The organism is Methanosarcina siciliae T4/M, assembly GCF_000970085.1.
GTDB classification, from domain to species: domain Archaea; phylum Halobacteriota; class Methanosarcinia; order Methanosarcinales; family Methanosarcinaceae; genus Methanosarcina; species Methanosarcina siciliae.
The window spans coordinates 748,564-979,249 of record NZ_CP009506.1 but is presented as its reverse complement, the minus strand read 5'-3'; the positions used below and the strand labels follow the sequence as shown (position 1 = coordinate 979,249).

Sequence of the window (230,686 nt, the reverse complement as noted above, 5' to 3'; positions counted from 1 at the left end):
CGTTAAATTCTCGACTGAGACGGCAAGAAAACACGGGAGGAATGAAACTTTTGCAGAAGAAGTAATTACCGAGAACCGAAACCTGAACGCTGAAGAAGCCCTGGAAGAAGGAGTAATCGAATACATAGCCACTTCCGTTCCGAATTTGCTGAACCAGGTTGATGGGGAAATTGTAAAAGGTAGAGAATTGCATACCGCAAATGCAACAATAGAAACCTACAAACCTCCCCTTCCTCTTTCCTTCCTGACACTCATTTCAAACCCAATTCTATCTTCCCTTCTTCTGACCATAGGGCTTTATGGGATCATCTTCGGAATATCAAACCCCGGGGCCGGAGCCGAAATTTTTGGAGTTATTGCAATTGTGCTCGGGCTAATAGGTACCGGCTTTGACATCAACATAGCAGCATTCTTCCTGATCATCGTCGGAATAGGGCTTCTTATCCTGGAACTTAATTCCCCGGGGTTCGGAATATTCGGGCTTGCCGGACTTATCTGCCTGGTGGCAGGAAGCATCTTCCTTGTGCCACTGGGAAGTGAGAATATTTACACACCGGAGTTCAGAAGACTTATGATTCTGACAATTGTTGCTCCTACAATCGTTTTCGGAATTTTTCTGGTATTTGCAATATATAAAGTCGCCGAAACGAGGACGAAAAAGCCCGTTATCGGAGCCATTATCGGAGATACTGCCCGAACAATAGACCCGATAGGCCCGCAAAATCCGGGTTTTGTTCGCTATAAAGGAGAATACTGGCAAGCCAGGGCCGAAGAAGAAATAGGTGCTGAAGAAGAAGTTGAAATTACAGGAAAAAAGATGGAAATGTTGCTGGTAAAAAGAAAAATATAACATTTCCTTTCTGCTTTTTCTTTTTCTAGAGTTATTTTTCCGGATATTTTAACGGTTTTAACTTTTCTTTTTGGCTTTTATTTTTTCAAGAACCCTCTGCTTTTTATTTATAGCTTCTTCGGCTGCCCTGTCAATTGCATTTCTCATCTCCTCGAAATCACGCGGATTCTCTTCTCCGTGAACTTTTTTGACGGGAGTATAGGCAGATTCTCTGAACCTGGGCGCAAAGTCCCTGGTCTCTCCATTGACAATAATTTCAGCCCCGATTCCTTCTTCCACACGCCCTATGATATCAATCTCAACCCCGGCCGCCCGAACTGTGTTAAGAATTTCTTCGGCGTATTCCGGAGGGGCAATAACCAGCAGGGCATCGAGAGATACACCCAGATAGTCGATTTTAAGGGCCTCAAGCATGGAAAGCACCTTTGCGTTCACAAGAGATCTCATTTTTTCTTCTTCAAATACCATTTTTACTTTTGCCGTCTTTGAGATTTCCCGGGCATCTCCGCGGATTCCACCGTTTGTGACGTCGGTCATGGAGTGGACTTTTTTGTACAGGCCGGACTGCAGGAGAGCTTCGCAGGCTTCCAGAAAACGGATATTAATGGTCTCTTCCACCACGTCATGCATCCCGTAATATAGGGCAGTTGTGGAAACCGTACCTCCTCCCGCGCCTTCGGTCATAAGGACCAGGTCTCCCGGTCGGGTCTGGTTGCGGGAAGTAAGAGAAGACGTAATGCCAACAGCCCCTACGCCTCCTGTCATCCTTTCACCTATGACCATGTCTCCGCCTATCCGGAGAGTGCTTCCGGTAATGAGAGGAATTCCGGTAAGTTCAGAAACCGTGGTGATTCCCGCAATGTGGTCAAAGATTTTTGCCACATCTCCGTCGTCTGCGACATGGATATCGGAAAGCATAGCAAGAGGGCGGGACCCCATTGAATATACATCACGCAGGGCTGCTCTTGCGACATGAAAACCCGAAAGGAAGGGAAAATCACTCAGGCGGGAGTGGAGGCCGTCAATTGTAACAACCAGGTATTCGTCCCCTATTTTTATAACCCCCGAGTCATCAAGCTGGGCGCTGTCAACTATTGCCCCGGTCTGGCCTATGACCTCTCCCAGCTTGGAATGAACGTAAAAGTCCCCTGTGCCCCTTGAACCTACTCCGAACTCCCCCATGGAAACCCCTGAGAGAGTGGGGCTTAATACATCCCCTTCCGTATGAAGAGTTGCTTTTGCTTCACAAATAACTGCAGCCGCAATCTCATGGGCCCTTGCCTGGTTTATGTTCTTGATTTCAAGAATTCGCGAAGCAAGCTGTGCCTCAAGCCCGGCTTCATTTGAAGGGTCTTTCCTGAGAGCCCGTTTTGCATAGCCTTCTATATCCATTGTAACCATCCTCTTGCAGATATCTGCCACTGCTCCAAAAGAAGCAGGGCAGGATAATTAGGGAATTAAAGCATTAATTTCTGGATTTAATTCAAATTAGAAATACCCCGGATGTCGAACTTAACCGCCGAAAAACGAGAATAAAGGTTTAGCTGTAAAGCCGGAGTGCCTGTAGATACGTATTTTAAGAGATCTTAACACATTTCAACGAAGTTTTTCAGAATCCTAAGCCCTGTGGCTCCACTTTTCTCGGGGTGGAACTGGGTACCCATAACATTTCCTTTTGAGTTTACGACCGAAGCTGAAAAATCCAGCCCGTATTCGCATGATGCAAGGGTGTTTTCCGCAGCTGTGTCCACATAATAGGAGTGTACGAAGTATACGAAAGAACCGTCAGGGATGTCTTTAAACAGAGGGTGGTCCTGTTTGATCCTGATATTGTTCCAGCCCATGTGGGGCACTTTCAGTTCGGACTTCGGAAAGCGGAGCACGCTGCCCTGGACGAGGTCAAGCCCGCCGGTCAGCCCGCCTTCTTCGGAAGAGCTCATCAGAACCTGCTGCCCGAGACAGATCCCGAGCATTGGTTTTCCGGAGTCAGCAAATTCTGCGATAACCCCTTTGAGCGGGATCAGACATTTCATTGCATCTATAAAAGCACCAACCCCGGGGAGGATGAGCCCATCAGCTGCCAGGATCTCCTCGGGGTTCCCTGAGATTGCGGGACTTGCCTCAACATGTTCAAGCCCTTTTTGAACACTTCTCAGATTTCCAAGCCCGTAATCGATAATTACGATTCTTTTCATAGTCCTTAACAAACAAAGTTAAAATAGATTAAGCTTACGAACAAAGATTTTACAAAACGTGGGAAAAAATGAGAAAAGGAAAAAAATGAGAAAAAAATACCTGAAAATATAAAATAGGAATTTCAGGTCAGTATCTATCCGCAGAAAGATTACAGGGTCTTTTCTCCTGTTCAAAAATCACCTTGTACTTGCCACAGCGTACACATTCATAACGTTTTTCGCGTACTGTTGGCATGCAGCAGAGCGCTCCGCTTTTTCGTTTCCAGTCATGCAGTCCGAAAAGACACAAAAAACTACGTCTATGGTCCGATTCACTTGGCTCATCAGAACATTCTTGAGTCAACTAGCTGTTTCCCCTTCCTAGCAGTCAATAAGGCTGGTTATACGATAGTGGGTAGTGTATAGCAAAAAGTAATATATAAAGATATTGATTTAGTTAAAAATTATACAACAATTTGACTACAAATGAGCATATTTGACAAAATATTGAGAAGTTATAAATAGAATGATTGAATATTCATAGAATGTTGAACGATAACGAAGTAATTTTACAGAGTTTCAACGAGGGGGGTAAAATATGAAGGGATTTCAGTTATTCAGAAATGATGAGAAAGCAATGGAATTGCCAATCAATATCGTGGTTATGCTCGTTGTCGGGATGGTGGCCCTTGCAGCGCTTATTACAATAATACCGACTCCTACGAAGGACATGTCAGTCTTTGTTGAAGGGACGGCACTAGAAGGAGGAAGCATTCAGCAGGGTAACTCTATAATAGTAAGCGCTGCTGTTGCAGAAAACCCATTTGCCGTATCAGCAGTAATAAAGGTAACAGATAATGACGGTAACCCGGTGCGATATGCAAATGTTGTCCTCAGCGGCCTCGGCGGGGCAGCATCGAACACGACTGACATTAACGGGATGACCGTACTGACAACGCCGGAAAATGCACTGGTAAGGCTTAACCCGAACCAGAATGAAGGGACAATGGACCTGAAAATCCTGGCAGACGGTTTCTATGATTACGAGAGAAAAGATGCAGTTATGATTATCAAAACCCGATAATGCGGAACTGGAGAGAAACCGCATATGCTGCCTGAAAACTTGAAAGAAAATGAAGCAGGAACTTTAGGGCTTCCAATAAGGATTGTAGTTCTTTCAATCGTTGGTTTTGTCGGGTTTTATGCGATTCTCTCAGCTCTTACGGCTGCCCCGGCCCCTGATGAGCCCATGTATGCAACAACAAATATAAGCACAGTTTCATTCTCATCAGAAGGGGATTTCAACTTTAGTCTGCAAATAAGCGTGCTTGACAGGGAAAACCGCGGAATTGGAGCAGCTAACGTGATTGTCTGGAGTCCGGACAGAAAGAAAGCATATTCAGGCATTACGGATTCCAATGGAAATGTAATAATAAAGATTCTAAATCCGGAGCTTCCTGACGGAAAGTCCGAAGGGTACGTTGAAGTAAAAGTAATGAAAACGGGGTATAGGGATTATAGCGAGGAATATTTTCTGAAGGTAACGAGGCGTTAAGCTTCACAATAAATCTGGATTCCAAACACCGATGCATTTTTAATAGTAAAAAGAATCGCTGCAAATACTATTTTAACTGTAAACCACAACCCGAAAAACATCATGAAACCTCCGCAGAAGTATACCGGTTTTTTAGGATATCGGAAAAAATATTCTGGTTTATTGCAATCTAGTTACTCCAGTATATTAACCACAAATTTCCTTAATTTTACATTTCGACCCCCCTCTTAAAAATATGATGAATTTTTCAACAACTGATTCAACTGATTCAACTTATTTAATCCGTTGCGAACACACAATCAATAAGTTTGATGAGTTTGGCTTGAATTCTACATAGTTCTAAAAAACAAAGTCTAAATTTGAGGGATCTACTGAAAAATAAAACAAGATTTGCTAAAATTTTTCAAAATTATTCTTAAATGGATGAGTATAGGTATAACTAGCAATAAACTTTATAAATAAAAAAATTAAGTTGGTTTTTTTGAGGGGGGTCGAAATGCAAATTAATATCAGTTAGTTAACGATTTTTGCTTCCGGTTAACCGTATAAAATTTCAAAAGCACAGCTCCTGCCAGAATTACTGCAAGTCCGATTGAGAAGTAAGGGGACCTTATTATGTCCCAACGCCCGAACCAGATCAGCAGGCCTGTCAAGAAAAGGACGGAAGAGCCGGCGATTCCTGAGATCTCTACAGGAACTTTTATCGAGCCCAGGGTAAACCTGTCCCGGTTTTCGATGGCTTCAATGCGGGACTCGAAATTCCGCATATATTCTTCCAATACATTTTCCCTGACCTGAATGCCTTTGATTTCATTATCAAGTTTTTCAACCTCTGGCTCAAGGTTGCTATGCACAAAGTCAGAAAGTTCGGAGATAGCAGCCTGTAGAGAATGGAGACTTTCTGAAAGACTGGTAAAAAGGGCACTCAGATCCTTTACCCTGTAACTGACCCCTGAAACTTCCGAGGAACTATTAAGAAAAATAGAGGAAGCATTTGAGACTTCTGAAGAGGGGTGCACCGCACTGAAAGCAAAAGCTGAAATATCACCTTCAGTTAACGAGGAAACGGAATCTGAAAGTGGAGAATTCCACGAGGAAGGAAAAGAAGTTTCAGGAGAAACGGAAGGTCCCTGTGGAGAAACGGAAGGCCCTGCAGCAAGATTTGCGGAATTTACTTCCTGAAAAGAATCAGGGGACATCCCTGGAAAAAACTTTCCGGACTGCAAAGTTTGAGGTGCTTCAAGAGATAAACGACGCTCAACTGCTCTCAGCCGCTTTTCAAAACTTCTGATGCTCTGGTCAAAAACCTCGATCCTCCCCTGCAAATCGTCCCTTATTTCGGGCTCTACCTGATACGATTTACTCAACTGAACTACAACCCCCGTTAAATTTCTACTATGAAATCACATCCCAACAGTATATAAATTTTTTTACAATGCTACAAGAAATAAAAGAAGTTATACAAAGTGCAAATTGAAAAAGGGAAAGAGTTGATAACTCCTCATTAACTAAAAAATATAGAAAAGTATGGTGGACATGAAAAATAAGAAAAGAATATAAAAAAGAAAAATGGGACATAAAAGGAAGAAATAAGAAGGTCAGATAGAAAAAAAGTAAGGGCATAAAAGGAAAAAAATGAGAAGATCAGATAGATCTTACCTCAACAAGATCTCCGCTGTCCTGAGCCTCCATAATTTCCGATGCCAGATCCGAGTTCATCCTGAGTTTCACATCCCCGTGCCGGCTAACAGTTGCACTGAAGAGATATTCGTCTTCGATGAAAATCTCCACGTCCTTTCCTGCAAGTTCGGGAACCCCAAGAATAAGGTGCTTTTTGGTCCTTTCGATGACCGGATGAACCGGGGATACTGAAATGCCTTTTTCAGGCACAGGTTCCCGGACCCTTCCCGGGAAAGCTTTGAGTCCAGCTCCACGTTTCGAGCCCTTAGTTCTTCCCGGAGCCTCAGCTTCGAGTTCTCTGACGTCGATGTGAAGCCCAAGAATTTTTTCGATCCTATCGATGACGTTTCCACCTTTACCGATGACCTTTCTCATATCCTCATGGTTAACCCTTACGATAGCACTATCATCGGAGGTCACTTCCACTTCAACGGGCCCTGTTGCATACCTGCCAATAACATTCCTTATCTCTTCTTCAGCAAGTTTCCATGCAGGTTTCCGGCTTTCCCGAGGAGAACCGATTGGCATGACCACAACCTGCTCTCCGTAAGTATAAATCTCATAATCAACTTTGCCGGTCTCGAAATCCGCAATGGTAATTACCGGCCTTGCAAGATCCTGCTCGGTCATCCCGTGCGGGACTTTAACCGTAAAAGCGAGCACAAGGACTTTGGCAACCTCTCCTTTGTCGATAAAAATTACAGTATCCACGACCTGCGGGATAACCCCCAGTTCAACCCTGCCAATTAGGCGCTGGATGGCGTCCACTGCCCGGGTTGCATGTACGACCCCGATCATCCCGACTCCTGCAAGGCGCATGTCCGCAAAGATCAGAAAATCCCCGGTCTTCCGGACTTCGTCATAGATGGTATAGTCCGGCCTGACCAGAAGAAGGAGATCAGCAGTGTCCTCCATCTTCCCATTGAGAGGGGAATACTGAGTGATCTCAGGAGGCACCTGCAGGTCCCTTGGAGATTCCATTGTCTTGACTACCTGTCCATGATCATTCAGATATCGAGCAACTCCGGCTGCAAAAGTGGACTTCCCGGCTCCGGGAGGGCCTGCGATAAGGATTCCACGCTGACTTACCATGCGCTCTTTTAGCTTATCGTTCAGGCGGTAATGCTCGAGGTCAACTACGACAGTGGGTCTGACGACAGTTATCTCCATATCATCGGAAAAAGGCGGATGGGCAATTGCAACTCTCATGTTTCGGATCTGCAGAACCGTAGCGCCGCTTGAAGACATTTCAATGAAGGATTCAGGGTCAAGCCGGGCTCTCTCTATGAGCTCTTTTGAGATGCTGGAAAGTTCCCGGGAACTTGCAGGTTCGTCCCGAATCCGTACATAACGCACGTTTCCGACAGGGCCTTTCTTGGCCATTGGGGAAACCCCATTTTTAAGGTGTACTGACATCGTATCATCAGTGAAGAAATGATCAATTTTGAGGGGACCGAACTCTGACGGGTCCATAACTTTAGGAGGTATGTACTCAACTTCAAGGCCTTTTGCCCTGGCGATCGTAGACTGTACGCGGTCTTCACTAACAAACAGCCCCCCTACCTCAAGAGCCGTACGCCGAATAAGAGCGTCCACCCTTCCCTCCTTAGAAAGCTTAATTTCCTCAAGAGTGGGCTGAACTCCGCTGAACTGAAGATGAATCTCCCCTCTGTCTGAGAGTTTCCGAAGTTCCGAAAGCTCTTCAAGACCTTTGAAACCTATTTCTCTGCCCCTGTTTGCCTGGGCTTCAAGCTCCGATACCACAGCTTCGGGAACAACAACCTCAGCACCCCTGAACTCACCACTTCTGACACGAGACGAGAGCCTCCCGTCAATTATCACGCTGGTATCCGGAACGATCCTCCATGTCCGCTTCTCATCAGCCATATAAAGGGATATAGAGCCAGAAAGTATATAATAAAACTTCTGCTGCTTTTTTTTAGATGAATGAAGTTAAAAAACAAGACTGATGAAAAATAAAGATTAAAAAGGCCCGGGAACGAAAAAAATAGAAAAAAATAGAAATTAAGGTTCAGTAAACATCCCCAGGCTCAAAGACTTTTTCTCCTACAACCTCTCCTTCGAGATTTCGGTAGAAACAGGACCTGTAACCCATATGGCAGGCTCCTCCGACCTGTTCCACGAGCAGAAGGACGGAGTCCATATCGCAGTCGATCCTGACTTCCTTTACTTTCTGTATATGTCCCGAAGTTTCACCTTTCTTCCAGAGCTGTTTTCGGCTCCGGCTCCAGAAATGGGCAATTCCTGTCTTGACAGTTTTTTCGAGGGCTTCCCGATTCATATAGGCGCACATCAGCACCTCCCTGCTTGTCTGATCCTGAACTACGGCAAGGATCAGGCCGTTTTCATACTTCAGGGTATCAAAGTCAATCATGGGGGATAGATTGCCAAACTAGTATAAAAAGGGAAGTTTATTAAAATATATATAAAGAAGGGAGATTTCAGGGCACAGAAAGTAATTATATTAGGACATTATCCCTTGAAGAAGACTGGATATTTCCTGAAAAAGGGACAAAATATTTCCTTATATAAAAACTTCTGAAAAACCAAATGTTCTGTTTTCACGGTTTTATCCCAAGAACATCCTCAACATAGGCTCTTAGAATCTCGGCAACACTCCAGGCCTGGGCAATACAGCCCTCCGAAGAGTAAGGGAAATCCCCATCAAATACTTCGGAAATAGTACCTATACCTGCGGTTTCAAGATGCATGTCAAAGCCCTTGAGGAGGGAACGCATATCTTCAAGGCTCTTTTTGGAATAATTGTGAACCTTTCGGTAAGCTTTTACATAGGCTCCAAGGAGCCAGGGCCAGACAGTTCCGTTGTGGTAGGCAAGGTCCCTTTCCTTAGGTCCCCCATGATAGCGGCCTTTATAGGAAGGGTTGTCCGTTGAAAGTGTCCTGAGTCCGAAAGGCGTGAGTAAATCTTTTTCTACCCGGTCCACAATAGCCTTTTCTTTTTCTGGAGAAAGCAGAGTGTAAGGGAGAGCGACTGCAAAAATCTGGTTAGGGCGAATAGATGAGTCCTTGATCTGATTTCCGTCTTCATCCTTGGTCACGAGATCATAAAGGCAGTTGGTTTCCGGATTCCAGAAAACTTCTTCAAAACTGGAAGCAACCCCGGCTGCGAGGGTTTCATACGAAGAGGTTTCTTTACCAAGAAGGCCCCCTATTCTGGAAGCCGTTTTCAGAGCATTATACCAGAGAGCATTGATTTCGCAGGCTTTACCTGCTCTCGGGGTCACCGGAATATCTTCTACTTTAGCGTCCATCCAGGTCAGTTGAGGACCCTGTCGAATAAGAAAATCGGAGTCCATGCCAATCCCGAAGTCTGTGCCCTTACGGTAATTATCCATGATGCTTTCTACAGTATCCCAGACCTCAGAGAGAAACAGTAAATCTTTTGTGTATGCGAAATATCGGCCAAGGGCATGAATAAACCAGAGAGACGCGTCCACTGTATTATATACTGCCTCTCCCCCGAGAGCCGGAAATACATTAGGGACCAGCCCTCTCCGGCAATGCCTTGAAAAGTTCTTGAGAGTTGACCTGGCTTCATCGAAGCGGCGAGTAACTAAAAAAAGCCCCGGCAGAGAAATCATGGTGTCTCTGCCCCAGTCCGCAAACCAGTGGTATCCCGCAATCACCGAACTCTCGCCTGTAGAGGGATTCTTCACAATAAAACAGTCGGTTGCCCTGAGAAGCTTAAGGGCAAAAGGCTCGGTAAGCCTGGAATTGAAAGCAAGAAGGTTCTGTCGATATACTTCTCTTGTATAGAGTTCCTCAACCTCCTCAAGGGTAAGAGAAGAAATATCTTCGGTTGACACAGCAATAAAAAAACGGGAAGTTCCCATTTTGAGTTTGCTTTCGAAATAACCGGGGTTAAAGTTGTCTTCCTGAAAGGCAAGTCCACGCTCCTTTTCAGCATCATACTCAAAATTGTAGTACCACATAGGATCACGATGATACTGGAGATTGGACGAGAGGAAGAAAGAAAAGCCATTGGAACTTTCCAGTTTTAAGCCTGTAGAATCAGTTTCCTGATAAAAGGAAAGATAGCCTGAGTGAGTAGTATAATGAAAATCTCTGGAGTTTACCATAGGGAAAATTCTTAGTATAGCGTCCTCTTTTCTGGATCTGATATCATAGACTACACAGGTCGTATTGTTATTATGAACCATGAAGACCTTTTTTTTCACGGTAAAAGCGCCAGGCTGGTAAACCCACATTGGGAAGGGTGCAAGAATGAATTTGGAAAGGTAATTGAAGCCTGTGGGAGAAACAGTGCCAGGATATTTATGGGTAGCAAGGCGATAGACCTCCCCACCAGTAGAAATTTCTTCATCAAGAGAAGAAAGTAACAGCAACCGACCGGGTGAATTTTCTGGAGCTGCTACGAGCAGCCCGTGATAAGTCCTTGTGCCTGCCCCCAGGACCGTGGATGAAGCATATCCTCCCAATCCATTTCCTATAATCCATTCTTTTTTAATACCTTCTTCATAAGTAGAAAAAGAATCTGCTCCAAGCCTTATCCCACTCATACATACCTGATTAAGACCTGATTTCTTATATAATTGTATGTTTGGAAGGAGAGTTTTAAAAATAGAAGTAAATATACAGTATAATAAGTTTTTAAATTATATTTCAATTGTAAACATAAACTATTTTAGTTGTACAGGACATAAGAAAGTGAGAATCATGAATCAAGACCTGTTAGAAATCCTTGCTGACATCTTCAAATCATCCGGATACAATGTTATAATATCCAACCAGTCTGAGATCCTTGTAGAGAAAAACGGGCATCAAGCTTATGTCATGTGCTCCCTGAAGCCCGACTACGAGGAGATAAAATTTTTTTCCGAAAAAGTAGAAGCTTGTACCGGGATATATGTAATAACCCAGAAAATTTCGAAAGAACTGAACGAATATGCAGCTGAACTCGGAATATACATCTGGGACAGAGACGAGCTTGCCCTCCAGATCGGAAGGGCTGTTCTGGCAAATATAGAAAGAAAAACAAGTGCTTATCAGACAGAAGCCGAAATACCTTCAAAGGGAACCCAGAACCAGGTAGAAACCGTCTCTGAACTCGCCGGAGAAAACCGGGAAGAAGAAGACTTTGGACAGGAAATCTACGCTGGCGGGAGACTTGTACCCCTTCAGGATAGTCCGAAAGAAATAGAAAAAATCTCTTTTGAACCCAGAACCCTTCCAAAGAAGGTTGAAGAGAAAAAACCTTTAAAGAGAATGGAGGACGAGGAGGTTCCCAGAGTTGAGTCATACGAGGTCCTCAACATACAATCCGTAGAACCAAAAATCTCTAAAGATCAGGCAATTGTCATTGCAAAACCCTATCTCAGTAACCCTAAAGGCGCTATATTGAAATTCGTGCCTTTCTGGAAGTATTCCTACATTGTTGAAGCCGAAAAGAAGTTCAGGTCAAAAGTTATGAGCATTTCAGGAGAAGGGGAGGGTTTTCTCAATGCTCTGAATAAGTCAAAAGAAAACATGGATATCAAAGGTCTTGGAATACCAACCAGAATTCCGGCAGTGGAGTATGAGGTAAAGCGTCCGAATGTGGAGAAAAAACTGGCTGAAAAAGTTCTTCTTGAGTTGATTATAAAAGAAAATACACGTGAGATGCGCTTTAACAACCTGGAAGGACAAGCAATTATTTATGAGCAAAGGAGTATTAGCCCAAAAGCCAGTGAAATAGAACTCGACATGGAGCTTGTGTATATTCCTGTATGGGAAGTAAAGGGTAGACGCAATTCTCTCGAGATCAATGCGTATAATGCCAGCGTGCTCGAAGAACCTATAGATGAAGATGCCGAGTTCATTTAAAGAAAATCTTGAAAAAATATTAGAAGAAAAATATATAAGATAGAAAATATATTTACATATTGGTAGAAAATGGATTTCTAAAGATGAAAATCCGCAATCTATCCTTCGAAGACTTCTTTGATAATAATTTTCCAGAAAAAGCGATGCTACCTCACATAAGCGTTATATGTATTAGATGCAAGAGTATATAATGCAGAGGAGTTATTTGTAAGCTGTAACGGATGGCATATTAAGAAGATTAAGGTCTTCAATATTTTAAATTTATCAAAAATAAAAAGAGGTATATATAAATGATTGAAGTAACAGAAAAAGCAGCTTCAGAGCTTAAAACACTGCTAGAACAGGAAGATAAGTCTGACCTTGCACTCAGAGTCTTTGTTGCTGGAGTAGCCTGCAGTGGAATCCAGTACGGCCTTGCTCTTGACGATGAAGTTAGCGAAGACGACGTCACGATGGAAAGCAATGGAATTAAGCTTGTAATGACAAAAGACATTGAGAAAAACTTCACTGAAGGCAGCATCGATTACATCGAAGACGAGAACGGAAAAGGCTTCCTAATCCGCAACCCCAATGCCGGCGGATGCGGAACCTGCGGCGGCTGCCATTAAATAAAACAAAACCGAGCCAGGGCATGAAAAAATACCCGAACCTGCAGAAGCAAATAGGAAAGTAAAAACAAAGGAGAAGGGAATCTATGTTTCCAGGAATGGGAGGCGTGGGCGGCCGGGGGATGAACCCGGCTAAAATGAAGCAGATGATGAAACAGATGGGGATTGATGTTAAGGAACTTAAGGATGTTGAAGAGGTTATTATAAAGACTGCCGACTCTAACATAATTATTGAGAACGCAAACGTCACTATAATGACAGTCCAGGGTTCGGAAACATATCAGATTGTAGGCGATGCAAAAGAAGTCCCAAAATCTCTGGAAATCCCTGCTGAAGACATCAAACTCGTAATGGAGCAGACTGGCGTCTCCGAAGAAGAAGCCAAGAATGCCCTGAAAAACTCAAACGGAGATCTGGCAGAAGCCATTGTGGCTCTTTCTTCTGCCTGATTCCTTTTCATTTTACAAAATTCTCACTTAAGAAGTACTTATATTGTAAAGTTTACATTCGATATAGATCTTATTTCATAAAGTTCTCATTTTATAAAACAAAGGGGAATCATAGCTTTATTCTGTAAATAGAATATAAAAAAGATATATTATTCAGCCGGATATGCAATTGGAATGGGGAACTTCTGGTGTTTTCCCTTAATCACCGGAAAATATAGAGGAGCAGCTTTCGTTCTGGTCTGTCTTTTCGTTCTGGTCTGTCTGACATTCCTGCTCTTACTTGGCCTCTCCGATCATAGAAATGGAATTCGCAAGTAGGGCTGGACACCTCACAATATCGCAGGGCCATGAGAGCCCTGAATTGACCTTCTGGGTGGCTCTGGGGGCAATCCTCGGTTTCTTCGTGTGTTCCCTCAGACTCCAGGCAGGTGTTGAAAGAAGAAGCAAATTCATGATGGGCGGTCAAAGTTATGGGGAAGCTTCTTTTTCATGTTTCTGACCTTTGCCGCGATGACAACCGTTATTGCAGTATTCGAAAACATCATGGCTTTCACAATTGACGATTGGGGATGGGAACGAAAAAAAGCTTCTCCGAGAAACGGAATTCCCATCTTTATTTTCTCTCTTCCGTGTGTTCTTGGTTAAATAGGAAAGCCTTTTTGTGAACCGGGAGATGTGATGGAGCAGGCGATCCCTCCAAATATCAGGAATATGAAATTAAAGGAATCTTGAAAATCAATACCAGAAAAATAGCACTAAAACCATCATCATAAAAAGCAATTTTAAAAAGCAATTCAAAAACTCAATTCTAAAATAGTAAGTAGTATAGGGTGAATTTGGCAGCGATCCAGAGTTCCCGAAGGCTCGCACACTTCAGTACAGTAAGGAACGCGGGCAGGCTTATCTGCTGTGTTCGGGATGGGTACAGGAGTTGCCCTGCCGCTGTGGCCGCCAAACTCGACCTATAAATAGGATATGGGAAAAGTCATGTATAGATGTGCTGCATACCGGATTTCGCCTGGACCTGAATTAAGTGAAAGGAACGAATGGTTAGTTAACGCGGACTGAACACCTCGTTGCCTTGGTGCTTACATCCCGTTTCTATCAAACCGGTCTTTTACCGGAATCCTTAGAGAGGTCTCTTTTTAGGTCAGAGTTCGAGCTTAGATGCATTCAGCTCTTATTCCTGAGCGCGTAGCTGCCCGGCGATGCCCTGTCGGACAACCGGTACACCAGTGGCGCCGCTGCTTGGTTCCTCTCGTACTAAAAGCAGCTTACCCGCAGACCTCTGGCACCTCTAGTAGATAGTAACCGACCTGTCTCACGACGGTCTAAACCCAGCTCACGATCTCCTTTAATAGGCGAACAACCTCACCCTTGGCCGCTGCTGCACGGCCAGGATGGAAAGAACCGACATCGAGGTAGCAAGCTGCCGGGTCGATATGTACTCTTGCCGGCAACGACTCAATTATCCCCGGGGTAACTTTTCTGTCATTTTTGGCCCCCACCAAGGAGGCTCAAAAGTTCGCTAGAGCCGACTTTCGTCTCGTCATCCACTGCTATGCTGAATAACGTCAGGCTGACTTATGCTCTTGCACTCTTCAGCGAGTTTCCGACCCGCTTGAGTCAACCATTGCGCGCCCTTGATATCTTTTCAAGGGCGTCCCGCCCCAGGCAAACTGCCCACCTATCGGGGTCCTCTTCTCAGAGTTAGGGTCGCGGTTCCAGAAGGGTAGTGTCCCAAGGACGGCTCCACGAATGCTGGCGCACCCGCTTCGATGCCTCCTACCTACACTGTACATCCAGAACCACAACCCAACGACAGGCTGCAGTAAAGCTCCACGGGGTCTTCACTTCCCCCTAGAGGTCTCTAGACTGTGCACTAGAATGTAAGCTTCACCGGACTCCAGTTAGGGACAGTAGGGCTCTCATTGATCCATTCATGCAAGTCGCCAATTAAGCGACAAGGTACTACGCTACCTTAAGAGGGTCATAGTTACCCCCGCTGTTTACAGGCCCTTCTTCCCGTTGAACCGGGGTTTCAGGTACCTGCACTGAGCAGGATTCAGAAGATTGTACTAGCCCTTACGGGTTTGCAATCTCCTATGTTGGTATTAGACAGTTAGAGCCCCCTGGTCACTGCGACCTGCTGTCTTCACAGCAGGCACTCCTTATCCCGAAGTTACGGAGCTAATTTGCCGAATTCCCTTAACTGAATTACTCCGAAACGCCTTAGCCTTTTCAGCTAGGGGCACCTGTGTCAGTTCTAGGTACGGACATTTAGCTGTCCTTTTCACGGGTCCCGGGGTGCAGCCGACTTTAGCCATTACAGATTCGCCCGATTCTCGCCATTACGGCTCTCCACGGGGTTCGCTGCTTAGACGGCGCGACGACGCCGCTCGGCCTGCCCTGAGACGTCAGACTAAGCGCTAAATGGTACAGGAATATTAACCTGTTTCCCTTTCGGCGTACTCGAATTACGGTACGTCTTAGGACCGACTAACCCTCGGCTGACGAACATTGCCGAGGAAACCTGGCCCCTTCGGCGGCAGGGAGTCTCACCCTGCTATGCTGCTACTATTACCAGGATTTTCGTTTGTGAACGGTCCACAGGACTTCACAGCCCTGCTTCGGCCCGAACACAACGCCTTCCTACGAGATTACCTTGCGGTACTCCGTGGTGTCGGTGGTCGACTTGAGCCCCGTCAATTTTCGGGGCCCCAAACCTCGACTGGTGAGCTGTTACGCACTCTTTAAAGGGTAGCTGCTTCTAAGCTAACCTTCCAGCTGTCTGGGGCTTGGGACGCCCTTTAGTATTAACACTTAGTCGACACTTGGGGACCTTAACCACGGGCTGGGTTGTCTCCCTTACGGACTACAAGCTTACCCCAGCAGTCCGGACTCCGACTTTCTAAGATGACGGGGGGTTTGGAGTTTGACAAGCGAGCGAGGGGTTTCCCCCCCGGAATCGCCAATCAGTGCTCTACTCCACCGACGATCTCCAGTCAGGTCATGCTGCGACATGTTTCGGAAGGAACCAGCGGATGCCGGGTTAGATTAGCATTTCACTACGAGACGCAGGTCACACGAATGATTTGCAGATCAATACCGTTTGCGGTCCTCCACGTAGCTTTCGCCACGCTTCAACCTGCCCACGCCTAGATCACCCGGCTTCGGGTCGTACCCTGGTGACTCCACGCACTTGTATACGTCGTGCCTCGCCCGAAGGCTGCGCACATGTTGCTTTCGCTTCGGCTGCCCAGGTAAAAGGTTAGCCATCGCCACCAAGATACACTCCCTGGCCCGTTCTTCAAAACGTAAGATACGACACTGGCAGTGACATTCGTACTAAATCCTCGCGGATGATTCCTTCATGTCAGAGATCCTTTCATGCCGTATCGTTCCATCACTATCAGGTTTCAGGCACTTTGCACCTCCCTTCTCGGGTACTTTTCAGCGTTCGGTCACCCTACTATTTCGCTATCGGTCTCAAGAAGTATTTAGTTTTGGAGGTTGGTGCCCCCCAAATTCCCGCACGATATCCAACGCACGGTACTCAGGGACATGTTCCGGTCCATTGGCGTACATCTAAGTGACTGTCACACTCTATGGTCTGCCGTTCCAGGCAAGTTCGATTTGGCCGCCAGACGTTTGAACAGCCCTACAACACCACATGTCCCCGAAGGGATTCGGTTTGAACTGTGCCGTGTTCACTCGCCGTTACTTACGGCATCTCAATTGATTTCTTTTCCTGCTCCTACTGAGATGTTTCAATTCGGAGCGTTCCCGATCATGAATGATCACTACGGAGAGGTCCCATTCGGAAATCCCGGGTTCATTGGTTCCATGCACCTACCCCGGGCTTATCGCAGCTTGGCACGTCCTTCATCAGCTCTTGAGCCGAGCCATCCACCTGATAGCATAATTCCTAATTACCTAACCAGGTCCAGTAAGCGTCCAGTATACAGCACCTATACACGACTTCATATGCCTGCGGTTCCGCGCAGGCTATCCATCCTTCCCCGAAAAACTACTTTCCGGGTGCACTTGACGATTATAAAATTAATGGGGTGAGGATTTGTTCGGTTTATCGGCATCTGGGTGATAGTGTTTTTTCGGCTTAGGAGGTGATCCAGCCGCAGATTCCCCTACGGCTACCTTGTTACGACTTAACCCCCCTTGCAAAATTCAGGTTCGAACACGGCACTGAGTCCGTGCCCTCACCCATACCTCACTCGGGTGGTTTGACGGGCGGTGTGTGCAAGGAGCAGGGACGTATTCACCGCGCTATATTGAAACGCGATTACTACGGATTCCAGCTTCACGAGGGCGAGTTACAGCCCTCGATCCGAACTACGGATGGGTTTGTGAGATTACCAACCCCTTTCGGGGAAGGGACCCATTGTCCCATTCATTGTAGCCCGCGTGTAGCCCGGGAAATTCGGGGCATACTGACCTACCGTGGCCCGCACCTTCCTCCGATTTAACACCGGCGGTCCCCACAGAGTACCCATCGTCCCGGAGGACATGCTGGTAACAGTGGGCACGGGTCTCGCTCGTTGCCTGACTTAACAGGATGCTTCACAGTACGAACTGGCGACGGCCATGCACCTCCTCTCAGCGATTCAGGCAAGGTCTTCAGCCTGGCCTACATATTGCTGTCGTCCCCGGTGAGTTGTCCGGCGTTGAGTCCAATTAAACCGCAGGCTCCACCCGTTGTTGTGCTCCCCCGCCAATTCCTTTAAGTTTCAGCCTTGCGGCCGTACTTCCCAGGTGGCTCGCTTCACGGCTTCCCTGCGGCACCAGACACGGTCGCGCCATGCCTGACACCTAGCGAGCATCGTTTACGGCTGGGACTACCCGGGTATCTAATCCGGTTCGTGCCCCCAGCTTTCGTCCCTCACCGTCGAACCCGTTCTGGTAAGACGCCTTCGCCACAGGTGGTCCCACAGGGATTACAAGATTTCACTCCTACCCCTGTAGTACCTCTTACCTCTCCCGGTTCCAAGTCTGGCAGTATCCCCCGAAAGCCTAATAGTTGAGCTATCAGATTTCCCGGAGGACTGACCAAACCGGCTACGGACCCTTTAGACCCAATAATCACGATCACCACTCGGGCCGCCGGTGTTACCGCGGCGGCTGGCACCGGTCTTGCCCGGCCCTTGCTAACAGGTGTATTTTACACACCCGGACAGCCAGCATATGATGCTGGCACTCGGTGTCCCCTTATCACGGTTTCCCGCATTGTAAAGTTTTCGCGCCTGCTGCGCCCCGTAGGGCCTGGATTCATGTCTCAGAATCCATCTCCGGGCTCTTGCTCTCACAACCCGTACCCGTTGTCGGCTAGTAGGTACATTACACCCACTACTACCTGATAGGCCGCAGACCCATCCTTGGGCAGACGAATCCGTTTGACGCATAAAGCATTCCAGCACATATGCGTTATCCGGTATTATCCCCAGTTTCCCGGGGTTATCCCGGACCCAAGGGCAGGTTATCCACGTGTTACTGAGCAGTACGCCATGTTCACGAAGAACATATGACTCGCATGGCTTAGGCGAACACCGATAGCAGTAACCTCTGGCAGGATCAACCAGAATTGTTAATGTATCGCACACTTAAAATTAAAGGTCTTGGTCGCAGAAACTTGCACTAACAACATCAATTCAGTTAGTTCATTTCGCGATAGATATGTTTGAAAAACATCTATCACCCAGAATTAACCGAACCGACAAATCCTCGTCAGACAGGAAAAAACTCCTGACCCCACTACATGATTAGTAATTGCTGCATTTATGATGCAGGAAATTATAGTTACGCACTCATAGTATTTAAAGGTATTGATTTGCTTTTTACAAAGGAGAAACCACTACCAGATCACTATGAGAAAAACCATCTAACATGTAAATGAGTCCATGTTAGAACGGGAATATATATGTATGCACCCATAGTATTTAAGAGTATCAATTTCCCAGGTAAAACAGAGAAATATCAAACAGCAAGACTATGAGAAAACCAGCCAGCACAACAGGATTCATGCTGGGCAGGAACACATATACATTAGTTTTGATATATAAAGCTTTTCATTCAGAATACATTCGAAAGAAAAACAAACATAACATATAATGAAATTTTGTTTTCCCAGTTCCTGAATTCCACCCATGAATTAATAATTCGGGAGCAGAACACGCTTATTCTGCGTGTGAGACATACAACAACACATCAGTTATATATACCTGTCGCTCGGAAAATTACATATAAAAAAATAATAATTAGGAAAGACAAAAAGTAAATCGAAAAGCGCAGCATTAAAATAACAACAGGAAGTTGAAAGTCGCACGAGAAATAACCTTAAAGACCGAAAAAAGAGATATGGATATTTAAACTATAAATATAAAAAATACAATAAATTGAAAACTAATGTAACGAGGTATCACACTGGCAGACTTAAAGAAACCTACATCAAGAATCCCCCCCGGCACAGGAGAAACAGTTACAAGAGTACGCACACCTCGAAGGGAGAATAACGAAATTCTGGCAACCGTTGAAAGCCTCCTTGGTGCAAACCGCCTCAGGCTCCGCTGTATGGACGGAGTTGTCCGAATGGGAAGGATTCCGGGTTCGATGAAGAAGAAAACCTGGATTCGAGAGGGAGACGTTGTGATTGTTGTCCCTTGGGAATTCCAGAACGAGAAGGCAGACGTGATATGGAAATACACCAGGCCACAGGTAAACTGGCTCGAGAGAAAAGGGTACCTGAAAGGATAACATGGGAATGGACCAGGACAAAAAAATAAAGCGCATTGACAGCGCAAGGGATAAGGCGCGTGCAAGGGAGAAAGACTCCGAAAGGCTAAAGGTGGAAGAAAATGTATTCGACGTACCTACCCTTAAAATCCTTTATACCCTTTCCAACAAAGGCATAATAAAGGCAATGGGGGGAGCCATCAGTACTGGGAAGGAAGCGAATGTCTTTTATGCTGAAGGCGAGGAAAAAGAACTGGCAATAAAGATATATCGAATTGCCAGCAGTACTTTCAAGGCAATGGATGCTTATATTATGAAAGACCCTCGCTTTACGAATATTCGAAATAATAGGCGAGACATCATTTTTGCATGGACACGCAAAGAATTGCAGAACCTGAAGCGTGCAAAGAGCGCGGGAGTGCGAGTGCCTGAGCCAATTATTGCAGAAAAAAATATTCTTATAATGGAGTTCATGGGGGAAGAAAAAACACCCTATCCCCTGTTGAAAAACACTCCCCTGAAAAATGACGAAGCAAAACTTGTTTATGACAAAATCGTCGAATATATGCGACTTCTCTATAAAGAAGCGAACCTTGTACATGCTGACCTGAGCGAATACAATGTCCTCATAGATCCGGCAGATACGACCCCTATTTTTATCGACATGGGGCAATCTGTGACTCTGGAACACCCTAATGCCAGAGAGTTTCTCTACAGAGACGTGCAAAACATACTCAGGTTCTTCGGCCGTTATGGAATAACGGACAAACCTGAAGAATTACTTTCAAAAATACAAGCTGATGCAACATGACCCAGTATGTCAAAATTCCCAAAGAAAGAATCGGAGTAATTATCGGTCCGAAAGGAGAAACAAAGAAATTTATCGAGGAGAAAACCACCTGTCAACTGGAAATCGAAAGCGACAGCGGAAAAATAGATGTTACCTGCGAAGATGACCCATTAAAAGAATTCCGGATTCTTGAAACCCTCAAAGCCATAGGAAGAGGATTCAATCCCGAAAAAGCCCTTGAAATCCTTGACGATGACATGCTGATGCTTGAAATCATTGACCTCTCTGATGTTGCCAGCACCCCAAAAGAGCTTCAGCGCATAAAAGGCAGGATCATAGGCAGAAACGGGAGAACCCGGGAACTTGCGGAAAGCCTGATAAACGTCAAGATCTCCGTATACGGAAAGACCGTATCCATACTCGGATACCCCGAACAGAACACCATAATACGGACAGCCGTAAAAATGCTGCTTGACGGAACCTCCCATGGCGCAGTATACAAATTCCTTGAAAAGAAGCACCAAGAACTGCTGCACTCACAGCTGGACTCAATAGACTTTTACTGAAAAAAGTTAAAAAAGGAGAGTTCCGGAACCTCAATCCGACCCGGGCTCTTCAGAGTTTTCTTCTTCTCCTTCTTCGTCTTCTTCTGACCTTTTTCCATTGCCCTCAAGGAAATTACCCCTTCCGGGCTTTGCATTGATGGACTCTTCCATCCAGATTACCTCACCCCGGGAGAGTGTATACTCAGGGAAAACCGCATCCATTCCTTCAAAAGGAGTCCAGCCCGCCTTACTGTGCAGCATTTCAGCCCTTATGGGTTGAAGGTTGCGCGGGTCCACGATCATAATGTCTGCATCAAAACCTACCTCAAGCCTGCCCTTGCCCAGGCGGTCAAGCTCGAAAGCTTTTGCAGGATTCCAGCTTGTAACCATTATCACCTTCGAAAGGGGAAAAATATTTTTCCTAACCGCGGCAAGCATAAGAGGCATAAGGGTTTCAACCCCGGGCACTCCGGAGGGAGCGGCCCTAATATCGAGGTCTTTTTCAGACTCAAGGTGGGGAGCATGGTCTGAAGCCACCATATCAATAGTCCCGTCATTCAGTCCGTTTACAAGCGCTTTGATACTATGACTTCCCCGAAGCGGCGGGTTCATTTTACCAAAAGCCCGGAGCCTTTCCCAATCCTTTGTCGAGAGAAACAGGTGATGAGGAGTGACCTCGCAGGTAAAAAGAGGCTTTTTGTTCTCCCTTTTTGCAAGATATTTTTCTTTTCGGATCATTCCCACGGCTTCAAGCGTACTCAGATGACAGAAATGTGCCCGGACCTGGATCCCGGAAATGAGTTCAAGAGCACACTGGACAGCCGATGCCTCGCAGGCGTTTGGGCGCACCTTTGAATGGTAATCACAGGAAACCTCCCCTTTCAATAGCTGCTCCAGTTCAAGGCGCATCTTTTCATCCTCGGCATGGATTGTGGCAAGAGCTCCGAGTTTTTTGACCTCAACCAGAGCTTCTTCAAAGGTTTCTTCATTGATGTTAAGCCCCCCTGTGGACTCTGCCATGAAGATCTCACCGAAAGCCGTAACTCCCAACCTCCAGAGTTCCCGGAGTTTTTCTATGTTTCCGGTAACTCCCCCGTTAATCCCGAAATCAACAATGGACTTCTTCCGGGCAAGTTTGAGCTTCTGTTCAAAAGAGCGCCTGTCCGTTGTGGGAGGGAGGGTGTTTGGCTGGTCAATAACAGTGGCAATGCCCCCGGCAGCTGCAGAACAGGATCCTGTGTACCAGTTTTCCTTCAGGGTCATGCCCGGTTCCCTGAAGTGGACGTGCACATCAATTCCCGCAGGCAGAGTAAGTGCACCCCCCGCATCTATCACCATATCAGAACTTGAGACCCTGAAATCCTTTCCGATTTTTGAAATTTTGCCGTCCTCAATAAGGATTTCAGCAGGCTGAAGAGAGTTATTGTAATAAATTCTCGTATTTTTGATGTGAATATCAGGCATGGGCGTCTATATGCTCAAAACGTACTTAAAACATGTACATAAACGGGAATTGTGAGCCACCGGAATTGTGAGCCGGGCAGGAGGAGAAAACGAAAACGAAATCAAGCTTAAGGAAAAGTTTTCTTAACGGGTAAAAGAAGGGAAAAAATTATAGCCTTTCAAAGGCTACCAAATGGTTGCAAATAGATTTTAGTTTACTTTAGTTTAGATTAAATTTAGTTTAGATTAGTTCAGCTTGACACGCTCAGCCGTGGTAAGGTAGACAACGCTTTCGCAGATGTTGCAGCAGTGGTCGGCAATCCGTTCCAGGTACCTGATCAGGAAGAGCAAATAGGTGGCCTTGGAAATAATATCTGTGTCTTTAGCCATCATTTCTATTAACTCCACCCAGACCGAGTAAAAGAGTTTGTCAACCTCATCATCCCTGGCCGCCGTAGCTCTTGCAAGTTCCGGGTCCTGAGTCTCAAAAGCCCTGAGGGAGTTTGTAAGCATATACCCTGCAATATTTGCCATTTTTCTCGTATCTATGAGGGGTTTAACATGTTCGCCTTCGATTTTTCCAGGGATTCTGGCGATGTTGATCGAAAGCCCCAGAATCCGCCTGAGGTCTGCTGCGATCTTGAGAGCTGAAACGACAAGTCGGAGGTCACTAGCCATGGGCTGCTGAAGTGCAAGCAGGTCACAAATTGAAACCTCGATTCCCTCCTCAAGCCTGTCCATTTTAGGCTCAAGAGCAAGCATTTTTTTAGCAAGCTCAATATCGAGATTAATAACCGCATCCATAGAATCGCTGAAGACAAACTCAGCCATTTCCCCAAGTGACGAAACGGACCCTCTCAGCAGGTCCAACTGCTCATGATATCGTTCTCGAACCATTGCCAATCACCCGAACCTTCCTGTAATATAGTCTTCAGTACTCTGCTCTTCAGGATTATGGAAAATCTGCCTCGTCTTCCCGAACTCAATCAATTCCCCCATAAGGAAAAATCCGGTATAGTCCGAAACTCTGGCTGCCTGCTGCATATTATGAGTTACGATTACTATGGTATAATCTTTTTTAAGGTTCATGATCAGTTCTTCGATCCTTGACGTCGAAATCGGGTCAAGAGCACTGCAAGGTTCATCGAAGAGAATGATTTCCGGTTTCACTGCAAGCGTCCGGGCAATACAAAGCCTTTGCTGCTGCCCCCCACTAAGGGAAAACGCAGTTGACTTTAACCGGTCAGAGGTTTCATTCCAGAGGGCAGCCGAACGGAGAGCAAACTCAACAATACCGTCAAGGTCTTTCTTATTCACACCATGTATACGCGGCCCGTATGCAATATTCTCATAAATAGACATTGGAAAAGGGTTGGGCTTCTGGAAAACCATTCCTACGCGTTTCCGGAGCTCAACGACATCAACACCTTTTTCGTAAATGTCCTCGTTCTCAATTGAGACTTTACCTTCTATCCTGCAGTCCTTAATAAGGTCATTCATTCTGTTAAGGCAGCGGATGAAAGTGGATTTGCCGCAGCCTGAAGGCCCTATAAGGGCAGTTACGCTGTTTTTGGGGACCTGCATGGAGATATTTTTAAGAGCCTGTTTTTCCCCATACCACAGATTCAGGTTTTCTACTTCAATCTGGGGCTGAGCTACGTTTTGAACAGCTTCAGTCATTTATGGACCTCAATTATCCTATAAATTCTAAAAAATTACTAAAAATTTAATCAGATTTGCAATTTTTTCCTGTAATGCCTGCGGATCAAAACCGCTATGGAATTCAAACCTAGCACGATCATTAACAGGACAAGCGCAGTCCCGTACTGGAGGGGCCTTGTTTTAACAATGCTCGTCCCGGAGGTTGCCAGCACAAAAAGGTGGTAGGGCAGAGCCATGAACTGAGAATATATCGAGTCAGGCAGCCTTGGCAGGAAATAAGCAACCCCCGTAAGCAGAATGGGAGCCGTTTCCCCTGCAACCCTTCCGATACTCAGAATGGAACCTGTGACTATTCCGGGAATGGCAGCCGGCAATACTACATGCCTTATGGTACTCCATTTGCTGATCCCGAGCGCAAGAGAGGAATCCCTGTATTCTTTAGGTACTGCAATCAGGGCTTCCTGGCTGGAACGGATAATCACAGGGATAATCAGAAAAGAAAGAGTAAGGGAAGCTGACAGTATAGAAGAACCGAAACCGAAGTACTTGACAAACAGGGCCAGCCCGAAGAGCCCGAACACTACGGAAGGAGTCCCTGCAAGGTTATTGATTGCCATTTCTATAAGCCAGGTGCTGCGCGTATCTCCTGCATATTCATTCAGGTAGACAGCAGCCATAATTCCCAGAGGAAGAGCTACAGCCATTGAGCCTATAATAAGGAGAACGGTGCCCACTATTGCCGGATAGATCCCCCCCTGAGTCATTCTCATGCGGGGCATCTCGGTAAGGAATTCAACACTAATCGCACTGTAACCGTTGTAAATAATGTAGGCAAGGATAACGACCACAAACCCGGCTACCAGCATTGCCGAAAGCCCGATTAGCAAAAAGGCGATTCTTTCACTTGTTCTGGCATTCAATCCCAGGCCCAGCCCACCCTGCATCCGAAAAGATTTACGATCATTTTCATTTACTTTTGGATTTAACTCCATGCTCAGTCCACCTTGAACCTGTATCGTTTTTTGATCGAATCCGCAATCAGGTTAATCAGGAAAGTTATGATGAAAAGCACGGTTCCTACCGCAAAAAGGGCATGGAAATGAGCGCTTCCCTGGGGCACTTCCCCCATTTCAAGCGCGATTGTGGCAGTCATTGTCCTCACAGGGTCCAGGATTCCTCCGGGAAAACCCGGAATTACTGCCGTATTTCCGGTAACCATCATGACTGTCATAGTCTCCCCTATGGCTCTCCCTATGCCGAGCATTACGGCAGCTGAAATTCCGGAAATAGCCGCAGGGACTATGACCCTGTACATGGTCTGCCATCGTGTAGCTCCCAGAGCAAGCGAACCCTGTTTGAGAGTGCTGGGGACCGAACTTATGGCATCTTCTGAAATAGTGATTATCGTGGGAAGCGCCATGATTCCAAGCATAATGGAACCCGTAAGCGCTGTTTGCCCGGTAGGCAGGTTAAAGATTTTCTGCACAAGCGGGACCAGAATTACAAGCCCGAAGAACCCGAATACTACAGAAGGAATCCCTGCCAGGATCTCGATAAAGGGTTTCAGGGCATCTGCAACCTTTGGAGGTGCAATCTCAGAAATATAAATCGCAGAAGCAATCCCCAGAGGTACTGCAAAAAGGATTGCTCCGGCAGTAACAATAAGAGAGCCTAAAAAGAGAGGCAATAACCCGAACTGCCTGTTCACGGATGTAGGGTACCAGAACTTTCCCGTAAGAAAGTCAAGAAGAGACGTGTCTTTAAAGAGAAGTAAACTGTCCCTGAACAAAAAAAGGCATATAAGGAAAAGGATGACGACCGTAAGGGCGCTTACTGAAAAAAGCACCGACTCGATCGTTTTTTCCTTATAATTCCTGTTAAACATATTTTTCCCTTGGAATAACTTTTACCGTATTACTGATTTACAGGGAAGTACCCGACTTCAGTCACAAGGTTCTGCCCGGTTTCACTCAGCACAAAGTCAACAAATTCCTTTGTCAGGCCTGAGGGTTCCCCGTCGGTATAGAAGTAGAGAGCTCTCGCAAGCGGGTATGCACCACTGAGGATGTTTTCGGAGCTTGGAGCTTCAAAGCCATTCCCGGCATCCAGGTTTAAGGCTTTTACGCTATCATCGAGGTATGCAACTCCGATGTAACCGATAGCATTGGCATTCTGAGACACCTCACTCACAATTCCGCCTGTAGCCGGCTGGGTAAGGGCATCAGGACGGTACTCATCCTCGAGTAAAACTTCTTCCTTAAAGTATTCATAAGTTCCAGAACTGCTGTCCCTGGAAAGAACTACAATGTCCTGGTCCTCTCCGCCAACATCTTTCCAGTTGCTGATGCTCCCGTTGTAGATTCCGCGAAGCTGGTCAAAAGTGAGTTCAGTAACAGGGTTCCCAGGGTTTACAATTACGGTGATACCATCATAAGCAATAGTAGTCTCCACAGGGGTGATGCCGTTTGCTTCGGCAGCTTCGATTTCTTCAGCCTTCATTTCCCTGGATGCGGTAGCAATATCCACCTCTCCGTCAATGAGAGCTGCAATCCCAACTCCAGATCCGCCCCCGGTAACGGTTACGCTTTTCTCAGGATACTCAATCATAAATTCTTCAGCTTCAGCCTGAGCAAGAGGGAGAACTGTGTCCGAGCCTTTCAAAAAAATGCTCTGTGCCTCAGCTGCAGGGGCTTCAGCTGCAGAAGTTCCCTCAGAAGAGGTTTCCTGAACTGGAGAAGACCCCTCACTATTTTCATTACCAGTACAACCGATTCCCAGAAACACAAGCCCGATAACCACTAAGGTCAGGACTGCGTAAGTTTTTAAATTATTTACCATATCAAAAGTGCTCCTTAAATTAAATAATAAACTAACAATCTATATCCGTCTAAAATGTTTCCAGTACAATCCACTATAAAAAGAGAGAAATATATAAAGATTCGCCATATATAGTCTATTGAAGTATATACATGCAATAAGCCCTATTGAAGCTGATATGCTATATAGTACATATATAAAATAAATAGTATCATTGAAAATAAGATTTCAAAGAGAATATTCTCCAAGGCTGAATGGTTGATGTCCTGACACGACAGCACCCAGTCGAGCTAAAGAATTAGTTAATTTTATCACCAGGACCTCTCTGACCCAAGAAGGGCAATCACCGGGGAAAAAGAATAATCTGTAAACCAGTGCCGCAATCAAGAGAAAAGATACATCGAATAAATGTCCCCCGGTTCAAGAGAATACATCCCTTTATCCACTTAAACCATTTTTAACCAGGAAAACAGCAGCCCTCTGGAACGAAACTAATTGTTAAAATCCTAAAGTCCGCTTGAGCGAAGCTAACTACTACAATCCATAAATTAGTCTGCTTGAGCAGAGCGAAACAGACAGCGCACTGCAGAGCCGCAACTCTGCAGAGTTAGAAATCAAACAGTGAGCGCTGCTCTGCACGCCCGTTCTCCGAACACCGGGATTTCTCTTCAGGGGCTTTTTCCAGGACTTTCCCTTTGATCCCTTTGTCAGTGGACACTTTTCCCTGAGTTTTCACTTCGGGTTTCTTTACTTCGAAATCAAAGAGACCTTTTTGCTTTGCATCAAAGTCAAGAGATGACATTTTGACCCCGAAGACTTCCAGGATACGTTCAACCGGCGGCAGGATCTGTTTCTTAACATAATAGTCTACATCTATAGAAACGTTATTTTCACGGACATAGTCAGGGTCCTCGGCCCGGTCTACAAAGAGGCCTCGGCCCGCAGTGATGACAAAGGGGATCCTTGTCCCTATTGAAGGCATGACTCCGGTCCGCTTTTTCAGGTTTTCCGCAACGGTAAGGTGAGGTTGCTTATTCTTGTAGCTGTCTGCTTTCCGGGTAAGGGTTCGGGTCAGGATAAGCTTCTCGATAATCCCGGCATCCTTTCCCGGGTCAAGGTTTTTTACATTGCTGACCACGTTGCGGACATGTTCTACTGCCTGGTCGACATCACCCTCTATAAGCACAAGTTCAAGAACTTTATTAAGGGTCGTCGAAGTAAGTTCGCACCAGTCCCGACGCACGGTTTCCATGCCTTTGACCTTGATCTTGCTTTCCCAGCCCGAGTTTTTAGGTTCAAAAAGCCAGAGCGCGTAACGTTTCTTTGCAATAAGGAGAGCGCGTTTTGCAACGGATTCGAACTCGAGTTCCATGGGATCGGGAAGGGAGTCAGAAACGATATTAGAAAGTCGGTTTCCTACAAGACTGACTTCTTCAAGAGAGAGGTCCCCTTTTGTTTTGCAGTGCACAAAAACACTGTCCGTATCCCCGTAAGCGACTGAAAGTTCAACGATCCTGTCCTGAGGAGAAAGGGCTCCTGCCTCTTCGAGAAGTAAAGCTTCCGAGTTCCGGAGGACGATTTTTCCGATCCTGCTGTTGATGAGGTCCCGGGTATTGAGGATGTTACTTCTCCCAAAACTTGTTACGGCGTTTGCAAGCGTCAGGCTGTAAAGCCTTGCCCGGGCATATCCCGAATAGCCGTAAAAACTGTTCAGCAGGATTTTTATGGCAAGCTGGGTGGCATCAAGTACACGATATTCGTTTTCATCCGAGGCCCGTTTCATCCTTTTCTTTGTTTCTCCCCTCTTATTAAGGAGGTCTTCAAGAATGGAAGGCACAATACCCCTGAATACCCCAGGAGGGACGAATTCTCCCCCGGAAGGCGGCTTGATGGTTTTCCCTTCAGGCCGATCCCCGGTCACAACAGTTGTGTAACAGAGGTTGTGCGCCATCATGATGGTCGGATAAAGGGACTTGTAGTCGAGGATCAGCACATTTTCCAGAAGGCCTTTCTTCGGTTCCAGGACTTCCCCGCCTTTCAGGTCCGAGCTCATATCATACCTTTCGGCCGAAAGTTCATCCCCGGGCTTTGGGAGAATGACCCTGTCCTTCAACCCGAACTCCCTGAGGAGCAGCGTCTCAACCATGGAAGTCTGGCCGCCGTCAACAATTTCCTGGAGCAGGCTCCCGCTTACCTGGGCAAGGGCTATGTATTTGTCAAGGAGCCTCAGCTCAAGGACAAGCTCAAGGGCAAGCTCGGAGTCCCTGCGGGCGTAATCAACAAATTTCCGGAATTTTTCCCCGGAGTCATTCCAGTGCTCTTCCATTTCCATGGGAGCAACATCAAGTTTTTCCCGGCTCAGCAGTTCTTTTGAAACAGCCCGCAGGGTATACTGCTTCAGGCTGAAAGCCCTCCTCACAAGAGGAAGGGCATCAACAACAACTCTCCCTTTCATTTCGGTTCGGGTAATGAGCCCGAACTTTCGATACCCTATCGGACTACCGTCCCTGCCAATAACCGGGTTGATAGTTTCCCCTTTTGCAGCAAGGGCCTTGACCCTATCCGTGATATATGGGATATCGAAGTCCTTGTGATTATAACCTGCAACAATATCAGGGTCGTAATCACAGATAATCTCGAAAAATTTGTTCAGCATCTCGGTTTCGTCCCTGCAGGGAAGGACATCCCCGTCCATCCCGTCAGCAGGTTTTGCCAGCAGGATAAGGGTCTTGTGCCCTTTATACTCAGGCTCGAAAGAAAAGCTGATCATGATTACAGGAGAAGCCTCCGGAGAAGGCATCCCCCCGTCAAGAGGCAGGCACTCGATATCGAAAGCCAGATACTTCAGCGGGGAAATTGCAAGACTTTCAACCCTCTTCAGCCCGGATGCAAGGAATGCCGAATCACATGCAAAATTTTCACAACGAGAGCGCCCTGCAGAACCTGTTCCTAAGTACCTGACAGGATCAACCGGCTTTCCCTCCGCAGAAACCCAGACCATGCCACCAAGGTCCCTGTCAATTAAAAAGCGGTTTCTGAAAAGGATATCACTTTCATAAACCTGCCAGTCTCCCTCAGCTCTCAAAACATCCCTGATTTTCAGAATCTCGTCCCTTATCTCAGGCACATCCTTCGGCAGGCCGGTGGTGATCCTGAGCATTTCTGTCTTTGTTTTCTGGTAGCCTACGGGCTCAAACTTTTCGACAATTTCGACCTTTTTAACCTGCTCAAAAGTGTCTTTTATAAGCCTTGCTGCGGCATGCAGGTCTCCAGAGGCCTTGAGGTAAAAATAAGGCTCAAAATCCGGGACAAAGCAGCATACACTTTTTCCGTCTGCCCCCCTGCCGAAGAGGCGGATGACAGGCCCGCTGTCATTAATGACTTCGTAATCTGCATCCAAGATCTGAAAATCCATAGGCAGGGTTTACGGCTCTAGATAGACATATAGCTTTTGTTGAGTGTAGAGATGCAAAAAAGAATGATGTATACGAGCTTATTAAACTATCATTTAAGCCAGGACAGAAAAACAAATTTTGGAACCTATCTATTAGAAAAAAAGTAATAAAAGGAGCACCTGGAAAAGCTCCCTAACCTGAGATGCTTAAAAATCGCTTTTTCTTGAAAGCAATAAAACCGTAAAAAGTCCCGGAATTAAAGATAAGACTCCGAATCCAGGAGATTTTACAGCATCATTCGTCTGTCCTGCGGATTCATTCTCTACAGTTTCCTGGGCCGTATCGTTGTGCTGAGAAGCAAGATCAACTTCAACTGTTTTTGGGCTATCAGCCGAATCCTGCACCAGAATCTCCTCATTCGTTTCGGAGTCTCCAAAGTTACCGTAGCCAGAGCTAACCGTAACCTCTTTGGCAGGATATATGGAAAATCCTCCATCCTCATGGGCTTTAGATGTCGTAAAGTACATGTCATCCGTAAAGTAAGTATCGTCATCCAGTTCAAGAGTTATGGGATCCTCATTAGCCAGTTTGATTGAATTTTCAGAAGCTTCGACACATTTCATTTCACCAAATTTGTCATCAATCTCAATAGTTATTACAGTGTCTTTGTCGAGAAGTAAGGTAGCCATAAGTTTTACAAAGGTATCCGATTCACTCTTGAAAGCTTTATCCACATAAGTGACAAAGTAAATAACATCTTTTTTATCTGCAAAGTCAGCTGTTTCCACAAAAATACGGTCATCAGCATCATTTGTACTGACATTAAGGACTTCAGAACCAAGTTCCACTTCGTCTTTGTAGAGAGAAAGCCAGACCTTGCCCCCATCTTCATCGAACTGGTTACAGATAAGGCTATAATTCTTGCCGAGATCCCAGGACTCTCCAACCTTAAGGACTTTTTCCTGTTCATAATACTGTTCAACGACAACAGGGGTGATCTTCCGAGCATCTCCGCCGATAGCCACATAAAGGTTACCCAGCCAGTAAACAACCGGATAATTGTCAACCTTCTGGACCTCAAAATAGTGATCTAATTTTACCCGGTATGTTTTTTCATAAGGGCTAGTAGAATAGACAAGTTCACCTTCGTCTATCACGTTACTGCCGGGAGAAGTATTATTTATTGCAGGATATTCGGAGCCCTCTATATTTTGATAGTAGAGATTCTCGGAGTATTTCAATGAAGTCTCAGGGTCTTTAATGTCGAAATAAAACGCACTCCACAGGGAATTATTCCAGAGAATAGAGGTACCGGAGCTGGTATTATAAGTGTTTCCCCGAAGCTCATAAGTTTCATCGGGAGTAGTGTATATTTTCGAAGCATAGAGATAATATCTCACTTTGGAAATTGCACCCGATCTTGGCATCAGGGCAGAAGTTTTAATGTACATATCATCTGTGAAGAACGTATCTCCATCGATCTTGAGTTCCATTCTATTTGCATTTGACAATTTGATCAAGTTTTCGGAAGCTTCGGTACATTCCATCCCTCCGAATTTATCGTCCAGCTTAATAATGTTGACATCGTCTTTATCAATTAGCCAGGTGTATTTAAGCCTTACAAAATTATCAGTGGCACTGCTGAAAACAGTATCCGCATAAGTTACAAAGTAAACAGCATCGTCCATATCAGCAAAACTGTCTTTTGCCACAAAAGTCCTCGAATCAGCTGATTCCGAATCAAGAATATCAGATTCGAGTTCAACTCCGTTTTTGTAAAGGGAAAGCCAGACCTTCCCTCCATCGGTATCAACCTGGTTACACATTAAACTGTAGTTTTTCCCAAGGTCCCAGGACTCCCCAACTTTAGTAATTTTTTCAGCACTTGAACCCTGCTCAATAACGATAGGTGTGATCTTCCGGGCATCTCCTCCAACAGCTACATATTTTTTACACATCCAGGGAATCCGGCAGTAACTGTCAACCTCTGTACTACCCCCTTTACTGCTTGCTTTATAGGCTTTAGAGTAGGGAGCCGTAGAATAGATGAGTTCACCTTCATCTATAATGCAATTCTTACCGCCTATCGGAGGATTGCTGCTGTCTCCTATGTTTTCATAATAGAGGAACTCGGTGTATGACGCTTCATTATTAATTTCCCAATAAAGAGGACCCCAGTTTGAACCGCCCCAGCAGAGATATTCACAATTATTACTGGAATTAATAATCGGGCCACGGGCTTCATAGGCAAACCAAGCTGCCGAACTTACATAAACAATCGATACAAGAGCCGCTGTAAGAATTATCGTAACTGAAAGAAGATGAAATTTTCTTTTCATAAATAGACCTCGATACAACACAGGAATTTAGATTGTGCATCTTTGAACTCAAAGAAGAATTCAACTGGAAAAAGTAACACATAATTGAGAGTGTAGTCATATAAATATGTCGATTTGTAACACTAAATAATACATAAAATACAGGAAATAAATAATACATATCTTATTATTAATAACCAAATAAGAAAAAATACGTTCTAAAAATTAAAAACAAATGTTAAAATTAAGAAAAAAATAAGACATCTGAGAATTCACCTGAATTAATGGCAGAAAAAAGATCCACAAGAGTAGAACTCTAGAATCTCCTGAATCCATTCCGTAATTACATTTCAGAAAGATGACAAAAATGAACAGGAAAAAGACTGAAATTGCCACTTTGACCTTTTTGATTCTATTTATTACTCAAAAGCGTCTCTGAAGTTTTTACTTGCTAGCATGTTGTTTTCATTCATATTTACGTCCTCTATTTCTTCTATTTTTTCTTCTTGGAAAAGACCGCTCTCCTGCGTCTAGCGGGAAAAGAACGACACGGTATAGCGAACAAGGTTGTATGGGAAGAAATCTTAATTTAGTTCGGCTGAGTGAAGCACCCGTCCCTAATTTATAAAGTAGTCTGCTTGAGCGGAGCGAAACAGACAGCGTACTGCAGAGCCGCAACTCTGCTGGCTAAACTCGGGCAGGGCAGAATTCAGGGTATTCGGAGTCAGAGTCAGACCTGCTTTTTTCAAAAATATCAAACACGTAAAGGTGCACGACCAAACTACAAAGAATGAAAAGAATTTATTAACATGATATTTGAAAATAATAATAATTTATCAGATATTATATCAAATAATTAGCATAAATTAATACAAAAATCGGCAGATTTATAAGTAAAATTGCGATAGTACATTTTAAGAAAAGGAAATATGGATTTTGAGATATAAAATAAAAAAAATAGAACTGATAAGCTGAAAGCGTATTTCGTATATCAAAGTCCGTAAACCATCAAAAATAACAGGAAACCATGTGGCAGAAAGCGAAAAAACTTTTTTAGTAACAATATTTGTGAGGGAATTTGAAATAAAAAATAAAAAAAGTGCGAAATGAGGAAAAGAGCACCGGTTTAAGAAAAAAGTCACCTAACTCGCAAAAATTCAGGGTACTTAGCTAATTTTCATGCCAAACTGGAAGGATTGGATTAAAAACACGGTATGATGCTTCGGAGACGAAAAGATGAAATTAAAAATTATCACGGTCTTACTTACAATTTCAATAATCTTCTCAGGATGTATTTCTCAAAGTGCGAAAAATACCGGTATTAAAGAAGAAACAACAGATCTGAAACAGGAAGTGACAGTTCCGGTGGGAGACCGGGAACTGTTTCTGGATCCTCTTCTCGGCACTTCAACCTCGTGGCATACTCGTCCATTAATTTTTGATACTTTACTGGTTTCGGATAGGGAAGGCATTCATCCGGCCCTTGCGTCTTCAGTGGAAAGGACCGAAGACGGTAAAACATGGATACTCCACCTGCTCGAGGGAGTGAAATTCCACGATGGAACTCCCTTTGACGCATATACCGCGAGTTACTCCCTTAATAAATCCTTTGGAGATTCTGCCAGCAGGTACAGTCTTACAGTGGAATCCATAGAAGTAATAGATAATTACACCCTGAATGTCACTCTGGGCAAACCCTTTGGGCCCTTCCTTGATGAAGTCGCTGCGGCCTGGATCGTCTGTCCCAATTGCTATGACAGTGATGGAGAGTTTAAGGAAGCAATCGGCACAGGTGCATTTATTCTTGAAAACTATTCCAGAGAGGAAATCACCCTTAGGGCAAATCCCGATTACTGGGGAGGAGCCCCAAAAATCCAGAAAGTGATCGTTAAAGCGATTCCGGATGCAAGCACCCAGGTTATAGCATTCGAAGCAGGAGAACTGGATGTTATCGGGGCAGACATCTCCGGAATAGGACTATCAGACGTTAAGAGGCTTGGGGAAGACCCGAGATTTGAAATATATACAAGGCCCGATGCCCAGATTGACATAATCGGGTTCAACGTGGAAAGTGAATATTTCAGTGACAAGAAAATAAGAGAAGCTGTAAACTATGGAATTGACAGGCAGGAACTGGTTGATTCCGTCCTTGAAGGATATGGCATTCCGGCCGTAGGCCCTATAGGTTATGATGATTCTATCCCCTGGACGAATACCGAAATCGAGGGATACGCCTATGACCCTGAAACAGCCGCCGAACTCCTAAAAGAAGCGGGATGGGAAGATCAGGACGGAGACGGGATTGTAGAAAAAGACGGAAAACCCTTCGAAATAAACCTTATTGATGCGAATACCAGGCCCTATTACAGAGCCATGACAGAGGTAATTCAGGCCCAGCTTTCAAAAATAGGAATAAAAGTTAACATAAGAGTACTTGAAAGCGGAGCTTACCAGACTGCATTAAAGGAAAAAGACTTTGACATGGCTACGATCCCCAACTACGGAAAGAGAGAAACTGACCCCTACCCCTACCTGTTCATGTTCTTCTGCTCGAAGGGTACGTACCCTATCATGAACAATGAAACCTTTGACGGACTCTATTTCAGATCCCTGAGCACCGTGGATCCCGAGCAGAGGGAAGCTCTCTACGACCAGATGCAGGAGGTAATCATGGACGAGTGTGTCTGTGCTTTCCTGATGCACCCTGTGAAAGTAGGCACTGCAAAGAAAGAATTCAAGAATTTTGAGTTAAGACACGGTTTTGACGGATTCATCCCCTTCAAAAAAGCGTACTTCAGCGAGGAGTGAAACATGAAAATCGGAGGGGTATTAGCAGTTTACGGCCCAAGCCGGGGCCTGATGCTTAAAACATACAGCAGTGCGATTGAAAACCTGAATAAAAAGGGATTTGAGGTCACTGCAAGGTTTGAAAACTTTCTCGATGAGGATGCTCCCCCCGGGGTGCCTCAGGCCCTAATGGAATGGTTTGAAAAGGAAGCCGATGCGATCCTGATCAGTTTCCCCCCTGATTACGAAGGGGTTTTTGCGGATATGGAAGAGTTAAAAAAGCGCACATCAAAACCTATCATTCCCCTCTCCCCAATGTGCGCTGCCCTTGGCACGGTCTCCCCCCGGCATTTGAAGGTCTTCTGGAATTACCAGAATTATGGTGGCCCGGAAAATATAGAGAATCTGCTTCTTTATGCCGGAAAGTTGGCCGGGAAAAACAATCACGAGGTAAATCCTCCTGTTGAGGTCCCCTCTTCGGGCATATACCACCCGGACGCAGGAGAGATTTTCACAGACCTTGAAAGTTACCTTGAATGGTATTCGGAAAACGGGAAAAGCATGTTCAAGACCGTAGGGCTTCTTTTCCCCAACCTTTACTATATGGAGGACTCCCTGGGAGTCTTTGACGCCCTTATCCGAAAACTGGAAGAAAAAAACTTTGGGGTGATTGCCGCCATCCAGGACAAATGGTCTCCCGGAGGAAGCTCGGACGAGATCATCAGGAAATACTTTATGAAGGGCGGAAAAGTCCTTGTTGATGCAGCGGTCATTTATGCCGCATTTTTTCTCAACCTCAAGGGCGGGAAGGGCAGAAGCATAGGCCAGGAAAAAACAAACATCCTCAAGGAACTAAATGTCCCATGCCTGAAAATGATTCATTCTTCCCAGACCCCCGAAGAATGGAAAGCAAACCCGGAAGGGCTTAGCATCCCCCAGATTATAATCAGTGTTGCACTACCCGAATTTGACGGGCTTGCAGAACCGATCATAATAGGCACCGCCGAAAAAAAGCTAGACTCTGTGACCGGAACAGAGGTTCAGGACCCCGTACCCATTAATGACCAGATAGATTTCCTTATTCGCAGGGTAGGGAAATGGATCGAACTCGGGAGAAAACCAAATTCCGAAAAAAAGGTCGCAATAATCTTACACAATTCCCCCTGCAAGAGCGGAGTGGAGGCGACAGTAGGAGCGGGGTTTGGGCTCGACACCCTGGAAAGCGTCTCAATTATTCTGAAAAGGCTCAAAGAGGAAGGATATTTTCTCAACTGGGTCCCTGAAAATGGAAAAGAGCTTATCGATACAATACTTGAGAAAAAAGCCATAAGCGAATTCCGGTGGACCCCCCTGAGCGAAATAATCAAGCATGGAGGAGCTGCTGGCTTTGTTCCCCTTGAGACATATAAAGAGTGGCTCTATGAACTCCCCGAGGATGCAAGAAATAAAGTCTTTGAAGGCTGGGGCAACCCCTTTGAACAGGGTATTGAAAAGCTCGAAAGGGTAGATAAGCTGAGTCTTGCCCTCCATGAGAACAGTATCACAATCCCGGGCCTTGATCTCGGAAATGTCTTTATCGGGCTGCAGCCCAAGAGGGGATGCGCAGGAGCCCGGTGTGACGGGACCGTTTGCAAGATCCTGCATGACCCGGACATCACTCCCCCGCACCAGTACCTTGCCTACTACAAATGGATAGAAAAGGAGTTTGGAGCCGACGTCATGGTTCACGTGGGCACGCACGGGAATATCGAACTCCTTCCAGGGAAAACGGTAGCCCAGTCGTCATCCTGCTTCTCCCAGATATGTGTGGGGAGCATGCCCCACCTGTACATATACGTTTCAAGCAACCCCATGGAAGGGTCCGTCGCCAAAAGGAGAGGGCTCGCGGTAATTGTGGACCACCTCCACCCCGTGATGGCTGCTGCAGAAACCTATGGGGTGCTGGAAGAACTGGAAGAACCCCTTGAGGAATATAAAAGGGCAATGCTAACAAAAGACCTCGGGAGGGCAAGAGTACTGCAGGAAATAATCGCGGAAAAAGCTGCAGCAGCCAATTTCCCCAGGTCGATCAGTGATTTCGAAACTTTTGAAGACTATATGGAATACCTGCACGACCAGATGGACATGGTCAGGGAAACCATGATACGGGACGGACTCCACATCCTGGGGCAGGCTCCGGAAGGAGAAGCCCTGGTTGACATGCTCGTTTCAATCCTGAGGTTTGACCAGGGGAATGCCCCGTCTATAAGGAGGGGAATCCTGGAAGCCATAGGGCTTGACTATGACAGCATACTGGACGACCACACTGCGTTCATCCGGGAATTCGGCATGACAGGGAGCAAACTTCTTGACACCTGCACGGAGATTGCCAGGGGAATTATGACAGGAGTCCTTGAAAGAGACTTAATTTCCGATGAAGAAATTTTTGAGATATCAAAGTGGGAAATGTCTGTCGCTACAGGGCAGAGCCTCGAGTTCCATTCCCCCGGTCTTGAAAAGATTGTCAAATCGGTCAGGCTGGCAGAAGACCTTCTCCCGGAAATCAACCGGACCCCGGATGAGGTCAACAATCTCCTGCGCGGGTTTAACGCCGAACATGTGGAAGCAGGCGCCTCTGGAGCCCTTGCTCGCGGTAAAATAGAAATTTTGCCAACGGGCAGGAATTTCTATGCCATTGACCCCTGGAAAATCCCGACCCCTGCCGCCTGGAAAGTGGGTGTGAAACTGGCAGAGAACTTCTTCCGCAAGTACCTGCATGAAAACGAGGGCTACCCGGAAAATGTGGGTTTTGTTTTCAGGTTCTTTGATACCTTCAGGGCAGACGGGGAACTGCTCTCTCAGATCCTTTATACCCTCGGGGTACGTGTGGAATGGGACGGGTCAAGGGTCAAAGGCTTAAAAGTAATTCCCCTAAACGAGCTTAAACGGCCCAGGATTGACTGTACCATACAGCTCTCAAGCATGCTCAGAGACGGGATGCCCAGGGCATTTGAGCTCGTGGATGAAGCCGTAAGTATGGTTGCTTTCCTGGACGAGCCCGAGGAAATGAACTTTGTCAAAAAGCATGCCCTTGAGAGGATGAAAGAGCTTGAAGCAGAGGGAACGGATACAAAACTCAGCCCTGAAAGGCTTGCTACCCTGAGGGTCTTCACCACGCAACCTGGAACCTATGACTACGGGGTAAATACGGCAGTTGCCGCTTCGGCCTGGGAAACCGATGAAGACCTGGCAAGCATATTCACAAAATTCTGCGGTTATGCGTATGGAAAGGGGGTCTACGGGCAGGCTGCCCGGAATGAGCTGGAATCAAACCTGAAACGGATCACGGTCACCTATGACAAATGGGATTCGGATGAATACGACATCCTGGAGTGCTGCCACATCTACGGCAGCCACGGCGGGTTTACCGTAGCTGCCAGGACACTCTCCAAAAACAATGTGGACTTATATTTTGCAGATACCCACGACCCTGAAAGACCCCGGATAAGAGATATGAAGGACGAACTTGAACGGGTTGCAAGAACAAGGCTTCTGAACCCTAAATGGATTGAAGGGAAGAAACGCCACGGGTACAAGGGAGCTACGGTTATCTCGGACAGGGTCTACCATATGTACGGCTGGCAGGCTACAACAAAGCTCGTTGGGGACTGGGTCTTTGACGAAATCGCCGAGACCTTTGTCCTCGACGACGAAATGAGAAAATGGTTTGAGGAAAACAACCTCTATGCCCTCGAAAGCCTGGCAAGGAGACTTCTCGAAGCTGAACACCGCAAGCTTTGGAATGCAAACCCCGAAACTCTCGAAAAGCTCAAAGAAAAATACCTGGAAATAGAGAGCCGGATGGAAGAAAAAATGAGCGATATCGAAGGGGAATTCCAGGGCGGGGTAACCAGTATCGTGAAAGTGAACGCAAATGAAAGGATATGAGCGTCGAGCGAGGTGAGAAAACGATAACCGCTCTTATCCCGGGTTTGGCAATCCGGATAGTAGCGCCCCTGATAGAATTTGAGGTAAAAGGATTTTCCGGACTGCTGTCATCCCTGGTATTTATGGTCCTGATTTCGGCCACCTTTGTCGGGATAGACCTGAGATTCGCTTCAAAAACGGATGACATGCACGGCTTCCGATTAATTACGGGGCTTATTGCATTTCCGGTTTTTCTGCTCTCAGGCGCTTTTCAGGATTTATTCGCTGAAGTGATAGGATGCTGAAATTCATTTTGAAAAGAATAGTTCTGATGTTCATCGTTATTCTTGGTGTGACAATGCTGACTTTTTTGATAATGCATCTTACACCCGGAGACCCGGCCGAGATGATTGCCCTCGCCCGGCAAGGGGCAGAGAGCCTGACCCCGGAAAATATCGAACGGATAAGGGTAGAAGAAGGCCTGGATGCCCCGGTCCATATTCAGTATATCAAGTGGCTGCAGCACTTACTCCAGGGGGACCTGGGCTGCAGCCTGATAAACGGGGAGCCGGTCTTATCAGAGATTTTGAACAGGTTCCCGGCGACGCTTAAGCTTGCACTTGCCAGCATGTTTGTAGCCCTGATAATAGCAATCCCGCTCGGAATTATCACTGCGAGCAAGCAGTATTCTCTATTTGACAATCTTAGCATGATGGGGGCAATGGTCGGCGTGTCCATGCCGAGTTTCTGGTTTGCTTTACTGCTTATCCACCTCTTTGCCTTACACCTTGGCTGGTTTCCGGTTTATGGGTCCGGGAGTTTTGAGCATATGATACTTCCTGCCCTGACGCTCGGGACCGGGATGGCAGCCGTCCTTACAAGGTTTACACGCTCGAATATGCTTGATGCGCTCAGGCAGGATTATATAAGGACCGCAAGAGCGAAAGGGTTGACAGAAAAACTCATTACCGTAAAACATGCCCTGAAAAATGCCCTTATTCCGGTCATAACAGTTATAGGCATCCAATTCGGCAGGGTCCTTGAAGGGTCGGTTATAGTTGAAACGATCTTTGCCTGGCCGGGGATAGGAAAACTCCTTGTGGATTCGATATATTCGCGCGATTTTGCAATGATCCAGGGTGGCGTGTTGTTTGTGGCAGTCATATTCGTTCTCGTCAATCTTTTTGTGGACATATCATATACCTGCCTGGACCCGAGGATACGGTACGAGGAGAGTAGATAAACAGAGTAAACAAGCCTGAAAGTGACAAAACCTGAAACCATGCACTCGATGGCCCATATTTAAAAAATCCGGAACTCAAAAAAATCAAAAAACACAGGAACGAGGCCAGTAATTTGAAATCAACTAAAAAGTTGGCCTTCCAGCGGCTAAAGAAGAATAAAATTGCAATGGTCGGCCTTGCAATGATCACCTTCCTCTTATTTCTCGCAGTCTTTGCACCCTGGATTGTTCCCCATGACCCGGTAGAGCCAAACTTTGGAAAGCGTTTCCTCTCTCCCTGCAAAGAATATCCCATGGGAACCGATGACCTCGGCAGGTGTGTGCTGAGCAGGATCATATACGGCGCCAGAGTCTCCCTGCAGGTGAGCATGACTGTGGTTGGAATAATAGCAGTTATCGGAGTGACGCTGGGTTTGATTTCCGGGTACTTCGGAGGGGCTCTGGACGAACTGATTATGAGATTTGTGGATATCGTCCTGGCATTTCCGGGGATTATACTGGCTATGGCAGTCGCAGGTACCCTCGGACCCGGCCTGTTCAATGTGATGCTTGCCCTGGCCCTGGTGTCCTGGACCGGTTTTGCCAGGGTTGTCCGCAGCTCGGTAATGGCTGTAAAAGAAAAGGAGTTCGTAGAGTCTGCAAAATCCCTCGGCTGCAGCGACCTGTATATAATGACCCGACACATCCTGCCAAATGTGATAACCCCTGTGCTTGTGCTGGCTACACTTGACATAGGGTTTATTATCCTGGCAGCGTCCAGCCTGAGTTTTCTGGGGCTGGGAGCGCAACCTCCGATCCCTGATTGGGGATCCATGCTGAACAACGGAAGGACTTTCATGCGAACTGCCCCCTTCCTGACGATCTTTCCCGGCATAGCTATTACTACAGCAGTCATGGCATTCAATTTCCTGGGCGACGGGCTGAGAGATGCCCTGGACCCCCGACCGCAGAAGGAGTTAAAGAAATGACATTATTGAGCATACGGGACCTGAGAACCTATTTTTATACCGAAGACGGCGTGGTCAGGGCAGTAAACGGTATTGACCTGAATCTTGAAGAAGGGGAAACCCTCGGAATAATAGGAGAGACCGGATGCGGAAAAACCATGCTGGGGTTATCGATACTGCGTTTGCTTTCTGAAAATACAAAAGTGGAGGGGCAGGTCCTTTACAGGGGAACCGACCTGATCCGGCTCAGCAAGGCTCAAATGCGAAAGATAAGGGGAAAAGAAATAAGCATGATCTTTCAGAATTCTCTTTCTTCCCTGAACCCTGTGCTCACTGTGGGAACGCAGCTTGCCGAACCCGTAAAAATGCACCGGCACATGAAAAATCAGGCTGCAAAACAAAGGGTCATCGAGCTGTTAAAAGCCGTAAAAATACCCTCACCTTCCGAGAGGGCAGCAGAGTATCCCCATGAGTTCAGCGGAGGAATGAGGCAAAGAGCAATGATTGCAATGGGATTGGCCTGCACCCCCTCCCTTATCATCGCCGATGAGCCCACCACAGGGCTCGACGTTACAATCCAGGCCCAGATCGTTGAATTGCTAAAGGAAGTGCTGGAGCAGTCGGGAGCCTCAATGCTCCTGATCACACACGACCTTGGAGTTGCTTCCGAGCTGTGCGATTCCATCGCCGTGATGTATGCAGGGGAGATCATAGAATATGCCGGGGTAATAGACCTGTTCAAAAACCCCGGACACCCCTACACCCGTGGATTTTTTGATTCCCTTCCGAACAGGGGGTTAAAACCCATGCCCGGTACATGCCCGAGTATGATAAACCTCCCGGCTGGCTGCAAGTTCCATCCGAGATGTCCCCATGCAAGCAGCCGGTGTGAAAAAGAAAAACCGGATATGCTGAAAGTAGGGGAAAAACACTATGTGAGGTGCTTTTTGCATGATTGAGGTTAACGGCTTAAAAAAGCACTTTTCATCAGGCCTGTTTTGCAAAAAGCACGTAAAAGCCGTTGACGGAATCGATTTCCTAATTGAAAAAGGGGAAACTTTCGGACTTGTAGGAGAAAGCGGGTGCGGGAAAACAACTGTAGGCAGGCTAATTGCGGGGCTTATCGAACCCAGTTCCGGAAAAGTGAAATTTGACAATATAGATTTGTTTGAACTGGATAAAAAAGAACTTAAAAAACTCAGGCCAAGGCTGCAGATTATATTTCAGAATCCCTACGCAGCCCTGAATCCTAGAATGATTATCGGGGAAGCCATATCGGAACCTCTTAAACTGTATAATACAGTAAGCCGAGAAAAAAGAGATGAAAAAACCATGGAACTGATAGAGATGGTGGGACTGAATCCCGAACACCTGAACCGGTATCCCCATGAACTGAGCGGAGGGCAGAACCAGCGAGCCGTGATCGCAAGGATCCTGGCGATCAACCCCGAATTTATCGTAGCTGACGAGCCGACTTCGTCCCTAGACGTGAATGTGCAGGCACAGATACTGAACCTGCTCAGAGATGTAAATAAGAAATTTGGCCTGACATGCTTATTCATCTCCCACGACCTGGAAGTGATAAAACATATTACCGACAGGGTAGCTGTCATGTACCTTGGAAAACTGGTAGAGATCGGAAAAACGGATGAAATATTCAGGGAGGCAAAACACCCCTATACAAAGGCCTTATTGTCTGCAATACCTGTTGCTGACCCCGAAGTGAAAAGGGAGAAAATTATCCTTCAAGGAGAGATCCCAAATCCCATAAACCCACCCTCAGGATGTAGATTCCACACCAGATGCCAGTACAAAAAAGAGATATGCAAAATTGAAGAACCTATGCTGATCGGAGAAGGGCACAAAGTAGCCTGCCATAGAGCTGATGAGATATCCGGGGTTTTAAAGAGCCAAACTTTTCCTGCAAAAATGCATAGTCATGGAAATTCCCAAAAACTCACATCGAAGAGCTACTGAATTCCGGCTTAAAATCAAACGGAGCTGAAACTCGAACGGCATCAACTATTGAATCTGCTTTTAAATCTTCCAGGGCCAGATATTTGGCTCCAAGAGCACTCGAAATTTCCTGAGCAAGCCCGAATTTTATCATGCTACTTTCCGTGTCGATTACGGCAGACTGTATGCCCTGATCCCGGAACAAAGAGGCTATTGTTTTTGTTTCCTGAAGAGGAGATTCTCCGTTCATACTGACGTTCGCCCTGCCGTCAGAGATCAGGACCATAAAGGGGCAGGTATCGGGATCGCGTCGAAGTTCGTTTTTTATGACCTCGTAGCCTTTCGCAAGACCCCGGGAAAGAGGGGTTTTTCCACCTGTAGGCATTTCCTGCAGATACTTTTGAGCCAGTTCTACACTGGAAGTGGGAGGCAGCAGCAGTTCGGCACTTTCTCCTTTAAAAGCGATAAGCCCCACTTTATCGCGTTTCTGGTAAGCGTCCATAAGCATTGAAAGGACTGCTCCTTTGGACGCAACCATGCGCTGCCGGGCTCCCATGGAACCGCTTGCATCAACCACAAAAAGCACAAGGTTTCCGATCTTTTTCTCCCGGATTTTTTCCCTGAAATCAGACTCATGAATTGCCACGGAATTGCCGTTTTTCTCCCGCGTAAGCTGGAAGGGGGCAGCAGCCCTCAGGGTAGCATCAAAAGCAAGATCCGTGGTCTTTTCATGAGGAATTGAACTTTTTATATACCGGCCTTTTCTGGATCGGGTCAGGGTCTTGCTGCGCCTGCCCGAACCGTTTCGCGCTTCCCTGCGAAATTCGGGAGATAATTGTTTTACCTGGTAGATTTCCCCTATTTCAAAAGTCGTTTCCGAAGAAGCATCCGGATGCTCTGTATTTTGGGCTTCAGACTCTTCAGGGGGACTCCCTTCGGCCTGTCTCTGCTGCTGGTCCGGACTTTCGTGCTGCTCCTTATTTTGATGCTCGTGTTTTTCTTTTTTCTTCTCTTTTTCTTCCTCGTTTTTCGGTTTTTCATCCCGGTTTTCAGGCTTTTCCTTCTTTTTTTCCTTCTGCTTTTCTTTGTGTTTCTCAATACTTTCGTCCAGTTTATCCTGGTTTTCGGGCTGATTATCAAAAGGCTTTCTGCGCATGCGGTGAGAAAGAGTAAGCTCTGCGGCCTCCCGGACATCATCCTCGGTCACTTCGGTTCTTCCGTAAAAAGCTGCAAGCGTAATTGAGGTCTTCATCATGGTGAGGTCTGCCCTGTGCCCGTCCACTCCCATATCAATACAGATCTGGCTTATCAGCTCAAGCATATCATCGGAAATCCGGACCTCGGAAAGTAATTTCTTTGCATTGAGGATCTGCCCGCAAAGCTCGGTTTCGGCAGCTTTCCATTTTGCTGCAAAAGCCTCAGGGTCTGCCTCATAACTTAGCCTGTATTTTACGAGTTCAACTCTCCGGGACAGGTCATTGATACCCTTTATATCCACACAGAGCCCGAAACGGTCCAGCAACTGGGGCCGCAGTTCCCCTTCTTCCGGATTCATGGTGCCTACAAGCACAAAATTTGCGGGATGAGTAAAAGAAATCCCCTCCCTTTCAATAGTGTTTACCCCCATTGCTGCAGAGTCCAGGAGCACATCTACAAGGTGATCGTCGAGGAGGTTTATCTCATCCACATACAGGATGCCCCTGTGAGCCATTGCCAGCACTCCGGGTTCAAACCGCTTTTCCCCGGTTTTGATGGCATATTCGATATCAAGGGTCCCTACAACCCGGTCTTCGGTAGCACTCACAGGCAGGTCCACAACTTTCATTTTTACCTGAGAAATTCTCAGGGCCCCTGAATTTAGTTTTCCAAGGCACTCCTCACAAAACTCGTTTGTATGGCCCGGGTCACATTTGAATTTGCAGCCCTCAACCACCTCGATTTCAGGCAGGAGGCTGGCAAGCGCCCGGACGGCTGTCGATTTGGCAGTGCCTTTTTCCCCCCTGATCAGGACTCCTCCCACTTTAGGGTTGATGAGATTTAAGACCAGGGCTTTTTTCATATTTTCCTGCCCGACTATAGCGGTAAAAGGGTAGTTTATAATGTTGTGGTTCTTCATGGTTTGACCTCAAGAAGTTTTCAGATTCCGATCAGGTATTCTTCGAGACTCATAACAGGTACGGACACGGAAGTGGTTGAAGGAAGAATGGACCCCACATTTTCGACTTTATTCATGTAAGGGTAAAAGGTCACGTAGAGGTTCCCGGAGCTCGTCTTTTCAAACCTTCCGATCCAGAGCTCTTCGAATACATTGATGTCTGACCCTGCCCAGACCTCATGCTTATTTTCAAGCCTGAGTTTCGGGTAAGCCTCAACAACAGTAAGCTCTCCGACCTCATCCCCGCAACTCATTTCCAGCGGGCTGTCAGAGAAATGCAGAAGATACTTCAGGCTTACAGCAGAGAGCTCTTCTCCCTCGATGACACTGTCAACATATGCCGAAAAGATAGGCACTTCAACCCCATTTAATTTCTCTTTGTAAAGGAGGGTATGAGTGCCCAGATCCGCCGACTTGCCTGGAGAGATTATGCTCGAATAAACCGGAAGGTTGTTCCTTGAAACAGTCAGGCAGGCATTATCCGAATCAAGGTCGGTAACCTTCAGGGTATACCCTTCTTTCAGGTCATATTCTTCATCCGGATAGAGGAGTTTTTCATCTTCGTCCAGAAGGATATTTACAATTCCCCTGTCACTTCCGAGATACGCATATTCTTCACCGTTCCAGCCAAGCACGGAATATCCTTCATTAAACCAGTCTTCCCCGTAATCCCCCATTTCCGGGTTTTTATATGTCATATTAAAAGGCAGGGACTCGTAAACCAGACCCCCTTCCGGAATCCAGTCGCTTCCGGCATCAAGGGAGAGGCTAAGGTTTTCCGTACTGAGATCGTACTCAGGGTCATAAAAAAGCATACCAAAAGAGTCAGCAGTCCAGCTACAGGAGTCAGGAGAGGAATCCGAGCGGTTTACAGCCATGGATGTACCCCTGACCTTGTACGATTTGATTGTATCTTCGGTCATATTGTAAGAACATACCCTGTAAACATTATCAGCAACCTGGAAATCTATCAGGTTGTCAAGGATGGTTGAGTAATCCCCTAACTGCAGCCTGATAGGCACGCTGTTTTTCAGCTCGATCTCTTTGCTCGTAATAGCAGTGACTTCGAACTTGCCGAATTCATCCCCGACTTCAAGCTTAAGAGGGGTATCCGAATACCGGTTTACGCTTTTAAGGCGCACAACGGGGTCCTTGCTATCAAGAACTTTATCCAGAGTCCCTTCAAGGATCACATATTCCGTACCGTCTATCCGGGTTTTGAAGCTAAATTTTGAGCCCTGTTCTACGGATTCCGTTGTAACCGGGACAGAGTTTTTCTGAAACTCGAGCAGAGCATAATCCCCATTTATCCCCTGAAGCACCAGTTTATACCCGTTCCCGAGATCAAAATCGTTCCCCTTCTGAAGATCCCGGCTTCCATAGCTCACCATGCTTTCACTGAGCAACCCATCCTCAAGGACCTTGTATTTCTTTCCGAAAAACGCAGTTGAACCGTAGCTGATTCCGGAAGTATAGATTGCATCCCCGGTTTCAATAAACCCGTCCTCCGAAAAAGTAAGTTCCAAGGACTCGTAGTATGTCCCGGAACTTGTCGAATAATAAAATCCGGGACAATTTTCCGCATTGAGAACGTGATGGTCTCCTGCCGCAATACTTATGATCTGTCCGCGCTGTTCAATAGCACCTTCTGCAGGCACAATAATACATGAAATTACGAATATGAAAAAAAGAAGGCTTGATACTTGTAAAGTACAGGATTTAGTACCAACAATAGTCATAAGAATTGAGACAATTATAAAACTAAATAACCCTTTCGTTTTTTCTATTATTCAAAGGAGATTGAGGCTCAAAATAGCCTCAGAAAAGAGCATTAAAACGAGATAAATTACTGCCATTCCAGATTATTCAATCCCTGTAATAAAGTTTATACTGAAGATATCAATGCTGAAAAAATAGACTCAACTGATTTAATAATTGGATTTCCGAAAGATTACAATGAAAATTAAGAGACTGATTTTTGAAACATAAATGTAAAAATTCGTTCGAATAAGTAGCCATAACTTATAAAAAAGTACAACTATATTTGTAAAATATAAAATTATTTCGAAATGTTTATTAACACCCAGACTATGATTATTTTTTATGCTTCCTGGAAGAAAAGTAGTGTTGGGATTCATGTTCCTGCTTTTTGCAGCTCTGACAATACTGTATTTTCAAACAACGGATTCCGAGAAGATAGGCTACGAGGGAAATTTCGAAGACGACTGCAACCTTGAAGGCGATTTTCTCAGCTGCACAGGCAACGAACTTTACCTGGATACTCAAAACCCCTCCCTGACCGGGGGAGGTGTATGGAATAAAAACGTAAGCCTGTCTCCGGGAAAAATTTCATGGAACTGGAACGGTGAAGACCTGGACAACTTCAGCCTCTGGTTAAAGGTCACATTCAGCGACCATAAGTCAATCTATTATGTTGCTGCAGGGAGCACGAACCCGCAATCTGAAGGGGAGTATTACAGGGATCAGGAAAATAGGCGGCGCTTTTCTCCTTCCGTTGTGATAGCAGGGATCCCTCTGAGCTCTATTGAAAGAGACCTTGTTGAGGATTACACCAGGTACTGCGGCCCTGCTGAAAATATTAAGGTAGTAAGCATCCGTGCAGGGCTCGGAGACAACAGTACCCTGTGCAAGAACGTCTTGAAAATATCCGACCTGAAGATATACGCCCAATCATAAAAGAGATCAAAAGAGCCTGAAAACCGGAGGACCTGGAAATGAAAAAGAACATTATTTTATTGGCACTCATCTTTTTAATTATTTATTCGGTTTGTTCGGGATGTATATCTTCCGATGTAATATCTTCTGCTAATACGTCTTCAGATGAAGCTGATGGAAACAGGGAAGAGAATGCAGCCCTGGGGAAAAGTGCAGGCAGCGAACCTGACCATGCAAATATAACTCCTTATGAAAAATCCTCCCCCTACCTCTACTGGGAGTATGAACTCGGAGCCGGAACCCCCGAGGACATCCTGGTCGGAAGATCAAGCGCCCAGGACTGCATAAGCTTTGCTCCGGACGGAAAATCCGTGGCTATAGGGACAGGCTCGAACCTTACGATCATTGACATTTCAGAAAAAAACGTGCTCTGGACAAAGACCATATCCGGAAACATTTCGGACCTCGAATTCTCGGAAGACGGGAATTACCTGCTCGCAGGAGAGAGGAGTGCTGAAGGCCGCATATATTTCCTTGATGCAGGCACAGGAGAGGAGATACGGACATACGGGACCGCAGACGACCTGGGGACCGATTCCAATCCGAAATACCAGCCCAGCATATATAAGATAACAACTGCCGAGGATGCCGTGTATGTTGCAGCCGGCAGATACTGGAAAGATTCCAAATACGGGCTTGCTTCAAGGGTTTACGGGTTCAGCCCCGATGGCACCTTCTCCTGGAAACTTCCGGCAGCAGAAAATTATGCCCGGAGCGTAAACTGGATTGATGCAAGCCGGGACGGAAAAAATGTCGTATATTCAACCGGGGACTGGACAAATTCTCTTGAATCGGATGCCATTGTCTACTCCGTCGATGCAAGCGGAAAACTCCGCTGGGAATACGAAATTCCCTCTCTTAGGCCTTATTTTGTTTCTGCGGCCATCTGGCACGGGCTTGATGTTTCGGAAGACGGATCCCTGGTAACAGCCTATACAGGGGACGGGAGGACATACCTCTTTTATGACTCGGAGATGAAAGAGCCCGGAGACGGCGAATCCGAATGGTACTCCGAAGAATATCGGTCCAACGTGACAGTTCCGGAGGAACTTGAAGGGAGTGCCATCTATACTTATGGCGAAAATGCAAAAATCGCTACCGAAAATGAAGTACTCTACCTTACGGGAGCCACCCTCCCCGCATATTATCCCGATAATATCCCGATGGCACACCCCCTTGAAAATTCCCTCATATCCTGTGATGCGGAAAAAGGAGAAACGTCCTGGACTTACCCCCTCGGGGGGCGCTGTGCAGGGATCTTCTTTTCTCCGGATATGAGGTACTTTGTCCTGCCAGTCGGAAAGGATACGTCCGCAGGCGACACCCGGGTGCATGGAGTCTATGTCTTTGACAGCCAGAAATCCGGGAATGGAAATTCGAAACTGCTCTGGACCTTCAGAACGGAAGGAGTTATTGAGGACGCTGCGATTTCTTCAGACTGCACCGTAGCCGCAGTGGAAGTCCCCCTACAACTTGAAAGTGGGGATGTAACCGGAAAACACAGGTTAATAATTGTCAGGTGAGAGAATGAAATGGAAACTTTTGATAGCCCTGCTTATTATTGTTTTAATGACTGCGGGATGTGCTGAAAAAAGCCCGGAATCCGGCAGCAACACATCGGCTCAGGCTTCAGGGATCGAGGATACACAGGAAATCGGCGGCTCCGAAGTCGGAGTAACCATAGACTCGATAGTCTTCTCAAGGACCGGAGCCCTGCTGACGTTAAAAGACGAAACCGAGATCTCGGAGATCAGGATTTATTCAGGTGACAGCCAGATAGCTTCTCCTGACATTGAAAAAACCGAAGCTCAGGCCTTTATATCTTTTGACTGGGACCCTGAAACCCTGTACAGGTTTGAGGTGATAACAAGTTCCGGAGCTTCCAGTACCCTTGAGGTATACGCTCCGGAAAAACCGGCCTTAAAAGAGGAGTACACCATAGAGCTTGAGGACGTAACACCAGGTCCCATCGAAAAGACCTCTACGAATATAGATGGTGTAACAAAATTCTCTCCTGACAGCAGTTATCTTGCCATCGGGACCCACGGAGGTTCTCTGAAACTTATAGAAATTGCAACCGGGGAAGAGATCTGGGAAAAGCAGCTTGTTGAGGGGATAGCGGATGCAAGAATAGCTGACATCGAGTTTTCCGAAGACGGCAAGCATATTTTTGTGGGAGAAGACAGCCCTGATGCTTATCTCTACTGTTTTGACCTCAACGGCACCGAGATCTGGAAATTCGGAGCAGGAGAGGAACTGGGCTCAGACCTCAAGTACATGCCTGCCATGAAAAAGATAAAACTTGATTCCGAAGGGAATATTTACGTCGCTGCCAGCAGGGCCTGTGGTTACATAGGTAGCAAATACAAGTACCTGGGAAGGGTCTACTCCTTTGACTCCGAAGGCAACCTGCGCTGGAAATTCCCGGAATCCGAACTCATGGACTCGGGAGTTACCTGGATTGATGCAACGCCTGACGGGAAATACGCAGTGTTTGGTACCACCTGTTTTACAAAGGCGGACAAATGGAAAGACGGCACCGTGCATGTCCTTAACGGGAACAACGGAGAGGAGGACTGGAGCTACAAGATCCCGCCAGTAGAGCCCTTCTTTGACTATTCCGCTATCTGGTACAGCACCCAGATCACCCCGGACGGGGAACGGCTGATAACAATGACAAGCGACGGAAGGGCCTTTTTATTCAATAATTCCCGGATCATCGAGACCGGGACCCCGGAGATTGCATGGCAGCAGAACATCTCAACCCCGATAGTCGTGAGCGAGGTCCCCATCTACGGCAGTGCGAATTATGCCTACATTGTCAACGACACCCTGATCTTTTCAATAGGGAGCACTTTCTCCAAAGATAAGAATAACGATGCTCCTTTTGAACACCCCAGCGGAAACAGTCTCTTTGCCTATGATTATGACGGCAACTTGCTGTGGAAATGGAGGCTGGATGGCTATGCCGGGGAATGTGCACGGAATGATCGCTATCTCGTGATCCCTATTGCCCAGAACCTGGTAACCGAGGACAGGAGCGTTCATGGAGTCTATGTCTTTGACGTCTCAAAAAGCGGAGGGGCAAGCTCCAGGCTCAGCCAGATCTACAACACCGAAGGAATAACGGTTGCTGCTGACGTCTCTTCAGACGGCAGGTATATCGCAGCCCTGGAAGCTCCTACAAGGCTTGAGGACGGCACGGTGCTTGGAGAATATAAAGTACATATCCTGACCTGAGGGGAAAAAATGAAAATCGTTTCAGTGACCTGGAATTCATATATCCCCAATCTTCTCGAAGCCGCAGAGGAACTTGGAATAGAGCTTGAGGCTTATTACTCAAAACTCCTGGAAGAAAACCCTGAAGAAGCTGAAGAGGTACTCGCTGCGTGTGAGAGCGCCGATGCCGTCTTTATTTACCATTTAGCCAACCCGTTCTGGGAAGAGTTCTATGAAAAGCTCGAATCCTTAAAAACAAAAATACCCATAATCTGTGTTGGGAGCGAACCTTCCAGTTTAACCCTTTCTTCCGTGAAACTTGAGATTGCAGCTACATGTTTTTCTTACTTAATTTACGGAGGGAAAGAAAACTTTGCAAATATGCTGCGCTACATCTTAAAAGAGGTATTTGGCACCGAAATAGAAGTAAAACTCCCGGAAAAGATCCCATGGGACGGGCTTTATCACCCGGATTCCGGAGAAATATTTTCAAGCCTCCGGGACTACCTGGACTGGTACGGACCCCTTAAAGACAAAACCGTAGGGCTGCTCATTTCCAGAACTTACTGGGTGAATAACGACCTTGAAATTGAAAAGGCCCTTGTCAGAGATTTTGAAAACCGGGGGCTTTCGGTTGTTCCCGTTTTTGCGTATTCGTTAAAAGATGAAGAACTCGGGAGCAGGGGCATGAATGAAGTCATTGAAACTTACTTCATGGAAAACGGAAAAACCGTTATAGACGCTCTTGTGAAACTCTCCCCGTTTTTTATAATGAGCAGCAAAAACAAGGGAGATGAAAGCTCATGTGCAGCAAAAGGTGTCGAACTGTTACAGAACCTTGACGTCCCTGTTTTCCAGCCTGTTATCTCCCACCACGTAACCTTAGAACAGTGGCAGGAGTCGCAGGGTTTAGACTCGGAAATCGGGTGGGGAGTAGCCATGCCTGAGTTTGAGGGGGTAATCGAACCCATCCTTATAGGTGCAGGCAAAAAGAAAGAAAACTACATGGGACGCACCCCTATTCAGGAACGCTGTTCAAAACTTACATCAAGAGTCCTTAAATGGATAAACTTACGGAAAAAGCCGGCAGCCCGGAGGAAAATAGCCTTTATCCTTCACAACAGGCCCTGTACGGGAGTGGAAGGTTCGGTTGGGGATGCTGCAAACCTCGATTCCCTTGAAAGTGTGGCAGGGATATTAAACCGGATGCAGGAAGCAGGTTACGCCATAAATCCTCCAAGGGACGGAAAGGAGCTCATCGAGACTATTCTTGAGAAAAAAGCAATTTCCGAGTTCAGATGGACCCCTATCAATGAAATAGTAAAGAACGGCGGAGTTCTGGCTTTTGTGGAAAAAGCAGAGTATGAAGAATTTTTCAATACTCTGAGCCCGAATGTAAGGCAGCGGGTGATCGAGGGATGGGGAAACCCACCGGGAGAAGAAGTCAGCGGCATCCCTGCTGCAATGGTCTATGAAAACAAGATCGTTGTGACCGGAATCCGGTACGGAAACGCTGTAGTCTGTGTGCAGCCGAAGCGAGGCTGTGCAGGGGCCAGATGTGACGGAAAGGTCTGCAAGATCCTGCACGACCCCGATATTCCCCCAACCCATCAGTACCTTGCAACCTACAGGTACCTTGAGGACACTTTCGGAGCCGATGTGCTCGTACATGTCGGGACCCACGGCAACCTTGAGTTCCTGCCCGGAAAAGGGGTGGGGCTTTCAGGAGACTGTTACCCTGATATCGCGATCGGGACAATCCCGCACCTGTACATCTACAACTCCGACAACCCCCCCGAAGGCACCATTGCCAAACGCCGGAGCCTTGCCTGCCTGGTGGACCATATGCAGACGGTCATGACCTCGGGAGGGCTGTACGGAAGCCTTGAAGAACTTGACAGGCTGCTCGGGGAATACGAGCAGGTAAAATACGATAAGGGAAGGACACATGCCCTGAAACACCTGATCCTTGACGAGATTAAGAAATCGAACCTGGACTCAGAAATAAAAGCCGATAACCAGACCCCTTTTGAGGAAATCATAAGGAAAGCGCACGAAGTCCTCGGAAAGATAAGGAACAGCCAGATCCATCATGGGATGCACATCTTCGGGCAGCTCCCCGAAGGCGAGAAAAAAGTTGAATTCATAAACTCGATTTTAAGGTATGATGAGCAGGAAAATGAAGGGAAGGGGGTTTCTATCCGGAGGCTGATTGCAAAGCTTCTGGGGCTTGACCTTGATGAACTGATCTCGGACCAGAGCCTGATTTCAGCAAACGGGAAGTCAAACGGGCAGAGACTTGAGGAAATCGATTCGCTTTCAAAAGCTTTCATCAGGACCTTCATAGCTAACCCGGAAAAAGAGCCGGTCTCGATAATCAAAGAGGTTCTTTCGGGGCAGAGTCTTGCAGAGCTGAGTAGTAAAGAGCAGAATATTACAGATCAGAGTATAAACCCCGGAATTTCCCATGGCGCTGCCGCAATCTGTGAAAGGATTCTGGACCTTGAATCCAGAATAGATGCCTCCCTGGAAATTGAATCTCTTCTGCATGGTTTTGACGGAGGGTACATCCCTGCCGGCCCTTCGGGTCTGATCATGCGCGGAAGGGATGACGTACTGCCGACTGGCAGGAACTTTTACTCGCTTGACCCGAAACGGGTCCCTACAAAAGCCGCCTGGCGAGTGGGACAGCAGCTCTCCGGGGTTTTGATCGACAAACACCTCCGGGACGAAGGCCGTTACCCCGAAAACGTGGCATTTTACTGGATGGCAAACGATATCATGTGGGCTGACGGGGAGGGCATGGCCCAGATTATGAGCCTGCTCGGGGTCGAACCCCTCTGGTTTGGCAACGGACGCCTTAAAGGTTTTTCCGTAATCCCCTTAAAAGAGCTGGGCAGACCCAGGATTGATGTTACGATCAGGATTTCCGGAATCCTCAGGGACAACTTCCCGAACTGCCTGGAGGTAATAGATGAAGCAATCCAGGCTGTGGCTTCGCTTGACGAACCCGAGGACATGAACTACCCGCGAAAACACTCTCTCGGGATGCTCGAGGAAGGTGCGGATTCCAGGGAAGCCACTTTAAGGATCTTTTCAAGCAAACCCGGGACCTATTCCGCAGGAGTGCAGCTTGCAGTCTATGCGAGTGCCTGGAAGGATGAAAAAGACCTGGCAGACATCTTCCTTTACTGGAACGGGTATGCCTACGGAAAAGACGTTAATGGCAGAGAAGCCCACGCCCGGCTTGCTTCTAACCTCAAGACGGTTGATGCTACCTTCAACAAAGTCGTCAGTGACGAGTACGACCTCCTGGGCTGCTGCTGTTACTTTGGAGTCCACGGAGGACTCACTGCTGCTGCCAGGCAGGCTTCGGGCAGGGACGTGAAGGTCTATTTCGGAGACACAAGAGAACCGCAGCATGTCGAGGTCCGGGACATGGCCGATGAACTGCGGAGGGTTGTAAGGACAAGGCTCCTTAACCCGAAATGGATCGAAGGCATGAAACAGCACGGGTACAAGGGGGCACAGGACATTTCAAAGAGAGTAGGAAGAGTCTACGGCTGGGAGGCTTCCACTCAGGAAGTGGATGACTGGATCTTTGATGATATCACAAAGGCATTCGTACTCGATGAAGAAATGCGCAGGTTCTTTGAAGAGAACAATCCCTACGCCCTTGAAGAGATGTCCCGCAGGCTCCTTGAAGCGCATTCAAGAGGGCTCTGGAAGCCGGATCCGGAGGTGCTCGAAGCCCTGAAAAACTCTTACCTTGAAATCGAGAGCTGGATGGAAGAGCTGGCAGGAGAAGGAGAGTTCCAGGGAGGGGCCGTAGAGGTAATGAGCTTTGAAGATGTCCCGGACTGGGAGAAGAAGATGCAGGAAATCCGGAAAATTCTCAAATAAAGAAAAAGGCAGCAGAATGAAAAACATAATTATTTTTCTCCTTGTCCTGGAGCTCGCAATCCAGCCTGCAGCAGCCCTGGAACAGGCGGAGGACTTTGAACCTGAAGACATGACCACGTTCCTGATTCAGGTCCCGCATGGTGTTGAAGGAAACGGCCTCGCAGTCGGAGGCAGCAACCTGTCCGCATATGTCTTTTTTGAGAGTTACTATGAAGGAAACGTGAATGTGACAGTGGAACTTGACTTTCCAGAAGGTTTTGTGCTTCAGGACACACCCGTCCATTCTTTTTTGCTTCGGACCGAGTACGATGACTGGTACAGGCTCGTTGATTTTTATGTGCCTGCCGATCTCCCTTCCGGAATTTATAACATAACTGCAACCGCGCTTGTAGAGGTTGGAGGAAAACAGCATACCATTGTGCGCAAAACCCGGCTTAAGGTTGCTTCGAAAGAGGAAATTGCAGAAGAAATCGAAGTATCGGGACTTACAGTGCCCTCCGATGAAGACGGGTACGGAGACCCGAGCCACCCTGCCAGCACCCTGGTTATCCGGGAAACTTCTCCTGCACTCAAAAAACTGCTCAAGGTTACGGACCTCAGGATCGATAGGGAGGAACTCACTTCAACCTACATAGGAGTGGAGCTCAGCAACAAAGGAGACAGCGCGGTTCCTGTTGTAATCACCTATGATATCCTCGATGCCAGGACCGGAGAACCGGTAAAAGCTTTTAAGCCTGCCATTATGGGGATGGATGCGGATACCTTCTGCTATGCCACCTTAACACTTGCCCCGGGGTCGAGTTCGCTGGTGAGCCTCCCCCTCTATATATCCGAGAATGCGATGGGAGGGGAGTACCTGCTCAGGGTTAAGGTAAAGCTTACAGGCAGCGACTGGGTTGCAGTAACAAAAGACCAGAAGATAACTGCAATCTCAAGGAAATGGGGGCCCATAATAATTACTCTTGTTTCCACTTTACTCGGACTGACTGCCACGGGTTTTTTCTTCTCAAGACCCGAACAGATAATGGACAGGTTCAAAACCCGAAACCTTGTGCTTATCGCCCTTTTCGGGACCGTTTCTTTTGCCGCCATAAACCTGCCCATGACCATCCTGTGGGAGCTTTCCCATGCGATATTCGGGCCTTTCAGCTTTCTCTTTACAGGGCTCTTCCATGAGGTCCTCCTCTACATGCTCATTGCCTCGCTTGTTGTCCTGATCCCCAAACCCGGAGTTGTAAGCCTTTTTATGCTGGTCAGGTTCCTGCTCGGAGGCTTTATAACCGGGAGTTTCACCCCGATTACTTTCATAACCCTGTCCCTGAGCGCGATACTGCTGGAAGGCCTGATGTATGCTGCCGGGATAACCGGCAAAAACCCGAACCCTGAAAACAGGTTCATGATGGGAATTGTCTGCGGAATTGCCGACATGGCAAGCGGGTATGCATCCTTCAGCGTCTGGATGGTGCTTTACAGGCTGTTTTACAGCGACTGGTATATTATGGCAAATATCCTGATCGACGGTTTCCTCTACACTTTCATAGGGGCCTGGTTCGGAATCAGCCTTGGAAACAGGCTGAAAAAGGTGGCGGAATAAAGTGGTACTTTGCGAAAGAAGGAAGGTAGGACGATGATAGAGATCAAAGACCTGTGGTACACTTATCCCGGGAGGACGGAACCGACGTTAAAAGGGGTAAACCTGAAAATAAAGGAAGGGGAATTCGTCCTCCTGACAGGCCCTACGGGCTGCGGGAAAAGCACATTACTAAAAACCCTTAACGGCATAATTCCCCATGAATCCGGTGGGATATTCTCAGGCAGCATCCGGGTAAACGGGATCGAGACCCGGAACTCAAACCAGATGGAACTTTCAAGAGCTGTAGGCCTTGTTTTTCAGAACCCCGATGACCAGATCTTTTCCACAAGCGTTGAGGACGAGGTAGCCTTCGGGCCCGAAAACCTCTGCCTGAAAAGAGAAGAGATCGATAAGAAGGTAGAAGAAGCCCTTCGGATGGTCGGGATGGCAGGACACCGGCTGGCTTCCACGAATGCCCTTTCCGGAGGGCAGAAGCAGAGGATCTGCATTGCAAGCATGCTTGCGATGATGCCTGAAATCCTTGCCATGGACGAGCCCGTAAGCCAGATGGACCCTCTGGGCACCCGGGAAGTCCTGAATACCGTGAGAGAACTTAACAGAAAACTGAAGATAACCATCCTGCTGGTTGAGCACAGAATACACGAACTTACGCCCTTTGCAGACAGGATTGTCATAATGGACGGGGGAAAAATAATCCTTGACCAGCCCGCCTCAAAAGCTTTTGATTATCTTGAGGTATTTCACAGGCTGGGGCTGAGGGTTCCCGAACCTGTTGAACTCTGCCACACCCTGGGGATAAAGGCCAGTCCCCTCAGTACGGGGGAGGCTCTTGCCGTGCTGGGCGCCGGAAATTGTAAAGAAAAAGCAAAAACTCCCCGGACCTTTTCAAACCCGGAAGAAGAAACTGGAATGCAAACCGGTTCTGCCGGAAATAATGGGTCTATAGTCGGCACAACCGGAAATAACGATTCTATAATATCTATCCGGGACCTGTGGTCAGGATATGAAAAAAACAGGATGGTGCTTAAGGGTATAAATCTGGAAATCCGGAAAGGGGAAAGAGTTGCAATCATGGGAACAAACGGCTCGGGTAAATCGACCCTGCTTCTGAACCTTGCAGCCATGCTTAAACCGTACAAAGGGGGTGTAAAGGTCTTCGGGGAAGACACCCGGCCAAGAAACTCATATTCTTTTGCCGGGAGGGTCGGATTCGTCTTCCAGAACCCTGATCTCATGCTCTTCTGTGATTCGGTTGAGGAAGAGGCCAGTTTCGGGCCGGTCCAGTTAAAGTATAAGGATATCGAGGAAAGGACAAGGACTTCGCTTGAAGCCATGTCGATTCTGGACCTCAAGCAGGACCTCCCCCAATCCCTGAGCCGGGGGCAGAGGCTCAGGACAGCCGTTGCTTCGGTGCTTTCCATAAATCCCGAGATTATTCTCCTTGACGAACCCACAACCGGGCAGGACAGGGTAAATATTGAACATATGATGAATTATTTCAAAGACAACTGCTCCACACTGGTTTTCTGTACCCATGACATCGAGATTGCAATGCTCTATGCCACAAGAATCCTTGTGATGGATGAGGGCCGGATTATAGCCGATGGAAAAGGGAGAGAGGTCATAAAGAACATCGAAATCCTGAAGCAAGCTTCCCTTACCCAGCCCCCGGGTGTCGAGATTGCGAATTGTCTTGGAGTGGATGCTTTTTCGGTCACGGAACTTGTTGAAGTGCTGACCCGGAGAAGTTCTGAAGTGAAAAAATATGAAGTTAGAAAAGATGAATTGGAAAATTATGAAGGAGTGAATTCTGAAGGAATGAATTCCGAAGGGATAAAATGCTGACCTGTAGAGATCCTGGAGTGATAATATGATAGGTGCCAGATCAATTGCAGAACCGACAATTAAGGACACAATAATTCACAGGATGGACCCGCGGGCAAAGATCCTGATCCTGATCTCCACGGTTTTTGTAGCGGTAACCCTTGACAATCCAGAAACCATGCTTCTGCTGTTTCTGATCATACTTTCCGGATTTGCGCTTGCAAGGATGCCGGCAATAAAACTCAAAACCCTTGCAATATTACTCACGCTTTTGATCTGGGGGACTATCTACTCTCAGGCCCTTTTTTATTCCCAGCTTCCAAGGACCGTGATTTTTACCATAGTCAGCCCTGATGTCCCGGTCCTGGGCTGGCTGACAAACGGAGGGCTTTTCGTATATGCGGAAGGGCTTCACCACGGCGCAATTCAGGGCTTGAGATCGGCTTCAATCCTGTCCCTCGGGCTTCTTATGTGCTGGACCACGGACTCAAGGGATATGCTAAACGGGCTTGTGGGGCTAAAAGTCCCTTACAGTGCAGCTTTTATGGTGGTTACGGCAGTCCGCTTCCTGCCGATAATAATCACCGAAGTCCTAACCGTAGTTACGGTCCAGAGGCTCAGGGGTTTCAACCCTAAAAGATTCGGGTCAGGGATCGTAAAAACGTCCCTTAATATTTTGACCCCGACGCTCTCAAACTGCGTAAGGAGAACAGGCACCCTTGCAGTTTCGATCCAGAGCCGGGCTTTTCGGGCAAACCCGGAAAGGACCTACCTCAAAAAACTGAAGTTTTCGGAATTGGATAAGGCATTGGTTGCGGTCTGTATTTTTGCTGCAATAAGTATTGTGCTCATAAAGCTGCTTTACAATATGTATACAGGCGGAATTTACTATAGTGCAGATTTAAGACCTGTTTATGCGCTTGCAAGGGGATACCTGTGATAGAGATAAGAGAATTATCAAAATCTTTCGGAAACCTGATTGCTGTTGATAAGCTCGACCTTGACGTCGGAAATGAGATTTTCGGCCTCCTGGGGCCCAACGGGGCAGGTAAAAGTACGACGGTCATGATGCTTACAACCCTGCTAAAACCCAGCGGCGGCACTGCAAAGGTCTGCGGGCATGATATTGTAAGAGAATCAAAAAAAGTGAGGTCAAAGATAAGCTATGTCCCCCAGGACATGGCAGTGGACCGAAAACTCACAGGCAGGGAAAATGTACTGCTTTATGCAAAACTCTACGGGATTCCGAACCGAAACTCAAAGGTAGACGAGGTTCTTGAGATGATGGCCCTCTCGGGAAGGGCAGGCGACCTTGTCAAAACATACTCGGGAGGGATGAGAAGGCGACTTGAACTTGCCCAGGCGCTTGTGCACGAGCCTGAAGTCCTTTTCCTTGACGAACCCACTCTCGGCCTGGACGTCAACGGCAGAAAGAAAATATGGGAACATATCAGGATGCTGAAAGCCGAAGGGATGACCATTTTCATGACCACACACTACCTTGAAGAGGCAGAAAAGTACTGCAACAGAGTTGCCATTATTGATAAGGGCCAAATAGCAGCTGTCGGTTCCCCTGAAAACCTGATAAGTTCCATAGGAGAAAATGCCTCTCTCAATGACGTCTTCCTCGAGAAAGTCAAGACCCCTGAAGAGCAGGCAGGGTTTAATTCAACCCAGTTCAGAAACCTTCTGAGGCGGAGATAATGAAAAAAACAGGATTCTACTTAAAAGCCGTATTCTACTATTTCGAAAGGGACCTCGTAAAATGGCTCCGGGGCCGGGTAACCGTTGTTTCCTCCCTTGTAATGCCTGCCGCCTGGCTCGTATTTGTCGGGCTTGCCCTCCCCACAAAGTTTACCGATAATTATCTTGAGTTTATCACCCCCGGCATCCTTGTCATGACAATCCTCTTTTCCTCCCTGCAGGGCGGATCACTCATGATTTTTGATAAAATCCTGGGTTTTTTGAATAAATTTCTCGCCATGCCCTCCCCCCGGGAAAGCATGCTGTACGGAAAAATCCTCTTTATTAGCATAAGGGGTCTGCTGCAGGCAACCGTAATCCTCCTGATAGCCACCGTCCTCGGAGTAAGAATATCAAACCCGATAAACATAGTCCTGATATACCTTACCCTGTTCCTGTTTTCAGTCTTTTTCTCTGCCCTCTCGACCATGATAGGCCTGCACTTAAGCGACCACGACAGCTATGCAGCCGTGAACAGCATGATCAGCATGCCGCTCTTTTTCACAAGCAGCGCCCTCATGCCCTACGACGTCATGCCCACCTGGCTAAGGACACTGGCAAAACTAAATCCTGTCAGCTATGCCATAGACAGCACAAGAATGCTGTTTGAAGGAGGAATACCCGTTCACGGGCTCATAGGCCTTACCGTAGGAGCCGGAATTATGGTACTTCTCGGAACATATCAGTTCCGGAAGGCAGTTGTGTGAAAAAAGTGAATATTAGGAAAAAATGATCAGGAAAAATAGGGAAAAATTGGAGAAAAATAATAGGGAAAATTTCCCCTTAACCCGGGAAATATTTCCATTGGCCCCGGAAAATGAGGCAAATCCACCGTATTTAGCGACTCGGCCAGCCTGTCTGTAGACCCTTCATTTGATCTAATCCTCTTGATCGAAGCACCTGACCCTACAATAAAGTAGTCTGCTTGAGCGAAGCACCTGACCCTACAATAAAGTAGTCTGCTTGAGCGAAGCGAAGCGAGCGAAACAGACCGCGGGCTCCCGAATCGCAACTCGGGAGTTAGAGCTGCTTTATGTTCATATTAATTGAGACTTCTGCAATATCGGCACTGTATTCGGCTACTCTTCTCAGGCTCTCAAGGACCATGCTGAGTTCGATGCTACCTGAACCTTCGCCGCTTCTTTGTTCCAGGGAAACTCCAAACTGTGAAACTTTCTTGGCTTCAACAACGATCTGGTTTATAGCCTGGAGATCTTCCTGCTGCATGGAATCTATGGAACTTTCAAACACTTTCGTGGAGAGATCAGCCATTTTGAAAATCGGGTCATCATTACTGATTCCGGACTCCATTTTAAGGACGTTCCTGGCAATCCTTACTGCGTGGTCTCCTACACGCTCGATACTCTTGGTAATAAGCCTGTAGCCAAGACACTCCCGTGGGTGTCTGATTCCGATTTTTTCTGAAAGCTCAATGTCTTCAATTGAAGCTTTGAGCTGGCGGACAGCAAGGAGGTAGAACCGATCAACATCATCGTCCCTCTGGATGACGTCCTCTGCGATCTCCACATTGCGGTCCCGAAGGGCGGTCATGGAGTCCTCAAGCATTGAAAGGACAAGCCCGTACATGTTCTTGATTACACGGTTGAGAGGGAGGTCGTTATAGTTCAGAAGACACTGGAAGACGAGTTCATTTCTGGATTCTTCCACGAGCTCGAGCCCTATGAGTTTCTGGCGCACAGAGTCCTTTATGAATTTACGGTCATAGGCGCTGAAACCTTTTTTGGTGGTCAGCCTGATTACGTCATACCCAACCAGATAATGAGAAATAAGGATTCTCAGGTTATTTTCCGCACTATCGGAGTGAAGGTAATCTATAGTTGCCTTAAGGGCAGAATGTTCTTTCGAAACCGCACTGGAGGAAACCAGCAGGGTTTTGTTCGGCATGGGTGTTAGGGTCAGCGTATCTCCGGCCTCGAGCCCTATATCTCGGACCCATTTAATAGGAAGAGACACAATGTAGGTAGAATTTCCGGTAAACTGGACTTTTCTTTTATCCTTGGTAATAAATAAGCCCCCTGAAGATACTAATGAATATTATAGAATCTATATAGACGATATTGATATATAAAGGTATCCTAAAAGTAGCGGATCAAAAGAAGAAATAACCTATGAGTTCGATGTCTAAGTATAGTATATAGGACTGAGGACAAATAACAGAAAAACATAGGATTGCTAAGGATATTACATACAATTTGTGTATAAAAAAGAGGTATATAAAAAATACCTCTTTCCATAAACGACTCTTATAGAAACTGAAAATGTCCGTTCCCGGGAAAATTTTGCAGAGCGTACAGAAAATGGAGGAAAGTCAAAAATATGAGAGAAATGCAAATAAAATAGTAGAAGAATAAAAAATAAAAAAAATAAAAAAAATAAAAAAAATAAAAAAAATAAAAAAAATAAAAAAATAAATAAGCCAGTACTTCCATTTTATTTAAGAAGAATGAAGCTTTATTAAACTCAGGTAGATCCTGAACCCCCTTAACTGAAAATTCGAGGCTTTCGGTTATGGAAGGGAAAATTACTTTTAAGTATTTTTGCAAGTATGCCCCCGGCTATCAACATTTACAGTAGTTCAGAACCAGTTATTTCGTAGAAGCTTACTCCTTTACCTTCCATATTATAGTAGCTTGAAAGAGTTGATTACGTAAAAGTTTGTTCTCTGCATCCAACATTAACAGTAGCTCAAAACGGTTATTCATGAATCAGGTAAATAAAAATAAAATTCGGGAAATGAATCGATGAAAAAGTTCGATATAAATCTTGAATCACTCATAAACAGCAGTCCTGTAGTTATTTTTTTATGCAGGGCAACTGAAAACTGGCCTGTCGAACTCATCACTGAAAACATCAGGAATTTCGGCTATGAAATTGAAGACTTCACATTAAGAGGTGTACGGTACCTTGATATCGTTCACCCTGAAGACCGGGAAAAGGTAAAAGAGGAAATTACCAGATGTTCGGAAAAGGGATGTGCAGAGCTGACCCAGGAGTACAGGATACTGACAGTTTCAGGGGAGGTACGCTGGGTTGAGGTAAACCTGATCCGGAGAGATGAAGACGGAAACGTGAGCCACTACCAGGGCACCCTCTGCGATGCAACCCAGAGAAAAAAAGCCGAAGAATCTGTACGAAAGGCGCTGAAAAAGAAGAACGAACTCAAAAACATCATAAAAAGCAGCCCCGTATTTGTGTTTCTGTGCAAGCCGGAAGAAGGCTGGCCCGTTGAATTTGTCTCGGAAAATATCACAAAACTGGAATACACCCCTGAAGATTTCACTTCCGGAAAAATAAAGTTTGAAGACCTGATACACCCTGAAGACCGTAAAAGAATCCGCTCCGAAGTAGCAAGGTTTTCCAGAGAAGGGTATGAAGAATGCACCTAGGAGTACCGGGTCCTGACAAAGTCGGGAAAAATAAGGTATATAGACGACAGGAGCCTCATCAAAAGGAACGAAAAAGGAGAAATAATCCATTACCAGGGGATAGTCCTGGACATCACCGAACGCAAGCTTGCCGAAGAGATGATCAAAGGGCAAAACAGGGTGCTGGGAAAACTGGCTTCGGGAGCCCCCTTAGACGAAATTCTCCTGCTCCTCGTTCAGAACGTGGAAAAGATCCGTCCAGGTTCAAAATGCTCGATAATGCTTCTCGACCGGGAGAAAAAGCATCTCTTTTACTGCGTTGCCCCCGGGCTTCCTGCTTATTACATCCGGAAGACCGACGGGATTGAGATCGGTTTTGGGGCGGCGTCCTTTGGAACCGCGGCCTACATGAAAAAAAGGGTTACCACAGATAACGTGATTGAACATCCTTACTGGACTGAATACAGAGATCTTGCGGCTGAAGCAGGGTTTAAAGCCTGCTGGTCAGAACCCCTTATTTCATCATCCGGAGAAGTCCTTGGGGTCTTTTCAATGTACTATGGGGAAGTACACAGACCTGAAAAAGAAGACCTGGACTTTATGAAAACAAACGCCCAGCTGGCAGCCATTGCAGTCGAACATAAGCTGGCAGAAGAGACCCTCCGTGAGTCCGAACACAAGTTCAGGACGATTTTCAATAACATCAATGACCACCTGTACATCCGTGAGCCCGAAGGAGAAAGTTACATGGATGTAAACCAGGCAGTGGTAAGCCGGCTCGGATACGAGAAGGAAGAAATCCTGAAAATGGGAGCCGAAGAGATTATCCCTGCCGAGTACTGGGCTTCGGTCCGGGAGAACCTTAAGAAAATCCAGAGCGAAGGGTCCAGGGTCTATGAAGCCGGAGCTGTCTGCAAAGACGGCACTGTTGTCCCCCTCGAAGTAAGTGCCAGGATCATTGATTATGAAGGCAAGAAAACTATCCTCTCGGTTGCCAGGGATATCACAGAGCGTAAAAAAGCAGAAGCCGCCCAGAGACTAAACGAGGCCCGGCTCGAAGCCCTGGTAAAACTCAACCGGATGACAGGAGCCTCTTTAAAAGAGATCACGGACTTTGCCCGGGAAGAGGCGGTCAGGCTTACGAGCAGCAAACTAGGGTACCTGGCTTTCATGGACGCTTACGAAACCTCCCTTATAATGCACTCCTGGTCAAAAAGTGCCATGGAAGAATGTGCAATTGAAGACAAGCGTTTTATTTATCCCGTAAAGACCACCGGGCTCTGGGGAGAAGCCATCCGGCAGCGCAAACCCATAATCACAAATGACTACACAGCCCCGAGTTCCCTGAAAAAAGGATACCCAAAAGACCATGTGCACCTCACCCGCCATATGAACGTGCCAGTATTTGACGGGGAAAGGATTGTTGCCGTTTCGGGGGTTGGAAACAAGAACGAGCCCTACGATGAGTCAGACCTCCGCCAGCTCACTCTGCTTATGCAGGGCATGTGGCAGCTTATCCAGAGAAAGCAGCTTGAGGACGCCCTTAAAGCCTATTCGGAAGACCTCTCGAAAGCCAACGACGAACTTAGGTCCCTGAACAGGATAAAAGCGGAATTTATGGTTGAAAGCCTGCCCCAGATAAAAGTAGATTATGGCGACCTTATGGACTTTGATACCCTGGAGACTATAGAAGACCAGCAGCAGAAAGCCATCGATGCCGTGATCAATAGTTCGGAGAGGCTGAAGCAGATGGTGGACTCCCTGCTCTACCTGAGCCTGGAACAGGCAGGAAAGATCGAGTATTCCTTTGGCGATGTAGAGATCAAAAAGGTACTCTCGGATGTCTACCTCAATCTGGTCCTCCTGATTGATGAAAAAGAACTGAAGGTCGAAAAGGAACTTTCTGCAAGCCTGCCACCCATCCGCGGAGACAAGCGAAAGCTGACAGACCTGTTCACAACCCTGATGGGCCACGCTATCAGGTTCACTCCCCACGGCGGAACCGTGGAAGTAAAAGCTAAAGAGGAAGAAGAAAACATCCACATAACGGTAAAGGACAGCGGAACAGGCATCCAGAAGAGGCTTATCCCCCACCTCTTCCACAGGATCTACCAGGTGGACGATTCCCTCACCCGAAGATATCAGGGCCTGGAGTCCGGGTTTTATATCTGTAAGAACATTGTCAACGCCCACGAAGGAGAAATCTGGGCAGAAAGCGAAGAAGGTTCGGGCACAACCATGCATGTAAGGCTCCCGAAAAAGAAGCCTGATACCCGGAGCATGAATCGAATAGAGGCTTGAATGTATATTAAATAGAGGTTTGACCCCGGTAAAGTCCTGATAAAACTTAAACGGCGTCAGAATCTTGAACAGAGTCCTAATAGAGCTTTAATTAAAAATGTATAAATGAAGCGGCTGGAGATTTACGATGAAACTGGAACTGTTGGGCACCCTTTTTCTTTCGGACAAAAGAAAAGACCTTCTTCTGCTATTGATGGAGGAACCCAGGAATATTGATGACATTAAAAACATCCTCAACGTGACTTCAAGTGCGATCATGACCCAGATAAAGATCCTCATCAGCCAGGGGCTCATCATCCACGAAGACGACCTTTACAAGCTCTCGGATATCGGGAAAGTGGTCGTTAAAAAAATGAGGCCCCTGTTAAACACCCTGGAAGTGTTTTCAGAGAACATGGATTACTGGGAAAACCACAACATAAGTGCAATCCCCGTCCATCTCCTGGACCGGATTGATGACCTTGGACACTGCGAATTTGTCGAGCCCGACCTGGACCGGATGTACGAAATCCCCCAGAAAATCGAAGAAAAACTGACCCGCTCAGTCCACGTCATGGAAGTCTCGTCCTATTTCAACCCTGCTTATCCCTCAACCTATGTAGATCTTCTTAAAAAAGGAGCGGACGTTTCCCTGATCATCACAAAACCAGTATTTGAAAGGCTGAAAAGGGAATACAGCACAGCCCTCAAAGAATACCTGGACCGGGATAATGCGAAAATCTTCGTCTGCGACTGCCCCATAAGACTTGCTTCAAGCCTGGTAACGGACCACTTCATGGCCCTGTCCCTCTTCTACAAAAACGGGATCTACCACAACCATGCAATGATGAGTCTGGAAAAAACCGCCCTCAAATGGGGAGAAGACCTCTTTTTGCACTACATGAAAAACTCAAAGGAAATAGGAGAAATAGAATTCGAAAAAATCTGAAAGCTCCTTCAGGAAAATCCCATCCGGAAAAATTCGGAAATCAAACTCTACGTGACACGGGATATAGCGCTTCGGAAATTGATGCCTGCGGACCGAATAGAGGATCTCCAGCCTCTTCGTTGTCGATCCCCGCGACTCCCGAGTTGAGATTCCCGAATTTCGCTTCGGGAGCACGAGGTCCTTTTCACTCGCTCCGCTCGCTCAAGAGGACTGAAAAGAATTAGATTACTAATATCTCTGACCCGTACAACCTCACTCGCTATATTGAGTCGTTTTTGTCCCGCTCGACGCAGGAGAGCGGTTTTTCCCGTAAAAATGAAAAAAAGAAAGATACAAAAAAAATCTATGTTTGCTTTTAATGATTATTACAGTATATTTAAGCTCTTCTCTCTACCTCTTTCACAATCTTCTCTCTACCTCTTTCACAATCTTCTCTCTACCTCTTTCACAATCTTCTCTCTACCTCTTTCACAATCTTCTCTCTACCTCTTTCATAATCTTCTCTCTACCTCTTTCAGGCTTTTTCCTTCGACTCGTTCTGCTTTTTTGTGAAGGGTCTCCGGACAAGCTGGAGGGGGCACCCTACGAATCTAAAACTAAACTACAGTTTCCTGGATAAAAGTAAGTATTCTTCGGGAAGGGAACACATTTCTGTATCCAATTTCTCTGAGAAACAGCATAAGTTCACATGTTATGTTTTTCGTGCGTGGCTGGAAAGATGACCCCAACCTTATATTGTGCGAAGAAAAAACAAAAAAATAAGGAAACTGTAGATGCCTCTCACCAGAAACCTTCACCATACTCAAACTCGAATTCATCGACTTTTTCAGGAGGGAGCCCCAGGTCTGTGAAGATCCTTTTAAACACGGCTCTGTACTCCTTTTCAGGAATTGTCTTTTGCGAACTGATTGATCTGAGAGATATATAGAGACTAACGCCGCCAAGCCTGTCTATATAGACCGTGTAAGTGCTCGAGCCCTCCTTAAAACTTATTTCTGCAGCCGGGACAAAATAGCGTATGGACCCTATTTTTTCACTGCCGTTATAGAAGGTTTCCGTACTTCCACCTTTTCCGGCGGAGTTTTCAGCATCAAAAGTAGAACTGGTGGACTCCTCTAAAAGGTGCCTGCGAATTGCTGCAATATTGGGAGGCCTGGTTATGGTTACCTGCTCGAAAAAGATGTCATTCACTTCCCAGTTCTCTGCCGGGAGGTAGGCTTCGATTTCTTTTTCATTCATGTCATACATGATTTTGAATTTATTGACCACCCATTCTCTCTCGGGGAGATCTTCCGGCCTGTACTGTGCAAGAGGGTCCTCATCCCAGAAGGAAAAGGTTGAATTTCCGTTATTTGAAAAAGAGACCGAAAACCAGGAAGAGTTTGAATAGTAAAGGTCCATCGAGTTTACCCGAAAATCCGAACCAAGTCTTGGGTCGAGGCCTTCGATAAGTCCGGGTTGAACTCCTCCGGGCCCGTCATTTATACTGTAGTCATATCCGGCCTCTTTTGCACTGGAAATGGCGTGAGTGTAATATTCGGGAGAGCCGAGATTAACACCGTTTGAATGGTAAAAAGCCGGATCGTAACAGGTTAGCATAAAAATAAAACCGCCAAACAATACGACCGGGACCAGCAATACGAAGATAGGAAGTAGTGTTTTCCGATTTTTAATCATTGACTCACTCCAGTTCAGAAAGTCCCGACTTCCCCCTCTTCTCCGACTAAAAAGACCATACCAAGACCGGTCGAAGGGGTTTTTCCTTCTTCGGAAACGAAGACATCAATGTCATAAGTTCCAGGACCGGGAACGGTTAGCTGTACTGACTGATAAAGCATGGACCTGCCCTTTATGGAGTCAAGTTCTACATTTTTTGTTGCCACCTCGCGGGAGGAGGAAGGCTCAGAGGAGTCAGTATTCTTCAACTCAAACAGGATCAGAAGAGCCGAACTATCCTCCTTGTCTGCATTTATAATGCAGGCGGTCACATTCAGGACATCTCCTTTCCCTCCGCTGGAAGGTGTCGAATACTCTTCAGATAAAGACTTCACTTCAATGTCTTCAACAGAGACAGAGGAATATTCACCTTCATCGGGAGTCACACAACCGCTAATAGCACTTAAAACCCAGCAAAGGAGAATCAGAAATAAAGAAACTCTCATGAATTTGTTCAGAATATTCCTCCTTAAAATATAGAAATTTTCTTCTTAAAACATAGATTTGACTCTTAATAAAAAGGAGTTTTTTTATTTGTACTTTTTTAGTTATGCATGATTATTCATAAGTTGGAGATGGAAACAAGTATTAAAGAGAGGACACCATTTTTCCATATATCCTGACGACCGGACCCCCCCTCCCGGCTTGTAAGACTCACTCTCCGATCAAAGGCTTTGATCAGATGAAAGCCCCTGATCAAATGAGAGTTCCACACGAGATCAGGCAAAATTATAATATCAGGACAATTCACCGAATTAAGCATCAGAAGAGATGTTAACTGCGTTAATCAGATCTCTGCGTTTATGTTATATGTTTTGCAGTTAATGTATCATCGTTCAAGTTAACAGTGATAACGGGACTTACAGGAGGAGTAAGTTCCTGATTGAGCTACTTACTGTTAACCAGGGAATAATCATAAAAATATGTTGGAAGCGTTTTTTATGGCAGCAGATATTTTGAACCAATTAGCGGAAGCTGTCGTCGACGGAGACGACGACCTTGCAGAAGAACTGGCAAACAAAGCCCTTGAAGAAGGCGTTGACCCCTACGACGCAATCGTCAACGGGCTGGCAAGAGGGATGGCAATTGTCAGTGACCAGTACGAGAAAGGAGAAGCCTTTGTACCCCACCTGCTCCTGGCATCAGGCGCAATGTATGCAGGTATGGATATCCTCTCCCCTGAGATGGTAAAGGAAGGAGAAGCCATGCAGGCTGTGGGCGTTATCGGGACGATTGAAGGAGATGTGCACGACATTGGGAAAAACCTTGTCAAAACCATGCTCAGTGCAGGCGGATTCGAGATGATCGACCTCGGGGCAGATGTGCCTATCGAGAAATTTGTCGAAACCGCAAAAGAACACAAAGCCGACATCATCTCCATGAGTGCCCTGATGACAACAACCATGACCAATATGGAAAAAGTCATTGAAATCCTTCAGGAAGAAGGTATCCGCGACTCCATGAAAGTCATGGTTGGAGGAGCTCCCGTTTCCGAAGAGTATGCAACCGGAATCGGTGCAGACTCAACCCACCCCGATGCAATGCACGCAAGCGCCTGGGCCTCCGAAGCCGTAAAGGATCTTGAGCCCAAGGCTGCAAGGTGGAGTGAAGAGAAGATCAACCTCGGGAAGATCAAGTACAGGGAAATTCTTGCAAAGAAGATAGTTTCCGATAAAGTGGATGTCGGGCTTGAAACTGCTAATAAGATCAAAGAAGAGTTCGAAAGCATTGGCGTGAAGACAAAGGAGGAAATGACCCACATAGACAGGACCGTTTCTGCCATGTCCGATAAGAAGGTCGACCGCCTGCCCGTCTATCCCCTTGCCTGCGGAGTGCTCAGGAAGTTTGCCCCTGTAACCTACAAAGAGTATGCCACAAATGAAGATGCATTTGTACAGAGCGCATACCTAGGCTCAAAATACCTGGACCTTGACATGTTTGTAGGCCTGATTGACCTTTCCGCAACATCTGCAGACTTCGGCTGTAAGATCAAATACCCCGAAGACGACACTCCGTCCTCCGAAGGGCATATCAAGGACTATGAGAAGATCGAAGTCCCCGAACTTAAGGAAGGTACCAGGGGCTACGAACTGGTCATGGCTTCAAAGAAAGCAAAGGAAAAACTCAACAAGGAACTCAACACTCCCTTTATCGGCTTCCACGAGGGCCCCCTACTCACCCTGACCCAGCTGATGGGTGCAGACCGCATCCTTATGGACATGAAGACCCAGCCGGATGTTGTCCTTGAAGCTGTACAGAAGTGTACTGACTATGTCTGCCAGCTCTCAGAGCTCTTCTTTGCAGAAGATGCCTGTGACACTCTCTGTATCGACAACCTCTGGTCCAATAATGTGATCATGAGCGAACAGGACTACTGGAAGTTCGACGGGAAATTCGTCTATGACCAGCAGATCCCCATATTCAAACAGTACAACCAGCCGTATATCGTCCACAACTGTGCTGACGCCGTGCACTTCGAGACCCAGATCCGGAAGTTCGGAACAGCCCTCTACAGCTACGCCTACTATGAGAAGTCCAGGGACAAAGGCTCCCAGAACTACGCAGACCTTATCCCCAAATACGGAGACATCTGCTGTATGATGGGAGAAGTCAACCCTGTTGAGTTCATGGACGGATCGGCAGCCGGCGTGCAGAAGGTAAAGGACGACACAAAGAACCTGCTCGAAAACGTGCTGCCAGTGCTCAAGGAGAACGGCTTGCAGTCCAAATATGTCCTGTCCTCCGGCTGTGAGATTCCGCCAGGCGGTCCCCTGACAACCGTGCAGGCAATGGTGAACGTTGTAAAGGAACTTGGCCCGGAACTCCAGAAGGAAATAATGGGGTAAACTCTCCATGATAGGGGAGATCACCTCTCCCCATTTCGATTTAAAATTAGGATAGGATGTTTAAGAACAGTATTCAGAACCCTAAAACGGAAAATCTCCACAGAGCCTGTATCTTCATAGAGCCTGTAAAAGTTCGGAAAAAAGAAAAACACCCTCAGGCAAATAAAAACCACATTTTAACCTCCATACAGTAGTTAATCTAACTCCTGAACTCCAGAATATAAACAGAAGACAATAGAAGACTGCAGGAGTCATATGTTAAAACAAAAGACGGTAAACCTCCATTTAAAAAAGTAACAGACCTTGAAAAGCAACAGACCTCATTTAAAAAACAAAAAACAGCGAGCAGTCCATATAAAGAAAAAATGGGACTGAAGGTAAAAAAACGGCTGGATTCACCATAAAACCACCAAAAAACAGAAATGGCGGATTTAAGACGAATTTGTCTTCTCCGCCTCTCCCATATAAAAGCCGTAAAGTAAAACTGTAAGATCTTTTTTTGAAAAGGGTTTTTGCCTTTGAAATTACACCCGGCTCTCAGGGGTTGCGAGAAAGCAGAAGGAAAGCTGGCTATAGAAATGTTAGAAACAGGAACAAAAGCGTTAAAGACGGGACTGAAGCAGGCGAGAGGAGATCGGAAATAAAAGGTGAAGAGCAATAGAAATTGAAGAGGAGGAATGTAATGTATCTGGGACTGGGCATTGATACCGGCGGGACATATACCGATGCCGCTGTTATGGATATGTCAAACGGGACCGTGATCGAGTCGAATAAAGCGCTTACAACTTATCCTGACCTTATACGGGGGATAAAGAACTCAATTGAGGGACTGGGTCCCGATTACCTGAAAAGGATAAAATTCGTTTCCGTTTCTACAACCCTTGCTACCAATACCACTCTTGAGGGTAAAGGCTATCCAGCAGGATTGATCCTTATAGGGCACACCATCCCGAAAAAACTTGCCAGCCATTATGTAATCTCAATAGGAGGAGGGCACGATTCCGACGGGAACGAAGTTGCTCCTCTTGAAGACCTGGAAACCGTAAAAGAATTTGTCAGGCAGGTAAAGAACAAAGTGGCTGCTTTTGCCGTTTCCGGCTACTTCGGAGTCCGGAACCCGGAACATGAACTTAGAGTCAAGGAAGTAATTCAGGAAATAACGGACATTCCTGTTGTCTGCGGGCACGAGCTTTCCCTGAGCCTGGGAGCTTACGAAAGGGCAGTGACCGCTCTCCTGAACGCCGAACTGATCCCGGTAAGCAAGCAGTTTATCAAATCCGTCCAGGCGGTAATGGAAGAAAAAGAAATCAAAGCGACCCTGATGATGATGAAGTGTGACGGGTCCCTGGTCCGCATTGAAGAAGCCCTGCAAAAACCCGTAGAATCGATCTTTTCCGGACCCGCAGCAAGCCTTGTAGGAGCTGCCCACCTCACAGGCCTGGATACCTGTGCAACCGTAGACGTCGGAGGCACCAGCACCGACATTGCCATGATTACCGGAGGCATCCCCGAGATCAGCGATTCCGGAGCAAGAGTCGGAGGCTGGAAAACAATGGTAAAAGCGATCCGGATGGAAACCTCAGCCCTTGGAGGGGACAGCCTGGTCTGGATCAGAAGAAAACCATTTCTTGGTCCTTCAAGGGTGATTCCCCTCTGTCTTGCCGCCTCGGAGTTCCCGGAGATTCTGCAGAAACTGGAGAAAAAAGACACCCCTAACGAGCGCATAATGGATGAGATCATACAACCGACCTCTTTTTTCGTAAGGAACGGGATCAATTCCCCCGAACTTCTAAGCGGGGAGCTCGAAGAAGACGAGAGGACGATTATCGAACACCTCGGGGCAGAGCCCCTTTCAATATCCGAGATTTCGGAAAGGACAGGAAAACACCCGCTCTTGTTTGCAGGAATTCTTAAAAACCTAATCCTTAAAAGGCACGTAAGCCAGATAGGATTTACTCCAACCGATGCCCTGCACGTGCTTGGAGAATATGCAAGATGGGACGGAAGGGCTTCTTTTATAGGAGCAAAAATGCTTGGAAAAACCCTCAAACAGGAAGCTGAGGAGTTTTCAGCCCGGATAAAGGCTGAAGTCGTGGAAAAACTTACTCTTGAACTTGTTTCCTTCTTTGCGGAAGACCTGAAAAAGGAGGACATCGAAAAACTTCTGGCAAAAGAAAAGGTCATGAAATTCCGCATTAAGGTCCCTGTAGTCCTGGTAGGGGCTCCTGTAAGAGCATACCTGAAGGAACTGAATGGGGCTGTGGATGCAGACATAAGGATCCCCGCTTTCCATGAGGTGGGAAACGCTGTCGGAGCCCTTGCAGGAAAAATAGTCCACAGGACAGAGATCCTTATCCGCCCTTCGGCAGCAGGAAATGCAGAGTACTCGGTCTTCTCCAGGCTTGGAAAAGATGTCTTTGAGGACTACGGAGAAGCCCTGGACTACGGGCTCAAGCTCAGCCACAGGCTGATTTCGGAGTACATGGACGGATACGGGCTTGATATGGACAATGTGAAATTTGATCTTAAACAGAACGATGTGGGAAGCAGGGGAAAAGCCCCACTGGAAACCCGCCTGGTCGGAGTCGGCGTAGGAACTACCGGAAAGCTGGCATAAGACAGGATATAAAAACAGAATACGAAGCAGTACCTAAAAAAGGCAGAATTCAGCAGGTCATAGCAGCAAATGAGGAGAGGACATGGCAAGCGAACTGAAAACACCGGGAAGCACGAGCCCTGAAAGCCAGGACGGAATGGCAAAACTGGCGCGGACTATAAGGGATAAGATCCTAATTGACGAGCCGGTAAAGGAAGAGAAGCTGATCGACCAGCTTGAAAGGGCAGCGATAGAAATTGACGAGCTACTGGGCTCATCCCTCGGCCCGAGAGGGATGAACAAGATAATAGTAAACCCGGTGGGAGATATTTTCGTTACGAGCGACGGGAAAGTCATCTTAAAGGAAATGGATGTGCTTCACCCGATCGTGACCTCTCTCAAAAAGCTTGCTGAATCAATGGACAAAGCCTGCGGAGACGGCACAAAAACGGCAGTCATTTTTGCAAGCAACCTGATTAAAAACGCAGTCAGATTGATCAGGGCAGGAGTGCACCCGACAATTATTATTGAAGGGTATGAACTTGCCATGCAAAAAACGTATGAAATGCTGCAGTACAGCATAAAGCAGGCATCGGAAGAGGATATCCGCACGACCATAATGTGTTCGGCAACAGGGAAGGGGATTGAAGGGCACCAGGCACAGATTGTTACGGATATTGTCCTGAAAGTGATAAGCCACCTTTCCGAAAAACAGGCAGGAAGGCTAGACCTTAACAGGAACGTCAAGATCCTGAAAAAGAAGGGAGGGCCGGAAATCACTGCAATCGAAGGCCTGATCATGGACGAAAACCCGGCAAGAGAGGATATGCCAAAAAGCTACCAGAACCCGGCGGTCCTGATCACGAATTACGACCTCAAGATAAAAAGCGGATACTTAAACCCCCAGCACAACCTCAAAATGGATTCCGTGCAGACTGCGCTCCTTTTTGAAGAGAGGAAAAAGCAGATGTGCGGGGAAATTTCCCGGAAGATAATTGATTCGGGAGCAAATGTCCTCTTTTCCGAAGGAGATATTGATCCCTATATCGAAACCCTGCTCAGGGACAGCAATATTCTGGCTTTTAAGAAACTGAAGATGAAAGACCTGGAAAAGCTTGCGGAAGCCACAGGTACGACCCTGATGGCACAGCCGGACGAGATTCACCCCTGCGACCTCGGAAAGGCAGACAGTATAAAACTTGAAAAGAAAAACGGGGAAAACTTCGTTTTCATTACCGTGAAAGACAAGGCTATCGCCACCATTCTGATAAGGGAGCCTGTGAAATACGGGCTTGACAAGGTGGAAGAGGCTGTTGATGATGCACTGAACAATGCGGCTTTCCTCCGGAAAAACAGGGAAATAGTGAACGGAGGAGGGGCAATTGAGTTTGAGCTTGCGCATATGGTCAGGCTCTTTGCGGCAACGCAGACCGGGAAGAGACAACTGGCGGTCCAGGCATATGCCGAGGCCCTCGAAAAAATTCCCGTGGTTCTTGCAAGAAATATGGGAATGAATGAAATTGATGCAACAGCACAGCTGAGGAATTCATATTCAAGAGGAGTTGAGGCAAGGATAGACCTCTCAAGAAAGATAACTGATAAGGGACCAAAAGTCTACGACTCGGCAACGGTAAAGAAACTCGCAATTATTGCAGGTACGGAAACGGCAAAAAAAGTACTCAGGATAGACGAGATAGTGCCTAAGAGATGAAACAGGCATGGAAGCAGAAATCCGAAAAGGAAACCGGAAAGGAAACCGGAAAGATTTAAAAATATCATGCTGATAACAGTGCCACTCCCTCTCCAAGGGCATTGTTGTCATATGCACCGAAAAGGAAGTTAGACCTGCAATACTCTTTTCCGGAAGGGCACGGATTTGTCATTTAAAAACGACTTGATACTCCAAACCTGAAGCACCTCGCAAAAAGAGTACCAAAGAGAAAAAACAGATAAAAGGTCCTTTTCAAACCCTTTTGCCATTTTCAGGGTTTAAAGGAAAGAATGTGAAACCTGAAGCATAGGACAGGTACGCCCCATTTACTGCTAACTCCAGGCAGGAAAGGGGGTAATATTCCTGCCCTTATCGATATGTAAGGCAGGCGATCAGCACTATAATATCAGCACTATAATAATACTGCTGGCAGATAATACTGCTGACAGTGCAGGCGATATTCCGGTAAGAATGCCCGGTTCTTACCTGAGATTCGATTTAAGCTTACACGATATTCAATTCTTAACTATATTCAATTCTTACCTGAAGGCATCAAAAAGAGGGCAGAGCCATGAAATGCATGATAATCGGAGGCTTCCTCGGAAGTGGAAAAACGACAACAATAAGAAAACTTGTCGAATACCTCGGAGCCCGAGGGCAGCGAACGGCAATCATCGTCAATGAAATAGGAGAAGTAGGGATCGATGGGGAAACTATCTCGGGAGAGGGGGTAGAAACCAGAGAAATTACAAGCGGGTGCATTTGCTGTACTCTCAGGATCAGTATGGAATATACCCTGAGGAACCTTATGCTCACCTATAGTCCGGATACTATTATAATAGAGCCCACAGGGATAGCCTTCCCAAGACAGATTAAAAGCAATATCGAAAGCATGGGTATTCCGGAGATTAGTTTTACTCCGATCGTAAATCTTGTAGACCCCTCCCTCCTGAGTCCGGATGCAGAAGACCTGCAGAATTTTGTTCGAAACCAGATCGAGGATGCCGAGATCCTGGGCATAAACAAAGTAGACCTCATAGGGCAGGAAAAACTTCTGGAGACCTGCCTGCTCCTCCGAAAATTGAACCCGAGAGCAAGGATTATTCATTTTTCAGCCAGGCAGGGAGGAGAACCCCTGGAAAAATTTTTCGGGCTGATCGGGGTAAGCAACCAGGATAAAACTGCCCGTGGAATGAGAAATTCAGTAAAAGCAAAGAACTCAATTGAAGCAAGAAACTCCGTTGAAATTTCCGGGGTTTCAGCTTACTCAACCGAACTTGAGATTACTTCGCAGGAAATATCTCTTGAAACGGCAGTCTCTGTTTCGGGGCAAATCCTGGACAGCATAAGAAAGAGAGTAACACAGCTTAACCCCGAATTCACAGGGCATATCAAACTTTCCTTTGCGCACAAAGATGATTTTGTAAAAGGTAGTGTGACTTCAGCACATGAAAAACCCGAAATTGAAATCCTCAAAAAAGAAAAGAATTCCTGCTCAAGGCTAAAGATACTCTCTGCGGTGACATCCGTGCCCAGAGAAGAACTTATCAGAACTGTGGACACAACGGCAAGTGGGCAGCTGAAAGACAGACAGCTTTCATATATAAAGGTGGAAAAAAGCAATCACGACTACAGCCAGACTCCGATTAGCTCCCTTAAACAGGAGAACTTCTGAAGGAAGAGAGTGTTTCCGATTCCGGAAAGCCGTAACCTGACATACAAAAAGTCATGTGGTATCCTGTACTGATTTAGGGATATAGTTCAGGCCTGCTGGGGAAAAAGCCTGAAGACTTTATTTTTGGGCACCTAGAAATGATATCAACCTCTGGAAAATATAAACCTATTAACCGCGTCCAGCCAGTAAATGAATAAAGAGGAGATAAACAGTTAAAATATCGGCCATTAAAATACCGCATATGTGGATTAATTTATATAATGAGTTCGCAGATATTTTAAATGAAAAATATAAAAGTGATGCTGTTTGTATTACTTCTCAGAAGAAAAAAGCTACAGAAGCTTGCCGTAGCGCTTAACGTTATAAAAAGAGAACTTTAATGGCAGATTTTAATGGCAGATCCAGATTTAAGAGACCGTTTCCTGAACACGTTGCATGGAAAAGCCGTGGATAAGATCCCTGTCCTTTCGGTAACCCAGACCGGGACCGTCGAACTAATGAGAAAAAGCGGAGCGGCCTGGCCAGATGCTCATTTTGATGCGGAAAAAATGGCGGACCTTGCCCTTTCAGCCCATACCTGTGCAGGCCTTGAAGCCGTGCGCTACCCCTTCTGCCTCACGGTCCTATCCGAAGCTCTGGGCTGCAAGGTCAACCCGGGCAGATAGGATATTCAGCCTTCTCCGGGCTCTAACCCTTTTGCAAAGGAACCGGAAAAAATGGAACTGCCTTCGGACTTTGCGGAGCGGGGAAGAATTCCCCTTATTGCAGACGTAACCTCGATCCTTAGGGAAAAAACAGGAGAAGAAGTCCCTCTCATAGCAGGTATGGAAGGCCCTGCATCTCTTGCATCAAGGCTGCTCGGGACTTATAACTTCCTTACATGGATGATCAGAAGACCCGAAACTTTAAGCCAGTGCCTTAAAGTCACAGGAACCACCTGCTCGGCGTACGCAGAAATCCTCTCCGAAGCCGGGGCGGATGCTGTCTGCATTGTGGATGGGATAGCTGGTCCGGACATGCTTGACCCCAGACATCTGAACGCCCTCATAAGGCCGGAGTATGAAAGCTTCTGCAGGTCAGGAAAAGGCATAAAACTCATACACGTCTGCGGGAACTCGACTTCGATCCTTAAAACCCTTTCAGGGTGCGGTTTTCAGGGGATCAGCATCGAAGAAAAAGTAACTGACCTGCAAGCTGCAAAAAAACTTGTCGGAAGCAAAACAAAACTGATCGGAAACCTTTCCTCTTCAGGAATTATGCTCAACGGGACCTGCGAGGAGATAAAAATGGAAGCGCAGAAGTGCCTGGAAGACGGTATTGATATACTCGCTCCCGGATGCGGAATTGCCCCGAAGACCCCGATCAAAAATATAAGAGCGCTGGTTGAAGCGAGAGATGAATATTATCTGACCGGAAAAATCAGAGTTCGGACCCACCATAATTGCGCCTCACCATAATTGCGCCACCCGAATTGCGCCACCCGAATTGCGCCTCGGGAGTACGCGGTCCTTTTCGCTACGCTACGCTTCGCTCAAGAGGACTACTTGATGGATTTTATCAATGAGTTGAACTCAAGAGGGTTAACTGATAGTTCTAGCCCCATACAACCTTATTCGTTATACGAAGCCTTTCTTGTCACACCAGGCTGGCAAATAGCTATTTCAGCTCTAATCTAGCCCTTTTTTCAATCCAGATAAGTCCCTTGCAAGCAGGTACTACTCTTTTTTCCAGCCTTCTCCGGCCCAAACCAGTCATTTACTCCGAATTCCAAGCCTTTGCAAGCCCGAACATCTGCCCTATAAACTGCCACCCAATCCTTAAAAGCCAGTTTAACTTCAGTATATAAACCAAACCCCAGTTCACAAAACTAGCTCAAACTAAAACTTTAAAAGACAATAGAACATGAAACGTAAAAAAGTATTAGGAACACATAATAAAGTTAATAAGACAGTTCAACTTTATTCAGGTTTTAAGAAAAGTTCCCATCGCTCTTCTACCACGCCTTTTTTCCATGTATTATTTTCGGCTTGTTCTACAGGAATAAATCCAAAGCTACTGTATAAATGATGTGAAATCTTCAAACTCTGTATTGTCCATAAGAACATCGACTGAACTTTTTTTGCTTACAGTAGTCGACTGCTCTGGCCATCAGCTGTCTGCCCAAACCTATTCCGCGAAATTCTGGCTCTATTAAAAACCACCTGAGCTGTGCCGTACTTTTGTCCGTACCGACAATTCCTATAGAACCAACAATCTGGCCATTATACTCTGCGACCCAGATTTCCCCCGCAGACCGGTGCTCAATATATTTTGCTAAGCTATCTAACACGTAATGCTCAAAACTTCCGCCAAGTCCATATTCTTTTTCGTAAAGGACACAATGTCTATAAGCTATATACCCAGCATCACCTGGTTTTTGCGTGCGTATCGTAACGTCTTTGTCCTTCTGACTATCCATAATATTTCTAACTCAACCATGCGATTAATAAATATTTCTGACCCGGGCAACCTTATAGCTGTTTTAATTTTTTTCTTGTCGTTCTCAACTACATGAAATTGATGCAGATAAACTGGAACATTTGCGATTAAAAAAGCTTGTCTTTAACACCGTAGATAATGAAAAAACAAAAAGAGGAATAGAGAAATGGGAATTGAAAAAGGCAAAATAGAGAAAAAAAATTCTCATATCCAGTTGATTATGCCGGTTGTGGAAATAAAAAAATGAACAATGAACAATGAACTTCTGGGAGGAGAAGGCCGAATAGAGCTGTTTTCCCTCTTTCTTATTTTGAATCAAAGTTCAGGACAAAAAAGTCAATGATTTATGTTAAAATAGGCAATGTGGGAACCGTTAGTCAAGGAGCTAAGAATAATTAGCCAAAGATTTTTATCTGTAGAGTTAAAATAATCAATTAGTTCAATCAGATACAATTAGTTCAATCAATAATTTCAGGAAATATCAAAATTTCCGCAGCATATGTTCCGGATAAACTTTTAAAACTCCAGTTGTTCTGACACTTCAAAAAGGTCCGAAACCTGATCTTATTGCATAATACAATTCGAAATGCAGACAGACTCTTCCGCTCAGACCAACCGGCAACCCTATGAAAATACAGGAGGTTATGAAAAATACCAGGTACTAGCAGCACTTGTTTTTCTTTACACGGTTTTATGCCTGAATTTTTCCTCAAAACTGGAAGCTCAGGTATGCCCTTCAGCAAAAATTTAGACGAGTATAGAGATATCTTTACTTAAGGGCTCATTTCAAATTTTCAATCCAAACCGTGTTTTTCATTCAGCATTTTTCCGGATTTTTGGATGCTGTTATCTTCGATTCGATCACCGGAAACTTCCAGAGCAAATATTTTAAAACCGACTGATCCTGAAATCTCAAAAATCCTTGAGAATCAAAGTTGCGCTGGTGCACCCCGCTGCAAACAACGGGATATGTTCGCGCCACCGCTCAAAATTCAAAACTTCTGAAAAATCGGAGAATTCCGTAAATTCTGGAGAAGAAACAGATGAAAGTGAAAATGTTACAGGCATCGATACCTGAAAAAGTGCCCTTCCAGGGTTCGGATTCATCTATTCGACATCAGTCTTCATTATATTTACGGTAGTTCACCCGAAATCGAGCAAAATGAGAAGAAAATAAATGAACTTTAATGGAAAGATTTACCATGAAACTAACAAGGAAAAAGTTAACAGTCACAGTGAAAAAGTTTACAGGACACTTACTGGGAAGCTTCGCAGTTCTCCTGCACAGGCTCAGCCTTGGAGTAAGTTCGGCTGCATGTGGAGATCTGGCTATGGAATTTGTACGAACAATTTCGATTAATTGTATGAAAATTTCAATCATTGGAATCGGGAAGGCTAAAATATGAATCTGAATGTAAAAATAAAATTTATTCCGGTTATTTTGCTTTTTCTGTCCATTTTATTACTTTCCTCAACAACCATGGCTTCCAACAATACCGATACCTGGAACCAGTTCCATAAAGACGTTGCACACACCGGTTTCTCCCCGGGTGAAGCTCCTGATACTGGAAAACTGCTCTGGGTAAGTGACCCTATCTGGGCAATTCCCAGCTCTTCGCCTGTTATTGCTGAGGGGAAAGTCTTTGTCAAGTGCGGAGTAGACCAAGTCAACTCGATGTCAACAACTCCCGAGGAATTGAGGATAGTGACCATTGATGAATATACGGGAAATATAATTTCTTCCGATGAAATAGGTCCGGTTACACCCTGTTGGTCTTCTCTTTGCTATGACAACGGAAAGATATGGTATGGACGGGCGGATGCTCTCAACGGTGGGCCAATGGTTGCAGATGGGAAAGTATTCGATAGTGATGGCGAATCTCACCATTATTACTGTACGGATGCCGAAACCGAAGAGGAACTCTGGAACTTTACAGTTACCGGTGTTGCCATTGGCACACCAGCTTATTACGAAGGAAAGGTTTACCTGACAAGCGGACCACTCTTTAGTTCTCCGGGTCACGTTTACTGCGTCAATGCGGAGAATGGGGACGAGCTCTGGAACCAGACGCTCCCTTATGAGGCAGGCGGGTCTCCTGCAGTTTCTGAGGGAGTTGTCTATGCAACCACTTACGACGGAAATCTTTACGCACTGGACGCCGAAGACGGTTCAATCCTCTGGAGTGAAACCGTTCCAAGCACCGATGTTTCTTCCACCCCGGCTATTGCTTACGGTAACGTCTACATATCAGGTGGATGCCCCGGAATTAGCACAATTGAAACCTACTGTTTCAACGCAACAACCCATGAAATGGTCTGGAATACCTCTGCCGAAGATAAGATAGGGGGCTGGACTGCGTCAGTTGCTGTTGCAGACGGCATGATCTTTGTAGGAAAATACGCCGAAGATGATTACTTCGGATACGCTGGCACATATGCTCTCGATGCTTATACAGGGGATGTAGTCTGGAGTTATCCCTCTGGGGGCGCTTCACCTGCAATTTCCGACGGGATACTCTTCACAATTGGAGCTGACGGAAGGGTCTATGCTTTTACCGACCCTGAAGAACTCTATTTTGAACCCCAGGAAGCTGTCTTTTCAGATATTGGCTCCGTAGAAAGTCTGAACCTTTATCTTGATCAAGCGCCTGCCGGGCTTGCGGGATACAAACTTAATCTTAGTATAAGCGATCCTTCAGTTGCCCGGATAACGGGAGTGGAGTTCCCTTCCTGGTCAGGCGTGAATAATAGTTCAAGTCTTCCGGCAGATTCGGTCCAGATCGGAGCTGTTGATCTGACAGAAAAGATAAATGCTGGGGACTCAGATGTCTTTTTAGGTACGGTAACCGTAGAATCCCTTGCTTCCGGGGAAGCAAATCTCACCGTATCCGTTGACCGGTTAGATGATGATTCCGAAAATACGATCTCTGTCACCGTCCGGGAAGCAAAACTGACTGTGGAGAACTCAGACAACCCGATTGTTTCGATTCTTCCGGCGGAATCTACTCTTTCTTCGGGCGAATCCCAGGTCTTCGAGATCAGGGCGGATAAATTCCCAGACGGTCTTTCTGGCTATGACTTTAACCTTACCCTCGAGAATCCGGCTGTTGGAAATTTCACGGATGTGGAGTATCCTTCCTGGGTTGGCCTTTCAGAAAACTCCAGTATGCCCAATACTTCGATAAAAGTAAAAGCGGTGGATACTACTGACGTTGTTAAGGCTGGTGATGAAAACGTTCTCCTGGCAAGTGCCACCTTTGTGGCCGAAACTCCGGGAGAAAGTGAAATATCTCTTACTTTCAACCGTCTGGATGACGATCCAGGCAGTAACATAAATGCCGTCACTGAAGCATCAAGTGTTAAAGTCCAGGGTTCTTCAACTCTGCCTGTCGCCAACTTCACTGCGACTCCCACTTCCGGAGATTCCCCCCTGACTGTCCAGTTCACTGATGAGTCTGCCGGCTCGCCTACTGCCTGGGCATGGGACTTTGATTCCGACGGAAACGTGGACTCCACAGAGCAGAACCCTGGCCATACTTATTCCGATGCAGGTAGCTATACCGTAAACCTAACAGTCACGAATGAAGATGGAAGCGATTCCGAGCTGAAGACTGACTACATCACTGTATCCGAATCATCTACGCCTGTAGAACCTGTTGCCGCTTTCACTGCGGATGTAACTAATGGCACTGTACCACTCACTGTCAACTTTACTGACAAGTCTACTGAATCGCCTACTTCATGGGCCTGGGACTTTGATAATGACGGTTCGATTGACAGTACTGAACAGAACCCCTCCTATACCTATACTTCAGCCGGTACTTACACTGTCAACCTCACGGTTGCCAATGCAGAGGGAAACGATTCAGAGGTGAAGACTGACTATATTACTGCATCCGAATCTTCTACACCTACAGAACCCGTTGCTGCTTTCAATGCTGACGTAACTAATGGCACTGTACCTCTCACTGTCAACTTCACGGACCAGTCTACAGGTACGCCTACTTCATGGGCCTGGGACTTTGATAATGACGGTTCGATTGACAGTACTGAACAGAACCCTAGCTACACTTACACTGCCGAAGGAAATTATACTGTCAACCTAACAGTATCCAGTGCAGCGGGAGGTGACTCGGAAGTAAAGGCCGAATATATCACGGTAACCGACTCGTCGACTACACCAGAGGACCGGCCTGATCTCATTGTTTCATCCATCATCCCGCCGTCCGGTATTACTGCAAATACCTCATGCAACATCGGCGCCACCATCAGCAACACGGGCGAAAGTGATGCCGGAGCCTTTAACGCGACCCTTTCCGTAAACGGCGAGGTTGTGGATACCAGCACCGTATCAGGGATTGGATCGGGTAGTAGCGCTAATGTTAATTTCTCATGGAAGCCAGTTGCTGCCGGGTATTACAGCGTTAAGGTAAGTGCAGATGCGGAGGATGCAATAGACGAATCGGACGAGACAAACAATGAGCTTGAGGATTGTATCAAGGTTGAGGAGGCTTCTTCTGGAAGCCAGAACGGTTCCTCAAGTGTGTCCCTGAATGTAACCATTGTCCCGGTGATTTCCCTTGAGGTCTCCCCTTCAGCCCTGGATTTCGGGGAACTGTACCCTGGAAAAACCAGTGAGCTCCAGTACCTAACTCTCAAAAACAGAGGAAGCTGCGACGTAAATGTTACAGCCGTAGTCTGCGACTCTTCTGATGGAGATTCGCTTTTCAGCCAGGGCTTGCTGCTGGACTCTCAGCTATGGAATAATTACTGGAAAGTAGTAGGAGGGGACAGTCAGGAAAACACTTCAGTGGTTCTAAAGGTCCCGGCTGATTATGCCGGTTCAGGGAACAAAAAAGGGACAATAACCTTCTGGGCGGAAGCAGCCGAATAAGGCTGTTATCCTCCTTTCTTTTTTCGAATTAAAGTTAAGGACAAAAAAGTCAAGGATTTATATTAAAAGAGGCAACAAGAGAATTGTTAGTCAACGGGCTAAGAAATCAAAGTTGCGCTGGCGCACCCCGCTGCAAGCTAGCGGGGTATTCGACTGAAATAAAAGGACTTTTTACAGGAAGGAAGAGCAACCTGACCGAGAACAGTTCAATTATTGTATAAATCAGACTACTGTGTACCAGGGATTTATGCAGGTGAACTGAAAGCCAGTGTCATAAAGTATTAACAATTTGTACCCACATAGATTTTTTATCCAACTTATTTTCTTTGTACACAATATCCATTAGTATTTTTTTACGTATGTGATAATTCCAATATTTTGATCTGTTGCTGCCCCTGCTGATATAACACCACCTTCAGGATCGATGAAAAACTCCTGAAAAGTCAAGCTGAAATGAAAGAATAGCAGATAAAAAAAATCTGGAATAGCATCTGAAAAATTTCCTTCATTCCTTCAGGATCCTGAAGGAGCGTGTTACCCATAAGGGTAAGAATAATTAGCCAAAGATTTTTAATTGTAGAAGCTACAAATTCGTAGAGGCTAAAATATCAATCTGTTTAATTGTATCTAATTAGTTAAATCAAATATTTCTGAAAAACCTGGAACATTTAGACAAAATTGTTCCATACATTACAAATTTGTATCCAGCTAAAATACGAAAATTCCTTAATAATTTGGTTGGTCTGACGCTTCAAAAAGGTCCGAAACCGGAATCGATAACCCCACCATACACCAAATATGGTCCGATTCTTTCGCCCAGAACAACCGCCAACCCCATAAAAACATAGGAGGATCTCAAAAAAGAAACTAAAAACACTTGTTTTTATACGCGGCTCTGCCTGAAATTCGTTTTAAACGAACTGAAAGCAAGGTATGTCCTTCATCAAAAATAGTGACAAGTATTGAAGCATTTTTGCTTCAACAAAGGGCGAATTTTAATTTGGGCCGTGCTTTTCATATTCGGCATTTTTCCGGATTTTGAAATTCCATTACTATCTGTTAGGTCACCGGAACTTTCTACAGCTAAGTAGTTCAAACCCGGCTGATTCCAGAATCCTCAAAATCCGTGAGAATAAAAAAACAGAAAACAAAATACAGTCGCTTCCTGCTTTCTTCAAAGGTCCGAAAATCCTTGAACCAAAAACAATTTCCTACCCGAGCAAACCGATTATCAAATCTTCGGGGGTCCGGACATTTCCGCGCAGGTAGACTGAACCCCTATGACAAAATAGGAGAAACGAAAATATGAACAAACATACACTGAAAATATTTCTGATTTGTGTAACATTGCTCCTGGTGGCGGCTACTCAGCCGGTACTGGGTTATGACTGGTCCACGTTCCAGAATGACAATTACAACTCCGGAATAACCGATAAGGCTGGCCCGATAAGCAATAACGGCAGTTATGCCTTCGCCGTCTTTACCAAATCCAGTGGGATGAGCGGGATCGATACAACGCCGGTGGTCGCCGGTGATGTCGTTTACACTGCCGCCCAGGGCAAAGCTTTTGCCTTCAACAAGACCACAGGGGATGAAATATGGAATACATCTCTAGCTGGAGGGTTCGTTCTGGCCACGCCTGTGATCGCCGACGGCAAGATCTTCATCGGCACCAATAACGGCGTCATCGCCGCATACGACATCTCCAACGGCACAGAGGCCTGGATCAACTCCACCGGGCTGGGCGGCGAGAAGGCGCAGGTGAACACACCTATAGTCTACGACTCCGGTAACATCTACTTCGGAACCTGGTTTTCCTCCGGCGATCCCGGCTCATACTACTGCGTGAATGCCACTGACGGCTCGTTCGTATGGGAGCGGGCCTGCACCAGCAACGCGGGCTACTACTGGGCCGGCGCTTGCGTGGTAGGCGACTATCTCGTATACGGTGGCGATGACGGCAACCTGGTCTCTGTCAACAAGCACACCGGGACGACCGTGGAAGATGTGGGCACCGTCACCATCTTCAGCTCCGGAACAGGCAATATCCGTTCCTCCATGAGCTATGACCAATCAACCGGGAGGCTGTACTTCGCTTCCGGATCCAAATGCTACTATGTAGGGTTCGACTCCAGCAACGGCACATTCGTGAAGAGCGTGAAGGGCACAGGGTCGATGTCGGGTGACTCCACCTCCACCCCGGCCGTGTACAATGACCGTGTGTATGTGGGCTGCGGTGGTTCCCTGTACTGTCTTGACGCCGATTCCCTGCAAATAATCTGGTCATATACCGTAGGCGCCAAGGTGCAATCATCTCCTGCCATCTCGACCTACTATGATGATGGCGACGGGGAGATTTACATCTATTTCACAACAAACGATCACTCCAGCGGTATGTACTGTCTAAAGGACATGCCGGGAAACACCGAAGCCATTTTGCAGTTCGAGTTCTTCCCGCCCAGCAGTATGAAGCAGTATAGCCTGCAGGGTGCGGCGATCTCCGACGGCATGGTCTACTACGGCAATGATGCGGGTTACCTGTTCGCTCTTGATGATCCGGATATATGCTTTACTGCCAACACTACCTACGGCTCCGTGCCGCTGACGGTGCAGTTCACCGATCTAAGTGCAGAGACGACCGAATGGCAGTGGGACTTTGACAATGACGGAAATGTGGACAGCACGGAGCAGAACCCTGTATATACATACAGTGCGGCAGGTAACTACTCCGTCAGACTGACGATCAACAAGTCGACAGGCAGCGTTCAGGAACTCAAGACCGACTACATCACCGTGGTCGAAGCGAAGCCTCTGGAAGATTATTTGACATATACCAGCGATGGCAGTTCGATAACAATCACCGGCTACACCGGCCCTGCCGGCGATCTGGTCATACCGGATGAGATCGATGGTCTTCCTGTCACAAAAATAGCCGAGAGGGTGTTTCAAGGAACACCCTTGACCTCGGTGGTCATTCCTGACAGCGTCACCAACATTGGACTCTACCAGTTCCAGAACTGCGAGGACCTTATCTCGATCTACACGGGCGGAGTACCATCTATTTCAACGAACAATATCCGGAACTGCCCATCCCTAGAAACGATAACTGTTGGCCATAGGCTTTCTTCTATTACCAGCTACTCGATCCGTGACTGCCCATCCCTGGAGGCCATGGTGTTTGAGGCCGAGGGCGACGCACCGAGTGCCAGTGGCAACTGGAACTATAATTGTCCCAATCTGGTGGTGTACTACTGTGAGAACGCTACCGGCTTCACCACACCGAAGTGGGGTGGCAAGCCGTGTTATCCAATAGGTTCTCCGACCGCTGACTTTTCGACCGACGGCATTTTCGGCAGCGCACCGTTCACGGTAAAGTTCACCTATACAGGTGTGGGAGCAAACACGCTGAACTGGTACTTCGACGGCGACGCTACTGTGGACAGCAATGCGAGGAACCCCGGTTACACCTATGATACGCCGGGTACCTACTCGGCCACGCTGTATGTCAGCAACCCATGGGGCAGCGACAGTGAGCTCAAGACAAACTATATTACAGTGGTCGAGGCCCGCACTGACGGTTGGGCTTACACCAGCGACGGCACATCGGTGACCGTAACCGGCTACTCCGGACCGGACAGCGACGTGACCATACCCGCTGAGATCGATGGCCTGCCGGTGACCACTATCGGTACCAGCGCGTGCAAGGCCCTCACCAACCTGACCTCGGTGACCATACCGGACAGCGTCAACACTATCGACGCCAGTGCGTTCTACGGCTGCATCAACCTGACCTCCGTGACTATACCGGACAGCGTCAACACTATCGGCTCCAGTGCGTTCTACGGCTGCACAGGTATGGATTCCCTCACCATTGGCAATGGCGTCACCACCATCGGCTCCAGTGCTTTATACGGCTGCACCGGCCTGACCTCGGTGACCATACCGAACAGCGTCACCACCATCGACGACAGTGCATTCTACGGCTGCACCAACCTTACTGTCATGATGTTCAACGGCAATGCGCCGACGACAGTTGGCAGTAACTGGGCATCGGGAACCAACCTGGTGGCATATTACTCCGAAGGCGCTACTAACTTCACAACCCCTGAGTGGAACGAAGTCCCGTGCTACCCAGCACTCGCCGCCGTGACCGCCGAATTCACCTCGAACATCGTATATGGCAGCGCACCGCTCACGGTACAGTTCACCTATACGGGCGTGGGAGCGAATGCGCTTGTCTGGGACTTCGACAACAACGGCACTGTGGATAGCACGGCGAGAAACCCCGGTTACACCTATGATGCGCCGGGTACCTACTCGGTCAGTCTGAATGTCAGCAACCCCTGGGGCAGTGACAGTGAGGTAAAGACCGACTACATAACCATAGCCGAAACGGTCGATAACTTTACCTATACCTCCGACGGCACTTCGGTAACCATAACAGGTTACACCGGTTCGGGCGGCGATGTCGTCATACCGGGCACGATCGGGGGCCTGCCTGTCACTACTATCGCCTCCAGTGCGTTCAAGAGCAACACCGCCCTGACGTCGGTGATCATTCCTGACAGTGTCACCACCATCGGAGGCAGTGCTTTCTACGGCTGCACCTCCCTGACGTCGGTGACCATCGGAAACAATGTCACCACCATCGACACCTATGCGTTCTACGGTTGCACCGCTCTGACCTCGGTGGTAATTCCTGACAGTGTTACCAGCATCGGTGAGCGTGCGTTCTACGGCTGCAGCGCCCTGTCTTCGGCGACCATCGGCAACGGGGTCACCAGCATCGGCAAGTATATGTTCTACCAATGCACCAACCTGGCCTCGGCGACCATCGGAAACAATGTCACCACCATCGGTGACAGTGCGTTCCGTTACTGCACCGCCCTGACGTCGGTGACTATACCGGACAGCGTTACCAGCATCGGCAGTTATGCGTTCCAGGACTGCGGCCTGACCTCATTGACCATACCGAACAGCGTTATCAGCATCGGCGATTATACGTTCCGTGACACCGGCCTGATCTCGGCGGACATACCGGACAGCGTTACCAGCATCGGCAGCGGTGCGTTCCGCGGCTGCACCGCCCTGACCTCGGTGACCATACCGGACAGCGTCACCAGCATCGACGGCAGTGTATTCCGTGACTGCACCGCCCTGACTTCGGTGACTATACCGGACAGCATCACCGAAATCGGCAAGTATGCGTTCCGCGACTGCACCACCCTGACCTCGGTGACCGTAGGAAACAATGTCACCACCATCGGCGACTATGCGTTCCGTGACTGTACCGCCCTGACCTCAGTGATGTTCACGGGTAATGCTCCTTCTTCGGTGAGCAGTAGCTGGGCATCTGGAAGCACTTCCCTGACGGCGTACTACTACGAAGGCGCTACCGGCTTCACCACGCCGACGTGGAACGGCGTCGCCTGTTACCCGCTGACAACGGCGGCCCCAGTGGCGGACTTCGAGGCCGACGTGACATCAGGAATCGGACCTCTGATTGTGAAGTTCGCCGACCGGTCCACAGGTTCACCTACTGCCTGGGCATGGGACTTTGACAACGACGGAACCATCGACTCCACGGAGCAGACCCCTGAATACACCTACATCAGTCCAGGCAATTACACCGTCACCCTCACCGTAAACAATACCGAGGGCAGCGACGCCGTAATCAAAGAAGACTACATCACCGTACTTGAAGTCCCGACTTCTTCCTCGGCAGATGAAGACACCTGGTACCAGTTCAGGAAGACTGCCGAACACACCGGGTACACCACCTCGGATGCACCCGACACCAACACCCTCCTCTGGAAAAGCGCCAGACTCACCGACGAATTCACCCTCGTGCCCTCCTCTTCTGTCGCCGTAGCAGACGGCAAAGTCTTTGCCAATGCCATCATCGGCCCGGTAGACGAAGAAGGTACTCCGGGAGAAGGTACCATCGGCCAACTCGTTGCTTTCAGCATGTACGACGGCCACAAATACTGGAACACCACCATTGCGGTACCCGAATGGGGTTCCTGGTCTTCTCCCGCCTATGACAATGGTTTTGTCTTCACCTCCACGGGTGCGAACACCACCTGTATCAATGCGACCACAGGTGCCATCGAATGGGCATTCACAAATCCATCAGGCCGTGCTTCCTGCAATGGCGGTCCGGTAATTGCAGAGGGTAAAGTCCTGTGCAGTGACTGGGACGGCCTGCACTACTACTGCCTGGACGAAACCACAGGTACCGAAATGTGGAACTATACGGTTGACGGCAGTGACAGCTACACCCAGGGAACCCCGGCTGTCAGCAACGGGACGATAATCCTCACAAGCTGGAATGACATCTACTGCCTCGACATGGACGGAAACCTTCTATGGACTAAACCCAACCCTTCGTCTTCTGGAAGCATTTGTGGTTCTCCGTCGATTGAAGGGGACATGTTCTACTTGACAACATATGATTTTGGCAGTGACTACAAACCTGCCCTATTTGCCTTTGACTTCGAAAACGGCACTGAGATCTGGAATGCTACCATCCAGAGAACCGATTCCACCCCTGCCATTGCAGACGGCTATCTATACGTATGCGGTGGATGTACCGGTTATTCTGAAAGCCAGACATACTGCTTTGACGCCTTGAACGGCACTCTCATCTGGAGTACCCCTAAAGAAGATCAGGGAATAGGAGACTGGACCTGTTCTATTGCAGTTGCTGACGGTAAAGTCTTTGTTGGGAAGTCCGCAGGTTCTTCCTTCGGTCATGCAGGTCTCTATGCCCTGGATGCTGCGACCGGCACAGAAATCTGGCATTCAGATTCTGCGGGTGATTCGCCTGCAATAGCAGATGATACGGTATTTTCGATAGGGCGTGACCAGGAAGGTGTGGCATATTTGTATGCTTTCAAAGATGAAGAATCGGGTATGCCTGTTGCAGACTTTTCCGCAGATATCACTTCCGGTGTCACTCCGCTTACGATTAACTTTACCGACCAGTCCACAGGCACACCTACCTCGTGGTTCTGGGAATTCGGGGATGGAGGAAACTCTACCGAGCAGAACCCCTCGCATACATATAATGCAGCCGGAAATTACACCGTCAACCTGACTGTAGAAAATGCTGCCGGGACGGACTTCGAGTTAAAAACGGATTACATCGAAATTTCCGAAGCTTCCGGATCAACCGTTAATCTCTATTTCGACCCTGAAAGTTCCTCAGTTGCAGAAAACGAATCCACTAAAATAAATCTCGTTGCAAGCAACTTCCCTGCAGGTCTTTCAGGCTACAACCTGACCGTTGCTCTCGACGACCCGAATGTTGCCGAAATAGTTGATATCGAGTACCCGACATGGGCTCTGATTACTGAGAACTCTACCCTGCCAGGGACTTCTATCTACATGAAGACTGTTGACCTGGAAGATGCCGTTAAGGCAGATTCAGCAGACGTTGTGCTTGCTACTCTCACGGTTTCTGGAAAGGAGAAAGGATCTGCAAACCTTTCGATAGGGGTTAAACGTCTGGAGGAAGATTCCGGAGACTCTATCGAACCAGCTCTCCTGGCAGGAAAAATTGAGGTGACCCTTCTCTCTCCCTTGCCTGATCAGGAATATACCCCTAAAGATCTCGACGGAGACGGACTCTATGAAGACCTTACAGGAAACGGGGAGTTCAGTTTCGTGGATATAGTGGCGTACTTCCACAACATGGACTGGATAGAGGCAAACATGCAGGTGGAGTACTTCGACTTTAACGGAAACGGAAGGATAGACTTTGATGATGTTGTGGACATGTTTGGAATGATATAAGAAAAAAAGAATGAAGAAAAAAAGAATGAAGAAAAAAAGAATGAAAAAACAAAAAGGGGAATTGAGATAAATTTTTCTCACATTTCCCACAACTTTTTCTTTCATTTATTCGAAAAACATTTTATCCCTATCGAGAAATCCTTAATACGATCTTCTTTTATTACGTTCCGGTTGTACCTGGCGAATGATACCGCAGAGATTTTTGAAGAGAAAAAAGCTATTTTTCAGACAGTAATGGCACTTTCAGTCCTCCTTCCCTTCTAATAATATCATAGCTTCTGTAAATCGATGTCCTTGAAAAATCAATACCCCTTCAAAAATCAATGCCTTTACTGAAATCAAGCCCCTTTACGATAAGCTGCGAATTATGTTATATACATTTAAGCCCAAATTTAGATAAAAAAGATTGAATAACAGTGATGAAGCTGCGCAGCCAATTTCACTGCCTGAAGTTAACCCGGTATATTATTCCGATATACGGTATCCTGATGTGGACAGGATAGAGAGGGTATTTTTTTTCTTAATTTTCAACGACTGCTGCAAGTGGAGTATGAAAATGTACGGGATCGCACTTGATCTGGGTACCAGCGGCTTTCGAGCGCAGCTCATAGACCTGGAAACAAAAAAAGTTGTAAGAACTGCCATGACGATGAGGCACCCCCTACCAGGGGGCAATGTGATCGACCACCTGGACTTCGCACTGGAAGTCGGGGAAGATATTGCAAACAGCATCATTCTGGATGCGGTTAATAAAATTATTGGGACTTTTGGGGTAGACCCTGCCTGCATTCGGAAACTTGTTGTATGCGGAAACCCTATCCAACTTTCGCTTTTCCAGAACTCGGAAATAAGGGACCTGGCCTTTGCAGGAAAAAACATGCAGAGAAGGCTTGGAGTCGATAACGTGGACAGGAGTGCCAGGGTCTTTCCGGCCTCCGAACTTTTCAGGGGGGTACTGAACCTTCCTAACTGTGAGATAACCGTGCCTCCGGCTATTGCCCATGAGATCGGAGCCGATGCTCTGGCAATGATGATCGAAACCGATTTCCTGAACCAGAAAGAGGTCTCCATTGTTACCGACTACGGAACTAACGCTGAAATGGCAATAAAAGCAGGAGACCGGATCATCACAGGCAGCGCGGCTGCAGGCCCGGCCATTGAGGGACAGGGTATCAGCTGCGGAATGATTGCAAGCCCGGGTGTGATTTCCGACGTAAACCTCGAAAAGAAATGTACTGAAGGTTGTACGGAAAATGACTTCTGGCGGCTTACGGTTCTGGACGAAAAGATGGAAGGAAGACCCGGAGCCCTTATCGACCCTGTCAGCGGCGAGATTGTAGAGAGAGGAGAAATCGAAGCCGTGGGAATTACCGGGACCGGGGTAATTGCAGTCATTTCGCTTGCAATGGAAACGGGAATTATGGAACAACCTCCTAAACTGCCCGACGGAAGGCTGATCCTCGGCAATGGGATAGAGATTACAAACGAAGATGTCGCCGAAGCCGGGAAAGCCATCGGGGCAATTCGGGCAGCCCAGCTCACCCTGCTGCTTGAAGCGGGAGTGCCTTTTGAGGAACTGGAAAACGTCTACATGTCAGGCGCGTCCGGGACATACGTGGACTCAAGGAAAGCCAGGAAAATAGGTTCCTGCCCGGATTTCTCAAAGAAAACGGTTCAGTTTGGGAACACTTCTATCGCGCTTGCACGCGAACTTCTCCTTGACGAGTCCAGGCTCAAGGAGGTAATTGCCCTAGCAGGAACGATAAAAGCCGACCACCTGATGATGGCTACCAGCGAGACCTTCAAAAACATCTATACCTGCGAGCTTTCCTACTGGACCGAAGGCATGAGCATGAAACTGTACAAAAAGTTCTTTAAGATGTACAAATATCCGCCTCTCCCGGAACCGGTAGAAGATGCAGTGCTGGAAAAGAGGGTCTCAAAGGATATCGAGGAAACCGGAAACGTGCCTGTGGAAATCGTGGAAGACGTGGGGATCACCGTAGAGGTGCCCGTGGAAGGCTGTATCCAGTGCAGCCGCTGTAACGAAGAATGCCCGGAAAATGCCCTTGTGACCATCGAGAGAAATGGGATTTTCTTTGCAAGCTGCAGGACTCAGGACTGCCTGGGGACAAGCTGCAGGCGCTGCGTCCGGGCCTGCCCGATAAAGGCGATAGACTTCAAGAATATCGCAATTCACAACACAGGTGGCCTTCAGAAAGGCAGTATTACCGGCGGGGTCTACTGAGAGGAAGATCCCTGAAAAAAGATCAATAGCAGGAGCTCTGGAAATGATAAAAATGCGTGTGTCTTCCTGCATGTGCAGTTTTTGCCATACGGTGACAGGAAAGGTGAAAGGAGACAGGATCATCATAAAGATCGATACCCCCTGCGAGAAATTTCGAAACCTCACCTGCCTTGAATTCCCCCTTCAGGAACTGCCCGAGAACCAGAACGAGCTTATCCTTGAGCTGGAAAGACAAACGGATTGCTCCTTTGGATGTACCAGGGAATGCGCACTTGACTGCACGCGAAGGTGCCTGATTCCCGATGCGGTACTCAACGCGGTCAGTATAGGAAAGAGGCTGGCAAAAAAGAAACTTGCAGAAACAGAGATTATGAAAGTGGAAATTACAAGCTCAGAGTTTGCAGAAGCAGAAATTGCAGCAGAGGAACTTGCAGAAATAGAACTTATAAAAATACCTTTTCTGGGAGTTACGACATATACAACATCAGAGTTCCAGTGACTGCTGCCCAGGGTTTAAAAAAGGCTGAAGAAGAGAAAAAAGACGAAAGTGGAAACCATTATAGAATCCCGGTAGTCTTTTATTCCCTTTCTTCATTAACTTTTTTCTTTAATATTCAGGATATGGGGGTATTTTACTATTTAAGCCCCTTTTTTAATTCGAAACGTTTTAGTGTTACTCTTCCGCTTATCCTGCCAAGGTATTTCACCAGGGTATTTCAAGACTTCTCAAACATACGGTTCAAGTTCTGTTTTTTTCATTCGTATCTACCGTATTTTTCTGCTGCATCCACCATTGCCATCACTTTTACGGGAGCAGCATTGACCGGAAACTCGCAACCGGGTGACAGAACAAACCCGGAAGGAGAATTAATGCCTTCTTCGATATTCTGCCTGCATATTTCCAGGAGTTCTTCATATGAATTTGTGAGGAAAAGCGGGGGATTGACATTGCCACAGATAACATCGTGGTCGCCAAAAGCTTTGATCTGATCTTTAATAGGCGTTTCCGGGCCGAAGAGCCAGAGATATTTACCAGCCCAATTCATCTCTTCCCTTAACTTTATATAGTATGGGAGATTCAGGTTCTGATTAGCACACGGATGCATAAGCACGGCATGTATTCCCAGTTCTTTTACACGAGTATGAACTTTTTTCATATACGGGTATGCAAACTCCTCAAACATCTGCGGGGAAATCATATTATTTGATTCGGACGGCCCTCCATCAAACGGAAGCAGGCTTTCGGGACCGTACTTATCTGCAAAATAATCCAGAGCATTGACAAACATGTCAGTTACTTTGTCAAGCAAGACATGAACAGCTTTTGGTTCCATAATGAGCCATGCCAGGAATTCGGATGTATCCGCAACAACCGAAGCTGCAGTAAAAATACTGCCGATTTGCACGGTAGCCGGCATCCCGAGCTCAACACACCGGGTTGCGACTCTATCTGCAATTTTGTATGCGCCAGGTACTTCCCTGCCAAAATCCGGGACTTCAAGTTTGTCTATATCTTCAATAGTTTTCACAGGATGTTTTGTTACAAAAGGCGCACCCTGCCCTTTTCCGTAAGGAAAACCTATCTCTCCTCCGAATTCCCAGGCCCCGCACGAGGCATACCCATACATAGGGGTTTGCTCATAACCATGAAGCCGCATGGATGCAAACTGTGCCTCAAAACATTTGTCCCCATCCGCGTAAAAATCTCCAAGAGATATACCTGTAATTTGCGCAGCATATCCCTCTATAAACGGGACCACTGGTATACGATCAGGTTTTTGGCCTGATATAACAGCCGCCATACGTTCCGGTGATGTCATTCTGGACGCCATTGAAATTATTCCTCCACTATTTATTTTTTTTAAAAATATGTAACTTAGAACATAAATATATGCCGAAATGGTAACAAGTCAAACAAAAAGATCAAAAAATCTCAGATAACAGGCGTAAAATTCGGCGAGCAGGAAAGAAAATCCACATGATTCCGTTTTAAAATAAAAACACATTATATTGTCTCAGCCCTCCGGAAGAAATAACCACTTGCGCAGACCATCAGAACTGACAGTGTTAAAAGGATACACATGTCCAGAACAATTGAGAATTCACAGTGACCGATCAATACTCCTCTCAGGGCATCCACCCCGTACGTCAACGGATCAAAGAAAGACAGAATCCTTATTGAGGCAGGTAAATTCGAAACAGGGAATAAAGCTCCGGATAAAAGAAACAGAGGGAATGCAATAAAATTAATAACCGTGCTGAAACCGTGAAAATCCTTCAGTACGGAGGACAAAATCAAGCCTATGTTTATAAAGATCATCGATATAAGAACCATTATCACGAAAGAGGCCAGGATTGCAGGAAGGAAAGGCAGCCTGAAACCAAGTAATACCGACATCATCATAATAATAAGGGCCTGAATGAGTGAGGTGGTTGCACTTCCGGAGATCATCCCGAGGACAATAGAGATTCTGCTTGCAGGAGTTACCATAACTTCTTTCAAAAATCCGAACTGCTTGTCCATTATAACACTCATGCCTGCATAAGCAGCCGTAAAGAGAAGGGTCATCCCGATAATACCCGGCACAAGATACTGGAAATATTCTATAGATTCGGGGAGGCCCGGAAATTCCACTCGCCTGAAGCCCATACCCTGAAAGATCAACATAAAAGCCGGCATGCCAATCGCACCCGCTATTCTGGACCTGGCCCTGAAATACTTAATCATCTCACGCCGCCAGAGGACATATACAACTCTTCCCTGAATCATCGGAGCATCCTCCTTCTCATCCGGTCCCGCCTGGCTGACTGCCTGCTGCCTTCCTGTTCCCGTATTATCGAACCTGTCAGGCGGAGAAAAACATCTTCAAGACTCGGTTTACTGAAATTTATCGAACTGATCCCGACCCCCAGATTGCCGGCGGTCTGAAAAATATAAGGAATATTTGTTCCATAATCCGAAAGGATAACATCAAGTGTTTTTCCGTTAGGGACAATTTCTCGCACCCATTCCTTCTCCCCGAGGGCAGCAGCAATGAGTTCGACCCTTCCCTCAACAGTCAGGCTGACACAATCCCCCCGAAGGCAGTTCTTCAGACCTGCCGGAGTATCAAGCGCGACTATCTTTCCATGGTCAATTATCGCAATGCGATCGCAGAGGAAATCAGCCTCTTCCATATAATGGGTGGTCAGAATGACACAGGTCCCGTAATTTCGGTTCAGCTTTCGGATATGCTCCCATATCGATCTCCTGGTCTGGGCATCAAGCCCGAGGGTAGGCTCGTCCAGAAACAAGACTTTCGGATAATGAATCAGCCCCCTTGCGATTTCAAGCCGCCTCTTCATTCCGCCCGAATAATTTTCAACAAGGATATCGGCTTTATCAGCCAGCCCCACAACATCAAGCACTTCCCGGATTCTTTTATTTCGCTCACCCGAACCGATGTTATACATCATGGCGTGAAATTCAAGATTTTCCCTCCCTGTAAGCCCTATATCAAGAGAAGGGTCCTGAAATATTATTCCGATATTATTCCTGATCTCATGAGGATCCCTTTTAAGATCATATCCTGCGATTTCAGCATCACCTGCAGTAGGAAGGAGAAGAGTAGTCAGCATATTGATTATGGTTGTCTTTCCCGCCCCGTTAGGGCCTAAAAGCCCGAAAAGCTCACCGGGCTCAACCGAGAATGAGACGCCGTCTACGGCAGTAAATTCTCCGAACTTTTTTGTCAGCTCTTTAACTATTATTGCACTCATATCAAACAAGACCTTCAAACCTGAACAAAACCTTCAAAACCTGAACAAGACCCTCAAACCGGGATTTTAGAGCAATTAGATCAGAAATTCAAATATCAGAGAATCACATTTTATTAAATAAAAATAAACAGTGAAAATTTATAAATTGTAAAAACAAGACCCGTAGTGCTTAATGAGTATGACAGCACAGTCCTATTCTTGAACCAACAAGCCTTTTTGTATACTCATCCGAGGGTGAAAGCATTACATCATGGGAATTACCCACCTCTACGATCTTTCCGGAATTCATAACGGCTATTCTGTCCGCAATCTTCAGGGTAAGGGAAAGGTCATGTGAAATGTATATCATTGCAAATCCTCTCCTGTTCTGAAGACCCTTTAAAAGGCGCAATACATTTGCAGAGGTTGAAACATCCAGAGCCGAAGTAATCTCATCGGCAATAAGGAGTTTTGGCTCCATAACCATTGCTCTGGCAAGTGCAACCCTCTGCCTCTGCCCGCCGCTGAGTTCCCCGCAATATTTGCCAAGGAAATTATCAGTAGTTGGGAGACGAACAAGTTCAAGGGCGTTTTTAACCATTTGCAACCTGTCTCCGTTGGACCCTATCTTATTGATATAAAGAGGCTCTTTGATTGCATCAAGAACGGTAAACCTGCTGCTGGTTGAACTGAAAGGATCCTGGAATACGATCTGAATGCCACTGAACCTGTTTCCATAGTTCTCCTTGCTGACATTCCCGTCCATAAAAAATACTTCTCCGCATTCAGGCTTTATTACGTTTGCAAGGATATGAGCCAGGGTTGACTTACCCGAACCTGTCTGGCCTACAATTGCAAGAACCTCTCCCTCCCTCACTTCCAGACTGACATTATCAACTGCCTGAAGATATTCGCCATCCGGAAGACGATACCTGAAATTCAGGTTTTTTGCCTCCAGAAGCCCTGCTATGCCGCCTCTATGGCATGCAATTTCCCGCCCGCCTCCGATGGGCGTCAGGACCGGGGAAGCTTTACTGCAAATCTCTATTTTTTGTGTGCATCTCGGGCTGAAAGGACAGCCTTTAAACCCGTCCCCTGCCGGTATATCTCCGGGAATTCCCCATAAATCTTTATAAACAAAAATATCAGGGGTAGAATGGACAAGCCCCCTTGTATAGGGATGGCGGGGAGATACGAGAATATCCCTTACAGGGCCGGTTTCAACAACCCTCCCGGAATACATAACAACAATCCTGGACGCCACGGAAGACACAAAAGTGATGTCATGAGAGATCATTAACATCGTATACCCGTTCTTCTTCTGAAGGTCGACAAGAAGGTCCCTGATCTCCTTTCGGGTAAATGCATCAAGGGCGGATGTAACTTCATCAAGGATCAGTAATTTGGGATCACATGAAAGGGCCATTGCCAGAAGAACCCTCTGCCTCATGCCCCCGGAGAGCTGGTGAGGATACGAATCCATCCATTTAGGGTCAAGGCCTACAGTCCGGAAGAGGTCGGCACATTTACTCCGGGCGCTCTCAGGGCTGAGACCGAGATGCCTGATCATTGGTTCCGTTACCTGGATGCCTACTTTCATAACAGGGTTCATAACCTCCAGGCCGTTTTGAAAAACTATTGCTATATCCTTCCATCTGAGTTTATCCATCCCGGCTTCGGGCAGAGAAGAGATTAGCTCACCCCTGTACAGAATTTCCCCGTAAATGGCCGTATTTTCCGGCAAAAGCCCCATGATTCCGAGGGCAACAGTGGTCTTGCCACTTCCCGATTCTCCTACAACGCCCAGAATTTCTCCTTCTTCGATTTCAAAAGAAATACCGTCAACAGCCTTTACAGTATCAATATCAGTCAGATAATGGCATTTAAGATCATTGATTTTAAGCAGACTCATAATCAGAACCCTTTTTTGATCTTTAATTTCGGATCAAGTATCCTTTCCATATCCCTGCTTATGAAAGCCAGACAGAGCAGGAGGAAAATGAGCATAAGCAACGGAGGCAAAAGCCACCATTGCCAGTAAGGCGTAAAATATATCGAACGAAAACCGGTTGCATGATTAAGCATCATCCCCCAGCTCTTGGAAGTAGGGTCTCCAAGGCCCAGAAAGGCAAGGCCCGCTTCGGCTATGATTGCGTGGGAGGATATTCCGATAACGAGCACGAACAAAACAGGCAAAACTTCAGGAAATATATGCTTCCGGAGCAGGTAAAATGGCGTTGCACCGTAATTCCTGGCAGCAATAATGTAGTTGTTCTTCTTTAATGCAAGCGTCTGGGAACGGGCAATACGGGCGGGTTTTGCCCAGCTGAAAAGCACGAGTACAAAGATTATGTTAAGAATACTCGGGCCGAGAAAAGCGGATATTACAATCAGGAGAGGAAAACTAGGAAGGGCCATTGTCACATCGATTACCCTCATCAGAGCCTGGTCAATATGCCCTCCCATATATCCGGCCAGTATTCCGATAGCTCCTCCCCCGAAACCTGCCGCAAAAGCTACGGCAAGCCCTATTGTAAGGCTCATTCTTGCCCCGTAACATATCTGTGACCAGATATCCATTCCAAGTTCATCGGTTCCGAGTATGTGCCCGGGACCCGGAGCCTCAAGGGAATCCCCTGTGATTTTCTGAGGAGGATACATTGTTATTACAGGAGCAAAAACTGCCATTAAAATAATACAGATAACGCCAAAGATCCCAATTTTACCTTCAGTACTGAACCTGGAGAACGGCCTGGCTACACTGCTGATAATTTGGTTAATTTTGTAAGTGTTCAAAGCCTGAATAAAAGAGAGTATTCCGGCATTTCCAGGGGCAGCAACATCCTTTATCATATCCCAACTCCTATTATGTCCCAACTCTCGGGTCAAGTTTCCCGTATATTTTGTCAACGAGCAGATTGCAGATAAGTATGGAAACTGCAATTATCAGGAGAATTCCCTGGATAAGAGGATAATCCCGACCGACTACGGCACTTCGGAGTGTCATCCCTATGCCGGGATAAGAAAAAACACTCTCAACAAGTACAACCCCACCCATCATTATGCCGATCATAAAACCTGTTCTTGTCACTACCGGGAGCAGGGCATTTCGGAGGGCATGCCTGATCCATACGGTTTTTTCCCCCAGCCCTTTGGCCCGGGCAGTCCTGATGTAGTCCTTGGTGGTCACTGTAATCAGGGTATTTCTGGTGAGCAGGTACACCCCGGTAAGCTGTGAAAGAGATAGGGTCACAATGGGCAGAAAGGCATGGTACAGGATGTCCCAGGCCTGTTCTGCCGGGCCATTATAGTCCGCAAAGGGAGTTACAGCACCTGCAAGCGGGAAAAGCCTGAGATATACACTGAAAACCAGAAGGAGGAGCAGGCCAAGCAGAAATGAGGGAATTTCCGCAAAGGAGATCATGCCCGCCATCATAAGTCTGTCACTCCCTTTTTTACGGTTCTTTGCCGACATGGTCCCGAGAACCACCCCCGAGATTGTACTGGTCACGGTTGCACCAACGACAATCAATACAGTCCAGGGGAGGTGGAGCATTATTACATCCCTGACAGGCATTTTGTAATAAATGCTCCTGCCCAGGTCACCCGTCATCAGGTTTTTCATATATACCAGGAACTGTTCATGAAGCGGCCTGTCAAGGCCGTAATAGTTCATGTAATAAAGCCGCTGCTCTTCTGTCATTATGATAATTTCTTCCCCTACCTCATCTGCGGAAGTGGTTGAGAACGGGTCTCCGGGCATCATCCTCGGAAGGAAAAAATTAATGGCAAGAATTACAAAAAGGGTTGATAATAACCTGAAAATAAACGAATTCCTGTCCTTTACCATCCAATCATCTGCCCCATAATCTCCCGTTTATCTGCCGTTAACTTCCCAGACCATCATCCCGGTATACACATCCGACTCGGAGCGGTAGGTTCCATCCGGGGAGGCATTCTGATAATAGTCCATTATTTTTTCCTTTGTTTCGTCATCAAAATCCCGGCCCCTTCCGATGAACCCTATTGCCTGTTCTGCCGCTTCTTTCCAGTTTGTTTCATCCTTCCATTCGGAATGATTGATCTTGAGGGAGGGAGTGTAGCCTGAGAGATAAAGATACATGAATGGATAAATTACGCCGTTCATGTTATTCTCGGATTTTTCCCCGAGTATCGAACTCCGGATATCCCGATACGCCTTATCCTCAACTCTTCGAAGGAAGTTACTGTAATAACAGAAATTTTTTGAACAGGCCATCATCATATTGAGGTTTTCAACGTCTTTTATCCCGGGGGTCATGGAGGCGATCACAAGGTCGAATTTGTTCCGAAATCCAAGCTCATCTATGTCTGCCGTCCACCAGGAGCATTCAATGACATCTACCGGAAGAGACTCCTGTTTTACGGCGTCTTTTAGTCTGTTGAGCATTCCGGACGAGATGTCAAGTGCAGTTACCTCTGCTCCAAGCCGGGCAAGAGGAAGAGAGAGGGTACCGGGTCCGCACCCGATATCCAGGATCCTGGAACCTTCCGGATTAAAACCGGCTTCTCCAAGAAATTCGAGAATTTCGTCGGTTCTCTTCTTTCGTTTGTCTTTTTCAATGTTATTGGCATAGTTATCGGAACGTTTGTTCCAGAAAGCTGCCATCCTTCCCTCATCGTGGATCAGCCCGTTCCCCGTGGCTTTTTTCCAGCATTCGACCAGGTTATCAATATCATCTTTTTGCTGCAATTCCATCCCTCTCAAGGTACGAAAGAATACTGTGTGTTCTGGCATGGTGGTCGTACATATTCATCCAGCCGTCATATTTTGAAATGCGCCATACGTCATACGATGTAGTATAATAGAGCGGAATTGCGGGTACATCATTTGCAAGCACGGTCTGCATGTCGTATACTATTTCTTTCCGTTTATCATCGTCCAGTTCCTGCAATTCCTGAGAACCAAGAGCATTCAGGGTGTCATTATGGTAACCGAATGCTTCTGCCCCGGATGAAACGCTTCCTGCCTCTGTTGTATCACAATACCTCGTACGGAGATAATCGGCATCTTTTCCCCAGCCGCCAAAGCCGCTGATCACAAGTTCAAAGTCTCCGTTCTTCAGGTTGGTATCACGGGACTTGCTCTCCAGGGCTTTTACCTGAACGTCAACCCCCACTTCACTCAGCCTCTCTTTTATGAGTTCCCCGATACGGACTTCGCCACTGCCAAGGGAAAGCACATATGACAGTTTTTCCCCGTTTTTATCACGTATTCCGTCCCCATCCGTATCAGTCCATCCGGCTTCTTCAAGCAATGCTCCGGCAGTATCCGGATCATAGCTATATTCCGGCTGGTCGGGATTATACCAGATGTGGTCTTCCGGGAGTATGCCCAGTTCACCGGGTTTACCTGCACCTCTTGCTATCTTTTCCACCAGTTCCTCACGGTCGATGGCATAAGCAAAGGCCTGCCTTATTCTGCTGTCATTAAGCTCCGGACATTCTTTCATGTTGAAGTAGAACTGGTAACCCCAGAAAGCCGGCTGCTGGACTACTCTTATATCAGAATCTGATGTAAACCTGTCAAGAGTATCAGGGGATATGCTTGTGAAATCTATTTGCCCCTGTTCGAAAGCTACTAACGAATCGCTGACCGGAATAAATTCAACGGTTTTAACTGCAGTCTCCGGGCCCCAGAAATTCTCGTTTGTTACAAAGCGGTATGTTCCGTGCTCCTTATTGTATTCGCCAAGAAGGAACGGCCCGGTACCGGTGACTGCCTCAGGATCAAGGAAACTGAAAGGGTCCGAGACATTTTCGTATATATGCTCAGGTATGATCTTAAAACTCGTGAGCTTATAAAGAAATGTTGAAACCGGCTGTTTCAGTACGAATTTGACAGTGTTTGAGTCCACAACCTGAACGTTATCTATAACCCCGGACTCAATTCCACCTGAGATAGGTACATTTTCCTGCTCATAATCGAAAGTAAATTTGACATCATTTGCCGTGAGAGGTTCCCCATCGCTCCAGGTGACGCCCTGACGGAGATGAAATGTGTATTCCGTTCCATCTTCACTGACATCCCAGCTTTCACCCAGCCAGGGAATTATACCGACTTCATCTCTTTCCAACAGACTGTCAAAGATCATTCCGACCTTTGATGAGCCAGGGCCCCTCGGATATATCGTAAATGGCTGAGGATAGCCATAATCCCCACCGCTAAGATAAGCAACATCCGTATGCTGTGATCCTTCAGCAGTATTCTCAGCCAGTGCTTCTTCAGCCAATGCTTCTTCAGCTAGCACCCCCTTAGCCGATGTATCCTCGGCCTGGGTACTGTCCTGACTAACGCAGCCTGCCGTCATTAAGATCAGGGCTGTCAGGAAAACAGAAAATAATACTAATAATTTTTTTTTCTCCATTACAGAACACCTTTTTTGTAAATTACCCTACTTATAACCTGATAATCTGAGTAAAGAAGATTAACAACACACAAATGTAATACATAGAAATATAAAAGTATTACTAAACGTATTTAGACTGAAAAATAGATCAAATTATATTTCAAAATCCAGGATAATTTGACAACATCTTCTTAAAAATTAATATTTCAGTTCTATTTTGTATATGTCAGCGCCATTAGTTAAGATACTATAAATTTTAATAGAGAATACAGTTTTCTACTTTTTTCTTAATCTTCTGAGATCGAATTTTACTGTGTCCTTAATACATCCATGTATCTGGTTTGAATTTACACTTTAGATATTTAACGGCTTAATGTTTCCTTTTTCAGTTCAAGTGTATGTAAGTGTATGTAGTCCTATCCAAAATTATGGAACCAAATTTAATGTTAAAATCCGCTCAAAGAGATAACAAGTTTTGCATTCAGGTTATAATTGATATCAGAATAGATAAGGAATGAATCATTAACAAGAAAGAAAAACATTAGATAAATTAGAAACATGGTTTTCGCGCTTAACAGAGAAAGAAATTTCACATCTCATGTTGCTGAATAAGGTCGAAAAGCATCGCTTGATCGATAATTTAAAGATGACCTCGTTATATCTCCAGAAGAGAAACTATTTTCATCGATAGTATGAATGTATATGAACAATCAGACATGTCTAACAAATTTAGGTAGGAACTTCAAATAAAAGTCTTCGATTTTCACTCGAATACTACAAAAGAACAAATAAGGAACTTCAGCCTTTTTGAACGAGAAGAGGATTCAGAGGATGAAGTGGAAAATATCAGGTATATGAGACTCGTATTTCGTGAATTTGCGCTTATCTCGATGAGATGTTCAATGTAAAAAAAGACCTGTGATGGAGTTTGCGGAAATTAAAAGCATTTTTAGCCTTTTAATAGGGAAATAATTGAGTATACGGAAAAAAATCAGGTGCCCGGAGCGTGACTCGAACACGCGACCTCCAGATATCTCAGGAGATTAAAGACGCCTCATATAAAGTCCCTATGAGTCTGGCGCCCCAACCGACTAGGCTATCCGGGCTTGCAACACACAGATGTATTAACATATATTAAAGGGTAACGATCGGAAGAGGGGAATGCGATCTGTTTTTATTATTTGATGATGATGGAGTGAGTCCGTAAACCAGAAGCCTGCGAATCTCTCATTATTTTTTCATAAAAGAAGTATGTGCTAAAGCTTGTACTCGTTTTTACAGATTTAATCAATAATCGGCCCCATAACCCATAATTTGCTGTTTCGGAATGCGGCAGGAAAAATAAAACAGACAGAACAGCAGGATTTTGGGAATGGAAAGAGTAACAGTAAGCATGTTATGTTGAACGTAACATAATATGGTAATATATAATAAAAGGGATTATTGGAGTATGGCCAGTATAACGAATAAATATATAATTTAAATGATATAATAACTATATTTCAAATGGATTTTTAAAAACAAGGGAAACCCAGGAAAGTAACCCCTGAATGATCCGGATCCAGATAGTATAGATATTGGAACTGTGAGACCTGAAAAAAGATCCTGTAAACCGAACCTTTCAGGGGGACGCTCTCAAAAGAAGGACCTCGGCTATGAATCCGGTCCGTGACTTGATTTGAATGTTATCAACGGCCTTCTGAACCGTTTTAAGCCTGAGAATTAACCATTAAAAAGACTCAGCCATGATAACGATCCAGCTTATTGAAACTCTTTATCGAAACTCTGTTACACCCCAGATGAGGAATTTCCATGAAAATAAAAACAAATCTTATATCCGGAAGGACCGCCGACCAGGGCGCACATCTGGAAGCAAAGACGCATAAAGGCTACTTTGATGCCTGTGCTTACTGCGAGCTGAACGCTGCTGACCTCGAGAGACTGGGTGTCTCGGAAGGTGACAGCCTGAAAGTTACCACCGAATTTGGGGAAGTGGTGGTATTTGCAAAGGCAAACGACGGAAACCCTGAAGGGCTTGCCTTTATTCCCATGGGCCCCTGGGCAAACGCCGTACTGGACCCTGACACCCACGGCTGCGGAATGCCCGGATTCAAAGGTGTCCCTGCTGAAATTGAAGCTACGGAAGAAAAGCCCCTGGAAATGAAGGCCCTTATGAGGAAGTATTTGGAAGACTGAATTCCAGATCCTCCTGAAACAAGAAATTCACATTTCATCAGATACCGGAGAAAACCGAAAAAATCGGAGGAAAAAATATGCCAGTAATTAAAGACGCAGTATGTTCCCTCTGCGGGTCCCTCTGCGACGATATCACGGTCACTGTTGAGGACAACAAGATCACGAAGGTAGAAAACGCCTGCATCCTCGGGCACAGCAAGTTTGTCGGTATGTTCGAACACGACAGGATCGAAACCCCGATGATCAGAAAAGGCGGAGAACTTGTCCCTGTCTCCTATGAAGAGGCAATCGAAGCTGCCGCAAAAATTCTCGTAAATTCCAGGAGGACCCTTTCCTACGGCTGGTGCTCCACCTCCTGTGAAACCGTTGGCGGTGCAATTCAACTTGCCGAAGAAACCGGCTCGGTTATAGATTCTACAGCAAACGTTTGCCACGGGCCGTCAGCCCTTGCTGCCCAGGAAAAAGGTTCTCCTTCAGCTTCCCTTGGAGAAATAAAGAACAGGGCAGATTTAATCGTCTTCTGGGGCTGCAACCCTGTCCATGCCCACCCCAGGCATATGTCCCGTTACTCCAGCTTTTCAAAAGGCTTCTTTACCGAAAAAGGGCGGAAAGGCAGGAAAATGATAGTTGTTGATGTCAGGAAAACTGACACTGCAAAATTGGCTGATAAATACGTAGAGATTGACCAGGGGTCGGACTTTCTTCTCGTTACCGCCCTTCGTTCAATCATAAACGGGCACGAAGACGTTATTCCGGAGACGGTTGCAGGCATCTCAAAGGCTGAAGTCCTTGAACTTGCAGAGACCCTGAAGAATGCAAAGTTCGTCTGTATTTTCTTTGGTATGGGAGTCACCCAATCCCGCTCCAAATACAAGAACGGAGACGCTATGTCCTCTCTGATTTCAGATCTTAACCAGCACACTAAAGCCGTGATGATCGGGATGCGCGGGCACTATAACGTTACCGGTTTCGGGCAGGTAGCTACCTGGGAAACCGGTTTCCCGATGGCAATCGACTTTGCCAGAGGCTATCCATACTACAACCCCGGAGAAACCGGAGCAAACGACTTGCTTGTGCGCGGGGAGCCGGATGCTGCAATTATAGCTGCAGCTGATGCAGGAGCCCACTTCCCGCAAAAAGCAGTCAGGCACCTTGCAAGGATTCCTGTAATCCAGATCGACCCGTATGCCAACCCGACAACCGAAATTGCAGACGTGGTAATCCCATCGGCAATCGTAGGAATCGAAGCCGAAGGTACGGCTTACCGTATGGATGCAATCTCCCTCCGCATGAAGAAACTGATTGATACCAAGTTTAAGACCGACGAAGAAATCGTAAAAGACCTGACTGCAAAGGTCAGGGAACTGAAGAGAGGTGCGTAAGATGTCGGAGATTCTGATTAAAAACGCCAGTGTCTGTGACCCTGCGCAGGGAATTAACTGCGAGCCCATGGACATCTGCATCAGAGACGGAAAGATCGTAGAGAGCGTCTCCGGAAATGCTAAGGTAATCGATGCAGCAGGCAAGCTCACCATGGCAGGAGGCTTTGACGGGCACACCCACAGCGCAGGAAAAATTAACGTAGGCCGTTTCATCAATCCGAATGATGCAAGGAAAAACCCTGTACCCGGACTTTCGGGCCAGGTTGCACGCACCGAAAAGACAAGAGCGCAGGTAGGGTACAACACCCCCAATACTTACGCAATCGGGTACAGGTATGCAAAACTCGGGTACACAACTATCTGTGAAGCTGCAATCCCCCTGCTTGCCGCAAGGCACACCCATGAGGAGTTTAAGGAAATCCCTATCCTTGACAAAATGGGGCTTTCTCTCTTCGGGAGCAACTGGCAGGTTATGGAATATATCCGGGACAAGGAACCTGAAAAACTTGCAGCTTACATTGCCTGGGGCCTGAAAGCTTCAAGAGGCTATGGCGTAAAGATTGTAAACCCCGGAGGCGGAGAAGCCTGGGGCTGGGGAAGGAACGTAAGCGGCCTTTACGACCCTGTCCCTAACTTTGATGTAACTCCTGCAGAGATCCTTATGGGGCTCGTAGAAGCTAACGAGCGCCTGCAACTCCCTCACTCCATACACGTGCACTGCAACAACCTCGGAAAGCCCGGAAACTATGAAACCACCATAGAAACCATGAAGCTCCTTGAGAAGGTTAAGCCGAGCCGGGACAGACAGGCCCTGCATGTAACTCACGTGCAGTTCAATGCCTACGCTGGGACTTCCTGGAGGGACTTTGAGACCGGAGCCCCGATGGTTGCAGACTATGTCAACGGGGCGGACCACCTGACTTTTGACCTCGGGCAGGTAATCTTTGGCCCTGCAGTGACAATGACTGCAGACGGACCTGTGGAATACGCAAATTCAAGAATGCTGCACGAAAAATGGAGCAATCAGGACATCGAACTGGAAGATGCGTCCGGAGTCGTTCCTCTGTTTTATTCCCCAAAAAGTTTCGTAAACGCAGTCCAGTGGGCAATAGGGCTTGAACTCGCCCTGCTCGTAAAGGACCCCTGGAAAATCATGTTCACAACCGACAGCCCCAACGGCGGTTCTTTCGTTAACTATCCTGAAGCTTTTACCTACCTTATGAGCGCAAAGAGGAGAGCAGAGGTTATCTCAGGCTTTTCCAAGATGGCTCTTGACAGGATGGTACTGCCCGGGATCGACAGGGAACTGGACTTCTATGAGCTTGCCGTCATGACAAGGAGCACCCAGTCAAAGATATACAGCAGGCCGGAGAAAGGAAACCTGAAAGTTGGCTCGGATGCAGACATTGCAATCTATGACCTCCTGCCTGACCAGGTTGACCCCTCGACAGAGTACGCAAAGGTTAAGCAAGCTTTTTCAGGTGCAACATATACTCTGAAAGGCGGGGAAATCGTTGTAAAGGACGGAGAAATCGAAGCCACCCCGAAAGGAAAAACTTACTGGGTGAATGCGAAAGTTCCGGAAAGAGTCGATACTGCGATGCAGAAAGATATAGACCGCAAATTCAGGAAGTACTACACCGTGAGTAAAGCCAATTATATGGTTGAGGACTCGTACCTCCAGAAGCCTGTTGAAATCGAAACGGAGGGGGTGTTCTAAATGCAGGTCGTAAAACTTTCCCTCAAAAAGGCAAATAAAATCCCCATCGAAGCCGATAATATAAATCCTGACAACTTTGCCGGCAAGCCCGCAGAAGAGATTAAGGCGATCCCTGTCTGGTACGGAAACGGACATTACCCCCTCGGAGACTTCTTTAATGTAGAGGTAGAAGGTAACGACTCCGTAGAAAACACAAAGATAGTTTTCGATGGAGATGTCTCCAGAGTGAAGCGCATAGGGCAGAACATGAGCGCAGGAGAGATCGAGATCAACGGCAACGTGGACATGCACTGCGGCTTTGGTATGAAGGGCGGAAAGGTCGTGATCAACGGCGATGCTGACAGCTGGCTCGGCTGCGAGATGGCAGGCGGAGAAATCGTCCTCAACGGAAATGCCTCCTATTATGTTGGGGCAGGCTACCGCGGAGAAGCCTGCGGCATGCGCGGAGGAAAGATCACCGTCAACGGTAATACGAAGGACTACCTCGGCGAACACATGTGCGGAGGAGAGATCCTCGTAAAAGGTGATGTAGGGCTCCTTCCCGCAATCTCAAACAACGGCGGAAAAATAGTCATCGAAGGCAATGCCACCATGCCCGCAAGCGAAATGAAGAACGGCACGGTCATCATCAAAAGTGCAGTGTCCGACCTGCTCCCCTCCTACAAAGAAGAAGGGACAGAAGAAGTCGAAGGCGTTACATACCGCAAATTCGTAGGCGATGTTAACGTCGGCGGAAAAGGCGTATTGCTTATAAAGTGAACTACTTGAAATACTTGAAATAAATGTATGGCGGATAAGAACGAAATAAACAGAGACTCCAGGGAGTTTATTTCTTATCCGCTTTGCTGCCCTTTTTTACATCTCGGTTCTTTTAGATCTCCTATTCAAATATTCTAACCCTCCGTTCATATGCCTTTATTCCCAATGTTCACAGAACTTGTTCTTCCCTAGTTGATGGTTTAAGTAATGAGCTGAACCAAGCGGACTAAATTAAAGATATCTCTGACCCTTTCGACGTTATTCGCTATACAGTGTCGTTCATTTCCCGCTCGACGTAGGAGAGCGGTCTTTCCCGAAAAGACAAAAAGATAGACGAATGAAGAGAACACGCCGGCAAGTAAAAGCTTCTGAGACGCTTGTAAGCGAGGAAGAGAATCAAAGAGTAAAACAGAAAAACAAAAGATTCCAGCTTTGAAAATTCGGAATACCAACCGATTAATCCGGAGCCGTCAATTTTAAAAAGGAAATAAAAAAGTTGAAGAATATCAACTTTACTGAAAAGGAATTAGTATCCGGTTGCTTCTGCCAGCTGCCTGATGGGAGCTTCTTCAGCAGTGTTTCCGTAAACTACTATCACATAGTTTTCATTGTTCCAGATGTAGGTGTATCTGGGAACGGTTTCTCCTCCTGATGTAACATATTCGGTGATTTTCACAGCGGAATGTCCGTTAAAGGATTTATCGGTAAAACGGGAGCCACTGCTCAACGGAGGGAAAGAAGCTTTGTATGCGTCGATGAAATTGTTTGCAACTTCTTCATCTTCAAGTTCGATTGCATCTATATAATAATTAGTTTCGTTAGAGTCTTTGTAGATCCCTTCGGAGACGTTAAGGACCCCGGAGACATTTTCAGCGTTGTAGTCACTTTTAATTTCATCCGTGGAGAGAGGAATGGTATCAACGTACTCAAAGCCTGCAGGAAGAGTTTCAAGTGTGCTTATTCCGGCTACGTCATCCTCAGAAATTACATTTGTTTCCGGATTGGCCGAGTCTGTCCCGTTAACTGCAGGGGAATTGTTGTCCACGCAGCCTGAAAACGCGATCATCAAAACCGCAAACACAGATATTAAAGCTATACTTTTTTTCATGGTATTTCACCTTGATCTGTAACCCTGAAACAGACGGTTTAAAGAATCAGGATTTCAGAATTAAAAGCATCGAGGGAATTAAGAAATCTACAAATAAAAACTTATCTGCAAAAGAAACCAAAAAAGAATTTAAAAGAGAGAAGGGTAGGAAAACCCTTCACTCAGAAAATTTAGTTGTTCCTCCTGACGAGGTAAACTACTGCGAGGAGTCCGACAAGGCCGAACACGAATCCGAATCCAGGAATACCGGATGGTTCAGTTTCGGTTTCTCCGGGTTCAGTTTCGGTTTCGGTTTCGGTTTCTCCGGGTTCAGTTTCGGTTTCGGTTTCAGTAACTTCTCCTGAGGGTTCAGTTTCGGTTTCGGTTTCGGTTACTGTCTCGGTTTCCTCTGCACCTGGGACTTCATCGCCGATGGTCTTCTCAACGTATGGGTAGTACCTGAGATCAGAGGATGAAGTGTCAGCGACCATGAAGTACATGCCCTCTCCGATTTCTTCTTCGGAATCCCTGGTCAGAGTGAAGGTGTCTTCATTGCTGATGGTAAGGGTGTCACCGTCGATGGATACATCGTCAAGGTTACCGAATTCGTCATCAGACTCGATGGTCATTGCGTTTGCGTAGTCAATGAGCCAGAGACCTTCGATCTGGGCAATGCTGTCGACTGCGCCCTGGAACACCTGGTTGACATGGACTTTGAGGACAACAACATCGTCTTCGTCCTCGATGTCATCGAGTTCTACATCCCACGTGTTGGCTTCATCGTCAGTAGATGATGAAACTGAGATGATTTCGTCATCTACGAATTCTCCGTCCTTGGTGAATTCGAGCCAGACTTTCTCACCGTCAACATCAACCTGCTTGGCTTCGATAGCGTAGCCGTCACCGAGGTCGAGCATTTCACCGGTTCTGATGGTGTACTTGTCATCGCTGTCAAGGATAAGCTTTGCGATCTTGTCTGCCTTGTCAGGGTTGATCGGGATGTATTCTTCTGCAAAGAAACCCATAACAGGGTACTGGTCCCAGCCTGCGTCCGGGTTGTCGTACTCGTAGTCAACCTTTGCGATGGTGGTGGTGTAAACGAGACCGCCTTCATCTATCACGTTTCCTTCAAGGTCGGAGACTGTGAGTTTTTCAGTGGAAACATCATCGTCGATGTCATAGTAGAAGCCTGCAAAGCTGCTTGCATCCCATTCCTGGTTACCAAAGCCGGAAGCGACTGATCCCCTGATTTCATAGGTACCGGGGTCTGTGATTTCCTTCATTGCATAGAACCTGAGTACAGAGGATGGGGTGTCAGCTGTGGTGAAGTAGAGACCCTCACCGATTTCCTCATCGGAGTCCCTGGTCAGAGTGAAGGTGTCTTCGTTGGTGATGGTAAGGGTGTCACCGTCGATGGATACATCGTCAAGGTTACCGAATTCGTCATCAGACTCGATGGTCATTGCGTTTGCGTAGTCAATGAGCCAGAGACCTTCGATCTGGGCAATGCTGTCGACTGCACCCTGGAAGACCTGGTTGACATGGACTTTGAGGACAACAACATCGTCTTCGTCCTCGATGTCATCGAGTTCTACATCCCACGTGTTGGCTTCATCGTCAGTAGATGAAACTGAGATAATTTCGTCATCTACGAATTCTCCGTCCTTGGTGAATTCGAGCCAGACTTTCTCACCGTCAACATCGACCTGCTTGGCTTCGATAGCGTAGCCGTCGCCGAGGTCGAGGAGTTCACCGGTTCTGATGGTGTACTTGTCATCGCTGTCAAGGATGAGCTTTGAGAGCTTGTCTGCCTTGTCAGGGTTGATTGGAATGTACTTCTCTGCGAAGAAACCCATCAGGCTGTAGTTGTCCCAGCCGGCATCCGGGTTGTAGTACTCGTATTCAACTTCCTGGATGGTTGTCTGGTAAATGAGACCGTTTTCTCCAATGACGTTGTTTTCAGTGCCTTCAACTTGTTCAATGGAAAGGGTTTCGGTTGTTACGTTATCGTCAATGTCGTAGTAGAATGCTGCAAAGTCAGTTGCATCCATTGTAAGGAGTCCATCATCGCCATATGTAGCAATAATGTCCTCGATGTCAGAGCCATTGTACACTGGACCACGGATCTCAATCATGTCTGCTGCAGTTGCGGCGGATGCAAATACAGTGAGAAGCATGAGGGCAGCCAGTGATAATGCTGCAAATCTCTTCATTTTATTGTTTCCTCCATGTTTGTTAAGATATATCGTATGTAAGAAGAAGTGTCGGGATCAAACACTTAAAGGGTTTCACCGTTCTTCGCCAAATAAGACTTGTCCATTTTCGTCTATTGTCGAAGAGGATTTCATTCCCTCCGTATCCCTCTAAATTGGATTACAAGTGTTCTATAAAATAATTGCATTATTAAATCTTTTGTGGTCTATTTCAGAGAAATTAGAGAGGAAAAGCGCAAAACAACGATACAAATGACGGTAAATGTCGAAAGGACCCGGGCAGAATATTCGTCAGAGGTTAACATAAAAGACAAAGTCGAAATACTTATAAAACACCATGGAAAAAGGATAATGTGTTTCTGGAAACAGGGCTAAAGAATTTGAAACAATACTAATTTTAAAAACCAATTATGTAGAAACTCCATTTATTTGAGGTTTGCTTATTTTAAAAAGCTCTTGAAATGGAAAAAATGTTCCACACCTCACGTTCCGCATCTCACACGGATCAGCAATTTTTCAACTGTAAAACAGGAGCAAGGGCTTTATTATTTCAAAAGCCAGGGTAAATTACGTATTACAGTGTCAGCCATCTTCCGGAAAGAAACAGTACCTGAACACCCCATAAGCCTGCAAATTTAGGGAATTAAGGCGAAGTGGGAATAAACATTTGAAACAATTAAGTTATTTTCCGCACAGACTTTCATTAATTTTACATAAATAAAAGTCAAAATTTGTACATATTGCTCGGATTGCAGCATAATTATGCAGCCTATTAGAAATTGACGATATGAGAAAAGAAATATAAAATAAGAAAAATATATAAAAGAAAAAGTAGAGAAGTAGCTTCAAGAAAGGACCCCCTAAAGAGTGGGTACCCGAATCTCAGACAGGTAAACTATATAAGATCATATTTTATATGAACAGCACAACATAGGATTAAAAAACAACAAGGGGTATCAGCTTTGGAATGCCAAGATATTATTCAGGATGTCCTCTGCAGGATTAAAGCCATCAAAGGCGTAGAAGATACGTACGTTTTGAATGAAAAAGATAAGGAGAAAATATTTGAGCTCGAGAAAAAAGCCGAAGGCGCAGTCCTGATGGGCATGGGAGTCGGAGACAATCAGGGAATCAAAGAAGTTCTCAAGCGAGAGATAATCATAGCCTTTACAACCAACATGGACTATGTATGGCCAGAGGGACCAAATGTGATTCTCATGCAATACGGGGAAAAAGTAGGAGAGGATATCTATGACCCCGAAAAAATCGAAGAGTGCAAAAAATGCAAAGATATGATGGTGATGGGAAATTTTGTAATTTACAGAAGTGCAGTACCAAAGCCAAAGGAGGCAGGTAAGGAACCTCTCACCGTTGTCCTCCCTCCACAAAAGTGTGAGGATTTAGAGTGCGTGAGTAGCATAAACAACATTGTGCTCGCATCTCCTTCCACACCTTCGGATGAATATATAAGATCTGTCATGGGCCTCAAGCCAGCAATAGGGCTGGGAACTTTTATCATAGGATTTGATTTCTGTTGATCAACACAAGACAAACGAAATTGCCAACCCTTCCGGATACCCGGGAAATATATCCGTGACAGATAACAGCCATGATACTTGTCAATTGATTCCCTCTTCAAATCAATTGACTATATTATACTATTATTGAGGCCCAACTCATTGAGGCTCAACTCAGAGAAATTGGTAATCAGGTACTGTAATTGAGAAACTATTCGGAGTAATCGACAACTATTCGGAGTAATCGATTACGGATACCTTATATTTGATACACTCACCCACACGGATATTATAATTGATACATTCACCCGGTACAACGTTAAAGACTGAAATGATCATCCGTACAAAAAGAGAAAGTAAAATTATCTGTTTTAATGAAGTAGACGGAATTTGAAATGAAGGAAACTGATTATAAGAGGGCCTGCAGGAATACCCTTGAAAAGGTACTTGTCGGGGAAATAAAAAACGAAGACCAGTTGAACAAAGTAAAAAAAGACGTAAGTAAACTATATCATCTTGCCAGCCTGCCCAGGAACGGAGATATAATTATGCAGGGTACACCCGAGGAGCAGGCAGTAATAAAAGAGTTCCTCAGGCGAAAACCTGTAAGGACAATTTCCGGAGTTGCGGTAATTGCCGTAATGACCTCCCCTGCCCCATGTCCTCACGGAGTTTGCCTGCCCTGCCCCGGCGGCCCCAATTCGGCTTTTAAATCCCCTCAGAGCTACATGGGAAGAGAACCTGCAGCAATGAGGGCAATTCAACACGAGTTTGACCCTTACACCCAGGTCCAGTCCAGGCTCTCCCAGCTAAAGGAAATAGGCCATGATGTGGAAAAGGTGGAGCTGATAGTCATGGGAGGCACATTTTCAGCCCGCAGCCTCGATTATCAGGAATGGTTCAGCAAACGCTGCCTTGAGGCGATGAACGATTTCACAGGCACCGAATGGAGGGAAAACGCCTGGAGGATAGGAAAAGCCTCCCCTTACATCCCTCTTGAAGAGGCCCAGAAAGCTAATGAAGTAGCTGATATCCGGAACGTGGGCATAACATTCGAGACCCGTCCAGATTGGGCAGCAGAAGAACATGTGGACGAGTTCCTCAGGCTCGGAGGAACAAAAGTTGAGCTTGGAGTCCAGAGCGTCTATGATTTTATCCTGACGCGGATGCAGCGAGGACACGGCGTTGCAGAAATCGTCAGGGCTAACAGGATTTTAAGAGACAGCGCCTTTAAAGTAGGCTTCCACATGATGCCCCACCTCCCGGGAGCGGATTCAGAACTCGATCTAAGAGGGTTCAAAAAACTCTTTGAAGATCCGCGCTTCAGACCGGATTACCTCAAGATTTATCCGACCCTTGTGACCGAAGGCACAGCGCTGTACAGGATGTGGGAAGCCGGAGAATATCAGGCCCTTTCCGATGAAGAGGCTGCAGAACTTGTTGCAGACATAAAAGCCGTCCTGCCCAAATGGGTAAGACTCCAGCGCATCCAGCGAGACATTCCCGCCCACCAGATCTTTGCAGGTGTCAGAAAGAGTAACCTCAGGCAGCTTGCAGAGGAAAAACTCCGGGAAAAAGGAGGCAAATGCCGCTGCATACGCTGCAGGGAAGTAGGACATAACAGCCTGAAAGGAGGAAGGATAAACGAAAAAGATATCGAGCTTACCATGGAAACCTACGAGGCCTGCAACGGTACGGAATATTTCATTGCTTTTGAGGATCTTTCGGCAGATGTCCTTATAGGTTTTACCCGGCTGCGTTTCCCGGCAGCTCCCCACCGCCGGGAACTGCAGGATTCCGCCCTTATAAGAGAACTGCATGTTTACGGCTCCATGGTCCCTGTGGGAAAAGGAGCAAAACAAAAGGAATGGCAGCACAGGGGATATGGGAAAGAACTTATTGAGCACGCGGAAATAATCGCATCCGAAGCCGGCTATGAGAAACTTGCAATAATCAGTGGAATCGGGGCCAGAGAATATTACCGAAAACTCGGATATAATCTTGACGGACTTTATATGGCAAAGACCCTGAGAGGCTAAAAAATAGCCCTCTTTTTCCTGCATACCGCAAACCGGGTTTTGGACCATCAAGCAGGTATTTCAATCCTCTTTTCATAACATATTTCAACCTCTTTACAAGAACCTTTTTAACTCCCCTTACGCCAATATTTCTTCAACTCTTTTTAGTTCCAGTTTATCAAGAAATAACCCCTGTAAATATTCAGATTCCGGAAAAACTGCCCCTTAAAGTGTAGTTAGGAAATAGCAGGAGTTGAGAAAAACAATATAAAAAAACATATAAATTTAAACAATGCACTACAGAGTAATTAATTTTACAAATATAGGAGAATGACTGTACAATTTAAAATATTATGTTTGGAGAGATTTGGCTGGGATCAAACATTCCGGAGGAAAAAGCTACAACCTCGGTAAGTAAATCAATAAAAATAAATACAAATCAGTAAAGAGAAAACAAACAAATTGAATAGTGTATCTTTTTTTAATACAGGTACAATATATAAAATGTATAGGGTAGATCAAACATAATTAATGTAAAAATATAAATAGTACTGTGCAAATTAAGCAAGTCAACTGAATAACAATATTGTAGTGTAAATCAAAATTCATACGTTAGTCAGTTAAAATAAACAAAGATAGAAGAACTGATTCTGAAGAAAATTCAGTTTAACCGTCGGGGGGTAAGAATGATAGGGGTCGTAAAAAAGGTTGAAAACATAAAGGAGACTGTAAGTATTTTATCCGTGTTACCTGAAAGATAAGGAAAAAAAGGACAATAAAAAAGAACTATTTAACTAAAACCCCTGTCCGAAGCATTCGAATTGATGGATTTCACAGGAGAAATTTACAGAAAAAAATATTAAATAATATGGTATGTTAACGTATATCCATCTTCACTAATTATGTAAAAAGGGTTACATCCAAAAATAAAATAATAATTTTTGCATTCAGGAAAAAATATTCTTCAAGATTCGGGAAAAGAGTGCTGACCACTTAAAACAAATCCTAGAAAGAAAAATTATAAAACCAAGGATAAAAACAGAATGTGTAAAACGTATGGCTATTAACTGAATCAGTTTCAAGAACAAATTTTGAAAAAAATAAAAGTAAAAAAACATTCATAAAAAAATAAATATTATGAGATCTTAACCTAATAAAAAATATAACAGGCCGAATTCAAAGCCCTAATTCGGTCTTAAACTTGAAAATAAAAACAAAAATTAGATAAAAACCTGAATTAAAATTTGAATTAAATCCCGAATTAAATCCCGAATTAAATCCTGAATTAAACCCTAAATTAGGCTATAAATTAAATTAGAAATCCTGAATTAAACCCTAAATTAGGCTATAAATTAAATTAAAAACCCTAATTGAACCCTAATTAAACCCTAATTAAACCCTAAATTAAACCCTAAGAAACCCAAAAAAAACGAATTAAACCCTAAGAAACTCTAAAAAACCTGGAAAGAACGGTGATAAAAATGAAAATTAGAGTTGTAAGTTCAAAAGCAGAGATTGACACTTTAAAACTCAATGAGGAAATTGTCCATCTCGCATTCAGGCCATCCAACAAGGACATTTTTAAACTCATTTTGAAGTGTCCGGAAGTAAAAGCGATCCACATCCCGAGCTCGTACAAGAGAACTATCTCCAGTTCTGCACAGATGTATCTCTCAATGCAGAACATTTCCTTGCTTGAAGGCGATGTATGGGGCCACAGAAAAGATATCAATGAATATTCCGAAGTTTCCCAGCATGTGTTTGACCGCATAAAGGAACTGAAGGAAGAAGGTCTTTCTGATGAAGACACCGTAGAAAGACTTGTAAGGGAAACAAGGCTCAGTCCGGACTTTGTGACCTTTCTCGTATCAAATTAAAATAAAATTCAAAATAAGCCGATCAGAATCCTGGTCGGCATTTATTCTCCGGCAAAATTCCCTGCTTTACTTTTTTAATTAGCCAGAGACATATCCTGAAGCAAACGTCATAGGTCCTGTAGCTAATCCAGGATAAAATTTTTTAGAAAATTGGTCTTATATAATTAACGGGTCCTGAAATCAATGGATTTGAGATTTCCATCACCAGATTTGAAATTTCAATTACCAGTAAGCTTTTAAAGGAAACTATTATAGATAAATCCGGCTATACCCCGTTATTTAGATAAAAAGATTAAATAAAATAGAGAAAAACAGGAGAAAGGATTTTATGACCGAGTTCGAACGTGTGCTTGTAAACTCATTTAACGCATACATTAAGGAAAAAGGTATAAGAGCCATCTCCTATCGACTTAAACAGCACAGGTTCACCTCCCAGTTTCTCGACGTGCTTGTAGATTCCCTTGACCCTGACCTGTACCTGGGAATAGAATGCAAAAGTATTTCCGTGGATAAAGGAGCAAATGCACTTTACTTCTCCCAGCATTTTACTGTAGACAAAAAAGGAATCCATCAAATCGAAAGGATTTCGGACTACCTGAATCGATCAGGAAGGAAAGGCTTCCTTGCAGTGGAGCTTCGCCTCGGGACCGGGCGCGAAAGGGAAGCATATATGGTGCCCTGGGAAGAGCTGGAGAAGTTTTATCGTACAAAAAATCTTAAACTCACAGTAGAGGAAATCCGAAGTTTTCCGGAAATCAAAAGGAACGGAAAAGATTACACGATAAACCCCAGAGAGTGGGAAAGAAAAAATCGCTGAGAAAAAGAGAACTTAACCGAAGCAGCAGAGAATCTCGGAGAGAGTAATGACTGAAACTATGAAAGCATTCGGAAAAGAAGCGAACAGGTGCGCCGAAGAGATAAGAAAACACAGGACAGTGCACGTAGTATCCCATATTGATGCGGACGGGCTGACTTCTGCAGGGATTATCTGCACAGCTCTTGAGCGGGGAAATTTCGAATATACAACACGTTTTGTAAAGCAGCTCGATGAAAAAGTCCTTGATACTGTCGCAGATGAAAACCACGAATTTGTAATTTTTACGGACCTCGGAAGCGGGATGTGCGAACAGATAAAATCACGCGGGATCAGCGCTGTTGTCTCAGACCATCACCAGCCTCAGGGCAATCTAGATCTTCACCTCAATCCGCACCTTTTTGGGGCAAACGGGTCTTACGAACTTAGCGGCTCGGGGACCACTTACCTTCTGGCTTCAGCCCTCGGGAAGAACAGAGACCTATCCCCGCTTGCCATAGTAGGGGCTGTAGGGGATATGCAGCACCTGAAAATGGGACAGCTTGTAGGAATTAATCGGCAAATTCTGGAGGATGGGGTGCAAGGAGGGTACCTTGAGTTCAAAAAAGACCTGACTCTGTTCGGAAAGCAGACCCGCCCCGTCTACAAACTTCTGCAGTACTCATCTGACCCTTACCTTCCCGGACTTACCGGAAATGAAGAAGCCTGTATAGAATTTCTTCATACCCTGAATGTTCGCTACAGTCAGGACGAGCGCTGGGTGCGCTGGATAGACCTGAAGGTTTCAGAAAAACAGAAAATTGTCACAGGGCTCTTCCAGTATTGTCTTAGATCAGGGATCCCGTCATACAGGATTGAGCGCCTGATAGGTGAGGTGTATGTCCTTCTCAATGAGAGGGAAGGAACGGAAATGAGAGATGCCTCAGAGTTTTCCACACTCCTGAATGCTACTGCCCGGTATGACCATGCTGACATCGGGCTTGCAGTCTGCATGGGAGACAGAGAAAGCGCCTACGAAGAAGCCAGAAAACTGCTTGCCGAACACAGGCAGAACCTCGTTAACGGACTTGTGTACGTTAAAGAAAATGGAATTACTCAGCTCGAGAACATACAGTACTTCGATGCAGGTTCGCAGATAAAAGAAACTATTGTAGGAATAATTGCAGGCATGAGCTCCACAATAGTCGAAAACCGAAATCTTCCGATTATCGCCTTTGCAAACACAGAAGGAGGGATAAAGGTCTCGGCAAGAGGGACGCAGGACCTGATCCGCAGAGGAGTAAACCTGTCGGAAGCAATGTCAACGGTCTCGGCCGAGGTCGGGGGAGCAGGCGGCGGACACGATATCGCCGCGGGAGCAACTATTCCTGTAAACATGAAGGAAGACTTTGCCCGAAAACTGGACATTTTCATAGGAAAACAGCTTCAACGAAAAACAGCTTCAAGATGATTAAAGCAGCCATCGGGGAAAAATTATAGAAAGCCGGTTTTCTTGAAAATCAAATTAAGGACTGCTGAAAGAGGGGGGTTGGAATAGAGGTCATAAGCAGGTCTCAGACCAGGTCTTCAATCCGGCTCATTTCCCTGAAAGGAATTAACCTTGACATTGCACTTGTGTCGATAGGAATTCCATACTCCTGTACGACAGCCATCGGATTTGTTCCTCCGATGACAACTATTCCGAGGTGGTCTCTCTCAATAGGGATATCAAGAACCCTCGTGTTCGGTTCCCCTACTTCTAAAATTCCGCTGAAACCTGCATCCAGTAAGTCAGAAAGGGTGCTTTCGATCGCATCTCTTGCAACCATGGGAGATTCTCTCAGGTTTGCAAGAACCTTGCCCGAACCTGTCCTGAGCATTTCAGACACGGACGTAATTCCCTGCGACATCAGGACTTCCAGGGGATCTACGGTTGTACTCACATATGTCAGCACATCGGTAAAACGTACAGGTATGCCGTTTCGGATCTGGACAACCCCCCCAAGCTTCGGATGCACAGGAATTCCTGCTTTTAACAGTACGCCATCAATAGTTATACTGCAAACAGTTCCGACCCCTACTTTTCCATTTCCAACGGTCAGGTTTCCGATTGACTCCCCTTCGGAAATTACTTTTACGTAAGGAGTTACGGAAAGCCCGCTTGAGATTACCATCTTGAAGATCCCGAGCACATCATCCAGGTCTTTTTTCTCGATAACGGAGAGATTAAGTATGATATCGCCATCCATTTTTTTAGGATTAAATGTAGTCCTGTACATGAGATCCCTGATTCTGGATGATGTAAACTGAATACGGTATCCATTTTTTTGCATTTCAACCCTCATCTAATTGAAAGTATTAATACCTATTATAAGTTGTGTATCGTATGGATAAAAATTGTCCTTCCACTAGAAAAAATATCCTCTCGCTGGCATTGAAAAAATATATTTAATATTGGCATCAACCCGATGTCTGCAAACACTGGCTACAAATCCCTATCCCATAAGGACACAATAAAAAGATGAAAATCAGGGTTTAAGATGATAGAAAAAAGGTTTGAAATTAGGTTTCTGAGAGAATCTTTCAGAAAAACATAGAATGTTAATCGTACACATCCCGAAACCCGAAAACCTACTCACAGAACTCCCGACAGGAAGCCCATATAGTCCTGCGGAGCCGATAAGAACCTTAATTTCTCAGCCCTATGCACAAGATCGTACATGTTTTCCCCGAAAGCAAGCCCTATTTCATCAAAGCCCAGAGGTTTGAGATAACGAATAGGTGGAATATCCCTGTAAAGGGGATTTTTGGCAAAGCCGTCTTTAAGAAGGAAATATGCAGCCCCGGAAAGTCTTTTTATAGGCTCGTAAACCGATGAGAACTCACGGCAAACCCAATTTGCCATTTCAAGGGTCTTTTCAGAAGCGTTTATTGTGACATGTCCGTACCCTGGCGGGACAAGTACAAGGTCTCCTTTTTCTGCTTTGATAACTGCCACATCCAGAACAATGTCCTCTTCCCCGGGCTTCGCTTTTTGCAGCACATAAGTAGCAGAACCGTCAAGCACCTGGTAAAGCTCAGGATAAGAAACATCCGTGCCGGGAACCAACGGATGGTAATGACCTACGGTTTTAACGTATTCCGAACCGAGCATCCCTGGAGGGATTCTTGTAATATCATACCTGAGGTGATGGGATTCAATTACCCCATGATCGACGTCATTTTTAGCGAGATCCCTGAACATATAATACATGTCCCGATTTCTCTCATAGATCTTTTCAAACCATTCCCTGTCAAACACCACATCTTCCATGTCCTGGAGCTTTCTTACATCTGCAACAGTGACTTTATCCCCGAACTTCAGTGTTACTGCCATTGAATTCCCCTTTCTTTTAGAGCATACGGATAGCGTTCAATACCATAATGGGTCTGTGCAATTACGTACGAGATTTCATACAAGATTTTGCCATAAAAGCCAGCAATGAATCAGTAAGGCCAAAATCCAGAATAGAAATATAGCATATAAGTTATTAATTGACAATATATACCTGTTGCTGACATTTCTACTTTTTGGCAAGATCTTCAGAGGAAAACGCACCGATTCACGTCTTCAGAGCCTTTTCAACCATTTTAGGGTAAGTAAGTTCGATAATGGTTTTCAGGTTGACTATATCCTCCCGGTTATATTTAAGAAGCAGGTCCAGAGCTCCCTTATCCCCCTTCTCGTACTGCCTCCAGAGCCTGACCGCATCAAATCCGTCCATTCCATCCGTATCCTCACTTCTACGAATTCCGAGCACTTTCTCGATATTTTTGAGACCCCCGCCATACCCTATACGCCGCAGGGGATACATCAGGTCGATATGGAGCTGCTTGAACTCCAGTTCGGGAAATTCGGATTTGATGAAAGGAATATCAAAGCGAGCCCCGTTAAAGGATACAAGGAGCCTGTATTTTGAAAATTCCTCCACTATGTCATCGAGGTTGATTCCCCGCACATACATTTTGGGCTCGTTCCCGTCATAGATTCCAACAACGGTTATCCTGTCTCTGGCAGGAGAAAGCCCTGTGGTTTCGATGTCAAAGAAAGCGACAGAGTCGGAAAATAGAGAATAAGTCCTCCAGTGTTCTGCAGATGGCAGGCGCTGTGAAAAAAAGAAACAATCTTTTTCAGCCAGATGCCTGCAAGAGGTCTTTATTTCCTCACAGATTCTGGTTTTCCTTGAAGGAGGAATAGAGATCCGATCCTCCATTTCCAGGAACTCGTCCCAGCTATTTATTCCCGAAGCCCAGATTTTCTGTTCAAGAGCCTTGCCTACACCCGGAATGTGAATATATGTGTTCTTCAGCATTTTTCCCCTGACTCATTGGAAGTGATCTTTAATAAAAATACTGCATGAGGACTGAAAGTAATATGGAACGCAGACAGGGGGGTTTTCAGGAATATGCCAGTCGTGTTTAGACATTGTTTAGACATTGTTAATAGTCAACCCTTCCATGAAGACTCGACCCGTGGGAGTGTAGACAAGGCTAATATACTTATTCAGTTAGGATAGAATCTACTCTTTAATAAAATCTACTCTTCATCTCTTGCGAGGGCAAAATATAAAGAGGACGAGATGGTTCAACTAAATGAGATAGGGGAAAAGGTAAGTTCAGGATTTCTAGAAAGCCAAAAAAATAAATACAAAGAATAGCTACCACCAGACCGATTCGAAATTCAGGATCGATTTTTAAATCAGGAGTAAGAACAGAATCAGAAAAGCCTCCTGAAAATAAATCTTTGATACAGGTGTACGAGTTATGGCTAAAATCTCTGTAATTGGTGCAGGAAATGTAGGTGCGACCACGGTTCAGCGGCTGGCCGAACTGGAACCTGGCGAAATTGTCATGACAGATATTGTGGAAGGGTTACCGCAGGGAAAAGCTCTTGACCTCATGCAGGCAGGGTCAATAAATGGTTATGATACGTATATAACGGGTACTAACGATTATGCAGGCATTGCAGATTCTGACCTGGTGATCATTACAGCCGGAATTGCCAGAAAACCCGGAATGACCAGGGAAGATCTGATGAAAACCAATTCAAAAATAATAGGAGATGTCTCCCGAAACATTGCAGAGTATGCTCCGGACTCCATTGTTATAAATGTCACAAACCCGCTTGATATTATAACTTATGTGGCTATGAAAACAACAGGTTTTGAGACAAAAAAAGTCTTCGGAATGAGCGGAGTGCTTGATACAGGGCGTTTTGCAAGCTTTATAGCAGAAGAACTGAAATGTTCGAAAAAAGACGTAGAAGCAATGGTAATAGGAGGGCACGGAGACCTTATGGTTCCCCTCCCCCAGTATACAACAGTCTCGGGGATTCCGCTTCCGGAACTGCTCCCGGAGGAGACAATTGCCAGGCTTGTGGAAAGGACAGTGAACGGAGGAGCCGAAATAGTAGGGCTTCTCAAACAGGGAAGTGCTTTTTATGCCCCGTCTGCGGCCATTGTGCGCGTGGCAGAAGCCGTGCTTAAGGATTCAAAGCGCATTCTCCCGACGTCTGCATATCTTGAAGGGCATTACGGGCAAGAAGGAATTTACTTCGGGGTGCCCGTGAAAGTGGGGGCAAACGGCATAGAAGAAGTCCTCGAGCTAAAACTTGATGAAAACCAGTACGAGATCCTCAGGAAATCTTCAGAAACGATCAAAAGGGGGATCGCAAAACTGGGGATATGAAGAATAAATCCAGAAGGCGAAAACAGATAAAACTGGAAAGGGGTAAAACTGAAAATAAGTCCGGTGAAAAGGGAACAGAGCTGAAAAGTAAATCGAAACAAAAGCCTGATTCCATAGAGGAAAAGATCAGCAAATCAATCCAGACGGATTGTAAAAACTCCTGGAGATTTGCCTGATATTCTGTTTTTGCTCGATTTTCCAGCTTATTCTACTATTAAGCTATAAAATAACTGTAAAATTTGGAATTATATTCATTAATAGAGAAAAAAGAACCCAGTAAATGTAAGATATAGCCCAGTAAAACTGTAAGATATATAAGTATGTTTTTCATATAAGGTAGAGGAAGAGATTTAAATAAATTTAGGATGCACAGATAACTTAAATTAATGAAATAATTTAATAGAGCAGGGATATAATGCGCGCAGAACTCACATCACTCTTTGGCCTAAACATATACACAAACAACGGTGTTTATGTAGGGAAGTTGCAGGACCTTGTAATTGATGTAGAGGAACAGAAAGTTACCGGGCTTGCTGTTTCGGACATTAACAGGGAACTTTTCGACATCAGCAGCAGAGGTATTATCATTCCCTATCGCTGGGTTATAACAGCAGCCGACATTATCATAATCAGAGACGTAATCCAGAGATACAAAAAGAGGAAAGAAGACTGAATAGTCTTTAGAAAAGATATATGAAAACCCGGGAAATCTATGCTGAAATGCGCTATATCCCGCCAGTGGTCTTGCGCGCTGTCGGCAGGAATATTAAAAATACACTTTCAGGCCTGGGCTTTGAGAAACCCTATGATAAAACCTTCGCCAGAGCAATGGCGGACACTGCCGAACTCTTCATAAAAAAAAGCGGCTTAAGCCCTCTTTTTGCCTATACTTTTTCAGATGAAATCAGCTTTCTGTTCACATACCCCCCTTTTGACGGCAGAGTGGAAAAAATCGATTCTGTTGTAGCGAGCTTTCTGGGAAGTGCTCTTACAATAAAACTGCGGCCTGAAGAATCCATAGCTTTTGATTCAAGACTTGTGGCTCTTCAAAAAGAAGAAATCCCGGAGTATTTCCACTGGAGGCAGCTTGAAGCAGGGTGCAACTTTGTAGCTTCCTGGGGATACTATGCTCTAAGGAACGAAGGCATGGGGAAGAACGAAGCTGCAAAATATCTGAGAAGAAAAAAAGAATCGGAAATCCCAAAATTCAAATCCGAAGAAGGAATCCCGTTTTTAGAGAAACTTATTAATAGAAACTGAGTTTTTCAGGATAAGAAAAGAAAAGGAATGTAGATGCAATGGACAGACTTGAGCTTATCAGAAGAAATGTTCAGGAAATTGTAACCGAAGAAGAACTGGAAGGACTGCTTGACAATAAAGAAGCTCCCCGTGCTTACGTAGGCTACGAGCCGAGCGGAAAAATCCACATGGGGCACGTCCTTACCGTGAACAAGTTAATAGATTTGCAAAAAGCAGGGTTCAAGATCACTGTCCTGCTTGCGGATGTACACGCTTATCTGAACAAAAAAGGCACGCTGGAAGAAGTCCGGAAGATTGCAGACTACAACAGGCGCTGCTTTATCGCTCTCGGGCTTGATAAAGAACAGACCGATTTCGTTTACGGTTCAGACTTCCAGCTGGGAGCCGAGTACATGTTAAACGTGCTCAAACTTTCAAGGGCAGTCACCCTTAACAGAGCAAAGAGGAGCATGGACGAGGTCGGACGTGCAATGGACGACCCCACCGTTTCCCAGATGGTTTATCCCCTGATGCAGGCTATTGATATTGCTCTGCTTGGGGTGAATGTGGCGGTGGGGGGGATTGACCAGAGAAAAATCCACATGCTTGCCCGTGAAAATTTAAAGAGCCTCGGGTTTGACACACCGATCTGTATTCACACTCCAATTCTTCTCGGGCTTGACGGAACCAAGATGGCTTCTTCAAAGGAAAATTTTATTTCGGTAGATGATACTGAAGAAGAGATCTACAGGAAGTTTAAGAAGGCTTTCTGCAAGATCGGAGACGTAGAAGAAAACCCTATCCTTGCTCTTTTCCGCTATCACATCTTCCCAAGGTACGAGACAGTTGTTATTGAAAGACCGGAAAAATTCGGGGGGAACGTCACATATAACAGTTATGCTGAGATGGAAAGCAACTTCATAGGAGAAAAAGTCCACCCTATGGACCTTAAAAATGCAGCTGCAAAATATATAAATGAGATTCTGGATCCTGTCCGAAAAGTTCTTTTATGAATTCCGGAAGGGTAAACCCCTTCCAAAGATTTAAGGGAAAAATCCGGGTGAAGGCGTAACGTAAGGGGAGAGGGAATGTGATATAAAAATGCCTGAAAATATGGATAAAATGTTATATAGCTATAAGGCATAGAATATTTGAAGAGTTAGTTCAGATATCCAGGATGCTTTTTATGAAATACATTTATCAGGACTCTACGGAACTACCTGTGCAGAGGGATTTCATTGAAGATTTAAAATCATTCATAGATATAACGGCCCGAGTAATCCCTTTGGAGAATTCCATAATAGAAATCAAGTGCAAAAATAAAGAAGCACTCCATGAATTAAACAACAGAATTACCGGAATGGATATTTTTGAGGAGAAACTCAGCTCGCTGGTCAAGAAATTAGCAAGAGATATAGGCACCGAGGATTTGATGCCCTGTGCCGATTCGATACTGATCACCTGCAATGAAAACTTCGGGAAAAAACGTGAAATTCTCGAAATAGAGTCCAGAAAAATAGAAAGTGGAGCTGCCCAGGAATATCAAAAAATTGAGACAAAGGTTCTTGAAGCCCTTACTCCTTTTTTGATTTCAGGAATATATGGAGCAGAGAAGAGATTTGAGCTTTCCAGCAGTGTAAACGGAGTTTCAGGGGAAATGGAAGGTTCGGTTTCAGGCCTGCAATATTATTATAAACTCTGGTTTACAGAAGAGCCTCTGACAGTAGAGAGACTTATCGGAAGCCTTAGTCTTCCCGTATGGACAAAGACAGGCATCCTGCGAAAAGAAGAAAAAATAAAAATGCAGGACCTGTCCGAGTTTCTCGTAATTTCCCTCGAATACGACAGCGAAAAAAATGTCCGTATAATTCTTGAAAATAAAAAAGCAAACCGGAAGTTCAGGATAGAAGGCGGAGGACTCAAGTACTTTGTATATGAGGATGAAAGGGAGATAACCGAAGACAAAGATCTTGGGGGTTATATAGACATGAGAGATCTAGCCAAAATTCCGGAGAAGGTCCAGAATTACCTTCGGGAAAATCTCCGAACCTATACCCTCTCAAAAGTCCTGCTTGACGAAGAGGATGCAGTCTCAACAAATCAAATTTTCGACTGCCTGAAAGTAATTGCCGAACAGTACGGTGTGATAGTCCACGAATGCCTGGCAAGAGGGCACAATAAAGAAGAAATTACCATCAAGATGGAAAAGGCTGACGGGACGAGAACCGAGAAATATATCTCAAAAACTGAGATGTACACCCGCCTTTCAGATGTAGGAAGTGAAGGCGTTGAAATCGCCGAAATCCTCGGTGTGGACAGCAGGGCTCAGATAAAGGATAGTAAATACCTGATTGCCTGAGTTTTGTACGTTTATTTTCTGTTATTAGATTTAGTTATATTAAATAGATATTTATAATTGTTTTTATTATGTTTTTTCGTCCATTAACTCTTTACACATCAATTTTTTAAGTTTTTGTTTACTTTTAGACCTTATACACTCATTTAATCACTCGCCTATTTTTAGATTAAATCTATGAACAGGAACATTTTGAGAAGAGAGAAAGAAAAGGGCTTCCATTACAGGAGTGTTGATGTATTTATAAGAAGTTAATAAACAGAGGCAATCAATAAGTGGATATAATGAATTTTGAGGAAAATCTTCCGGAGTTTGTCTCTGAAATAAAATAAACAGAAATAGATAAAATTATAATATATCAGGTCAGTTCTGCAGAAACACAGAGAATAAAGCTTCAAGAAGGTAAGAGCTCGAACTGCTTTGATAGAGAATACCCTGCGCGCAGCAGAAGAGATGTTTTACTTAATGCGGCAGAGGGTCAGACAGAACAAAAACCTTAGGAAAAAAGGGTTTGAGAGAGTTCCTCCTCTGAAAAGCAAGCTTTTCGAAGGAAAAAAGAATTGAGAGTGTAGAACCTTAAATATGAAGCAGGAGAAGTAATGTATTGTGTGAAGTAATCATTGGGAAGATATATATTCCGGATAAGGAGTTGCTCGAAAATTTTCGCCCGAGATAAAAATCAGAAGCTTAATTTCGATGAATTATATAGCTACCTGTCAATAAGCTACTAATATACCTTAATTTCGACGAAACAGAAAACTACCTGGCATAAATTACTAATCATAAACTAGCTGAGATTCCAAAGTACGTTCATAATCCTTGGTTTTGAATAGATCTATTGATCAATGAATTTTCTATTAACCAATGGACCTATTTTGGAATCGATGCACCAGTAATCTGTCTTAAATTTTGGCAAATTGGAGGATTATTTGTCATAGAATACAACATACCAGAATGTTCTGTTCATAAACTTGTGGGGCGGAGGCTAATAAAAATGAAAGTAAATTATTTTCATTCATTGATTCACGTGTTGATAATAATGCTGCTAATTCCCGGAATTATGCCAGCTGTGGTTGCTGCAGCTGAGGATATACCTTCCGACGGGAATTCAACTGTTTTACTGCCTGACCTGGTGGTTAAGGAAATTTCCTGGAGCCCGACAACCCCAGAAGTTGGCGAAGAGGCGACCATCACAGCAATAGTGGAAAATCAGGGAGATGCAGTTTCAGGAACAACGACTCTGGCCCTTTACATTGACGGAAACTCGGTTAGAGAATGGGACGTATCCGAGATATCCAGTGGAGAGAGCAGTTCCGTCTCATATACATGGGTTCCGGAATCAGAAGGATCCGTAGAGCTGAAAGCAGTTGTTGATGAGGATAACCTGATAACTGAGAGTAACGAAGGGAACAACGAAGAGACAGCCACTGTAACAGTAGCAGGAAGTGGTCTTCCGGACCTGATAATAGATCTTGATTATCCTGAGGAGCCAGAGACAGGTGAGCATCAGAGGATATGGGTAAATGTGAAGAATCAGGGAACAGCGACTTCAGGAGCGACGATGCTGAATCTCTACATTGATGGGAGCCCTGTTAGAGAATGGGCTATATCCAAGTTACCAAAAGAAGAAACCAGTTATAAATCATATACATGGATTCCAACATCAGAAGGGACTGTAGAGATAAAAGCAGTTGTTGATGAGGACAACCTGGTAGCTGAGAGTAACGAAGGGAACAACGAAAAAACAGCTACCGTACTAGTAGCAGAAGATTTTTATCCGGACCTGATTATTGAAGATATCGTACCTGAATCGGAGGGGGAAGTCGGAAAGACTCTGAACCTCACCATGAAAGTAAAGAACCAGGGTACAGCCCCCTCAGAAGGAGTTCAGGCAGAATATTATATTAACGGAACCGCTCCAGCCCAGGATGAGATTCAGGTTCCGGCTCTCTCGGTAGGAGAAGAGAAAGAGGTCATATTCTCTCTGGTCCCGGATAGAGAAGGACAAATGGAAGTAAAAGGACGTATCGACTCCGGGACAGACGTTTATGAGCTTGACGAAAAGAACAATGAATTCACAAAAATTGTCGATGTAAAAATCATACGTCCAGACCTTATAATAGAGTCGCTTTCTTTAAACCCGGCATCTCCGGAAGTAGGGGACAACATTACCTTTACAGTATCAGTAAAGAACAACGGGCTCAGGGACTCGGAAAGCAGTGAGCTAAAATATTATATCAACGGAACCAACCTGACTCAGGAAGGAAAAATATCGATACCTGAAATTGTGATCGGAGAAACCACAACGGGTATTTTCCACTGGGTTCCCGAAGCAGAAGGAAACATAGATGTGAGACTGGTAGCAGATTCCGGAAATACCATACTCGAGGAAGACGAAACGAACAATGAACTGACAAAGACCGTAAGTATCGCCAAAGAAACTACTTCGAACAATGAAGAAAACTCTGATTCCAGTCCCGGCGGTGGTAGCAGTGGCGGAAGTAGCGGAAGTAGCAGCAGTAGCAGCATGGGAAGCGGTGTTTCCAAAGAGCCAGCAAAGAATGTGGAAGTCAAAGAACTCGATACAAGGCACATTATGAGCGGCTACCCTGTCAAATATGATTTCGCGGAGAATGCAACCTGTGTCACATATCTCGAAGTTTCCCCTCTGAAGACGTATAAGAAAACGACAGCAACCGTAGAGGTTCTCAAAGGAAAATCTATTTTTGTCCAGAAACAACCGCCTGGAAGGATATATAAGCAGTTAAACATCTGGCTGGGAAATAAAGGAGCAGGAAATAAGGATTCCATTAAGAGCGCCTATACAGGGTTCAAAGTTGAGAAGGACTGGATAGAAAATAACAGTGTTAATGAATCCAATGTGACCCTTCTCTGGTACGACAGCAAATGGATACCTCTAAGCACCGAGAAAACCGGCGAAGACAAAGACTACGTTTATTTCAGGGCAAAAACAATTGCATTCTCGTGCTTTGCAATAAGTGAATATACGGGAGAAGAAGGAACTGTAGCAACAGGAGAAGGGATACAGGAAACCCTGAGAGGCTGGGAAGACGGAAAGGCGATTCTGAACAGCAGTGCGGAAAAAGAAGGCGGCATCACAAAGAACCCGATGGGAGTAGCTAAAGTACTTCTTGCCATTTCCCTACCCCTGTTCATGATCCTTGTAGAGTATTTTGTTCTGAAGAAAAAGATCTGAAAAGATTCTTTTCTTCAATCCTTCTTTTTCCTTAGAAGGGGGAGCAGATTTTAACCCGCAAACAATGCAGATTTTTAACTTGGCATGAGCTTCATCCCGTTCTTCTTTCAGCCAGAAGAGCTCCGATTACAGAGCCAATAATACCTATTATCGCAGTATGAGCTACGATGACTACTGTAACTACAAAAGCGGAAGCTGCTACAAGCCCTCCAAGGACAGGTGCATTAAGCAGCACCACTCCAAGGATTCCCCCAAGAAGAAAGCCAGGGATTATCATAAAAATTGTCATCAGGATTCCGGACTTAAATCCCCCTCCGAGACCCCCGTCTGCATAATAACCACCCAGTAAGCCTCCCAGAAAAGGCGCTACCGAGTTCACGAGCGGAATAAAATAAAAAATTAAAGTACAGACCAGACCTATTAATGCGCCACCTATTGTTTTACCCAATGTTTATACCCCCTGATAGGGCAAGTCGAACCTGAGACAAATATAAATACAATATAATATTTGACTAAATATATAGTTGCGCCCTGTTGAATATATAGGAGAGGCAGCCAGCATAACTGAAACGCTGTTTGCGGCAATTATTGCGGGATCGTTTACCTGGACTCTGAGCCTGTGCTGAGAAAAAGGACCTCCGACAACTTTAGTGTTTTATATATAGAGCAAATCCCTGGAATATAATAACTTATTCAAGAAACATAACCCTGATATAAGTGTACCCTCCTAAACATTTATGGGGACAACTTATGACAGAAAACTGCATTTTTTGCAAAATAATATCAGGAGAAATTCCTTCATACAGGATATATGAGGATGACGCTGTTTACGCATTTCTTGATGTTTACCCGGCAAGTGAGGGGCATACGCTTGTAGCCCCTAAAAAACATTTCAGCAACTTTACGGATATGAAAGCAGAAGACGTTGCCCTTCTTTTTGAAGCTGCAAGAAAAGTTACGGCTGCGGTTGAGAAAGCTTTCTCAGCAGAAGGATCTAACATCGGCATAAATAACGGAGAAGTTGCAGGACAGGAAGTTCCCCATGTGCACGTACATGTTATTCCAAGGAAAAAAGGAGATGGGGGAAGAGGAATTAAATCAATCGTATGGACCGAACCCGACACCACCAATCTGGAAGAAGTTGCAGAAAAGATCAGAAAAAACCTATGAGAAAAAACTTTAATAAAAAAATGATCCCTGCAAAATGCAGGCAAAGAGTCAAATAGGGGAGACAGCTTCCGGATAATATTATCAATAAGAAACGATAATATATTTTTTGGAATATAGTGAATTCAGGGGAAGAAGGCATAGTTACCTTAGAAACGTTCCATTTCTCTTACTTCGGGGGTAAGAACATTGGCAGAACTGGAAATAGACGTTAGAGGGCAGACCTGCCCGGTTCCGCTGGTAGAGTGCAGAAAAGCGTTAAAAAAAGCCTCTCCGGGAGACCTTGTAATTGTAAAGGGCACGCATCCGGCATCAAAAAAAGAAATTCCCATGGCATGTGAGTCAATGGGACTCGAAGTGCTGGATATTGAAGACAAAGAGGAAGGAAAAGAGTGGGAGATAAAGATCCGGAGGTAAAACCGGAAAAGGAGGGGAGATGGGGGAAAAAGCAGTTATTGTCCTGCACAGCGGAGATATGGACAAAGTATACAGTGCGCTTATAATAGGAAACGGAGCCCTGGCAATGGGAATGGAAGCCTCCATATATTTCACTTTCTGGGGGCTCATGCGGCTTAAAAAAGGAGAGCTTGAAAAGGGGCCGCTTTCCAAAATGAACATGATGGGCCTGGGAAGGCAGATGATCAAGAAAAGGATGGATAAAGCCAATGTCGCCTCACTTGAAAGGCTGATGAGCGATTACAAGGAACTTGGCGGAAAGATCATAGCCTGTGAAATGACCATGGAGATAATGGGTATAACAAAAGAAGAGCTTCGAACGGAATGGGTGGACGAATGGGGAGCCGTTGGCTCGTATATCCATGAAGCCAGAGACGCAAACATAACCCTCTTTATCTGATCTGGAAAGGGAGTTCGGAATTAAAATTTTTGCGTCAGTTCGAACCTCCCGGGCCTTGCCTGGGGGCTTAAACCTCGGCATGTCCATTTCGGCCGGAAGTCTCACAACAAATAGAAGAATCTGAGGAAATGAATTATCTGAGGAGGGGAACGAGATATTTGAAAATATGATCTACCTTGACAATGCTGCATGCACCCGACTGGACGAAAGGGTGTTTGAAGCAATGAAACCTTACTTTTTTGATACCTATGCAGTAGCTACATCCGAGTTTGGCTATTCTATGGGAATCGACGCAAAAGAGGGGCTGGAAAATTCCAGAGAAGGTATAGCTTCAGGGCTTGGGGCAAGTTCCGAAGAAATTGTATTTACTTCGGGAGATACGGAATCAAGCAATATGGCACTTAAAGGAGTGGCCTGGGCCCTTAAGGAAAAGAAAGGAAAACACATCATCATCTCGAAGATAGAAGATTTTCCGGTCTTAAACACCGCAAAAGCCCTCCAGAGGCATGGTTTTGACGTGACTTTTCTGGATGTGGACACAGAAGGGTTTGCCGACCTTGAGGAGCTCAAAAAAGCAATCACAAAAGAAACCGCCCTGGTCTCGATTCAGCATTCCAATCAGGAAATCGGGACTGTCCAGGACCTTAAAGCTATTTCCGAGATATGCGAAGAAAAAGATGTGCTCCTGCACACCGATGCTACCCACAGCTTTACCCGGCTCCCTCTCAATGTAAAGGACCTTCCCGTAGATCTTGTGACAATGTCAGCCCATACAATTCACGGACCCAGGGGGATAGGGGCGCTCTATATCCGGAAAGATACCCCCATTGTAAAATTCATGGATGGGGGATTTCAGGAATTTAACCTGAGAGCAGGAGTGGAAAATATTCCCGGAGCCGTAGGGTTTGCAACGGCGGTAGAACTTGTAACCGAAGAAGAAAACAGGCAGCTTGCAGCTATGAGAGACAGGGTAATTGAAAGGGCCCTTTCCGAAATTACGGAGGTCACTCTCAACGGAAGCCGGGACAAACGTCTGCCTCAGAACGCAAACCTGACTTTCCACTATGTGGAAGGCGAATCCGTAACCCTGCATATGGACATGAGGGGGTTTGCAGTAAGCACGGGTTCAGCCTGTTTTTCCCGCTCCCTGGAAGCCAGCCACGTGATAAGGGGGATAGGAGGAGACCATGAGAGAGCACACGGTTCGGTACGTTTCACTTTCGGGCGCTATAACCGGATAGAAGATGCTGATGGGGCTATTGATGCTATGAGTGAAATTGTGGCAAGGCTCAGGGAAATAAGCCCGCTTGCAAAAAAATGAGCCGACAGAAAGAGAACACGTCGAAAGGGCAGGAAAAGAAAAGGGAGAGCAGGAAAATGAAAATCGAGAGGAAAAGTGAGGGTATAAAGTTTCCTTATAGCGAAAAAGTGCTGGAGCATTTCAGGAACCCGCATAATGTAGGGAAGATAGAGAACGCCGACGGAAAGGGCCTGGAAGGAAGTCCGGCATGCGGGGATATGGTTGCCGTATACATTAAAGTCGAACCCGAAACAAAGGTTATTGAAGACGTTAAATTCGAATCCTACGGGTGCGCTTCAAATATTGCTACAGGGTCCGTAATCACGGACCTTGCAAAGGGGAAAACTCTGGATGAAGCGAAGAAAATAACCTGGAAACAGGCATCAGAAGAACTGGGAGGGTTACCCCCGATTAAAGCCCACTGCTCCGTGCTTGCGGTTGAGGGCCTGCGTGCCGCAATCCGGGACTATGAGGAAAAGCACGGGCTTGTTACGGAAAAAGAGCCTACAACCGAAGACATTGTTCAGAGGAGGCTCAAGCATGTTATGAACCCTCTGACAGGGCTTGACATTATCCGCACGAATCTGATTCTTAAGATCAGTGTCGAAGCCGGAGTTGTCAGGGTAGTTGTTGACCTGCCTGCAGACCACCAGTTTGCTCCGGCAATAAAAGAGGACATAATAGAAAAACTGGGAGCTTTATGGGATGTGGAAAAGGTAGATGTGGTGTTTACAGCTTGAATAAACTATGGATGGGGAGATGATATTTATCGAACTGATGATCACAATAAACTTCCTTAAAACAAAACCTGAACTCACAAAACCTCTTAAGCTGCCGGAAAGTTATCCGATGGAAGCCTATTACCCTACCAGTTACTCCATACGATATGGCGAAAAAACGGAAGTATACAACTGTTGCCTCTGAAGGAATGATCCCCCGGGCAAAATCATCAGGAAACAGAAGTCTGGAAATGGAAAAGAAAAGCGGAGAAGAAGAAAAGTAGAGGAAAAAGAAGAAGGAACACCACCGGGTTTCAACCGGGATAAACGTTTAAAACACGCTTCTGCCTTCCACGTCTCTTTTCCGGGCTTTCGGGCCCGCAATGGCAACACTCCCCCTGAGGCTGTAACAGGATCGACATGGATAGTGGTCCCGGAAAGGTAGGAAAAATTCTCCAGAAGCTTTTCCCTTACGACATTGGCGATTTCATGCCCCTCCTCAACAGAAAGGGAAGGGTCAACGGAAGCATTAATCTCCGCATGGAGCCTGTGCCCGATCCAGCGGACTCTGAGGTCCGTGACTTCACAGACTCCCTCGACACCCTCGGCAATGGCTTTGACCTGATCAAGGACTTCAGGCTCAACGCCGTCAAGAAGGCGGGTAAATACCAGTTTGCTCGAGTCAAGGACTATTTTGAGGATGGCAATTGTTATTAACATGCCAATAAGAGGATCAAGGATCGGATATCCGAGCCAGGCACCTACAACCCCTATAAGAACTGCAAGGCTGGTAAAACCGTCCACTCTGGCATGGTACCCGTCAGCAATAAGGGCTGCACTCCCTATTTCCTTTCCGACCTTCATGCGGAACTGCGCCACGACCTCGTTTCCGATGCACCCCATGATTGCAGCAAGAGCTACAGCCTGCAAATGCTCCACAGGCAGGGGGTTTAAGAAGCGGGTCACGGATTCGTAGCCTGCAACTGCTGCACTGAAGAGGATCAGGAAAACAATGATTAACCCTGCAAGGTCTTCCACCCGACCGTAACCGTAGGAGAAGCGTTTGCTCGGTTTTCTTCTCGCAAGGGTAAAAGCGATTGCAAGAGGGATCGCCGTTGACGCATCTCCGAAGTTGTGGATGGTATCCGCAAGAAGGGCAACACTACCCGATATAATAACAATGAAAATCTGCAGAACCGCTGTTACCATCAGCCCTATAAAGGACCACTTAACAGCCCAGAGCCCTTTCTGGGTAGCAATTATGGAAGAGTCAACCCGCCCATGCGTGTGGCTGTGTCCGTGAGAATGCTCGTGAGGATGAACATGGGAATGTTTGTAAAAATGGGAATGGAAGAATTTGTGAGAGATTGAATGCAGACAAAGCCGGTAATTGAAAAGCTCTTCGTGCTTGTGGCTCTGGCCGCGGGACTTCTCAGAAGTGCTCTCATTATCATGCAGGTGATTGCTGGAATCAGATTCGGACATTTGACTTTCCCTCTTTTTGATTTGGATCTCATATTAAACTCGATGATAGCTTTATAAATAGGTATTTATCTTTGAAAAATAATTTATTATGCATCCCATCATACCATTTTTTAGGAAAATAGCATAAAAAAATGCTATTTTATCTATACTGACTACTTTGAGGTCTTTATGAAATTACAAAAAACTTGATATTTACTACCCGAAGCGAGGATATGGCTGAGACCTAAAAGGAATAACTGAAAACGAAACTGGTTTTTTTCTAAAAAGCTGCTTTTTGAGAGATTTAGCTTTTTACTTTGAAACCCGCTGTTTGATTTTTAAAGAATAGTTTTAGTCTTAAGTTTACGAATTGGTACATATCAGTAGAAAAATATTAATTCTTCAAAAAATCACTTCACAGATGAAAGACAGGAAACCAAGAATTTGTGCCATAATATGAACAAATAATAAAAAGAAGATTTGAAAAAGAAGCTATAAAGGCACATGAAAGGGAAAAGGAAAAGTGATTTTAAAGCGGGTCCGGCCCCGAAAAAAAGAAAATTTAGTCCATTTCGACCCAAATAAGTGGATGAATATAAAGCCGATTAATTTTCTGCCCTGACATGGCTCGTAAGCCAGGGTATAAAATTAAAAACAGATGGTCCGAAATCATTATCTTCCGAACTAAGACCTGTTACCCAAATCCGTATCCTTACGTAGTTTTCGAGTTTTAATTAAAGTGGATAGAAATCCATCCTCTATCCTGCAGAGCAAACAGAAATGAAATCAACTGGCGCTTATCCCGGGAACCGTGCAACCCCGGGGGAGATCCAGCAGGATAGAAAAAGGATAATTATTGAAAGGCAATTATTGAAACCGCAAGGTGAAACAGGGAGGAATAAGATGATTCAAGCTAAAGAAATAGGTCGAAAACCCGAGGTCATGTGGGGCCTCAATATAAGCAAAGACGGGAAATCTTACGAGGAAAATTACATGCTTTTGTTTCCCAGATATGTCAGTGCCATAGATGAAGAAGAATGAAATTTTGAGAGTGAAAGTACTTATCCTCAAAAAAGTGCTCAAAAGAACAAAAACCAGTTTTCAAACCCAAATAAAATATCGCTCGAGGGAATGAAATTCTCTCGGGCAAACCTCCATTATCTTCCAACAATTGAAATTAACTTAACCTCTAACTTAATCGTGTAAACCTCAAGAATTTGGCCTTTTTTTAGGAAACCTCAACAGGATCTAACCCGGAATAACTTAATCCTTATTTCTGTTCCGGAAAATTAATCTTTTTTAGTTCAGAATACCCGCCCTTTCCGATAAGAGTGATTTAAACCTTTATAACTTAGAAAAACTTCCACAATTCAGAAGGATTTTACTACCAGATTCGTTTTCTTTTCTTGAATAAAATAGACAGTTATATTAAATTTAAGTTATAAAATCATACCGTGCAGGTTGACAGGGAAAAATAAGAAGGAAGTGTAAGATGAAGAAGGAAACTATAGGTAGTGAAACAGTAGAAAACAGAATGGAGAAAGAGATCCTTAACGGACAGCAACCCCACTGGGAAAAAGTGTTTTCAAACTCTTGCTCAAGGTTCGGAGACAAACCAAGTTATCCGGCCCGGAAAGCTGCAGCTATTTTTGAGAAGGAAGGAAAAAAGAAAATTTTGGAACTTGGAGGCGGCCAGGGAAGAGACACCTGTTTTTTTGCCAGCAAAGGTTTTTCAGTCCATTCGCTTGACTACACCGAAAGCGGGCCGAAGGCGATAAAAGAAAAAGCCGAAGAAGCGGGGTTTGAGAAAGATGTTACGACCCTCAGGCATGACGTAAGAGACCCTCTTCCCTTTGAAGCCGGAACTTTTGATGCGTGCTATTCTCATATGCTTTACTGCATGGCCCTTACCACAGCCGAACTGGAGTTTCTCTGCAAGGAGATAAAAAGAGTGCTCAAGCCAAGTGGAGTAAATGTCTATACGGCCAGACACACCGGAGATGCCCATTACGGGACAGGGACTCACAGAGGAGAGGACATGTACGAAATTGCAGGCGGCTTTATAGTGCATTTTTTCAGCAGAGAAAAGGTTGAAAGCCTTGCAAAAGAGTACGGAAGTTTCGAGCTGGAAAGATTTGAAGAAGGCGAGCTCCCGAGAAAACTGTACATGGTAACGATGCGAAAATAAAGACAAGGAGATTTAGGCTGCACTTAGAGAAGTTCCCGGACTCGTCTGAAACAAAGGATAGTTCTGAAGAGAATGATATTTCAGAAGAGAATGATATTTCAGAGGATAATGATATTTCAGAGGATAATGATATTTCAGAGGATAATGATATTTCAGAGGATAATGATATATTAACTGATAACGGTAAATAGTGCTAACGGTAAATAGTGCTGAAGACCGAAAAAACCTGGAGCTCCGCATTCATGACCGAATATGTCCATGGTTATTCCGAAAGAGAGGCCCTTCGCCTTTCAGAACAGGCCGAAACACTTGAAAAACTCCTTCATCATGATACGATCTATCCCCCCAGAGCAAAGGTGCTGGAAGCGGGCTGCGGGATAGGAGCCCAGACTGTTATTCTTGCAAAAAATAATCCTGAAGCAGAAATCACATCAATTGACATCTCCCCTGAATCCCTTGAAAAAGCCAGGGAAAACGTAGCAAGAAACGGATTTGAAAACGTCAGGTTCCTGCAGGCAAACATATTTTCCCTCCCTTTTGAGGCCGAAAGCTTTGACCATATTTTTGTCTGTTTTGTGCTCGAACATCTGCAAAACCCGGAAGAAGCCCTGAAAAACCTGAAAAAAGTCCTGAAGCCCGGAGGGACGCTTACCGTAATTGAAGGGGACCACGGGTCCTGTTACTTCTATCCCGAAGGAAGAAATGCCCTCGATGCCTGGCACTGCCTTATCCGGGTACAGGCACAAATGAAAGGGAACTCTTTAATCGGCCGCCAGCTTTATCCTCTTATGCAGATGTCGGGACTCAGGGAGATAAGAGTGGAGCCGAGAATGGTTTATGCGGATTTGAGCAAACCCGAACTTGTGAACGGTTTTGTCTTGAAGACTATCATTCCCATGGTGGAAGGCGTAAAAAACCAGGCTATGGAGATGAAAATGATGGAAGAAGAAGCGTGGAAAAAAGGGATAGAAGAACTCCATCAGACTGCAGGACCAGAAGGGACTTTCTGCTATACATTCTTTAAAGGCAGGGGGACAAAATAACACTCTACGAACAGGGAAATAGGAGAGTTAAAAAAGAGAGGGAGAAAAAAGTGAGTAAGAAAAAACCCGGATAAAGGTAGAAAAGAAAGTCGAAAACTCAACACGTGGAAAAACTCAGATCGAACGGATCTGCCTGGAATTCTGTTTGTAATATGCAAAAAGTTCTTCTCCCCATTTGAGGGCTCCGGGCTCAAAGCTTACGAGGTAGTTACGGTCAATTCTGTTATTTTTATCAAGCAGGGAAAGCGCAAAGATCTTATCGGTTACTACCAGCATCATTGGTTTTTTCTCCCCGTCCGACACAAAAAAATGTGAGTTTTCACAGGTCAAAAAGAACTGAACTTCCTTTTTGTATTCCGGAAGGTCCAGCCTGAGAACGGAGCTGTCACTGAAAGATGTGGTTTCCTGAGGGACGCACTCATTCCGGATACTCTCGAAAACCGACTCCGTAAGGATAATTGTAACATCAATCCCTTTTTCGAGAAATTCCAGACAGAGCAGATGGTAAGCCGGGTGGATTGCCGAAGTAAATACCATAATGCGAGAAGAACCCAGCATACATTTTACAATATCTTCCTGAACTTTAAATAGATGAGAAAGATCGGGATTCAGGACCTTACACCGCCCCAACTCCCCGATTCTGATAAGAAGATGGAAAGGGATCGGACTCAAATCGTGTTCGGACCAGAAATCTCTGTCGTTGTCATATATCTTCAGGGTGTTTAGCAAAAACTGTACGTTTGTAACTATCACTACCCCCATTTCAGAGAGGGAATACACTCCATCCGTATGTATGACCAGTCCCAGGTCAACTAACTTTTTGATCTGGGGGATCATTGACTTCCAGGGGAAATCAAAGGCATTTTTGATCTCGTCACTGCTTTTTGGGCCTTCTTCTTTTAATAGCAGAAGAAGGTTCTTTCTTTTTTCAGAAAGGAAAATTGCATCAATCAACGAAGAACTGGTACCAGAAACCGGGTTCATGGGTTCGTCTCACATAATATATTATACCGGGAACTATAAGTTCACAGGAAATTCTTCAAGGAATTCGGGACGAAGCTCATACTTCTCGACACTCACAACAAAGGGAGCGCGTTCCAATCGGAGTTGTCATTTCCAACGCCATTAGAATATTCCAGTCTCAAAGTAAAAGACTTCATCGTTTTGGTTATATACGATTATGAATTATATAAATTCGACAGATAGATAACACTAATCTATCGTCGTTTCGATTGGGTGAACATTAAAATGTGGTAGATTGCTGTGGTTTTCTTCAGGAGCGGTCAAGAAGCCATTAATACTCTTTTCGAGTAGGACGCTGTTGATGAAAGAAGCCTCACATCATCAATACATTTTTGCAAGCTCTGAGGTAAAACCTACAGCGAATAAAAACCACATTGATAAAGTTACTATTTTAAAAAAAATCTTTCAAGACTGAAGCTGTACTGCCTGTATATAGTCATACCCTGAACTACGGCCATACCAGGAACAACTTTACAGGGAAGAAAGAGATTCAGTGACAGGCTTTGACATCTCCTTATAATACATGAAAAGCTCTTCTCCCCACATTAAAGCCGCAGGCTCAGAACTGATAAGAAATTTGGTCGTTAATTTTCCTTTTTTGTCCAGAAGAGATAACAAAAAAATCCGATCGGTAACAATCATTGACATCGGTTTTAAGTCGCCTTGGTAGACCAGAAAATTGGAAGCCTTACTGTTCAGAATATACTTTATTTCCTGCTTGTATTCAATCAGAGCTTTATTGAAGATTGAATTGTTCGTATTTATAAATGGAAGGTCCGAAGTGCATTCAGTCTGAAGAATATCAAGAATGGGTTTCGTGACAATTGCCGTAGACTCAATGCCCTTTTCCAGGAATTCAAAATAAAGAAAAGGAGAAGAAGGATGGAATACCGAAACAAAAGACATAATACGCTTCGAACCCACCAGGTTCTTTGTGATCTCTTCCGGAATCAGTAGAATATTTGAGAGATCTCTCTCCAGAATATTAACATGGCCCAGCTCCCCAACCCTTGCACGCAGATGGGGAGGAATGGAACTCAGGTCATGATCATACCAGAAATCCAGGTTTTCTTCGTATATGGAAAGCGTATTCAGGAGAGCCTGAACCTTTTCGGCAATCACTGCTCCCATATCGGAGAGAATGTACATCTCCCCTTCCTCAAGTACCAGGCCCCAATCGATTAATTTCTTTATCTGGGGGGTAATAGATTTCCAGGGGAAATCAAAAACTTCCTTAATTTCCTCCCCGCGTTTGGGGCCCTCTTCTTTCAGGAGCAAAAGAAGTTTCTTTCTTTTTTCAGACAGAAAAATCGTATCCAGAAGCGAGGATCTGGTTTCTCCCCGGATATGTGTTTTTGATTTCATCTCGTTTCAGTAATAATTGAAGGGATTATATAAAGTCACTGAAAAAAAGACGAATAAAGTGAAACTTCAAATCCCGGATAAAACATCAAAACCACAAAAACATCAAAACCACAAAAACATCAAAACCACTGAAAGTCAATAGACCGGTAGAACGTCAAAAGATCGGGACTTTTCAACCCTGTTAAGGCAACTCAAAACGGCCAGTACCTTTTGCTTTTTCCAGTAGCATTTGCCAGGCAAAACCGCCCTAACCGTTCCTGCAGTAAAGAGAAAAAACAATACCGTTTTGGCTATATGAAAATAAATCGAAATGTAAGGTGGTATTCCCAGAAAGGAGTTGGATAAAAAAAGCTGTGAAAACTGGAGGTTTTAAGACGAAAAAACACAACAAACCCATAATTTTTGCCCTGCTGATAGTGACAATTCTTATCATGTCAACGGGTATGGCAGCGGCAAAAGAAACAAAACTGGTTGTAAGAAGTGCTGATACCTCTGCTAACAAAGTGGTTATTTACGGCACATTTACACCCGAAACAATCGAGATCAACGCCGGAGAGGAGGTAACCTGGTTTAACTTCAAGAAACCGAAAACTCCGATGGTGCTGGTAAGTGAAGACGGGCTGTGGGAAGAGACGAAACTGTACTACGGAAAAGCCTTTTCGTATACATTTGAAGAGCCAGGCACGTATGTCCTTACCCTCAAAGATAACCCGGAAATAAAAGGAACAGTAAAAGTATCCGCCTCCGAGCTACAGGAAGAGGACTCGGAAAACGCCGGTGAAAATGCCACTGTAGAAAATCCCCTGGATACGACAGAAGCATCCTCAGCTTCGAATTCAGGAAAAAGTGACGAAAAAAACAGTGATGAAAAAAATGTCCGGAATGAAGAAAAAATGTTGATTTACTCAACAGCGTTTTCTCCCGAAACCTTGGAAATAGAAAAAGGGGATACTGTTACCTGGGTCAACCTCAAAAGACCGAAGGGAGCCTCAGTACTTGTGAGTGACGACGGGCTATGGGAAGATGCAACCCTGTACTACGGAAAAGCCTTTTCGTACACATTTGAAGAAGCAGGAACTTACACCTTCAGCCTGGGTGCCACGCAGGAAACAAGAGCCACAATAATAGTAAAGTAAAAAACAGTCTCGTAACTCAGAAATCAAAAAGGAACCTCGCAAGAGATAAACTAAAAAATAGCCTCACAACAGAAAGTGAAAAATAACCTGAATACAAAAAAAGGAAGCCTCACAACACAGAAACTAAAAAACGGTCTCATAATATCGAAACAAAAAAGTGCCTCGTAATCGAATAAAACGAAAAAACAGACTGAAGTTTGTGTGCAAAATCAAAGTTGTGCTGGCGCACCTCGATGCAAGCAACGGGATATGTTTGCGCCACCACTCAAAAAACAGGTCACAAAAAAGAGGTCGCAAAAAACGGGTGGATTTTGAAAAACATTAGTCTTCAACCCAATGGAAATACTATAAACCAGATTTGATCTGCCCCAAAGAAAAAAATTAAAGGTTGTGGAAGTAAGTCATCGAAAAAACTTAGCATCCGAAGATCTTCCTCCATTTTAAAAAAAGCAGCTCATGTACTCACTTATTGAGAGACGACCGGGGGTTTGCTTCCACAATCGACTTCATTACCCTGAAGATCATTTTTTCACCTGAAAGAGACTTTTCACCCGAAGAAATCCGGAAGGGTTCTATTATGGAAATAGATGCGATATCTAAATTTAAGCTTGAGACAGGGATGATATTTAAATTCACGTTTGAGACTTTTCAATAAATCCCACCATATTTTTTTGAAAGAGTGACCTTTCATCACCCATTGAATTAGATTATTGGAAGAATAAAGGGAAAACTCCGCAGAAAAGAAGTTACCTGAAGGTAGGGACTCAACTAAAAAATAAGGCAGAAGAAGCATGATTTTAAAAAAAAGATGATCACAGACCTTAAATAAAAAGAAGTCAAACTTGAATGAGGGGAGAGAGATAGGACATAGGGGTTTAAAATAAAAAAGGAAAATTCGTATTTTTATTAGGAGGGGGGGAGGCGAGGCTCCAGGTTGGGAGATCTCTTTTCGAATGAATCAAAACACTTGAATCAAATAGTTTTAAGAAAAGGGTATCTTCTGCAATTGGATATCGAATTTTATTCATGATAAATGAAGGATAAGAGTTAATTATCGGGCCTGTGGACAGGAGATATCAAAAACCGGATCTGCTTATAAAATAATCCGCAGGTCAAGAAACGAAAATTGAATTTTAAAGGATGAAAACCACCCTAAAGAAAACTCCCGCTCAAAACCTGTTATGAGGGTGTACTGTTGAACCTGGGAGTCTTGAGACGAAGCGTTGCAGTTATCTTACTGCTTATGACAGCATCAATTCTTGTATATGCTCACTGGACAGAAATAACACTTCTTCTGGAGGAAAGCTTGGAGGAAAGCCTGGAGATGCTCCGGCAAATCCAGATCCGCTATTTTGTCCTGGCATTTTCAGTCTACCTTTTGAGTGTATATTTCTTTGCGATTCGCTGGCAAAAGGTGCTCTCTTCAATCGGGTACGATCTAAAAGCAGCAGATCTTTTTCCCATTTTCTTTGGAGCAATATTCGTAAATAACTTCACCCCGGCAAGCAGGTTTGGAGGAGAACCTCTCCGGATAATCTGGGCCAATCGACGCTTTGGAATCATCCATACTCATGCCCTCATAACAATCGTCTTCGAAAGGCTGGTCGAAGCAGTCCCTATTGCCCTGCTATTTCTTTATTCTCTTTATTTTTTCCCTCTCACCAGGAATATCTTCCAGTCCCATAGAGGTATGCTGTCATGGAGTACTGCCCTTTTCCTGCTTTTATTCCTCCTTGGAGCAGGGACAGGAACCTGGTTATTCCGAAAAAAACTTGAGCCCTTTCTGAACAGGCTTCATCAAAATTGGGAACAGCTACGTAAATCTTTTGTTCCTGTACTCCTGCTCTCATGTGGGGTCTGGGCTCTTGATATTGTGCGCCTTGAAATGGTTGCTTCAGCCCTGAAACTCCCCATCCCCCTGCATATTATAGCAACGGTTTCGATCCTTTACCTCGTACTCGGATGCCTCCCTATCACACCTGGAGGGCTTGGAATTGTCGAAGGAGGACTTGTCTACTTGCTCCTGTATTTCGGGCTTCCCCTTGCATCTGCCGGTAGTTTTGTGTTTCTTGAGCGTTTCATATCCTATGGGCTCAGCAGCATGATAGGGTTTCTGTACCTGTCCTACTACGGGGGGGTTACGGCATGGAAAAACACAAAATCGCGCTGATCAGCGATTGGTATTTTCCAAAGGTGGGGGGAATCGAATATTCCATACACGCCCTTGCAAAAACCCTGAATCAGAAGGGTCATGAAGTACATGTCATTACCAGAAGCTATTCGGATATCCCGGAATACAACATCAGGGACGGGGTTGCAGTAATCAGAATCAAGAGCAGACCCTTTCCCGGACAGCAACGATTCCTGATGCCAGGTGCATATAAAGATCTCTACCGGTTTCTTAAAGAAGGAAATTATGACGTTATTAACTCTCATGGGCTGGACTCCCCGCTCGGAATGGTAGCCCTTATCGCAGCCAGAAAACTCGGGATTCCCTCGGTAGTTACCAACCATTCCCTCGTAGGACATACGCCGCTTCGCCTTTATCTGTATCTTGCAGGAAAGCTACTTGTAGGAAATGCCGATGCTGTAATTGCTGTCAGTTCAGCAGTTGAAAAGGATACGAAACTGATGACAAAAAAACCCGTTTACATGATCTTCAACGGTATTGAATCTGAGGAAAGTAACCCCATAACCCCCCTCCCTTTTGATAGAAAAGGGAAACTTGTAATCGTAACGGTCGCCCGAATGACAAAAAAGAAAGGTGTCCAGAACCTCATAGAACTTGCATCTACCTTCCTTAAAAAGTATGAAAACCTGATGTTTCTGATGATCGGTGACGGCCCCCTTCGAATAAACCTGGAAAAAAAAGTGGAAGAATCCGGTTTGTCCGAAAACTTCTGCTTTACAGGAGAAGTGCCCCGGAAAACGGTACTGGAATATCTGGAACAGGCAGATATCTTTGCCCTTCCCTCCAGTGATGAGGCCTTTGGAATTTCGATTCTGGAAGCGATCTCAAAAAATGTCCCTGTTGTGGCAATGAACCATAGCGGAGTTTCAGATATTATTAAGCACGGAGTAAACGGTTACCTTGCAAACGACCTTTCGGAATTTGAAACCTGCGTTCAGGACCTGATAGAAAAACCGGCTTTAAGAGCCGAGTTTGCCCGAAAGGCTGGCGAAGGGCTTGCAAATTACGATTGGAACAAAATATATGAACAGACCTGCCGGGTATATAGAGAGGTCATTTATGAAAAACATCACCATAACAGTTGATGTTGAAGAAGACTGCCCACCCATGCTTACAAGTACAAGGGGTATGGAAAAAGGCCTTCCGAAACTACTGGATCTCTTCAAAAAAGAAAGGATAAAAGCCACCTTTTTCGTGACAGGAGAGATGGCAGAGCAGTATCCGGATCTCATCCGCCGGATCCCGGAAGAGGGGCATGAGCTGGGCTGTCACGGATATACCCATGCCCGTTTTGACCGCATGGGAAAGGAAGAGGCAAAAATTGCCCTGAAGCAGGCGGGAAATATGCTCAGGCAGTTTGAAAAGCGGGTGATTTCCTTCAGGGCTCCAAACCTTCGGTTCCCCGAAAGCTATCTTGAACTTCTGGAAGAAGAGGGCTTTCGGTACGACTCCTCCCTTGCGGCTTACAAGCCTCCCTTTTTCCAAAAAATAAAGATGGAAGGCAAAATAATCAGGATTCCGGCAACGATTACCTCCTCTTTTCTAAGACTACCCCAGGATATTTTTATCCCGGTACTCAGGCGTATAACAGCTCCTGTGATTTTTGTCCATCCCTGGGAATTTGTGGACATGTCCGGAATGCCTGTACGTCCGGACTGCAAGTTCAATACCGGAGAAAAAGCCCTTGAAAACCTTAAGGCTCTGATACATGCTTCTAAAGTTGAAAACTGTCTTTTTTTAACTCTGGAAGAAAGAGCATCACTTGAAAAATTATGATTAGGGATTAAGAGAGCGGTTTCAAAAGATTTTGAACTAATCCTTAAATATAAAAAAATAGCATAATATCTGTACCGCCTTAACAGCGTGAACCTGCAGGCGTGCAGGTAAAAAAGGAGCCGTAGAAATGAGAATGCTGGAAGAATTTTTCCCCGAATTCACCCAGAAGCTGGACGAGATTGACCAGCTCTATGCCGAAAAAAGGATGATTGACGAAAAGACCTATCAGTTCATCTGCTTTGCCCTCTCGATAAAAGCCAGGTCAAAACCCTGCGTCCTGAAGCACTTCAAAGGTTCCCTCGAAGCAGGAGCTACGGTCAAGGAACTCTCATATATCTTTGCCCTTGTCATGCGGGAAGCTGCAGGAGCCGACGACTGCTGGACCCATGACGTAATTGGCGACTGGAAAGAGATCCTGAAAGGCAACATTTCCTGTAGCTGCGAAAAATAAAGAAAAAATATTCATGGGAAAAGGTTTTCGAATTTACATAAACCTGAAGCCAAAAGTTAGAGCTTTCGGAACTTGTTTTTCTATGTGTACATCCTAACCGACAGGTAACATCTGAGGCATGAAAGTTCAGATTTTTGTTTTCTTTTTTTAAATAATTATATAAAGAGCTCAAGAATAAATTCCTTAAAAATCAGTAAGCTTAAGCTGTCGGGGACGAGAAAGCCCTGTTTCAATAGGTTTCATATAGTCGGCTGAGAGGTGGTATTTCACCATTAGATTCCTGAGCACTCCGTAAAGTTCAGCTTTGTAAGTTCTGTAATCCCCGCCTTCTACATACAACCTGCGGTAAGGAACGGAAAGTTCGGGAAAATTGCAGGCAAGAAAACTGAAAAAATGCTTTCTGGTTTCTCCCCTGAGATTAAGCAGGCCCGGAAGAACATAATCGACTTCACATTCGGCTGCACGGGAAAAAACTTGCTCGAGATTTTCAGGGCTGTCCGTAAGAAAAGGGAGAATCGGCATCATGTGTAGCCCGGTAGTAGCAGCAGTATCCTTGAAAGCCCTCAGGACTGAAAAACGTTTTTCTGGCGAAGAAGCAAGAGGTTCCAGCAGGGAACTGAGCTTTTCATCTGTCGTGGTGACCGTGACCGCAACATTTACGTATGTCAGTTCGGCAAGTTCTTCAAGCAGGTCGAAGTCTCTGAGGATAAGGTCCGATTTTGTAGAGATAGTAACCGGGTTTTTGTACTCGATCATCAGCTTAAGGACTTCCCGCATCATGCAATACCTTGCCTCGGCAGGCTGGTAGCTGTCACAAACCCCACCTATGTTGATTAACTCTTTTTTCCAGGACCGGGCTTCAAGCTTTTTTTCAAGGGCTTCTGCAATGTTTGTTTTTACGTAGATCTTTCGGAAAAAATCATATCCGGCTTCCCCTGTAGATGAGGACGTTTCCCTTTTTTCCAGATAGCTGTGCGAATACATTGCATAACAGTAGTTGCAGCCGTGTTCGCACCCTCGGTAAAGGTTCAGGTCCCAGCGGAAGGGTAATTTGAGACTGCTCGTTTCCTTTATTTTGTTCAATGCATTTTTAACCTGAATTTCTTCAAACATGCCGGAATAAGATTTGATTGAAAGCTATAAGAAACTTGAGAACAGAAGAACTTAGAATTAAATAGGCAATTTCAATAAAAATGGGGAAAAACATTTGAAAAAACAAAAACAAATCCGAAATAAAAATAAAAACATCAGAACAAAATCAACCATCTGATCTCGAAAATAACACTTAGTTTCTTGCAACTTGATAAAGGGGGATTTATATACCTTTTAATATGTTGGGGAAAGAGTATAAGAAATTCAATGAGTTAAGCCTGTTTTCTCCTCCACCTGTCCTGAGGGGATACATGTACGGGGCGCAGGAAGCTTATAAAGCGAGGGATTCAAACAGGCTTTTAGCCATACGGCTTGAAACGAACACCTCATGTAACCTCCACTGTCGCTACTGCTATGCGCAGAGCGGGGAGGACTCGGTAAAAATAGCGGACTTTAATGTCCTTAAACGCATAATATCCGAAGCAAAAGAACTCGGGATCAGGTCTGTGGTTGTGATCGGGGGAGGAGAGCCGACTCTGTACCCGAAATTTAGAGAATTGATTGCCTATATTGATTCCCTTGGAATCGTTCCGATGCTGTTTTCGAACACAATTTTAATGACAGATGAGCTTGCAGGCTTCCTGTACGAACACAACGCCTCTGTTATGGGAAAGCTCGATTCCCTCAAGCCTGAGGTCCAGGACTATCTGGCAGGTAGGGAAGGGGTTTTTGAGGATATAAAAAACGGGCTTGGAAACCTCCTGAAAGCAGGTTTCTCAAAACCCGCAGAGCCCGGAAAACTCCGCCTTGGAGTCTCTTTTGTGAGCAATAAGCTGAACCTTGAAGAGATTGAGGAGATCTGGCATTTCTGCCGGCAGAACAATATTTTTCCAAATATGGAGATCCTTACGCCGACAGGCAGGGCAAATGACGAACTTGAAGATCAGCTGCTCACAGCCGATGAAATAAAAGAGTACAAGCTGAGACTCCTTGAGATAGACAGGAAACATTACGGGTATGACTGGCTGCCCTATACCCCTATCACTGCAAGCGGCTGCCTTCAGCACCTTTACAGCCTGTACATCAGTATAGAAGGGAATGTCAGGCCCTGTGCGCCTACGAAACTGGACGAACATCCGGCACTCAGGGTTAACGGGGAATATCCCTATAACGTAAAAAGGATGAACCTGAGGGAGATCTATGACTCCGAGCTCTTCACATATGTAAGGAATATAGACAAAATGCTTGAAGGCAGGTGCGGGAACTGCGAATACATCAAAGAATGCATAGGCTGCCGTGGGTATGCCTACAGCGTCGGGATAAATAACGGAGCCGGGCCGCTTGAAGCCCTGAGGATGGAATGCCAGCAGTGCTTCAAAGAATGATGAAATAACAAAAAGGATCCAGGCAAGAAATCTGAAAATTGCTCAGGTAAGGGGCACATCTATTAAGGGATAGCCCCCGGGAAGTGAGAAGGTGAACAGTACAGGAAAAGCAATATTGAAACAGGCTCCGGAACAAGAAGAAAAGATCATAACTATCAGTGATAAAAGTCCCGAAGAGAAGCTGTACGAGAGCCTCGAGAAATACGAACTGCCCGATTATCTCCTCTATACAGGTTCAGGAGGGGCAAATAACTGGTTGAAACTGGACGAATCAAAAACATTTCCTGTTGCCCGTCAGCTCAAAGTAATGCTTGAGGAGAATGTTGCTTCTATTGTCCGATTTATTCCTGCATGCATGAGCCTTGTGAGTATTGGGGTAGGAAGCGGGGAAAAAGAGAGAATTCTTCTCGAAGAGCTGATAAAGAAAAACCAGACTGAAAAACAGGCATTCGAACCTGTATCAATACGCTATTATCCTGTCGACATAAACAGCCGGCTTGTAGACCTCGCCCTTGAAAAGGTAAAGGATCTGCCGGTGGAAAGGAAAGGGATAGTCGGCTCTATCGAGGACATGCAGCTCCTGAAAAAACACTGGCACCTTCCGGTTCTGTTCTGCATTCTGGGGAACACCTTCTGCAATTACGAGCCTGAATTCATTCTCCGGCTAGTCCATGAAAACCTTGAGCAGGGGGACCTATTCTTCTTCGATGCCAACCTTCTCCCAACACAGGACTCAGGAGAAGAGACACAGGCTGCGAGGAAATCAATCCTGGGTACATATGCTTCAAGAGAAAACGTGCTATTCAATATATATCCCCTGCTTCAGTACGGAATGGCTCCCGAGGATTTCGATTTCGAGATTTTACTCGCACAGGTGGATTCCAGAATAGGGGCACTGTGCAGAACCCGGAAAAGCCTGAACATTCTGAAAGACGCCGAGATCAGGATGGGAGCAAAGGTCGTAGGCTTTAAGGAAGGAGACATCATCCGCATGGGCTTTACCTATAAATATACATATGACCAGGTTCTCGCTTTTCTGGACATCTGCGGGTTTGATGTCCTCAAGGCTCTCCTGAGTGAAGATAGAACAAATGTGATGATCCTGGCAAAAAAACGCATCTGAAACTGAAAATGATAATAAATCAAATTGGGGGTTCTGGACATGGGTTGCCAGATAGAAAAATTGAAGGAGGAGAAAAAAACCGGATCAAGTATTGCTTACGGCTGCGATGAACTGGGGAAGCTGAAAAGCGTACTTGTACATACTCCGGGAGACGAACTCAACCTGGTTAACGAATCAAATTATGAACACTGGCTTTATGACGAGGTCCCTGATATCTCCGGATATGTTGAAGAACACAGGCAGTATCAGGGACTGCTGGAATCAAACGGGGTGAGGGTCTATGAGCTTTCAGACCATGTGGACGAAAACCGGGAACTGATCAGGAAGATGCCAAACCTTACTTTTCTGCACGATACTGCGGTAATCTCCGGAAAAGGCGCACTCCTTTCAAAAATGCGCCCGCCTGCAAGGGAAAACGAAGAGGTTGTCGTAAAGGAAGCCCTGAACAACCTGGGGATTCCCATACTCAGCGAATTCAACGGAAGCAAAGGGTTTTTTGAAGGCTGTCTCCTACTCTCAAAAGATACGATTTTTGTTGCGGATACGGAAAGGCACACCTATCCCTTTATCCTGGAATTTATTTCGAATATCCTTACCGAGTTTGAAGAGGTAATCTATACCCGCATCCCGAAAGCCAGGCGCTACATGCACCCCGATACCGTCTTCAACAGGATAAGGGAAGACCTGGCTCTTGCTTACCTGCCTGCCTTTGAAGAGACATGCCTGTTTACGGAAGATTCCAGCGAAAGGATCGATTTTAAAGCGTACATGCAGGAAAAAGGCATGGAAATTGTCCCTGTATCGGATTCCGAGCAAAACCGCCTTGCCTGTTCCTTTGTCCCCCTTGAGAGCGGAACTATCATCCACTATGACACTTCACTTGACCGGGACACAAAGAAAGACCTTGCAGGAGAAGGGGTTGAGATTATTCCATTCCATCCTGAGGCCCTGCTTGCGGGAGGAGGAAGCCTGCGCTGCCATACCCTGAGGCTCTGCAGGAGGAAAAAATAAGAGCTCGGAAAGGAGTAAAAGCCGTGGGAAAGTCCACTGAGCTTCACGAAATTCAATATATGAAATCAAGAATAATAGAAACCGCATAGATAACCAGAGTCCCGTGGTAAACAGGCAGTATCTTCATGCCGGCACCCGGACTTTTTTCTTTCCACAGGTAAAGGTTTGACCCTGCGAGGAGTACAAAAGCCGCAAGAAAGCCATAAAGCGCAATAGTCCCGAGTTCTCTGAGAAAAAAAACGGATGCCAGGAAATGCAGGACCGTAAAGCCTGTAACCCAGTACATAGCTCCTTTTGAGCCGTAAAGGACGGCTATCGATTTCATGCCCCTTGCCCGGTCGTTTTCCAGGTCGATAAAGTCGTTTAACCCGAGGTGAGCCATCGTCCAGGGGTAGAAGAAAACCATATAGAGAAGCACGGTCATATCCGGCTGCCCGTAGCAGAGATAACCCGCTGCCGGAAAGAGGGTGAAGTCAGTCCTGCCCAGAAGCTGGGCAACCGGGTACTTCTGGTTTCTTTTTTTCACCTGGTAAAATACCTCTATACCATAAGAGTACAGCATGATAGCAAAGACGCAGAGGGAATTCGGGTAGGGAAGGGTGAAGATCAGGGCTGAAGTAACCCCAGCAAGCAGGATAAACAGCCAGAAAGCATTTTTTGAAGATATCTTGCCTGAAGGAATGGGCCTCTCTTTAAAAAGTCTCCAGTACCTTGTCATGGTATTTTCCACATCAAGCTTATCCCTGTTCCTGTCCACATAGTCATTGAGCACGAAGCCGGCTTCAAACCCCAGCAGGCCTATCAGTGAAGCTTTGAGAATTAAAGCCCAGGAAAAGCCGCCGTAATTAGCAAAAGCGAGCACCAGCCCGGAACAGAAAACAAGGGGCCAGGCAGGAAAAAAGTGAGCACGGGTGAGATCGAGGTAAGCTTTCAGGGTTTCTTTCATTTGTTTACCTCGATAACCAAATGATTTAAGTCTTCTGGCAACACAATCTCAACCCGGTCAATAAAATGGTAGTTCAGTATACACTCTTTTTTTTTAAACCTTAAGGCTTATAGAAAAACAATGGTTGAGCCTATCTTACCTGAAAATCCCGAAAACCAATATCTGTGTCACATTTACTTAGAAATAAAGGTTTTTGATAGAACCTACAACGTCCTCCATTTAGAAAGGCAAATCAGCCATTTTTTGCTGTTTTTCCGTGTTCTCAAAAAACACATAATAAAGCAACGCCGCCACTCCATAGATTCCACATGTCAGATAGAACGGAAGGGTATAATAGCCGTGAGCCATTATCAAACCGCCTGCATAAGTGCTCAGGCCTACAAAAGTATAGCAGCTCATCCAGACAAGACTGTTCACCGTCGCCCTTTGACCTTCACTGACAATCTCCATATTGAAATTGCTCATAATCGGATTTGCCATATTCATCGTTGCTGTCCTCATAATGTATCCGATAGCAGCTACCGTAAGTATGGATGTGGAGGTGAAGAGTAAAAGGAAAGGAATGGAAACAAGCTGCACCAGGGATATGACCTTTACCTTTCCAAACCCTTCAGTAAGGATCGGAACAAACATGAGGGTAAACATCATCCCCAGCTGGGAAATTGAAAAGATAACGCCTATTTGCTTAGAACTTGCTCCAAGAACAACATCAAAATAAACATTAAAATAAGGCAGAATTAGCCCCCATCCAATACCTATTATCCCATTTACCAGAACTAATTTTCGGATCGTTCCTGACCTTAAAGTAGAAAATAAGGTGGAGAAAAGAGCCGTACTTTTAATCAGACAGTTTTTCTGATTCTTTGTATTTTTATTTGTTATAAATGCCAGAGGTAACAGGGAAACCAGTACCGCGGCTAAAGACGCATATAATGAGAACTGGTAGGCTCCAGAACCTGCGGAATCGAGTTCAAAAAAGTTTATAAATACCTGTGGCAAAACGCCCCCTGCCAAATTTCCGATCATGACGCCTATGGTATATAATAGATAATACATCGAAAACAAGTGCATCCTTTCATAACTCGTGGAATTTTCAACCATAAATGTGGCCGCCGTAACAATTTTGAGTGAAGAGGATACTCCATAAAGGATACTGAACAAAGCCAGCAATAAGGTTGATGTGGTAGTGTACAGGACCGCAAAAGAAATCAGGAGCAGTAGACCGGACAATAACAGAGTATTTTTTCTACCTGCCCTATCGCAGAACATAGCTGCAGGAATTGAAAAGAAGCCTGTGGATATGGAAACAAGTGAGAGCATAAGACCCAGGAAATCTTCCCTGAATCCGAGCCTCAGGATATATAGATTAAATATCACATCATAGATCCCCAGACTTAAAGAGATGAGAAAAATGTATCCCAGAAACAAACATGCATTCCGGCTGAAACCATTAATCTTTGATCTGTATCCTCTTACAGCGTTAATGGCTGAGTTCAGGAGAAAATTGCCGGGAAGTTGCTTGCTGGTAAGTGATAGATACTTTCTCATGGTAACTACTCTGAAAAAATCTGGGATAATACTGTGATTTTTCGCTCTATTTTCATGTTACCGGGCCAATCAGGGTTCTTAATTCATCTCCGGGGTAATTGAAGGCTAGAAGTGAGCATGATGGCAAGGTTATGAATATTGGAAATTATGAGGGAATCAGATAAAGAATCACCCAATTTCAGGGATTTTAGGGGATCGTTCAAGAAAAACATATGCTATCTGACAAAATTTCCTACCAACAAAGTTGACTATGATTAATTTTGCAGGTAAAGTAACAATTACACACCTACTACACAGTTTATTCCACATGCATGAACGTTCATAATCCCTTATTTATAGAAAAATATTGTAAGATAGAACCTAAAGTTCATAGAATTAAATAACAATAATACAGGCATATTTGTGCTGAAATCATACATAAAACAAAACTAATATAAAACTTTCGAAATCATCAGTTCTATAGAAATATATCTGCTTGTTTCATATCTGCTTGTTTCATATCTGCTTGTTTCGGGAGATAAAAAAGTGTTTACATAAAAAGACAAGAAAAATTAATGAAAGTCACTCCAAAAAAAGTAAAAGAAAAAAGACCTCAGTTTAGAAATCGGTATCCCTACAGAATTTTACTCATAAAATCCAGTTACAGAACCTTGCTCAAAAACGACTTTGTCCTCTCGTTTAGGGCATTAAAGAAGATTTCCCGGGGTGTGCCTTTTTCGACTATGATGCCCTCGTCCATAAAGAGAACACGGTCCCCGACTTCTCTGGCAAAGCCCATTTCGTGGGTCACAACGACCATTGTCATGCCTTCTTTTGCCAGGTCTTTCATGACGTTTAAGACTTCTCCGACCATTTCGGGGTCAAGTGCCGAGGTGGGTTCGTCAAAGAGCATTATTTTAGGGCGCATGGCAAGGGCGCGGGCGATTGCAACCCTCTGCTGCTGGCCCCCGGAAAGGGAACTCGGGTATACATCGGCTTTATCTTCAAGCCCTACTTTTTTCAAGAGGTCATAGGCGCGGTCGTAAGCTTCTTTTTCGGGGAGACCGCGGACCTTTATCGGGGCAATTGCTACGTTTTTAAGAGCTGTCATGTGAGGAAAGAGGTTAAAGCGCTGGAAGACCATGCCGACTTCCTCACGAATCTTGTTGATATTCACATTGGGGTCGGTGACCTTTATCCCATTGATCCAGATTTCTCCCGAAGTGGGAGTTTCAAGAAGGTTCAGGCAGCGGAGGAAGGTACTTTTTCCGGAACCGGAAGGACCTATCACGCATACGACTTCGCTTTCTTCAACTTTTTCGGAAATTCCTTTAAGGACTTTCAGGTTTCCGAAACTTTTGTGGAGGTTATTCACTTCTATCACTTACACCAAGCCTCCTTTCAATGTAACCGAGTATACGCGAGATGCCCATGGTCAATGCCAGATATACAAAGGCAACTGAGATGTACGTAGGGAATGCTGCAAAAGTCTTTGAGACATAAAGCATCCCGTTCTTTGCAAGCTCGTGCACGCTGATGATTGCAAGCAGGGACGAGTCTTTCAAAAGGGCGATAAACTCATTTCCGAGGGGAGGAATGATCAGCCTTACAGCCTGCGGCATGACAACTTCCTTCATGGCCTGCCCTTCGGTCATACCAAGGGAGCGAGCAGCTTCCATCTGGCCTCTGTCAACGGATTTGATACCTGCACGTATAATCTCCGCATTATAAGCCCCGCTGTTAATGCTGCATACGGCAATGCCCGCAAGAATAGGATCCACCCTGAAAGGATCTCCTGTAATCCCGAAAATAAGGCCAGGAATGCCGTAGTAAAAAAGCAGGATCTGAACAAAAAGGGGAGTACCCCTGATAAAATCAATATACATAATACTGGGAATTCTGAAAACAGACCTTTTGGAGAGCTTTCCGAAAGCTGCAATTGTTCCCAGAATTAATCCGAAGAATATGGCAAAGGTAGTAACCTCTACGGTGATTACTGCTCCCCGTAACAAACTCGGGAATACATTAATAGCGTGTTCGATATAGGACGCCAAAAGGGACAAACTCTAACCTCAGTTACTTCTAAAATATAAATTAAATTACATTATATGAATAAATAATCTGTAGAGGAGCTTTATTTTACAGTGTACAACCTTCCGGATGCAACCGGAACATGAAGTACTCTCTTCAACAGATATCTCTGCAAATGGCCTGCAGCAGGGTCTTTCCAATTAAGCTGCATCCAGTGCAAATACGCGTTTTACAGAAATACATAACTGAGAACACTTTTCCATTATATAAAACCAATCATTTGTAACAAATATAACAGAGCGAGTATTTTGAGTAAGAGGGAGCGGAAAATGAAGAACTCAAACCCGGAGAACTCAAATAAAAAAGCAGGTAAAAAAGGAAAGAGAAGGGAGAGCAGCACAAAATGTGCCGGGCTCCCGAGGCAAATTAAGTTTATTCTTCCATGTAGTTAGGCAGATCTGCCAGAAGTTCATCATATTTGCCGCTTGCTGTTACGTTTTCAAGACCGGCATTGATCATTTCAAGGAGCTCGGTGTTGCCGGAACGGACCGCAAAACCGTAGGATTCGCTGTTAAGGGGCTCACCCACAATCTTGATTACGCCGGGCTGGACTGCAATGAAAGCTTCTGTAACCGGCAGGTCATTGATCATTGCATCTGCACCGCCGATCTTCAGTTCTTCGATGGCTTCATTGACGTGGGGGAAGTCCTTGATTTCGGCAATGGCTCCTGCATCTTTGAGTTCTTCTGCTTTCAGGTAGCCGGTAGATCCGGTCTGGACGGCTACGGTCTTGCCCTGCAGGTCATCAACACTCTGGATCTCGTCGTTATCAACGGTTACTGCAAGAGCCAGGCCTGCAGTAATATAGGGCTCACTGAAATCGACCTGTTCTTCACGTTCTTCGGTAATTGTCATGCCTGAAGCAATAATGTCAATGTTTCCGGTCTGAAGGGCCGGAATCAGGCCGGCAAAGTCCTGGTCAAGATATTCAACCTTAAAACCCTGATCTTCAGCAATCGCATTCAGGAGATCAATGTCAAAGCCGATTACATTCCCGCCGGAATCCACAATCTCAAAGGGGGGAAACTGGGCTTCAGTGCCTACAATATAGGTGGGCATGTCTTCGGCAGAAGCACTCTGTTCAACATTAGATTCTTCTTCAGCTGCTATGGGAGCCTCTTCGACTGCTCCTTCTTCTGTTGATTCAGCAGCCTTGTCAGAACAGCCGGCTGCAAAGACGACAGTAGTAATGACAAGGAGCAGTGCCATTATCTTTAACATTTTTTTCATATCAGTACCTCTGAAAACTCTTCCGCAATATTTGATATGTAGAATAATTAAACTTTTATAAATAGTAAGACAAAAGATTAATAGCTTTGGATTTTAAATTAATTTTTTCAGATCGCAGAACGAAGTTTTTTAAAATGAAGGCTGAACTTAAATAGAAAAACCTTGAAGTTCATATAATTGCCCAAAAACAGCTTTTTTCCTTCACTCACTGTTACAGAAGAACCATATAAAAAACTGAAATTTCTTTTACGCTTCTCACGAGAGAGGGACTCTTAACTAATTTGCAAACATGTGTTTTCATTTATTTATTGAGTCCAGCAACTGCCTATTTATGAACCAACTTCAGGGAATAAAATTCAGATTGAGTTCAGGAAAAGAGAGGAAAGTTTGAGTATGGTCGAAAAGCAGGAAAAAGAAATTTAGAATTTTCGCCAGAGCTCGAATAAGAAAAGATGCTGATGTTAATCTAACTTTGCCCGGAACCCTATTAGTAAAAATTTTATCAGGAAGCCTGATATCTCCAGAAGATTTCAGTGAACTCAATACTTACCATGTAGTTCCAGTTTTTGCCAGATTATGTTCAGTACTTTTTGTTAATACTTTTCGGATTTGTGACAAAAAAGCAAGAGGGACGCTCTGGCGTAGGAATTCTATAAAAAGACCTTATGCAGGTTTCACATGGCTACAAATTGGTTGTACCCGGGATTTAAAAAATAGAAATGTGTAGCCTTAAAAGACTACGCAGATTTAGAAACCACACTGCTTACGCAGTATCATCAGTTTCATTGTCTTCAACGGTTTCGTTGTCTTCAGCAACGGTTACGTTGTCACCAAGATCGGTTTCGTTGTCTTCAGCAACGGTTACGTTGTCACCAAGATCGGTTTCGTTGTCTTTAGCAACGGTTACGTTGTCGTCAGGACCGAGTTCGGGAGGAACATCAGCTCCTTCTTCAACTGCGTGTTCACCATCTTCAGCTACAGGGGCTGTTTCTTCGTCTACCGCTTCTTCTGCTCCTTCTTCTGTTGATTCAGCTGTCTTGTCGGAACAACCAGCTGCAAAGACAACAGTAGCAATAACGAGGAGCATTGCTATGATCTTTAACATTTTTTTCATTAATTTTACCTCTAAAAGTTCTCTTCCTTTTTTACACCCATCTCATACAAATTCATGAAACCTTTATATGAGATATTTATGCATGAACCGCCAATTAGATTAAAAGTTTTCGATTTGACAAAAAAATAAGAGGACGAAGTGCCCGAGGACCATCCGATAAATAATCCAGACAGGCTTTTTTAAATGATTGACATGATTATGCACAGGTGTCATATAAAAATAAATAGGTGTTGGACAATTAATAACCAGATATGAGTAAATATATGTAGGGATCGGAAAGCCGCAAGCTATAGGGTGGCAGAAAATTAATTAAAGATATCATAGTGTTCTTCCGGCGCGCAGCTATAAAACTTAAAAGCCTCAAGTGTAGAACTAATTGAAAAAGAAGTCCTGAGGATAAGACCCTGAATAACTATAAAACCCTGAAAAGCTCTGGCAGATCCCGGAAAGAATTCAAAAACTCCATATTTATCGGATATGCCAGACACGTAAAAGACGAAAGCGAAGCAAAGGCTTTCATAAAAGAGATAAAAGAGCTGCATGGAGATGCAAACCATAATGTTTCAGCTTATCTTGTACAAGAAGAGAGGTCCTTTACCCTCAGATATGATGACGACGGAGAACCTGCAGGTAGCTCCGGAAAACCCGTATTTAAGGTCCTCGAAGCTAAGGGGCTCTATAATGCAGCTGTGGTTGTAACCCGGTACTTTGGGGGAATAAAGCTAGGCTTTGGGGGGCTTTCCAGAGCGTACAGGGAAACCGCAATTTCAGCCATTGAAGAAGCAGGAACTGTCGAGGTCTTTGAAGAAGTAAGGTTCAGGATAAGATTCGGATATCCGGAGATTCAGAAGCTCAAAAACCTCATAGAAAAATACGGAAGAGTAGAGGAAGAAAAATATTCTGATGCGGTTGAATTTATTTTCCTTGTAAAAAAGAGTTTTGAAGAGCAATTTCTTGAAAAACTGGCAAAACTGACAAGAAATGAAGTTGAATTGGAGAAGCTTTAACTTCAGGAAGTGGGGCCAGGGCTTGCATTGAACTTCAAGGAAGTATCCCATCAAATAAAGAAAACACTAAATGCAAGAAATCGCTAAAAAGTATGGGAGATATACATCTTTTAGAGATCAACCAGTATTGGAAATATTCTATGCTGGGAATACTTTAGTTTAAAATAAAATCGGAAGATTGTACCGAAATTCAATCCGAAGTTGAAAGTATTTGTACTCAAAAAAACCCTCACTGAAACCCCAGAGGGAATATAGGAAGTGTAAGATTGAGGCACAGCAGATTTTCGATTATAGTTATTTCAGTTGTTTTATTCATTGTACTGAGCGCAGGTGCAGGTTCAGCTGCCAGCGAAGCTTTGAAAGGGACTGAGCAGGAGATTAACTCGGCTATTAGTCACCAGACAAGCCCTGTGATCTCAGGGGACTACATTGTCTGGCAGGACGAGAGGAATGGAAACTGGGACATTTACTTATACGATATGTCCGTAGGAATGACAGAAACTGCCCTGTTCACGGGTTCGAAAGACGAAATCGAACCGGCAATCTCAGGCAATCGCATTGTGTTTTCTGATGACAATAGAGGCAACTATGACATTTATCTGTATGATCTCGACTCCGAGGTCAAAACCCAGGTTACCGAGGACAGGACAGACCAGGAAGAGCCGGCAATTTCAGGGAACTATATTGTCTGGACGGACCGCAGGAACCAGAATACCGACATTTACATGTACGACATCAGCTCCGAAAAGGAAACGCAGATAACAACAGATAAGGCAGACCAGATCCAGCCTGCAATCTCCGGTAATATCATCGTCTGGAAAGACACACGCAACGGGAATGACGATATTTACATGTATGATATCAGCACAGGCAAAGAAAGCCCGGTGGTTACGGACCCTGCGAGCCAGACAAATCCCGTAATCGAAGGAAACTATATTGTCTGGGAGGACAGGCGTGCCGGAAACCTTGATATCTACATGTACGACATTTCAAGCGGAAAAACAACCCCCATTTGCGTTGATCCGGCTCCCCAGAAAACCCCTGCGATCTCGGACGGGAGAATAGTCTGGGCTGACGGACGGATTAAGGGAACAACCATCTTCATATATGATATAGCCACTGGACAGGAAAAAATCGTTTCCACTTCCTCGGAATATGAAAGTAACCCTGCAATCGACGGCAACCGGATAGTCTGGCAGGACAAGCGTAAAGGTACCATGGACATCTACATGTTCACAGAAGAAGGTTATGAAACGGATGCAACTGCCGGAGGAGAAATGGGAGACGATGCCGGAGCAAAAGAATCGCCCCTCGGGATCTTTCCAGTGTCAGCTGCGGTTATAGCTGCTTACTTTATAGTAAGCTCAGGGAAGAACAGAAGAAGAAAACTTTAACTCCCTGCAAGCTACGATATCAGGAAAAAGAGACCGACAAGACACTTAAAAAATAAATAGGAAATAAGAGTATAAACTGTCATGGAAAAAAATTCGGAACAGATAAAAGGGCTTATAATCCGAAAAATGAACCGGGGAGACGTCGAATTTGCAGTTGAGATGGCTGCTGCAGAAGGCTGGAACCCCGGCATCCATGACGGAGAACTTTTTTACGAAGCGGATAATGACGGCTTTTTTATTGCAGAACTTGAAGGCAAGCCCGCGGGCTGTGCCTCTGCTGTTGCTTATGGCGATTCTTTTGGGTTTTTAGGGCTCTATGTTGTCAAACCCGAATTCCGGAAAAAAGAGATCGGAAGGAAACTGACCGAAAAATGTATGGAACACCTGGGAGACAGAAACATCGGACTTGACGGTGTTGTGGAAAACGAAAAGAAGTACCGGAAAGTAATGAAATTCAGCTCCTCTTACAGCAACCTGCGCTTTGAAGGGAAAAGCGGAGGAGAAATTCCGGACGGGCTTGTGAAAATCTCTGAAGTTCCCTTCGAAAAACTGCTTGCCTATGACGGTAGGATGTTTCCAGCCCCAAGGCCCGGCTTTCTGAAAAAATGGGTAAATCAACCCGATTCTTACGCCTTTGCATCTTTTGAAAAAGGAGCTGTGAAAGGGTACGGGGTGATAAGGAAATGTCGGGTAGGTTATAAGGTAGGTCCTCTTTTTGCGGATGACCGGGACACCGCCGAGAAAATCTTCAGCGCTCTCAGAGCTTCGGTTCCTGAGGAAATTGTTTATCTTGACGTCCCCGAACCCAACGAAAAAGCAGTAGAAATAGCAAAAAAATATCACATGAATGTGATGTTCAAAACTATCCGCATGTATAGCCAAAAAGAACCCGATATGGAGCTGGATAAGGTTTATGGGGTTACGAGTTTCGAACTCGGATAAACAAAAAATAAAGTTTCGGACCGGGATAAACAAAGAATAAAGTTTCGAATCTGATAAGCTTCGAATTTGGTAAACAAAGAATGAAAAAGGCCTGGATGAAAAACAGTGTAGAGCAAGGACTATCGTAGAGCAAGGACTATAGTTCATGATATCGGTTAGAGCTCAATATCCCTGATATGGTGTTCATACTTTTCTTCCCAGGCCGGGGCCGTTATACAGACCTGCTTCAAGCTACCCCGGAACCAGAACCTATTCCCGACAGGTACCACGACCACGTCCCCTGCCCCAACTTTAAACTCCCTGTCTTCAACTACCCAGGTCCCTGACCCTTCAAGGATATAATACAGGAAATCACTTTTTTCGTGAACAAACTCTTCTGCATGCCCGGTTTCAGTTTCCTGGTACAGGACAGCTGCATTCCGGCTGTTTTCTCCGGTTGTATAAATTCTCATCCTAACGCCGTGTTTTTCGATTACTGCCGTATTTTCAGGTCTGAAAACTATCTGTCGGGTTACCTGCGGGATTTCTGCCGGGTCAGCAGAGGACTCCGGAAGAAAACATTTTTCTTCTGGCGGGTTAAGCATGAACATGTTCTTTTCAAACCCACCCTTTTCCAGTTTTTTCTGAAGCCTTAGAGCTTCAAGGTCCTCTTTTGAAGAGCCCCGGAGTTCGGCAATTCGAAGGATAAGTTCAAGCAGGTCGGCAAGCTCCTCAAGCTCTTTACTCTCAAGATACTCGGCCAGTTCTTCTTCAAGCTTTCTTTCAAGCTCAGGAAGAAATTCAGAGTCTGAAAGTTCTTTTACGGCACATTCCCTGCCTGAGTTCCGGATAATTTCCGGGATTCCGTCCCTGACCGCTTTTGGCCCGTTTCCTGAGAAAGATTTCATTTGAATTCACCATCCTTACTCGATTTACCAGAAGTTAATCTTTTGTTAATTTATCTCAACGATGCAGACCCAACAAATATATAAATTCTATACGTATATGATGCAGAATGTTTCTGGAGAGCAAAAAGGCGCATCTGGCAGTAATTACAGGCTGCGTCTTCTACAGCATGAACGGAATTTTTATTTCCAATATCCATGATATGGCTATTTCTCCAGTAATCTTTTACAGGTTATTCTTCGGACTTCTGTTTCTTTTTATATATATTGCTGCAAGAGGGAAAATTTCGGATCTCAGGTTAAAGAAAAAGAAAAAAAGCCTGCTCCTGCAGGGAACACTCGTGGTTGCCTGTATGCTCCTCTATTTTACCTGCCTGAAGATTACCTGTGTCTCCATTGCACTTTTACTCCAGTATACTGCCCCTATATACGTAATGCTGGCATCCCCTTTTCTCCTGAAGGAAAAAATCGGGAAGGAAAGTGTAGCTGCCCTTTTTATAGCGATCATGGGGGTCTTCCTGATAGTCAGGCCCGAAGGAGGGCTTTCCGGCATTGAACTTACCGGCACCTATATGCTTGGCATGTTATCGGGACTGCTTTCGGGAGTAGTCTTTGCGGCTCTGATCCTGAACGTAAGAGTTTTGAAAACAGAATACCCTGAACTTTCAATTGTCTTCTGGCCAATGGGAATAGCCCTTTTGTTGCTAAGCCCCTTTGCATTTGAGGTCCCCCCCGCAGTCCTTTACAGCAACCTGAAAGTGCTTGCTGCTTTCGGGATAATCTCCATAGGTTTCGGAGAAATCTTTACAGTTCTCGGGCTTGCCAACATCAAAGCCCAGACAGGAAGCGTCCTTTCTCTTATCGAACCTGTAAGCGGAGTCTTTTTTGACATAACAGTGCTTGGAATCGCACTGTCTTCAGAAACGCTTGCAGGCTGCGCCTTAATTATTGGTTCGGCGCTGATAATAAGTCTTAAAGATGCGGAAAAACTTCCGGAAAAAAGAAGCGAAGGAATGACCCCAGGCTTTAGGAAAGAGCTCTCCCCGCAGGTTCATTCCGGGATTCCTCCTAAAGACTCACAATGAATAAAACTCATCCCTTGCCCTGAAAAGCGCTTTTATGTTTTCAAGAGGCGTATGGGGAGCAAGCCCGCAACCCGGGGAAAGGATATCGATCCCGTCTTCAAGACATGCCCTAGCTTCGATTATAACCTCTTCGGGTCCTTTTGCCAGCAGGGTATCGGAGGGAGAGACGTTGCCAATCAGGCGTACCCGGCTGCCCACAATCCCTTTTGCAAAACTGACCCCTACTTTCTCTTCAATGCTGATACCCTCAAACCCGGCATCTGCCAGAGGGTCAAGGACGGATGTTGCATCCCCGCACATATGGAGGATTTTCAAACCCGGGACCTCTCGGCAGAACTTCCTGTAAAGGGGTAAAACCGAGGTCTCAAACATCTGAGGGGAAATAATATCAGGACCCGCTTCGGAGTCTATAAGGGTTACGGCATCTGCCCCCTGTTCCAGCAAGCCTTTTGCATATTCGATACAGGCTTCGGTAAGAACTCCCATCAGTTCCTCAACAAGCTCGGGATTTGTCACGAACCACATAAGGTAATTTTTCATGCCCGCTAGCATGGAAGCAAGTCCGGCAGGCCCCACAAGTCCTGCGACAACAGGCACATCTTCTCCTACACGTTCATTCAGGATCCCGACAGCGCCAAGGACTACCGAGGTCCTCCTGCTTTCAAGGAGAGAATCAGGAACCGATATGTCCTTTACATCTTTCTTTTTCTTACAGGGAAAATCCGTCACATAAGGCTGTATATCAATACTGCCCTCAGCTACCGTACAGCCCAGGGTTTCGGCAAGCACTGTGGTGCAGAAAGGACAGCGCACGTTTTCAAAACCTGCAAGTTCGTACCCTGCCAGGGCAAGGTCCGCCATTTTGAAAGCATCGTAGTTAGCCTGAGGCCAGTAAGCTCCTGTCATTTCCATGAGTTCCACAGTGCCTGTTTGGGTTACGGAACAGACAGGGATCAGATCCGTGGGTCTGCCTTTCAGCGCCGTTTCAAATCTTTTATTCAGGGTAAATTCACTCATAGTTTCACCAGATATAATGAAGAGGTATACGAATGTTGAGAGTCAGCTGTCAACTCAAAGAAGTATTATTGAAAAACCTGTTATTAGAATATAATAAAAACAAATATAAAAAATATAAATTAAGAAACTTCACACAAGTGTGTAGAAACTGCGGGTGAGGAGAAAAAATGGGGAAACAGGATGAGCTTAAAAGGGAAAGAAGGTGGATAGTAATTGCCTTTTCCATAGGTGCCGCCGTTGAGAGCCTCTATGGAGCTTTTGTTCTTGGGCCTGCTCTGGACAGTACTACGGAAGGAACAGCTATAGGCATTGCAATAGGAATTGGGACCGGGGTAAGTCTGGGAACATTCTTCAACAGCAGGGAAAGCCCCGAAAAATTCTCATTTTAGACAAGTTGCTTGGGCGGGGCTCTGCGCCAGTTCCCGGGCGGGACTTTGATTTCAAATCTTGCACCTTCCCCTTCTATTCCTGTCTCAGTAATTTCCATGCCTGTAATGGAAAGAATGCCTCGGACAAGGAAAAGCCCAAGTCCTGTATTTCTACCCACGGATTTCTCAAAAATAAGTTCTTTCATGACAGGAGAAACCCCTATACCGTTATCCTCTACTTCGATCACAACACTCTCCTTTAATATATGAGAGCTTACATCAATCTCGCTGACGTGATCTCCATGGGTTCTTGCATTGTCAAACAGGTTGTAAAAAGCTTTTTTGAGCAGAGGGTCGGCGTATACTTCAAGCCCGTTATCCTCTATGGAAAACTTCAGCCCCTGCCCGGAAAAGTCAAAAGCAGCTTCTTTTGCAAGACTACTTATAGACTGCCAGGTGGGAGAAACAACTCCAAGTTCCTGATAGTCCTTTGTGAAAATGATCTGGCTGTGGACTGTTTCGATGCCTTTATTAAGATTTCGGAGGTATTTTGAGATCCTGGGGTCTCCTTTTACTTCGGAAGGAAGCGTTTCCGAAATTAGCTCGGTATATCCTGAAAGTACATTCACCTGATTAAGAATATCGTGTCTGGTAATATTGCTCATTAGGTTTATCTTCTTGTTTGCCTGTTTCAAAGCTTCCTGGTAGCGGTAGATCTCCGTGATATCGTGGATCATTACCAGCTTACCGTCTTCATCATCCCTTGTCTGAAGGGGACTGACACTGACAGTGAAGAACTTAGCTTCCAGACCTATCTGGAGGGAAATTTCCCTGCCTAAACTTCCCTCGGAGGAATTACCTAAAACCTCCACTCCTTTTCCGAAAAGCTCATTTATGTTTGTTCCCAGAACCTCTTTTCTTTCTTTACCGGCAAGTTCAAGGGCTGCTTTATTGATATCCATAATAGAGTTTGAAAGATCCACAACAATATATCCGTCATTCATGGATTCTATCACACTCTGTCTGGCAACCGGGATAATGTTAAGGAACTCGTGCTCCATTGTTCCCCAGAAGAGAATCAAGCCGGTTATTGCAAAGGAAAAGGGAGTCGGATCAAAAAATTCAAAGACCCCTACATCTCCTACGTGCAGTATGTTTCCAATCACAGGGATACAGGCTGCCGAAAGGGCAATGGCTGCCTGGGTCCCGTAAGGGGTGGTAAGGCGGACAAACTGCCGGAAAAAGAAAAAAACTCCTGCAAGGATCAGAACGAAGGAGTAGACATAAAAGATCCAGAAAAAAGCCCCATGCTTGAATACAAGGAGAGGAAAGCCTCCTGAGAAGTCAAGATAGTAACCCTCGAAGTACAGCCCATGGAGGCTGTTTGTAAGCATCAATAGAACTGCAATTACGGGAAAAATAAAAAGCGGTTTTTCATACTTTCGTGCAAATGGTCTGCATACTCCAGAGTATTCAGCTGCAAATAAAAACCAGGTTACGGGAACAAAGGCGATTCCGAGGTACTGAAGACGGGCAAATAAATACTTATACTCAATATCAATGAATCCGATTTCAAAGGCATAATTCACTGACCAGAGAGCCATACAGAGCATAGTCAATACAAAATATTTTGAAAAAGGCAAACTGCGGGAATTAAAGGCTTTATATGCCCTGACTGCAAGTGAGGTAGATATGAGCCCTGAAAAGATTAATACCCCCATATAGGGCAACGCAGTGATATGGATTTGTAGGCTGATAAGACTACCTTCCTTTTTTTCAATTATTGATAGATAATCGAGAGAGCCAGGAAATAAAAATAAAAAAAACCTCAGACGTCTTAATAGTACACAAAGACTATCTATATAAATTTATGGATCAAATATGAGGAGGAAAAGTTACCGGATACCTCCCGTGATATATATTTATCCGGAATATTTAGAGATATATGCAGGCCCTTTATTATTGCCAGGTTAACCAGCATTGAAAATCCCTAAGTTTTCCAGAGTTCTCTTACTTTTATTACCTGTGAATATTCCTTTTAACTGGGGATCACATCTTTAAATTTTGTGAGAGATAGCCCTTACACATTATAATCTTTCTTCTTATTAAGTATACTGTACTATACATTATAACTTTTCTTCTTATTAAGTATACATTATAACTTTTCTTCTTATTAAGTATACATTACAACTTTTCTTTGTATTATATTATGTGCTATTTAGAATATACTCTGCATAAGTTTGGTTCCAAATACAAATTCGAAAAAAGAAGAAAAATGGAAAATAAATCCATAAGGAAAACTCCAGGAAAAATTGTTAATTATTTACTTACCAGACCCCATTGTTTTTAAGAGTTGCAAGGATATTGGTAAATTCGCTGTTAAACCTGCACTTTCCGAAATCCGGCGTGTCCAGAATATTCTGCTTTATAACCTGTAACTTATCCATAAAAGACCTGGGATCTTCAGAACCTGAAAATCCGGATCTTTCGGGATACCCTCCTGAAGGCATGATATTTACCTCAAGGATTTCCAAGAAACGGGGGTCAAGATCTTTTGTAAAATAAGTGTCAAGCACAAGGAGATTTACGATTCTTTCATAGAATTTTAGAAGTTCGTAATATTCACTTTCGGAAATGTCAGGAGAAGCATTCCGATAAATCTGTCCGTGAATATAGGTAAGATAACTGGAAAGGATACTTATAAGCGATTCAAGGTTTTTTTCGTCAGGAAAAACAAGGGGAAAACGCTTCAGAATTGTCGGTGTCAGGCTCCCGTTGTAAAGCCTGTTATTCTGACATATCTCGGAAAAGACCCTTGAAATTGAGCTGTTAAGGGCAGCGAGAACGTAAAAATATCTGGAAGAGTCCTGAAGCACGATACCACAACCATTTTCGAAGAGATAATTACCTGAGGGATCAAAAGAAGCCTGAAAGCTGTAATGATCCGAAACGATAATTTTCGGGGTATTGAGGTACTGCAGCAGTTTACATCCTCCTACACTGTAATCTTCAGGAGAAAGAGCTGTGAAGTCATGCTTAAAATTGTTTTTAAACTTAGTAATCCTGGCATATGTAAGAGGGTATCTCTCCTTCAATTCCTCGGGTTCAAGGAGTCTGAACTCTTTCTTAAGCCCTTCGGCTTTAAGTTCATAAGGCAGCATAAAACAAAAAGAGGAAGGATGGACGGCATATTCATTAGACATGGCACTGTCTATAAAAGGGTGTACCATCTCTCGTTCGAGGTTTATCCCCCTGTTCAGGCCCAGGCATTTGTATGGAGTTTCAGGAGAATCTTCTTCTGAAAGGTTCAACTTGTGCAGATATTCGCTGTCAGTACTGATCCCATAAAAAATATCTGCTGAGATATCATCCAGGGTGTTCGAAATCGAACTTACTTTTTTTATAATACTGTTTTTACTCCAGAACATGATCGGTTTCACTTCTTTATAAGCTTGGAATTTATCTATGAGTAGACTTATCCTTACTTTAGAAACTGGTTTATTTCACCAGTTTAATCATTCAGAGTCGAATTAAATCATTTTAATCCAAATTATTCAGAACCCGTCCAGGAAATAAAAAGGAAACGGATACGATTCCCGTAGAGAAAAAAAATCCGGAAGGATCTGGACATCACGTATCAGCTTCTAATAAGCTTCTAATAAGCAACCCCTTTAATCCGGCCCTGCAAAGGTTAAAAATTCTCCCAGGGCTATTTTTTCGTAAAAAATTTAGAGCATTAAGGAGGTGGAATAACCTTCCAGGATTGATCTCCGTGCTCCCGCAGCATCCGGAGCCAGAGAAAATTAATCCTTCTACACAGCAAAGACCTGAACCTTTTACGGGATCGGTGATTCCAACTGGAAAAACTGCCATTAAGCCCTGAGAGCACTTTTACCCCATGGTGTAAAAAAGGTGGATATATATAAAATTTTCCATAAAAAATTAAATGTAAAATAATGAAGGATAGAGTATCCGAAAAATTATTGTGAGAAGAAAAAGCCAAATTAAAAAAACGGAAAAAACAAAGGTCTCTGAATAAAACCTCAAATAAGAGGTAATTCAGAGCCTTTCCTGCTTAAAGGAAGCTGAGAATTCCGGGGAATTCAGTATCAAAGACATACTTTTTGAAGTTTGAGGTATCGGAGATCCTCTGCTTTATGTAATAAAGTACACTCAAAAGGCTGCCACTGTTTTCAGATTCCATATCTCCTGCATACGGGTGGATATTATCTTCAAGAGCATTCAGAAGTTTCTGGTCAATGCCGTCTCCAAAGTAGACATCCAGAACCAGAAGGTTTGAAATCTGCTCATAAAAGCCCGTAAGCTCATCAAGCCAGCCCACAGCATAGTTCGCGTTCTTCTGCCGGTTAAGGAACATGAGATAACCGGAGATACTGGTAATCAGGTCCTCAGTCAGCCTGTCTTCCGGGAATACGATGGGAAAGCGTTTCATTGCTGCAGGGGTTGCAGAACCTGAGTACAGCATTTCAGACTCACAGACCGAAGGGAAAAGTCTGGCAATCTGGCTGTTAAGGACTGCAGTTACATAAGGGTATTTTTCCGGTTCTTTAAGGACAATCCCACAGCCTTGCTCAAATACATAGTTTCCGGATGCGTCATAGGCTGCCTGCACGCGGTAGCCTTCGGTAGCAATAATCTTCGGAGTGCCGAGGCGCTCCAGAAGTTTCCTGCCTCTTACACTATAGTAGTCTGCAGAGTCAAGTAGAGAGTTATCGTGGTCGAACTGGTTTTTGAATTCTAGGATTCTTCCGTATGCCATAGGGAACCTGATTTTCAGCTCTTCCGGAGGGATTACTCTATACTCTTTCCTGCTACCTTTGTCCGAAAACTCATAAGGAAGCATAAAGCGGTAAGGTGAAGAGTTAAACGCAAATTTCTCTGGAAATATTCCTGTGACATAGGGATAAATAAGTTCAGGTTCTAAAAATACTGGTTTACAGAGACCCTCACAGAGATAAAGCGAGTCAGAATCACTTCCTTCGGGAACAGCAAGCCTGTGCAGCAAACTATTTCTGGTGCTGGTACCTCCGAAGATGCTTTCAGAGATGTCTCCAAGGGTGGTCGGAAGTTCACAAATTTTTTCTACAATTCTGTTTTCGTTCAAGAACATCTATTTTTCACTTCTGTAGAAGTATATTGAGAAAATTTCTTTTCTCCTGTTTTTACTCTCAGAGCTGGATCTTCCCTGAGTCGTTGAAAAATAATTTTTCAGCCCTATGGACTCTGATGCCCCGTTAACATCATCAAAATCCGGCTGGAATGCAGGTCCTGGTCTGGGAATTACCTACAGGGGATAGTAGAATAACATGAGTATATAAATATATTTGCACTGAAAAATAATTATAAATATAAATCGTGACAAATGCCGGGAACAAATACGGACCGGCGCTAAAAAACAAGATGCTGCAACCTTTGTAGTTCAGAGGAAAATTCTCAGACATAGCTCCGGGTATAATAAAATATAAGGAGGTGAAGAAATAAATCCCTGATACCGCAAAGTTTAAGGCACAGATTCTGAAAAATCCCGGGCCCCGTCTTAGAAGTATGACACTTCTTTTTCACTGGTTCAGTATTCCTTTTTCACTGGTTCAGTATTCCTTTTTCACTGGTTCAGTATTCCTTTCTTGCTGAATAACCCATTTCTCAAACCTTGATTCTATATTCAAAGGTTGGCTACTATACCCATATTTCAAGTATGTGATCAGAACTCAGTTAGAACTGACCAAAAAAATTTAAATACAAATTTCCAGACTACTTATATATGCAAGGAAGCAAAAATTCCGAGAAGTATTTAATAAGAGAAGCCATAGCCGAAGACACCTCCGGAATGCTTGAGGTCTTTAACTATTATGTGGAAAATAGTTTTGCAGCCTATCTCGAAACTTCTGTCGGGCCTGATTTTTTTCAAGCTGTTCAGAGTGAAAAAGAACAGGATGAAAATGAGTATTTTCCTTTTTACGTTATTGAAGAAAAAGGCAAAATAATAGGAATGGGAACCCTCAGACCATATTTTCCGTTCCCGAATTTCCGGCACACAGGTGTGGTTTCTTATTTCATCCTGCCCGACCACACAAGAAAAGGGATCGGGTCAAGGATGATGGAGAAACTATGTACCGAAGCCCGCAAGAAAAAGATGAGAAGCCTTCTTGCAAACGTATCCTCAAAGAATGAAGCCAGCCTGAACTTTCATCTGAAACACGGTTTTATTGAATGCGGGAAGTTCCGGGAAGTCGGGACCAAGTTTGGGTACTATTTTGACATTTTGTGGCTGCAGAAGTTCCTTGAGACAGACCAAAAACAAACATGAAATTCTTCAAATAGCAGGCAAAAAGTGATGAAAGTACTTTTCAAATCAAGCACTTTCATACCAGGTAAAAAAAAGTTTGCCTCCCTATACTTATTTGTATAAGAGACATGTATTAAATCCGGACAATGATTTAAATTTCACTAATAATTTAAAGAAGTACAAAATTATTTAACATTCTTTTGGAAAAACAGGGAAAGTTAAAATAGAATAATCAGAATATAAATAGATGGTGGGGAGTTAATTTGAAGGGGAAGAGAGCTTTGCTGTTATTCGTATTCATTTTATTTTTTGTGCTTCCAGCTGCAAACACAGCCTGGATAAAGTATGCAGGAAGTTCCGATCCTGCAGCAGGAGATTTGCCAGATGAACTGACAGAAAGGGAGATAAACCTCAATAACGGTGGGAAGTACAGGGATGGCCTGGTCGATACTTTTGATTATTTCAGAAATCCGGGATACCCGATAGGATCCACGCATGATGCTGAAAACAACGGAAGTACATAAGTTCATTATTTGAGGAATCCGCGTTCAAGTTCCCGTAACAGGAGAAGGGAACAGGTGGCGGTTAAAGAGATCTTTTTGAAGGTGGAAATATGAAAGCAATAAGGATTCATGAGTTTGGCGGAACGGAAGTTATGAAATACGAGGATATTCCGCAGCCTCAACCTGGTCCGGGAGAGATTAGAATCAGGATCATTGCAGCCGGGATCAACCCCATGGACTGGAAGATCCGGAGCGGCATGGTGGGGGAAATGCCTTTGCCAATGATTATGGGACTCGATGTTGCAGGTATTGTAGACGATCAGGGACCCGGAGAAGTCTCCTTCCGGCCCGGAGAAGAGGTCTTTGCCAAAGTCTCGATAGGACAGGGCGGCTATGCCGAATACACGGTTGTCAATTCTGCACAGGTGGCAAGAAAACCCAAAAGTATCGGGTTCGTTGAAAGTGCAGCAATTCCAACCGCAGGACTTGCTGCCTGGCAGTCCATTTTTGATATTGCAGGGCTCGAGAAAGGACAGTCAATCCTCATCCACGGCGCAGCAGGCGGGGTTGGAAGTTTTGCAGTCCAGTTTGCCAGATGGAAAGGAGCTTACGTCATCGGTACGGCTTCCGAAAAGAATGAACAGTTTTTGAAGAGCATAGGCGCGGATAAATTTATCGATTATAAAAAACAGCGGTTTGAGAATGTGGCTGGCAAGGTGGACGTGGTACTGGATACTATTGGGGGAGACACCTTCGAGAGGTCCTGGGGAGTATTGAAGCCCGGTGGGTTCCTGATAAGTACCGTGGCGAGAATTCCGGAAGGAGTTCCCGAAAAATACGGAGTGCGTGCACAAACCCTCATGACCCGGACAGACGGAGAAGAACTTGCTCAAATCGCAGCCATAATAGACGAACAGCCGGTCAAACCAGTGGTAACAACAGTACTTCCTCTTTCCGAAGCCCAAAAGGCACATGAGATGAGTGAAACCCACCATACGCGCGGCAAGATCGTGTTGAGGGTAGCGGAAGACCCGCAGTGAAAACTGGATTAAGATAAAAAATTAGAAATCCTTTTTCAAGGATTTTTAAAATTTTTCAATTTGTTCTCTGTTAAAAACTCATCTGTTAAAGGAAAAGGTATTGAAGAAACAGGTTCAGAAACAGGATCTTCTACATAGTGACATCATGTAAAGAACATTTCAGTGAAACTTATCTGTTACACACGGCTAACTTGGATTTGAGATTATATGAAGTTGAAGATTGAGGAGGAATTTTTGAGACAAACTTAATATCCCATTATCACTATTTTTATAGATGCACCATTATTTTAGTATACGTTAATTTTAGTGCACATTTGTCTTTGACAGAAACCGGGAGGGGAAATTTAATTTAAAATTGGTTTTGCAAAGATTAACAAATCAAGATTTTTAAGAACCAAGATTTGATTTATTTTTCTGGCAAGCCTATTAATTGCCTCATCCAATGAAAAAAGATGCGTCCAATTTGAGAATTAGTTTAAGAAACCCGATATGCAATCCAGCGTAAATTGGAGGATTATCATGGCTAAAATCTATAATATCAGAAGGAAGAAAATTGGATCAAATCTCGACCAATTCGATGAAAATCCGGATCAAACTTCCGATAACAGCACGGCTTTTCCTGAAGAACTGAGAAGCACTCGTCACCGCCGAGCAGATCCCAGGAAAATCTGGTATTATCTGGAATTATTGTTTTCAATGCTAATAGATTCCTTCAACGGGAAATACCCTCTTCCAAAGAAAACGGTATTGGTGATCACATTCGCTCTTCTATATCTCATAAGTCCGGTTGACTTCTCTCCGGATATCTTTCCTGTAATCGGACTTGTGGACGATGTGGCTGTGCTTGCTTTTGCATTTAGCCTTATTAAAGAGGACCTGGAAAAATACAGAGCCTGGAAAATGAGTTATGAATATTGATTTTAATTAAACAAAAAGAAACTGAATTTTTAATCCGCTTTATTATTTAAGGGTCGTTGGAAAGAGCCCTGTAAATAAATTGATTTGAGACCTGTATCAACTACCTTTTTAATACTTATTTATCATAGAGAATTTTTATTCTGTTTGCTTTATCTATCCACCAGTAGTATCAGCATTAAATTTCCATGCTTTTGATTGATTATAGCTTATGGATATTGAAAAATCCAGTGGAACAAATCTGAGTTTTGAAAATCCTATTGGATGTGAAGGGATAAAAAAGAGATGTGTAAAGGATACTTCAGTAAATAAATTACTGTGAATGGGGGATGATATTACGTCAAAATTCGTTTATAGAATAACAGCTTTGATGATATGTTTAATTCTGGCAACGCTTCCGACAGCTGTAAGTGTCAAACATTCCTGGGAAATCGGCCTGAGTAATGGACTTAACCAGCTCTCGGACAAATATCACCCATTTGAATCTTCCACGAATACTTTTTATCGGTACCGGAGGGTTCCGTTTATGGAGGATTGAATCTGTAGCTGAAGGCGATCAGCATGTAAACGCAGTATACAAAAGTCCTGGGAGTCGGTAACAGGTGACGAGCCGACCTTCACACTGAATGTCATAGTGGTCTGAACCCCATTCTTAACTTTACACTTTATCTTTTCCTTTTTACGTTTTTAAAACTCGGTTGGTAAGGATTAGCCGGAAAACAGATTATTTTTCATATGGACCTCACTTTTGCCTCTTTTCCGATGTAATTTTCCACGTTAGGTGCGGCTTTTTCAGGATATATAAAAAAGAGGTTTAGCAGCCTGAACCAGTCAAAACATCCCTAAAAGTAGAGAATTTTTATGAGCATAGCGGTTTTTGGTAGTCATATAGTTTACCAAAAGCTTTCAAATAATTAATCTATAGAAAAATGGACTATTACATCAATTGAAAGACATCAATTGAAAACACAAAAAGAGGAATCAAGATATGGCTATTCAGGATAAACAGATGAAACTGAATATTGCCCATGTATGGGATATCTCATCTGCGACCTACGACGACAAAGAAGGACACGGAATCCAGAGTGAAATCGAAAGGGAAGCATGGAAAACCCTGTTTCAAAGTCTGCTCCCCTCAGGCAGGCTGGAAGTACTCGATGCAGGTTGCGGGACAGGGGAAATAGGACTCTTATTTGCAGAAATGGGTCATCGTGTTACCGGGCTTGATTTCTCGGAGAAAATGCTTGCAAAAGCAAGAGAAAAAACATCCCGGAAAAAGTATGAAATTAATTTCAGAGCAGGAGATGCCGAAAACCCTCCTTTTGAAGCAGAAACTTTTGATGTTGTTGTAACCCGCCACTTACTGTGGACTCTTCCGCACCCTGATACTGCAGTCAGGAACTGGAAGAAAGTACTCAGGAAAGGAGGAGTGCTTATCGTTATAGATGGGCTCTATAATGGAGGTTTGATTGAAAGAAAGACAAGGCAATTTATCAGTGATTTCTTAACTTTGCTTGTCGAGAGAAGATATCCCAAAAGAAGGCAGTATCCTGACGAAATCAAAACCGAACTCCCAAACCCCTATGGAGTTCCGCCGAAAAAAATAATTGAATACTTCAGGAAGACAGAGTTTAAAAACATTAAAGATCTGGACCTGAAAGAAATCTCCAAAATTCAAAAGGAAAAAATGTCTTTCCGAAAAAGAATAGTCTTCAAACCTCAATCCTATTTAATTTATGGGGAAAAAGTCTAATCATTCCGTCCTGAAACAGGTTGCTGGGGATTTGATAATTAAAAAACACATTTCATGTTATTCCTGCCAACTCAGACGCGTTCTTGAGATGCTCCGTACCGGAATTGCGAGATATGCTGGCATTTAGAAAATATTCAGTCCCCATAGTACCGTTTTTCGCATCATTCGCGCCCTGCAACAAAAACTGACCTGCAGCGTTATAGTCCTGAAGAGCCATCCTCCATTCATTCTGTGCATCCTGAAGCTTGGGAGATACGGTATATTGATCATTTTCCTGAATAGCGTTCTGAGTATCATTTACTGTTTGCTGTGCATACACCGCAAGAGCGACATAATCAGAATTGTTTGTAGCGTTGGATATACCGTCCAGATCTGCTTTAAGTATCTTCAAATTATTCTGGACATTAATTCCCCATGCAATATCCTGGTGGGCTGACTGGAGAGTATTTAGCGGTGAATCCGGTTGAGATGCATTTTCATCGTTTTGTGCTCCGCCAAAAACCCAACCAATAAGCGCAAATATCAAGATAAACAGGACGAAGTAGATGTATTTTTTCATATACACTCCCCTAAAAGCTCACTTATGACTATAGAAATTAAGAACAGATGTATTATAAGTATTACTCATATACTTTTTATTTTAAATAATGTATGAAAAAAATCATTTTGAAAAAACTTGTATATAGAGATATTTAAACCTAAAGTCACCCTATTTTAAACCACTTTTTTATTAGATTTCCAGCTCAGCTCCCTAAATCCTCCGATTGGAAATTCTGCTATTGCGACACTGAATCCGTGGTTATTTTTCAGTCTTAAGTGCATCGAATATAACCAGAATCTCATTTTTCAAAGCCGGGATATCGACTTTTTCACAGTATACCAAACATCTTTCAGATTAACCCCGAAACAATGGTGGATCAACCGATCCTTCATACCCTCAATGTCCTTCCAGAAAACCTGAGGATTCTTCTCCCGAAAATCTCTTGATAAATATATGGCGAAGGTAAACCATATCATTCTTATTCATATTGAGATCACTTTTGCTTCCTTTTTAATTCCATCAATAAGATACGGACTTATTGAAGCTTCAGTAAGCAAATCGACCTTTAACCCGAGCAACTCTGAGAGTTCCCTCTCAATCCGTACAAGAGTTAACAGACCTTTTGTTTCGGAAAACTCTACAAGAATGTCAATATCGCTTTCCGGCTTTTCCTCTCCTCTTGCATAAGAGCCAAAAACAGCTACCTTTGTTGCTCCTTCCTTCTGGAGGAACAAAGAGATTTTTTCGAACAACTCTTTGTGCCGGTCAGCATTTTCCATGTAAGTATGTTTTGTTTGTGATCATTTAAAGATATGCTGGGAGTGAAATGACGGCAAAAAAGAGAAAATAGATTTGGTAAAGAGGGCTTTTGGAGATATATGACTTTTTTATTATATTTTTTCTCCGATTTCAAGGCAGACCTGGACCGCTTCCCTTATACGCTCCATAGCCTGCTCAACTGTTTTTCCCTGTGTATAGCAACCCGGTATGTCAGGAACCTTGGCAACGTATACACCATCTTCGTCTTGTTCGATCAATACGGTAAAACCGGAGTTTTGGAATTCCATTTTGAATCCGCCTGAAATAGATATGAGAATTGAAGGGAAGGAATATGTTAAAAGCCAGAGAATGCTAACAATCAAGTAAATAAGTGCTTGAAAGACAGAAAAAATTGTCAGATAAAAAATCAGTGTACCGGAAAGCCATTAAAACTCTTTTTATTCGGCTGGTCAACCGACATATGCAGTTTTATCGAAGGAAGGTAATCGCCAAGACCCGATGGAAGAATTTCCGATAGGCATTTTATGTCCTTTTTTGAATATTGTTCAATTACGGCTCCGGCAATCCGATCGGAAAACATATCCCGCCTGACATAAACCCCCTCTGCAAGAGCTTCGGCTTCAGCCGCAGCAGGGTCACCTACCAGAATATACAGGACGTCATATTCTTCGTCATATTCAACTTTTACCTGCAAATCCCGCGTCATATAGTATTCCCCCTTCACTTTTTTCAGTTTTAAGATGCCGGACCAGATGAGCAGTTACGATTTCATCATACTCATCCTTAGTTTCCTCTACGACTACTTTAATGTTTGTGAAATCAGTTCTGCCCTCAACAGGATTAATGATAATTCTATAATAACTGCGCCTGCGGGAATCCTCAGGGTCCCTTGCAACAATATGTGCAAATTCTATGCCTTCTTTTATAAGTTCAGCCGTTAATTCCCTATATTTTTTGAGAATTTTTTCAGCAAATGTACCTCTTTTAAGTGCGACATGCCTGCCCGTGCAGTCAATTGAAGTGAAAATGTACCCGAGGTCATTTTTCCTATCACCGTCAACCATTCTCAACACCCATGATACGCATAAAGGAAAGAGGTTAAAAGTGTGAGACACTCCCTTTTAATCTAATAGAATTATGCAGAAACAGAATATAAATTTTTGTTTAGTTGAGGAATATGTATGGGAGATTTGAATCCGGAAAAAATAATTTTTTTATTATATTTCCGCCCCAGCCCCCCTCAAATCCTTCGATTGGAAATTCTTCGATTGCGCCGCTGTTTTTAGTTTAGTGGTTTTTAAAAGATATTGTGAAGATTTAAGGATTCTTCTAAACAAAGAGTTGGGAATTTTAGCTAATATTGTATAGTTCGACATGGCATGGATTTTGATTATAGAAAGAATTTGACAAAAAGAATAAGTTTTATGTGTATTTAACAATTGTAAAATATATGAAGCTGAATCCAAGCGTAGTTTCGCAACTTGCTTTGATGGTTTGCGGTGGTGGAAAATATAAAGATATTTTTCCCTACCGTAGTTCGTCCTATTTAACAGAATTCTTTAGAAATATTGATCTAGACTATATCCACGATGGATCTACTAGAAGACTTTGGGTACAAAATGTATTGGACGAACTTAATAGTAAAGAGAACAAAAACGAAGAATGTCTCCCGTCTCCAGAAATAATAAAAGTTATAGAACAACTTCTGTACCCATCGATTTTCATTACTAACAATCCATCTGTAGACCGAGAGAAAGCTGTTGAAATGATGAATGAATTATTAAAAGGTGAGAGTCTCTTAGTGAAAATTGATACGTCAACGGAAATACCAAAGTTAACAGGAAAACAAGGAGACTTTATATCGACAGCGATAGATGAAAGAAAAACTCAAAGAACTATTATTTTTTGTCCTGATGTTTTTAAACTACCCGAGGAAACTGTAGACTTAAATTTAGTGGCAGTAATGATGCCGTTTTCAAGTGACTTCAACGGAGTATATGATGCAATAAAGGAATCATGTAGGAATGTTGGAGTAAATTGTCAAAGGGTCGATGATATCTGGAAAAATAGTACAATAATTCAAGATATTTTTGAATTGATATATACATCTTCAATTGTCATTGCTGATCTATCAGGAAAGAATCCGAATGTATTTTATGAAATTGGAATAGCACATACACTCGGAAAGACAGTGATTCCGATTGTTCAAAATTTTAATGATATTCCATTTGATTTACAACATCATCGTGCTTTAACATATTTAAACAACAATGAAGGAAGGGATAACCTTCAAAAAGCACTTGAAAAGCGATTGATATCGCTAATCAACAATAGGCAACTCAAGAGAGATAAATAAATTGATATAAAAATACATAAAAATAGAAAAGAACTCGGGTTATTTCGTTTAAAACTTTCATTCCCAGAACTTCTTAGTCTTCACGTAATTTCTCTCCGCAATCAAAATATCCCTGTAAAACGCCTCTTCATCCACCCTCATCTTTTCAATCACCCTCGATGCCGTTTCAGGCCCGACCCCTCTGCTCGCAAGCGCAATAACAGCTTTTTTCCCCTGCGAGTTCACGATGCTGGCATTCCGATAGACTCTCTGGACGCGTTTCTTCTCCTCGGCTGAAATAGGGACGCCTTTTCCCTGCTTCCTGACCAGCTTAATTTCCTCATCTTCCCAGGGCTTGAGGGCTGCAACCATTCTTGAGTCGCAGACAGGGCAGATGATTTCTTCGGGGACGTTTTTGACCTGGCGACGGGAGGTCCATTTCTTGCAGGTCGTGCAGAAGAGGATGATATTGTCGTTCATGATGCGTTCCTTTAAAGCAAGCACAATCGAACGGTCGGCTTTTTCCGGAGCTACGAGGTCTTTTTTCATGGCAAAGCCGGCTGAACCGATGGGGGTCGGACCCGAAACCTCAACTGCAATTTCGCCGGCTGCAAGTTTCGTCAAAACTTCTTTTGCCCTGGGGACGTCGAGCATATCATGGAAGATCTCGCGGACCACCTCGTCGTACATGGAAGAGCCCTCGTAGATTTCAAGGAGCTTTTTCATGCTGATCCTGTCGTAGTCGATGTCCCGGGAAAGGGCTCCGAACTTGCGGGCTACGTGGACCATTTTCCATTTCATGAGGGTCGTGTTCTTCAGGGTCATTTCGATGATCGGTTCAACGTGTTCCGGGAGGAGGGATGTAAGCATATCCCGGATCTGGACAGGGCCCACCCTGCGGGGGAGAGTGAGCCTGATCCTGTACGGGTCCACCTCCTGGGCTACGCTGCTCCCGAAGCGGGCTGACAGAAGAGAGGTGAGGACTCGGGCAAGCGTCCCGTTGGTGTTATGGCCGAAACAGGCGTTCAGGGTCACAGCGTCTCCTTCGTCTTCGATCACTATCGTTTCGGCATCCGGGAGCGGGAAATTTCCTTCAACCTGGTCCCGCAGCAGGCGGATAAGTTCGAGCACGGCTGTCCTGGAAACCGGATATTTCAATTGAAGCTTTTCGGCAACCTCCTCGTCCTCTAACCCTTCCCGGAGGAGAGATGCAATCTCAGCCCTGAGCTTTCCCACGTCCTGGGCGACCTCAAAGGGCACGGGGATCTCTTCTCCCGTCCAGCTCGGGACTTCCCCCATACCCTCGACAGGCTCGACCTTGATCCTGTCCCTGTTTGGTTCCCGTTCGTGATCAGGCATCTCAATGACCCGCCACATATCCCCCTTCGTGATAAAAACAGCTCCGGGTTCGGCAAAGTTTACCACAAAGGCTTCATCCAGCACCCCGATTGACCTGCCGCTCACGATGTCATAGATCTCGTACTTCTTTTCGTCCGGGATCATGGAGAGGTTGTCGTAATAATATTGCCAGCTCTTCCTGCGTTTTTTCACAATAGGGGAGCCTTTTTCGTGCCAGACCAGCCTGTAGTCCCCGATCTGGTCAACAACCCTCTGTAGCTCTTCGGGCCGCAGATCCCTGAAAGGGTACGCCCGCCTGAGAATCCTCAAAATCTTCTCGACCCCGACTTCCCCGAAGTCCATAACCATGCCTGCAATCTGGTTAGCCACAACGTCCAGGGAGTTCACATGCGGGGAAATGTCTTCGACTCTGCCTTCAAGTGCTGCCTTCGTAATAGCCATGCTCTCGGCGATGTCATCGGCTTCCATGGAAAGAATCGTGCCCCGCGAAACCTCATGCAGCCTGTGACCTGCTCTCCCGACCCTCTGGAGCAGCCTTGAGACCTGGCGCGGAGAGCCGTACTGGACCACCCGGTCAACGTTTCCTATGTCGATCCCTAGTTCCATTGAAGAGGTGCAGATAAGACCTCTTAGGGCTCCTGTCTTGAACGCCTCTTCGGCTTCAACCCGGGCTTCAAAAGAAAGGGAACCGTGATGCACCCCGATGGATGCACCCAGCTTCCGAAAGCCTGCAGCAAGGGCTTCCGCACTCTGCCGGGTATTCACAAAAATAAGGGTTGACCGGCTTTCTTCAACGATTTTCCGGATAAGAGACAGATGGGGGGCAAATTCAGGTTCGCAGCCCACTGTCCTTGCAATTTCCATGACCTCCCGATCTTCGGCTTCCCCCGAGACCTGCGGGCTAATCACATCGAACTCCAGCAGCTTCAGAAGAGCCACTTCAATAACCGTAAAATCCCGGTTTGCCCCTGCCAGGAACTTTGCAATCTCCCAGGGGTTTCCAACTGTTGCCGAAAGTCCTATCCTCTGGAACTCCCCGGAGATTTCCACAAGCCTCTCAAGCCCGACAGCCAGCTGGGCTCCCCGCTTTGAACCCGCAAGTTCATGAATTTCGTCCACGACCACATGAGTCACAGTCTCCAGGTTTTTCCGCAAGCGAGAGCCGGAAAACATCGCCTGCAGTGTCTCAGGGGTAGTTATCAGTAAATCCGGGGGATTTCGGGACTGGCGCTGCCTTTCACTCTGCGGGGTGTCCCCGTGCCGGACCTGCACCTTTATGTCCAGTAGTTTCCCCATAACTTCGATTCTTGAGAGCATATCCCTGTTGAGAGCCCTCAGGGGTGTGATGTAAAGGGCAGAAATCCCGCTCCGCTTCTCCGGCTTTTTCTTGAGGATGGCATTAAAGACCGGCAGGACAGCCGACTCGGTCTTTCCCGAGCCCGTGGGAGCAATCAGAAGGGTGTGTTTTCCGTCCAGGATGTGAGGAAATGCCCTTTCCTGCGGCTCGGTGGGGCGGGTAAAGCCCAGGGTCCTGAGAGCTTCCTGAATTTTTGGGTGAAAAGAGTTGAAATCGTTATTGAAGGTCATTTTTCCTGAAAGGTTTTTGGTTAGAATGTATTAGATAAACGTATTGGGTAGTAAATTTTAGTTAGAATGATTTGGTTGCTGTGTAGTTAATGATGATATAGATGCTTGTTATAAATGCTTGTGTGTAAGATAGTTCAATGAAATGAGCAATGAAATGAGATCAAGAAAAGAATTAAAAATATCAGGAAAGATATCCGAATTATCCCCATTACGGAGAATGTTCACACCCTATAAAACCGGTATGTTAAGAACATTAAACATTACAACACACCCAATTCACATATCCGAAACTGGAACCGGTCCCGAAATATCCAGTCCGCCTATTGCGTCCGAACAAATTCATTTGTTTGAATCAGAGTGGAGCTTCAAGGCTTTCTCAAGTATGTTCTTGTAGATCTTATATCTTCGTTTATATCTTCATGATTATATCTTCATAATTATATATTCATGACTATCTCTTCATGAACACCAGAATGTTCTCTCCTTACCGTTGCCAGATACACCTTTGTTGGCAGTCTACTGTCCTTCATCTACTGTTCTTCACGGCGATAGACACTTCGACCTTCCTTGATTGTTTCCACCACTTTGAGGTTTCGCACATCATCAGGCTTCACCTTGCAAGGATTCTTGTCAACGATTACGAAGTCTGCCAGCTTGCAAGCTTCAAGCGAACCTTTGGTTTTCTCCTCCCTGTATTGCCAGGCTGCATCAAGTGTGAGAGCCTTGAGTGCGGTCAAAACGTCCACGCGCTGGTCAGGACCCAGCACCCGACCACTCCTGGTCTGACGAGTTATAGCTGTCCAGATGGTCATGAACGGATCGAGAGGTGTGACGGAGAAATCCGTGTGATTGCTGAAACGGATGCCTCTGGCCTTTGACGCCGCCATAGGGCTGATGAAGGAAGCACGCTCTTCACCGGTGTTCTGCACATGAACTTCCCCCCAGAAGAAGACGTGGTTAGTAAAAAACGAAGGATTAAGCCCGATTTCCACATAGCGATCGAGCTGGTCATCCCGAACGAATTGCGAATGAACCACCACATCACGACGGTCCTGATCCGCTTTCACGCCGATTTCATCAAATGCCTTGATAAGGTTGTCAATGGCCCCGTCGCCATTACAGTGGCAATAAATGCGCGCACCGGTTGCATGGACAGCTGCCACCATTTTGGCAAAAGTCTCATACGGAAACGTTGGCTCCCCGCACCAGGCAAGCTCCCCGCCGGGCCCACCCGTAAGAAGAGGCTTTGACCAGTAGGCGGTCTTACCCTGTGGAGAACCGTCACCAAAAAGCTTCACGCCCCCGAGCTTAAGGCGATGGTGATACGCAGGGTTGGTAAGGTTTTCTCCACTGAACTGCCTCAGGTCGGTGACCATGGGGAGCACGACGAGATCAAGGAAAAGGAGGTTTTTCTCTGCCGCTTTCCTGATCGTGACGAAATCAGCATAATTCGTCGCACCTTCCTGAATCGTGGTGTAGCCGTTGCGGGCGTACTCCAGCTGCGCCTGTTTAAAGTTAGCAAATTTTTCCTCCTCTGCGGGCTGAGGCATATTGGCAAAAATGGGAAGAAATGCAGTTTCCATCAGGAGGCCGGCAGGTCTATTACTACCTGGAAGACGTGCAATAATGCCGCCAGCAGGAGTCTCGGTCTTCTCCGTCACACCAGCCTTAGCGAGCCCGGCGGAATTCAGCACCGCCCCATGGTTTGATACGTGAATAAGCATGAGGGGGTTATCCGGGAACACCGGGTCCAGGTCATTGATAGTGACATCGCGTTTTTCATGTAACTCGTTCGCATCGTAGCCATAAGCAATGATCCAGTCCCCTTTCTCGGGCTTCATCCTGTCAGCGTGTGCCTTAACAGCGGCAATCAAACCCGGGATGTCCGTGACCGGACCCACGGGTGGGGGTGAGACATTGGCCCAGCCGACAATCTGCAATGCATTATTGAAATGACTGTGTGCATCAAGGAAGCCAGGCAAAAGTGCCTTACAGCCGAGATCAACGATTATGGTGGTGCTGCCCCGCGTCTTCAGCACCTCCTCCTTGCTACCTACTGCAAGTATTCTGCCGTCCTTCACGGCCAGTGCTTCAGCTGTCGGCGCTGCGCAGTTCATAGTGATGATATCACCTCCCTGGTAGATAACCTCAGCAACGGTACCCGGAGAAAAAGTCTGTTCCATGATGTCCCCCACGATTTATTCCCTTTCTAAAGAGTTTTACCCCCAGCAGCCGTCTATATAGCGCTGAAGCAATTCAATATATGGATATAGATATATAAATTAGTGCATATTAATTTGCTTGCTGTTTACATATAAATTCCCTTTTCTCAAAAAACAAACATGAAATTCTTCAAATAACGCTCAAAATTGAAAAAATAAAAATAAAAATATGAAAAAAACAAAAAAATAAAAATAAAATCTGGAAAAAAGCAGGGAAAATTAAATTTCCCGACAAAGCCTACTAAACTTATATGGGTTTCAGAATTCCTTAGGGTTCAATCTCCCTTAGGATTCAGTCTTCCCTTTTCATCTGCGGGAAAAGGACCACCTCTTTAATGGATTCGAGACCCGAAAGAATCATGGTAAGGCGGTCGATTCCGAGCCCCATACCGCCGGTTGGGGGCAGGCCGTATCCGAGGGCGTTTATGAAGTCATAATCGACGGTCTGGGCTTCAAGGTCTCCCAGCTTTCTTTTTTTGTCCTGTTCTTCGAACCTCTTTTCCTGCTCGAGGGGGTCGTTTAATTCGGAATAGCCGTTTGCCAGTTCCCAGCCGTTAAGGAAAAGCTCGAAACGCTCGACAAAACCTTCTTTTTCCCTGTGGTTTTTAGCGAGAGGGGAGTTTTCAACCGGGAAGTCGTAGATGAAAGTCGAGTTTACGAGCTTGTCTTCTACCAGACTTTCAAAAATCAGGGCAAGAAACTCCCCATGGCTCTTTGCCTTTTCGTAGTCCTCGATCCTATTCTGGATTGCGATATTCTTCAGCTCTTCAATAGAGTGGGCAAAAACGTCAAGTCTGGCATACTCTTTTAAGGCGTTTTCCATGGAAAATACTCTTCCAGGGGGAGCGGGGATTGATAGTGTTTTCACTCATAGTGTTTTCACTCATAGTGTTTTTCACCCATTTTGACTTCATAACTGCCTGTCAGCTTGAACACGAGTTCCGAAATAATGACTTCGGTTAAATCCATCTTTTCCTTCCGGGAGGTGAGGAAATGCCCTTTCCTGAGGCTTCCGGGAAAGAGGTCTTCGCCTGAGGAAATAAATGAGAATTCACCGCAAGGGCTGGGAAAAGCCTTCCCGTAACTATACCGCATTAAAATCTGGAATTATTCACCCTGAGAAGTGAGCAGATACTCCAAATTCGGTGGCATTATCATTAAATACATTATTCGGTTTTTTCATTTCATCCGGACCATTTACGGGCAGCTCGAATATGAAAGACGAACCTTTTCCCTGAACACTTTTAAACCACACTCTGCCCTTATGCATATCAACAAACTGTTTTACCAGAGCAAGCCCAAGACCTGTACCTTCGTACTGCCGGTTCATGCCCGAATCAATCTGGTTGAAAGGCTCAAAGAGGTATTTCTGATCTTCAGAAGATATACCTATTCCCGTATCCGTGACTGAAAATATAGCTCTGTTTCCGTTTTTGTTACAGTAAACAGAGACTTTGCCTCCTTCCGGGGTAAACTTGACAGCGTTACTTACGAGATTATAAAGGATCTGGATCAGACGACTTCTATCTGCCTTAATATCCCCAAAATCCGGACCTATCTTAAATTCCATTTCAAGGTTTTTAACCTGAGCAAGAGGCGAGATCGTGGATTTTACCTCATCGAAAACCGAACCGATAGAAAACTCACTGTAGTTAAGTTCCATTTTTCCGGCTTCTACTTTTGAGAGGTCAAGGATATCATTTATAAGTTCAAGGAGATGTTTGCCGCTGACAGAGATGTTGTTAACATATTTCAGCTGCTTTCCGTTGAGCTCCCCAAAAACTTTTTCGAGCAGGATATCCGAAAAACCGATAATTGAGTTAAGAGGCGTCCTCAACTCGTGACTCATATTAGTAAGGAACTCGCTCTTTGTACGGCTGGCAGCTTCAGCTTCCAGTTTTGCCCGGAGAAGGTTCTCTTCGGTTCTTTTGCGCTCTGACAGGTCAATGAAACATTCAACAAAATAATCTTTGTCCTCTATGGTTACCGGAACCACACTCTTAAGGATCGGTATGACTTCCTTTTGAGCATTGATGATCGTTTTTTCGGACTTATCCACATTCAGTCCGAGATCACTGATAGGACATTTTCCGGCCTCTGTAGGACAGATAAATTGGTGACATATATTTCCGACAATCTCTTCTTTTGATCTTCCGATCGTTTTAATTGCAACGGGGTTTACATCAACTATTTTGTGACCGGAAGCTTCGATTAACAATATTCCGCAAAGGCTTTTTTCCAGTAAAGCGCTCAATATCTCTCTTTCTTTTTGCACCAAACGTTCTGATTCTTTACGCAAAGTTATGTCCCGAAAGATAATCAGGAAAGTTTTTTTCCGGTCACCCATGGTACAGGAACTGACCTCTACGTCAAGGATTTTTTTGTCTGACCTTTTGATCTTTGTCTCAAAAAAAGCTGATCTGCTCTCCAGAGTTGCGTTCAATGCGTTCTTGAAGCCGGGAAGAGATTCTTCAGTAAACAGAGAGAAAAGGGGAATATTTTTAAGATGAGCTTTATCATATCCGAGAAGTTTACAGCCTTTAGGGTTAGCTTCCAGAATACGCTCCTTATTTGTTATGAAAATTGCATCACTGGACTGTTCAAATAGAGCCCTATATATTTCGTCTTTAGCCATTAGATTGTCCTCGGCCAGTTTACTTAAAAACGGATTATTTTCTTATTTTTGTCTCAGGTTCAGCATATAAAGGAACTTTTCCGGGATTGAAGAAGTTTAAATTATGAGTAGTGTACTACAAGAAATTAATACTGTATAGATACTTATTACATATTATTATAAAGAGTTATTGTTGAAAATGAGATATTGGGAAAAATATGGAAAAAAGGGGATTTTCTCCCCGACTGGCTCATCCGCTTAGCAGAACAAAGTCAGACCTGCAGAACAAAATAAAGTCCGAAATCAATCAGTCTTCCCTTTTCATCTGAGGAAAAAGGATTACTTCCTTAATGGACTCGAGACCCGAAAGGATCATGGTAAGGCGGTCGATTCCGAGCCCCATGCCGCCTGTTGGGGGAAGACCGTATCCAAGGGCGTTTATGAAGTCGTAATCTACGGTCTGGGCTTCAAGGTCTCCCAGCTTTCTTTTCTTGTCCTGTTCCTCGAACCTCTTTTCCTGTTCAAGCGGGTCGTTTAATTCGGAATAGCCGTTTGCCAGTTCCCAGCCGTTAAGGAAAAGCTCGAAACGCTCGACAAAACCTGCCTTTTCCCTGTGGTTTTTGGCAAGAGGGGAGTTTTCTACAGGGAAGTCGTAGATGAAAGTCGGGTTTACGAGCTTGTCTTCTACCAGACCTTCAAAAAGCAGGGCAAGGAATTCACCGTGGCTCTTTGCCTTCTCGTAATCCTCGATCCTGTTCTGGATTGCGATTTGCTTCAGTTCTTCAAGCGAGTGAGAAAAGACGTCAAGCCCGGCATACTCTTTTAAGGCTTCTTCCATGGAAATTCTCTTCCAGGGGGAGCGGAGGTTGAGAATATTTTCTCCCATTTTGATTTCGTAGCTGCCTGTCAGCTTAAAAACGAGTTCCGAGACCAGGGCTTCGGTTAAGTCCATCATATCGTTATAGTCCCTGTAAGCCTCATAGACCTCGATCATTGTGAACTCGGGGTTGTGGGTTGTGTCTATGTCTTCGTTCCTGAAATTCTTGCAGATTTCAAAAACTTTCTCGTAGCCGCCAACAACAAGCCTCTTGAGGTAAAGTTCCGGGGCGATCCTTAAGAAGAGATTCTGCCCGAGACAGTTGTGGAAAGTCGTGAAAGGCCTTGCATTTGCTCCTCCGTACACAGTCTGGAGGATGGGGGTCTCAAACTCAAGAAATCCCCTGTCGGTAAGGAATTTCCGGATTTCCGAAATGAGCTTGCTCCTCATTACGAAAATTTCCCTCTTTTCGGCATTGACTATGAGGTCAAGGTATCTCTTCCTGTACCTTGTCTCAACATCTTTTAAGCCGTGGAATTTTTCCGGAAGGGCGCAGAGAGATTTGGAGAGCAGAGAGAATTCGGTTACACTGATCGAGTTTTCCCCTCTTTTTGTCCTGAAAAGTTCACCCTGAATGCCTATGATATCTCCGGAATCCACAAGGTTCTTGAAAGTCGAGAATTCCTCGTCAGGGAGGTTTCCTTTCCTGATGAGGACCTGGATTCTGCCGGTCTGATCCCCGAGATCGGCAAATATCATTTTTCCGTGCTTTCTGATATTGTAGAGCCTGCCTGCGGTCCGGACAGATAAGCCCTCGTTCTTTTCAAAGTCCTCGAACTTTACCAGAATCTCGCAGATATCCCCGTTCTTTTCGAACCTGTAGGGATAGGGATTAAGTCCCTGACTCATGATACCGTTTAATTTTGCAAGTTTTGAGTCGTCAAAATCCCCGGAGCCCGACAAATCAGAATCATCAGGCAGAGGGGTATTTTCAGACGGATCCGTGTTGTTAATTTCCATAGTCATCGAAGCAGTCCATCCTTTTCAGGTAATATGAATAAACAAACCGGTAAATTGACCGACAACTAACTGCCAAACTGAGAGAATCGATCAGCAAATCAATCTATTCCGATCAACAGTTAATCAGTAAACAATCAATAAATCGATCAGTAAGTCGGACATAAATCAAGAATCAATAAATCAGCCGGACCCACAGCAGAAGAGAGTTTGAAAGAGTTTATCCGGGTCCTATGAATTATGTATCCCTTCTACGGCTGAATGCTGAAGCCTGAATATCAGAATAAAGACTGTCTATTAGCCTGATTCCTAGCATTTATTTTTTTCCATACAGCCACGCATTTTATATAAACATTGAGAAAAAAGAGAGAACATATTGATGAAAATTATATTGTTTTTGGAGAAAAATAGCTTTCGAAGATTGCTGCAGAAATACTCTATGTTGCAGAAATACACTCTACATATCAATTCAGAGAATTTTTTCCACAGGGGATTTTCGTAATGTGTTTTACAGAATCTTTTCACGGGATCTTTTCATAGAATCCTTTCACGAGATTTTTCATAGAATTTATCTTTCAATCACCTTGAATTCAATTCTGCATTCCGTTCCCTGATCGTGTTTAAGCTCAATATTCCCATCCAGCTGGTCAACAAGGATGTTTACTAACTGCAGGCCCAGGGATTCGACATTTTCCAATTCTATGTTTTCAGGTATTCCTTTTCCGTCATCTGAAATTGTCAGGCTGAAAAGGGATTCCTGAATCTCATTATTCTTTTCTTCTCTGCAAAGCCGGATTCGAATTTCCCCTTCCTTATTTCCGGAGAATGCGTGTTTGAGGGAGTTTGAAACGAGTTCGTTAACAATTATTCCTAACGGGACAGCGGTATCCATATTAAAGAAAGAATTTTCTTCCAGGTCCATATGCAGGTGAACATTTTTACTGCAAAGACTGTAGGTCTGGAGAAGGTTCCCGGATAGCTTTCGGAGGTATGCCGAAAAGTCCAGAGTATCGGTTTCTCCTCCTTTATAAAGTTCCTCATGGATAAGAGACATTGAGAGCACACGGCTCTGGCTTTCCCTGAAAGCTTCGAGCACCTCTTTATCCAGGAACTTTTCAGCCTGGAGGTCCAGCAGAGAAGAAATTACCTGCAGATTGTTTTTTATCCTGTGGTGGATCTCTTTTTTCCTGGCCTCCTCAATTTTTGCCAGGGCTTCTTCTGCCCTGATACGCTCGGTAATATCTCTGGAAATAGCTGAAATGGATACAAACTCTCCAGAGGAATTGAAAATAGGAGAGAGAGTTATTGAAACATTTATCGGGGTACCATCCTTTCTGAACCGCAAAGTTCTGTGACGCTGGATCTTTTCTTTTCGTTTAATCTTTTCAGTTAACTGTTTCATGTCCCCTTTAAGATGGGCAGGTTCAAGTAGTGAAATATTTTTCCCGAGAATTTCTTCGGCAGAGTACCCATAAATCTGCTCTGCCCCCTTATTCCAGCTGGTAATGATCCCGTCAAGAGATTCGGTTATAATAGCATCATCCGAGGATTCCACAGCATCCGCCAGGATTTTTATTCTCTCTTCTGCCCTTTTGCTTTCAGTAATATCCTGAACTGTTCCCCTTATTCGGATAAAGTTGTTTTTCTCATCAAAAACAACCCCTCCCTGTATATGGACTACGCGATTTTCTCCATCAGCCCGGATAATCCTGTGATCAATGCTAAAAGGCTCTCCTTTTAAAGCTCTTTTAAAGGTATTATCCACATATTCCTGATCGTCGGGGTGTACTTGAGTTAAAAAATCATTATGCGATAAACCAGATTTCCCAGAAGTACACCCAAAAATATGATACATTTCATCAGACCAGTAAACTTCATCATTCACAAAGTCCCAATCCCAGATTCCGAGATGAGCTATTTTTTGAGCTTCGGAGAGTCTCCTCTCATTTTCTACCAGTGCCCTATAAGCTTCTTCAAGTTCAACCGTGCGTTCTTTAACTTTTTCTTCCAGATTGCCGTATGCTTTTTGAAGAGCTTCTTCTGTTTTTTTACGCCCGGTGATATCTATGAATGCAGCAACGGAACCTCGCGGGTTGCCAATCTCATCATGCAGGGGTCTGGCATTACCCAGGACATGCCGCACCACGCCTTCAGGATAGACAAAATCAAACTCGTAATCAAGTAACTCTTTACCGGCAGCCGAGACATGCAACGGCATATCTGCCGGCGGGAGCTCCACCCCGTCCCTGAATACCTTAAAGGTCTCGGACCTTTCTCCCGGAGGAGAGGATTTGGATGCGTTTGAACCCGGAGGAATGCGGAGCCATTCGTATGAAAGCCTGTTACCGGTTATGTGATACGCCTGGGGATCATGAGCGATCCACACGGCTGCGGGCACTGCATCCAGTAATACTGCCATTTCATCCGAGCGAGCTCGTTCACATTTTTCGCTCATCCTCAGCGCATCCACCAGCGCCTCACGTTCCGTCAAAGACTGGGCAAGCTTGACATTGATGTAGCTCAGCTGTGAGATCATGTGGGCAAATTTCATGAAGAAGGACATGACCGTGTCCACATACTCCCTGCTCAAACGCGGAACTTTTTCAAGCGCTGCTATGTATTCTTCCTCATTGAAACCGTACTTTCTGGCCTGGGCCCGAAAAAACTCATAGTCCAGAGGCTCATCCTCAAAAAAGAACTGCCCGGAGAAGATATTGCCTACATGATGCCCTCCAACCACGATGGGCGTCGCTACGTCCCACATATTATTCTTACACTTATACAGCTTAAATTCTCCAGGGGCAACGCCTGCGGATAGCTTTGTGTCACTCTCTATACAGTGCTTGCAGGCTTCGGGATGAACTCTATGGAATCTGGTGCAGATGTCCTGCCATCCGACCCATACAAGAACATTGCCTTTGAGATCGACCAGGCCTATGGTAACGTGTGCAAATTTATAGAAATCATTCATCATGGACTGTACAGCCCGGATATCAATGATTTCAGCAAGCTCAAGGTTAGCTATCTCCCGGGAAGGCGAAAAAATGTTCTTTCTTTTTATCCCTGGGCGTGGTTCCTCCAGGGGTATAACCTCTTCTACCTCTTCTGCCGGGTTTTGTCCGAAAGGAATTTCCCGCCCGGAATTATCCATCCGCTCCCATTTTCCGTCCCTTTTTATCAAAGCAGATTGATGGTTGAAGGCTACATCAAGAATATCGGCTGCACTGCATATCTCGAGGAAATAAGGGCACAGAGATATCATCGGTTTTTTCCCGATACTGGCATCCGCTTTTTTCTCATAAGCTACAAAATCGTCCCAGTCTTCTTTTTTCAGCCAGGAAGTAGCTCCTGCCACCCTGAGCCCGTCATAACCCTTTGAAAGAGCCAGTTCTAACTTTTTTGCCCACCCGTTTATGACCTTCTCGGAATCGAAAATTCCCTCATTTACATATACCTGAGTATAGGGAATGATTTCGATTTGCCCTTTCTCCAGATGAACATCAATATCAGGAATAACCGTCCTCAGGGCTTCTTTTGCCTCTTCCGCTTCCAGAGGTTGTGACGTGACCCAGAAGCAAAATTCGTTATTTTCCAACCCTGATTTGAAATATGGAAGAAGTATGTCCGTTAAATCTTCTTTTGTCTGGTAGAACTGACAGAAGTGTGTTCCCCAGGGAACATTTCCGAGAACCTCGATCCCGGACTGTCTCAAGTTTTCTCCCATTCCACTCCTCTCCGGCCACAAAACAACTTTGAAATTCCAATTTAATTTCTGAGGGCAAGTATTTTGTCTGAAGGTAATTGTCAGTTTCATAAAGATAGTTGTATACTAAAGAAAAATGTTACTGCTAAAGGGTTCCAAAAGAGAAGCCAGAACATAAAAATTGAATAACATGTCTTTTTGGTTGGAAGTCTGGAAGTCAAAAAGAAAACAAACCCATTTTCCATGCAAACTGGGACATGGTATAAAATTCAAGCGAAAAAACTATTTTTGCATCAAAAGTTGCATGTCCGGGAAATTCACGGAGGACTTCCAGAGGAACGTTTTCTTCCCCTTTTTTTAGTTCTAACTCTTGTATGCTCCAATTTCCGGAGATTTTTAAGTAGCCCGAGCCTTGTCCCATCCAGGAGGTACACTTCAGAATTTTCAAGTTTGATCCCCCCTGAAGAAAAAACCGGACCCAGGAGGTCTTCCTGCGTTGACTCATTAAAAGGGACACCTCCGCATAACTCATTAAAAGCAGGCATAATAAAGACCTCAGGATCTGCCCAGTCTCTCCTGTTTTCAAAATCAAGGTTTCCGAAACGAGCCTTAAAGGTTTCAACGTTGAATCTGGTCCTGATCCAGGCAGGTTCAACTATGGAATACCCGAAGGTATCGGTAAAACGGACAGTGGGGTGGTTATGGGCAGTAATTATGTGGGGTGCAGATAGCAATTCGGGGGCAGGCCAGGTATGCCCGTGGAAATATCCCACTCCGTCAATGACCGCGCCGCGTACCGAGTGAACCCTTATATCCTTCTGCCCGCTGAAAAGAGATTCGATCCCCCCGTCATGGTTGCCCGGAAAAATATCCACATGCGCATGTTCCGCAAGGGTTTCAAGAAAGTGAGGGATCTCATCCTTCTCCTGCCAGGAGATCTGAGGGACATTATGCTTCACATCCCCAAGGAGTACGAGACGATCAGGCGAGCTTATTTCGATATATCTCAGTATCCTGCTCAGCCGTTCATCCAATCGACTAGGCAAATTGATCCCGCTCCTGTACAGATCCCACTCAATCCCGAGGTGGATATCGGCAATGACCAGAGCGGTTTCGGTGTTCTTGACGGTGAGGGCGGGCTCGTTGAGGATTGGGGTGATTTCGGGGGGCATAATCGGTGGAAGATCGTTTTTAAGGATTTGAAGAGATCATTTTTTCTGAAAAGAGAGCTATTCTTAAAGCTGTTCTTAAAAAGAGAGCATAACTTTTCAGACCCGCAGCAATATGTAATTTACGATATTTAAATGGTCGGACACTGGCGAATTGTATTCAATAGGTAGGAAAGAAATATTGTGATACAAAAGCACGATTCTTTTAAAAATCAGATAACTGAGAAAACTCGGGAGACAAAGTCTCGTATAGGGGCTGAGCGCAGTATTCCAGGTAGTCATCATCGGTGCCATCATTTCCGGTGTTTTGTCATGGCCCCATCGGTTCCTTTGACGTGTTGAAAAGAAAACGATGAGAAAAGGATGTGAAAAATTCTGGCACCTTACCCATCTACTCGCTACCATGTTCCTTCAGATCCAATTCGATTTATTGCTTGTTGTCTTCGCGACTTACGTCTCCTTTCGTTTTTAACCTCCGTCACCGAGCCTTGTCCTACACCACTGCAGGCATTCGTTTTGGTCCCTGAGTCTCAACAACGGACACGGCCGCTGGTGCCGGCCAGGCAGGAACAGCCTGAATAGTCATTCTCTTCACGGAGCGAGGAACTTGAAGGGATCCGCCGGTTTGAACTTCGAGGAGACATCCCTACCCACTTCCCCGGGAACGCCAAGCTGGAGCGCACGAAGCGGTCGGTGGCGCTGACGGCCCCGGGCAAGAAGTTCTTTCCGCCGGTAGATATCAGTGGCACTGCTCCACTACTGCACAGTGGCACTGCTCCACTACTGCAGCCTCATCGTGGTGATATTCATGGTTTGCTCCCCTTGCATTTCTTGACCTCGTTGTTGAAAATCAAAGCTCTTCGACATTAGTGATTAACTGGTGGAAAAAGCCGATAGATTTGGCAAACTCTTTGACAAGCACCCGCTCGTTGACGCCGTGCCAGCGTGCGGCATCTGCCGCTGATTCGACACGCACGGCGGTGAAGCGGTACACGTTCCTGGCGATAGAGGCAGCGAAGTACTTGGCATCAGCTCCGCCGATGACGAGATACGGAGACACGACAAGATCGGGAGTACCCCATGTCTGGCGGATCGACTTCTCAATCGCCCTGTACTCCTTGCCACAGGGGTCCGACACCGGGGACGGATCGATAGAGTCCGAAAGTTCCGTTACCTCCACCCGGTTGTCGTTTACTATCTTCCTCACCTGCTCCAAAACTGACTGCACGGTTTCACCCTGTAAAATCCGGAAATTCACCACTGCAGTGGCGATGGGCGGCAAGACGTTTTCTTTGACACCGCCATTGACAATCGTGACCGCCGTGGTGGTATGGAGCATCGCCGTGGTTTGAGGGCCGGTGAGCATGTATTTGATGAACTGATCCTCGCTAGTGTTCCGGGCTTGCCACCCCACTGTGGGGTTTTCCGTATACTCCAGGGCACGTTCTTGTTCTGTAGTCTCTGCCATTTCGGTCTCGTTGCCAAAAGCAATATCTGCCAGAACCTCGTGGAACTTCTCTGGGAGTTCCGGTCCCAGGAAACGCATCTGGTCCCTCACGGGCTGTGTGATCCGGTAAGGGAATTGATTGGCCTCGAGTTTGGTGACAGCCTGGGCCAGAATGCCGATGTTGGAGTTATTTGGCGGCATGGCCGAGTGCCCACCGGGGCCTGCTACCTTCAACTGCAGAGTAGTGTAACCCTTTTCCGCTGTGCCGATCAGGGCGATTGGAGCGGCGATACCGGGAAACAGGCCGGTAGTCAGTGGCAGGCCCTCATCCAGGACCAATGCGACCTCATTGATACCTCGCGATTTCAGCTCTTTCACAATCTGCTTCACGCCTTCGGGGCCCGTCACCTCCTCGTCCTGTCCGAAGACCAGATAGATTGTGCGGGTCGGCCGGAAGCCCTGTTTGAGGTGCATCTCGACGGCTTCCATGATGGCAAGGATCATGATCTTGTCATCGAGCGATCCACGGCCCCAGATATAGCCATCAGCAATATCTCCTGAAAAGGCGTCATGCTCCCACTGCTGTTCGGTGCCAGGAACCACCGGCACCACATCCTGATGACCCATCAACACTATTGGCGGCAGGGACGGATTCTTGCCACTCCAGGTGTAAAGCAGGCTGAACTTACGGGGATCACCAAGTATCTCCCGTTTCAGGGTTTTGTGGACAAGCGGATAAGCGTCCACCAGGTATTGATGAAAATCATTGAACGCTTTCTCATCAAAATCACTGCGATCCTGGTTGGAGACGGTAGTGAAGGTGATGGCTTTGGAAAGCCGCTTGGCTGCTACATCCGCATCCATCGGCACCTCCACCACAGCGATATTTTTCATCTGCAGCGAATCAAATTCTCTCTCTGTAACCATGGTTTCCTCCATAAGAATCAGAATTTCCTTCTCCAGTCCGGCCTTACGATGACTGTATGAGTCACCTGTCGGACCCGGAACGGCCCTCCTCGAAATTGTTATAGAAATTTGTGGCGATGGATCGCGCCAGGATCTCTTCCTCCTTCTTGCCCGTGCTGAACCACACCACCAAAGCACTGTTTTATGTAGATTAGAAGTCTTCTTCCTGTCAATGGGGAGGGAGGAGAAGGTGGCGTTTTACATCATATATGCAGTTTTATAAAAAAAGAACATATTAATATGAAGTACTGAAATTAGATAAGGAATATTAAAATCGAACTTTAGATCCTTTACAATGGCATATACTGACGTCAGGCATGGAGTAGGAGCTTGCTTTTGTTTCGTCTTTCAGGAGAAAGAAAGGTTCAGGGACCTATCACTTAATTTTATGTCTTTAAGTTCCACAATGCCTGTATTTTTGAAAGTGATCTTTTCTGTGGTTTCATCCCAGGATTTACGAGTTCAGGAATAACCTTTTTTTAATAACGCTCAGTGCTCATCTTGACTCTTTTCCCAAAACTTTTCGACCTTTTCCGAGAGCTCTTTTATCATCTTCCTCATCTCGACAAGCTCGTCCTGGACCTCAAGGATCCTGTCATACATAGGGCTTCGGTTGTCCTTAACCGCCTGTAGTCCTGGGAAAAACGCTGTTTGCTCGGCAGGACCTAAACGTACACCATCCACATAGCAACGTGCCCAACCCCGCAAGAAAAAGCAAATAATGCGGGAAAAGGGTGAGCATTCCCCCGACTCGGGTAGACATTTCCCTCTGTTTTGGGATTAATTTTTCAAGCACTCCGGTCCCCTCTTGAATCAAAAATAGAAAATAAAGGTTTAGATATAAGAATTATGACCATCAAAGAATATGAAATAGAGTAGGATCCACCTCATTAATTAATTAATTAATTAATTATATAATTCAAAAATGAAAGGCTAAGGAAAAAAGGGATAGAGAAAGAAAATCCCTTTTCAGAACTGTTTAGAAACAAAACTTAAAAAGGAATTGAGTTCATGCCTCATACTCCAGCACGTCCTCAATCGTGTCCACGTACTCGACGTTTATCCCGACATTTTCCTCGATATATTCCTCTGCGTCCACAGTTTCCGGGACTCTCTGAACGACATCAATGCCTCCGATTTTTCGGCTTACAAGTTTATAAGTGACAAGCTCACTGTTTTCTCTGGGCAGAAGGAAGAGAGTTTTTCCTCCGGCTTCTGCTGCCGTAGCTTTTTCAAATACCCCGCCTATTTTTCCGACGTTCCCTTCATCGTCAATGGTGCCGGTAAGGGTGATGCTGTCATTAAGTTCGGTACCGTTGATTGCGGAAATTGTAAGAAGGGTCATGAGAGCCCCTGCACTCGAGCCATCAACGCCCGGGATCTCCTGATCAGAGGCAATGCTGAAAATAACATCGCTGCCTGAGAGAGAAACTCCGGTCTCCTGCTGAGCCACGAAAACCGCAGTATTTGCAGCGTCCTGAAAAACCACTCCCATAAGAGGGGTGGTCTGGACAAGAACCCGGCCTTTTCCGGATCTTGTTTCAGTCGAGATATTGAGAAGGGTCCCCTCTTCGGAGACCACTTCCCGGACAAAAGGCCCTGACTTTTCCAGTTCAACATTCTGGAAAACGGCAGGAGCCTGCAGAGTAGCAAAACCTTCCATACCTGCAGGGCATGCTTGAAGGTTGTTTTCGAGTTCGAAAACTCTCTCTCGATAGAAGTCTAGCTGGGAAGCATAGGACTGAAGAGACTGGTTATTCTGATTTGCTTGAGTTTCAAGTCTCCCATTTTCCTTTTCAAGGGAATTTATACGTTCCTGCATTTCCTGGACCTGCTCCCCCTCAACCGGGGCTTGAGAGAAAAAGATAAAGTAAGCATTCGCTACAAACGAAAGGACAAGGATTAGGGCAAGAAGCTTGGATTTCATATAGTGAATTACTTTGCACGGCTTGTACTTATTTTTTCCTTCAAGAACACCATATTTTTGAGTAGATGGATTGGCCGGACAGACAACTCTCGGAAAGGCTGGATATAAGCGTAATCATGAAGGCTTGATACAACCGTTTTTTGGTTTTTATGCCCGTGTTTTCAGGAGTATAGCTTTAGTTTTTGCCATCTCCATATCATTATTCCCTGCCCTGTCCTATGGCTTCTCTGCTGTCTTTCCCTTCATTTTTCCGCATAAATGTTACTTCCGGATTTGCTCCTTTTTCCGATTTGCTAATGGCTGCCCTACCGTCTGTAGTAAGATTAAGGTTAAAAAACAGCTGTACCTGAGAATGTCTGAATTCAACAGGTGTTTCCTCCACAGTGTCCCCAACCTTTTTTGAGAATTCCTTGACAAGAAGCATTGCATTGTTAATTGACTCTAAAGACTTCTGTTCCAAGGCCTTAGGAGAGATGAGAGTCATTTTTATCGTGCCTGGAGCATTCCCTGATTCAGCTAAAAAAGGGCCCATTTTTACAGTTTTCCTGTCGGACTTTTCATTTTCATCATTATTTGTACTCGAGTCTTTAGTAATCAAATCTTTAAAGCCCATGAATTCCCACACTCTGTAGACGACAAAGGGACGTATGAAAGAAAAAAGGATATGGCCCGGAAAGGACCAAGTAGGATAGACAGAATAATATATAATTAAATAGATAATTGTTGACATATTTTAGATGTTAGAGGCCTCCGCAGTTATCTCTCCGAGCCTGGGGGAAGAAAATAGCTAGAGTAGAAGCTTAAGGAGGAATCTTAAAAATAGAAAATCAAGGAGGATACAATTAAAACAGAGAAGCTTTGCAGCATAGATTTTTTGCGACACAAATTTCTTGCAGTATGGATTTTCAGTTTTCAAGAAAGAGAGGGCATTAATCCCCTTTTATTGAAGGGAAATTAATGCTGTAAACTTCTTTTTCAGGTGGTGTCGTAATTAAATAGTAGGCCTACAATACATCTTTTGTTGTTACTTCTTTTCCTTTTCTTCCGCAAGAACAACCTTTTTACCGCAAAGGTTGCAGGTCCCTTCTTCGGTTATACAGGGCTGTTTTGGGGCTTCTCCTCCGCAAATACCGCACTTTACCATATTTTTCTCACCTCCGCTTTCAAGTACTGGCCTTTATGCCATTAGTTATCTGTAAGTTATTGATATATACTTAATCGGCATCAAAATATACTAAATGCATTCCAGTGCCCCGAAATAATTCATATATCTCAATGACCTTCAAGGTCGTAACAGAAACTTTTTAAGGAAAGCCGGAAGATGTAAAAATATGAAAGATAGCGACAGGAAAAAAGAAAAAATCCCTGAAAGCCCTGCAGCCCCGGAAGACCCGGAAATGGCGGAAATAAAGGCTATCAGGGAAAAGCTTTGCGATATGCACAGCGATATCAAAAAAGTAATGGAATACTCAAACAGGCTGCGCTTTGAAACGGCTCTGGAATGCTCAAGACAGGAATACTCAAACGCGATTCTCTCCCACCTTTATGAGGATATCGAAACAGGGCTTGAAAAAAATATGGTGAAGAAATGCCCTGAAAAAGAAAACTGCAGGTCTACCTTTTCAGACCTTCTTCAGAGGAATGCCGGGCTTATTAAACAGGGTAGGGTGAATGAGGGCCTTGTGTCGGAGAACAGGGAAAAACTCCAGGGAATGAGATCTGGAGCCCCTTACAGCAAGTGTGAAAAGTGCTTTTCCGAGGTATCCACCCTTTTTACAAAACAGGTTAATCTTATGCGCTCGATGAGGATTTATACCAATAACCAGGAACAGAAGCCTGATATTTCAGCCCTTGAGCCCGGCATCCTCATGAGAGAAATCCTCGAACCGGTATCCAATCCCCAGCGCCTGGAGATCCTGAGAGCTGTGGCCTTTGAGACTAAAAATTTCTCAGCCTTTTCCGAGATCACAGGTCTCAGAGGCGGAAACCTGCTCTTCCACCTGCAGAAGCTTATGGACAGCGGGCTTATCCTGCAGCAGCACGAAAGAGGGGATTATATGATTACGGAAAAGGGGTTCAAGATTCTGCAGAGCTTGAATGAATTATATTCCTCCCTCCAGCGCTCCCCGCTGCAGACCCCTGCCGGCAAAAAAACAGGAGAAAAAGAAGAAATTCGAATTTGATTTTTCCCGGAACAGGGAAGGAAAGTAAATTTTTAACTCTCTTCGGCTTTCTTTACATTCGGCCCTTCTTTTTTGTCCTGTATGACATAACCAAGTGCCCTTATTTTCTCTCTGAGGGCATCGGAAGTTCCCCAATCCTTCTTTTTCCGTGCAGCCTCACGTTCCTCCACAAGCCTGACAACTTCTTTCGGGATTTCCTCTTTGCCTGCCGGTACAAAAAGGCCCAGAACATCCGAAAACTGCCTGTAAAGGGCATAAACTTTTTCCAGGACTTTCCTGTTTTTTCCGGCTTCAAGGTATAAGTTAGCTGCGCGCGAAAGTTCCCTGAAAACGGTCAGGGCTTTGGGGGTATTGAAGTCGTCTTCAAGGGCATGCCTGAACTGGGCCTCAAGGTCAGGAAGGATTCCAAGGGTTTCTGGGTCTCCGTGATACGATTTATCGTCTGCCCCCTTCATGGCAAATTCAAGGTTATCAAGCGTCTCTTTAAGCCTCAGATAATTGTTTTTTGCGTTTTCTGCAAAGGCTTCGGAATAGTCCAGCTTTTTCCGGTAGTGCACGGACAGGAACATGAAACGGACAACTTCACCCCCGTACTTTTCAACGATCTCGGGAAGGGTGAAAACATTTCCTTTGGACTTGCTCATCTTCTCCCCTTCGACTATAAGGTGCTCCCCATGAATCCAGGTGCATACGAAGGGCTTTCCGGTTGCGCCTTCGGACTGGGCGATCTCGTTTTCATGGTGAGGGAAGATAAGGTCCACACCTCCTGTATGGATGTCAAAGGTAGGCCCGAAACTGTTCATTGCCATTACCGAGCATTCGATATGCCAGCCAGGACGGATTTTTCCCCAGGGGCTGTCATAATAGATTCTCCTTTCGATTTCCTCAGGCGTTGAGGCTTTCAGGAGGGCAAAGTCTCTCGGATTGTCCTTATCATACTCGTCCACGTCCACAGACGCGCCGATCAGGATGTTGTCAAAATTGAGCCTGGAAAGCTTGCCGTATTCCGGAAAACCTGAAATCCTGTAATAGACGGAACCTTCTTTTTCATAAGCCAGCCCCTTTTCGATCAGTTTCCGTGAAAGTTCTATCATGCCGTCAACGTTTTCCGTAGCCCTGGGATACGCAAAAGCCCGCTTAATGTTCAGCATGTCAAGGCCTTTGAAGAATTCGGCCGTGTATTTGTCCGTAAAGGCCTTAAGAGACATCCCGGCTGCTTTTGAATCCCTGATAGTTTTGTCATCGATGTCCGTAATGTTCATCACGAGTTTTACCCTGTACCCGAGGTATTCGAGAGTCCTCACGATATTGTCCGTCATCAAAAAGGTCCGGTAGTTTCCTATGTGAGGCATATTGTAGACCGTGGGCCCGCAGGCATAAATTGAAACCTCACCTTCCTTTACAGGTTTGAATATCTCCTTTTCTCGTGTCAGGGTATTGTAAACTTGCAGCATTCGGAACACCTCTGGTGAATTTAATTTAGGGTAAATTAACCCTGTCCGCTATTAGCCTTATCTGCTACTATTACTTCCAATTGCTTTATTACTTTTGCAGCACCTGGCAAACTCCCGAATAAAGAAGCCTAAGGTTTCCGGGAGGGAAAGAAGAGTCAGGAAAAGCTTTCATCAAATACCGAAACTCCAAGCCTTTCAAGAATTTTTTCCAGCCGAAAAAGAGGAAGCCCGACAGCATTAAAAAAATCCCCCTCTACTTTTTCCACCAGCACCGCTCCTTTTCCCTGAGCCGCAAAAGCCCCGGCTTTATCCAGAGGCTCTCCTGTCCTGACATAGGCTGAAATCTGCTCTTTGCTTAATTCAGCCAGCCAGACATTTGTTGATTCGAATTCGCTGATTTCCTTCCTGCTGTCAAGGTCCAGAACGGTAAGCCCGGTTACGACCCTGAACTTTTTCCCGCTCAGTTTTTTCAGCATTTTTTCAGCATTTTCAGGAGTGCCGGGCTTTCCCAGAACTTCCCCGTCATAGAGCACCGAGGTATCGGCAGAGATCACAATCCCGGAATCAAAATGTTTTACCACATCCCTGGCTTTCTCAACAGAGTGCTTCAAAAGCAACTCTTCAGGGTCCAGCCCCGGCTGAGAAGGTTCATCATAGGAACTCGGGTAAACAACAAAATTGTCTCCTATCAGCTGTTTAAGCAGTTCTTTTCGCCTTGGGGATGAAGAAGCAAGAATTATCCTGCGCATGGGGAAAAATCTGAACGGATAGGATATAGTTGTATGGGTACAGGAAAAACCGAAAAAATACGGTATAACTATGATGCATGTAGAGTTTTTCAGCATAGTGAATATTTTCCACAGTTTACATCTTCACATTAAAAGTCGCCGGTAAACTCCAAAAAGCAACTATAAATAGTACCGAGTTCCACTTTATTCTGGCGCTGACATGGAAAAAGAAGTAAATATCCCGGGTGGAGGAATAAGTGGTCTGGGATGTTCGATAATTCTTCACAAAAATGGATACGATGTTAACGTTTTTGAAAAAAAGAATGATTCCGGCAAAAGGTTTCATAATGACTGGCAGGGCCTGGAAAACCGGTCTGAAAAAGTCGATGTCCAGAAACAGGTAGAATCATACGGGGTTGACCTTTCTTTTGATTACGAACCGGTATCCGAATTAACCATTCATGATTCCAACAAGGCAAAAACCATCACAGGAAAAAATGCCTGTTACCTGGTAAGAAGGAAAAGCAGCACAGGCTGCCTGGACACCAGCTCACGCAAGCAGGCTGAGGAACTGGGCGTAAATATCCATATGGGGTTCCGTACCTGGGGAAGGAGTGACTGTAAAAGTAAATGCAAAACGGCGCGATGCTTGTAGGAGAAGCAGGTGGACTTCAGGACTACTTCTGGTGATTCGGAATGAGATAGGCCTTCCAGAGCGCGCCAATACAGAAAAAAATAGCATTATCCCGGCCTGAAGATCCCGGTCTGCTTAACTTACAACAGGATACCCTGCACCTGTCCAGGCGGTGATCCCACCCTCCATATTGTAGGCATCGGAATATCCTGCAGCTACCAGGATTTTGCTTGCGGTAACGCTTCTGTGCCCTGTCCTGCAGTAAACGAGTATTTTTTTGTCTTTCGGGACTTCGTTTATTCGGGCCTCAAGCAGTTGATCAGGGCTCAAATTTGACCCTCCGGAATTCGTAACAGGAATCAGGGTTGCCCCTTCAATATGTGAGGAGTTGAACTCTGCAGGGGTGCGGACGTCAAGTATGAAGACATCGTCTTTTTCGATCATTTCCCTGGCTTCTTCAACACTCACGGTCTCAAACTCGGCCGGACTTTCAGGTGCGGAAGGACGGTCATCAGGTCTTAAGGCGAAAAGCAATACTACTATCAAAAAAACTAAAAAAATGACTATATAGGTCAAATTCTGTTTGTTCAATTCGATCCTCTCGTTCTCAGAGCCTCTATGTTGTATTGATATCCAGATGCCGATCTCTGAAAATGATTTTACATATGGTGTTTTCGTTCACATAATTTTTCCTTTCCTCAGGCACTCTTCTTGAAGACCATCTTCCTATAGGCTATCTTCCCGGAATAATTTTCCTGGGATCATTTTCCTGAATATGATGCCCGAAAGCCCCCAGCGCCAGCAGGCCTTGGATGTAAACGAGAGGCATGACCAGAATGGTCACCAGCGCATAAAAAACATATTCGAATAAGAAAGCAATGGGGGGGTATTTCCATAACCCGAATCCCACTTAGTAAATATGCAACAGTAAAATGTCCGACGTACACAAATAAAGTTTGTTCCATTGGGATTTAGTCCTTTTCTGGTTTAACAAAATAGGAGATTAAAGGGTGATCCGGGTCCTGTACATAATTCAAAATTTATTGACTATGAATAGGATAGTTCAGGAACTGTCCGGTGCTTTTATACCCTGAGGCTCAAATTGATTACGGACGAGAAGATTGAATATTCCAGTACAGGTAAGTATTTCAATATTTGATGTACAAGATCGGGAAGAATCCCGATATCTGTTGCTGAAACCGGGGGGATTTTAGTTTCAGAGAAATACGTTCGTAAATTGAAGCATGGAGATTCTTTCAGGAACTGGCTGATCCGGATGCAGGGGCATAGGATAAAGGATTTAAGGTGCAATGTCAGGGAATTCAGGGTCAGGCCGGCATCCCACAAGGTCTGCAGATATGAGTTTGAAGGGGAAGGCTTTAGCGTTATTGCAAAATTCTTAGAAAAACCTACCGGAAAGATAAAAAAATACGATTGCAAGGGAGCCATGCTGAACGAGTATTACAAACTCAAAAGGCTTGAAAAAGTAATCGATACTCCCTATCCCATTGCAGCAAACAGGCATTTCGACTGCGTGCTCGTGACAGAATACATTCCCGGAAAGCCCTTTTCCTGGTACCTGAAAAACGAAAAGGACCTGGACGAGAAGTTAAGAGCCATAGCTCACCTGCTTGGCAAACTCCACAGGGACACGAAAAGCAATTACGAAAAAGAGAGGGATTTTACAAAGATCCGCAAAAATCTGGCCCATATGCCCCTGCACGGCTCTACCAGGCAGCGGTATGAAAAAAAGCTTGAAAAATGGGAAAAAGGCCCCCGCCTGGACAGGGGCCACGGCTGCACCACACATAACGATGCCACTCCGGCAAACTACCTTTTCTACAGGGGCAAAATATATGCAATTGACCTCGAACTCTCCACAGAGCACGGATATTTTGCCCATGACCTCGGGATATTGAGCGCCGAAATCTTCCACCATTTTGCACGAAAAGGTACCGCTTCTGCCGCTATTCCCCACATCAAAGGCTTCCTCCGAAACTACAGCCTGGACGAAAAGGAATACCACCGGATAAAGCAGGTCCTCCCCCTCTATATGAGCTACGGGCTACTGAGAGTGGCCTGGAGGAGCAAAGATCCCGGACACCGGAAATACCTTATAAGTAAAGCCCTCGAACTCCTGGACAGGCCTGCCCTGTAAGTTCAGGCATACGGAGATGTTATAAGGATAAGCCGTCCCCGAAAAGGGGGTAGGGGAAAAGAGCAGAAATGGCAGGAATGGATTCCATCAAAAAAAATATAAGGAACTCACTCCCAATTCCAGCAAGAAAGGAATACATCAGGAATTACAATTAAAGAAAAAGCAGGTAGAGATTTTGAACCCGGACGAAAAGGTCACCGCCCTTCTTGAGACTGGAATCCGTACCCTGAACAAAGCATACATGCTTGAAAAAAAACCCGTGGATTTCGGAAACGGCATATTCCTCTACCCTTCAGAATTCCATATAATAGAAGTGGTCGGAAAATACCCGGAAAAGAACCTGGCGTCTATCGCTTCCCATCTCGGAGTGACCAGGGGGGCAATTTCCCAGATGGTGCGGAAACTCGAGAAAAAGGGGCTCGTAGAAAGGGCCAGGAACCCTGACAACAAAAAAAATATCATGCTTGAACTCACCGGTTTCGGAAAGGAAGCCTTTGAGTGGCACAAAGCCCTCCACGAGTCCCTTGAAACCGGAATCAGGGAAGAGCTTGAGCAGATGAGTGACACAGATATAGAAAAGCTGCTCATGGTCCACAGGCATTTTGAAAGAATGATTGAACGATGCATGGAACGGTACGAATGAACCGGAACATCCTAAACGTTCAGGCCCGAAACTTTTGAAGAAACAGAGCTAAAGAAATCTGGGCTATTTTTGTATAGCAGCTAAATTAAAATAGTTTGGGGATTATTTTTGAGTATTGTATAGTAACTATACAATATGCAATCGATATGCAATAAAGAATGATTCTCGATATGGCTTCTGAACAAAAATTCCCGCCAAGGGAAGACAGGTGCATTAAAAGGAAGGTGCATGAAATGAAATATTACATGGTTCCTATGTCCCCCGAAGACCGTGAAACTGTAATCGATATATTCAACCACTACATCGAAAACAGTTTTGCCGCTTACCCCGAAAAAAAAGTCCCCTACGAATTTTTTGAATTCTTCCTCCGGAATACAGCCGGATATCCCACTGTCGCCGCAAAGGATGAAAACAAAAATCTCCTGGGTTTCGGGATGCTTCACCCGCACTCCCCGATGCCCACCCTGGCAGGAACCGCTGAGATAACCTATTTCATAAGGCCCGAATTTACCGGGAAGGGAATTGGAGCTGCAATGCTCGGATATCTCCTTGAAGGAGCCGGGGAAAAAGGGCTTCACTGTATCCTTGCAAATATATCCTCCCTCAATGACGGAAGCATCCGTTTCCACCTGAATCACGGGTTTGAAGAGTGTGGGAGGTTCCGTGAGGTAGGAAAGAAGAAGGGAAAGCTCTTTGATACGGTTTGGATGCAAAAATTGCTTTAAGAGTGGAAAAAGTGACTTTTTTGTAAAGAATGATAAGGACCCGAAGATTATACCGGGGGAAGAAAACGAGTTAAAAACCAGATACTCTTCCCTCAATTGTTACCGGATCGGAATCAAAAAACCAGATTAGAATCAGAAAAAATGTAAAACCAGACAAACTCGCCGGTCAACTTTTATTTTTGCCATTCGTTGTCATGGAGAATCGTACGAACAGGTCGTCCCTGGTTTTACATTTTGCATTTATATTTGGCTTTCTGTCTTCTCTCTCAGGTCATTTAGCACATGCACCAGCACGTTATGCTGTTAAAGCAATTTCCGAAAAACAGCGACAGGAAGTCAAACAAGAAGAAACAACCGCATTTGTCTCTGCAACCGCATTTGTCTCTGTAATCACATTTGTCTCTGTAATCACATTTATCTCTGTAATCACATTTGTCTTTGCAATCACAGTTGTCTTTGCAATCACAGTTCTTCTCAGTACATGCACTTGCTGAAGTAGCTGTTACTGACAATACAAAACAAACTAACACCAAGATAGCTAATGCTTTCTTAAATACCATACATTTACACTCCCAGAATGTATTTTTTGATACGATTCTCAGGTCGTTGATCCAGTCCACTTCCAGTCAGCACATGCGCCGAATAGATAATACTTTTCCAATCAATAATCGGATTTATTCCTTAATTAATCGGTAAAGGTTAATTCTATCCTCACCTCATGAACCGATGGAAGTACTTTCTCATTATACCAAAAAATTGTACCAACATGCAATTAGTATTTAGAAGATATAATAGATAGAGAAATATAAATTAGAAACGAATGTTATTTAAGAAATATATAATTCACGATATACATATTAAACAGCAACATACCCGAAAGATTGGTTTACAGTGGGATTTCACTGAGCAAATTAATTTCATTCAAAAGACGCCCAAGTATAGCAGAAAGATCTCCTGTAAAGGTTATAAAGGCCCTTAATTAAGAATATAGTACAAAAAAGATATTTTTACTGAATTATACTCTTTAAACAGGTTTTTTACACCCTTATACGAAACAGCATCTTATAATTTCCTGCTGGTTGCCAGCGTCACAGGGCACCGGAAAAAATAAAAAACCAGAAAAAGAAAGGTTAAAAGGAAGCCACTTGATATGAGGAGTCTATGCAAAAATTCCCGTGATTATTGTAACGATTTACTATGTCGAAGCATGACGTTTTTCAAAAGAACCCTATTTTTTAAAAAAATGATCTCTCAAAAGAACATATTCCTCAAAAACCCGATCTATCAAAAAAACCTGATCTTGCAAAAGCCCTTCACACTTCAAATTTCCATTGACGGGTTTTGGGAAAGCGATCTGGACATATTTAGGTGCGGACCATCCGATCGTACAAAACCGGACCGTAACAGGGTAAGCAATAATCCTTGCAGCTTTTTTTCGGGTTCATCACTATAAAACTTGCCAGGCAATGCACATATAAAATATCCATGTGGCTTTCCCCTTAACCATTCCTGTTTATCTGACAGGTGGGATATTCCTTGAGATCCTGTATCATCTGGGTCCCGTCGTGTTTCTGGTCTGGCCCATGATATATTATTGAAGATTGTTTATCCCTGATCGGTTCATTTGCTTTTTCGATTGATTCCATTCATATAGCCGGATAACCGATTAATATCAGTGACCGAAAAAAGGGAGAAGATATTATCCGGCTGAGCAAAAAGATGCCGAAAACAAATCCCGAAAGGCAATCGGAATTAATAGCCAGTGATTGGATACAGCTGCGTGAACCTCAAAATATCGTAGGCATCGGATTGTTAATGGTTCCCATTATGGCCTTAAGCGCCCTTTCAACCGTAAAAATATTCAATATATTTACAGCCTTTTCCCTCGCCGACTTCGGAATAACCGCACAGGGGTTGTCCGCAACCATAAGCCTGAAAGGCTTTGCAGGTCTTATGGGGCTGCTGCTAAGTCATGAACTCCTGCACCTTATCTTCATTCCCAACTTTATAAGTTCGGAGAAAACATATTTGGGAATTACTTACTCCGGAGGATATGTTTACTCGGAAGAAAGCCTGTCAAAGCCGAGGTACATTCTCATAACGATAGCACCTTTTCTAATTATTTCAGCAGCCCTGCCCTTTATCCTGGGGTTTCTGAGCCTGCTGACCCCAATGACAAAAATCCTGATTTTGTTAAACTCCATGGGTTCCTGCATGGATATGATGAACCTGGGATTTGTCCTCAGCCAGGTCCCTGCAGCTGCATACATAACCTGCAACGGGACAGAGACCTACTGGAAAAGGAAGGAGTAAAGTTTCCAGGGTAAAAAAGAGTCAACCCCGGGGACTATTTCAGCTTCTTTGTAGATGGGTGAAGGTATATATCATTACAATATCCAAAATAATACTATACAAGCAGCGCAGTCTTTATCAGAACTCGCTTAGCCGGAAGGGAAAACTTCGATATAGCTTCTATTATTCGCATTTGATAAACGTGAAGAGAAGACTTGAAACAAAAAAGATTTGAAACAAAGAGAATGTAAAAATGAAAACGTAAAAATGAAAATCTAAAGGCGGGAGCATGGAAGATCCACTTGAGTTTTTAAGAAACATCAAATCCGTTGCTGTTGCAACTGTGGATGATGGAAAACCGGCAGTCAGGATGAACGATGTAATGCTGGTTGAGAATGAGAAACTCTATTTTCTCACGGCAAGGGGAAAACCCTATTACAGGCAGTTAAAGGAAAATCCGGAAATAGCACTTGTCGGCATGGATAAAAACTACGTTATGGTCAGGGTCAGAGGAAGGATAGAATTCGTTGAGAACATTTTTCTGGAAAAAATATTTGAGGCAAACCCGATTCTTGATGAAATATACCCGGGGGATACAAAACATATTCTGGAAGTATTTTGTTTATCCTCAGGGGTAGGAGAAATGTATGACTTATCCGGCATCCCCCCGAAACGTGAAAGATTCGCCTTCGGAGGAGCAAAAGTGGCAGAGTCGGGTTATAAAATTACAGAAAAGTGTACAGCCTGTGGGATATGTAAGGATTTATGCCCTTCAGGGGCTATCAGCAAAGGGAAAATCTATAAAATTGACGGGTCAATATGCCTGGAATGCGGGAGATGCGCAGAAAATTGCCCTTACGACGCAATTGAACCCCCATCGGGAATTTAAATCCCGGAAAAAAGTAAAAATAAGGAAAGGGAAGGGAGAAAAGAGTACAGAAAAAAGATTGAAAAAAATCTAAATTAATACCTATATATAGAGGCTTAAACAATTTAGAAGATATGAAGGTGGGTACTTTTGAATTAGGAGCCATGGAAATAGGGCTCATAGTAATCACAATTCTTACATTATTTTTATGCATAGTCCAATTGGTGTAATCTCATAATCCAGATGAGAACCTGAAAATAGGTTTTAATTTATTCTTCGATCTTAGCTTATTTTTTACTCTTATATACATTACAATATTTCACCCTATAATATTTCACCTATAAACGTTTTTGGCTCTTCGCTGTTTTATGTAGATTGAAAATAATTGATCAGTTAAAAAGTAGTCAGGCCAAAAAGAGAGACATCACGCTTGAATGTCATTTTCAACCATAAGTGTTTCTAAATTTTATATATGCTAGTTTGACATTTAGGAGATAAATGTAAGTTACCACTCATGTAAGTTGCCACTCGAAAAGCTAAAAGCCAAATTTTATTCAGGGAGACTCTACAGCTGTTATAATGTAATTAAGAAATAAAAAAGAATGAACTGTGAATATGCAGATTCACAGCTCCTATTCCAGACCGAAGTTTGTAGTGGAAAGAACACTTGAATAAACCTGTCCATACAATTATTTCGGTCACGCTATCGTTCACTTCTCCATATTTTTGAATGTAGACCTTCTTTCAGTCGCGTTCAATGTAATGGGTTTGGCCACAACTTCAATCATGTCATCCATATTTCGGATCACAATGATCTTTCCGGTCGTGTTGTACATTGCCTTGTCCATTTCCATTGTTTTATCCATACTTCCGATTACAGCCGTATCTCCGTCCATCTCGACCATATCATCCATGTCTTCTTCCATTCCGGTCATGTTATCCATATTTTTGATTACAAGCATTTTTCCGGTCAGATTACATGTTTTCGTGGATTCAGTCATGTTAGCCAAGTCTTCGGCCGTCCAGGTCGTATTACTCATTTTTTCGGCTATTTCTTTCATATCGCCCATATTTTTGACTATAATCGCTTTTTTGGTCATATCACCTGTTATGGTTCCGGTCATGTTTCCGGCCATGAGTACGGACATATTATCCATACCCTCGACAGTCTTATTCATTTCTGTCATGTTGCACATCATGGTTCCGGTCATGTTTCCGGCCATGAGTACGGTCACGTCACCTATGCCTTCGGTCATGTTATCCATACCTTCGGGCATGTAATCCATTTTTCCGAACATAACCACGTTTCCGGGCATACTATCCATTTTTCCGACTACAACCGCCTTTTCGGTCATATTACTTAGATCTTTGATCAAGATCATTTTTCCAGTCACAGTACACGTTATCTCTTCAGTAGCGTTATCCATACCCTCGGTAGCGTTATCCATACCCTCGGTAGCGTTATCCATACCCTCGGTAGCGTTATCCATACCCTCGGTAGCGTTATCCATACCCTCGGTAGCGTTATCCATACCCTCGGCAGTCTTATTCATTTCTTCGATCACAACAGCGTTTCCGGTCATATTACACGTAACGGTTTTAGCAATATTTCCGGTCACGATCAGATTTGTGCTATCCATGTCCTCGTCCGCGTCTGTCTGCGCTTGCACGGATACGATGGACAGGGCTAGACATAAAGCTATCAGAGAAACTATTAGTTTCACTTTCATTCTATACCCCCATATACGAATTTGGTCTTCTGACCCAGTTAAATTAATAATTTCTAATTAAATAAAATTTAATTTAATAAAAACCAATTAAATAATAAATGGAGAATTTATAAATACTTAATCTCTATTTAACTATATGGAGGGTTAGTCAGCTTTTCACAATCATTAAGCACTTTTGAAGCCAGAACTATTAAATGGAGATTACATATTGAGCTTTGATAAAGAACGGTTGAACAAAAACCAGAAGGAAAAATTATAAAACTTATAAAAGATAGTAGCCCGGAAGGCGTAAAGGACTCATTTTAAGTAGTCTTCAATCCAGCTCTTTACTTCTTTATACACTTCATCTGATACTTCTGCTAAATCATGCCCTACCCCTTCGTATATCGTGAGTTTCTTCGGTTCATGAGCCAGGAAATATGCGTATACCGAACTCCCTGACAGCAGTGTTTCATCCTTATCCCCATGGATCAAAAGTGCTGAAACCCCTTCGGCAAGATTGGAGATAGGGCTAATTCCGAGACTCTGAGTGGAAAGGATGACTATGGTTTTTACAGCGCTCTCGTTATGCGCAGCCTGAATGACCACAGCGCCTCCAAAAGAATGCCCTATCAGCCCAAACCCGGAAATACCCTCACCTTTTAAAAACTCAATTCCTACAAGCACATCCATAGTAGCTTCTGCCAGATCGGCAGGATACCTGAACCTGACCCTTAGCGAACTTATTCCGCAATCCAGCAAATCCACACACAGACGGGGATAAAGACCATCTGCAGGAGTGTCAAAACCCACTCCCTTGCCTCCGACCATAATCACCGCTTTACTCGCTCCTTCTGCCGCATAGTAACGGCACTCAACCCTTCCACGACCTGTTTCGATCATAACGGTTTTAAATCCGTCTCCGGTTTCTTTTTTAATGCCCAATATATTGGTTTCCAGCAATTCAACCCCGAGTTCAGATCTCTTCCTCCCATCCATAAACGTATCTAAAACTCCGGCTTATTAGACGCTTGCGGGTAGTGTAAAATTACTTAGTATAAATAGTAAATTTAGTATTAAAAAGCTAAACAAGTAGTGAAATAAGCATTAAAAAGTGAAGCAAGAAGCGAAGTTTCAAAATCAAAAGTTTGACTGAAATTTGCTTCAAAAGGAATTTAAAAATAACTGAAATTTGAAAATAAATTAAGGATTATGTGAATAGGCTTTCGAACGGAAGAGAAGAAAATGTGTTGAATGTGTTCCCAAGCTTAATTTGAAAGGCATAACTTTAACTAAAAATATGGCAAATGGGAAGTGATATTACTGACAATTCCGGAGTCACTATTATGGAAGACCTCATACGTTTTTTTAAAAAAGATAAATTTGCTGCACATTCAGGAATAGAACTGCTGGAAGCTGCTCCAGGCTATGCAAAAGCCACGCTGGAGATCGAAGAAAAACATCTTAATGCTCTAAAGGCAGTGCAGGGAGGCGCAATATTTACCCTTGCAGACCTTGCTTTTGCCGCAGCTTCAAATGCATACGGGATTGCTGCAGTTGGGATCAATTCAAACATCTCTTTTGTAAAAGCTGCAACAAAAGGAACTCTCACAGCCGAAGCAAAGGAAACTTCAATAAACCCTAAAATCGCCACATATACCGTAAATATCACGGATGACGCAGGAGATCTCGTGGCAATATTCCAGGGAATGGTTTACAGGAAAAAATTTACAATTGATTTTTCGGATATTTGAATCCCGAAAATCAAAAATTACCGAAAAAAGAGCCCAAAAACAAACATAAAAACACCTGAAATTAAATATAAAAAGCTAAAAACCATACCTAAAAACGATCGAAACAAACACAAAAAAATCGAAACCAAATATAAAACGACCAAACGAAAAGAAAACGATCAAACCCAACACAGAACCATCAAAGCCAAACGTAAAAACAAGAATAAAAATACTTTTTTTCAGGACGAAGTTTTAAAAAAGCTTGAAATGCGACTGCCGGGATTCGAACCCGGGTTCTAAGCTTGGGAAGCTCAGGTCATAGCCACTAAACCACAGTCGCAAACTGTCTTAAGGAACTGCTGTGTACTCTTCTCATGCATCTTTTAGATATTAAATGTTTCGGTAAAAGGGCATGAGATGCCGAAGAGTACTGGTTTTTCGCGTGCCGGAAGTACGCATCTGTTTCTGAAAATTAAGGGTGCAAAGCGTAAAGACCGGAGCAGGGAATAGTAATTGGGGAAATTTCAAACCGCTTTTGTGGAGAAAGAGGGCAATGGTGCGGTTTAAGGAGCTTGCAGGGCTTTTTGAAGAGCTTGAACAGATCACGTCTCATAAGGAAATCGTAAGGAAGCTTGCAGGATTTTTTGAGGGACTTAAAGGGAACGAGGTGAAGGATAGTGCCTATCTTTTTCTTGGGAGCATAGGCCCTGCCTTTGAGAACACGACGTTAGGGATTAAAGACAGGCTTGTTACAAGAGCCATCGCAGGAGCTTATGGGATTTCCGAAGAAGAGGTCAAAAAGCTATATGCAAGGGCAGGAGACCTCGGGGATGTGGCTTTTGAGCTGAGTAAAAAAAGAGAAGCATCCCTGACAATTGAAGAGGTTTTTAAAAGGCTGAGACAGATAAAAGAAGTCTCAGGGAAAGGAAGTCAGGAGGAAAAGATCGGGCTTCTTTCGGATATCCTGCAGAAGGCCACGCCTGAGGAAGGGAAATACATAATAAGGATTGTGTTCGGGAGACTCAGGCTGGGATTTGGGGACCAGTTTTTGCTCGAAGCCTTTTCAATTGCCTTTACGGGAGATAAAAAGCATGCAGGAAAGATAAAAGAAAGCTACAGCGTCTGCACGGATATAGGAGAACTTGCACAAACCCTTGCCGAGCACGGAGCCGGGGCTCCGGGATATTTCTCCATAAAACCGGGAAGACCTGTGAAATCAATGCTTGCCCAGCGTGTTGAAAGCTTTGAAGAGCTTGAAGAAAGGATTAGAGGGAAAAAAGCGGCTGAAGAGAAATATGACGGTGAGAGGGTGCAGGTTCACAAAGCCGGAGATGAGATTAAAGCTTTTTCTCGCAGGCTTGAAGACATCACCTACCAGTACCCGGACGTTATAGAAGCTGTAAGGGAAAGTATCTCCTCGGATACAATCGTGCTTGACGGAGAAATCGTTGCATATGCCGAATTGGAAAAAGATAATACACGGATCGAAGAGTTCTACCCGTTTCAAAACCTGATGCAGAGGCGTAGAAAATACGAGGTTGAAAAGTACAGGGAGAAATGCCCTGTTGCCGTGTTCTTTTTTGATATCCTCTACCTCAACGGGGAATCCCTTCTGAAGAAAACCTACTCCGAAAGAAGAGCTATCCTCGAAGAGAACGTTAGAGGGTCAGGAATAATGCACCTCACCAGAAGAATTGTTACGGAAAACACCGAGGAGCTTGAGGACTTTTTTAACGAGGCAGTCGAGAAGGGACTTGAAGGAATTGTGGTCAAATCCATGAGCAGCAACTCTGTTTACGAAGCCGGCAAAAGGAGCTGGCTCTGGCTCAAATGGAAACAGGAATACTCCGAAGGCGTGAGGGAAACCTTCGACCTTGTTGTTGTCGGGAGCTATTACGGAAGAGGGAGAAGAAAAGGCTCCTTCGGGGCGCTCCTCTGTACAGCCCTGAATGAAGAGGAGCAGCAATTTGAAACTTTCACAAAGGTTGGCACGGGTTTTACTGAAGCGGATGCAGAAGAAATTAACAGCCTGCTTTCAACCCATACGGTAAGTGAAGCTCCAAAGAATGTTACCATAAAAAAAGGGATGCTTCCTGATGTCTTCATAGAACCGGCAGTAGTTATTGAAGTCCTCGGTTCGGAGATTACAAACAGCCCGGGGCATACGGCAGGAGAAGGGAAAGGAGAAACAGGGCTTGCACTGCGTTTTCCTCGCTTTTTGCGTATAAGGTATGACAGAGGGCCCTATGATGCCACGACTGTCAGGGAAATAAGAGACTTGAAGGAAGGAATTTGAAAACCGGCCTGGGAATCAGAGACAGATAAAGCAAAAAGGACGAAAAAGAAGTATAAAACAATTAAGGGGCAGTGAGCTAAGGAGCAGGAGACTGTTGAAAAACCGTGAGATTGCCGAATTGTTATACGAAACTGCTGACATTATGGAGTTCCAGCAGATAGAGTGGAAACCGCGAGCATACCGACGGGCAGCTCAGAATATCGAAAACCTCGGAGAGGACATTGAGAAAGTATATGAGAGAAAGGAGAAAAAGGGACTGACAGAAATTCCGGGGATTGGGGAAGCCATCGCTGACCATATAGCCGAATACCTCGAAACCGGAAAGGTGAAAAAATTCGAAGACCTGAAAGGGAAAGCCCCTTCAGGCACCACCGAGCTGATGGAGATCAGGGGGCTTGGAGCAAAAAAAACAAAAAGGCTTGCCGATGAGCTCAAAATAAAAACTGTTTCGGACCTGAAAGCTGCGGTTAATGCGCACAGGATCAGGAGGCTTGAAGGTTTCGGGGAGAGAAGCGAAGAAAATATTGCCCGAGCACTTAGAAATTACGAAAAAAGTCACTCCAGAATGGCACTTGGAAAGGCACTCCCACTAGCTGAAGAAATCATATTTGTCCTGAAAACTTCCCTGAAAACTTCCCTGAAAACAGAACTGGGAAGCAAAACCCCGAAAATCGACCTCTCAAAGCTCATCTACACAGGCTCCCTGCGCAGGCTGAAAGAGACGATAGGGGATATCGATATCCTTGCAGAAGCAGAAGGAGAACAGGTGGGAAAAGTAATGGATGCCTTTGTTTCCCTCCCTGCTGTTGGACAGGTAGTCTCAAAAGGTAACACAAGAAGCAGCGTGATCCTCAAAGAAGGACCGGAAGTGGACCTGAGGGTTGTTCCTCCTGAAAGTTACGGGGCTGCGCTTCAGTATTTCACGGGCTCAAAGGAGCACAATATAGAACTCCGGAATATTGCCCAGAGAGAAGGTTACAAGCTTTCCGAATATGGACTGTACGAAAAAGCTTCAGGAAAACATGTTGCAGGTAAAAGTGAGGAAGAAGTATACAGGAAACTGGGACTTGAATACATCGTACCCGAACTCCGGGAAAACCGGGGAGAGATAAAGGCTGCAATAAAAAAAACTCTTCCAAAACTTATAGATGCCGGAGACCTCAGGGGAGACTTCCATCTGCATACGGACTACAGCGAAGGAAGGGCCAGCCTTGAGACAATGGTGAAAAAAGCCGAAACTATAGGGTACGAATATATTGCCGTTACAGACCATTCGCGTTCCCAGAGAATTGCACACGGAATGGAAATCGATACTCTGAAAGCACAGTGGGATGAGATCGAAAAGTTGTCAAAACGCTTCAGAATGAAAATCCTCCGAGGTTCCGAGGTAGAGATCCTTAAAGACGGGAGCCTTGACTATCCGGATGAGGTCCTTAAAAAGCTCGATATCGTAGTCGGAGCTGTGCACTCAGGTTTTTCCTCTACGGAAAGAGAGATGACAGGAAGAATTGTCACCGCTCTTGAAAACAGGCACCTTGACATACTTGCACACCCTTCAGGCAAACTGCTCGGGAAAAGGGAAGCTTATGCGGCTGATTTCGGAACGGTCTTTGAGACAGCAGCGGCAAACGGGAAGGTAATGGAGATCAACAGCCAGCCCTCCAGGCTGGACCTTAACGATGAGCTCATCCTGAGAGCAAAAGAGTACGGACTGAAATTCTGCATTTCAACGGACAGCCATTCCGTGTCAGACCTTGCTTCCATGCGTTACGGGCTCGGGCAAGCAAGGAGAGGCTGGCTTGAAAAAGAAGATGTTGTCAATACCTACCCATACTCCAGGCTCAAGGAAGTTTTCAAAAAACTCCGGGATTGAGAAGTAGTAAAAAACAGCTAATGCAGCCAGCCCAAAGATAGCCGGTTTATCGGAAACTTATTTTAAATAATAGGAATTTAACGTTTCTTTGAGACAATGTAACCCATTTCTGCAAATCAATACTCTTTTAGGACAGTGTCGGAAATGGAGGAAAAACTAATAAAGGAGTAAAAATTCAATTTGATACAAAACTGATTAAACAAAAATCGATCAAAAAACCGATTAAACAAAATCAGGTAAAAGGTTAAGATAATGGTTTCAAAGGACCTCCCTTTCACAAAAGAAGAAATACTGAAAATAATGGAAAAATATCCCACTCCCTTTCATATTTATGATGAGAAAGCCATCAGGGGAAACGCCAGAAGAATGAAATCAGCTTTTAAAGACGTCCCCGGCTTTAAGGAATTTTTTGCTGTAAAAGCCCTCCCCAACCCCTTCGTTCTCAAGATCCTTAAGGAAGAAGGCTTCGGGGCGGACTGCAGTTCCCTGCCGGAACTGATCCTTGCGGAAAAATCTGGGATGATCGGCGACGATATCATGTTCAGTTCCAATGATACGCCGGCTGAGGAGTTTGTAAAAGCAAAGGAACTTGGCGGTTTTATCAACCTTGACGACATCAGCCACATTCCCTACCTGGAAAAGGCTGCAGGGCTTCCGGAAATTGTCTGCTTCAGGTACAACCCCGGCCCTCTTAAGGAAGGAAATGCAATCATCGGAAAACCCGAAGAGGCAAAATACGGTTTTACGCGGGAACAGATGTTTGAAGGGTACAGGATCCTCAGGGACAAAGGCGTAAAGCGCTTCGGGATGCACACAATGGTTGCCTCGAACGAGCTTAACTCCGACTACTTCGTTGAAACCGCAAGAATTCTTTTCGAACTCATAGTTGAGATCTCAAAAGAACTTGGAGTCCGGTTCGAATTCGTAAACCTCGGCGGCGGGATCGGAATTCCCTACAGGCCCGAACAGGAGCCGGTCTCCCTCGAAGCTGTAGCAAAAGGCGTAAAAGAGGCTTACGATGCTACCATAACAGCTAACGGGCTTGCTCCCCTCAAGGTCTACCTTGAATGCGGAAGGATTATCACCGGCCCCTACGGCTACCTTATCTCACAGGTCAGGCACCTGAAAAGCACGTACAAGGACTACGTGGGCATGGACTCCTGCATGTCAAACCTGATGCGGCCCGGGATATACGGGGCATATCACCATATAACCGTACTCGGGAAAGAAAACGAGCCCCCCGTACATAAATACGACGTAGCCGGCTCCCTCTGTGAAAACAATGACAAGTTCGCAATCGACCGGATGCTCCCTGAAGTAGAAATCGGAGACATCCTGGTGATCCACGACACAGGAGCCCACGGACATGCCATGGGATTCAACTACAATGGAAAACTCCGCTCTGCCGAAATCCTGCTGAGAGAGGACGGAAGCGTGGTGCAGATCCGCAGGGCAGAGACAATTGAGGACTACTTTGCAACCCTTGATTTTGAGCAGTTGAAAAGTTTCAGATGAACGATTTATCGGTTGAATATAAGAAAAAATATCGAAGAAAAAAATAGTGAGAGGCGGAACTAACCCCTATCGTCGCCGATCCGCCTATTTCTTTGTTTCGGTTCCTTTTTCTTTACACTGATTAATTTAGCAAAATGTCCCGGAATCTAATTTTCCACTTTTAATTTTTGATTCAGGCCTTTCTTGTTGACTTCCTGTCAAAAAAGACATTTTTCCCTGTGACGCTCAGCGGAATCCCCATTGCCACATCCGCGTCTATTATCTCAAAATAACAGGCTGCAGCCCCTGCAGAATACATGATCCTATTGTCGATGCAGAGGTCTTTTGCTTTTGTGGCAGCCGAACCCACGGCAATCCCGAGGTCCAGGTACTTGATCATGCACTGGGGACCGAGAAACTCTTTCTGCACTTTTTCATGTTCAAGCATCTTTTTGCAGGTCTCAAAACCGCAGGCTCCGCAGTCCAGGCTGCTCACACCCGAAGCTTTGAGCCCGATCAGGATGACGGCATCGGCGTCCCTGACGTTCCGGGCGTCCCGGAGCAGAAATTTGAGGTCTTTGATCTCGCTTAACTCTTCCATCCTGAAGGCAAGTTCGGTTTTTTCTTCAGGCGAGAGGAGGCAGGTTACAATATCATCAATCCCTTTGCCTTTGGGGGCGGTCCGGGCTGCAGTGAGGACAATCTTTGCAAGCGTTTCGATTGATTCGAGTTCAGGGTTCAGCTTCATGTGGAGAAAAAACTTCTTGCCCGCTTATAAATTAAGTGCTGGAACTCTGAACTACAAAACGAAAGAATTGATGGTAATAGAAATTGCGATAGCTTGCGATGCAATGTTGCTTCTGGACTCATATTTCGATAACTGTTGACCCGGAGCAAAAGTGAGGAAACGCTGGAAATAATCACCAAAAAAGTACCTGAAAAGCAATAGAATCTTTACATAAAAGACGAATGAGAAATCCTCTGAAAGATGAAATTTATATATATAGATAACGATATATATTTATAATAAAAAATTGAAAAAATAGATAGAGACACAAGAAAAAAGACTGTCTAGAATTCCCGCTTTAGCAAGAAATGAAAACTTCGGATTTTGAAACCATTTTTCATCAGAAAGTTACTTCTGTTAGGTCAAATATTCCTGGAGATTTCAATGAAACTTGTGCTGGATGAAGAAGAAACCTGGATAATTGAGTGCATAAGAAAAGCTCATACGGACTGTGGTTTCCATATCCGGGATGTTATCAAAAAAGCAAAAACCGAATATGGATTGTGCAGGTCAACAGTATATGAAATAGTGAGTTATCTTGAGTTCCACGGCCTGGTAAAAACGAATAAATCCGGTAACCGGGAACTTAATCCAGACGTCCCCTATTTTGTAATATGTCCAGCGTGCGGGAAAGAAATTAAGGAAAACGAATCCGTCAAAGAGAACGGTCGGATAATCTGTGAAGACTGCTATCTGGAAGAGCATCAAAAAATAAAGTTTGCAGACCCAATGGCAGTGCGTTCAATGAAACTCTTCAGAAAGCAGCACGGATTTAAAGGGACTGAAGGCCTGATCGAACCACAAAAAGAGATCTATAACTTTATCCTGGAAGAAGGTGGGGTTACACCCGAAAAAATCTCGAAGCTTTTTGAACTCACCCTTCAGGAAACAATGAACCAGCTTGCTATACTAAGACACTGTGAACTGGTGAAGGAACGTAAGCTTGGAGATGAAATGTACATTGTACCGTTTGACTCTTAATTTTTTAGAAAATGAATGTTATTGGAAAGGTGACCGAATATGGATTCAGATGAAAATGCAAGAAGAAAAGAAGAATGGCTCGAGCGAATGAAACGTGAAGGTAAACTGACGAGAAATCCTACCGAAGACCATAAATTCGGACTCAAGGTTCTTCAGAATACCGTGAGAAGAGAGATCCTTATCTCGCTCGGCAGTGAGAGAAAATCCTTTGAGGAAATAAAGGAAAAATTCAACCTGAACGACAGCATGGCAAATTTCCACCTCAACATGCTGGAAGATGCACTTTACATCGAAAAAATAGAAGAGGAAGGAAAAGTATTTTATGCCCAAACCCCGCGGGGAGAAGGGTATGTGGAAAACGTGGAAATGAAGAAGTAAAATAATTTATTTCCACTAAATTTGCATTTATTCCAGAAGCCACTTCCAGATAGGTCTGACTATAATTTTTTTGTCCTTAACGATCTCTTCAAACTCCTCTCCTTCAGTAAGGATCAGACCTCTATCAAGGTCGTAGGCTTCCAGAGCTTCAAGGAGCCCTCCGTATTCCCGCTCCCTGTTACCATTCAAAACCATAGTCACCTGGATAGCGCCCACAGGCCTTTCATTTTCAGTAACAATAAAATCACATTCCTGCCGGGCTCTGTGGTAGTAAAGCTCCAGGTTTCTCCTTTTGAGTTCCAGAAAGACAAGGTTTTCCAACATTTTACCCCGATCCCTGGAGAACTTGAAAGATATGAGATTTATGAAGGCAGAATCGATCGCATAAACCTTTTTAGGGGCATAAATCTGTTTTTTAAGGGAATAGTCATACTTCGGGATGGTAAAGACCATATAGGAGTTTTCCAGGTAGCCTATGTAGTTCTTGACTGTATTTGCGCTGCCCAGCCCCAGCAGTTTCTGCAATTTGCTGTAATTGATCTCGGTGGCATAATTTGAAAAAAGGTAAAGGGCAAGCTCTCTCAGGGCTTTTTCATCTCCTAGCCCGTAGCGGACAAGGATGTCCTTGTAAAGGATGTTATCATAAAAAGTTTTCAGGAGTTCGGCATTTTCAAAAAGCAGGTACTCGGGGATACCCCCTTTTTCCAGGTATTCATTGAAAGCGTTCTTGATAAGTCCCCTCTCTTCAGTGAGAGGTTCTTCCGGGAAAATGACACCTTTGAATTTAAGGAACTCCGGAAAAGAAAAAGGATAAAGTTCCAACCCCACGTAACGCCCTGTTAATCTGGTCCCGAGTTCACGGCTAAGCAAAGAAGAGTTCGAGCCCGTAATGATGAACTTGAACCCCCTTTCATACATCCGCCGGACGAAGAGCTCCCAGCCTTCAACATTCTGGATTTCATCAAAGAAAAAAACCTGGCTTTTTCCGAACAGCTCAATAAATGTCTCATACAGGAGATTAAAGTCCTCCGCTACAAAACCGATGAGACGTTCATCTTCGAAATTGAAGTAGTAAACCGGCCTGTTCCCGTAGAAATTTTTACGAATCTGCTTAAGAAGGGTACTTTTTCCGGAACGCCTCAAACCCGAGATCACAAGGACGTGAGGTAGCTTCAAGAATTCGGAAACTTTTTTAAGGGCCTCCCGTTCAACAAGCCTTTCAGATCCTTCTGCCTCAAAAACTGCTTTTTGTTCGCGTATGATTTCTTTCAATACCTGTATATCCATAAAGAGAACAAATCCTGTAGAGGCTGCTGATCAGAGCCTATTGGTTAAGATATGTTTCATTCCGGTAAGAATAAAGCTCTAAAGAAGTTATTAGAAAGATAACCAAGAAGATATTTCATTTTGAATGAAATATTGATTGAGAATATCCGCATTATAAATGAGGATGTAGTTACAAAAAGTCTCATTTCTAATGAGACTTTAAGCAGGTATTAGCTCGTTCCAGATGAAATATCTTTCTATCCCCCACAGGAAAGCCCAAAAGCAAGTATGAATTTCAAAAAACAGGCCCAAAGTAATGAAAGTAATTGAAAGTACTTTCATGGAGTGCGACAAGAAGTTATGCCATGGTGCGACAAGAAGTTATAAAACGTATTGCGTACACGCTATCCCTTCTGTTTGGGAGAATCACACTAAGACATACATTTATGGTAACGTCAATGTGTGAAGCTCTTCGGACAACGTGGAAAGTCTCTAGTCCAATTCAGATAACTCGCTAGGTTAAGGGTTCCATGGGGAACGTAAAGTGAACCATTGTTAATCCCTATTTTTTCCTATTAAAAGGGTCGAAACTTCGTAAGGAGCAACAACGACAAAGAGAGTAGAGGATTCAGTAAAAAGCGAATGCCAATCTTTAATGGATTGGATAGGGTTCAAACTTTGCCCTGATCCGAAAGGATGCAGAATGTGTGCCACGAAAGCGCACCCATGCGGCAGTTCTGTCTCATAAAGTGAAGCTATGTTGCAGAGAAGATGAGGATGGGCCCCTCGGGCTCGCTAAATAGGTATTAAAAGTCATTCACGTTTTTCAGTCATATTTTTAAGGGCGATGCCTAACAGCCTGTTAAACTCCTTCCGTTCATCGTCCTTCATGCCCTGCAATAAAATTTCTTCATTTTCAGCAGCTTTTTTACTCAATACGTTTCTAAACTCAAGTCCTTTTTTTGTCAGCTTGAGGCTGGTATAGCGTGCGTCTGTTTTGCTCTGTTCCCGCTTGATGAAACTTTTTTCCTCCAGCCGCTTTGCAATTCCAATCACCGTCGGATGGGTTAACGCAAGGTGCTTTTGCACATCCAACAAATTGATTTCAGCTTTGTCCTCATTTTTCAAAATGAAGGAAATTACCTCGGCCTGAACAGAAGTCAAATCCTGATCTTTAAGACTTTCGTTCCGGTATTTGACTAAAGCATTACCAAGCTTCCAGACTCTTCTAAGAATTTCGTCTTCAACAATATCTGGCATTTACTTCATCGCCTCAGTAATGTACCACATACCATGTTTAAGATATATTCATTAGGTTTTTATAGAGAACTCCATCAATAAGATCAGCGCTTTTTTAGAAACTTACTTTATTTTTCCCATATACAGCTTTTTTTCCATTCACAGCCTTTTTCCCATGTAACAAATAATACAATAACAGGCATATCGCTCCAATAACTGCCACAACCGTATACATTCCTCTGTAACCAGTAAAAGGAACCAGTAACCCAACCAACAAGGGACCGGTTCCCATTCCTATGTCTGAGAACGCAAAATAGGTTGAATTCGCCAACCCCATACGATGTTGTGGAGTTATTTTAACAGAAATGGCCTGAGTGCTGGATTGTATAGCCCCAAATCCAAGACCTATTAAAGCTGCAGATAATAAAAGTATATAACCGTGATGAGCCTGACTAAACAGGACCATACCAGTTGTAAATATCAGAATCGCCGGGTACATGATTGAATTTTCACCCTTGAGATCAAACAACCGGCCAATAACCGGTCTCGAAATTAAGATTATTATAGCATACACTAAAAAAAAGAAGCTGGCTGCACTCATAAGATGAATTTCCTGTGAGTACACCTCAAGGAAGGACACGACGCTTGAATAACACATGAAAATAAACATACAAACGATTGAAATTGGAACTACCTTCGGTTCAAAGAAATTATTGAATTTGAACCCCTTCATTATAGTCAACTGTTCTTTTGTTAGTTCCATCTCACGTAAAGATGATAAAAACGGTAAAACCAAAAGGCCAGTTGCTGACGCAATTGTACAGGCAGTAAAAATCATGCTGAAACTGCCGTGCTGACTGAGGAACATACCTAAAAACGGACCGACGGCTGTTGCAAGTATCTGGCTTAATCCAAAATAAGCAATACCTTCACCTTTCCTTTCCGCAGGAATGATATTCGCAACGATTGTAGCTGTTGCTGTGGTAGTAATACCAAATGCTATTCCATGAAGAAAGCGGACTGCAAGCAGGATGACTACATTATTAACTCCAAAGTATAACAACGTCATAAATAAACTCAAAAATACTCCTGAATAAAGTGTCTTCTTATGACCTATCCGTCCGATCCATTTTCCGATAAACAGACGCGCAAAAAGCCCACCAATTATGAATATACTGGCAGAAAAGCCGGCTTCACCCGGAGATGAGTCAAATGTATTCATTGCATATCCGGAGACAATTATCATTAATAAGTAAAAGTTTAAAGCAGCGAGTAAATTTTCAATGAAAATGAGTACGAAATCTTTAGTCCACAACTTTGATTTTGGCAAGTTAAGACAGTCTCCTTAATTATTCTCTAAAAATACCTTTCAGATCGACTGTATGTGCCAGTTGCTTTGCGTGTTTAGAAAAGACATATATGCTAGAAATATCTGCACATATGCCAATCGTAACTGTTTGTTGACCTATTAGACCACTGGCTGTTTCGATTATGTCAGCTTTTTTATAGACTGAACGATTATCAGTCATTAAAATTTGAAGTCGTCTTACTAATTGTATTTGAGAGAATAAGTAGTTAACTACCTATTTTAGGAAGAACATTGTGAAAGAGAAACTATTTCAGAAATATCCAGTTCATAAAGCGATTTTACCACTGTAAATGCCCCCGTCCTGAAATACTTATTACTGTCGTACAATATGACCGACACATGGAAAGGGAAGAGAAGGAGACCGCGTCAAGGCAAAGCAAAAAATCTACTTGACAGATTAAAAAAATGTTCAGGATGCCCGGGGCAAAGAAAATGATTAAAATTACTCCCGGGCTTCAAAAAATAAATTGAGTGGGCTTAAATGTTCTCGTATTTCTTCAGGATCTCCTCAAAAGAATCCGCAACAACGCCGAGCTTTTCTTTTCCGAGCCCGAAAGTGCTGAGCTTGAAGTATTTCGTAAGCCCGGACTTGATACCGTGAATGTTTCTTTCTTTGAGCTCTTTGTAGAGGAAATACCTGCCTTTCTTGACCTTCTGGGAAATCTCGTAGAAGCCGGGAGCTTCAAAGAACATAAGGTCGTGAGAATGGGGTTTCTGCCCGCGCTGGATAAAGCCCATGTCCTCAAGCCTTGCAGAGAACCACCGGGCGTTTTCGACTTCCTGGTCCCAGTTACTGACGCGCTTTACCACTTCTGGAAAAGATGCAATCATAGTCATAACCGTTGCCCCACGGGCAGTGCAGCCAAGAAGTTCGACTTCCTTTACCTTGCTGTATATAGATTTTCTGAATACGATTGGGGCATATTCTTCGCTTACGCCGAGCACTCCGACAGGCCCGGAGGCTGCCATTGACTTATGCCCGCTACCCACTATAAAGTCAGCTCCGATTTCTTTTGCGGATACGGGCATTCTTCCCACACAGTACGCCCCGTTCAGGAGAAGAGGGACATCATACTCATGGCAGACGGATGCGATCTTTTCCGCATCCGGGATGTTTCCGTAGCTCCCGTCAGGATATGTTACAAGGGCAAGAACGGGGGGTCTTCCACTTTCCTTTGTGACCTCTTCGATTGCTGTCCCGTACCCTTCGGGATCAAGATAGTATTCGGGGCTGCCTGCATGTGGCACCACTTTTACATTCAGACCGGCTCTCTCGGCTGCAACATAAGAGGAGTAATGGGCAAGCCCGTCAAGCACGATCCAGTCCCCGGGCTTGCCCATGGAATGCATAACCGCAAATTTAGACTCTCTTGCCCCGTTTGTAACCCTTGCCTCATCACAGCCTAAAAACTCAGGGAGAGCTTTATGTACGAAATCATGGATAGGGGGTTTTTTAATCTGATCCAGAATCCCACCACAGAAGTCGCAGACAGAGTAACCGTCTCCCCATTCCACAAGGGTCTGCCTGGCTGCCTCGGTCAAAAGTCCGCCAGTCTGCAGAGGGTCGATATTTATGCTGCCGAGGGTTTCTCGCTTTATGAAACCATACTTCTGTAAAGATGAGTCGTCAAGTGTCATTTTATTTATACCTCAGTGATAACGGTAAATTTCCTATTCAAACGATAAATTTCTCCTCTGGTTTCTGTCCGGGTTATGAGAGCAGATCTGAGAAAATTAACTGCCTGAAGCTCTATATAATCAGTGATATATCAGGAATTCATAAAAAGGTATTCCAGAAGCAACTTACAAATAGACAGTAAAATCCCGTAAAACTTCTCGTGAAGGCGAACGAAATACTATCCGGAAACCCTTATCTAAAGTATATGGAGCAGGAGAAAGCCCCTGGAAAGAAAAAAAGGCAAAACGTCTTTTAAGAGACGTCCTGCAAGTCATCGGCTTCAGGCATTTGCTGCCTTGTTGAAGACATCGATGAACTCATCACACTGAGCAATAATGATTGCTGCCGCTTCCTTTAAGACCAGAATCGGGTCTGTACCATCGGTTTTGATGTAAAGGATAGGGTCACTGATGCTCACGTGTTTCATGTCGTAGAAAGCCGCTTCAACCCTTTCATCTTTGATCAGGAGGTCCTTAAGAAGATTGAGAAGGGTATGAGTTTCGCCTATAAGCTCGACTTCAAGCTCGCTATTTGTTTTATTAAGAATGTTCAGTTCCATTGGTGACCACCTGTAAATGGTGAGTGA

At 44.8% G+C, this 230,686-nt stretch carries 176 protein-coding genes, 2 tRNA genes, 3 rRNA genes and 1 pseudogene (1 of these 182 cut by a window edge); 98 read left to right on the top strand and 84 right to left on the bottom strand.

Annotation, left to right across the window (positions count from 1 at the left end):
- A protein-coding gene (locus MSSIT_RS04290; protein WP_048170310.1) for an NfeD family protein crosses the window boundary here: on the top strand, positions 1 to 850 show its 3' portion. It extends 455 nt beyond the left edge of the window; 850 of the gene's 1,305 nt are visible here — the last part of the coding sequence; its start codon lies beyond the left edge, outside the window; the stop codon is at positions 848 to 850.
- Positions 851 to 907: 57 nt separating this feature from the next.
- Here the strand turns inward: MSSIT_RS04290 and MSSIT_RS04285 are convergent, their stop codons facing one another.
- Together MSSIT_RS04285 and hisH are read right to left on the bottom strand one after the other, a co-directional pair.
- A complete protein-coding gene (locus tag MSSIT_RS04285) occupies positions 908 to 2,242 on the bottom strand; it encodes an AIR synthase-related protein (RefSeq protein WP_048170309.1) in 1,335 nt (444 codons plus the stop codon).
- Positions 2,243 to 2,436: 194 nt separating this feature from the next.
- Positions 2,437 to 3,045: an imidazole glycerol phosphate synthase subunit HisH gene (gene hisH, locus MSSIT_RS04280; RefSeq protein WP_048170307.1), complete on the bottom strand. Its 609-nt coding sequence runs from the start codon at positions 3,043 to 3,045 to the stop codon at positions 2,437 to 2,439.
- Positions 3,046 to 3,622: 577 nt separating this feature from the next.
- On the opposite strand from hisH, the gene MSSIT_RS04275 reads away from it, so the two are divergent.
- Both MSSIT_RS04275 and MSSIT_RS04270 read left to right on the top strand, forming a co-directional pair.
- A complete protein-coding gene (locus tag MSSIT_RS04275; protein WP_048170305.1) occupies positions 3,623 to 4,108 on the top strand; it encodes a hypothetical protein in 486 nt (161 codons plus the stop codon).
- Positions 4,109 to 4,132: 24 nt separating this feature from the next.
- Complete coding sequence (locus tag MSSIT_RS04270; RefSeq protein ID WP_048170303.1) at positions 4,133 to 4,579, top strand: hypothetical protein; 447 nt, start codon at positions 4,133 to 4,135, stop codon at positions 4,577 to 4,579.
- A gap of 509 nt (positions 4,580 to 5,088) precedes the next feature.
- On the opposite strand, the gene MSSIT_RS04265 is transcribed toward MSSIT_RS04270, so the two are convergent.
- From MSSIT_RS04265 to MSSIT_RS04250, 4 genes are all read right to left on the bottom strand, one after another.
- Positions 5,089 to 5,946, bottom strand: coding sequence for a hypothetical protein (locus tag MSSIT_RS04265; protein ID WP_048170301.1), 858 nt, complete (start codon positions 5,944 to 5,946; stop codon positions 5,089 to 5,091).
- Between the two features lie 277 nt (positions 5,947 to 6,223).
- Positions 6,224 to 8,146: a PINc/VapC family ATPase gene (locus MSSIT_RS04260; protein WP_048170298.1), complete on the bottom strand. Its 1,923-nt coding sequence runs from the start codon at positions 8,144 to 8,146 to the stop codon at positions 6,224 to 6,226.
- A gap of 145 nt (positions 8,147 to 8,291) precedes the next feature.
- Positions 8,292 to 8,654, bottom strand: coding sequence for a phosphoribosyl-AMP cyclohydrolase (hisI, locus tag MSSIT_RS04255; protein ID WP_048170297.1), 363 nt, complete (start codon positions 8,652 to 8,654; stop codon positions 8,292 to 8,294).
- A gap of 187 nt (positions 8,655 to 8,841) precedes the next feature.
- Entirely contained in the window at positions 8,842 to 10,821 is a 1,980-nt protein-coding gene (locus MSSIT_RS04250) for an amylo-alpha-1,6-glucosidase (protein ID WP_048170295.1), read from the bottom strand.
- Positions 10,822 to 10,978: 157 nt separating this feature from the next.
- Here MSSIT_RS04250 and MSSIT_RS04245 point away from each other — a divergent pair, with 157 nt between their 5' ends.
- From MSSIT_RS04245 to MSSIT_RS25190, 5 genes are all read left to right on the top strand, one after another.
- Positions 10,979 to 12,124, top strand: coding sequence for a hypothetical protein (locus MSSIT_RS04245; protein WP_048170293.1), 1,146 nt, complete (start codon positions 10,979 to 10,981; stop codon positions 12,122 to 12,124).
- A 290-nt stretch (positions 12,125 to 12,414) separates the two neighbouring features.
- Positions 12,415 to 12,732: a HesB/IscA family protein gene (locus MSSIT_RS04240; RefSeq protein WP_048170291.1), complete on the top strand. Its 318-nt coding sequence runs from the start codon at positions 12,415 to 12,417 to the stop codon at positions 12,730 to 12,732.
- Between the two features lie 86 nt (positions 12,733 to 12,818).
- Positions 12,819 to 13,181, top strand: a complete 363-nt coding sequence (locus MSSIT_RS04235; protein ID WP_048170290.1) for a nascent polypeptide-associated complex protein — start codon at positions 12,819 to 12,821, stop codon at positions 13,179 to 13,181.
- Between the two features lie 301 nt (positions 13,182 to 13,482).
- Positions 13,483 to 13,680 carry a hypothetical protein gene (locus MSSIT_RS23935; protein ID WP_187151970.1) on the top strand — a complete coding sequence of 66 codons (198 nt, stop codon included), beginning with the start codon at positions 13,483 to 13,485 and terminating at the stop codon, positions 13,678 to 13,680.
- A gap of 11 nt (positions 13,681 to 13,691) precedes the next feature.
- Positions 13,692 to 13,826 carry a hypothetical protein gene (locus tag MSSIT_RS25190; RefSeq protein ID WP_269430804.1) on the top strand — a complete coding sequence of 45 codons (135 nt, stop codon included), beginning with the start codon at positions 13,692 to 13,694 and terminating at the stop codon, positions 13,824 to 13,826.
- Between the two features lie 189 nt (positions 13,827 to 14,015).
- Here MSSIT_RS25190 and rrf read toward each other — a convergent pair.
- The 3 genes from rrf to MSSIT_RS04215 all read right to left on the bottom strand — a co-directional run bounded on the left by rrf (position 14,016) and on the right by MSSIT_RS04215 (position 18,781).
- A 5S ribosomal RNA gene (gene rrf / locus MSSIT_RS04225) occupies positions 14,016 to 14,137 on the bottom strand.
- Between the two features lie 74 nt (positions 14,138 to 14,211).
- Positions 14,212 to 17,115 (bottom strand): 23S ribosomal RNA (locus MSSIT_RS04220).
- Positions 17,116 to 17,303: 188 nt separating this feature from the next.
- Positions 17,304 to 18,781, bottom strand: a 16S ribosomal RNA gene (locus tag MSSIT_RS04215).
- The 16S, 23S and 5S rRNA genes sit together here, the layout of an rRNA operon.
- A gap of 832 nt (positions 18,782 to 19,613) precedes the next feature.
- Here MSSIT_RS04215 and eif1A point away from each other — a divergent pair.
- Genes eif1A through MSSIT_RS04200 form a run of 3 tightly spaced genes read left to right on the top strand, consistent with a single transcriptional unit; the run spans position 19,614 to position 21,284 of the window.
- Positions 19,614 to 19,949: a translation initiation factor eIF-1A gene (gene eif1A / locus MSSIT_RS04210; RefSeq protein ID WP_187151932.1), complete on the top strand. Its 336-nt coding sequence runs from the start codon at positions 19,614 to 19,616 to the stop codon at positions 19,947 to 19,949.
- A gap of 1 nt (position 19,950) precedes the next feature.
- The gene (locus MSSIT_RS04205; RefSeq protein ID WP_048170286.1) at positions 19,951 to 20,739 is read left to right on the top strand and encodes a serine protein kinase RIO; all 789 of its coding nucleotides are present in this window, start codon (positions 19,951 to 19,953) and stop codon (positions 20,737 to 20,739) included.
- Positions 20,736 to 21,284, top strand: a complete 549-nt coding sequence (locus tag MSSIT_RS04200; RefSeq protein WP_048170284.1) for a KH domain-containing protein — start codon at positions 20,736 to 20,738, stop codon at positions 21,282 to 21,284. Before MSSIT_RS04205 ends, MSSIT_RS04200 begins: the two co-directional genes overlap by 4 nt.
- 30 nt (positions 21,285 to 21,314) lie before the next feature.
- On the opposite strand, the gene MSSIT_RS04195 is transcribed toward MSSIT_RS04200, so the two are convergent.
- From MSSIT_RS04195 to MSSIT_RS04160, 8 genes are all read right to left on the bottom strand, one after another.
- Positions 21,315 to 22,727: a dihydroorotase gene (locus MSSIT_RS04195; protein WP_048170281.1), complete on the bottom strand. Its 1,413-nt coding sequence runs from the start codon at positions 22,725 to 22,727 to the stop codon at positions 21,315 to 21,317.
- Between the two features lie 225 nt (positions 22,728 to 22,952).
- Positions 22,953 to 23,603 carry a phosphate signaling complex protein PhoU gene (gene phoU, locus MSSIT_RS04190; protein WP_048174496.1) on the bottom strand — a complete coding sequence of 217 codons (651 nt, stop codon included), beginning with the start codon at positions 23,601 to 23,603 and terminating at the stop codon, positions 22,953 to 22,955.
- A gap of 6 nt (positions 23,604 to 23,609) precedes the next feature.
- Complete coding sequence (gene pstB / locus MSSIT_RS04185) at positions 23,610 to 24,386, bottom strand: phosphate ABC transporter ATP-binding protein PstB (protein ID WP_048170279.1); 777 nt, start codon at positions 24,384 to 24,386, stop codon at positions 23,610 to 23,612.
- 50 nt (positions 24,387 to 24,436) lie between these two features.
- Positions 24,437 to 25,360: a phosphate ABC transporter permease PstA gene (gene pstA / locus MSSIT_RS04180; protein ID WP_231590410.1), complete on the bottom strand. Its 924-nt coding sequence runs from the start codon at positions 25,358 to 25,360 to the stop codon at positions 24,437 to 24,439.
- A gap of 2 nt (positions 25,361 to 25,362) precedes the next feature.
- Complete coding sequence (pstC, locus tag MSSIT_RS04175) at positions 25,363 to 26,253, bottom strand: phosphate ABC transporter permease subunit PstC (protein WP_048170277.1); 891 nt, start codon at positions 26,251 to 26,253, stop codon at positions 25,363 to 25,365.
- Between the two features lie 29 nt (positions 26,254 to 26,282).
- Positions 26,283 to 27,206, bottom strand: a complete 924-nt coding sequence (locus tag MSSIT_RS04170; RefSeq protein WP_048170275.1) for a phosphate ABC transporter substrate-binding protein — start codon at positions 27,204 to 27,206, stop codon at positions 26,283 to 26,285.
- Positions 27,207 to 27,792: 586 nt separating this feature from the next.
- Complete coding sequence (locus tag MSSIT_RS04165; protein WP_048170273.1) at positions 27,793 to 30,600, bottom strand: DNA-directed DNA polymerase; 2,808 nt, start codon at positions 30,598 to 30,600, stop codon at positions 27,793 to 27,795.
- A gap of 186 nt (positions 30,601 to 30,786) precedes the next feature.
- Positions 30,787 to 32,919, bottom strand: a complete 2,133-nt coding sequence (locus MSSIT_RS04160; RefSeq protein ID WP_052721506.1) for an S-layer protein domain-containing protein — start codon at positions 32,917 to 32,919, stop codon at positions 30,787 to 30,789.
- A 1,215-nt stretch (positions 32,920 to 34,134) separates the two neighbouring features.
- Here MSSIT_RS04160 and MSSIT_RS04155 point away from each other — a divergent pair.
- The 7 genes from MSSIT_RS04155 to MSSIT_RS04125 all read left to right on the top strand — a co-directional run bounded on the left by MSSIT_RS04155 (position 34,135) and on the right by MSSIT_RS04125 (position 43,758).
- A complete protein-coding gene (locus MSSIT_RS04155) occupies positions 34,135 to 35,706 on the top strand; it encodes an ABC transporter substrate-binding protein (protein ID WP_048170271.1) in 1,572 nt (523 codons plus the stop codon).
- 3 nt (positions 35,707 to 35,709) lie between these two features.
- Positions 35,710 to 39,612 (top strand): cobaltochelatase subunit CobN, encoded by a 3,903-nt coding sequence (gene cobN, locus MSSIT_RS04150; protein ID WP_048170269.1) that lies wholly within the window; start codon positions 35,710 to 35,712, stop codon positions 39,610 to 39,612.
- On the top strand, positions 39,609 to 39,896 hold the full coding sequence (locus tag MSSIT_RS04145) for a hypothetical protein (protein WP_048170267.1): 288 nt from the start codon (positions 39,609 to 39,611) through the stop codon (positions 39,894 to 39,896). The genes cobN (MSSIT_RS04150) and MSSIT_RS04145 overlap by 4 nt, the downstream gene beginning before the upstream one ends.
- Positions 39,897 to 39,922: 26 nt before the next feature.
- Entirely contained in the window at positions 39,923 to 40,834 is a 912-nt protein-coding gene (nikB, locus tag MSSIT_RS04140) for a nickel ABC transporter permease (RefSeq protein WP_331456179.1), read from the top strand.
- A 113-nt stretch (positions 40,835 to 40,947) separates the two neighbouring features.
- Positions 40,948 to 41,802 carry a nickel transporter permease gene (nikC, locus tag MSSIT_RS04135; protein ID WP_231590409.1) on the top strand — a complete coding sequence of 285 codons (855 nt, stop codon included), beginning with the start codon at positions 40,948 to 40,950 and terminating at the stop codon, positions 41,800 to 41,802.
- A complete protein-coding gene (locus tag MSSIT_RS04130; RefSeq protein ID WP_048170261.1) occupies positions 41,799 to 42,740 on the top strand; it encodes an ABC transporter ATP-binding protein in 942 nt (313 codons plus the stop codon). Before nikC ends, MSSIT_RS04130 begins: the two co-directional genes overlap by 4 nt.
- Positions 42,733 to 43,758: an ABC transporter ATP-binding protein gene (locus MSSIT_RS04125; RefSeq protein WP_048170258.1), complete on the top strand. Its 1,026-nt coding sequence runs from the start codon at positions 42,733 to 42,735 to the stop codon at positions 43,756 to 43,758. Before MSSIT_RS04130 ends, MSSIT_RS04125 begins: the two co-directional genes overlap by 8 nt.
- Here the strand turns inward: MSSIT_RS04125 and MSSIT_RS04120 are convergent.
- A complete protein-coding gene (locus MSSIT_RS04120) occupies positions 43,739 to 45,853 on the bottom strand; it encodes a putative cobaltochelatase (RefSeq protein ID WP_048170257.1) in 2,115 nt (704 codons plus the stop codon). The two genes, MSSIT_RS04125 and MSSIT_RS04120, sit on opposite strands and share 20 nt — an antisense overlap.
- Positions 45,854 to 45,873: 20 nt before the next feature.
- The gene (locus MSSIT_RS04115) at positions 45,874 to 47,631 is read right to left on the bottom strand and encodes an S-layer protein domain-containing protein (protein WP_048170255.1); all 1,758 of its coding nucleotides are present in this window, start codon (positions 47,629 to 47,631) and stop codon (positions 45,874 to 45,876) included.
- Positions 47,632 to 47,995: 364 nt separating this feature from the next.
- Between MSSIT_RS04115 and MSSIT_RS04110 the strand changes: the two genes are divergently transcribed.
- The 9 genes from MSSIT_RS04110 to MSSIT_RS04070 are packed head-to-tail and all read left to right on the top strand — an operon-like array spanning position 47,996 to position 61,618.
- Positions 47,996 to 48,589: a hypothetical protein gene (locus MSSIT_RS04110; RefSeq protein ID WP_048170253.1), complete on the top strand. Its 594-nt coding sequence runs from the start codon at positions 47,996 to 47,998 to the stop codon at positions 48,587 to 48,589.
- A 38-nt stretch (positions 48,590 to 48,627) separates the two neighbouring features.
- Positions 48,628 to 50,151: a WD40 repeat domain-containing protein gene (locus MSSIT_RS04105; protein ID WP_048170251.1), complete on the top strand. Its 1,524-nt coding sequence runs from the start codon at positions 48,628 to 48,630 to the stop codon at positions 50,149 to 50,151.
- A gap of 4 nt (positions 50,152 to 50,155) precedes the next feature.
- Complete coding sequence (locus MSSIT_RS04100; protein ID WP_048170249.1) at positions 50,156 to 51,868, top strand: WD40 repeat domain-containing protein; 1,713 nt, start codon at positions 50,156 to 50,158, stop codon at positions 51,866 to 51,868.
- 9 nt (positions 51,869 to 51,877) lie between these two features.
- Complete coding sequence (gene cobN, locus MSSIT_RS04095) at positions 51,878 to 55,750, top strand: cobaltochelatase subunit CobN (protein WP_048170246.1); 3,873 nt, start codon at positions 51,878 to 51,880, stop codon at positions 55,748 to 55,750.
- Between the two features lie 16 nt (positions 55,751 to 55,766).
- Positions 55,767 to 57,344, top strand: coding sequence for a hypothetical protein (locus tag MSSIT_RS04090; RefSeq protein WP_048174493.1), 1,578 nt, complete (start codon positions 55,767 to 55,769; stop codon positions 57,342 to 57,344).
- Positions 57,345 to 57,377: 33 nt separating this feature from the next.
- Positions 57,378 to 59,189 (top strand): ABC transporter ATP-binding protein, encoded by a 1,812-nt coding sequence (locus MSSIT_RS04085; RefSeq protein WP_156158785.1) that lies wholly within the window; start codon positions 57,378 to 57,380, stop codon positions 59,187 to 59,189.
- A 25-nt stretch (positions 59,190 to 59,214) separates the two neighbouring features.
- Entirely contained in the window at positions 59,215 to 60,108 is an 894-nt protein-coding gene (locus MSSIT_RS04080) for an energy-coupling factor transporter transmembrane component T family protein (RefSeq protein ID WP_048170243.1), read from the top strand.
- Complete coding sequence (locus tag MSSIT_RS04075; protein WP_048170241.1) at positions 60,105 to 60,872, top strand: ABC transporter ATP-binding protein; 768 nt, start codon at positions 60,105 to 60,107, stop codon at positions 60,870 to 60,872. Before MSSIT_RS04080 ends, MSSIT_RS04075 begins: the two co-directional genes overlap by 4 nt.
- The gene (locus MSSIT_RS04070) at positions 60,872 to 61,618 is read left to right on the top strand and encodes an ABC transporter permease (RefSeq protein WP_048170239.1); all 747 of its coding nucleotides are present in this window, start codon (positions 60,872 to 60,874) and stop codon (positions 61,616 to 61,618) included. Before MSSIT_RS04075 ends, MSSIT_RS04070 begins: the two co-directional genes overlap by 1 nt.
- A gap of 313 nt (positions 61,619 to 61,931) precedes the next feature.
- On the opposite strand, the gene MSSIT_RS04065 is transcribed toward MSSIT_RS04070, so the two are convergent.
- Positions 61,932 to 62,936, bottom strand: a complete 1,005-nt coding sequence (locus MSSIT_RS04065; protein WP_082088873.1) for a phosphate signaling complex PhoU family protein — start codon at positions 62,934 to 62,936, stop codon at positions 61,932 to 61,934.
- A gap of 737 nt (positions 62,937 to 63,673) precedes the next feature.
- Between MSSIT_RS04065 and MSSIT_RS24520 the strand changes: the two genes are divergently transcribed.
- The 3 genes from MSSIT_RS24520 (at position 63,674) to MSSIT_RS04050 (ending at position 67,526) form a co-directional block, all read left to right on the top strand.
- Entirely contained in the window at positions 63,674 to 64,318 is a 645-nt protein-coding gene (locus tag MSSIT_RS24520; RefSeq protein WP_231590408.1) for a PAS domain-containing protein, read from the top strand.
- A gap of 138 nt (positions 64,319 to 64,456) precedes the next feature.
- Positions 64,457 to 66,598 carry a sensor histidine kinase gene (locus MSSIT_RS04055; protein ID WP_231590407.1) on the top strand — a complete coding sequence of 714 codons (2,142 nt, stop codon included), beginning with the start codon at positions 64,457 to 64,459 and terminating at the stop codon, positions 66,596 to 66,598.
- Between the two features lie 127 nt (positions 66,599 to 66,725).
- Positions 66,726 to 67,526: a helix-turn-helix transcriptional regulator gene (locus MSSIT_RS04050; RefSeq protein WP_048170235.1), complete on the top strand. Its 801-nt coding sequence runs from the start codon at positions 66,726 to 66,728 to the stop codon at positions 67,524 to 67,526.
- A 780-nt stretch (positions 67,527 to 68,306) separates the two neighbouring features.
- Here MSSIT_RS04050 and MSSIT_RS04045 read toward each other — a convergent pair.
- Together MSSIT_RS04045 and MSSIT_RS04040 are read right to left on the bottom strand one after the other, a co-directional pair.
- Entirely contained in the window at positions 68,307 to 69,203 is an 897-nt protein-coding gene (locus tag MSSIT_RS04045; RefSeq protein ID WP_048170233.1) for a hypothetical protein, read from the bottom strand.
- 14 nt (positions 69,204 to 69,217) lie between these two features.
- Positions 69,218 to 69,688, bottom strand: coding sequence for a hypothetical protein (locus tag MSSIT_RS04040; protein ID WP_156158784.1), 471 nt, complete (start codon positions 69,686 to 69,688; stop codon positions 69,218 to 69,220).
- Between the two features lie 495 nt (positions 69,689 to 70,183).
- On the opposite strand from MSSIT_RS04040, the gene MSSIT_RS04035 reads away from it, so the two are divergent.
- The 5 genes and pseudogenes from MSSIT_RS04035 to mtaA (MSSIT_RS04015) all read left to right on the top strand — a co-directional run bounded on the left by MSSIT_RS04035 (position 70,184) and on the right by mtaA (MSSIT_RS04015) (position 79,527).
- Positions 70,184 to 72,088: a methyltransferase cognate corrinoid protein gene (locus MSSIT_RS04035; protein WP_048170227.1), complete on the top strand. Its 1,905-nt coding sequence runs from the start codon at positions 70,184 to 70,186 to the stop codon at positions 72,086 to 72,088.
- A 682-nt stretch (positions 72,089 to 72,770) separates the two neighbouring features.
- Positions 72,771 to 74,705, top strand: a complete 1,935-nt coding sequence (locus MSSIT_RS04030; protein ID WP_048170226.1) for a hydantoinase/oxoprolinase family protein — start codon at positions 72,771 to 72,773, stop codon at positions 74,703 to 74,705.
- An 82-nt stretch (positions 74,706 to 74,787) separates the two neighbouring features.
- Entirely contained in the window at positions 74,788 to 76,395 is a 1,608-nt protein-coding gene (locus MSSIT_RS04025) for a TCP-1/cpn60 chaperonin family protein (protein ID WP_048170225.1), read from the top strand.
- Positions 76,396 to 76,966: 571 nt separating this feature from the next.
- Positions 76,967 to 78,070 (top strand): CobW family GTP-binding protein, encoded by a 1,104-nt coding sequence (locus MSSIT_RS04020; RefSeq protein ID WP_048170224.1) that lies wholly within the window; start codon positions 76,967 to 76,969, stop codon positions 78,068 to 78,070.
- Between the two features lie 392 nt (positions 78,071 to 78,462).
- Positions 78,463 to 79,527: pseudogene (gene mtaA / locus MSSIT_RS04015) on the top strand (methylcobamide:CoM methyltransferase MtaA).
- A gap of 620 nt (positions 79,528 to 80,147) precedes the next feature.
- Here the strand turns inward: mtaA (MSSIT_RS04015) and MSSIT_RS04010 are convergent.
- Complete coding sequence (locus tag MSSIT_RS04010) at positions 80,148 to 80,528, bottom strand: GNAT family N-acetyltransferase (RefSeq protein WP_052721504.1); 381 nt, start codon at positions 80,526 to 80,528, stop codon at positions 80,148 to 80,150.
- 942 nt (positions 80,529 to 81,470) lie between these two features.
- On the opposite strand from MSSIT_RS04010, the gene MSSIT_RS22840 reads away from it, so the two are divergent.
- From MSSIT_RS22840 to MSSIT_RS03980, 6 genes are all read left to right on the top strand, one after another.
- On the top strand, positions 81,471 to 81,626 hold the full coding sequence (locus tag MSSIT_RS22840) for a hypothetical protein (protein WP_156157258.1): 156 nt from the start codon (positions 81,471 to 81,473) through the stop codon (positions 81,624 to 81,626).
- Between the two features lie 109 nt (positions 81,627 to 81,735).
- On the top strand, positions 81,736 to 81,954 hold the full coding sequence (locus MSSIT_RS04005) for a hypothetical protein (protein WP_048180089.1): 219 nt from the start codon (positions 81,736 to 81,738) through the stop codon (positions 81,952 to 81,954).
- Positions 81,951 to 85,442, top strand: coding sequence for a PKD domain-containing protein (locus MSSIT_RS24515; RefSeq protein WP_231590406.1), 3,492 nt, complete (start codon positions 81,951 to 81,953; stop codon positions 85,440 to 85,442). Before MSSIT_RS04005 ends, MSSIT_RS24515 begins: the two co-directional genes overlap by 4 nt.
- A gap of 1,305 nt (positions 85,443 to 86,747) precedes the next feature.
- Complete coding sequence (locus MSSIT_RS21070; protein ID WP_048170221.1) at positions 86,748 to 93,239, top strand: leucine-rich repeat protein; 6,492 nt, start codon at positions 86,748 to 86,750, stop codon at positions 93,237 to 93,239.
- A gap of 556 nt (positions 93,240 to 93,795) precedes the next feature.
- Complete coding sequence (locus MSSIT_RS03985; RefSeq protein WP_048174490.1) at positions 93,796 to 95,487, top strand: methylamine methyltransferase corrinoid protein reductive activase; 1,692 nt, start codon at positions 93,796 to 93,798, stop codon at positions 95,485 to 95,487.
- Between the two features lie 43 nt (positions 95,488 to 95,530).
- On the top strand, positions 95,531 to 95,986 hold the full coding sequence (locus MSSIT_RS03980) for a hypothetical protein (protein ID WP_048170220.1): 456 nt from the start codon (positions 95,531 to 95,533) through the stop codon (positions 95,984 to 95,986).
- A 256-nt stretch (positions 95,987 to 96,242) separates the two neighbouring features.
- On the opposite strand, the gene MSSIT_RS03975 is transcribed toward MSSIT_RS03980, so the two are convergent.
- From MSSIT_RS03975 to MSSIT_RS03935, 9 genes are all read right to left on the bottom strand, one after another.
- The gene (locus MSSIT_RS03975; protein WP_048170218.1) at positions 96,243 to 97,319 is read right to left on the bottom strand and encodes a uroporphyrinogen decarboxylase family protein; all 1,077 of its coding nucleotides are present in this window, start codon (positions 97,317 to 97,319) and stop codon (positions 96,243 to 96,245) included.
- Positions 97,320 to 97,492: 173 nt separating this feature from the next.
- On the bottom strand, positions 97,493 to 98,257 hold the full coding sequence (locus tag MSSIT_RS03970; RefSeq protein WP_048170216.1) for an ABC transporter permease: 765 nt from the start codon (positions 98,255 to 98,257) through the stop codon (positions 97,493 to 97,495).
- Positions 98,254 to 99,246 carry an ATP-binding cassette domain-containing protein gene (locus MSSIT_RS03965; protein WP_048174489.1) on the bottom strand — a complete coding sequence of 331 codons (993 nt, stop codon included), beginning with the start codon at positions 99,244 to 99,246 and terminating at the stop codon, positions 98,254 to 98,256. Before MSSIT_RS03965 ends, MSSIT_RS03970 begins: the two co-directional genes overlap by 4 nt.
- Before the next feature lie 169 nt (positions 99,247 to 99,415).
- Positions 99,416 to 101,137, bottom strand: a complete 1,722-nt coding sequence (locus tag MSSIT_RS03960) for a dipeptide ABC transporter ATP-binding protein (protein ID WP_048170214.1) — start codon at positions 101,135 to 101,137, stop codon at positions 99,416 to 99,418.
- 2 nt (positions 101,138 to 101,139) lie between these two features.
- On the bottom strand, positions 101,140 to 102,078 hold the full coding sequence (locus tag MSSIT_RS03955; RefSeq protein ID WP_048170212.1) for an ABC transporter permease: 939 nt from the start codon (positions 102,076 to 102,078) through the stop codon (positions 101,140 to 101,142).
- A gap of 13 nt (positions 102,079 to 102,091) precedes the next feature.
- Complete coding sequence (locus MSSIT_RS03950; protein WP_048170210.1) at positions 102,092 to 103,075, bottom strand: ABC transporter permease; 984 nt, start codon at positions 103,073 to 103,075, stop codon at positions 102,092 to 102,094.
- A gap of 27 nt (positions 103,076 to 103,102) precedes the next feature.
- Positions 103,103 to 103,963: a class I SAM-dependent methyltransferase gene (locus tag MSSIT_RS03945; RefSeq protein ID WP_048170208.1), complete on the bottom strand. Its 861-nt coding sequence runs from the start codon at positions 103,961 to 103,963 to the stop codon at positions 103,103 to 103,105.
- A complete protein-coding gene (locus MSSIT_RS03940) occupies positions 103,941 to 105,632 on the bottom strand; it encodes an ABC transporter substrate-binding protein (protein ID WP_048170206.1) in 1,692 nt (563 codons plus the stop codon). Before MSSIT_RS03940 ends, MSSIT_RS03945 begins: the two co-directional genes overlap by 23 nt.
- A gap of 978 nt (positions 105,633 to 106,610) precedes the next feature.
- Positions 106,611 to 106,720, bottom strand: a tRNA-Met gene (locus MSSIT_RS03935).
- Positions 106,721 to 107,426: 706 nt separating this feature from the next.
- On the opposite strand from MSSIT_RS03935, the gene MSSIT_RS03930 reads away from it, so the two are divergent.
- The 4 genes from MSSIT_RS03930 to MSSIT_RS03915 all read left to right on the top strand — a co-directional run bounded on the left by MSSIT_RS03930 (position 107,427) and on the right by MSSIT_RS03915 (position 111,671).
- Positions 107,427 to 107,810 carry a molybdopterin dinucleotide binding domain-containing protein gene (locus MSSIT_RS03930; protein ID WP_048170204.1) on the top strand — a complete coding sequence of 128 codons (384 nt, stop codon included), beginning with the start codon at positions 107,427 to 107,429 and terminating at the stop codon, positions 107,808 to 107,810.
- Between the two features lie 77 nt (positions 107,811 to 107,887).
- Complete coding sequence (locus tag MSSIT_RS03925; RefSeq protein WP_048170203.1) at positions 107,888 to 109,192, top strand: formylmethanofuran dehydrogenase subunit B; 1,305 nt, start codon at positions 107,888 to 107,890, stop codon at positions 109,190 to 109,192.
- A 1-nt stretch (position 109,193) separates the two neighbouring features.
- Positions 109,194 to 110,912 (top strand): formylmethanofuran dehydrogenase subunit A, encoded by a 1,719-nt coding sequence (locus tag MSSIT_RS03920; RefSeq protein WP_048170201.1) that lies wholly within the window; start codon positions 109,194 to 109,196, stop codon positions 110,910 to 110,912.
- Positions 110,913 to 111,671 (top strand): formylmethanofuran dehydrogenase subunit C, encoded by a 759-nt coding sequence (locus MSSIT_RS03915; protein ID WP_048170199.1) that lies wholly within the window; start codon positions 110,913 to 110,915, stop codon positions 111,669 to 111,671.
- A gap of 526 nt (positions 111,672 to 112,197) precedes the next feature.
- On the opposite strand, the gene MSSIT_RS03910 is transcribed toward MSSIT_RS03915, so the two are convergent.
- Positions 112,198 to 112,779 carry a hypothetical protein gene (locus MSSIT_RS03910; protein WP_048170197.1) on the bottom strand — a complete coding sequence of 194 codons (582 nt, stop codon included), beginning with the start codon at positions 112,777 to 112,779 and terminating at the stop codon, positions 112,198 to 112,200.
- Positions 112,780 to 112,949: 170 nt separating this feature from the next.
- A complete protein-coding gene (locus tag MSSIT_RS03905; RefSeq protein ID WP_048170195.1) occupies positions 112,950 to 114,971 on the bottom strand; it encodes an S-layer protein domain-containing protein in 2,022 nt (673 codons plus the stop codon).
- Between the two features lie 962 nt (positions 114,972 to 115,933).
- Between MSSIT_RS03905 and MSSIT_RS03900 the strand changes: the two genes are divergently transcribed.
- The 5 genes from MSSIT_RS03900 to MSSIT_RS03880 all read left to right on the top strand — a co-directional run bounded on the left by MSSIT_RS03900 (position 115,934) and on the right by MSSIT_RS03880 (position 122,647).
- Complete coding sequence (locus tag MSSIT_RS03900; protein WP_048170194.1) at positions 115,934 to 116,509, top strand: hypothetical protein; 576 nt, start codon at positions 115,934 to 115,936, stop codon at positions 116,507 to 116,509.
- A 374-nt stretch (positions 116,510 to 116,883) separates the two neighbouring features.
- The gene (locus MSSIT_RS03895; RefSeq protein ID WP_048170192.1) at positions 116,884 to 118,527 is read left to right on the top strand and encodes a tRNA uridine(34) 5-carboxymethylaminomethyl modification radical SAM/GNAT enzyme Elp3; all 1,644 of its coding nucleotides are present in this window, start codon (positions 116,884 to 116,886) and stop codon (positions 118,525 to 118,527) included.
- A 1,460-nt stretch (positions 118,528 to 119,987) separates the two neighbouring features.
- Positions 119,988 to 120,383: a DUF1699 family protein gene (locus tag MSSIT_RS03890; protein ID WP_048174488.1), complete on the top strand. Its 396-nt coding sequence runs from the start codon at positions 119,988 to 119,990 to the stop codon at positions 120,381 to 120,383.
- Between the two features lie 328 nt (positions 120,384 to 120,711).
- Positions 120,712 to 121,200: a hypothetical protein gene (locus MSSIT_RS03885; protein ID WP_048170190.1), complete on the top strand. Its 489-nt coding sequence runs from the start codon at positions 120,712 to 120,714 to the stop codon at positions 121,198 to 121,200.
- Positions 121,201 to 121,246: 46 nt separating this feature from the next.
- On the top strand, positions 121,247 to 122,647 hold the full coding sequence (locus MSSIT_RS03880; protein WP_048170189.1) for a DHHA1 domain-containing protein: 1,401 nt from the start codon (positions 121,247 to 121,249) through the stop codon (positions 122,645 to 122,647).
- Between the two features lie 103 nt (positions 122,648 to 122,750).
- On the opposite strand, the gene MSSIT_RS03875 is transcribed toward MSSIT_RS03880, so the two are convergent.
- The 3 genes from MSSIT_RS03875 to MSSIT_RS03865 all read right to left on the bottom strand — a co-directional run bounded on the left by MSSIT_RS03875 (position 122,751) and on the right by MSSIT_RS03865 (position 125,528).
- On the bottom strand, positions 122,751 to 123,509 hold the full coding sequence (locus MSSIT_RS03875) for a DUF128 domain-containing protein (protein ID WP_048174487.1): 759 nt from the start codon (positions 123,507 to 123,509) through the stop codon (positions 122,751 to 122,753).
- A 302-nt stretch (positions 123,510 to 123,811) separates the two neighbouring features.
- On the bottom strand, positions 123,812 to 124,552 hold the full coding sequence (locus MSSIT_RS03870) for a glucose-6-phosphate isomerase family protein (protein WP_048170187.1): 741 nt from the start codon (positions 124,550 to 124,552) through the stop codon (positions 123,812 to 123,814).
- Between the two features lie 226 nt (positions 124,553 to 124,778).
- Positions 124,779 to 125,528: a ribonuclease H-like domain-containing protein gene (locus tag MSSIT_RS03865; RefSeq protein ID WP_048170184.1), complete on the bottom strand. Its 750-nt coding sequence runs from the start codon at positions 125,526 to 125,528 to the stop codon at positions 124,779 to 124,781.
- A 451-nt stretch (positions 125,529 to 125,979) separates the two neighbouring features.
- Between MSSIT_RS03865 and mdh the strand changes: the two genes are divergently transcribed.
- The 7 genes from mdh (at position 125,980) to MSSIT_RS03830 (ending at position 133,715) form a co-directional block, all read left to right on the top strand.
- Complete coding sequence (gene mdh / locus MSSIT_RS03860; protein ID WP_048170182.1) at positions 125,980 to 126,903, top strand: malate dehydrogenase; 924 nt, start codon at positions 125,980 to 125,982, stop codon at positions 126,901 to 126,903.
- Positions 126,900 to 127,079: a hypothetical protein gene (locus tag MSSIT_RS03855; protein WP_048170181.1), complete on the top strand. Its 180-nt coding sequence runs from the start codon at positions 126,900 to 126,902 to the stop codon at positions 127,077 to 127,079. The genes mdh and MSSIT_RS03855 overlap by 4 nt, the downstream gene beginning before the upstream one ends.
- A 239-nt stretch (positions 127,080 to 127,318) precedes the next feature.
- Positions 127,319 to 127,576 (top strand): PRC-barrel domain-containing protein, encoded by a 258-nt coding sequence (locus tag MSSIT_RS03850; RefSeq protein WP_011020862.1) that lies wholly within the window; start codon positions 127,319 to 127,321, stop codon positions 127,574 to 127,576.
- Between the two features lie 20 nt (positions 127,577 to 127,596).
- Entirely contained in the window at positions 127,597 to 128,163 is a 567-nt protein-coding gene (locus MSSIT_RS03845; RefSeq protein WP_048170178.1) for a tRNA(His) guanylyltransferase Thg1 family protein, read from the top strand.
- Between the two features lie 38 nt (positions 128,164 to 128,201).
- Positions 128,202 to 129,155, top strand: coding sequence for a tyrosine--tRNA ligase (locus MSSIT_RS03840; RefSeq protein ID WP_048170176.1), 954 nt, complete (start codon positions 128,202 to 128,204; stop codon positions 129,153 to 129,155).
- A 173-nt stretch (positions 129,156 to 129,328) separates the two neighbouring features.
- Positions 129,329 to 130,501 carry a hypothetical protein gene (locus MSSIT_RS03835; protein ID WP_048170173.1) on the top strand — a complete coding sequence of 391 codons (1,173 nt, stop codon included), beginning with the start codon at positions 129,329 to 129,331 and terminating at the stop codon, positions 130,499 to 130,501.
- Between the two features lie 991 nt (positions 130,502 to 131,492).
- Complete coding sequence (locus MSSIT_RS03830; protein ID WP_231590405.1) at positions 131,493 to 133,715, top strand: CARDB domain-containing protein; 2,223 nt, start codon at positions 131,493 to 131,495, stop codon at positions 133,713 to 133,715.
- A 91-nt stretch (positions 133,716 to 133,806) separates the two neighbouring features.
- On the opposite strand, the gene MSSIT_RS03825 is transcribed toward MSSIT_RS03830, so the two are convergent.
- A complete protein-coding gene (locus MSSIT_RS03825; protein WP_048170169.1) occupies positions 133,807 to 134,163 on the bottom strand; it encodes a DUF5518 domain-containing protein in 357 nt (118 codons plus the stop codon).
- Positions 134,164 to 134,465: 302 nt separating this feature from the next.
- On the opposite strand from MSSIT_RS03825, the gene MSSIT_RS03820 reads away from it, so the two are divergent.
- The 5 genes from MSSIT_RS03820 (at position 134,466) to MSSIT_RS03800 (ending at position 137,778) form a co-directional block, all read left to right on the top strand.
- Positions 134,466 to 134,885: an HIT family protein gene (locus MSSIT_RS03820; RefSeq protein WP_048170167.1), complete on the top strand. Its 420-nt coding sequence runs from the start codon at positions 134,466 to 134,468 to the stop codon at positions 134,883 to 134,885.
- 186 nt (positions 134,886 to 135,071) lie between these two features.
- The gene (locus tag MSSIT_RS03815) at positions 135,072 to 135,299 is read left to right on the top strand and encodes a sulfurtransferase TusA family protein (protein WP_048170165.1); all 228 of its coding nucleotides are present in this window, start codon (positions 135,072 to 135,074) and stop codon (positions 135,297 to 135,299) included.
- Between the two features lie 19 nt (positions 135,300 to 135,318).
- Positions 135,319 to 135,738: a DsrE/DsrF/DrsH-like family protein gene (locus MSSIT_RS03810; RefSeq protein ID WP_048170163.1), complete on the top strand. Its 420-nt coding sequence runs from the start codon at positions 135,319 to 135,321 to the stop codon at positions 135,736 to 135,738.
- 166 nt (positions 135,739 to 135,904) lie between these two features.
- Positions 135,905 to 137,059: a cysteine desulfurase family protein gene (locus tag MSSIT_RS03805; protein WP_048170162.1), complete on the top strand. Its 1,155-nt coding sequence runs from the start codon at positions 135,905 to 135,907 to the stop codon at positions 137,057 to 137,059.
- A 56-nt stretch (positions 137,060 to 137,115) separates the two neighbouring features.
- Positions 137,116 to 137,778: an iron-sulfur cluster assembly scaffold protein gene (locus MSSIT_RS03800; RefSeq protein WP_048174486.1), complete on the top strand. Its 663-nt coding sequence runs from the start codon at positions 137,116 to 137,118 to the stop codon at positions 137,776 to 137,778.
- Positions 137,779 to 137,910: 132 nt separating this feature from the next.
- Here the strand turns inward: MSSIT_RS03800 and MSSIT_RS03795 are convergent, their stop codons facing one another.
- Positions 137,911 to 139,242 (bottom strand): cation diffusion facilitator family transporter, encoded by a 1,332-nt coding sequence (locus MSSIT_RS03795; protein WP_231590404.1) that lies wholly within the window; start codon positions 139,240 to 139,242, stop codon positions 137,911 to 137,913.
- 882 nt (positions 139,243 to 140,124) lie between these two features.
- Between MSSIT_RS03795 and MSSIT_RS03790 the strand changes: the two genes are divergently transcribed.
- The 3 genes from MSSIT_RS03790 to MSSIT_RS03780 all read left to right on the top strand — a co-directional run bounded on the left by MSSIT_RS03790 (position 140,125) and on the right by MSSIT_RS03780 (position 142,452).
- Positions 140,125 to 140,262 carry a hypothetical protein gene (locus MSSIT_RS03790; protein WP_231590403.1) on the top strand — a complete coding sequence of 46 codons (138 nt, stop codon included), beginning with the start codon at positions 140,125 to 140,127 and terminating at the stop codon, positions 140,260 to 140,262.
- Between the two features lie 451 nt (positions 140,263 to 140,713).
- On the top strand, positions 140,714 to 141,409 hold the full coding sequence (locus tag MSSIT_RS03785; protein ID WP_048170161.1) for a class I SAM-dependent methyltransferase: 696 nt from the start codon (positions 140,714 to 140,716) through the stop codon (positions 141,407 to 141,409).
- A 242-nt stretch (positions 141,410 to 141,651) separates the two neighbouring features.
- A complete protein-coding gene (locus tag MSSIT_RS03780; protein WP_048170159.1) occupies positions 141,652 to 142,452 on the top strand; it encodes a class I SAM-dependent methyltransferase in 801 nt (266 codons plus the stop codon).
- 114 nt (positions 142,453 to 142,566) lie between these two features.
- Here the strand turns inward: MSSIT_RS03780 and MSSIT_RS03775 are convergent, their stop codons facing one another.
- Together MSSIT_RS03775 and MSSIT_RS03770 are read right to left on the bottom strand one after the other, a co-directional pair.
- A complete protein-coding gene (locus MSSIT_RS03775; RefSeq protein ID WP_048170157.1) occupies positions 142,567 to 143,436 on the bottom strand; it encodes a helix-turn-helix transcriptional regulator in 870 nt (289 codons plus the stop codon).
- Positions 143,437 to 143,946: 510 nt separating this feature from the next.
- Positions 143,947 to 144,840 carry a helix-turn-helix transcriptional regulator gene (locus MSSIT_RS03770; RefSeq protein ID WP_048170155.1) on the bottom strand — a complete coding sequence of 298 codons (894 nt, stop codon included), beginning with the start codon at positions 144,838 to 144,840 and terminating at the stop codon, positions 143,947 to 143,949.
- Between the two features lie 353 nt (positions 144,841 to 145,193).
- On the opposite strand from MSSIT_RS03770, the gene MSSIT_RS03765 reads away from it, so the two are divergent.
- The 6 genes from MSSIT_RS03765 (at position 145,194) to MSSIT_RS03740 (ending at position 150,394) form a co-directional block, all read left to right on the top strand.
- A complete protein-coding gene (locus MSSIT_RS03765; RefSeq protein ID WP_231590402.1) occupies positions 145,194 to 145,976 on the top strand; it encodes a cupredoxin domain-containing protein in 783 nt (260 codons plus the stop codon).
- 469 nt (positions 145,977 to 146,445) lie between these two features.
- A complete protein-coding gene (locus tag MSSIT_RS03760) occupies positions 146,446 to 146,631 on the top strand; it encodes a hypothetical protein (RefSeq protein ID WP_048170150.1) in 186 nt (61 codons plus the stop codon).
- A 540-nt stretch (positions 146,632 to 147,171) separates the two neighbouring features.
- Positions 147,172 to 148,146, top strand: a complete 975-nt coding sequence (locus MSSIT_RS03755; protein ID WP_156158782.1) for a lysylphosphatidylglycerol synthase transmembrane domain-containing protein — start codon at positions 147,172 to 147,174, stop codon at positions 148,144 to 148,146.
- Positions 148,122 to 149,252 carry a glycosyltransferase family 4 protein gene (locus MSSIT_RS03750; protein WP_048170147.1) on the top strand — a complete coding sequence of 377 codons (1,131 nt, stop codon included), beginning with the start codon at positions 148,122 to 148,124 and terminating at the stop codon, positions 149,250 to 149,252. The genes MSSIT_RS03755 and MSSIT_RS03750 overlap by 25 nt, the downstream gene beginning before the upstream one ends.
- Complete coding sequence (locus MSSIT_RS03745; protein ID WP_048170145.1) at positions 149,227 to 149,943, top strand: polysaccharide deacetylase family protein; 717 nt, start codon at positions 149,227 to 149,229, stop codon at positions 149,941 to 149,943. The genes MSSIT_RS03750 and MSSIT_RS03745 overlap by 26 nt, the downstream gene beginning before the upstream one ends.
- Before the next feature lie 127 nt (positions 149,944 to 150,070).
- Entirely contained in the window at positions 150,071 to 150,394 is a 324-nt protein-coding gene (locus MSSIT_RS03740; RefSeq protein ID WP_048170143.1) for a carboxymuconolactone decarboxylase family protein, read from the top strand.
- 183 nt (positions 150,395 to 150,577) lie between these two features.
- On the opposite strand, the gene MSSIT_RS03735 is transcribed toward MSSIT_RS03740, so the two are convergent.
- Complete coding sequence (locus tag MSSIT_RS03735) at positions 150,578 to 151,507, bottom strand: SPL family radical SAM protein (protein ID WP_048170140.1); 930 nt, start codon at positions 151,505 to 151,507, stop codon at positions 150,578 to 150,580.
- A gap of 218 nt (positions 151,508 to 151,725) precedes the next feature.
- Between MSSIT_RS03735 and MSSIT_RS03730 the strand changes: the two genes are divergently transcribed.
- From MSSIT_RS03730 to MSSIT_RS03720, 3 genes are all read left to right on the top strand, one after another.
- A complete protein-coding gene (locus MSSIT_RS03730) occupies positions 151,726 to 152,871 on the top strand; it encodes a radical SAM protein (RefSeq protein ID WP_048170138.1) in 1,146 nt (381 codons plus the stop codon).
- A 91-nt stretch (positions 152,872 to 152,962) separates the two neighbouring features.
- On the top strand, positions 152,963 to 153,994 hold the full coding sequence (locus MSSIT_RS03725; RefSeq protein ID WP_048170136.1) for an L-histidine N(alpha)-methyltransferase: 1,032 nt from the start codon (positions 152,963 to 152,965) through the stop codon (positions 153,992 to 153,994).
- Between the two features lie 39 nt (positions 153,995 to 154,033).
- The gene (locus MSSIT_RS03720) at positions 154,034 to 155,005 is read left to right on the top strand and encodes a dimethylarginine dimethylaminohydrolase family protein (protein ID WP_048170134.1); all 972 of its coding nucleotides are present in this window, start codon (positions 154,034 to 154,036) and stop codon (positions 155,003 to 155,005) included.
- A 52-nt stretch (positions 155,006 to 155,057) separates the two neighbouring features.
- Here the strand turns inward: MSSIT_RS03720 and MSSIT_RS03715 are convergent, their stop codons facing one another.
- The 6 genes from MSSIT_RS03715 to MSSIT_RS24510 form a co-directional block, all read right to left on the bottom strand.
- Positions 155,058 to 155,951 carry a prenyltransferase gene (locus tag MSSIT_RS03715; protein ID WP_048170131.1) on the bottom strand — a complete coding sequence of 298 codons (894 nt, stop codon included), beginning with the start codon at positions 155,949 to 155,951 and terminating at the stop codon, positions 155,058 to 155,060.
- Between the two features lie 219 nt (positions 155,952 to 156,170).
- Positions 156,171 to 157,499, bottom strand: coding sequence for an MFS transporter (locus MSSIT_RS03710; RefSeq protein WP_048170129.1), 1,329 nt, complete (start codon positions 157,497 to 157,499; stop codon positions 156,171 to 156,173).
- Positions 157,500 to 158,139: 640 nt separating this feature from the next.
- Positions 158,140 to 158,862 (bottom strand): amino acid ABC transporter ATP-binding protein, encoded by a 723-nt coding sequence (locus tag MSSIT_RS03705; protein ID WP_048170127.1) that lies wholly within the window; start codon positions 158,860 to 158,862, stop codon positions 158,140 to 158,142.
- Positions 158,846 to 159,541 carry an amino acid ABC transporter permease gene (locus tag MSSIT_RS03700; protein WP_048170125.1) on the bottom strand — a complete coding sequence of 232 codons (696 nt, stop codon included), beginning with the start codon at positions 159,539 to 159,541 and terminating at the stop codon, positions 158,846 to 158,848. Before MSSIT_RS03700 ends, MSSIT_RS03705 begins: the two co-directional genes overlap by 17 nt.
- A gap of 400 nt (positions 159,542 to 159,941) precedes the next feature.
- Positions 159,942 to 160,799, bottom strand: a complete 858-nt coding sequence (locus MSSIT_RS03695) for a basic amino acid ABC transporter substrate-binding protein (protein WP_048170123.1) — start codon at positions 160,797 to 160,799, stop codon at positions 159,942 to 159,944.
- Positions 160,800 to 161,562: 763 nt separating this feature from the next.
- Positions 161,563 to 161,913, bottom strand: a complete 351-nt coding sequence (locus tag MSSIT_RS24510) for a hypothetical protein (RefSeq protein WP_048170121.1) — start codon at positions 161,911 to 161,913, stop codon at positions 161,563 to 161,565.
- A gap of 404 nt (positions 161,914 to 162,317) precedes the next feature.
- Here MSSIT_RS24510 and MSSIT_RS03685 point away from each other — a divergent pair, with 404 nt between their 5' ends.
- The 3 genes from MSSIT_RS03685 (at position 162,318) to MSSIT_RS03675 (ending at position 165,256) form a co-directional block, all read left to right on the top strand.
- The gene (locus tag MSSIT_RS03685) at positions 162,318 to 162,920 is read left to right on the top strand and encodes an IMPACT family protein (RefSeq protein ID WP_048170119.1); all 603 of its coding nucleotides are present in this window, start codon (positions 162,318 to 162,320) and stop codon (positions 162,918 to 162,920) included.
- 266 nt (positions 162,921 to 163,186) lie between these two features.
- Entirely contained in the window at positions 163,187 to 164,314 is a 1,128-nt protein-coding gene (locus tag MSSIT_RS03680) for a DUF5050 domain-containing protein (RefSeq protein ID WP_048170117.1), read from the top strand.
- Positions 164,315 to 164,395: 81 nt separating this feature from the next.
- Positions 164,396 to 165,256: a GNAT family N-acetyltransferase gene (locus MSSIT_RS03675; protein WP_048170115.1), complete on the top strand. Its 861-nt coding sequence runs from the start codon at positions 164,396 to 164,398 to the stop codon at positions 165,254 to 165,256.
- A gap of 155 nt (positions 165,257 to 165,411) precedes the next feature.
- Here the strand turns inward: MSSIT_RS03675 and MSSIT_RS03670 are convergent, their stop codons facing one another.
- Positions 165,412 to 166,143 (bottom strand): cupin domain-containing protein, encoded by a 732-nt coding sequence (locus MSSIT_RS03670; protein ID WP_048170113.1) that lies wholly within the window; start codon positions 166,141 to 166,143, stop codon positions 165,412 to 165,414.
- 107 nt (positions 166,144 to 166,250) lie between these two features.
- Between MSSIT_RS03670 and MSSIT_RS03665 the strand changes: the two genes are divergently transcribed.
- A complete protein-coding gene (locus MSSIT_RS03665; RefSeq protein WP_048170110.1) occupies positions 166,251 to 167,225 on the top strand; it encodes a DMT family transporter in 975 nt (324 codons plus the stop codon).
- On the opposite strand, the gene mtaA (MSSIT_RS03660) is transcribed toward MSSIT_RS03665, so the two are convergent.
- Positions 167,217 to 168,242: a methylcobamide:CoM methyltransferase MtaA gene (gene mtaA, locus MSSIT_RS03660; protein WP_048170108.1), complete on the bottom strand. Its 1,026-nt coding sequence runs from the start codon at positions 168,240 to 168,242 to the stop codon at positions 167,217 to 167,219. The two genes, MSSIT_RS03665 and mtaA (MSSIT_RS03660), sit on opposite strands and share 9 nt — an antisense overlap.
- Positions 168,243 to 168,409: 167 nt before the next feature.
- On the opposite strand from mtaA (MSSIT_RS03660), the gene MSSIT_RS03655 reads away from it, so the two are divergent.
- Positions 168,410 to 168,631 (top strand): hypothetical protein, encoded by a 222-nt coding sequence (locus MSSIT_RS03655; RefSeq protein ID WP_048170106.1) that lies wholly within the window; start codon positions 168,410 to 168,412, stop codon positions 168,629 to 168,631.
- Here the strand turns inward: MSSIT_RS03655 and MSSIT_RS03650 are convergent.
- The 3 genes from MSSIT_RS03650 to MSSIT_RS03640 form a co-directional block, all read right to left on the bottom strand.
- Positions 168,628 to 170,331, bottom strand: a complete 1,704-nt coding sequence (locus tag MSSIT_RS03650; RefSeq protein ID WP_048170104.1) for a histidine kinase N-terminal 7TM domain-containing protein — start codon at positions 170,329 to 170,331, stop codon at positions 168,628 to 168,630. The genes MSSIT_RS03655 and MSSIT_RS03650 overlap by 4 nt on opposite strands.
- A gap of 606 nt (positions 170,332 to 170,937) precedes the next feature.
- Entirely contained in the window at positions 170,938 to 172,038 is a 1,101-nt protein-coding gene (locus tag MSSIT_RS03645) for a hypothetical protein (protein WP_048170102.1), read from the bottom strand.
- A gap of 647 nt (positions 172,039 to 172,685) precedes the next feature.
- Positions 172,686 to 173,741, bottom strand: a complete 1,056-nt coding sequence (locus MSSIT_RS03640) for a hypothetical protein (RefSeq protein ID WP_048170099.1) — start codon at positions 173,739 to 173,741, stop codon at positions 172,686 to 172,688.
- Between the two features lie 651 nt (positions 173,742 to 174,392).
- Between MSSIT_RS03640 and MSSIT_RS03635 the strand changes: the two genes are divergently transcribed.
- The 5 genes from MSSIT_RS03635 to MSSIT_RS03615 all read left to right on the top strand — a co-directional run bounded on the left by MSSIT_RS03635 (position 174,393) and on the right by MSSIT_RS03615 (position 179,128).
- Positions 174,393 to 174,938 carry a GNAT family N-acetyltransferase gene (locus MSSIT_RS03635; RefSeq protein WP_048170097.1) on the top strand — a complete coding sequence of 182 codons (546 nt, stop codon included), beginning with the start codon at positions 174,393 to 174,395 and terminating at the stop codon, positions 174,936 to 174,938.
- Positions 174,939 to 175,180: 242 nt separating this feature from the next.
- Positions 175,181 to 175,441: a hypothetical protein gene (locus MSSIT_RS03630; protein ID WP_148704867.1), complete on the top strand. Its 261-nt coding sequence runs from the start codon at positions 175,181 to 175,183 to the stop codon at positions 175,439 to 175,441.
- A gap of 89 nt (positions 175,442 to 175,530) precedes the next feature.
- The gene (locus MSSIT_RS03625) at positions 175,531 to 176,460 is read left to right on the top strand and encodes an NADP-dependent oxidoreductase (RefSeq protein WP_048170093.1); all 930 of its coding nucleotides are present in this window, start codon (positions 175,531 to 175,533) and stop codon (positions 176,458 to 176,460) included.
- A 519-nt stretch (positions 176,461 to 176,979) separates the two neighbouring features.
- Positions 176,980 to 177,378, top strand: coding sequence for a YkvA family protein (locus tag MSSIT_RS03620; protein WP_048170087.1), 399 nt, complete (start codon positions 176,980 to 176,982; stop codon positions 177,376 to 177,378).
- A gap of 985 nt (positions 177,379 to 178,363) precedes the next feature.
- Positions 178,364 to 179,128 (top strand): class I SAM-dependent methyltransferase, encoded by a 765-nt coding sequence (locus tag MSSIT_RS03615; protein WP_048170084.1) that lies wholly within the window; start codon positions 178,364 to 178,366, stop codon positions 179,126 to 179,128.
- Positions 179,129 to 179,180: 52 nt separating this feature from the next.
- Here the strand turns inward: MSSIT_RS03615 and MSSIT_RS03610 are convergent, their stop codons facing one another.
- The 6 genes from MSSIT_RS03610 to MSSIT_RS03595 form a co-directional block, all read right to left on the bottom strand.
- On the bottom strand, positions 179,181 to 179,687 hold the full coding sequence (locus MSSIT_RS03610; RefSeq protein ID WP_048170082.1) for a hypothetical protein: 507 nt from the start codon (positions 179,685 to 179,687) through the stop codon (positions 179,181 to 179,183).
- A gap of 287 nt (positions 179,688 to 179,974) precedes the next feature.
- Positions 179,975 to 180,145: a HepT-like ribonuclease domain-containing protein gene (locus MSSIT_RS25605; RefSeq protein WP_082088869.1), complete on the bottom strand. Its 171-nt coding sequence runs from the start codon at positions 180,143 to 180,145 to the stop codon at positions 179,975 to 179,977.
- 6 nt (positions 180,146 to 180,151) lie between these two features.
- Positions 180,152 to 180,448 (bottom strand): nucleotidyltransferase family protein, encoded by a 297-nt coding sequence (locus MSSIT_RS03605; protein ID WP_048170080.1) that lies wholly within the window; start codon positions 180,446 to 180,448, stop codon positions 180,152 to 180,154.
- Between the two features lie 111 nt (positions 180,449 to 180,559).
- Positions 180,560 to 180,736 (bottom strand): type II toxin-antitoxin system HicB family antitoxin, encoded by a 177-nt coding sequence (locus MSSIT_RS21630; RefSeq protein WP_082088868.1) that lies wholly within the window; start codon positions 180,734 to 180,736, stop codon positions 180,560 to 180,562.
- A gap of 119 nt (positions 180,737 to 180,855) precedes the next feature.
- A complete protein-coding gene (locus MSSIT_RS03600; protein ID WP_148704861.1) occupies positions 180,856 to 181,155 on the bottom strand; it encodes a DUF2283 domain-containing protein in 300 nt (99 codons plus the stop codon).
- On the bottom strand, positions 181,127 to 181,519 hold the full coding sequence (locus MSSIT_RS03595; protein WP_156158781.1) for a hypothetical protein: 393 nt from the start codon (positions 181,517 to 181,519) through the stop codon (positions 181,127 to 181,129). Before MSSIT_RS03595 ends, MSSIT_RS03600 begins: the two co-directional genes overlap by 29 nt.
- Before the next feature lie 380 nt (positions 181,520 to 181,899).
- Between MSSIT_RS03595 and MSSIT_RS03590 the strand changes: the two genes are divergently transcribed.
- A complete protein-coding gene (locus MSSIT_RS03590) occupies positions 181,900 to 182,805 on the top strand; it encodes a hypothetical protein (protein ID WP_048170076.1) in 906 nt (301 codons plus the stop codon).
- A 57-nt stretch (positions 182,806 to 182,862) separates the two neighbouring features.
- On the opposite strand, the gene MSSIT_RS03585 is transcribed toward MSSIT_RS03590, so the two are convergent.
- From MSSIT_RS03585 to MSSIT_RS03530, 12 genes are all read right to left on the bottom strand, one after another.
- Complete coding sequence (locus MSSIT_RS03585) at positions 182,863 to 185,730, bottom strand: DEAD/DEAH box helicase (RefSeq protein ID WP_048170075.1); 2,868 nt, start codon at positions 185,728 to 185,730, stop codon at positions 182,863 to 182,865.
- 530 nt (positions 185,731 to 186,260) lie between these two features.
- Positions 186,261 to 187,913, bottom strand: a complete 1,653-nt coding sequence (locus MSSIT_RS03580; RefSeq protein ID WP_048174484.1) for an amidohydrolase — start codon at positions 187,911 to 187,913, stop codon at positions 186,261 to 186,263.
- Positions 187,914 to 188,244: 331 nt separating this feature from the next.
- Positions 188,245 to 188,775 carry an amino acid--tRNA ligase-related protein gene (locus tag MSSIT_RS03575; protein WP_231590401.1) on the bottom strand — a complete coding sequence of 177 codons (531 nt, stop codon included), beginning with the start codon at positions 188,773 to 188,775 and terminating at the stop codon, positions 188,245 to 188,247.
- Positions 188,776 to 188,831: 56 nt separating this feature from the next.
- Positions 188,832 to 189,047: a hypothetical protein gene (locus MSSIT_RS24505; RefSeq protein ID WP_048170073.1), complete on the bottom strand. Its 216-nt coding sequence runs from the start codon at positions 189,045 to 189,047 to the stop codon at positions 188,832 to 188,834.
- 16 nt (positions 189,048 to 189,063) lie between these two features.
- Positions 189,064 to 190,587, bottom strand: coding sequence for a PAS domain-containing sensor histidine kinase (locus MSSIT_RS03565; RefSeq protein WP_052721501.1), 1,524 nt, complete (start codon positions 190,585 to 190,587; stop codon positions 189,064 to 189,066).
- Between the two features lie 286 nt (positions 190,588 to 190,873).
- A complete protein-coding gene (gene lysS, locus MSSIT_RS03560; RefSeq protein ID WP_048170071.1) occupies positions 190,874 to 192,409 on the bottom strand; it encodes a lysine--tRNA ligase in 1,536 nt (511 codons plus the stop codon).
- Between the two features lie 559 nt (positions 192,410 to 192,968).
- Positions 192,969 to 196,124, bottom strand: a complete 3,156-nt coding sequence (locus MSSIT_RS03555; protein ID WP_048170070.1) for a PocR ligand-binding domain-containing protein — start codon at positions 196,122 to 196,124, stop codon at positions 192,969 to 192,971.
- Between the two features lie 296 nt (positions 196,125 to 196,420).
- Positions 196,421 to 197,275: a metallophosphoesterase gene (locus MSSIT_RS03550; RefSeq protein ID WP_048170069.1), complete on the bottom strand. Its 855-nt coding sequence runs from the start codon at positions 197,273 to 197,275 to the stop codon at positions 196,421 to 196,423.
- Between the two features lie 847 nt (positions 197,276 to 198,122).
- On the bottom strand, positions 198,123 to 199,646 hold the full coding sequence (locus MSSIT_RS03545; RefSeq protein WP_197080333.1) for a M20 family peptidase: 1,524 nt from the start codon (positions 199,644 to 199,646) through the stop codon (positions 198,123 to 198,125).
- 528 nt (positions 199,647 to 200,174) lie between these two features.
- Positions 200,175 to 200,393, bottom strand: coding sequence for a hypothetical protein (locus MSSIT_RS03540; protein ID WP_231590400.1), 219 nt, complete (start codon positions 200,391 to 200,393; stop codon positions 200,175 to 200,177).
- A gap of 301 nt (positions 200,394 to 200,694) precedes the next feature.
- Positions 200,695 to 201,612, bottom strand: coding sequence for a S16 family serine protease (locus MSSIT_RS03535; RefSeq protein ID WP_048170061.1), 918 nt, complete (start codon positions 201,610 to 201,612; stop codon positions 200,695 to 200,697).
- Positions 201,613 to 201,811: 199 nt separating this feature from the next.
- Positions 201,812 to 202,225, bottom strand: a complete 414-nt coding sequence (locus tag MSSIT_RS03530; RefSeq protein WP_048170059.1) for a hypothetical protein — start codon at positions 202,223 to 202,225, stop codon at positions 201,812 to 201,814.
- Positions 202,226 to 202,943: 718 nt separating this feature from the next.
- Between MSSIT_RS03530 and MSSIT_RS03525 the strand changes: the two genes are divergently transcribed.
- Entirely contained in the window at positions 202,944 to 203,795 is an 852-nt protein-coding gene (locus tag MSSIT_RS03525) for a winged helix-turn-helix domain-containing protein (protein WP_048170057.1), read from the top strand.
- Between the two features lie 32 nt (positions 203,796 to 203,827).
- On the opposite strand, the gene cysS is transcribed toward MSSIT_RS03525, so the two are convergent.
- A complete protein-coding gene (gene cysS, locus MSSIT_RS03520; protein WP_048170054.1) occupies positions 203,828 to 205,249 on the bottom strand; it encodes a cysteine--tRNA ligase in 1,422 nt (473 codons plus the stop codon).
- A 155-nt stretch (positions 205,250 to 205,404) separates the two neighbouring features.
- Entirely contained in the window at positions 205,405 to 205,998 is a 594-nt protein-coding gene (locus tag MSSIT_RS03515) for a Maf family nucleotide pyrophosphatase (protein WP_048174482.1), read from the bottom strand.
- A gap of 199 nt (positions 205,999 to 206,197) precedes the next feature.
- Between MSSIT_RS03515 and MSSIT_RS03510 the strand changes: the two genes are divergently transcribed.
- On the top strand, positions 206,198 to 206,632 hold the full coding sequence (locus MSSIT_RS03510; RefSeq protein WP_052721500.1) for an NAD(P)-binding protein: 435 nt from the start codon (positions 206,198 to 206,200) through the stop codon (positions 206,630 to 206,632).
- Between the two features lie 114 nt (positions 206,633 to 206,746).
- On the opposite strand, the gene MSSIT_RS03505 is transcribed toward MSSIT_RS03510, so the two are convergent.
- On the bottom strand, positions 206,747 to 207,157 hold the full coding sequence (locus MSSIT_RS03505) for a rhodanese-like domain-containing protein (RefSeq protein ID WP_231590399.1): 411 nt from the start codon (positions 207,155 to 207,157) through the stop codon (positions 206,747 to 206,749).
- 691 nt (positions 207,158 to 207,848) lie between these two features.
- Between MSSIT_RS03505 and MSSIT_RS03500 the strand changes: the two genes are divergently transcribed.
- From MSSIT_RS03500 to MSSIT_RS03490, 3 genes are all read left to right on the top strand, one after another.
- Entirely contained in the window at positions 207,849 to 208,769 is a 921-nt protein-coding gene (locus MSSIT_RS03500; RefSeq protein WP_231590398.1) for a phosphotransferase, read from the top strand.
- 175 nt (positions 208,770 to 208,944) lie between these two features.
- Positions 208,945 to 209,412: a MarR family winged helix-turn-helix transcriptional regulator gene (locus MSSIT_RS03495; protein ID WP_231590397.1), complete on the top strand. Its 468-nt coding sequence runs from the start codon at positions 208,945 to 208,947 to the stop codon at positions 209,410 to 209,412.
- A gap of 233 nt (positions 209,413 to 209,645) precedes the next feature.
- Complete coding sequence (locus MSSIT_RS03490; protein ID WP_048174481.1) at positions 209,646 to 210,137, top strand: GNAT family N-acetyltransferase; 492 nt, start codon at positions 209,646 to 209,648, stop codon at positions 210,135 to 210,137.
- A 295-nt stretch (positions 210,138 to 210,432) separates the two neighbouring features.
- On the opposite strand, the gene MSSIT_RS22825 is transcribed toward MSSIT_RS03490, so the two are convergent.
- A complete protein-coding gene (locus MSSIT_RS22825; RefSeq protein ID WP_156158780.1) occupies positions 210,433 to 210,603 on the bottom strand; it encodes a hypothetical protein in 171 nt (56 codons plus the stop codon).
- 1,253 nt (positions 210,604 to 211,856) lie between these two features.
- On the opposite strand from MSSIT_RS22825, the gene MSSIT_RS03485 reads away from it, so the two are divergent.
- Both MSSIT_RS03485 and MSSIT_RS03480 read left to right on the top strand, forming a co-directional pair.
- Positions 211,857 to 212,450, top strand: coding sequence for a DUF3267 domain-containing protein (locus MSSIT_RS03485; protein ID WP_048170046.1), 594 nt, complete (start codon positions 211,857 to 211,859; stop codon positions 212,448 to 212,450).
- Between the two features lie 268 nt (positions 212,451 to 212,718).
- Positions 212,719 to 213,318 carry a pyridoxamine 5'-phosphate oxidase family protein gene (locus tag MSSIT_RS03480; RefSeq protein WP_048170044.1) on the top strand — a complete coding sequence of 200 codons (600 nt, stop codon included), beginning with the start codon at positions 212,719 to 212,721 and terminating at the stop codon, positions 213,316 to 213,318.
- A gap of 689 nt (positions 213,319 to 214,007) precedes the next feature.
- Here the strand turns inward: MSSIT_RS03480 and MSSIT_RS03475 are convergent.
- Both MSSIT_RS03475 and MSSIT_RS03470 read right to left on the bottom strand, forming a co-directional pair.
- Complete coding sequence (locus tag MSSIT_RS03475; protein WP_048170042.1) at positions 214,008 to 215,027, bottom strand: hypothetical protein; 1,020 nt, start codon at positions 215,025 to 215,027, stop codon at positions 214,008 to 214,010.
- 297 nt (positions 215,028 to 215,324) lie between these two features.
- Positions 215,325 to 216,005, bottom strand: coding sequence for an alpha/beta hydrolase (locus MSSIT_RS03470; protein WP_052721499.1), 681 nt, complete (start codon positions 216,003 to 216,005; stop codon positions 215,325 to 215,327).
- A 308-nt stretch (positions 216,006 to 216,313) separates the two neighbouring features.
- Here MSSIT_RS03470 and MSSIT_RS03465 point away from each other — a divergent pair, with 308 nt between their 5' ends.
- On the top strand, positions 216,314 to 216,760 hold the full coding sequence (locus MSSIT_RS03465) for a PaaI family thioesterase (RefSeq protein ID WP_082088867.1): 447 nt from the start codon (positions 216,314 to 216,316) through the stop codon (positions 216,758 to 216,760).
- A gap of 247 nt (positions 216,761 to 217,007) precedes the next feature.
- Here MSSIT_RS03465 and MSSIT_RS03460 read toward each other — a convergent pair.
- Positions 217,008 to 217,079 (bottom strand) — tRNA-Gly (locus MSSIT_RS03460).
- Between the two features lie 213 nt (positions 217,080 to 217,292).
- On the opposite strand from MSSIT_RS03460, the gene MSSIT_RS03455 reads away from it, so the two are divergent.
- The 3 genes from MSSIT_RS03455 (at position 217,293) to MSSIT_RS03445 (ending at position 222,423) form a co-directional block, all read left to right on the top strand.
- A complete protein-coding gene (locus tag MSSIT_RS03455; protein ID WP_197080332.1) occupies positions 217,293 to 219,035 on the top strand; it encodes an ATP-dependent DNA ligase in 1,743 nt (580 codons plus the stop codon).
- Positions 219,036 to 219,129: 94 nt separating this feature from the next.
- A complete protein-coding gene (gene polX, locus MSSIT_RS03450; RefSeq protein ID WP_048170040.1) occupies positions 219,130 to 220,908 on the top strand; it encodes a DNA polymerase/3'-5' exonuclease PolX in 1,779 nt (592 codons plus the stop codon).
- 252 nt (positions 220,909 to 221,160) lie between these two features.
- Positions 221,161 to 222,423, top strand: coding sequence for a diaminopimelate decarboxylase (locus tag MSSIT_RS03445; RefSeq protein ID WP_048170038.1), 1,263 nt, complete (start codon positions 221,161 to 221,163; stop codon positions 222,421 to 222,423).
- A 172-nt stretch (positions 222,424 to 222,595) separates the two neighbouring features.
- On the opposite strand, the gene MSSIT_RS03440 is transcribed toward MSSIT_RS03445, so the two are convergent.
- Positions 222,596 to 223,150 carry a ferredoxin domain-containing protein gene (locus MSSIT_RS03440; protein ID WP_048170037.1) on the bottom strand — a complete coding sequence of 185 codons (555 nt, stop codon included), beginning with the start codon at positions 223,148 to 223,150 and terminating at the stop codon, positions 222,596 to 222,598.
- A gap of 423 nt (positions 223,151 to 223,573) precedes the next feature.
- Here MSSIT_RS03440 and MSSIT_RS03435 point away from each other — a divergent pair, with 423 nt between their 5' ends.
- Both MSSIT_RS03435 and MSSIT_RS03430 read left to right on the top strand, forming a co-directional pair.
- A complete protein-coding gene (locus MSSIT_RS03435; protein ID WP_048170035.1) occupies positions 223,574 to 224,170 on the top strand; it encodes a hypothetical protein in 597 nt (198 codons plus the stop codon).
- Between the two features lie 39 nt (positions 224,171 to 224,209).
- Complete coding sequence (locus MSSIT_RS03430; RefSeq protein ID WP_048170033.1) at positions 224,210 to 224,548, top strand: winged helix-turn-helix domain-containing protein; 339 nt, start codon at positions 224,210 to 224,212, stop codon at positions 224,546 to 224,548.
- Between the two features lie 27 nt (positions 224,549 to 224,575).
- Here MSSIT_RS03430 and MSSIT_RS03425 read toward each other — a convergent pair whose 3' ends face one another.
- The 5 genes from MSSIT_RS03425 to MSSIT_RS03405 form a co-directional block, all read right to left on the bottom strand.
- Positions 224,576 to 225,820: an ATP-binding protein gene (locus tag MSSIT_RS03425; RefSeq protein WP_197080331.1), complete on the bottom strand. Its 1,245-nt coding sequence runs from the start codon at positions 225,818 to 225,820 to the stop codon at positions 224,576 to 224,578.
- Positions 225,821 to 226,627: 807 nt separating this feature from the next.
- Positions 226,628 to 227,074, bottom strand: coding sequence for a MarR family winged helix-turn-helix transcriptional regulator (locus tag MSSIT_RS03420; RefSeq protein WP_052721497.1), 447 nt, complete (start codon positions 227,072 to 227,074; stop codon positions 226,628 to 226,630).
- A 94-nt stretch (positions 227,075 to 227,168) separates the two neighbouring features.
- Positions 227,169 to 228,383, bottom strand: a complete 1,215-nt coding sequence (locus MSSIT_RS03415) for an MFS transporter (protein ID WP_048170031.1) — start codon at positions 228,381 to 228,383, stop codon at positions 227,169 to 227,171.
- 516 nt (positions 228,384 to 228,899) lie between these two features.
- Entirely contained in the window at positions 228,900 to 230,060 is a 1,161-nt protein-coding gene (pscS, locus tag MSSIT_RS03410; protein WP_048170028.1) for an O-phospho-L-seryl-tRNA:Cys-tRNA synthase, read from the bottom strand.
- A gap of 320 nt (positions 230,061 to 230,380) precedes the next feature.
- Positions 230,381 to 230,659 (bottom strand): DNA-directed RNA polymerase subunit L, encoded by a 279-nt coding sequence (locus tag MSSIT_RS03405; RefSeq protein ID WP_048170026.1) that lies wholly within the window; start codon positions 230,657 to 230,659, stop codon positions 230,381 to 230,383.
- Between the last annotated feature and the right edge of the window lie 27 nt (positions 230,660 to 230,686).

What these genes read in the sequence shown, in the direction of transcription:
- MSSIT_RS04285 (WP_048170309.1), bottom strand. Translation starts at nt 2,242, where the DNA reads ATGGATATAGAAGGCTATGCAAAACGGGCTCTCAGGAAAGACCCTTCA.
- hisH (WP_048170307.1), bottom strand. Translation starts at nt 3,045, where the DNA reads ATGAAAAGAATCGTAATTATCGATTACGGGCTTGGAAATCTGAGAAGT.
- MSSIT_RS04275 (WP_048170305.1), top strand. Translation starts at nt 3,623, where the DNA reads ATGAAGGGATTTCAGTTATTCAGAAATGATGAGAAAGCAATGGAATTG.
- MSSIT_RS04270 (WP_048170303.1), top strand. Translation starts at nt 4,133, where the DNA reads ATGCTGCCTGAAAACTTGAAAGAAAATGAAGCAGGAACTTTAGGGCTT.
- MSSIT_RS04260 (WP_048170298.1), bottom strand. Translation starts at nt 8,146, where the DNA reads ATGGCTGATGAGAAGCGGACATGGAGGATCGTTCCGGATACCAGCGTG.
- hisI (WP_048170297.1), bottom strand. Translation starts at nt 8,654, where the DNA reads ATGATTGACTTTGATACCCTGAAGTATGAAAACGGCCTGATCCTTGCC.
- MSSIT_RS04250 (WP_048170295.1), bottom strand. Translation starts at nt 10,821, where the DNA reads ATGAGTGGGATAAGGCTTGGAGCAGATTCTTTTTCTACTTATGAAGAA.
- MSSIT_RS04245 (WP_048170293.1), top strand. Translation starts at nt 10,979, where the DNA reads ATGAATCAAGACCTGTTAGAAATCCTTGCTGACATCTTCAAATCATCC.
- MSSIT_RS04240 (WP_048170291.1), top strand. Translation starts at nt 12,415, where the DNA reads ATGATTGAAGTAACAGAAAAAGCAGCTTCAGAGCTTAAAACACTGCTA.
- MSSIT_RS04235 (WP_048170290.1), top strand. Translation starts at nt 12,819, where the DNA reads ATGTTTCCAGGAATGGGAGGCGTGGGCGGCCGGGGGATGAACCCGGCT.
- MSSIT_RS23935 (WP_187151970.1), top strand. Translation starts at nt 13,483, where the DNA reads ATGGAATTCGCAAGTAGGGCTGGACACCTCACAATATCGCAGGGCCAT.
- MSSIT_RS25190 (WP_269430804.1), top strand. Translation starts at nt 13,692, where the DNA reads ATGACAACCGTTATTGCAGTATTCGAAAACATCATGGCTTTCACAATT.
- MSSIT_RS04205 (WP_048170286.1), top strand. Translation starts at nt 19,951, where the DNA reads ATGGGAATGGACCAGGACAAAAAAATAAAGCGCATTGACAGCGCAAGG.
- MSSIT_RS04200 (WP_048170284.1), top strand. Translation starts at nt 20,736, where the DNA reads ATGACCCAGTATGTCAAAATTCCCAAAGAAAGAATCGGAGTAATTATC.
- MSSIT_RS04195 (WP_048170281.1), bottom strand. Translation starts at nt 22,727, where the DNA reads ATGCCTGATATTCACATCAAAAATACGAGAATTTATTACAATAACTCT.
- phoU (WP_048174496.1), bottom strand. Translation starts at nt 23,603, where the DNA reads ATGGTTCGAGAACGATATCATGAGCAGTTGGACCTGCTGAGAGGGTCC.
- pstB (WP_048170279.1), bottom strand. Translation starts at nt 24,386, where the DNA reads ATGACTGAAGCTGTTCAAAACGTAGCTCAGCCCCAGATTGAAGTAGAA.
- pstA (WP_231590410.1), bottom strand. Translation starts at nt 25,360, where the DNA reads ATGGAGTTAAATCCAAAAGTAAATGAAAATGATCGTAAATCTTTTCGG.
- pstC (WP_048170277.1), bottom strand. Translation starts at nt 26,253, where the DNA reads ATGTTTAACAGGAATTATAAGGAAAAAACGATCGAGTCGGTGCTTTTT.
- MSSIT_RS04170 (WP_048170275.1), bottom strand. Translation starts at nt 27,206, where the DNA reads ATGGTAAATAATTTAAAAACTTACGCAGTCCTGACCTTAGTGGTTATC.
- MSSIT_RS04165 (WP_048170273.1), bottom strand. Translation starts at nt 30,600, where the DNA reads ATGGATTTTCAGATCTTGGATGCAGATTACGAAGTCATTAATGACAGC.
- MSSIT_RS04160 (WP_052721506.1), bottom strand. Translation starts at nt 32,919, where the DNA reads ATGAAAAGAAAATTTCATCTTCTTTCAGTTACGATAATTCTTACAGCG.
- MSSIT_RS04155 (WP_048170271.1), top strand. Translation starts at nt 34,135, where the DNA reads ATGAAATTAAAAATTATCACGGTCTTACTTACAATTTCAATAATCTTC.
- cobN (WP_048170269.1), top strand. Translation starts at nt 35,710, where the DNA reads ATGAAAATCGGAGGGGTATTAGCAGTTTACGGCCCAAGCCGGGGCCTG.
- MSSIT_RS04145 (WP_048170267.1), top strand. Translation starts at nt 39,609, where the DNA reads ATGAGCGTCGAGCGAGGTGAGAAAACGATAACCGCTCTTATCCCGGGT.
- nikB (WP_331456179.1), top strand. Translation starts at nt 39,923, where the DNA reads ATGTTCATCGTTATTCTTGGTGTGACAATGCTGACTTTTTTGATAATG.
- MSSIT_RS04130 (WP_048170261.1), top strand. Translation starts at nt 41,799, where the DNA reads ATGACATTATTGAGCATACGGGACCTGAGAACCTATTTTTATACCGAA.
- MSSIT_RS04125 (WP_048170258.1), top strand. Translation starts at nt 42,733, where the DNA reads ATGATTGAGGTTAACGGCTTAAAAAAGCACTTTTCATCAGGCCTGTTT.
- MSSIT_RS04120 (WP_048170257.1), bottom strand. Translation starts at nt 45,853, where the DNA reads ATGAAGAACCACAACATTATAAACTACCCTTTTACCGCTATAGTCGGG.
- MSSIT_RS04115 (WP_048170255.1), bottom strand. Translation starts at nt 47,631, where the DNA reads ATGACTATTGTTGGTACTAAATCCTGTACTTTACAAGTATCAAGCCTT.
- MSSIT_RS04110 (WP_048170253.1), top strand. Translation starts at nt 47,996, where the DNA reads ATGCTTCCTGGAAGAAAAGTAGTGTTGGGATTCATGTTCCTGCTTTTT.
- MSSIT_RS04105 (WP_048170251.1), top strand. Translation starts at nt 48,628, where the DNA reads ATGAAAAAGAACATTATTTTATTGGCACTCATCTTTTTAATTATTTAT.
- MSSIT_RS04100 (WP_048170249.1), top strand. Translation starts at nt 50,156, where the DNA reads ATGAAATGGAAACTTTTGATAGCCCTGCTTATTATTGTTTTAATGACT.
- cobN (WP_048170246.1), top strand. Translation starts at nt 51,878, where the DNA reads ATGAAAATCGTTTCAGTGACCTGGAATTCATATATCCCCAATCTTCTC.
- MSSIT_RS04090 (WP_048174493.1), top strand. Translation starts at nt 55,767, where the DNA reads ATGAAAAACATAATTATTTTTCTCCTTGTCCTGGAGCTCGCAATCCAG.
- MSSIT_RS04085 (WP_156158785.1), top strand. Translation starts at nt 57,378, where the DNA reads ATGATAGAGATCAAAGACCTGTGGTACACTTATCCCGGGAGGACGGAA.
- MSSIT_RS04080 (WP_048170243.1), top strand. Translation starts at nt 59,215, where the DNA reads ATGATAGGTGCCAGATCAATTGCAGAACCGACAATTAAGGACACAATA.
- MSSIT_RS04070 (WP_048170239.1), top strand. Translation starts at nt 60,872, where the DNA reads ATGAAAAAAACAGGATTCTACTTAAAAGCCGTATTCTACTATTTCGAA.
- MSSIT_RS24520 (WP_231590408.1), top strand. Translation starts at nt 63,674, where the DNA reads ATGAAAAAGTTCGATATAAATCTTGAATCACTCATAAACAGCAGTCCT.
- MSSIT_RS04055 (WP_231590407.1), top strand. Translation starts at nt 64,457, where the DNA reads ATGATCAAAGGGCAAAACAGGGTGCTGGGAAAACTGGCTTCGGGAGCC.
- MSSIT_RS04050 (WP_048170235.1), top strand. Translation starts at nt 66,726, where the DNA reads ATGAAACTGGAACTGTTGGGCACCCTTTTTCTTTCGGACAAAAGAAAA.
- MSSIT_RS04045 (WP_048170233.1), bottom strand. Translation starts at nt 69,203, where the DNA reads ATGATTAAAAATCGGAAAACACTACTTCCTATCTTCGTATTGCTGGTC.
- MSSIT_RS04040 (WP_156158784.1), bottom strand. Translation starts at nt 69,688, where the DNA reads ATGAGAGTTTCTTTATTTCTGATTCTCCTTTGCTGGGTTTTAAGTGCT.
- MSSIT_RS04035 (WP_048170227.1), top strand. Translation starts at nt 70,184, where the DNA reads ATGGCAGCAGATATTTTGAACCAATTAGCGGAAGCTGTCGTCGACGGA.
- MSSIT_RS04030 (WP_048170226.1), top strand. Translation starts at nt 72,771, where the DNA reads ATGTATCTGGGACTGGGCATTGATACCGGCGGGACATATACCGATGCC.
- MSSIT_RS04025 (WP_048170225.1), top strand. Translation starts at nt 74,788, where the DNA reads ATGGCAAGCGAACTGAAAACACCGGGAAGCACGAGCCCTGAAAGCCAG.
- MSSIT_RS04020 (WP_048170224.1), top strand. Translation starts at nt 76,967, where the DNA reads ATGAAATGCATGATAATCGGAGGCTTCCTCGGAAGTGGAAAAACGACA.
- MSSIT_RS04010 (WP_052721504.1), bottom strand. Translation starts at nt 80,528, where the DNA reads ATGGATAGTCAGAAGGACAAAGACGTTACGATACGCACGCAAAAACCA.
- MSSIT_RS04005 (WP_048180089.1), top strand. Translation starts at nt 81,736, where the DNA reads ATGGAAAGATTTACCATGAAACTAACAAGGAAAAAGTTAACAGTCACA.
- MSSIT_RS24515 (WP_231590406.1), top strand. Translation starts at nt 81,951, where the DNA reads ATGAATCTGAATGTAAAAATAAAATTTATTCCGGTTATTTTGCTTTTT.
- MSSIT_RS21070 (WP_048170221.1), top strand. Translation starts at nt 86,748, where the DNA reads ATGAACAAACATACACTGAAAATATTTCTGATTTGTGTAACATTGCTC.
- MSSIT_RS03985 (WP_048174490.1), top strand. Translation starts at nt 93,796, where the DNA reads ATGTACGGGATCGCACTTGATCTGGGTACCAGCGGCTTTCGAGCGCAG.
- MSSIT_RS03980 (WP_048170220.1), top strand. Translation starts at nt 95,531, where the DNA reads ATGATAAAAATGCGTGTGTCTTCCTGCATGTGCAGTTTTTGCCATACG.
- MSSIT_RS03975 (WP_048170218.1), bottom strand. Translation starts at nt 97,319, where the DNA reads ATGGCGTCCAGAATGACATCACCGGAACGTATGGCGGCTGTTATATCA.
- MSSIT_RS03970 (WP_048170216.1), bottom strand. Translation starts at nt 98,257, where the DNA reads ATGATTCAGGGAAGAGTTGTATATGTCCTCTGGCGGCGTGAGATGATT.
- MSSIT_RS03965 (WP_048174489.1), bottom strand. Translation starts at nt 99,246, where the DNA reads ATGAGTGCAATAATAGTTAAAGAGCTGACAAAAAAGTTCGGAGAATTT.
- MSSIT_RS03960 (WP_048170214.1), bottom strand. Translation starts at nt 101,137, where the DNA reads ATGAGTCTGCTTAAAATCAATGATCTTAAATGCCATTATCTGACTGAT.
- MSSIT_RS03955 (WP_048170212.1), bottom strand. Translation starts at nt 102,078, where the DNA reads ATGATAAAGGATGTTGCTGCCCCTGGAAATGCCGGAATACTCTCTTTT.
- MSSIT_RS03950 (WP_048170210.1), bottom strand. Translation starts at nt 103,075, where the DNA reads ATGGTAAAGGACAGGAATTCGTTTATTTTCAGGTTATTATCAACCCTT.
- MSSIT_RS03945 (WP_048170208.1), bottom strand. Translation starts at nt 103,963, where the DNA reads ATGGAATTGCAGCAAAAAGATGATATTGATAACCTGGTCGAATGCTGG.
- MSSIT_RS03940 (WP_048170206.1), bottom strand. Translation starts at nt 105,632, where the DNA reads ATGGAGAAAAAAAAATTATTAGTATTATTTTCTGTTTTCCTGACAGCC.
- MSSIT_RS03930 (WP_048170204.1), top strand. Translation starts at nt 107,427, where the DNA reads ATGAAAATAAAAACAAATCTTATATCCGGAAGGACCGCCGACCAGGGC.
- MSSIT_RS03925 (WP_048170203.1), top strand. Translation starts at nt 107,888, where the DNA reads ATGCCAGTAATTAAAGACGCAGTATGTTCCCTCTGCGGGTCCCTCTGC.
- MSSIT_RS03920 (WP_048170201.1), top strand. Translation starts at nt 109,194, where the DNA reads ATGTCGGAGATTCTGATTAAAAACGCCAGTGTCTGTGACCCTGCGCAG.
- MSSIT_RS03915 (WP_048170199.1), top strand. Translation starts at nt 110,913, where the DNA reads ATGCAGGTCGTAAAACTTTCCCTCAAAAAGGCAAATAAAATCCCCATC.
- MSSIT_RS03910 (WP_048170197.1), bottom strand. Translation starts at nt 112,779, where the DNA reads ATGAAAAAAAGTATAGCTTTAATATCTGTGTTTGCGGTTTTGATGATC.
- MSSIT_RS03905 (WP_048170195.1), bottom strand. Translation starts at nt 114,971, where the DNA reads ATGAAGAGATTTGCAGCATTATCACTGGCTGCCCTCATGCTTCTCACT.
- MSSIT_RS03895 (WP_048170192.1), top strand. Translation starts at nt 116,884, where the DNA reads ATGAAGGAAACTGATTATAAGAGGGCCTGCAGGAATACCCTTGAAAAG.
- MSSIT_RS03890 (WP_048174488.1), top strand. Translation starts at nt 119,988, where the DNA reads ATGAAAATTAGAGTTGTAAGTTCAAAAGCAGAGATTGACACTTTAAAA.
- MSSIT_RS03885 (WP_048170190.1), top strand. Translation starts at nt 120,712, where the DNA reads ATGACCGAGTTCGAACGTGTGCTTGTAAACTCATTTAACGCATACATT.
- MSSIT_RS03880 (WP_048170189.1), top strand. Translation starts at nt 121,247, where the DNA reads ATGACTGAAACTATGAAAGCATTCGGAAAAGAAGCGAACAGGTGCGCC.
- MSSIT_RS03875 (WP_048174487.1), bottom strand. Translation starts at nt 123,509, where the DNA reads ATGCAAAAAAATGGATACCGTATTCAGTTTACATCATCCAGAATCAGG.
- MSSIT_RS03870 (WP_048170187.1), bottom strand. Translation starts at nt 124,552, where the DNA reads ATGGCAGTAACACTGAAGTTCGGGGATAAAGTCACTGTTGCAGATGTA.
- MSSIT_RS03865 (WP_048170184.1), bottom strand. Translation starts at nt 125,528, where the DNA reads ATGCTGAAGAACACATATATTCACATTCCGGGTGTAGGCAAGGCTCTT.
- mdh (WP_048170182.1), top strand. Translation starts at nt 125,980, where the DNA reads ATGGCTAAAATCTCTGTAATTGGTGCAGGAAATGTAGGTGCGACCACG.
- MSSIT_RS03855 (WP_048170181.1), top strand. Translation starts at nt 126,900, where the DNA reads ATGAAGAATAAATCCAGAAGGCGAAAACAGATAAAACTGGAAAGGGGT.
- MSSIT_RS03850 (WP_011020862.1), top strand. Translation starts at nt 127,319, where the DNA reads ATGCGCGCAGAACTCACATCACTCTTTGGCCTAAACATATACACAAAC.
- MSSIT_RS03845 (WP_048170178.1), top strand. Translation starts at nt 127,597, where the DNA reads ATGAAAACCCGGGAAATCTATGCTGAAATGCGCTATATCCCGCCAGTG.
- MSSIT_RS03840 (WP_048170176.1), top strand. Translation starts at nt 128,202, where the DNA reads ATGGACAGACTTGAGCTTATCAGAAGAAATGTTCAGGAAATTGTAACC.
- MSSIT_RS03835 (WP_048170173.1), top strand. Translation starts at nt 129,329, where the DNA reads ATGAAATACATTTATCAGGACTCTACGGAACTACCTGTGCAGAGGGAT.
- MSSIT_RS03830 (WP_231590405.1), top strand. Translation starts at nt 131,493, where the DNA reads ATGAAAGTAAATTATTTTCATTCATTGATTCACGTGTTGATAATAATG.
- MSSIT_RS03820 (WP_048170167.1), top strand. Translation starts at nt 134,466, where the DNA reads ATGACAGAAAACTGCATTTTTTGCAAAATAATATCAGGAGAAATTCCT.
- MSSIT_RS03810 (WP_048170163.1), top strand. Translation starts at nt 135,319, where the DNA reads ATGGGGGAAAAAGCAGTTATTGTCCTGCACAGCGGAGATATGGACAAA.
- MSSIT_RS03805 (WP_048170162.1), top strand. Translation starts at nt 135,905, where the DNA reads ATGATCTACCTTGACAATGCTGCATGCACCCGACTGGACGAAAGGGTG.
- MSSIT_RS03800 (WP_048174486.1), top strand. Translation starts at nt 137,116, where the DNA reads ATGAAAATCGAGAGGAAAAGTGAGGGTATAAAGTTTCCTTATAGCGAA.
- MSSIT_RS03795 (WP_231590404.1), bottom strand. Translation starts at nt 139,242, where the DNA reads ATGTCCGAATCTGATTCCAGCAATCACCTGCATGATAATGAGAGCACT.
- MSSIT_RS03790 (WP_231590403.1), top strand. Translation starts at nt 140,125, where the DNA reads ATGATTCAAGCTAAAGAAATAGGTCGAAAACCCGAGGTCATGTGGGGC.
- MSSIT_RS03785 (WP_048170161.1), top strand. Translation starts at nt 140,714, where the DNA reads ATGAAGAAGGAAACTATAGGTAGTGAAACAGTAGAAAACAGAATGGAG.
- MSSIT_RS03780 (WP_048170159.1), top strand. Translation starts at nt 141,652, where the DNA reads ATGACCGAATATGTCCATGGTTATTCCGAAAGAGAGGCCCTTCGCCTT.
- MSSIT_RS03775 (WP_048170157.1), bottom strand. Translation starts at nt 143,436, where the DNA reads ATGAACCCGGTTTCTGGTACCAGTTCTTCGTTGATTGATGCAATTTTC.
- MSSIT_RS03770 (WP_048170155.1), bottom strand. Translation starts at nt 144,840, where the DNA reads ATGAAATCAAAAACACATATCCGGGGAGAAACCAGATCCTCGCTTCTG.
- MSSIT_RS03750 (WP_048170147.1), top strand. Translation starts at nt 148,122, where the DNA reads ATGGAAAAACACAAAATCGCGCTGATCAGCGATTGGTATTTTCCAAAG.
- MSSIT_RS03745 (WP_048170145.1), top strand. Translation starts at nt 149,227, where the DNA reads ATGAAAAACATCACCATAACAGTTGATGTTGAAGAAGACTGCCCACCC.
- MSSIT_RS03740 (WP_048170143.1), top strand. Translation starts at nt 150,071, where the DNA reads ATGAGAATGCTGGAAGAATTTTTCCCCGAATTCACCCAGAAGCTGGAC.
- MSSIT_RS03735 (WP_048170140.1), bottom strand. Translation starts at nt 151,507, where the DNA reads ATGTTTGAAGAAATTCAGGTTAAAAATGCATTGAACAAAATAAAGGAA.
- MSSIT_RS03730 (WP_048170138.1), top strand. Translation starts at nt 151,726, where the DNA reads ATGTTGGGGAAAGAGTATAAGAAATTCAATGAGTTAAGCCTGTTTTCT.
- MSSIT_RS03720 (WP_048170134.1), top strand. Translation starts at nt 154,034, where the DNA reads ATGGGTTGCCAGATAGAAAAATTGAAGGAGGAGAAAAAAACCGGATCA.
- MSSIT_RS03715 (WP_048170131.1), bottom strand. Translation starts at nt 155,951, where the DNA reads ATGAAAGAAACCCTGAAAGCTTACCTCGATCTCACCCGTGCTCACTTT.
- MSSIT_RS03710 (WP_048170129.1), bottom strand. Translation starts at nt 157,499, where the DNA reads ATGAGAAAGTATCTATCACTTACCAGCAAGCAACTTCCCGGCAATTTT.
- MSSIT_RS03695 (WP_048170123.1), bottom strand. Translation starts at nt 160,799, where the DNA reads ATGAAAAAAATGTTAAAGATAATGGCACTGCTCCTTGTCATTACTACT.
- MSSIT_RS24510 (WP_048170121.1), bottom strand. Translation starts at nt 161,913, where the DNA reads ATGAAAAAAATGTTAAAGATCATAGCAATGCTCCTCGTTATTGCTACT.
- MSSIT_RS03675 (WP_048170115.1), top strand. Translation starts at nt 164,396, where the DNA reads ATGGAAAAAAATTCGGAACAGATAAAAGGGCTTATAATCCGAAAAATG.
- MSSIT_RS03670 (WP_048170113.1), bottom strand. Translation starts at nt 166,143, where the DNA reads ATGAAATCTTTCTCAGGAAACGGGCCAAAAGCGGTCAGGGACGGAATC.
- MSSIT_RS03665 (WP_048170110.1), top strand. Translation starts at nt 166,251, where the DNA reads ATGTTTCTGGAGAGCAAAAAGGCGCATCTGGCAGTAATTACAGGCTGC.
- mtaA (WP_048170108.1), bottom strand. Translation starts at nt 168,242, where the DNA reads ATGAGTGAATTTACCCTGAATAAAAGATTTGAAACGGCGCTGAAAGGC.
- MSSIT_RS03655 (WP_048170106.1), top strand. Translation starts at nt 168,410, where the DNA reads ATGGGGAAACAGGATGAGCTTAAAAGGGAAAGAAGGTGGATAGTAATT.
- MSSIT_RS03650 (WP_048170104.1), bottom strand. Translation starts at nt 170,331, where the DNA reads ATGGGGGTATTAATCTTTTCAGGGCTCATATCTACCTCACTTGCAGTC.
- MSSIT_RS03645 (WP_048170102.1), bottom strand. Translation starts at nt 172,038, where the DNA reads ATGTTCTGGAGTAAAAACAGTATTATAAAAAAAGTAAGTTCGATTTCG.
- MSSIT_RS03640 (WP_048170099.1), bottom strand. Translation starts at nt 173,741, where the DNA reads ATGTTCTTGAACGAAAACAGAATTGTAGAAAAAATTTGTGAACTTCCG.
- MSSIT_RS03635 (WP_048170097.1), top strand. Translation starts at nt 174,393, where the DNA reads ATGCAAGGAAGCAAAAATTCCGAGAAGTATTTAATAAGAGAAGCCATA.
- MSSIT_RS03625 (WP_048170093.1), top strand. Translation starts at nt 175,531, where the DNA reads ATGAAAGCAATAAGGATTCATGAGTTTGGCGGAACGGAAGTTATGAAA.
- MSSIT_RS03620 (WP_048170087.1), top strand. Translation starts at nt 176,980, where the DNA reads ATGGCTAAAATCTATAATATCAGAAGGAAGAAAATTGGATCAAATCTC.
- MSSIT_RS03615 (WP_048170084.1), top strand. Translation starts at nt 178,364, where the DNA reads ATGGCTATTCAGGATAAACAGATGAAACTGAATATTGCCCATGTATGG.
- MSSIT_RS03610 (WP_048170082.1), bottom strand. Translation starts at nt 179,687, where the DNA reads ATGAAAAAATACATCTACTTCGTCCTGTTTATCTTGATATTTGCGCTT.
- MSSIT_RS25605 (WP_082088869.1), bottom strand. Translation starts at nt 180,145, where the DNA reads ATGATATGGTTTACCTTCGCCATATATTTATCAAGAGATTTTCGGGAG.
- MSSIT_RS03605 (WP_048170080.1), bottom strand. Translation starts at nt 180,448, where the DNA reads ATGGAAAATGCTGACCGGCACAAAGAGTTGTTCGAAAAAATCTCTTTG.
- MSSIT_RS21630 (WP_082088868.1), bottom strand. Translation starts at nt 180,736, where the DNA reads ATGGAATTCCAAAACTCCGGTTTTACCGTATTGATCGAACAAGACGAA.
- MSSIT_RS03600 (WP_148704861.1), bottom strand. Translation starts at nt 181,155, where the DNA reads ATGACGCGGGATTTGCAGGTAAAAGTTGAATATGACGAAGAATATGAC.
- MSSIT_RS03590 (WP_048170076.1), top strand. Translation starts at nt 181,900, where the DNA reads ATGAAGCTGAATCCAAGCGTAGTTTCGCAACTTGCTTTGATGGTTTGC.
- MSSIT_RS03585 (WP_048170075.1), bottom strand. Translation starts at nt 185,730, where the DNA reads ATGACCTTCAATAACGATTTCAACTCTTTTCACCCAAAAATTCAGGAA.
- MSSIT_RS03580 (WP_048174484.1), bottom strand. Translation starts at nt 187,913, where the DNA reads ATGGAACAGACTTTTTCTCCGGGTACCGTTGCTGAGGTTATCTACCAG.
- MSSIT_RS03575 (WP_231590401.1), bottom strand. Translation starts at nt 188,775, where the DNA reads ATGGAAAACGCCTTAAAAGAGTATGCCAGACTTGACGTTTTTGCCCAC.
- MSSIT_RS24505 (WP_048170073.1), bottom strand. Translation starts at nt 189,047, where the DNA reads ATGCGGTATAGTTACGGGAAGGCTTTTCCCAGCCCTTGCGGTGAATTC.
- MSSIT_RS03565 (WP_052721501.1), bottom strand. Translation starts at nt 190,587, where the DNA reads ATGGCTAAAGACGAAATATATAGGGCTCTATTTGAACAGTCCAGTGAT.
- lysS (WP_048170071.1), bottom strand. Translation starts at nt 192,409, where the DNA reads ATGACTATGGAAATTAACAACACGGATCCGTCTGAAAATACCCCTCTG.
- MSSIT_RS03555 (WP_048170070.1), bottom strand. Translation starts at nt 196,124, where the DNA reads ATGGGAGAAAACTTGAGACAGTCCGGGATCGAGGTTCTCGGAAATGTT.
- MSSIT_RS03550 (WP_048170069.1), bottom strand. Translation starts at nt 197,275, where the DNA reads ATGCCCCCCGAAATCACCCCAATCCTCAACGAGCCCGCCCTCACCGTC.
- MSSIT_RS03545 (WP_197080333.1), bottom strand. Translation starts at nt 199,646, where the DNA reads ATGGTTACAGAGAGAGAATTTGATTCGCTGCAGATGAAAAATATCGCT.
- MSSIT_RS03535 (WP_048170061.1), bottom strand. Translation starts at nt 201,612, where the DNA reads ATGAAATCCAAGCTTCTTGCCCTAATCCTTGTCCTTTCGTTTGTAGCG.
- MSSIT_RS03530 (WP_048170059.1), bottom strand. Translation starts at nt 202,225, where the DNA reads ATGGGCTTTAAAGATTTGATTACTAAAGACTCGAGTACAAATAATGAT.
- MSSIT_RS03525 (WP_048170057.1), top strand. Translation starts at nt 202,944, where the DNA reads ATGAAAGATAGCGACAGGAAAAAAGAAAAAATCCCTGAAAGCCCTGCA.
- cysS (WP_048170054.1), bottom strand. Translation starts at nt 205,249, where the DNA reads ATGCTGCAAGTTTACAATACCCTGACACGAGAAAAGGAGATATTCAAA.
- MSSIT_RS03515 (WP_048174482.1), bottom strand. Translation starts at nt 205,998, where the DNA reads ATGCGCAGGATAATTCTTGCTTCTTCATCCCCAAGGCGAAAAGAACTG.
- MSSIT_RS03510 (WP_052721500.1), top strand. Translation starts at nt 206,198, where the DNA reads ATGGAAAAAGAAGTAAATATCCCGGGTGGAGGAATAAGTGGTCTGGGA.
- MSSIT_RS03490 (WP_048174481.1), top strand. Translation starts at nt 209,646, where the DNA reads ATGAAATATTACATGGTTCCTATGTCCCCCGAAGACCGTGAAACTGTA.
- MSSIT_RS03485 (WP_048170046.1), top strand. Translation starts at nt 211,857, where the DNA reads ATGCCGAAAACAAATCCCGAAAGGCAATCGGAATTAATAGCCAGTGAT.
- MSSIT_RS03480 (WP_048170044.1), top strand. Translation starts at nt 212,719, where the DNA reads ATGGAAGATCCACTTGAGTTTTTAAGAAACATCAAATCCGTTGCTGTT.
- MSSIT_RS03475 (WP_048170042.1), bottom strand. Translation starts at nt 215,027, where the DNA reads ATGAAAGTGAAACTAATAGTTTCTCTGATAGCTTTATGTCTAGCCCTG.
- MSSIT_RS03470 (WP_052721499.1), bottom strand. Translation starts at nt 216,005, where the DNA reads ATGGATGGGAGGAAGAGATCTGAACTCGGGGTTGAATTGCTGGAAACC.
- MSSIT_RS03465 (WP_082088867.1), top strand. Translation starts at nt 216,314, where the DNA reads ATGGGAAGTGATATTACTGACAATTCCGGAGTCACTATTATGGAAGAC.
- MSSIT_RS03455 (WP_197080332.1), top strand. Translation starts at nt 217,293, where the DNA reads ATGGTGCGGTTTAAGGAGCTTGCAGGGCTTTTTGAAGAGCTTGAACAG.
- MSSIT_RS03445 (WP_048170038.1), top strand. Translation starts at nt 221,161, where the DNA reads ATGGTTTCAAAGGACCTCCCTTTCACAAAAGAAGAAATACTGAAAATA.
- MSSIT_RS03440 (WP_048170037.1), bottom strand. Translation starts at nt 223,150, where the DNA reads ATGAAGCTGAACCCTGAACTCGAATCAATCGAAACGCTTGCAAAGATT.
- MSSIT_RS03435 (WP_048170035.1), top strand. Translation starts at nt 223,574, where the DNA reads ATGAAACTTGTGCTGGATGAAGAAGAAACCTGGATAATTGAGTGCATA.
- MSSIT_RS03430 (WP_048170033.1), top strand. Translation starts at nt 224,210, where the DNA reads ATGGATTCAGATGAAAATGCAAGAAGAAAAGAAGAATGGCTCGAGCGA.
- MSSIT_RS03420 (WP_052721497.1), bottom strand. Translation starts at nt 227,074, where the DNA reads ATGCCAGATATTGTTGAAGACGAAATTCTTAGAAGAGTCTGGAAGCTT.
- pscS (WP_048170028.1), bottom strand. Translation starts at nt 230,060, where the DNA reads ATGACACTTGACGACTCATCTTTACAGAAGTATGGTTTCATAAAGCGA.
- MSSIT_RS03405 (WP_048170026.1), bottom strand. Translation starts at nt 230,659, where the DNA reads ATGGAACTGAACATTCTTAATAAAACAAATAGCGAGCTTGAAGTCGAG.